General features: G+C 56.8%; 174 protein-coding genes and 1 riboswitch (1 of these 175 cut by a window edge). Of the genes, 101 read left to right on the forward strand and 73 right to left on the reverse strand.

Annotation, left to right across the window (positions count from 1 at the left end; translation table 11 throughout):
- Positions 1–371: the 3' portion of an RraA family protein gene (locus tag ACR0JX_RS15080; RefSeq protein WP_480544605.1), read on the forward strand. 325 nt of this gene lie to the left of the window's left edge; 371 of the gene's 696 nt are visible here — the last part of the coding sequence; its start codon lies off the left edge, out of view; it ends in the stop codon at positions 369–371.
- An 83-nt stretch (positions 372–454) separates the two neighbouring features.
- Here the strand turns inward: ACR0JX_RS15080 and ACR0JX_RS15085 are convergent, their stop codons facing one another.
- Positions 455–1477: an AraC family transcriptional regulator gene (locus tag ACR0JX_RS15085; protein ID WP_480544606.1), complete on the reverse strand. Its 1023-nt coding sequence runs from the start codon at positions 1475–1477 to the stop codon at positions 455–457.
- Positions 1478–1591: 114 nt separating this feature from the next.
- On the opposite strand from ACR0JX_RS15085, the gene ACR0JX_RS15090 reads away from it, so the two are divergent.
- From ACR0JX_RS15090 to ACR0JX_RS15135, 10 genes are all read left to right on the forward strand, one after another.
- Entirely contained in the window at positions 1592–3355 is a 1764-nt protein-coding gene (locus ACR0JX_RS15090; RefSeq protein ID WP_480544607.1) for an acyl-CoA dehydrogenase family protein, read from the forward strand.
- Between the two features lie 22 nt (positions 3356–3377).
- On the forward strand, positions 3378–4187 hold the full coding sequence (dmdD, locus tag ACR0JX_RS15095; RefSeq protein WP_480544608.1) for a methylthioacryloyl-CoA hydratase: 810 nt from the start codon (positions 3378–3380) through the stop codon (positions 4185–4187).
- A gap of 16 nt (positions 4188–4203) precedes the next feature.
- Positions 4204–5817 (forward strand): AMP-binding protein, encoded by a 1614-nt coding sequence (locus ACR0JX_RS15100; RefSeq protein WP_480544609.1) that lies wholly within the window; start codon positions 4204–4206, stop codon positions 5815–5817.
- A gap of 271 nt (positions 5818–6088) precedes the next feature.
- Positions 6089–6676, forward strand: coding sequence for a hypothetical protein (locus tag ACR0JX_RS15105; protein WP_480544610.1), 588 nt, complete (start codon positions 6089–6091; stop codon positions 6674–6676).
- Positions 6673–7341, forward strand: coding sequence for an ABC transporter ATP-binding protein (locus ACR0JX_RS15110; protein WP_480544611.1), 669 nt, complete (start codon positions 6673–6675; stop codon positions 7339–7341). The genes ACR0JX_RS15105 and ACR0JX_RS15110 overlap by 4 nt, the downstream gene beginning before the upstream one ends.
- Positions 7338–8507, forward strand: a complete 1170-nt coding sequence (locus tag ACR0JX_RS15115) for an ABC transporter permease (RefSeq protein WP_480544612.1) — start codon at positions 7338–7340, stop codon at positions 8505–8507. Before ACR0JX_RS15110 ends, ACR0JX_RS15115 begins: the two co-directional genes overlap by 4 nt.
- A 16-nt stretch (positions 8508–8523) precedes the next feature.
- Positions 8524–9294 (forward strand): DUF4198 domain-containing protein, encoded by a 771-nt coding sequence (locus ACR0JX_RS15120; RefSeq protein WP_480544613.1) that lies wholly within the window; start codon positions 8524–8526, stop codon positions 9292–9294.
- Positions 9291–9626, forward strand: coding sequence for a hypothetical protein (locus ACR0JX_RS15125; RefSeq protein ID WP_480544614.1), 336 nt, complete (start codon positions 9291–9293; stop codon positions 9624–9626). The genes ACR0JX_RS15120 and ACR0JX_RS15125 overlap by 4 nt, the downstream gene beginning before the upstream one ends.
- 2 nt (positions 9627–9628) lie before the next feature.
- Positions 9629–10522: a metal ABC transporter substrate-binding protein gene (locus tag ACR0JX_RS15130; RefSeq protein WP_480544615.1), complete on the forward strand. Its 894-nt coding sequence runs from the start codon at positions 9629–9631 to the stop codon at positions 10520–10522.
- A gap of 69 nt (positions 10523–10591) precedes the next feature.
- A complete protein-coding gene (locus ACR0JX_RS15135) occupies positions 10592–12085 on the forward strand; it encodes a cryptochrome/photolyase family protein (protein WP_480544616.1) in 1494 nt (497 codons plus the stop codon).
- A gap of 67 nt (positions 12086–12152) precedes the next feature.
- On the opposite strand, the gene betA is transcribed toward ACR0JX_RS15135, so the two are convergent.
- The 5 genes from betA to choX form a co-directional block, all read right to left on the reverse strand.
- The gene (gene betA, locus ACR0JX_RS15140; RefSeq protein WP_480544775.1) at positions 12153–13796 is read right to left on the reverse strand and encodes a choline dehydrogenase; all 1644 of its coding nucleotides are present in this window, start codon (positions 13794–13796) and stop codon (positions 12153–12155) included.
- An 11-nt stretch (positions 13797–13807) separates the two neighbouring features.
- Entirely contained in the window at positions 13808–15259 is a 1452-nt protein-coding gene (gene betB, locus ACR0JX_RS15145; RefSeq protein ID WP_480544617.1) for a betaine-aldehyde dehydrogenase, read from the reverse strand.
- Positions 15260–15292: 33 nt separating this feature from the next.
- Positions 15293–16315 (reverse strand): choline ABC transporter ATP-binding protein, encoded by a 1023-nt coding sequence (choV, locus tag ACR0JX_RS15150; protein WP_480544618.1) that lies wholly within the window; start codon positions 16313–16315, stop codon positions 15293–15295.
- A 2-nt stretch (positions 16316–16317) separates the two neighbouring features.
- Complete coding sequence (choW, locus tag ACR0JX_RS15155; RefSeq protein WP_480544619.1) at positions 16318–17148, reverse strand: choline ABC transporter permease subunit; 831 nt, start codon at positions 17146–17148, stop codon at positions 16318–16320.
- 81 nt (positions 17149–17229) lie between these two features.
- Positions 17230–18147, reverse strand: coding sequence for a choline ABC transporter substrate-binding protein (choX, locus tag ACR0JX_RS15160; protein ID WP_480544620.1), 918 nt, complete (start codon positions 18145–18147; stop codon positions 17230–17232).
- 113 nt (positions 18148–18260) lie between these two features.
- Here choX and betI point away from each other — a divergent pair, with 113 nt between their 5' ends.
- Together betI and ACR0JX_RS15170 are read left to right on the forward strand one after the other, a co-directional pair.
- A complete protein-coding gene (gene betI, locus ACR0JX_RS15165) occupies positions 18261–18845 on the forward strand; it encodes a choline-binding transcriptional repressor BetI (RefSeq protein WP_480544621.1) in 585 nt (194 codons plus the stop codon).
- A gap of 184 nt (positions 18846–19029) precedes the next feature.
- A complete protein-coding gene (locus ACR0JX_RS15170; protein ID WP_480544622.1) occupies positions 19030–20829 on the forward strand; it encodes a vanadium-dependent haloperoxidase in 1800 nt (599 codons plus the stop codon).
- 39 nt (positions 20830–20868) lie between these two features.
- Here ACR0JX_RS15170 and ACR0JX_RS15175 read toward each other — a convergent pair whose 3' ends face one another.
- Positions 20869–21294, reverse strand: a complete 426-nt coding sequence (locus ACR0JX_RS15175; RefSeq protein ID WP_480544623.1) for a VOC family protein — start codon at positions 21292–21294, stop codon at positions 20869–20871.
- A 108-nt stretch (positions 21295–21402) separates the two neighbouring features.
- On the opposite strand from ACR0JX_RS15175, the gene ACR0JX_RS15180 reads away from it, so the two are divergent.
- On the forward strand, positions 21403–22113 hold the full coding sequence (locus tag ACR0JX_RS15180) for a helix-turn-helix transcriptional regulator (RefSeq protein WP_480544624.1): 711 nt from the start codon (positions 21403–21405) through the stop codon (positions 22111–22113).
- Here the strand turns inward: ACR0JX_RS15180 and ACR0JX_RS15185 are convergent.
- The 4 genes from ACR0JX_RS15185 to ACR0JX_RS15200 all read right to left on the reverse strand — a co-directional run bounded on the left by ACR0JX_RS15185 (position 22110) and on the right by ACR0JX_RS15200 (position 24452).
- Positions 22110–22574 carry a GFA family protein gene (locus ACR0JX_RS15185; RefSeq protein ID WP_480544625.1) on the reverse strand — a complete coding sequence of 155 codons (465 nt, stop codon included), beginning with the start codon at positions 22572–22574 and terminating at the stop codon, positions 22110–22112. The two genes, ACR0JX_RS15180 and ACR0JX_RS15185, sit on opposite strands and share 4 nt — an antisense overlap.
- Positions 22575–22610: 36 nt before the next feature.
- Complete coding sequence (locus ACR0JX_RS15190; protein ID WP_480544626.1) at positions 22611–22871, reverse strand: VOC family protein; 261 nt, start codon at positions 22869–22871, stop codon at positions 22611–22613.
- A gap of 182 nt (positions 22872–23053) precedes the next feature.
- The gene (locus ACR0JX_RS15195) at positions 23054–23347 is read right to left on the reverse strand and encodes a DUF1330 domain-containing protein (protein WP_480544627.1); all 294 of its coding nucleotides are present in this window, start codon (positions 23345–23347) and stop codon (positions 23054–23056) included.
- A 1-nt stretch (position 23348) separates the two neighbouring features.
- On the reverse strand, positions 23349–24452 hold the full coding sequence (locus ACR0JX_RS15200) for an NmrA family NAD(P)-binding protein (protein WP_480544628.1): 1104 nt from the start codon (positions 24450–24452) through the stop codon (positions 23349–23351).
- An 83-nt stretch (positions 24453–24535) separates the two neighbouring features.
- Here ACR0JX_RS15200 and ACR0JX_RS15205 point away from each other — a divergent pair, with 83 nt between their 5' ends.
- Positions 24536–25204 carry a winged helix-turn-helix transcriptional regulator gene (locus ACR0JX_RS15205; protein WP_480544629.1) on the forward strand — a complete coding sequence of 223 codons (669 nt, stop codon included), beginning with the start codon at positions 24536–24538 and terminating at the stop codon, positions 25202–25204.
- 25 nt (positions 25205–25229) lie between these two features.
- Here the strand turns inward: ACR0JX_RS15205 and ACR0JX_RS15210 are convergent, their stop codons facing one another.
- Positions 25230–26000, reverse strand: a complete 771-nt coding sequence (locus ACR0JX_RS15210) for a helix-turn-helix domain-containing protein (protein WP_480544630.1) — start codon at positions 25998–26000, stop codon at positions 25230–25232.
- A 120-nt stretch (positions 26001–26120) separates the two neighbouring features.
- Here ACR0JX_RS15210 and ACR0JX_RS15215 point away from each other — a divergent pair, with 120 nt between their 5' ends.
- Positions 26121–26561: a hypothetical protein gene (locus ACR0JX_RS15215; RefSeq protein WP_480544632.1), complete on the forward strand. Its 441-nt coding sequence runs from the start codon at positions 26121–26123 to the stop codon at positions 26559–26561.
- Between the two features lie 37 nt (positions 26562–26598).
- On the opposite strand, the gene ACR0JX_RS15220 is transcribed toward ACR0JX_RS15215, so the two are convergent.
- Positions 26599–27171, reverse strand: coding sequence for a hypothetical protein (locus tag ACR0JX_RS15220; protein ID WP_480544633.1), 573 nt, complete (start codon positions 27169–27171; stop codon positions 26599–26601).
- Between the two features lie 288 nt (positions 27172–27459).
- Between ACR0JX_RS15220 and ACR0JX_RS15225 the strand changes: the two genes are divergently transcribed.
- Positions 27460–28311 carry a MipA/OmpV family protein gene (locus tag ACR0JX_RS15225; RefSeq protein ID WP_480544634.1) on the forward strand — a complete coding sequence of 284 codons (852 nt, stop codon included), beginning with the start codon at positions 27460–27462 and terminating at the stop codon, positions 28309–28311.
- A 68-nt stretch (positions 28312–28379) separates the two neighbouring features.
- Here the strand turns inward: ACR0JX_RS15225 and ACR0JX_RS15230 are convergent, their stop codons facing one another.
- Entirely contained in the window at positions 28380–29543 is a 1164-nt protein-coding gene (locus ACR0JX_RS15230; protein WP_480544635.1) for a helix-turn-helix domain-containing protein, read from the reverse strand.
- Positions 29544–29726: 183 nt separating this feature from the next.
- Complete coding sequence (locus ACR0JX_RS15235; protein ID WP_480544636.1) at positions 29727–30854, reverse strand: aminotransferase; 1128 nt, start codon at positions 30852–30854, stop codon at positions 29727–29729.
- Positions 30855–31075: 221 nt separating this feature from the next.
- A riboswitch (cobalamin riboswitch) is annotated at positions 31076–31279 on the forward strand.
- Positions 31280–31391: 112 nt separating this feature from the next.
- Here ACR0JX_RS15235 and ACR0JX_RS15240 point away from each other — a divergent pair.
- A complete protein-coding gene (locus ACR0JX_RS15240; RefSeq protein ID WP_480544638.1) occupies positions 31392–32615 on the forward strand; it encodes an aromatic ring-hydroxylating oxygenase subunit alpha in 1224 nt (407 codons plus the stop codon).
- A gap of 5 nt (positions 32616–32620) precedes the next feature.
- Positions 32621–33700: an FAD-binding oxidoreductase gene (locus ACR0JX_RS15245; RefSeq protein WP_480544639.1), complete on the forward strand. Its 1080-nt coding sequence runs from the start codon at positions 32621–32623 to the stop codon at positions 33698–33700.
- A 48-nt stretch (positions 33701–33748) separates the two neighbouring features.
- Here the strand turns inward: ACR0JX_RS15245 and ACR0JX_RS15250 are convergent, their stop codons facing one another.
- Positions 33749–35218 carry a multicopper oxidase domain-containing protein gene (locus ACR0JX_RS15250; RefSeq protein ID WP_480544640.1) on the reverse strand — a complete coding sequence of 490 codons (1470 nt, stop codon included), beginning with the start codon at positions 35216–35218 and terminating at the stop codon, positions 33749–33751.
- Positions 35219–35280: 62 nt separating this feature from the next.
- On the opposite strand from ACR0JX_RS15250, the gene ACR0JX_RS15255 reads away from it, so the two are divergent.
- Entirely contained in the window at positions 35281–35730 is a 450-nt protein-coding gene (locus tag ACR0JX_RS15255; RefSeq protein ID WP_480544776.1) for a MarR family winged helix-turn-helix transcriptional regulator, read from the forward strand.
- Between the two features lie 30 nt (positions 35731–35760).
- Here the strand turns inward: ACR0JX_RS15255 and ACR0JX_RS15260 are convergent, their stop codons facing one another.
- Genes ACR0JX_RS15260 through ACR0JX_RS15290 form a run of 7 tightly spaced genes read right to left on the reverse strand, consistent with a single transcriptional unit; the run spans position 35761 to position 43448 of the window.
- Positions 35761–36906, reverse strand: coding sequence for an iron-containing alcohol dehydrogenase (locus ACR0JX_RS15260; protein WP_480544641.1), 1146 nt, complete (start codon positions 36904–36906; stop codon positions 35761–35763).
- Positions 36903–38282, reverse strand: coding sequence for an aldehyde dehydrogenase family protein (locus tag ACR0JX_RS15265; protein WP_480544642.1), 1380 nt, complete (start codon positions 38280–38282; stop codon positions 36903–36905). Before ACR0JX_RS15265 ends, ACR0JX_RS15260 begins: the two co-directional genes overlap by 4 nt.
- A 3-nt stretch (positions 38283–38285) precedes the next feature.
- On the reverse strand, positions 38286–39647 hold the full coding sequence (locus ACR0JX_RS15270) for a glutamine synthetase family protein (protein ID WP_480544643.1): 1362 nt from the start codon (positions 39645–39647) through the stop codon (positions 38286–38288).
- Positions 39648–39704: 57 nt separating this feature from the next.
- Entirely contained in the window at positions 39705–40736 is a 1032-nt protein-coding gene (locus ACR0JX_RS15275; RefSeq protein ID WP_353009925.1) for a TRAP transporter substrate-binding protein, read from the reverse strand.
- 53 nt (positions 40737–40789) lie between these two features.
- On the reverse strand, positions 40790–42115 hold the full coding sequence (locus tag ACR0JX_RS15280; protein WP_480544644.1) for a TRAP transporter large permease: 1326 nt from the start codon (positions 42113–42115) through the stop codon (positions 40790–40792).
- Complete coding sequence (locus ACR0JX_RS15285) at positions 42112–42681, reverse strand: TRAP transporter small permease subunit (RefSeq protein WP_480544645.1); 570 nt, start codon at positions 42679–42681, stop codon at positions 42112–42114. The genes ACR0JX_RS15280 and ACR0JX_RS15285 overlap by 4 nt, the downstream gene beginning before the upstream one ends.
- A complete protein-coding gene (locus tag ACR0JX_RS15290; RefSeq protein ID WP_480544646.1) occupies positions 42678–43448 on the reverse strand; it encodes an N-formylglutamate amidohydrolase in 771 nt (256 codons plus the stop codon). Before ACR0JX_RS15290 ends, ACR0JX_RS15285 begins: the two co-directional genes overlap by 4 nt.
- Before the next feature lie 155 nt (positions 43449–43603).
- Between ACR0JX_RS15290 and ACR0JX_RS15295 the strand changes: the two genes are divergently transcribed.
- Entirely contained in the window at positions 43604–44461 is an 858-nt protein-coding gene (locus ACR0JX_RS15295) for a MurR/RpiR family transcriptional regulator (protein WP_480544777.1), read from the forward strand.
- A 326-nt stretch (positions 44462–44787) separates the two neighbouring features.
- Positions 44788–45201 carry a CHAP domain-containing protein gene (locus ACR0JX_RS15300; protein WP_480544647.1) on the forward strand — a complete coding sequence of 138 codons (414 nt, stop codon included), beginning with the start codon at positions 44788–44790 and terminating at the stop codon, positions 45199–45201.
- A 101-nt stretch (positions 45202–45302) separates the two neighbouring features.
- Here ACR0JX_RS15300 and ACR0JX_RS15305 read toward each other — a convergent pair whose 3' ends face one another.
- The 4 genes from ACR0JX_RS15305 to ACR0JX_RS15320 all read right to left on the reverse strand — a co-directional run bounded on the left by ACR0JX_RS15305 (position 45303) and on the right by ACR0JX_RS15320 (position 49543).
- The gene (locus ACR0JX_RS15305; protein WP_480544648.1) at positions 45303–46436 is read right to left on the reverse strand and encodes a CobW family GTP-binding protein; all 1134 of its coding nucleotides are present in this window, start codon (positions 46434–46436) and stop codon (positions 45303–45305) included.
- A gap of 157 nt (positions 46437–46593) precedes the next feature.
- Positions 46594–47271: a hypothetical protein gene (locus tag ACR0JX_RS15310; protein WP_480544649.1), complete on the reverse strand. Its 678-nt coding sequence runs from the start codon at positions 47269–47271 to the stop codon at positions 46594–46596.
- A gap of 6 nt (positions 47272–47277) precedes the next feature.
- Positions 47278–48678, reverse strand: a complete 1401-nt coding sequence (locus ACR0JX_RS15315) for a selenium-binding protein SBP56-related protein (RefSeq protein ID WP_480544650.1) — start codon at positions 48676–48678, stop codon at positions 47278–47280.
- A 67-nt stretch (positions 48679–48745) separates the two neighbouring features.
- On the reverse strand, positions 48746–49543 hold the full coding sequence (locus tag ACR0JX_RS15320; protein WP_480544651.1) for an IclR family transcriptional regulator: 798 nt from the start codon (positions 49541–49543) through the stop codon (positions 48746–48748).
- A gap of 229 nt (positions 49544–49772) precedes the next feature.
- On the opposite strand from ACR0JX_RS15320, the gene xylB reads away from it, so the two are divergent.
- The 3 genes from xylB to ACR0JX_RS15335 are packed head-to-tail and all read left to right on the forward strand — an operon-like array spanning position 49773 to position 53457.
- Positions 49773–51230, forward strand: coding sequence for a xylulokinase (gene xylB, locus ACR0JX_RS15325; protein ID WP_480544652.1), 1458 nt, complete (start codon positions 49773–49775; stop codon positions 51228–51230).
- Positions 51227–52159: an aldose epimerase family protein gene (locus tag ACR0JX_RS15330; RefSeq protein WP_480544653.1), complete on the forward strand. Its 933-nt coding sequence runs from the start codon at positions 51227–51229 to the stop codon at positions 52157–52159. Before xylB ends, ACR0JX_RS15330 begins: the two co-directional genes overlap by 4 nt.
- Positions 52156–53457 carry a cytochrome-c peroxidase gene (locus tag ACR0JX_RS15335; protein ID WP_480544654.1) on the forward strand — a complete coding sequence of 434 codons (1302 nt, stop codon included), beginning with the start codon at positions 52156–52158 and terminating at the stop codon, positions 53455–53457. Before ACR0JX_RS15330 ends, ACR0JX_RS15335 begins: the two co-directional genes overlap by 4 nt.
- Here ACR0JX_RS15335 and ACR0JX_RS15340 read toward each other — a convergent pair whose 3' ends face one another.
- Positions 53458–54969 (reverse strand): CRTAC1 family protein, encoded by a 1512-nt coding sequence (locus ACR0JX_RS15340; protein WP_480544655.1) that lies wholly within the window; start codon positions 54967–54969, stop codon positions 53458–53460.
- Positions 54959–56176, reverse strand: a complete 1218-nt coding sequence (locus tag ACR0JX_RS15345) for an ROK family protein (protein WP_480544656.1) — start codon at positions 56174–56176, stop codon at positions 54959–54961. The genes ACR0JX_RS15340 and ACR0JX_RS15345 overlap by 11 nt, the downstream gene beginning before the upstream one ends.
- Positions 56177–56329: 153 nt before the next feature.
- Between ACR0JX_RS15345 and xylF the strand changes: the two genes are divergently transcribed.
- The 4 genes from xylF to xylA all read left to right on the forward strand — a co-directional run bounded on the left by xylF (position 56330) and on the right by xylA (position 60831).
- Positions 56330–57349 (forward strand): D-xylose ABC transporter substrate-binding protein, encoded by a 1020-nt coding sequence (xylF, locus tag ACR0JX_RS15350; RefSeq protein ID WP_353009964.1) that lies wholly within the window; start codon positions 56330–56332, stop codon positions 57347–57349.
- Between the two features lie 62 nt (positions 57350–57411).
- Positions 57412–58710 (forward strand): sugar ABC transporter permease, encoded by a 1299-nt coding sequence (locus ACR0JX_RS15355; RefSeq protein WP_480544657.1) that lies wholly within the window; start codon positions 57412–57414, stop codon positions 58708–58710.
- Positions 58710–59513, forward strand: a complete 804-nt coding sequence (locus ACR0JX_RS15360; protein WP_480544658.1) for an ATP-binding cassette domain-containing protein — start codon at positions 58710–58712, stop codon at positions 59511–59513. The genes ACR0JX_RS15355 and ACR0JX_RS15360 overlap by 1 nt, the downstream gene beginning before the upstream one ends.
- Before the next feature lie 10 nt (positions 59514–59523).
- Positions 59524–60831, forward strand: a complete 1308-nt coding sequence (xylA, locus tag ACR0JX_RS15365) for a xylose isomerase (protein ID WP_480544659.1) — start codon at positions 59524–59526, stop codon at positions 60829–60831.
- A gap of 17 nt (positions 60832–60848) precedes the next feature.
- Here the strand turns inward: xylA and ACR0JX_RS15370 are convergent, their stop codons facing one another.
- From ACR0JX_RS15370 to ACR0JX_RS15395, 6 genes are all read right to left on the reverse strand, one after another.
- Positions 60849–61844 (reverse strand): ABC transporter ATP-binding protein, encoded by a 996-nt coding sequence (locus ACR0JX_RS15370; protein ID WP_480544660.1) that lies wholly within the window; start codon positions 61842–61844, stop codon positions 60849–60851.
- A complete protein-coding gene (locus ACR0JX_RS15375; RefSeq protein ID WP_480544662.1) occupies positions 61841–62875 on the reverse strand; it encodes a Gfo/Idh/MocA family protein in 1035 nt (344 codons plus the stop codon). Before ACR0JX_RS15375 ends, ACR0JX_RS15370 begins: the two co-directional genes overlap by 4 nt.
- Positions 62872–63711 carry a carbohydrate ABC transporter permease gene (locus ACR0JX_RS15380; protein WP_170393445.1) on the reverse strand — a complete coding sequence of 280 codons (840 nt, stop codon included), beginning with the start codon at positions 63709–63711 and terminating at the stop codon, positions 62872–62874. Before ACR0JX_RS15380 ends, ACR0JX_RS15375 begins: the two co-directional genes overlap by 4 nt.
- 10 nt (positions 63712–63721) lie before the next feature.
- A complete protein-coding gene (locus tag ACR0JX_RS15385; RefSeq protein ID WP_480544664.1) occupies positions 63722–64636 on the reverse strand; it encodes a carbohydrate ABC transporter permease in 915 nt (304 codons plus the stop codon).
- A 67-nt stretch (positions 64637–64703) separates the two neighbouring features.
- Positions 64704–65957 carry an ABC transporter substrate-binding protein gene (locus ACR0JX_RS15390; RefSeq protein ID WP_480544665.1) on the reverse strand — a complete coding sequence of 418 codons (1254 nt, stop codon included), beginning with the start codon at positions 65955–65957 and terminating at the stop codon, positions 64704–64706.
- Positions 65954–66877, reverse strand: coding sequence for an N-acetylmuramic acid 6-phosphate etherase (locus tag ACR0JX_RS15395; RefSeq protein ID WP_480544666.1), 924 nt, complete (start codon positions 66875–66877; stop codon positions 65954–65956). The genes ACR0JX_RS15390 and ACR0JX_RS15395 overlap by 4 nt, the downstream gene beginning before the upstream one ends.
- Before the next feature lie 159 nt (positions 66878–67036).
- Between ACR0JX_RS15395 and ACR0JX_RS15400 the strand changes: the two genes are divergently transcribed.
- Genes ACR0JX_RS15400 through nagA form a run of 4 tightly spaced genes read left to right on the forward strand, consistent with a single transcriptional unit; the run spans position 67037 to position 70834 of the window.
- On the forward strand, positions 67037–67924 hold the full coding sequence (locus tag ACR0JX_RS15400) for a glucosamine kinase nucleotide-binding domain-containing protein (protein ID WP_480544668.1): 888 nt from the start codon (positions 67037–67039) through the stop codon (positions 67922–67924).
- On the forward strand, positions 67911–68666 hold the full coding sequence (locus tag ACR0JX_RS15405) for a GntR family transcriptional regulator (protein WP_170535234.1): 756 nt from the start codon (positions 67911–67913) through the stop codon (positions 68664–68666). Before ACR0JX_RS15400 ends, ACR0JX_RS15405 begins: the two co-directional genes overlap by 14 nt.
- 12 nt (positions 68667–68678) lie before the next feature.
- Positions 68679–69707 (forward strand): SIS domain-containing protein, encoded by a 1029-nt coding sequence (locus ACR0JX_RS15410; protein ID WP_480544669.1) that lies wholly within the window; start codon positions 68679–68681, stop codon positions 69705–69707.
- The gene (nagA, locus tag ACR0JX_RS15415) at positions 69704–70834 is read left to right on the forward strand and encodes an N-acetylglucosamine-6-phosphate deacetylase (RefSeq protein WP_480544670.1); all 1131 of its coding nucleotides are present in this window, start codon (positions 69704–69706) and stop codon (positions 70832–70834) included. The genes ACR0JX_RS15410 and nagA overlap by 4 nt, the downstream gene beginning before the upstream one ends.
- Positions 70835–70876: 42 nt before the next feature.
- Here nagA and ACR0JX_RS15420 read toward each other — a convergent pair whose 3' ends face one another.
- The 5 genes from ACR0JX_RS15420 to ACR0JX_RS15440 all read right to left on the reverse strand — a co-directional run bounded on the left by ACR0JX_RS15420 (position 70877) and on the right by ACR0JX_RS15440 (position 76103).
- On the reverse strand, positions 70877–71701 hold the full coding sequence (locus ACR0JX_RS15420; RefSeq protein ID WP_480544671.1) for a metallophosphoesterase: 825 nt from the start codon (positions 71699–71701) through the stop codon (positions 70877–70879).
- Between the two features lie 70 nt (positions 71702–71771).
- Positions 71772–73031 carry an extracellular solute-binding protein gene (locus ACR0JX_RS15425; RefSeq protein ID WP_480544672.1) on the reverse strand — a complete coding sequence of 420 codons (1260 nt, stop codon included), beginning with the start codon at positions 73029–73031 and terminating at the stop codon, positions 71772–71774.
- Positions 73032–73133: 102 nt separating this feature from the next.
- On the reverse strand, positions 73134–74069 hold the full coding sequence (locus tag ACR0JX_RS15430; protein WP_480544674.1) for a carbohydrate ABC transporter permease: 936 nt from the start codon (positions 74067–74069) through the stop codon (positions 73134–73136).
- Positions 74062–74982, reverse strand: coding sequence for a carbohydrate ABC transporter permease (locus ACR0JX_RS15435; RefSeq protein WP_480544675.1), 921 nt, complete (start codon positions 74980–74982; stop codon positions 74062–74064). Before ACR0JX_RS15435 ends, ACR0JX_RS15430 begins: the two co-directional genes overlap by 8 nt.
- Positions 74982–76103, reverse strand: a complete 1122-nt coding sequence (locus ACR0JX_RS15440) for an ABC transporter ATP-binding protein (protein ID WP_480544676.1) — start codon at positions 76101–76103, stop codon at positions 74982–74984. Before ACR0JX_RS15440 ends, ACR0JX_RS15435 begins: the two co-directional genes overlap by 1 nt.
- 78 nt (positions 76104–76181) lie before the next feature.
- Here ACR0JX_RS15440 and ACR0JX_RS15445 point away from each other — a divergent pair, with 78 nt between their 5' ends.
- Positions 76182–77075, forward strand: a complete 894-nt coding sequence (locus ACR0JX_RS15445; RefSeq protein ID WP_480544677.1) for a LysR family transcriptional regulator — start codon at positions 76182–76184, stop codon at positions 77073–77075.
- On the opposite strand, the gene ACR0JX_RS15450 is transcribed toward ACR0JX_RS15445, so the two are convergent.
- The 4 genes from ACR0JX_RS15450 to ACR0JX_RS15465 all read right to left on the reverse strand — a co-directional run bounded on the left by ACR0JX_RS15450 (position 77066) and on the right by ACR0JX_RS15465 (position 80405).
- Positions 77066–77884: a sulfotransferase domain-containing protein gene (locus ACR0JX_RS15450; protein WP_480544678.1), complete on the reverse strand. Its 819-nt coding sequence runs from the start codon at positions 77882–77884 to the stop codon at positions 77066–77068. The two genes, ACR0JX_RS15445 and ACR0JX_RS15450, sit on opposite strands and share 10 nt — an antisense overlap.
- Positions 77885–78095: 211 nt before the next feature.
- A complete protein-coding gene (locus ACR0JX_RS15455; protein ID WP_480544679.1) occupies positions 78096–78689 on the reverse strand; it encodes a GNAT family N-acetyltransferase in 594 nt (197 codons plus the stop codon).
- Positions 78690–78759: 70 nt separating this feature from the next.
- Positions 78760–79425, reverse strand: a complete 666-nt coding sequence (locus ACR0JX_RS15460; RefSeq protein WP_480544681.1) for a hypothetical protein — start codon at positions 79423–79425, stop codon at positions 78760–78762.
- 35 nt (positions 79426–79460) lie between these two features.
- Entirely contained in the window at positions 79461–80405 is a 945-nt protein-coding gene (locus tag ACR0JX_RS15465) for a homocysteine S-methyltransferase family protein (protein WP_480544682.1), read from the reverse strand.
- A gap of 188 nt (positions 80406–80593) precedes the next feature.
- Here ACR0JX_RS15465 and ACR0JX_RS15470 point away from each other — a divergent pair, with 188 nt between their 5' ends.
- Positions 80594–81205: a TetR/AcrR family transcriptional regulator gene (locus ACR0JX_RS15470; RefSeq protein ID WP_353010028.1), complete on the forward strand. Its 612-nt coding sequence runs from the start codon at positions 80594–80596 to the stop codon at positions 81203–81205.
- Positions 81206–81247: 42 nt separating this feature from the next.
- Here the strand turns inward: ACR0JX_RS15470 and ACR0JX_RS15475 are convergent, their stop codons facing one another.
- The 5 genes from ACR0JX_RS15475 to ACR0JX_RS15495 are packed head-to-tail and all read right to left on the reverse strand — an operon-like array spanning position 81248 to position 87063.
- Positions 81248–82258: an Ldh family oxidoreductase gene (locus ACR0JX_RS15475; RefSeq protein WP_480544683.1), complete on the reverse strand. Its 1011-nt coding sequence runs from the start codon at positions 82256–82258 to the stop codon at positions 81248–81250.
- A gap of 12 nt (positions 82259–82270) precedes the next feature.
- A complete protein-coding gene (locus ACR0JX_RS15480; protein WP_480544684.1) occupies positions 82271–82900 on the reverse strand; it encodes a DUF3726 domain-containing protein in 630 nt (209 codons plus the stop codon).
- Complete coding sequence (locus ACR0JX_RS15485) at positions 82897–84585, reverse strand: hypothetical protein (RefSeq protein ID WP_480544685.1); 1689 nt, start codon at positions 84583–84585, stop codon at positions 82897–82899. Before ACR0JX_RS15485 ends, ACR0JX_RS15480 begins: the two co-directional genes overlap by 4 nt.
- Positions 84586–84589: 4 nt before the next feature.
- Complete coding sequence (locus ACR0JX_RS15490; RefSeq protein WP_480544778.1) at positions 84590–85564, reverse strand: membrane dipeptidase; 975 nt, start codon at positions 85562–85564, stop codon at positions 84590–84592.
- Positions 85564–87063, reverse strand: a complete 1500-nt coding sequence (locus tag ACR0JX_RS15495; RefSeq protein WP_480544686.1) for an aldehyde dehydrogenase family protein — start codon at positions 87061–87063, stop codon at positions 85564–85566. The genes ACR0JX_RS15490 and ACR0JX_RS15495 overlap by 1 nt, the downstream gene beginning before the upstream one ends.
- 45 nt (positions 87064–87108) lie before the next feature.
- Here ACR0JX_RS15495 and ACR0JX_RS15500 point away from each other — a divergent pair, with 45 nt between their 5' ends.
- The 5 genes from ACR0JX_RS15500 (at position 87109) to ACR0JX_RS15520 (ending at position 93170) form a co-directional block, all read left to right on the forward strand.
- On the forward strand, positions 87109–87981 hold the full coding sequence (locus tag ACR0JX_RS15500; RefSeq protein WP_480544687.1) for a LysR family transcriptional regulator: 873 nt from the start codon (positions 87109–87111) through the stop codon (positions 87979–87981).
- Positions 87982–88097: 116 nt separating this feature from the next.
- Complete coding sequence (locus ACR0JX_RS15505) at positions 88098–89348, forward strand: sarcosine oxidase subunit beta family protein (RefSeq protein WP_480544688.1); 1251 nt, start codon at positions 88098–88100, stop codon at positions 89346–89348.
- 12 nt (positions 89349–89360) lie between these two features.
- Positions 89361–89648: a sarcosine oxidase subunit delta gene (locus ACR0JX_RS15510; RefSeq protein WP_480544689.1), complete on the forward strand. Its 288-nt coding sequence runs from the start codon at positions 89361–89363 to the stop codon at positions 89646–89648.
- Positions 89645–92605 (forward strand): sarcosine oxidase subunit alpha family protein, encoded by a 2961-nt coding sequence (locus ACR0JX_RS15515; RefSeq protein WP_480544690.1) that lies wholly within the window; start codon positions 89645–89647, stop codon positions 92603–92605. Before ACR0JX_RS15510 ends, ACR0JX_RS15515 begins: the two co-directional genes overlap by 4 nt.
- Positions 92598–93170: a sarcosine oxidase subunit gamma gene (locus ACR0JX_RS15520; protein WP_480544691.1), complete on the forward strand. Its 573-nt coding sequence runs from the start codon at positions 92598–92600 to the stop codon at positions 93168–93170. Before ACR0JX_RS15515 ends, ACR0JX_RS15520 begins: the two co-directional genes overlap by 8 nt.
- 7 nt (positions 93171–93177) lie before the next feature.
- On the opposite strand, the gene ACR0JX_RS15525 is transcribed toward ACR0JX_RS15520, so the two are convergent.
- Positions 93178–94212: a GlxA family transcriptional regulator gene (locus tag ACR0JX_RS15525; RefSeq protein ID WP_480544692.1), complete on the reverse strand. Its 1035-nt coding sequence runs from the start codon at positions 94210–94212 to the stop codon at positions 93178–93180.
- 165 nt (positions 94213–94377) lie between these two features.
- On the opposite strand from ACR0JX_RS15525, the gene ACR0JX_RS15530 reads away from it, so the two are divergent.
- The 5 genes from ACR0JX_RS15530 (at position 94378) to glnT (ending at position 99501) form a co-directional block, all read left to right on the forward strand.
- The gene (locus ACR0JX_RS15530) at positions 94378–95022 is read left to right on the forward strand and encodes a helix-turn-helix domain-containing protein (protein ID WP_480544693.1); all 645 of its coding nucleotides are present in this window, start codon (positions 94378–94380) and stop codon (positions 95020–95022) included.
- 149 nt (positions 95023–95171) lie between these two features.
- Positions 95172–96068, forward strand: a complete 897-nt coding sequence (locus tag ACR0JX_RS15535) for a class II glutamine amidotransferase (RefSeq protein ID WP_480544694.1) — start codon at positions 95172–95174, stop codon at positions 96066–96068.
- 1 nt (position 96069) lies between these two features.
- Positions 96070–96747, forward strand: a complete 678-nt coding sequence (locus ACR0JX_RS15540) for a protein GlxC (protein WP_480544695.1) — start codon at positions 96070–96072, stop codon at positions 96745–96747.
- Between the two features lie 10 nt (positions 96748–96757).
- Entirely contained in the window at positions 96758–98095 is a 1338-nt protein-coding gene (locus ACR0JX_RS15545) for an FMN-binding glutamate synthase family protein (protein ID WP_480544696.1), read from the forward strand.
- A gap of 77 nt (positions 98096–98172) precedes the next feature.
- Positions 98173–99501, forward strand: coding sequence for a type III glutamate--ammonia ligase (gene glnT, locus ACR0JX_RS15550; protein ID WP_480544697.1), 1329 nt, complete (start codon positions 98173–98175; stop codon positions 99499–99501).
- Positions 99502–99544: 43 nt separating this feature from the next.
- Here glnT and ACR0JX_RS15555 read toward each other — a convergent pair whose 3' ends face one another.
- Positions 99545–100222, reverse strand: coding sequence for a GntR family transcriptional regulator (locus tag ACR0JX_RS15555; protein ID WP_480544698.1), 678 nt, complete (start codon positions 100220–100222; stop codon positions 99545–99547).
- Positions 100223–100325: 103 nt separating this feature from the next.
- Between ACR0JX_RS15555 and ACR0JX_RS15560 the strand changes: the two genes are divergently transcribed.
- Genes ACR0JX_RS15560 through ACR0JX_RS15580 form a run of 5 tightly spaced genes read left to right on the forward strand, consistent with a single transcriptional unit; the run spans position 100326 to position 105181 of the window.
- Positions 100326–100928, forward strand: coding sequence for an amino acid synthesis family protein (locus tag ACR0JX_RS15560; protein ID WP_480544699.1), 603 nt, complete (start codon positions 100326–100328; stop codon positions 100926–100928).
- A complete protein-coding gene (locus ACR0JX_RS15565; protein ID WP_480544700.1) occupies positions 100900–101727 on the forward strand; it encodes an alpha/beta fold hydrolase in 828 nt (275 codons plus the stop codon). The genes ACR0JX_RS15560 and ACR0JX_RS15565 overlap by 29 nt, the downstream gene beginning before the upstream one ends.
- Positions 101724–102659: a flavin reductase gene (locus ACR0JX_RS15570; RefSeq protein WP_480544701.1), complete on the forward strand. Its 936-nt coding sequence runs from the start codon at positions 101724–101726 to the stop codon at positions 102657–102659. The genes ACR0JX_RS15565 and ACR0JX_RS15570 overlap by 4 nt, the downstream gene beginning before the upstream one ends.
- A gap of 6 nt (positions 102660–102665) precedes the next feature.
- A complete protein-coding gene (locus tag ACR0JX_RS15575; protein WP_480544702.1) occupies positions 102666–103703 on the forward strand; it encodes an LLM class flavin-dependent oxidoreductase in 1038 nt (345 codons plus the stop codon).
- A 14-nt stretch (positions 103704–103717) separates the two neighbouring features.
- Positions 103718–105181, forward strand: a complete 1464-nt coding sequence (locus ACR0JX_RS15580; RefSeq protein WP_480544703.1) for an aldehyde dehydrogenase — start codon at positions 103718–103720, stop codon at positions 105179–105181.
- Between the two features lie 31 nt (positions 105182–105212).
- On the opposite strand, the gene ACR0JX_RS15585 is transcribed toward ACR0JX_RS15580, so the two are convergent.
- From ACR0JX_RS15585 to ACR0JX_RS15595, 3 genes are read right to left on the reverse strand one after another with little or no spacing between them, the layout of a single operon-like run.
- Positions 105213–106745 carry a sensor histidine kinase gene (locus ACR0JX_RS15585; RefSeq protein WP_480544704.1) on the reverse strand — a complete coding sequence of 511 codons (1533 nt, stop codon included), beginning with the start codon at positions 106743–106745 and terminating at the stop codon, positions 105213–105215.
- Positions 106730–107422, reverse strand: coding sequence for a response regulator transcription factor (locus ACR0JX_RS15590; protein ID WP_480544705.1), 693 nt, complete (start codon positions 107420–107422; stop codon positions 106730–106732). Before ACR0JX_RS15590 ends, ACR0JX_RS15585 begins: the two co-directional genes overlap by 16 nt.
- A gap of 13 nt (positions 107423–107435) precedes the next feature.
- Entirely contained in the window at positions 107436–108959 is a 1524-nt protein-coding gene (locus tag ACR0JX_RS15595; RefSeq protein ID WP_480544706.1) for a DUF4153 domain-containing protein, read from the reverse strand.
- 402 nt (positions 108960–109361) lie between these two features.
- Between ACR0JX_RS15595 and ACR0JX_RS15600 the strand changes: the two genes are divergently transcribed.
- The 5 genes from ACR0JX_RS15600 to ACR0JX_RS15620 are packed head-to-tail and all read left to right on the forward strand — an operon-like array spanning position 109362 to position 117531.
- The gene (locus ACR0JX_RS15600) at positions 109362–112592 is read left to right on the forward strand and encodes an adenylate/guanylate cyclase domain-containing protein (RefSeq protein ID WP_480544707.1); all 3231 of its coding nucleotides are present in this window, start codon (positions 109362–109364) and stop codon (positions 112590–112592) included.
- Positions 112593–112617: 25 nt separating this feature from the next.
- Entirely contained in the window at positions 112618–113496 is an 879-nt protein-coding gene (locus ACR0JX_RS15605) for an encapsulin (protein WP_480544708.1), read from the forward strand.
- 13 nt (positions 113497–113509) lie between these two features.
- On the forward strand, positions 113510–114340 hold the full coding sequence (locus tag ACR0JX_RS15610) for a DUF3237 domain-containing protein (protein WP_170535160.1): 831 nt from the start codon (positions 113510–113512) through the stop codon (positions 114338–114340).
- Positions 114333–116456 (forward strand): hydroxysqualene dehydroxylase, encoded by a 2124-nt coding sequence (locus tag ACR0JX_RS15615; protein WP_480544709.1) that lies wholly within the window; start codon positions 114333–114335, stop codon positions 116454–116456. The genes ACR0JX_RS15610 and ACR0JX_RS15615 overlap by 8 nt, the downstream gene beginning before the upstream one ends.
- Positions 116457–116460: 4 nt before the next feature.
- Positions 116461–117531: a polyprenyl synthetase family protein gene (locus tag ACR0JX_RS15620; RefSeq protein ID WP_480544710.1), complete on the forward strand. Its 1071-nt coding sequence runs from the start codon at positions 116461–116463 to the stop codon at positions 117529–117531.
- 9 nt (positions 117532–117540) lie between these two features.
- Here ACR0JX_RS15620 and ACR0JX_RS15625 read toward each other — a convergent pair whose 3' ends face one another.
- The 3 genes from ACR0JX_RS15625 to ACR0JX_RS15635 form a co-directional block, all read right to left on the reverse strand.
- Complete coding sequence (locus tag ACR0JX_RS15625) at positions 117541–118005, reverse strand: hypothetical protein (RefSeq protein WP_480544711.1); 465 nt, start codon at positions 118003–118005, stop codon at positions 117541–117543.
- A gap of 107 nt (positions 118006–118112) precedes the next feature.
- On the reverse strand, positions 118113–118802 hold the full coding sequence (locus tag ACR0JX_RS15630; RefSeq protein ID WP_480544712.1) for an RES family NAD+ phosphorylase: 690 nt from the start codon (positions 118800–118802) through the stop codon (positions 118113–118115).
- A complete protein-coding gene (locus ACR0JX_RS15635) occupies positions 118799–119308 on the reverse strand; it encodes an antitoxin Xre/MbcA/ParS toxin-binding domain-containing protein (RefSeq protein WP_480544713.1) in 510 nt (169 codons plus the stop codon). Before ACR0JX_RS15635 ends, ACR0JX_RS15630 begins: the two co-directional genes overlap by 4 nt.
- Positions 119309–119451: 143 nt before the next feature.
- Here ACR0JX_RS15635 and ACR0JX_RS15640 point away from each other — a divergent pair, with 143 nt between their 5' ends.
- Positions 119452–120237, forward strand: coding sequence for an ABC transporter permease subunit (locus ACR0JX_RS15640; protein ID WP_480544714.1), 786 nt, complete (start codon positions 119452–119454; stop codon positions 120235–120237).
- Positions 120238–120248: 11 nt separating this feature from the next.
- Here the strand turns inward: ACR0JX_RS15640 and ACR0JX_RS15645 are convergent, their stop codons facing one another.
- The 4 genes from ACR0JX_RS15645 to ACR0JX_RS15660 all read right to left on the reverse strand — a co-directional run bounded on the left by ACR0JX_RS15645 (position 120249) and on the right by ACR0JX_RS15660 (position 123862).
- The gene (locus tag ACR0JX_RS15645; RefSeq protein WP_480544715.1) at positions 120249–120887 is read right to left on the reverse strand and encodes a nucleoside/nucleotide kinase family protein; all 639 of its coding nucleotides are present in this window, start codon (positions 120885–120887) and stop codon (positions 120249–120251) included.
- On the reverse strand, positions 120884–121660 hold the full coding sequence (locus ACR0JX_RS15650) for an ATP-binding cassette domain-containing protein (protein WP_480544779.1): 777 nt from the start codon (positions 121658–121660) through the stop codon (positions 120884–120886). The genes ACR0JX_RS15645 and ACR0JX_RS15650 overlap by 4 nt, the downstream gene beginning before the upstream one ends.
- On the reverse strand, positions 121660–122733 hold the full coding sequence (locus ACR0JX_RS15655) for an ABC transporter permease (RefSeq protein ID WP_480544716.1): 1074 nt from the start codon (positions 122731–122733) through the stop codon (positions 121660–121662). The genes ACR0JX_RS15650 and ACR0JX_RS15655 overlap by 1 nt, the downstream gene beginning before the upstream one ends.
- A gap of 112 nt (positions 122734–122845) precedes the next feature.
- Entirely contained in the window at positions 122846–123862 is a 1017-nt protein-coding gene (locus ACR0JX_RS15660; RefSeq protein ID WP_480544717.1) for a substrate-binding domain-containing protein, read from the reverse strand.
- 254 nt (positions 123863–124116) lie between these two features.
- Between ACR0JX_RS15660 and ACR0JX_RS15665 the strand changes: the two genes are divergently transcribed.
- The 16 genes from ACR0JX_RS15665 to ACR0JX_RS15740 all read left to right on the forward strand — a co-directional run bounded on the left by ACR0JX_RS15665 (position 124117) and on the right by ACR0JX_RS15740 (position 143029).
- Complete coding sequence (locus ACR0JX_RS15665; protein ID WP_480544780.1) at positions 124117–125241, forward strand: ROK family transcriptional regulator; 1125 nt, start codon at positions 124117–124119, stop codon at positions 125239–125241.
- A gap of 133 nt (positions 125242–125374) precedes the next feature.
- Complete coding sequence (locus ACR0JX_RS15670) at positions 125375–126376, forward strand: Gfo/Idh/MocA family protein (protein ID WP_480544718.1); 1002 nt, start codon at positions 125375–125377, stop codon at positions 126374–126376.
- Entirely contained in the window at positions 126376–127947 is a 1572-nt protein-coding gene (locus ACR0JX_RS15675) for an acyl CoA:acetate/3-ketoacid CoA transferase (RefSeq protein WP_480544719.1), read from the forward strand. The genes ACR0JX_RS15670 and ACR0JX_RS15675 overlap by 1 nt, the downstream gene beginning before the upstream one ends.
- Positions 127944–128711, forward strand: a complete 768-nt coding sequence (locus tag ACR0JX_RS15680) for an enoyl-CoA hydratase/isomerase family protein (RefSeq protein ID WP_480544720.1) — start codon at positions 127944–127946, stop codon at positions 128709–128711. The genes ACR0JX_RS15675 and ACR0JX_RS15680 overlap by 4 nt, the downstream gene beginning before the upstream one ends.
- 5 nt (positions 128712–128716) lie before the next feature.
- Positions 128717–130240, forward strand: a complete 1524-nt coding sequence (locus ACR0JX_RS15685; protein WP_480544721.1) for an aldehyde dehydrogenase family protein — start codon at positions 128717–128719, stop codon at positions 130238–130240.
- A gap of 65 nt (positions 130241–130305) precedes the next feature.
- Positions 130306–131547, forward strand: a complete 1242-nt coding sequence (locus ACR0JX_RS15690; protein WP_480544781.1) for an ABC transporter substrate-binding protein — start codon at positions 130306–130308, stop codon at positions 131545–131547.
- A gap of 98 nt (positions 131548–131645) precedes the next feature.
- Positions 131646–132539, forward strand: a complete 894-nt coding sequence (locus ACR0JX_RS15695) for a carbohydrate ABC transporter permease (RefSeq protein WP_480544722.1) — start codon at positions 131646–131648, stop codon at positions 132537–132539.
- A complete protein-coding gene (locus ACR0JX_RS15700) occupies positions 132539–133420 on the forward strand; it encodes a carbohydrate ABC transporter permease (RefSeq protein ID WP_480544723.1) in 882 nt (293 codons plus the stop codon). The genes ACR0JX_RS15695 and ACR0JX_RS15700 overlap by 1 nt, the downstream gene beginning before the upstream one ends.
- 6 nt (positions 133421–133426) lie before the next feature.
- A complete protein-coding gene (locus tag ACR0JX_RS15705) occupies positions 133427–134539 on the forward strand; it encodes an ABC transporter ATP-binding protein (protein ID WP_480544724.1) in 1113 nt (370 codons plus the stop codon).
- On the forward strand, positions 134536–136026 hold the full coding sequence (locus tag ACR0JX_RS15710; RefSeq protein ID WP_480544725.1) for a GMC oxidoreductase: 1491 nt from the start codon (positions 134536–134538) through the stop codon (positions 136024–136026). Before ACR0JX_RS15705 ends, ACR0JX_RS15710 begins: the two co-directional genes overlap by 4 nt.
- Entirely contained in the window at positions 136023–136781 is a 759-nt protein-coding gene (locus tag ACR0JX_RS15715; protein WP_480544726.1) for a 3-ketoacyl-ACP reductase, read from the forward strand. The genes ACR0JX_RS15710 and ACR0JX_RS15715 overlap by 4 nt, the downstream gene beginning before the upstream one ends.
- A 16-nt stretch (positions 136782–136797) precedes the next feature.
- The gene (locus tag ACR0JX_RS15720; RefSeq protein ID WP_480544727.1) at positions 136798–138390 is read left to right on the forward strand and encodes a GMC family oxidoreductase; all 1593 of its coding nucleotides are present in this window, start codon (positions 136798–136800) and stop codon (positions 138388–138390) included.
- Positions 138387–138695, forward strand: a complete 309-nt coding sequence (locus ACR0JX_RS15725) for a Dabb family protein (protein ID WP_480544728.1) — start codon at positions 138387–138389, stop codon at positions 138693–138695. Before ACR0JX_RS15720 ends, ACR0JX_RS15725 begins: the two co-directional genes overlap by 4 nt.
- A gap of 4 nt (positions 138696–138699) precedes the next feature.
- On the forward strand, positions 138700–139869 hold the full coding sequence (locus ACR0JX_RS15730) for a dihydrodipicolinate synthase family protein (protein ID WP_480544729.1): 1170 nt from the start codon (positions 138700–138702) through the stop codon (positions 139867–139869).
- Between the two features lie 5 nt (positions 139870–139874).
- Positions 139875–140882, forward strand: a complete 1008-nt coding sequence (locus tag ACR0JX_RS15735; RefSeq protein WP_480544730.1) for a LacI family DNA-binding transcriptional regulator — start codon at positions 139875–139877, stop codon at positions 140880–140882.
- 128 nt (positions 140883–141010) lie between these two features.
- Positions 141011–143029, forward strand: coding sequence for a CocE/NonD family hydrolase (locus ACR0JX_RS15740; protein ID WP_480544731.1), 2019 nt, complete (start codon positions 141011–141013; stop codon positions 143027–143029).
- 12 nt (positions 143030–143041) lie between these two features.
- On the opposite strand, the gene ACR0JX_RS15745 is transcribed toward ACR0JX_RS15740, so the two are convergent.
- Both ACR0JX_RS15745 and ACR0JX_RS15750 read right to left on the reverse strand, forming a co-directional pair.
- On the reverse strand, positions 143042–143425 hold the full coding sequence (locus ACR0JX_RS15745) for a carboxymuconolactone decarboxylase family protein (protein ID WP_480544732.1): 384 nt from the start codon (positions 143423–143425) through the stop codon (positions 143042–143044).
- 79 nt (positions 143426–143504) lie between these two features.
- Positions 143505–144593 carry an aromatic ring-hydroxylating oxygenase subunit alpha gene (locus tag ACR0JX_RS15750; protein ID WP_480544733.1) on the reverse strand — a complete coding sequence of 363 codons (1089 nt, stop codon included), beginning with the start codon at positions 144591–144593 and terminating at the stop codon, positions 143505–143507.
- A gap of 154 nt (positions 144594–144747) precedes the next feature.
- Here ACR0JX_RS15750 and ACR0JX_RS15755 point away from each other — a divergent pair, with 154 nt between their 5' ends.
- From ACR0JX_RS15755 to ACR0JX_RS15765, 3 genes are all read left to right on the forward strand, one after another.
- Complete coding sequence (locus ACR0JX_RS15755) at positions 144748–147234, forward strand: FAD-dependent oxidoreductase (RefSeq protein ID WP_480544734.1); 2487 nt, start codon at positions 144748–144750, stop codon at positions 147232–147234.
- A 1-nt stretch (position 147235) separates the two neighbouring features.
- Positions 147236–148339 carry a mandelate racemase/muconate lactonizing enzyme family protein gene (locus ACR0JX_RS15760; RefSeq protein ID WP_480544735.1) on the forward strand — a complete coding sequence of 368 codons (1104 nt, stop codon included), beginning with the start codon at positions 147236–147238 and terminating at the stop codon, positions 148337–148339.
- Positions 148340–148438: 99 nt separating this feature from the next.
- Positions 148439–149272: an HTD2 family dehydratase gene (locus tag ACR0JX_RS15765; protein ID WP_480544736.1), complete on the forward strand. Its 834-nt coding sequence runs from the start codon at positions 148439–148441 to the stop codon at positions 149270–149272.
- A gap of 20 nt (positions 149273–149292) precedes the next feature.
- Here the strand turns inward: ACR0JX_RS15765 and ACR0JX_RS15770 are convergent, their stop codons facing one another.
- The 4 genes from ACR0JX_RS15770 to ACR0JX_RS15785 all read right to left on the reverse strand — a co-directional run bounded on the left by ACR0JX_RS15770 (position 149293) and on the right by ACR0JX_RS15785 (position 152651).
- Complete coding sequence (locus ACR0JX_RS15770) at positions 149293–149853, reverse strand: TetR/AcrR family transcriptional regulator (protein WP_480544737.1); 561 nt, start codon at positions 149851–149853, stop codon at positions 149293–149295.
- Positions 149853–150941 carry a flavin monoamine oxidase family protein gene (locus ACR0JX_RS15775; RefSeq protein WP_480544738.1) on the reverse strand — a complete coding sequence of 363 codons (1089 nt, stop codon included), beginning with the start codon at positions 150939–150941 and terminating at the stop codon, positions 149853–149855. The genes ACR0JX_RS15770 and ACR0JX_RS15775 overlap by 1 nt, the downstream gene beginning before the upstream one ends.
- A gap of 13 nt (positions 150942–150954) precedes the next feature.
- Positions 150955–151623: a cupin domain-containing protein gene (locus ACR0JX_RS15780; protein ID WP_480544739.1), complete on the reverse strand. Its 669-nt coding sequence runs from the start codon at positions 151621–151623 to the stop codon at positions 150955–150957.
- Between the two features lie 140 nt (positions 151624–151763).
- Complete coding sequence (locus tag ACR0JX_RS15785; RefSeq protein ID WP_480544740.1) at positions 151764–152651, reverse strand: LysR family transcriptional regulator; 888 nt, start codon at positions 152649–152651, stop codon at positions 151764–151766.
- Between the two features lie 104 nt (positions 152652–152755).
- On the opposite strand from ACR0JX_RS15785, the gene ACR0JX_RS15790 reads away from it, so the two are divergent.
- The 8 genes from ACR0JX_RS15790 to ACR0JX_RS15825 all read left to right on the forward strand — a co-directional run bounded on the left by ACR0JX_RS15790 (position 152756) and on the right by ACR0JX_RS15825 (position 161296).
- On the forward strand, positions 152756–153379 hold the full coding sequence (locus ACR0JX_RS15790) for a glutathione S-transferase family protein (protein ID WP_480544741.1): 624 nt from the start codon (positions 152756–152758) through the stop codon (positions 153377–153379).
- 38 nt (positions 153380–153417) lie between these two features.
- The gene (locus tag ACR0JX_RS15795; RefSeq protein WP_480544742.1) at positions 153418–154389 is read left to right on the forward strand and encodes a pyridoxamine 5'-phosphate oxidase family protein; all 972 of its coding nucleotides are present in this window, start codon (positions 153418–153420) and stop codon (positions 154387–154389) included.
- Between the two features lie 216 nt (positions 154390–154605).
- A complete protein-coding gene (locus ACR0JX_RS15800) occupies positions 154606–156699 on the forward strand; it encodes a hydantoinase/oxoprolinase family protein (protein ID WP_480544743.1) in 2094 nt (697 codons plus the stop codon).
- Positions 156699–158351 (forward strand): hydantoinase B/oxoprolinase family protein, encoded by a 1653-nt coding sequence (locus tag ACR0JX_RS15805; RefSeq protein ID WP_480544744.1) that lies wholly within the window; start codon positions 156699–156701, stop codon positions 158349–158351. Before ACR0JX_RS15800 ends, ACR0JX_RS15805 begins: the two co-directional genes overlap by 1 nt.
- On the forward strand, positions 158348–159415 hold the full coding sequence (locus ACR0JX_RS15810; RefSeq protein WP_480544745.1) for a pyridoxal phosphate-dependent aminotransferase: 1068 nt from the start codon (positions 158348–158350) through the stop codon (positions 159413–159415). Before ACR0JX_RS15805 ends, ACR0JX_RS15810 begins: the two co-directional genes overlap by 4 nt.
- Positions 159412–160152 carry a maleate cis-trans isomerase family protein gene (locus tag ACR0JX_RS15815; protein WP_480544746.1) on the forward strand — a complete coding sequence of 247 codons (741 nt, stop codon included), beginning with the start codon at positions 159412–159414 and terminating at the stop codon, positions 160150–160152. Before ACR0JX_RS15810 ends, ACR0JX_RS15815 begins: the two co-directional genes overlap by 4 nt.
- 134 nt (positions 160153–160286) lie before the next feature.
- Positions 160287–160706 (forward strand): hypothetical protein, encoded by a 420-nt coding sequence (locus ACR0JX_RS15820; RefSeq protein ID WP_480544747.1) that lies wholly within the window; start codon positions 160287–160289, stop codon positions 160704–160706.
- A gap of 119 nt (positions 160707–160825) precedes the next feature.
- Positions 160826–161296, forward strand: a complete 471-nt coding sequence (locus ACR0JX_RS15825; RefSeq protein WP_480544748.1) for a Dps family protein — start codon at positions 160826–160828, stop codon at positions 161294–161296.
- A 1-nt stretch (position 161297) separates the two neighbouring features.
- On the opposite strand, the gene ACR0JX_RS15830 is transcribed toward ACR0JX_RS15825, so the two are convergent.
- Positions 161298–161552 (reverse strand): DUF1289 domain-containing protein, encoded by a 255-nt coding sequence (locus tag ACR0JX_RS15830; RefSeq protein ID WP_480544749.1) that lies wholly within the window; start codon positions 161550–161552, stop codon positions 161298–161300.
- A 263-nt stretch (positions 161553–161815) separates the two neighbouring features.
- On the opposite strand from ACR0JX_RS15830, the gene ACR0JX_RS15835 reads away from it, so the two are divergent.
- A complete protein-coding gene (locus ACR0JX_RS15835; protein WP_480544750.1) occupies positions 161816–163069 on the forward strand; it encodes an aminotransferase class V-fold PLP-dependent enzyme in 1254 nt (417 codons plus the stop codon).
- 56 nt (positions 163070–163125) lie between these two features.
- On the opposite strand, the gene ACR0JX_RS15840 is transcribed toward ACR0JX_RS15835, so the two are convergent.
- From ACR0JX_RS15840 to ACR0JX_RS15850, 3 genes are all read right to left on the reverse strand, one after another.
- Positions 163126–165915 carry a bifunctional aconitate hydratase 2/2-methylisocitrate dehydratase gene (locus tag ACR0JX_RS15840; protein ID WP_480544751.1) on the reverse strand — a complete coding sequence of 930 codons (2790 nt, stop codon included), beginning with the start codon at positions 165913–165915 and terminating at the stop codon, positions 163126–163128.
- A 134-nt stretch (positions 165916–166049) separates the two neighbouring features.
- On the reverse strand, positions 166050–166793 hold the full coding sequence (locus ACR0JX_RS15845; RefSeq protein WP_480544752.1) for an FHA domain-containing protein: 744 nt from the start codon (positions 166791–166793) through the stop codon (positions 166050–166052).
- A complete protein-coding gene (locus tag ACR0JX_RS15850) occupies positions 166793–167341 on the reverse strand; it encodes a hypothetical protein (protein ID WP_480544753.1) in 549 nt (182 codons plus the stop codon). The genes ACR0JX_RS15845 and ACR0JX_RS15850 overlap by 1 nt, the downstream gene beginning before the upstream one ends.
- 162 nt (positions 167342–167503) lie before the next feature.
- Here ACR0JX_RS15850 and ACR0JX_RS15855 point away from each other — a divergent pair, with 162 nt between their 5' ends.
- From ACR0JX_RS15855 to ACR0JX_RS15915, 13 genes are all read left to right on the forward strand, one after another.
- Entirely contained in the window at positions 167504–168208 is a 705-nt protein-coding gene (locus ACR0JX_RS15855) for a hypothetical protein (protein WP_480544754.1), read from the forward strand.
- 58 nt (positions 168209–168266) lie between these two features.
- Positions 168267–168734, forward strand: coding sequence for a hypothetical protein (locus tag ACR0JX_RS15860; protein ID WP_480544755.1), 468 nt, complete (start codon positions 168267–168269; stop codon positions 168732–168734).
- A gap of 76 nt (positions 168735–168810) precedes the next feature.
- Positions 168811–170328: an FHA domain-containing protein gene (locus ACR0JX_RS15865; protein WP_480544756.1), complete on the forward strand. Its 1518-nt coding sequence runs from the start codon at positions 168811–168813 to the stop codon at positions 170326–170328.
- A gap of 32 nt (positions 170329–170360) precedes the next feature.
- Positions 170361–170981 carry an FHA domain-containing protein gene (locus ACR0JX_RS15870; protein WP_480544757.1) on the forward strand — a complete coding sequence of 207 codons (621 nt, stop codon included), beginning with the start codon at positions 170361–170363 and terminating at the stop codon, positions 170979–170981.
- A 5-nt stretch (positions 170982–170986) separates the two neighbouring features.
- Positions 170987–172216 (forward strand): PP2C family protein-serine/threonine phosphatase, encoded by a 1230-nt coding sequence (locus ACR0JX_RS15875; RefSeq protein WP_480544758.1) that lies wholly within the window; start codon positions 170987–170989, stop codon positions 172214–172216.
- A 14-nt stretch (positions 172217–172230) separates the two neighbouring features.
- Positions 172231–173319: a serine/threonine protein kinase gene (locus ACR0JX_RS15880; RefSeq protein ID WP_480544759.1), complete on the forward strand. Its 1089-nt coding sequence runs from the start codon at positions 172231–172233 to the stop codon at positions 173317–173319.
- A 53-nt stretch (positions 173320–173372) separates the two neighbouring features.
- The gene (locus tag ACR0JX_RS15885) at positions 173373–174575 is read left to right on the forward strand and encodes a trypsin-like peptidase domain-containing protein (protein ID WP_480544760.1); all 1203 of its coding nucleotides are present in this window, start codon (positions 173373–173375) and stop codon (positions 174573–174575) included.
- Positions 174556–175287 carry an ATP-binding cassette domain-containing protein gene (locus ACR0JX_RS15890; RefSeq protein WP_480544761.1) on the forward strand — a complete coding sequence of 244 codons (732 nt, stop codon included), beginning with the start codon at positions 174556–174558 and terminating at the stop codon, positions 175285–175287. The genes ACR0JX_RS15885 and ACR0JX_RS15890 overlap by 20 nt, the downstream gene beginning before the upstream one ends.
- Entirely contained in the window at positions 175287–176477 is a 1191-nt protein-coding gene (locus ACR0JX_RS15895; RefSeq protein WP_480544762.1) for an ABC transporter permease family protein, read from the forward strand. Before ACR0JX_RS15890 ends, ACR0JX_RS15895 begins: the two co-directional genes overlap by 1 nt.
- A complete protein-coding gene (locus ACR0JX_RS15900) occupies positions 176470–178101 on the forward strand; it encodes a formylglycine-generating enzyme family protein (RefSeq protein WP_480544763.1) in 1632 nt (543 codons plus the stop codon). The genes ACR0JX_RS15895 and ACR0JX_RS15900 overlap by 8 nt, the downstream gene beginning before the upstream one ends.
- 17 nt (positions 178102–178118) lie before the next feature.
- Positions 178119–178379, forward strand: coding sequence for a hypothetical protein (locus ACR0JX_RS15905; protein ID WP_170535048.1), 261 nt, complete (start codon positions 178119–178121; stop codon positions 178377–178379).
- Between the two features lie 8 nt (positions 178380–178387).
- Complete coding sequence (locus ACR0JX_RS15910) at positions 178388–179725, forward strand: serine/threonine-protein kinase (protein ID WP_480544764.1); 1338 nt, start codon at positions 178388–178390, stop codon at positions 179723–179725.
- Between the two features lie 10 nt (positions 179726–179735).
- A complete protein-coding gene (locus ACR0JX_RS15915) occupies positions 179736–181679 on the forward strand; it encodes a vWA domain-containing protein (protein WP_480544765.1) in 1944 nt (647 codons plus the stop codon).
- A gap of 58 nt (positions 181680–181737) precedes the next feature.
- On the opposite strand, the gene ACR0JX_RS15920 is transcribed toward ACR0JX_RS15915, so the two are convergent.
- On the reverse strand, positions 181738–183522 hold the full coding sequence (locus ACR0JX_RS15920; RefSeq protein WP_480544766.1) for an ABC transporter ATP-binding protein: 1785 nt from the start codon (positions 183520–183522) through the stop codon (positions 181738–181740).
- A 387-nt stretch (positions 183523–183909) separates the two neighbouring features.
- On the opposite strand from ACR0JX_RS15920, the gene ACR0JX_RS15925 reads away from it, so the two are divergent.
- Together ACR0JX_RS15925 and ACR0JX_RS15930 are read left to right on the forward strand one after the other, a co-directional pair.
- Complete coding sequence (locus ACR0JX_RS15925) at positions 183910–184710, forward strand: glycosyltransferase family 25 protein (RefSeq protein WP_480544767.1); 801 nt, start codon at positions 183910–183912, stop codon at positions 184708–184710.
- Positions 184707–185594, forward strand: coding sequence for a hypothetical protein (locus ACR0JX_RS15930; protein ID WP_480544768.1), 888 nt, complete (start codon positions 184707–184709; stop codon positions 185592–185594). Before ACR0JX_RS15925 ends, ACR0JX_RS15930 begins: the two co-directional genes overlap by 4 nt.
- Before the next feature lie 14 nt (positions 185595–185608).
- Here ACR0JX_RS15930 and ACR0JX_RS15935 read toward each other — a convergent pair whose 3' ends face one another.
- A complete protein-coding gene (locus ACR0JX_RS15935) occupies positions 185609–186451 on the reverse strand; it encodes a 6-hydroxymethylpterin diphosphokinase MptE-like protein (protein ID WP_480544769.1) in 843 nt (280 codons plus the stop codon).
- A gap of 674 nt (positions 186452–187125) precedes the next feature.
- On the opposite strand from ACR0JX_RS15935, the gene glf reads away from it, so the two are divergent.
- Both glf and ACR0JX_RS15945 read left to right on the forward strand, forming a co-directional pair.
- Entirely contained in the window at positions 187126–188295 is a 1170-nt protein-coding gene (gene glf, locus ACR0JX_RS15940; protein ID WP_480544770.1) for a UDP-galactopyranose mutase, read from the forward strand.
- A 78-nt stretch (positions 188296–188373) separates the two neighbouring features.
- Positions 188374–191940 (forward strand): glycosyltransferase, encoded by a 3567-nt coding sequence (locus ACR0JX_RS15945; protein WP_480544771.1) that lies wholly within the window; start codon positions 188374–188376, stop codon positions 191938–191940.
- Positions 191941–192048: the final 108 nt, after the last annotated feature.

Consider the following 192048-nt stretch of genomic DNA (forward strand, 5'->3'; position numbering starts at 1 on the left):
ACACCACCGTCCATAAGGGGTTCGGCATCAGCGGCGCGCTGACCAATGGCGTGATGCGTGATCTTGGCGATCTGCCCGATGATTTCCCGGTTGTTGCTGGGTCAATCGGACCCAGCCATGGGTTCGTGCATGTGTGCGAAATCGGTACTCCGGTGTCCATATTCGGCCTTGAGATTCAGAACGGCGATCTTGTTCACGCCGACCGCCACGGCGCTTTGGTGATCCCGCCCGAGGTTGTGGACCGGCTCGAACAGGCAATCCTCAAATTGCTTGAAACCGAAAAACTGATCCTTGCCCCTGCACGCGCAGCAGGATTTGATTTTGAAGCCTTTGAAACAGCCTGGGCTGCGTTCGAGGCGTCGCGCACTTAGCGTCGCGACCGTGTGGTTCCGATCAGGACGTGTGTTGCAAAGCCTTTGGTTCTGGGCCAGATGGGTAAAGAAAGTTAGCGCATTTATGGAGTGTGCTTCTTGTAGGACCCAGGGGTCCGGTTTGTCCATTTCCGAAAAGCCCGGTAAAAATTCGCTGGGGCGGAAAAGCCGGTCTCATAGGCGATCTGCTCGATGCTATCTTGTCCCTGTAGCAAGGCACGTATGGCGATGTCGCGGCGCAAAGCGTCTTTGATATCCTGAAAGGATGTGCCTTCCTCGTTCAATCGCCGGTTCAGTGTGCGGGGTGTCATCTGAAGGGCAAGGGCAGCATCCGGCAGCTGACAGGTTTGCCAGGACGCGCTGTATAGAAAGGCGCGGACCCGCAGGCTGCAGGTATGCGCGCGTGAACCGGTGAAAATCCAATCAAGCGGCGCGCGCAGAAGAAAAACCGAAGCTTCGGTAGAACTGCGTGCAATCGGACGGCTGAATTTGCTGGGATCAAATAAAATGCTTGTATACGGTGCGTCAAATTCGACGGGGCAGGGGAAGACCACGGCATAGTCGGCTGCAAAATCGGGACGGGGAAAGGCAAAGTTCACAGCTTTGACCGGTGTCTCCTCCCCGCTGAGCCAAGATAAAAGTCCATGCGCCAGTTTCAGCAATAGCATATGACCAAAGCGTTGCGGTCGGGTATGATCCAGATAGGGGATCAGCTTCAACTCCACCTGATCGGATGCGGTATCCAGGACCAGCCGGAAATCATCAAGCAACAGGTTCCAGAATGTCGTAAACCGATACAGGGCCGAAGTCAGACTGCCCGCCTCACGCTGCACGGTCACCAGATGTTGCAGCGCGCGGGGGCGGATTGGGCGGCTCCACAATCCCATCATCTCGTCGCCGGTCTCGGGCGCGGCTAACTGATAGAGCTGTGCGATCTCGTCGAGCGTAACGCGCTGGGTCGATGCCATTGGGCCGGGTTGCAGGCCCGAGCGCCGTAGCAGAGAGGACATCTCCGGCGGGGTGCAACACGATGTCAGAGCGTCCAGCCAATCTTGGATAAAACCCGCCGATACGGTGGTCAGAGAGATGGGGTCGGGACGAGTCATAGCAACTATAGTTTGGCGCAATCGGATACAAGCTTGTCAAGATATGAGCTTATCTGCAAGTCTTGGCACAGATATATGACGTGAAACCATAGTTGCCGAGAGGAGGAGGCAGTCATGTCCTATCAACCGCCCGTGCAGGATTTGATGTTTTGTATTGAACACCTCTCGCATTGGGATCAGGTGTCCTCTTTGGCGGTGTATTCGGACTATGATCTGGAGGACATTGGGGCTGCTTTGGATGGTTACGCCCGGTTCTGCAGTGAACAAATCGCGCCGTTATCTCATATCGGAGATACATTGGGTGCCCAGTTCAACAACGGGCGGGTAACGATGCCTGAAGGGGATGCGCAAGCTTATGCGCAATTCGTCGAAATGGGTTGGCAGGCCCTGACCCACCCGGTTGAATACGGCGGCATGGGGCTTCCGAAAACAGTTGGCGCGGCGGCAGTCGAGATGTTGAATGCTGCCGACATGAGCTTTGGCCTGTGCCCCTTGCTGACGGACGGTGCGATTGAGGCATTACTGCTGACAGGTTCGGACGCGCAGAAAGCCACTTACTTAGAGCCGCTGATTGCCGGGCGCTGGTCCGGGACAATGAACCTGACCGAACCGCAGGCGGGCAGCGATCTGGGTCGCGTTTCGACCAAGGCGGTGCGGCGCGAGGATGGCAGCTATGGCGTGTCCGGCACCAAGATTTTCATCACATATGGCGCGCACGACCTGACTGAGAACATCATCCATCTGGTTCTGGCGCGCACGCCTGACGCGCCCGCGGGACCGAAGGGTCTGAGCCTGTTTACCGTCCCGCAGAAGATGGTCGCAGAGGATGGCTCGGTCGGGGCGGAGAATTCAGTCAACTGTGTCAGCATCGAACACAAGCTGGGCGTGCGCGCCAGCCCAACGGCGGTTCTGGAATACAAAGACGCCACGGGCTTCCTGATCGGTGAGGAAAACCGCGGGCTGGAATATATGTTCATCATGATGAACGCCGCACGCTTTTCGGTCGGTGTTCAGGGCATCGCGACATCAGAACGCGCCTATCAGCGCGCCTTGGCTTATGCGCGGGACCGGGTCCAAAGCCGCCCCGTGAATGGTCAGGCCAAGGACGCCGTGGCGATCATCGAACACCCCGACGTGCGCCGCATGTTAATGCGGATGCGCAGCCTCACCGAAGGCGGGCGCGCTATGGCGGCGGCCACAGCGGGCCTGCTGGACATCGCGCATCATCAGGATGATCCGGATATGGCCGCTCTGGCTGAGTTCATGGTTCCGCTGGTCAAGGGCTTCTGCTCGGAACGCGCGGTCGAGGTCGCCTCTCTGGGGGTTCAAATCCACGGTGGCATGGGCTTCATCGAAGAAACCGGAGCCGCACAGCACTACCGCGACGCTCGCATTCTGCCGATTTACGAGGGCACCACCGCCATTCAGGCCAACGACCTTCTGGGCCGCAAAGTCATGCGCGACGGGGGCGGGACCGCCCGCCGGTTCGCCGCCCGCATTGCGGCAACCGAGGCCGAGCTGGCAGAAGGCGATGCCACCGCGCAAGCCATCGGTGCAAGCCTTGCGCAGGCACGCGCCGCGTTTGAAGCCGCCTTGGAATGGCTATTGGAACACAGCCGCAAAGATATCGACGCCGCTTTTGCGGGCTCGGTCCCGTTCCTGATGTTGGCAGGTACGCTTGCGGCGGGTTGGAAACTGGCAAAAGGTGTCACCCCAGCGCAAGCGGCGTTGAACGATGGGCAGCACACGCAGTTCATGACTCAGAAGATCGCCACCGCGCTCTTCTTTGCGCAGCACATCCTGCCGGAATGCAGTGCCGAACACACCCGCATCTTGCACGGCGCGCGTAGCCTGCTTGATGCGACCTTCCCTGAATAATGCCTTTAAAAGGATCCGCAACATGAATGATGTCGTGAACCCCGCCACCTATGAGAACCTTGCGATTTCCGAGCGTGACAATGGCCTCTATGTCGTGACCCTGAACCGCCCGACCAAGCGCAATGCATTGGACGTGGCCACGATCGAAGAACTGATCCGCTTTTTCAGCGGCGCGCGTATGGCCGGCGTTAGGGCTGTTGTGCTGACCGGCGAGGGCGACCACTTCTGCGCAGGTCTTGATCTGGTTGAACACTGGAAGGCCGACCGCAGCCCCGATGACTTCATGCATGTCTGCCTGCGCTGGCATGAGGCATTCAACAAGATGGAGTATGGTGGCGTGCCGATCATCGCCGCCCTGAAAGGCGCGGTGGTTGGCGGAGGGCTGGAGCTTGCCAGCGCAGCCCATATCCGCGTCATCGATCCCGGCACCTATTTCGCCTTGCCCGAGGGTCAGCGCGGGATTTTCACGGGCGGAGGTGCGACCATCCGCGTCTCGGACATGATCGGCAAATACCGCATGATCGACATGATCCTGACCGGTCGCGTCTATCAGGGGCAAGGGGCTGTCGATCTGGGACTGGCGCAATACATCACTGAAGATGGCGGCAGCATGGCCAAGGCAATGGAACTGGCGGAACAGATCGCGCAGAACCTGCCTTTGACCAATTTTGCGATCTGTTCGGCGATCAGCCATTTGAACAACATGTCCGGCATGGATGCAGCTTATGCCGAAGCCGTGGTCGGCGGTGTGGTCAACACCCAGCCCGCCGCCCGCGAACGGCTAGAAGCCTTTGCTAACAAGACCGCCGCCCGCGTGCGGCCCAACAGCTAAGACAGGCGGGACCCGGATGCGTCACCATTTCGAAGCTCTTCAGAAGACACGGGCCAACCATGTGCCTTTGTCCCCTTTGTCCTTCCTGCGTCGCGCCGAATCGCTGCATGGCGCGCGCACCGCTGTTATCTATGGTGACATCCGACGAAGCTGGGCGGAAACCGCCGCCCGCATTCGCGCGGTGGCCAGTGGGTTGGTCGCACTTGGCGTGCAGAAGGGTGACACGGTCTCGGTTCTCAGTCCAAACATCCCGGAACTGTTTGAGCTGCATTTTGCCCTTCCCCTGTCCGGAGGGGTGCTGAATACGCTCAACACCCGGCTCGAGCCCGAAACCATCGCCTATATTCTGGATCATGCGGACACCAAACTGGTGATCGTGGACTGCGAACTGGTGCCGCTTTTGTCCAAAGCGTTTGATCTGCTGGGTCGCAGAATACCTGTGGTCGAAATCGCCGATCCCGCTGCCAGTGGTCAAAGCCTCGGCGGCCAGACCTATGAGGCAATGACCACATCCACCCCTTTGCCCATCGAGCTGCCCGAAGATGAGTGGGACGCGATTGCACTGAACTATACGTCTGGCACCTCGGGCCGCCCCAAGGGGGTTGTCTATCACCACCGTGGCGCTTACCTGATGGCGCTGGGTACGGGCACCGCGTGGCAGATGCCGCCCTATCCGGTCTATCTGTCCGTCGTACCGATGTTCCACTGCAATGGTTGGGGCCATCCCTGGTTGATGGCGATGCTTGGTGGGACGGTTGTCTTTACACGCATCCCCGCCGCAGACCGTATTCTGGACGCGATCCGCACCCATGGTGTGACCCATTTCGGAGCCGCCCCCATCGTTCTGCAAATGCTGGCAGAGGCCGAAAGCGACGCCGCCCCGTTTGATCCGGCAATCCGGGTGCTGACCGCCGGCGCGCCTCCGCCTCCTTCGGTTTTGGAGAAGACCCGCGCGATGGGGTTTGACGTCATGCAGGTCTATGGCCTGACCGAGACTTACGGCCACATCTCGCAATGCCTCTGGCAGGAGGAGTGGAACGATCTCAGCCCAGCGGAACAGGCTGAATTGCAGGCGCAGCAGGGCATCGCCTTCCCGATGGTCGAAGAGGTCACGGTGATCGACCGCGACGGCGGCGCGCCGATCCCGCGCGATGGTGCCAAACAAGGTGAGATCGCCATTCGGGGCAACACGGTCATGGCCGGGTACTACAAAGATGCCGAGGCGAGTTCAAACGCCTTCGAGGACGGCTGGTTCTGGTCCGGCGACGGAGCTGTGATGCATGAAAACGGCTACATCCAGATCCGTGACCGCCTGAAGGACGTGATCATCTCGGGCGGCGAAAACATCTCATCCGTCGAGGTCGAAGCGGTGCTGTATCGCCATGACGCGGTTCAGGCCGCCGCCGTGGTCGCAATGCCGCATGAGAAATGGGGTGAGGTCCCCTGCGCCTTTATCGAATTACGCGACGGGGCCGAGGTAACCGCTGAGGATATCATCGCTTTCTGTCGCGATCATCTGGCCGGGTTCAAAGCCCCAAAAGCAGTTGTTTTCGAGGCACTTCCGAAGACCTCGACCGGTAAAATCCAGAAATTCCAACTGCGCGGCCGCGTCAAAACACTCGGTCTTTGAGGCCGGGTACACGCTGCAGCTAAGGATCGCGGTCTAACGAGTCATGGAATCGTCGATCAGCGGTGAAGGTCGCTGATCAGAACCGCTTGACCCTAGCCCTAGCTTTGCCAATGACTGGTCTCAGCCGTAGATGCGCGCCGCTTCGATGGTCGCTGGGCAGGGCGGTCGATAAGAAAGCAATGCAGTGTAATACCCGATACGGGTCAGGACTTTTATTATCGATCCAATCGATGTTCTGGAACGTAATTAGATTAAGCTGGGATTTGGATACATGGGTCAGAACGTTCTGTTAGCCATAGTTTTTGCATTGGGCGTTGGCGGAATTGCTGGCTTTATTTTTCTATCGTCCGAAAGATCGGCAGATGCATTGCCACCCGGGGCTTATTCGGTACCAAACATGCCCGGAATGACGGTTCCCGTCGCCTATGAGCTATCAGATGAGTTGATTCCGGCGTTATTGATCGTGATCTACGAGGCCTTCGCGCAGACCCAAGAAGATACCATTTATGACCAGTTGGCAAAGGTCACGCATGGCGACGCGCTGGAGTATCTTTACCTCGAACGGGTTGGTGCGATGGAAGGGAATGGGCTGGATCAAGCGGATCAGACCATCCACGAAATCAGCCTATTGGACAGCCTCGTGACGCAAAGCGATGAGACGCTTGAGGTCGATGCAACATGGCAGGTTATTGGGACGGTCGGTCACGCTGAACACCTTCATGTACGAGGTAATACCTATTATGCCGCCTTGTCGATCTCTCCGATTGAGGGTGCATGGCGGATTACAGATTTCGACTTGCTTGAGGTCAGCCGCGACAGTGCAGGTGAGGTTTTTCAGGTTTCGGAAGAAAATCAATGATCCGCGTCGAAGACCTTAACTTTAGTTACAGTTCCGGCGCGTTTCGCTTGCGGGTGCCGCACCTATCCCTGAGGGAGGGCGAACGTTTGGCCATCGTTGGGCCAAGCGGCAGTGGAAAGACAACCCTGCTGAACCTGATCGCGGGTATTCTGACACCTGAAACAGGGTGTATCGAGGTGGCCGGAACAAATGTCTCGGGGTTGCCAAATGCGGCGCGTCGTCGGTTTCGCGCCAGTCATATCGGTTTCGTTTTTCAGGATTTTGCTCTGCTGGATTATCTGAGCGCACGGCAAAACATCCTGTATCCCTATCGCATTACACCCGCGCTCAAACTGGATTCCGCGGCGCGGACCCGGGCAGAGGCTTTGGCGGAGGCCTGTGGTATTGGTGATAAGCTGGACAGGCATCCCGAGGCCCTTAGCCAGGGGGAACAGCAACGCGTCGCCATCTGCCGTGCTTTGGTCACCCAACCCAAGCTTATTCTGTCTGACGAGGCGACCGGCAATCTGGATCCGGAAAGCAAAGGACGCATCCTGGATTTGCTGTTCGAGCAAGTCGCAAGCGCGGGGGCGACGGTTCTGGCCGTGACCCATGATCACGAACTTTTGCCGCGTTTTGAGCGAGTTATCGACTTTGCGCAATATCGCGAGGTGGCCGAGGTATGAATGCGCTCTACCTCGCCTTTTCCTATCTGCGTTATCATTGGGCGCGTAGTCTTGTGTTGGTGATTGCGACGGCGCTGATCCTGTTTGTGCCGGTTGCCACACAGATCTTGCTTTCCACAAGTCAGACATCCTTGGTCGCGCGGGGTGAGGCGACGCCACTGCTGTTGGGAAATCGTGGATCGCGGTTGGATCTGACAATGGCTGCCCTGTATTTCTCAGATGAACGCCCTGATCCCATGGCAATGCGCGAGGTGGATGTGATCTGGGACAGCAATTTGGCTCTTCCCATCCCGGTTCATACTGCGTTTTCGTCCGGCGGGTTCCGGATCGTAGGAACGACACTCGACTACTTTGAGTTCAGGGATCTGGCACTTGCAGATGGGAGGGGTCTGTCCTTTCTGGGGGAAGCGGTGATCGGGGCGCAAGTGGCCCAAGACTTGGGGAAGGGCATGGGCGATGTGTTAGTCTCCGCGCCCGAGAATCTGTTCGACCTTGATGGCGTTTACCCTCTGGAGATGCCAATTGTCGGGGTGTTGGCTCCGACCAACACGCCAGACGATCAAGCGATTTTTGTTGATATCAAAACGGCTTGGGTGATCCAAGGGATTGGGCATGGCCACGAGGATGTGGTGACCGCCGCGGATATTGCAGCTGGGACTGATGCGCTGGCGAATGCAGCTGTGGTGCAATATCAGCGTATCACGCCGGACAATATCGATAGCTTTCATTTTCATGGGGCACAGGCTGAGTTTCCAGCCACTGCTGTGATCTTAGTCCCGAATGACCGGCGGTCGGCCACGATCCTGAAAGGGCGGTATCTGGACAGCGAAAATCCCAGCCAATTGTTTGAACCGGCGCAGGTCATACAAGGGCTGGTCGATCGGATATTTCGGATCAAATCATTATTGGACGTGGTGACGGCGATCATCGCGGTAGCGGCGGTTGCCGCCGTAGGGCTGGCCGTTTTCCTTAGCTATCGGCTGCGCGCAAAAGAGATTGCGACAGCCGTCAAGTTGGGGGCCAGGCAGGGCATGGTTTTGCGTCTGCTGGCAGCCGAAACAGTCACTCTGCTGTTCATTTCAGGGTGTATCGCAGCCTTTGGTGCTGCGTTGGTTTCACGACATGCTGAGACTTGGGTGGGCTGGCTGCTCTCGCTCGGCACATGATCAGAAAGGAAAGACTATGAAACAGCATATTCTTCTGGCGGCATTGTCAGGCAGCGTTGCTGTCACACCTGCGCTTGCGCATTACGGAATGATCATCCCGAATGATCCGATGATCAGTCAGGAAGATGGTCGCAGCTTATCCTTGACCATGTCCTTCTCACATCCGTTTGAACTGGACGGGATGACACTGGAAAAACCTGCAGCCTTTACCGTCACCCATGAAGGGCAAACATCAGACATACTGAGCAGCCTTGAGGGTGCCACTGTTATGGATGAACAGGGATATACGCTCGATTTTCCGCTTGAACGCCCGGGCACTTACATCTTTGCGATGGAGCCCAAACCTTACTGGGAACCCGCTGAAGATGCTTTCATTATTCACTACACCAAAACCTATGTAACGGCTTACGGAGATGATGAGGGTTGGGATGCGGAGCTTGGTCTCAAGACCGAGATTGTGCCCCTGTCTAAACCGTTTGGTCTGTGGGAGCACAATGTCTTTCAGGGTATCGTCAAGATGGATGGCACGCCCGTACCTTATGCCGAAGTTGAGGTAGAGTTCTTCAACAATGGCGCCGGTGCAACCGCGCCGGATGAGTTGATGATCACGCAGACAGTTAAGGCAGACGCAGATGGTGTCTTTACCTATGCGGCGCCATCCGACGGTTGGTGGGGTTTTGCTGCGCTCAATACGGCGGACTATACCTTGCCTCAGGATGGTGAAGACAAGGCTGTCGAACTGGGCGCAGTTCTTTGGGTGCATTTCGAGGAATGGACAGGTCAGTGATCCGAACACTTGGTTTAGCCGCCCTATGCGCCGCTGCCCCCTTCGCCGCGGCTGCACACAAACTTGTCGTTTTCGCCTCGGTCGATTGCAAAATGGTGACGGTTGAAGCGAAGTTTTCGAACGGAAAACCCGCCCAAAAAGGTGAGGTGCGCGTACTGGATGGTCAGAATGCTTTGCTGCAGACCCTTTCGGTTGACAGTGATGGCATGGCGCATATCCCCCTCAGCAGTGTTGATCATTCAACCGGTCTGGTGATCGAGGTTGATACCGGAGGCCACGATAACTACTGGATTGTCACGCCCGAAGATATCGCGCGGAAATGCGGGAGTTGATCATGAAAAGGATGCTCACGTGTGGTGCGCTGATGGTTCTGGGCCTGCTGATGGCCACGTTTGCGACTGCACAAGAACGGTCAAAAATTGTAGCAGTTAACTACCCGTTGCAGTATTTCGCCGAGCGCCTTTTAGAGGATGCCGCAGATGTGGTGTTTCCCGTACCTGCGGATGTCGATCCTTCGTTTTGGCGGCCCTCTATCGCCGATATCAGCATGATGCAATCGGCAGACCTGATCCTGCTGAACGGTGCCGCCTTTGCCACTTGGATTGATCGCGTGTCTCTGCCGCGATCCCGGTTGGTCAACACCTCTGCCGCGCTTGAGGACCGCTTCATCGCTATTGAAAGTATCACCCACAGCCATGGTGAGGGTGGAGAACACTCGCATGAGGGATTAGCATCCTACATCTGGCTTGACCCAACTTTGGCGATTACTCAGGCGGAGGCAATTGCGAAGGCCGCAACTCAGCGTGCGCTTGCCCCGCCTGAAGAGATTGCTGCCCGGCTCGATACACTCCGCGCTGAATTGCTGGCGTTGGATCAAACAGCCCAATCGCTGCTTGCGGGCGGCACAAATGTCACTCTGATCGCGACGCATCCAAGGTATCAGTATTTCGGTCGCCGCTACGGTCTGGAAATCGCATCGCTTGAGTGGGAGGCTGGGGCCGCTCCAAATTCGGAGCAATTGGCCGAATTGCTTGATCTCAAACAACAGACAAGTGCAGAGGTATTGATCTGGGAAGCAGATCCACCAATGGCAGCGTTGAGAGCTGTGGAAGAGCTGGGGATGCAGAATGTGGTCTTCCCACCTCTTGTCCATAGGCCGGAGGGTGCAGATTTCGTAAACAGCTACGAAGATTCGGTTCTTGCCCTATCGACGGCATTGGCGAACTGACACGCCTTTCTGCGCCTGTGCAGATGTGCGCGAGCTAGGCCTAATGACTTTCTAGCTTGGAGATATGGATTGACCGCGGCGACACTCATTCTTCCCAATCAGCTTTATGCCGATCACCCCGGATTAGTCGACGCTTCGACGCGTGTGATCTTGTTTGAGGATCCCCTGTTCTTTGGCGACGCGCAGTACCCGGCAAAGATGCACAAGCAAAAGCTTTGGTTGCATCGTGCAAGCATGTCCCGATACCACCGCAACCTGCTGGATAAAGGCCTGAATGCCGAAATCTTTTCTTATGAAATGCGAACAGATGCGTGCGGTCTCTTGTTCCACGGGCTGTCGCAGGACGGTGTCAGTTCGGTTGTGATGGCTGACCCGGTAGATTTCATTGCAGAGAAGCGCCTGCAAAAGGCCGCGCTTCATGCGGGTATCACGCTTGAAATTCGTCCATCTCCCGGTTTTCTGAATACTAAGGCAGACAATGAAATTTGGCGAAGTGGTCACAAACGCTGGTTCATGGCCGACTTCTATAAGCATCAGCGGCGCCGACTGGGTGTTTTGATGGATGGCGATGAACCAATCGGTGGACAATGGAGCTTTGACCACGACAACCGCAAGAAAGTTCCCAAAGCCCTTCTGGGCTGTTTACCTGGGATCGACTGGCCGGAACATGGCGCGCTGGATCACGCTGCAAGGGATAGTATAAACGCAGATTTTCCAAACGCTTATGGTTCACTGGACAGGCTGTATTACCCGACATCTCATATGGCCGCCGAGATTTGGTTGAACCAATTTCTCGAGCGCCGTTTTGATCGGTTCGGCGACTATGAAGATGCAATTGTCGAAGGCGAAAGCTGGCTCTGGCACGCGGTCCTGACGCCCGCGCTAAACATCGGGTTGTTAACCCCAAAACAAGTAATCGACGCAACGGTTGATTATGCGCAATTCCGAGACGTTCCGCTCAATTCCATAGAAGGTTTTGTCCGTCAGATCATTGGTTGGCGAGAGTTTATGCGTGCCACTTATGAAGACCTTGGCGTACGTATGCGGACGACCAACCATTGGGGACACAGCCGAAGGATGCCGACAGCGTTTTATGATGGCACAACAGGGATAGGCCCAATCGACGATACCATCACGAGGGTTCTTCACACCGGATATTGCCATCACATTGAACGGCTGATGGTTTTGGGTGGGTTTATGTTTCTGTGTGAAATTGATCCAGACGACGTGTACCGCTGGTTCATGGAGATGTTCTTGGACAGCTACGATTGGGTCATGGTCCCAAATACATATGCTATGAGCCAACACGCAGATGGCGGGCTTATCACGACCAAACCTTATTTCTGTGGCTCAAACTACATCCGCAAAATGAGCCATTGGGCCAAAGGGCCTTGGTCAGAGGCCTGGGATGCCCTGTATTGGCGGTTCATAATCAAGCATCAGGACAATCTCGGGCGAAATCCACGCTGGGCTATGATGTGCCGAACTGCGGCTCGAATGAAGCCAGAGAGAAGAAATCGATACGTTGCGACTGCGGATGCCTTTCTTGCGCGCCTATGCTGATCCAGTCTTAACTTCGCTTCTACCACCCATTCTATGCGTTCCGATGTCGGCGTGCGCATTCTGGCTTTCAACTCGTGTGCAACCATGGCTTGGCATTTGAGGGCGGAAGGGGCGTTTGGCCCAGAATGTGATCAGACGCTTTTTCCCCCACCATGATCGAGGGTGCGTTCAGGTTCCCGTTGGTAATACGCGGAAAGATCGAGCTGTCGGCAACGCGTAGCCCGTCCACACCGATGACGCGGCATTCTGGGTCCACCACGGCTGTTTTGTCGTCCGCCCGGCCCATCTTGCAGGTGCCGCAAGGGTGATAAGCGCTTTCGGCATGTTCGCGGATGAAACCGTCCAGATCGTTATCGGATTGCAGCGCCGCGCCGGGCTGGATTTCAGATTTCACAAAGGGTTTGAACGCATCCTGCGCGAAAATCTCGCGGGTCATGCGGATGCATCTGCGGAAATCGATCCAGTCCTGTTCGGTGCTCATGTAGTTGAACCGGATTTCTGGCGCAGCCAACGGGTCCGCCGATTGCAGCTGAATCGACCCGCGCGACGGCGACCGCATGGGGCCGACATGGGCCTGAAACCCATGACCTTCGGCAGCGGCTTTACCGTCATACCGTACTGCCATGGGCAAGAAGTGATACTGCACATCCGGGTAGGTTTTTGACGGGTCAGACCGCAAAAACGCGGCCGATTCAAACTGGTTCGACGCCCCAAGACCCTTTTTGAAAAACAGCCATTGCGCCCCGATCACTGCCTTGGAGAACAGGTTCCAGTGTTTGTACAGTGTGATCGGCTGCTTGCTGGCCATCTGGATATAGAGTTCCAGATGATCCTGTAGGTTCTGCCCAACCCCGGGTCGGTCGGCGACGACCTCGATCCCATGCTGTTTCAGATGCGCGGCTGGCCCAATGCCGGACAGCATCAGCAGTTTCGGAGAGTTGATGGACGAGGCCGCAACAATCACCTCTCGGTTTGCATGCAGAACCTCGGTCTTTGATCCGTCGACCACTTCGACACCAGTCGCGCGGCCGTTTTCGATCACGATCCGTTTGGCAAAGGCGCGCACAAGCTGGCAGTTCTCGCGTTTCAAAGCCGGTCGCAGATAGGCGTTCGCAGCAGACCAACGCCGACCTTTGTAGACGGTCTGCTCCATCGGGCCAAAGCCCTCTTGCTTTTCGCCGTTATAGTCCTCGGTTAACTCGTATCCGGCCTGATGACCAGCCTCGACAAAGGCGTGAAACAACGGGTTTTTTCGCGGGCCGCGCGTTACATGAAGCGGCCCGTCCGTACCTCGCCACATCGGGTCGCCCCCGTGCCCGGCGCTGTTCCAGGTTTCCATCCGTTTGAAATAGGGAAGCACGTTCTTGTAGGCCCAGCCATCAGCACCGACATCCTGCCAATGGTCATAGTCCAGCGCGTGACCGCGCACATAGACCATCCCGTTGATTGACGACGACCCACCGATGACCTTGCCGCGTGGCGTCGCCAAACGTCGGTTGTTCAACTGTGGTTCCGGTTCGCTTTGGAACCCCCAATCGTATAGGGGCATGTTCATCGGGTAGGACAGCGCCGCGGGCATTTGAATAAACGGCCCCACATCCGAGCCGCCAAATTCGATCACCAGAACCGAATGTTTGCCATTTTCTGACAGCCGATAGGCCATCGCACACCCGGCAGAGCCTGCGCCGACGATGATGTAATCTGCATTCAGCTTGGTCATGATCAGTACGGAGCCTCAACCGGTGTCATGCGCACAAAAACCGTCTTGAGTTGGCTGTAGTGCTCGATTGCAGCCTTCGAGTTCTCGCGCCCAACGCCCGATTTCTTCATTCCGCCAAAGGGTATCTCGACGGGTGCGTCGTTGTAGGAGTTGATGAAACAGGTGCCCGCATCCAAGCGGTCAATCACCCGATGCGCGCGCGTCAGGTCCGAAGTGAACACACCCGCTGCCAGCCCCAATTCGGTGTCGTTAGCACGGGTGATCATCTCGTCTTCGGTTTCGAACTCAAGTATCGACATGACCGGGCCGAAAATCTCTTCCCGCGCGATGGTCATGTCATCTTGCACACCCGAGAAGATGACCGGTTCAATAAAGAACCCATCTCTGTCGATCTGTGCGCCGCCATAAGCGAGGGTTGCGCCTTCTGCTTTGCCTTTGGCGATGTAGCCTTCGACGATCTCAAGCTGGCGGGCCGATACCATTGGACCCATCTGGGTTTCCTCGTCCCTTGGATCGCCGATGATGATCTTTGATGTGCGCTCGATCAGGCGCTCCAGAAATCGGTCCTTGATCCCGGATTGTACAAAGACACGTGTTCCATTCGAACAGACCTGGCCGGTCGAATAGAAGTTGCCCAGCAGCGCGCCGCCAACCGCGTCTTCAAGCGACGCATCGTCAAATACGATCAAAGGAGACTTGCCGCCCAGCTCCATCGTCACATGTTTCATGCCCGCTGCCGCCGAGGCATAGACCTTGGCTCCGGTCGCAGCCGACCCCGTCAGTGAGACCTTATGAATATCAGGATGCTGGGTCAGCGCAGCGCCCACATCGCCATAGCCTTGTATGACGTTGAACAGACCGGCAGGCGCACCTGCCTCAATCAGAATCTCGGCAATTTTCAATGCGCTCAGCGGCGTGAATTCGGACGGCTTGAAGACCATCGCGTTTCCACAGGCCAGGGCAGGGGCCCCTTTCCAGCACGCGATCTGAGTGGGATAGTTCCACGCTCCGATGCCGGCACACACGCCCAGAGGGACGCGTTTTGTATAGGCCCAATCTTCACCCAGCGGGATATGTTCGCCGGTCAGGCTAGCGGCAAGCCCGCCGAAATACTCCAGTGCATCCGCGCCCGAGGTTGCATCGGCGCAGATCGTCTCCTGCAGCGGTTTGCCCGTGTCATGGGTCTCCAACCAGGACAGATCATGATTGCGCGCGCGGATCAGATCTGCGGCGCGTCGCAGAACCCGGCCCCGCTCGGTACCGGTTTGTTTGGCCCACTCAATCTGCGCTGCGCGCGCCGTTTTGACGGCAAGCTCGACAATCTCGGGTGTGGCCGAATGCAGGCGGGCGATTTCTTCGCCATTTGCCGGGAAGACGCAGGAAATCGGAGTTCCGTTTGCATCCTCGATATAGGCGCCATTCACGAAATGGCTGGCCTTTGGTTGAAAGTCCATCTTGATATTCCGTTATGTCATCGGGGCTGTTGCTCAGCACCGCTCGGACAGGTTTTTGACCAGTGAGGTGTTCGAAATCTCGCCCAGGCGCGATCCGTCGCGCATAACGATCAAAGGCGTTCCGTCATCGGGCAGAATTGACATGACGTCTTTGACGGCCATTTCTGCCGGAATCTCGCGCCCTTCCGCCTGACCGGGTGGCCCCATGACATCTTCGGCAGTCAGTACGCCCAGAGGATTCATGTGATTGACAAATTCCGTCACATACTCATTCGCGGGGTCCGTATAGATTTCCTTTGGTGTTCCGCTTTGCACGATGCGCCCACCTTCGAGGATGGCGATTTTGTCGCCCAGCTTGAAGGCTTCGTCCAGATCGTGGCTGACAAAGATGATTGTGCGTTTGAGTTTGCGCTGAAGTTCCAGCAACTCATTTTGCAGATGGTTGCGGATTAGCGGGTCCAAGGCTGAAAACGGCTCGTCCATCAACAGGATCGGCGCCTCGGTGACAAAGGCACGCGCCAGCCCAACGCGTTGCTGCATGCCACCCGACAGTTCTGAAACCTTCAGATCGGCCCATTCGGACAGACCAACAAGCTCCAGTTGTCGGTCCACGCGCTCGATGGTCTCTTTTTGCGGCGCGCCGCTCAGTTCCAGCCCAAGGCCGACATTTTCACGGACGCTGCGCCAGGGCAGCAGGCCGAATTGCTGAAACACCATCGCAACGCTGCTTTGACGGATGGATCGCAGGGTGGACGCATCTGCGCGGTTTACGTTGACCAGTGATCCTTGATGGCGCAATTGCACATCGCCGCGCACCACGGGGTTCAGGCCATTCACACTGCGCAGCAGAGTTGATTTGCCGGAACCGGACAGGCCCATCAGGACGAGAATCTCGCCCTCATCCACCGTCAGCGAGCAATCATGGACCCCCAGAACCTGACCCGTCAGATCGCGGATTTCGGCGCGGTCTTTGCCCTGATCCATCTCGGGCAAGGCGCGTTTAGGATTGTCTCCAAACACAATCGAGACATTGTCGAACTTGACTGCGGTTGTCATGGTCAGCGCTCCATTCTCAGCATGCGGTCAAGCGCGATGGCGATGACCACGATGACCAAGCCGCTTTCGAACCCAAGCGCCGTGTTGACCTGGTTCAAGGCACGTACAACCGGAACCCCCAGACCGCTGGCCCCTACCAGAGCCGCGATAACGACCATCGACAGTGACAGCATGATGGTCTGATTCAAGCCAGCCATGATTTGCGGAAAGGCCCACGGGATTTCAACTTTGACCAGCTTCTGAAACGGGGTCGCGCCAAAGGCATCTACGGCCTCGAGCAGCGATTCGGGTGTGGACGACACGCCCAGATGGGTCAGGCGGATCGGAGCGGGCAGAACGAAGATAACCGTCGCAATCAGTCCGGGCACCATGCCGATGCCAAAGAAGACGATCGCAGGGATCAGATAGACAAAGGTTGGAAGTGTCTGCATCAGGTCCAAAACTGGCCGCAAAAAGCTGAAAAATCGCGGGCGATGGGCTGCGGCAATTCCAATTGGCACGCCGATTGACATGCAGACGACACAGGCCGACAAAACCAGCGTCAGGCTTTCGGTGGTTTCTTCCCAATAGCCTTGGTTGATCACAAACAGGAAGGATAGAAACACCAACAAACTGGTCTTCCAATTGCGCTGCAAAAGATAGGAAATTGCGGTAAATGCAAGCACCGTAATCAGCGGGTTGGGGGTTTGAAGAACCCACAAAATACCGTCAATCAGCGCCTCGAGGCCCGCTGCCAGGGCGTCAAAGAAGAATGCACCCTTGTTCTGCACCCACAAAAAAATCTGTTCGAGAAACTTCCCGACCGGGATTTTCGAACCCTCTAGCCAATCCATGGTTTCCCTTTCGCATCACAAAAAATCTCCGACCCCCACGGAGAAATAAGGGCCGGAGACAGAGTTGGTTTTCAGCTGAGATCAGAGACCCAGAGCGCTTTTGACCGCGGCATTCGCGTCACCGCCATCCAGTGTTGTGACCCCGTCCAGCCAAACCTCAACAGTGTCCATATTGCCTGCGAGCCAGGCCTTGGCCGCGTCTGCCGGATCTTGACCATCTTCCAGAATGGCCGCCATGATTTCGTTTTCCATCGGCAGCGTGAACTCAAGATTGGTCAGCAACGCGCCAACGTTGGGGCATTCGGTGACATAGTCACTGCGGGTGTTGGTATAGACGTCGCCCTCGGCGCCGAACCATTCCTCACCGCCCGTCAGGTAGGTTAGCTCCATATTCGAGTTCATCGGGTGCGGTGCCCAGCCCAGGAACACCACGGGTTTGCCACGGCCGTCGATGCGCGATGCTTGCGCCAGCATGCCCTGTTCCGAGCTTTCGACCAGGTTCATCGCGGATAGACCAAACTTGTCTTCGGCAATCAGGTCCAGAACAATGCGGTTACCGTCATTGCCCGGCTCGATCCCGTAGATGGTCCCATCCAGAGCGTCGGCATGTGTGGCAATGTCGGCGAAGGTGGCAATTCCCAGATCACGACCCGCCGCATTGGTGGCCAGGGTGTACTGAGTGCCTTTCAGGTTGGCCCGCACGGTGTCGACAGTACCAGCTTCGCGGTAAGGGGCGATGTCGGCCTCCATCGTGGGCATCCAGTTGCCCAGGAAGACATCCACATCCCCCAGTTCGAGCGATTTGTAAGTCACCGGCACGGACAGGACTTTGACATCCGTCTCATAACCCAGCGCTTCAAGAATGGTTGTGGTCGTCGCTGTGGTCGCGGTGATGTCTGTCCATCCCACATCCGAAAATGTAACCTTGTCGCAGGCGGCATAAGCTGCGTTTGCGCTCAGAAGCGCCGCCAGCGCCGTTGCAGTCACTTTAAAAGACATCATGTTCTCCCGTTGGTTTCTTGTATATTTGTTGACGTATAATCAAAAAATTGATTCATTAGTCAATAATCAATTTATTTGACCCTGTTTCTATGATGAACTAGGCGCTGGATATGCCAAGAACAAAAATCAAAGACATACGCAAAAACGAGATCATCGAAGCCGCCATTGCCGAGATTGGTCGGACCGGATCAACCGATATTACGGTTGCAAAGATCGCGGATGTTGCCGGAGTGTCCAGCGGGTTGGCGCATCATTATTTTGGCAGCAAGGAACAGATCTTGATCTCGGCCATGCGGCGTATTCTGACGATCTTTGGGGCCGATGTACGCAAAGGGTTAGCGCGATCACAGTCGCCTGAACAGCGCCTGGAAGCCATTGTTATATCGTGTTTTTCCAGCCAGAACTTCCGTCCGGGGATCACCAATGCCTGGCTGAGCTTCTATGTGCAGGCGCAATATTCCAAAGACACTGAACGCCTGTTGCATATCTACTATCACAGGCTGCAATCCAATCTGAAAAGCAATCTGAAACCACTTGTCGGCACGCGGGCTGAAGAGGTTGCGGTGGCGCTGGCATCGTTGATTGATGGGCTCTACATTCGATTGTCGTTCAAGGGCGGCAACCTCAGCCCGGATGACGCAACCGATATTGCCTTAGGCTTTCTGCGTCAGAGCCTTTCAGCCACTTCCGCATAACATCATCTGTGCCTGATACGGTTATTTCCCGGTAGGTGAACTGCCAATCTATAGGCGAATGTGATCTGTTTCACGGCGTACAAAAGCGCTCTGTGATAAAGACCGGCACGCGGTGACGTTATTTTCGCGTCAGCGTTCTAAGACCAATTCAATTTAAAATTTTTGTTTTAAAGGAGTGTTAGACATGGCAGTCAACCGCCGAGAGGCCGCATTTGAAGGCCGGGTTTCCGCTGCACGCATGGCGCGTGACCGGGTGCATCCAGACCATACCGCCAATGGCGACGAGCAGAGATACGCCACTGCACATTATCCGATGAGTTTTACCAAAGGGCTTAATCATAACTCTGCGACCGGGCTTGTCGATGACAAAGGGCATTTCGAAGCGTTTCGTCAGGCCATTGATGAAGGCTGGATCGAGCCGTTCACATCCCGGGTTCCTGTACCGACCCCGCCTAGGGGAAAGGGGCGCAGAAAGTGGGAAGCACCGACCGCCGGAGTGGTCTACGACCTTGAAGGACCCGATGCGCAGGCCGTAACTATGCCGCCGGCGCCCGAACTCTGTAGCGACGAGCTGACCTTTGAAATGGCCGAAGTCTACGAGTTGGCCATTTTGCGCGATGTGTCATTTTCACAGTTTCAAACCGGTGGTGCTCAGCTGTCCAACTCCGTTGCGCGGCTGAATGCGCTTGATTTTGCCCAAGCCGGTTTCCCAGGTGGCAGAGGTCGCACGAGTGCGACAACAACAACGCTGGATGCTCAAACTGCCTTCAGAGGTTCGTCTCCAGGCTGTGATAAGGGACCGTACCTGTCACAGCTCATGTTGATTGGTACCCGCGATCAGGCTGGATCCGTTGATCTAGAGGACGGATTGATCAGCTTTGGTGCTCAGCAGGTAGACCAGCGTGTTTTGGTTGCCGCAAAAGGCGATGACTACATGAAGACATGGAAAGAGTGGCTTGATGTTCAACAGGGCTATGACGTCAATATGTGTGGCGCTGGTCAGGATTTTAGCGAGAAGAAGCGCTGCTTCATAAAAACACCGCGCGATCTGGCTACGTATGTGCACTACGACGCGCTCTATCAGGCCTATCTAAATGCTTGTCTAATCCTGCTGGGAATGGGCACGCCGTTTGATCCGGGGTTTGCAAATCTCTCGGGCATGCGCGATGTCTATGATCCTAGTTCGGGTCAGCCACAGAATGCGGGCGGGTTTGCCCTATATGGTGGTCCGCATATTCTGACTCTGGTGACCGAAGTGGCGACACGCGCGCTGAAAGCGGTTCGGTTCCAAAAGTTCAATAACCATCTGCGTCTGCGCCCTGAAGCATTGGCCGCGCGGCTCGCGAAGGCCGACGTGATCGAGCAATATCACCCCAGTCTTTGCGGGGCTTTCAGCAAGATGTGTGATGATCTGATGTCGAACAAAGGGCGCGATGGTAAATCGACCCTCGACAAGATCGCACACGGTAACCCAAGGCAGCCAAAGCAATTCAACAAAGGTAACTTTTTGCTGCCTATGGCCTTCGGTGAAGGTTCTCCGATGCATCCCGCTTATGGTGCCGGGCATGCGACCGTTGCGGGCGCCTGTGTAACAGTGCTGAAAGCCTATTTTGACACCAGCACAGTTCTGGGCAAAAACGCTGATCGCGATAGCTGTAATTGTGGCAAGGACGGGTTCTACCGTTCTATTTCTGAGGCGAGCGAATATACAACGCCGAAGAAAGGCTGTGATAAGCTTGACCGCAAGGTGGTCAAGTGCCCACTGAACCTGGAAGGTGAGCTGAACAAGCTTGCCGCTAATATCTCAATCGGGCGCAATATGGCCGGTGTGCATTATTACTCTGACTACTATGACAGCCTGCGCATGGGTGAAGAAATCGCGATTGCCATGCTCGAGGAACAGGCGATCTGCTACCCGACTGATCCCTTTGTCCTGTCGGTTCCCACGTTCGACGGTCCGGTGCGCCGGATTGGAAACCGGTAACCAGAAGAAGGTGCCCCCGTTTTTTTCGGGGGCACTGTTTCATTGGCCGATAAGTTGAAAAAACTCAACAAGTTGGCCGTTTGGGTCAGTGGTCTTGAGCAAATGTATGCCTGGTTCTTCAATAATCTCGGGTGCCTCAGCGCCTGTGTTTTGAATGCGGGTACGTAGCGTGCTTAAGTTGCCTGAACGAATATACGGGACCGCGCCGGTGCCTGCTTGGGCGTCAGGCGCGTATTTATTGCGTGACACGATCGCAAACCAACCGCCCGATATATCGAAGGCGACAAACCCCTCTAGTTGGATCATCGGATCCCGCGCGAATAGCGTGCGATAGAACGTTTCGGATTTTTGCATGTCATCGGTGTGCACATAAACACCCATGGCCAAGAGCGCCACGTCTTGTGCAGCTGAACCACCGCTGCCCGCACAGAGCATTGCAAGTGTCATAGATAGGATGTGCTTCATTCATTTATCTCCTGTATCAGGTCTGATCTGATATCTACACACCCTCTGCTGACAGCATATTGTCACCATGGTGTCAGCATGGATATCTTACCCCACAAGGAGAGTGGAATGAGACGCGGTGACAGGCTGTTTGAGATCATTGAAATTCTGCGACGAGCTAAGGTTCCGATCTCGGGTCAGGCGATTGGCGCTGAGCTTGGCGTGACCAAAAGAACCATCTATCGCGACATCGCTGCCCTGATGGCCCAGGGCGTACCAATTCAAGGCGAAGCAGGCGTTGGCTATGTGCTGGAGGCGGGCTTTCACATGCCGCCTCTAATGCTGACTTCGGACGAGATTGAAGCGGCAATTCTTGGCGCGCAATGGGTGCGAACGCGTGGCGAGCCAGAGCTGGCGCTGGCTGCGGAAAAGTTGTTGTCAAAGATCGAAACGGTCAGCCCGGCACGGTTCGAGGCGTCGTTTGCTGCCCCCATCCTAAGCGTCGCGCCCGTTGATCCTGTGTCAGAGGTCTTGTCAGCGGCTGACATTCGCAAGGCCATTCGGCAACGAGCGAAGATTTCGCTGACCTATCGTGACAGCAAGAATACTCTGACGGACCGGGTGATCTGGCCGATCCTACTGGGCTATCGGGACGCGGGCCGGATCATTGCAGCTTGGTGCGAACTTCGAGAGAGGTTTCGATACTTCAGAACCGAACTGATCGTTCAAGGACAGATTTTGTCGGACAAAGTCCCTCGTCGGATGGACCTCTTGCGGGCCGAATGGCGCGCAGCGATGGAGGCTGAGCGCAAGCGGTACACCCTGGGGTCAAGCAGTTAGCCACCGGGTGTGCACCAGGTCGAGTATGCTGACATCAATGCCTGCAACTCTTCGGGGCTGGTCGGATACCTGTCGTAGCGATGGACAGAGGGAGTGTTGGACCATTCCAACTTGTCTTCGCGCATAACCTCAAGAAAAGGTTCAAACTTGTCTGCCTCGTCCAACACGGATGTGCGCAGGTTGATCCGGTCTGTTTGGCCGACCTCGGAATAGACAAAGCAAAGGCAGGAACGGCAGTAGAAATGCCGTCGCTCAGCCGAGTGTCGCCCGCCTGTTACCAGCGCGCCGGTGCATTCAAAGCTGTCGCGCGGAAACATCGTGGTCAACGAAAATGCGCTGGCGGTGAGTTTCTGGCAGTCGGCGCAATGGCAAGCCACTGTCAGCAGGGGCGGGGCCGTGATGTTTACACGCACTGCGCCGCAAAGACACTGGCCAGTATATGGGGGTTTTGGAATGCCCATATCAAACGGTTCCTTTTTCTAGGGTGAGGGTGCCCGCTAGCGAATGGGAGAGCTGATATCCACGGCTGTTCCGGTGGGGTCGCGCAACATCAGGCGTCGCTGGCCGTAGAACAGATCGGTCGGGGGCTGGATAATCTCGGCCCCGTTTGCAATGGCTTTGCGATACAACTCCTCGACGTCGTCGACGACGAAGGTGAGGATCGCACCAGCGGGCGGCCACGCCAGAAATTCTGGAACCGACTCGTGATCTTTGTCAAGAATGCCCAGCTCGAATCCGGGCAGACCATCATCGGACAAAATGATGAACCATCCAAAATCACCGCTGCGTGTCAGGCCAAGCAGATCTTCCTAGAACGCGGCCGTCGCAGCGACATCATGGGTCAGGATGTTGGTAAAAGCTCGTTTCATCAAAAGGACCTTATGCAAATAGTTCAATCTAAATGGATTTGATCCCACCCATTAAAGGGTGGGACCGTGTATCATTCAAAAGCACTATAGGCCGTCATCACCTGACTGGAACTGGTATCTCGCAGGGCTACGATCTTCTTGTACTCGTCCGAGGTATTCCACCGTTCCAAGGTTTCGATGTCAGGGAAGCTAACAACAACGACCATGTCACCCTCGGTATCCGTACCGTTGAGTGTGGCACTCCGCATCCCTTTGAACAGGGCTTTGGCGCCGTATGGGCGGGCGATCTCTTGAGTCTTGGCCATATAGTCCCGAAATCCGGCAGGATCGGTTACTTTGATGGTCGATATCATTAGTGCAGTCATGTCAGGCGACCTCTCTGGAGCTTAGAACATTGGAAACGGCATGGGTGCGGCGCCAGGCGGGGTCGTCCTGACTGAATTTAGGGATTGCGATCGAAACAAAATCACGGTCATTCGCAACCTGGTCCAGATCGGGTGGCTGGGTGAGCAACATTCTGACAAAGCCGCCCATTGCCGCGATTGTACGTGATGTGCTGCGGAGCAAATCCGGGCGTGCAGCGACTGTTCGCTTTGCGATGGTCAAAAAACTCTCAGGCTCTCGTCCACCTAACCGTGCGACAGCGTCCGTTGGCGCGTTCACAGCAAAAGTTCCTCGCCTGTATTCTTCGCAATAAAGAGCGAGCTGCGAGGCCGCGGCTTCGGAGTAATTTGACGGGGGCATCGCTTTGAGCGCTTTCAGCATCATTCGTTCCGAGATATCCATGTACCGCACGCGACGCCCAAGTGCTTCACCAATGTCATTAGCAATCTGGTTTGGAGAGATCAGCTCGGGCCCCGTGGGTCGATAGGTTTGACCACTATGTGTTTCTGGATCCAACAAGGCAGCAACAGCGACACGCGCAATATCCTCGTTCGAGGGCGGGGCGTTTTTGCAGGTCTCTCCGTCGCCCAACGGCATCGCGAGTATCCCGAGATGGGCTGCCAGCCCAACACCCATAAGATAGTTGTCCGCAAACCATCCCGGATTGATCGTGGTCACGCTCATTTCTGGGCGCATGCCAATCAGTATGTCGCTGATATACACCTCGCGCGTGAACAGAGATGGATGATCAACGCTTGAAAGCCATTGCCCAAGTGTGACCACATGCTCGATCTTGGCTTCAAAGGCTGCCGCAGTGAAGGCAGCATTGAAGTGTAATCCGTTAGGAGCGGTCGGGGCACATTGATAGGCGCGTTGCACACCTTGCATGGCTGTGCGCAAATCGCTCATATCATACTGATTACCAACGAAAACCTCAGCGCCAGCCGCTTTCAGGCGATCTGCGCGATGATCTCTGGAACGCACAAAGGCGCGGACGCGGACACCCTTGGTAAGCAATTGAAGGGCTACGGGCAGGCCGGTTTTTCCAGCAGCACTTGTCACCAAAATCCTGGGCTGTGTTGACATTGCATCGACTCCATTCCATTCGATGGTTAAGGGAATAAAGCGGTCACTTTAAAAAATAAAGTAACGAAATCGTGAGGTAGGCAATGGCTAAGCCACGCTCGTATAAACTGCTCTGTCCAATCGCACGCGGATTGGATCGCGTAGGTGACAGATGGACGTTGTTGATCTTGCGTGACCTGCATGCCGGTCCAGCGCGATTTACCGATCTGCAAAGCGGGCTCAGCGGGATCGCTGCTAACCTGCTGACCGATCGGCTTGCCAAGCTGGTCGCAGATGGGCTGGTTGCCAGACGCGATGGCCCCCATGGTGCGATGCTGTATGAACTGACAGATTTAGGGCGCCGAACAGGCAACCTGATTTTCGAGCTGGCAATGTTTGGTGCACTGTTTCCCAATACGGGCGAAATTGTCCGTCCCGGAAACCTGCGTACAGTCGCAGTAACGCTCAATGCTGCCGCGCAACGTGTTCGCGCCGGGGATCTGAGTGTGGTGGCAAGCCTTCTTGTGGATGGCGAGGCGTTTGAACTGAAGGCCTCAGACGGATCTGCAAGTGTATCTTATGCAGCAGCAACAAACCCTGATGTCGTGCTGCACACCAGCTATGCCTCTTTGCTGGCGCTGTCAGAAGGTGAAATGACACGGCAATCATTTCTAACCGACCATTCCACGATTGAAGTAAACACAACCGGAAAGGATCAGGCTTTGCTAGAGCTTATGAGTTTGATTCTGGGCGTGTTTCAGCAACATGCTTAGTCCGCTAGTAGATCATACCCCGCAGTCAGCTAGCAGCAGCGAATGCATTCAAAGCGTCGCGCGTTTCTTCATCTACTGGAAACATCAGCTCGATATTCAGATCGGCGACCACAATGTCTTCTGCGGTGCGAAACTGGGAAAAGGTGGAAAACAGGCTGAGGCGCAAGCCACCAGCTCGATATATTGTGGGGATCACAGGTGGCAACGGTCCGGTAGGTCGCCAGGCTGCAATGGCCGGATCGGCGGCCAACCGCGCGACGGCTTCGTCCAGTTCGGATACTCCGCCGGCCTGTAAACTCTCGGAACGTAGGCGGACCATCGTATGATGGCCAACCTCTCCCCAGTTTTCGATAATGCTGGGCCCCCAATCCGGGTCGCAAATTGCTTTAAGCAAGCTATCGCCCTCGGACAGTCCAGCAACCTTCAACAACGCTCTTGCCGCTGTATTGAGATGCCGCAATCGCCAAAGCCCGTCCAGAACAATCGCGGGGTAGGGATCGTGTCTGGACAGAAGATGTGTGATTGCATCATTGATGGGTTTCAGCAAGGCGCTGTCGGGGGCTTCCTGCCTATAGAGGGCGGCAAACCCGGCCCCGTACAACAGGCGATTTCGCTCGGGTCTAGGGACATCCAGAACCTCGGACAGGTGCAGAACCATATCGCGGCTGGGTCGGGCGCGACCGGTTTCCAGAAACGAAATATGACGCGCTGAAACATCCGCGAGACCTGCCAGTTGCAGCTGGCTTAGCCCACGGGTGCTGCGCCAGCCTTTCAGCAGCGAACCGAACTGTGCCAAAAACTGTCCTCCTTCACGACTGTGCGCCACCTAAATCACAATCCTTACCTGGCAGGTAATTGCTTACATTACCTGTGCAGACTTAGATCTCAATCATCGATTAAAAAGAAAGGACATGCCATGGACCTGCAAGAGAAGCTTTTGAAGACCGGGGCCGGGTTGGTGATTTTGTTCGGCGGCGTCATCTGGATGGGGGCCCATCCCGCCATGGCTGCGGTGCCAACCTTTTTGGGCGATCTGATCTTTTGGCCGCTCGATGGCGCGCAGAGACTTACGTCCGAGGGGGCAAGACTGCTCAGCGCGATCGGCGGGGGGATCATGGTCGGTTGGGGTATCCTGCTCTGGGCGCTCGCGGGCGAGGGGATGCGCATTGCGCCTGCATTCTCAAAACGGGTCATCCTTCTATCGATCTGGACATGGTTCTGCGTCGACAGCCTGGGGTCTGTGCTGGCGGGCGCGCCGTTCAATCTGATCGGCAACCTGGTGTTCCTGGGGATGTTCACCATTCCGTTTCTGGACCGTTTCGCCTCAAAGGGTGCATCGACAGCAAAAGCCAACTAAGGGCGTTTCCAGCCGAGGGCCTCATGAACGTTCTGTTTCATGGGCCCAGATGCCGGTGGGTGATATCGATATCAACGACGCACGGCGTGGAAACCCCAAGTTTTTCTGCCAGCCGGCGCGAAAATGAAACGGTCATGACGGCGGTTTGATTGATCCGTGTGTCACTGGCGACAAGGGTCTTCAGCTCAGTGGTGCTGGTTACTGCACCGAACATAGTACGCTCGGTTTCGACCACTGTGCCGTGCCACTGATTTGGGCCTTGTTTGGTCCAGCGCACATCTGCATCCAGCACGCGGTTAAACTGTTTGAAATCGAACGGGGCCTTAAAGGTCATCGAGTCGTGATACAGGATTTCGGTCTGGGGCCCGCTTTTGATCTCTTGCTGAATCTCAGGTGTGCAGCCGTTGACCTGACGAACGGTTGTTGCGCCTTGCCAGACACCATCTTTGGGCCGGATATCAGCAGCCAAGGCCTTTTGCGCCGAGGCGATGCCAAAAGCCAGCAGCATTGCAAGCAACAGCAGCAGGGCTTTTTTGGTGTCCGTATCCAGAACACGACCGGATTTGTAACGTCTTTGAATGAAAATGCGTTTTCTGTGCTTATGTTGCACGTTTCTACTCCTTTGTTTCATGGCCCCTGCGCAATCACGCGGTGGTGGGGAAAAGCTAAGCCGAACAACATGTTTTAAGCGTCTCGACCCATCGGCGAGAACAGTTCGGGATGTCCCGTTCGACCGGACGGGACGGCATTTAATCGGATGAAGGATAGTTTGGTGCTGCGTCTGATCAGGGCGTTTTGCCGATGCGCCCGTGATGGGGTGCATGTCGAAACGCCTTGTCAGTCACACGCCCGACGGTGCCTGACCGTCATCAAAACAGTAAGAAGATTGAGGAAATTCATGACATTGAATTCTCGTAGTTGCGGAAGGTTTGCCGCAATTGGATTTGGCGTTGTGCTGAGCAGCACGCCACTATCCGCCCAGGTTGCCAATACCTTATCAGCTTCGGACAAAGACTGGGCATTTTACATCGGGGCAGGCGGTGGATTGGTCCCCGAATATCAAGGATCGGATGAGTATGAACTGGCACCGCTGGTCACTTTTGAAGGCGTCTGGCGAGACAGGTTTGTAATCTCGGATCAAGGGCTGGGCGCCTTTCTGTACGATCAGAATGGGTTTCGTGTGTCTGCGGCTGTTGGCTATAGCGGCGGACGGGACGAAGACGATAGCGACGATCTGAAAGGACTGGGCGATATCGACAATAGCGCTGTGCTGTCGCTGGGTACTCAGTTCGATCTGGGTCAAAGCCTGACTGCGACGGCGGATGTCAGGAAGTTTCTGGGTGGCTCGGAAGGTACTGTTGTGTCACTGGGTCTGCAAACGCAGGTGCCGTTTGGCGTGATCCGTGGTGCGCTGGCCCCCACAGGTCGGTCTTACAGCGATGAAACCAGCCAAAACGGCGTTGTTCTGATAGGCGGGGTCTCTGTCGATTGGGCGGATGAGGACTATAACCAGAGTTTCTTTGGTGTGACCTCAGCCCAATCTGCCCGTTCAGGTCTGCGCCAATACCGGGCGGAGTCCGGTGTAAATGCGCTGAATGTCGAACTTGGCGTCAGCAAACAGATCGGCAGAAGCTGGGGTGTCACCGGCCTATTGGCCTATTCGCGCCTGCTGGGAGACGCGGCGGACAGCCCGATTGTGAAATCCAAAGGAAACTATGCAGCCGTCGTGTCAATCGCCTACCAGTTTTAAGACCTGACAGACGATACCTCGTCGACTGAGCCAGCGCGGTGATTGTGCTGGTTCAGTTGCTTCCCAGACTAGTTGCGTACGTCAGAAGGCGTTTCCCCAGTCTCGCGCTTAAAAGCCTTGTAGAAGGCTGAGCGCGAATTGAAGCCAACATCATACGCGATGTTCAGAATGGTCTCGTCGGTCGAGGTCAATTGCTCGATTGCGTCATTGATCCGCCATCGGTTGATATAGTCGAAGAACGTGCTGTTCAGTTTGGCATTCAACGTTTGCGAAACATAATGCGATGTAACGCCGATATGCTTGGCCAGATCCCACAAGCTAAGATTCGGTTCGCGGTAGAGCAGGTCCTGTCTCATCGCCGTTTCGATTTTCTTCGCAATCCGCGCGGCGCGTTCTTCGTCAAGGGCAGATTTCTTGTATTTGCGCTCGGATGGCTCATCCGGGTCCGGCGGGTCGGAGACAGGTGTTCGGGTCAGGCCGGGACGTTGGCGTAGGCCCCATATGCCAATGACCCAGAATAGAAACAGCAGGGCAAGGCTTTCTAGGAAATCAAGCAGCTCGTCTTGCACCTCGAACCCGACGGCCTCGGACACTGTAAGTATGCTGACAGCAGCCGACAGAAACCAAAATGACATCGCTGCCAAAGTGATCACCCAAACCCAAGTCAGCTCTCGGTTTTCGGTGCTTGCAAACACTTCGCGCAACCGTTTTCGGTAGGTCATCAACATGCGGATGATCAGGATCAGGTAAACGGCCATTATGATCCGAAACAGTACGTCAGCGGTCAAAACCGCCAAGGCGATCAACACAAACCGCAACAACCGGGGATCGTCCTCAGGTAGGTCAACATCGCTCAGATCCGTTGGCAGAAACATCAGCGATGACATGAGCAGCCCGGATATGATGATCGGGGGTAGGTGATACCGCAGCCTAGGCTTGGGCGCTTCATCCGCTTCGCTGGTCAAGGCGCGGACATAAAGCCAGAAAAGAAAGGGGCTTGCGAAATCAAACAGAACGACAAGCACGCTAACGCGCATCACAAGATTGAACTCGTCCTCACTTCCCGACGCGTCGGCGATCAAAGCGCCAAGAGAGGACAGGCCTTGTATAAGAAACAGCGCGGCCAGTGGCATGAACACACCGGTATCGCGCTTTCGTAGAAACAGCAGGTTAGCACAAAACAGGCAGAGCCCGATAAAGGCGGTATCAACGAATTGGGTGGCGGATTCCAATATTACTTACTCTCTGAAAATCGACCACGGATGGTCTTGCGCTGCAGCCTCTTCATGCCCTCTACAGCATGCGATCTGACATCTACCAATTTCATGGGATTTGTCGTCTCTTTTGATCGGACAGGACGTTTGAGACTGCGTTAGACAGGTTTAATCTATATTCTTGCGCGGCCGTTCGGCGCGCTACGACTTGGCGTGGCGTGCCAGAAACTGCGAGAACCGGGCCAGCCCGGCTTTCAAATCTTCGGTTGGGTTGGTGTATCCAAGCCGCAGCCAGCCCTCCATGTCCATTGCGCTGCCCGGCGTCAGCATCACACCTTCTTCTTGCAACAGCGTCACGCATAGATCGCGCGAAGACATTGGTAGTTCGTATTTCAACAAGGCCGTAGTGCCGGATTTTGGCGGCACCCAGCTAAGCAGCGGTTCGTTTACGATCCAATCCTGAACGATCCGCAAGTTTTCGCGAGTGATCCGGTGCGCCCGCGCCAGTATCTTGTCGCGATGTTCCAGCGCCATGGCGGCTAGCATTTCGTCGATCTTGCCGACCGATATCGTGTTGTAGTCCCGGTGGATCATCACGTCATGCAGCAACTCTTTGGGTCCGGCGATCCAGCCAACCCGTAACCCGGCCAGCGAATAGGCCTTGGACATGCCTGCCGTGCTGATCCCTTTTTCGTACAGGTCTGCGACTGCGGCGGTGAAGCCGTCGCCTGTCTGATCTGTTCCGCGATAGACCTCGTCACAAAGCAACCAGGCATCGACACCACGTGCGATTTCGACGATTTGTTCCAGCAATGTGCGATCCATCAGCGACCCTGTCGGGTTGTTGGGATTGTTGATCGCAATCAGGCGCGTATCGGATCGCACCATCGCCCGCAACTCGTCCAGATCGGGCAAAAAGGCGTTTTCAGGCCGTAAGTGCAGCAGTTCGATTTCGGCACCGATGCTTTCGGGGATGGAATAGTGTTGCTGATAGGTCGGGATTACAGAGATCACGTGATCACCACGCGAAACCAGCGTCTGATGCACCAGAGAGTTCGCGCCGATGGTTCCGTGCGTTGTTAGGATATTATCACGGCCCTGACTGTCATACAGGCCACAGATCGCATCGCGCAGGCGTTCTGATCCTTCTATTTCGCCATAGGTCATCTTCATGGATGACAGATCATTCAGAATGCTATTGTGCTGACCCGCCATGTCGAACAGTTCGCCCAGCGTGATGGATTGAACGCAGGTCTCAGCCAGATTGAGTTCGCAGGTCGTCTCGAACTCATTCATCCACATCTCAACACCAAACGGTCTGATTTCCATTGGGGCTCTCCTACTTTCAGCATTTGGGGCGATGGCACGCAACGGACGCACGGTTATGAAGATGTCTTATACCGCCAAACCAGCCAAGCGGAAGATTGCGGGTTTGTGCCTGAAATGTATCCAGGGGTTTTACTGCACAAACCCGGATCCGACCCGAACATCGAGATGTCTGTTTTGAAACTGAAAATGTCGCAAGTCTCTCAGCATAAGAACCGCGCGACTCTATCCTGTGCATGTGAGGTGCCGTTGTTTGAGTCTCAGACAGCGGAGAATTGGGAAGCCGGTGAAATTCCGGCACTGCCCCCGCAACGGTAAGGAAGGTCAGGTTCGGCAATCAACCACTGGGACGAGGATCCCGGGAAGGTGTCGCAACCGGGCGCAAGCCCCTTTCAAGTCCGGAAACCAGCCTTGCAGATATGTCAAACCGCGGGTGGCGGTGGGGGCACATGTTTCGGACGTGATCCTCGCGCGCCTCCGGACGGTTCCTCCTTGTCATCTGCCCAAGCAATGCCGCGGGGCGCGGCAGGAGAGCCAGAAATGAACAGCATTCAAAGCCTGTTGGCACGTCGCATCCCTGATCACGCGCTCGAGCAGGCGTTTTATACAGACCCCCAGGTATTTCAGGCCGATCTTGAAGCCATCCACTATCGCGATTGGCTGTTTGCCATTCCGGCCTGCGAGCTGGTGAAAGCAGGGGACTACGTAACCTATACTGTGGGTGCCTACCGCGTTGTCATTGTGCGTGGTGCCGACAACCAAATCAGGGCATTTCACAACACCTGCCGCCACCGTGGTTCGATCATCTGCAAGGCTGCAAAAGGCAATGCGCCTAAGCTGGTTTGCCCCTATCACCAATGGACCTACGAGCTCGATGGTTCATTGCTGTGGGCGCGCGATATGGGGCCGGATTTCGATCCGAAACAGCATGGGTTGAAGACCGTCCATTGCCGTGAGCTTGCCGGGTTGGTTTACATCTGTCTTGCGGACAACGCCCCAGATTTCGACATGTTTGCCAATACCGCGCGCCCTTATCTGGAGCCGCATGATTTGGGCAACGCCAAAGTGGCTTTTGAAAGTTCGATTGTTGAGAAAGGCAACTGGAAGCTGGTTTGGGAAAATAACCGCGAGTGTTACCACTGCGGTGGCAACCATCCCGCGCTATGCCGCACATTCCCTGATGATCCTGCAGTCACAGGGATCGAAGGGGGTGAGACGCCGCTGCATATGCAAGCCCATTTTGACAGGTGCGAAGCCGCCGGGATGCCCTCGCAATTCTACCTGCATGATGACGGGCAATTTCGTATGGCCCGGATGCCTCTGAAAGAAGGGGCGCAAAGCTATACGATGGATGGGAAATCCGCCGTGCGGCGCTGGCTTGGCCGGTCGCCTTTTGCGGATGCAGGGGCGTTGTTGAAATTTCACTACCCAACAACCTGGAACCACTTTCTGGCTGATCATTCCATCGTGTTCCGCGTCACACCAATCAGCCCGATTGAAACCGAGGTCACAACCAAATGGCTGGTTCACAAGGATGCCGTTGAAGGGGTCGATTACGATCTGAAACGTCTGACCGAGGTCTGGATTGCCACCAATGACGAAGACCGTCAGGTGGTCGAGGATAATCAGTTGGGTATCAACAGCCCGGCCTATCTGCCTGGCCCGTATTCGCCGACGCAGGAATCTGGTGTGCTGCAATTCGTGGATTGGTATTGCAACACGTTGGCCGGTCGGACGGCCCTAGAAACAATCGCGGCGGAGTAACGGTGATGAAAGATCTCAACGCGGTTGCGAATATCTGGCAGGACAGCGAAACACTGGAATGCGTCTCGGTCGTGCCCGAGTTGGCCAACACTGCCAGTTTCACCTTTCGCGCTCCATCCGGCTCGATGTTTGCGTACCATCCAGGGCAGTTTCTGACCCTTGAAATCCCGGCTCCTGGACAGCCGGGTGGGATTGTGCATCGCACTTACACGATCTCTTCTTCTCCCTCGCGGCCACGGTCGATCACCATCACTGCCAAGGCCCAGCCCGACAGTATTGGAACGCGCTGGATGCTGGACAACCTGCAACCCGGCATGCGGATCAAAGCCATCGGACCAGCCGGGTTGTTTTCGAATGTTGAAAGCACCGCTGGCAAATATCTGTTCATCTCTGCTGGGTCCGGGATCACGCCGATGATGTCGATGACCACCTGCATGTGGGATGAGGGGCGTGATCTGGATATTGTCTTTATCAACTGCGCCAAGCGACCGTCCGAGATCATCTTTCGCCAGCGGCTGGAACACATGGCCAGCCGAACCCCTGGCCTAGATCTGAAATTCGTTGTTGAAGAGCCCGATCGCTATCGCCCTTGGACGGGGTATCAGGGGCAGTTCAACCAGTTGATGCTGGGCCTGATGGCGCCTGACTATTTGGAGCGTGAAGTCTATTGCTGCGGCCCGGAACCGTTCATGCAGGCGGTACGCGATGCTCTGGTCGGGCTGGGCTATGATATGGACAACTATCATCAGGAAAGCTTTGGTGCCCCGGTTGAAACCGAGGCCGATCAGCCAGAGCTGGATGATGTTATCCCAGATGATGACAGCAAGGCTGAGATTGTGTTCGCAAGCTCCGGCGTGACTGCCAAAGTTGCCGAAACCGACACGGTTCTGGTCGCTGCACGGTCGGTTGGGTTGAACATCCCCTCGGGCTGTACGTTCGGCGTTTGCGGGACCTGCAAGGTTAGAAAAACAGCAGGTGAGGTGCATATGGTTCACAATGGTGGGATATCCGAAGACGATATCGAAGCCGGTTACATTCTTGCCTGCTGTTCCAACCCGATCGGTAAGGTAGAAGTAGAGGTTTAGTCTCAAAACCGCCCCGGGATGCGCCCCGGGGCAGTTTGTTTATTCGGTCTATGACACGGTGAACTGCCCCATCATGCCGCAATCTTCATGTTCCAGGATGTGGCAGTGATACATATAGGGCGCGTCAGAAAGCGCATTATGGTCGAACCGCACCAGAACTTCGGACCAGCCATCCTCGACATGGACCATATCTTTCCAGCCTTGCGCATAGGCGGGGACGGGGTCTCCGTTTTGCGAGAGAATGCGGAAGGAACAACCGTGGATGTGAAAGGGGTGCAGTTGATCATCAACTGAGATACGCCAGATTTCGGTATCGCCTTTTCTGACCGTCTCATCAATCCGGTCCATTTTCATTGGCAAACCGTTGATGGCCATCGCGCCTGCATTGCCGCAGAAATTGTCCCACGCCAGCGCAAGTGCGGCAAGATCTGCCCCTACATTCATGTTCAACTCAAAGGATCGCGTGACTGTCGCCTCAGAGGGTTGGGCTGGGGAGAGATTGGCAAGTTTGGTCGGCATTGACCCGGTAAAACCGGTCTGTGCGGTTCTCGCCAACCGCAAAGCAGTCACTGTTTGGCTCCCTCCAAAAAGGTTGGCAAAGAACCCGCCACCGTTCCCGCTCAGATTGACATTCAAGGCGTTCGCCTCAAGCGCGCTCAAATCTACGAGCACCTCATACCTTTCACCAGGCGACATCAGGATGCTCTCCGCCTCGACGGGTGCGGGCAGAAACCCTCCGTCCGATGCAATCACCGTGATGGGTCCGGTTTCCATCGACAGGCCAAGGAAGCGCGCGTTACAGGCATTCAGAATGCGAAGCCGCACAAGGCCGGTCGGAACCGCTTGCGCAACGGGTGCGATGGCGCCGTTAACGATAAGGGTATCGCCTTCAAAGCCATCCTCAAAAACGGCCGCAGACACATTGTAGCTCATGGGTCCATTTGCATCGAACATCTTATCCTGAAGGATCAGCGTGAAGTCATCGACGCCATAGGTCTGCGGCAAATCGGCTGAAAGGCTGCCGTCATCTTCGACCAACAGGACACCGGCAAGCCCTTGATAGGTCTGGCGCGCGGTTTTGCCATGCATATGCGAATGAAACCAGTTCATCGAAGCGTGTTGAACAATCGGCACATCCGGCGACCAGACGCTGCCATGCGCGATCTCTTGATGCGGCCCGCCGTCCACATCTCCCGGAATATGCAGCCCGTGCCAATGAAGGGTCGAGGTGTCACCTATGTTGTTAACTACGTCAAAGGGCAGGGTTTGGCCTTGTTTAGCCTTAAGAACCGGACCGAGGTAGCTGTTATTTATCCCGAAAGTCTCGCTTTGTGCGCCAGTGCCAAAGTCATGCGCCGATGGGTTCAGTGTCAGCGAAATGCGTTCTTCGATCCCGTTTGTAAGGTCCGTCATTGGAACTAGCGGCAGGATGCGCGGGGCAGATTGGGCCCAGGCCATGCCACCGCCTGCAGCCAAGGCAGTTGCCCCAGACGTTTTCAGAAATGTTCTGCGATCCATTGAAGTCACTAATAAATATCAACTAAGATTGATGAAATAGGTATGAAGGCAAATTGTCAACCGTGATTGATAAACACGACAATGACTTTCTGGGCCAGAACATCAAAGGAATGATGATGACTTTGATCGCCCATTGGAACGCGCGCATGGATGATGCTCGGGCACAGACAGAGTTTGCCGCGATACGGCCCGCAGATATGCAGGTCTTTGCCCAGCTGCGCGGGCGCACGGTTAAACTCTCTGTCATTCATCGAGAGATGGGGTTTTCCCGTCAGGCCGCGCAGCAGGCGGTTGACCGATTGGTCGCACAGGGCATGGTTAGGGTTGATGCGGGGCCCGACAGTAAGCGCGATAAGGTGGTGACAATAACAGAAAAAGGTCACCGCTGGCGCAAATGCGCCGCAGATCAGATCAGAGGGATTGAGGCGGAAATCGCCGAGACCTTGGGGGACGATAGCAAAGAGCATTTGCGCACTTTGCTAAAGGAGCTTGTTGCAACCACCCAAGCTTAGGGGCGGCCATTCCGGGCAATAGCTAGCGCCTTATCTGGTCGCTTCGAACAAGCCTCGGATATTTTGTGCCGTGAGCGGGACTGGATTGCCGCCTACGCTTGGGTCGCGCAAAGCGGCCTCGGTCAGCGCATCGAAATCCGGGTCTTTGACACCCAGTTCGGTCAGCGTAAGCGGAATGTTGAATGACGCATTGAAGTCGTCGACAAAAGCACAGAACCCGTCAAACCCGCCGTCAATCCCCAGATAGGCGGCCGCCTGATCAAACCTCGTGCGGATGGCGTCGGCGTTGAACTTCAAAACAGCGGGCATAAACACGGCATTGGTCGTGCCGTGGTGAGTATGATGAACTGCGCCAACGGGATGGCTGAGCGCGTGGATCGCTCCCAAGCCTTTCTGAAACGCCGTCGCGCCCATAGCCGCCGCGCTCATCATCTGGCCGCGTGCTTCCAGATCGCTACCGTCTGCATAGGCACGGGGCAGATACTCTTTGACCAGACGCATCCCCTCCAGCGCGATGCCTTGGCTCATGGGATGATAGTGCGGGCTGGAATAGGCCTCGACACAATGGGCGAAGGCATCCAGCCCCGTCCCGGCGGTGATGAATTTTGGCATGCCAACGGTCAATTCCGGGTCCATGATGACCTGAGCAGGCAGCATCTTGGGGTGGAAGATGATCTTCTTTTCATGGCTTTCTGAATTGGTGATCACGCTGGCACGCCCAACCTCTGATCCGGTTCCTGCCGTGGTGGGCACGGCCACGACCGGAGCGATGGCATCTGCATCCGCGCGGGTCCACCAATCACCGATATCTTCGAAATCCCAGATGGGTCGTGTCTGACCTGCCATGAAGGCAACGGTTTTGGCCAGATCAAGGCCGGATCCACCGCCAAAAGCGATCACCCCGTCATAGCCGCCCGCATTATAGGCTGCCACACCGGCTTCGGCATTTAGATCCGTGGGGTTGGCGTCAACTTCGGCGAAAAGCCCAGTGCCCAAACCGGCGCTTTCCATCAGCGTCAGGGTTCGCTTGGTGATCTCATTCTCGGCCAGGCCCCGATCTGTGATCAGCAGGGGTTTCATAATGCCAGCCGCCGCGCAGGCCTCGCCAATCTCGGCGATGCGGCCAGCACCAAAGCGGATGGGATTAGGATAGCTCCAATTGGCGGTTTGGGTCATGATTTCAGCTTCTTCAAGTGGTAGGATTTGGGGCGGGTGACAGCGTGAAAGCCGAGAGCTGACAGGCCTGCACCGCGCCCGGTGTCTTTGCATCCGGTCCAGCACAAAGCAGGGTCCAGATAATCGCAACGGTTCATGAACACGGTGCCGGTTTCCAACTGGCGACCAATCGCCTCTGCTGCGTCGGCATCGCGGGTCCAGAGCGAGCAGGTCAGGCCAAACTGACTGTTATTCATCAGTTCAATGGCTTCGGCGTCATTTTGCACGGGCATGATACCCACTGCAGGTCCAAAGGTCTCATCCCACATGATCCGCATCTCGTGGGTCACGTCCGTTAGGATTTGCGGGGTCAGATAGGCGCCGCCATCATCGGCGGGCATGGTTGGGATATGGGCCGTTGCACCTGCTGCGATTGCCTCATCAATCTGGGCGCGCGCCTCCTGGGCGAACCGTATGTTGGCCATTGGGCCCAGTGTGGTTTCCGGGTTGCGCGGATCACCCAGCACATAGGTTTTCACCAACGCAACCGCCTTTTCGACGAAAGCATCAAACAGGCTGTGATGCACATATATCCGTTCAATCCCGCAGCAGCACTGACCCGAGTTGAACATCGCCCCGTCGATCAGCGTCTCAACCGCTGCATCGAGGTCCGCATCGGCACGCACATATCCGGGGTCCTTGCCGCCGAGTTCAGTTGCAACTGCCGTGAACGTTCCCGCTGCAGCGCGTTCCATGGCGCGGCCCCCGCCGACTGAACCGGTGAAGTTGACCAATCCGAAATGGCCTTCGGCAATCAGGGTCGAGGTTGTATCATGATCCAACACCACATTCGTAAACACGCCTTCGGGCAGACCAGCGACCGCGAAGGCCTCGGACAGATGTTCCCCAACCAAAATGGTTTGCGACGCGTGTTTCAGAACCACCGCATTGCCAGCAATCAGCGCGGGTGCAATCGTGTTGATTGCGGTCATGTAGGGATAGTTCCAAGGGGCCACGACGAAGACAACACCCTGCGGTTCCCGCTCGATCTTGCGCAGGAACTCATCCGAGTCTTCGATCACAACTGGGGCCAGCGCATCTGTGGCAATCGACGCCATGTAATAGGCGCGTTCTTCGAACCCGCCGAACTCACCACCATAGCGTACCGGGCGGCCCATTTGATGCGCAAGCTCAGTCACCATGCGATCGGTGGTTTCACCGATGTAAGCAACGGCTTTGTTCACAAAGGCGATGCGATCCTGCAAAGGCAACGCGGCCCAATCCCGCTGCGCCGCCTTCGCGCGCGCAATGGCATCCCGTGCGGCGTCTGCGGATAAGCATTCCCGTTCAGCATAGACCGAGCCGTCGATGGGAGAAGTACAAGTGATCTTGCTCATCTGTCAGGCCTTCTCAAAACCACGGGCGATTTCCCAGTCGGTGACAATACGGTCAAATTCTTCCTGCTCCCATTCGGCCGCGCGGGTGTAGTGATCGATCACATCATCCCCCATTGACGCGCGTAGCATGGATGAGTTGCGCAGAGTTTCGGTGGCTGCTCGCAAGGTGCGTGGGATTTCGGGAACGCTGTCATCCTCGTACATGTCACCTGTCGCGGCATCGGCTAGGGTCAGCTTGTCCTCGACCCCTTTCAGCCCGGCGGCCAGCAATGCGGCTTGGGTCAGATAGGGGTTAATGTCCGATCCTGGGATGCGACATTCAACCCGAACGGCCTTGGTATCTGCCCCACAGAGCCGGAAACCGGCAGTGCGATTGTCCACGGACCAGGCGGTTTTGGTCGGCGCAAAGGTGCCTTTTGCGAAGCGCTTGTACGAGTTGATGTAGGGCGCGAAGAAATAGGTACAGTCTGGCGCATAGGCGATCAGCCCGGCCATGAACTGCCGCATCAGGTCAGACATCCCATGAGCGCCATCGCCTTGGAACGCGTTCTCCGCGCCTTGCCAAAGCGACATATGCACATGCGAGGCGCTTCCGACGCGATCTTGATGCCATTTGGGCAGGAAACTGGCGGAATGACCCTGTTGCCAGGCGATCTCTTTCGTGGCGTGTTTTGCAATCGTGTGGTGATCAGCGCAGAGCAGCGCCTCGACATATTTGATGTTCAGCTCTTCCTGACCAACCTCGGCCTCACCTTTGGAATTTTCAATGGGAATTCCAGCGGCATACAGGTGATTGCGTAGGGGGCGCATCACATGTTCTTCCTTGGTGGTTTGAAGGATGTGGTAGTCCTCGTTATACGGTCCCAACGTGGTCAGATCGCGGTAGCCTTCGGCACGCATCTCATCGAGTGGTTTTTTGAAGATAAAGAACTCAAGCTCGGTGGCCATTTTGGGGGTCAGGCCCATGCTCTCGGCGCGGGCAATCTGTTTTTTCAAAACCTGTCGGGGTGCATGTGACACCGGTGCGTGGCTGTGGTGATCCAGTATGTCACACAGAACCATCGCGGTTCCTTCCAGCCACGGCACAGGCCGCAGCGTCGACAGGTCCGGCTTCATCACATAATCGCCATACCCCTGGCTCCAACTGGTCGAGGCGTAGCCATCCGGCGTCGCCATCTCAAGATCAGTGGCCAGAAGGTAGTTGCAGCAATGTGTTTCCTCATGGCCGCTTTCAAGGAAGTTCGACACATGGAACCGTTTGCCCATAAGCCGGCCTTGCATGTCGACAAAGCACACCAGAACAGTGTCAATCGCGCCCGAAGCGGCCTGTTCTTTCAGTGCATCAAAGGTGAGCGGAGAGGTCATTTGGCAATCCTTGAATAGGGCAGGCAGCGCCCCGAGCCTGTCGGGGCGCTGTTTGGTTTAGCCGTAGCGATAGGGGCGTCCGGCTTTTTGCATATCCGCGTTATACTGGCGGAAAATGTCAACGATCTTGGCCTTGGTCGGGCTTTCTGCGGCAATCTCATCCCAGAACTCGACGGCTGCGTTTTCGACCTGCGCCCATTCCTCATCAGGGATCGAGGTCAGCTCCATCTTGGTGCCGTTGACCCGCAGGTTGGCTTCGCCCCCCCAATACCACCACTGACGGTAATAGTGGCTTTGCTCCATACAGACCGCAAGCAGGGCTTGCAGGTCTTCGGGCAACTCGTTCCAGCGATCCATATTGGCGAAGAAGTGCCCGATCCACGCGCCCGAGATATTGTTGGTCAGGAAGTAGTTGGTCACATCAGCCCAACCCACAGTGTAGTCCTCGGTAATGCCGGACCATGCGATGCCGTCAAGTTCACCGGTTTGCACTGCAACTTCGATATCTTCCCAAGGCAAGGTCACGGGGACCACGCCAAACTGGCTGAGGAACCGACCCGCGGTTGGGAAGGTAAAGACCCGCTTGCCCTTGAGATCTTCGAGCGAGCGGATCGGGTCCTTTGTGGCAAAGTGGCACGGATCCCAGGCCCCGGCCGAGATATGTTTGACGCCGACTTTCGAGTATTCTTCGTCCCAGATCTCTTTCAAGCCATATTGGTTGAACAAAACTGGCACATCCAGCGAATAGCGCGATCCAAATGGGAAATAGCCGCCAAACACGGTCACTTCGGTAGGTGACGCCATCGAGTCATCATCGGACTGCACAGCATCGATTGTACCGCGCTGCATCGCCTGGAACAGCTCACCTGTAGGAACCAGCTGATCTGCAAAGAACAGCTCGATCTGCATGCGGTCGCCTGCGATTTTGTTAAAGGTCTCGATGGCCGGAACCACCACCTCGGCCGCCAGTGCAGCGCCTGCGTAGGTCTGCATCCGCCATGTGATCGTCGATTGCGCCAGAGCTGGAGCGGCCAGCGCGGCAGGTGCGGCAACGGCGGCACCTTTGATAAACTTGCGTCTTGTGGTCATGTGAACCTCCTTGTTCAGTTACACTCGATCTTGCAGTGCGCTCTTGTCGGCGCTTAATTTCCGTAAACTGTTTGTGGTAGCCAAAGGGCGATCTGGGGGAAGACCATGATGATCGTCAGCGCCCCCACCATCACCGCCACAAAAGGTATGATGGATCGATAGATATCATTCAGCGTGATGCCCGGGGGCGACATCGCCCGCATCAGGAACAGGTTATAGCCAAAGGGCGGTGTCATATAGGCGATCTGCGTGGTGATCGTGTACAGCACGCCGTACCATATCAGATCGAACCCAAGCGCACCCACCAGCGGGATATACAGCGGCGCGACAATCACCAACATCGCTGTGTCGTCCAGAAACGTGCCCATCAGAACAAAGCTGAGCTGCATCAGGATCAGGATCATCCACGGGGACAAGCCCAGACGTTCGGTAAACAGGCTTTCGATGGCCTTGACTGCGCCCAACCCGTCGAACACGGCCCCGAAGGCCAGGGCGGCAAGGATGATCCACATGAACATGCAGGTGATCCCAAGCGTGCTACGCACCGAGGTTTCAAACACCGTCCAGTTCATACGCCCTTTCAGAACCGCAGCGACAAAGGCAGTGATTGCCCCAATGGCAGAGCTTTCGACCAGAGAAGTCCAGCCATTCACAAAGGGGATCATCATGGCGAAGAAAATCCCGAACGGTAGAAGACCGGATAGCAACAAGCGATACTTCTCGGCCCGCGGCATCGCACGCTCTTCTTCTGATAGGACCGGGCCAAGATCAGGGTTCATACGACAACGCACGGCGATGTATATCACAAACATCGCAGCCATCATCAGGCCGGGGATCACACCAGCTAGCCAAAGCTGACCAACCGGCTGTCTTGCGATCATCGCATAAAGGACCAAAACGACCGAAGGCGGTACCAGAATCCCGAGGCTCGACCCGGCCTGAACAACGCCCGTGACCATCCGTTTGTCATACCCGCGGCGCAGAAGTTCGGGCAGGGCGATCGTGGCTCCGATGGCCATGCCGGCAACCGATAGCCCGTTCATCGCCGAAATCAGCACCATCAGCCCGATGGTTCCGATGGCCAGACCACCGCGCAGACCGCCCATCCAGACATGGAACATCCGATACAGGTCATCGGCGATCCGGCTTTCGGACAGGATATAGCCCATGAACACGAACATCGGCACGGTCAAAAGCGGGTACCAGCGCATCAGCTTGATGGATTGCGAAAAGGCGATATCGAACCCGCCCCGATCCCCCCACAGCATCAGCGCGGCGATCACAGCGACGAACCCGATGGCGCCAAAGACGCGCTGACCGCTGAACAGCAGCACCATCATCGAGGCAAACATCATCAGGGCAATGAACTCGTAACTCATGCTGTTTCTTCGCCCTTAAGTCGCAAGATATCCTTGGCCAGTTCCGAAAGGGCCTGCAGCAGCATCAGGATGATCCCGGCACACATCACAGTCTTGATGGGCCACAGATACGGGCGCCAAATCGTGCGGCTGCGTTCAAGTGTGCCGAGCTCTTCTGATCCGGTTACAAGACCCGCAAAGAAAGACAGGGGTTCGGTGCCCCAATAGCCTAGTGAATACGCCGTCGAACTGATCCCGCCCCACAGCAGAACCAGCAGATACGCGATCAGGCAAAGTACCATTATCGCATCTGTCGCGGCCTTTCGGCGAAGCGACCAGTTGTCGTAAAACAGATCCATCCGCACGTGGCTGCCCATCTGGATGGCGTAAGGCCCGCCCAGAAAGAAATAGGCAATCATGGCGAATTGAGCGACTTCGAGGGTCCAGAGTGATGGCTGGTCAGAAAACTTGCTTATGGTCGACCACAACAGGACGACCATCATCGCAAAGATGCCAAACATGATCACCCGACCAATACCGTAGTTTAGCCGGTCGATCACTGCGATGTATGTTTTTAGAAGCTTCATCGAATGGCGTCCTCGACTGAGGATTCCGAGCAGATTTTCATCGCTTCGCGTAGCCAATCCGCCAACACATTGCCCATCTGTTCGCATTGTTCGGGTGTTGCAATCAGATCATTTCTGATTTCGATCATCACGTTCAGCAGACCCCGGGGCAAAGCATGGTGCCGCAGCGTATGTGTGACGCCATCCGCCGGTCCGTAGGGCGCATTGCGCTGAACATCGTACCCTGCTGCAACATCCAGCATCGCATCTGCCAATCGGCTGTCGGCATCGTGCAAGATCCCAATTTCAACCGATCTGTTCTGGCCCCTGTAGACGGGTGTGAAACTGTGGATGGTCACAATCGCTGTGCGATGATCACGGGCGTTCAAGGTTCTGGTCAACAGAGACTCAAACGGGCGGTAGAATTGCGCCGTACGCGCCTGTCTTTGCGCGTTGGTTAGCCTTGCGTTGCCGGGCACCTGCGTATCTTCGCTCTGCTCGGGCATGGCGCTTGCGGCCTCGGGTGGTCGATTACAATCGTAAACTAGCCGCGAGACAGTGCTGTAAACCAAAGACGCATCCAGGCGCTGTGACATTGATCGGGCAGTTCGAAAGGCGCCGGGGTCCCAGGCGATATGGCTTTGCAATGCGTCTTCATCCAGCCCGAGGGAATTAAACTCGGATGGCATATGAGCGCTGGCATGTTCACACACCAATAGGACAGATGACGACCCTTCGGGATTTTCAACCCGCGGTGCAAACTCTGCATCTGTCGTGCACTGTTCCAATTAGAATCCCCCGTTCAGTGTAAAGTTTTCTTCAACAGCATTTCACCTGTCAACAAATTTATGTAAATATTCGTACAGAGCGGTATTGCGTGGTAATATTTTGACTATCCCGGATGCAGAAGATACCATCAGTGCAAGAAACAGTCTGGGTGACCATGCAGACCATCGCTGAACGATTGCAGGATAAAACCGGTGACTTGACCCGGTCGGAGCTTCAACTGAGGGATGTCATCCTCAGAAACTATCCAGCGTCCGGGCTTGGGACCATCACCTCACTGGCGGAGGAGGCCAAGGTTTCCACCCCCACAGTTGCGCGTTTGGTTCAGAAGCTTGGTTTCGCAGGCTTCCCTGAATTTCAGCGCGGGCTTCGGGACGAGTTAAATGAAAAGATTTCCAGCCCGCTTACCAAACGCGAAAAGTGGGTTGATGACGCGCCTGACGCGCATTTATTGAACCGGTTTACCAAAGCCATCATAGACAATATCGGCCAATCCATGGCCAAGATTGACCCTGCTGCGTTTGACGCCGCCTGCGATATGCTGAGCGACACAAAGCGCAAGGTCTTTATCGTCGGCGGTCGGATCACACGTACTCTGGCGGACTACTTCTTCCTGCATTTTCAGGTCATCCGGCCCGATGTGACTCTGATAGCGTCAAACTCAAATGCCTGGCCGCATTACGCGCTGGATTTTGACGAAGATGATGTTGTGGTCATCTTCGATGTGCGGCGATACGAAAACAGCACGCTGAAACTGGCCGAGCTTGCCCGTGAGCGGGGGGCACAGATTATCCTGTTCACGGATCAATGGATGTCACCAATTTCGGACTTGGCACATGTTGCGTTCAGCAATCAGATTGCAGCGCCGTCAGCCTGGGATAGCAATCTGACAACCATGTTGATATCCGAGATCGTGATCGCCGAAGTGCAGGAGCGTAACTGGGACACCACCCGCGCCCGTATGGAAGAGCTTGAGGAAATGTTCGACCGAACAAAGTTCTTCCGGAAGTTTTGAAGCACCAGAGCATCGTGTTAGGCCACTTGCAGGCCTCATCAAGCGTATCAGATGGGCTTTTTGTGCGTCTTTTATGCAAATCATTGGCAGATTTTCGCCAGAGGGTTTGCAGAGCTCTTTTCTTTGCAGCTCGGATCGCCCAGAAATCTTAAGGGATTCTAAACAGGTGATGAAGTTTCGTGCAGGAAAGCGCCCGGAAAATGAATGCGATCTGGCAGTATATGTCCGTTCCCACTCGGGCAATTGCAGCGCTCGGGCTTGTTGTCCTGGTCTCAGCCTGTTCTCAAAACTCACCTTATAGCGGTCTCAATCCTGAACGTCAGTTCATGGCACTCCAAGAAGTCGAACGGAAACAAGCGCTAGGGCACAAAGTGTGGTGCGTTCCCTATGCACGAAACCTGAGCGGTATCCAGATTCGCGGCAACGCCAAGGACTGGTGGGGTAAGGCGCACAAGATTTACGATCGGGGTGCGGACCCGACTGTGGGTGCGGTGATGTCATTTCGGGCGACGCGCGGAATGTCTTTGGGCCATGTCGCAGTTGTGTCAGAGATCGTTGATGATCGGCAAGTTGTCATAAATCACGCCAATTGGCACCGCAACAAAGTGTCGTTGAAAATGGGTGTTCGGGACGTGTCGAAGAATAACGACTGGACACTGGTCCGGGTCGAAAGCCAGCCCGGTCGCTACGGCAAACCATATCCGGTGAACGGATTCATATATCCGAAAGCTGACGAGTAATTTAGCCTACACTAGTTTTGAAACTGCAGGCAGCCTGCAATGTATTTGCCCTGGGCGTCAGTCGCTCATAGCCAGTCGAAAATCTGAGACGTTGAAATCGATCAATCCGACATCTCGGTGACGTGGGTCATCATGCCGTCTAGGCGCGTATCAAGGCTCTGAGAATGCAATCGCAGCATTTCCAGGCTGGCTTTTAGATCGCCCTTTTCGATATCACGTGCGATCACGACAATGCGGCTTGTCGTGTCGCCTCCGGTCCATGATTTTAGCGGCACCGGAGCGTCGAAAATGTGCTGCACCCCATGAAAAACAAAGGGCCATTCCATGCCTTGAACATGAATGATGCCTTTCATGCGCAGAATGTCTGGGCCTTTGAGTTCGACCAGCGTTTCCAGCCAAAGATCAAAAACACGTGCGGGTATCGGATCGGCGACCTCGATTGAAGCTGAACCTATACGACTGTCATGGTGGAAATGAGTGCCCGAGGGGGGCAGGGGTATGGGCTCAGATGTGATCACCTTTGGTGCAAACCCTGACAACCCAGCCAACGGGTCGGGCTTTGGTTTTTCTGACCCAAGCCAATCCGAAAGATCATCCGGTGTGGCGCTGCCGCGCATCGCAGATAAGCCGAACAGCACGCCGATCGGAACCTGCCCATGCCGGGCGGTTATGCGTTGAGCGCTGCTGTTGATCCCATCCAGCCTGGCTGTGAACCGTTTGACGTCGGTCGGGGTTACAAGATCGGTTTTGGTCAGGACGATCAGATCGGCCATCGCGATCTGGCTGACCGCTTCAAACTGCGAATCAAGGGTGCGAGGGCCGGTTGCCGCATCAGCCAAGGAGACAACGCCATCCATGCGGAAGTTTGGTGCGATCAGGTCGTCGATAACCATTGTATGCAAAATCGGACCCGGATCGGCGATCCCTGTTGTTTCGATGACCACGCGATCAAAGCGAAGTTCGCCCCGTTCTCGGCGGACAAACAGGCGGGCGAACGTATTCGCCAAATCGCCCCGGATCGAACAGCACAGGCAACCCGATTGCATCAAAACCACGTCCTCGGTCGATTCCTCGATCAGATCATGGTCCAGGCCTGCATCGCCAAGCTCATTCATGATCACCGCTATGCGGCCGGCTTCTGGATCACGTATAAGATGGTTCAACACTGTCGTTTTGCCCGCGCCCAGAAAGCCGGTGAGCAAGGTGACTGGTATGCGATTGTCAGGGGTCGCCATCTGAGATGTTCCAATTGTCAACGGATGCGGATTCTGCAATTGACAGATATGAAATATTATAACGTTCGACAAGCGGCGTGATCATAAAACGCGCCGGTCACATGCGGCTCAAGAGGCTAGAAAACGGGTGGCTAAACAGGGGTGCATACATATCATCTCAATGTCCTGCATAGGCCGACCAGATGCCGAATGCGCCCACTATGATCAGGCTGATCGCCCAGGCAACATCCAGATTAAACCAGCTTTTCGAGATGAATTTGAGGCCGAGCCAATGATAGACGAACACAGCGATCAACGCTCCGGCTGACGTCATGGCAAGGGTATGAACCGCAGCCACTGTGAAGGCCGTAAAGACATCATTGCTCATCAGGGTTTGCGCTGCAGCATGGCCCGTCGTGGCCACATTGCCCGGCTCAAGCAAACCACAAATTCCCAGATATATCGGAACCAGCATCAGCCCTGCGCCGTGTGCCATCGCGGCCAGAAATGACCAAAGCGCCAAACGCGCCGGATGAACACGGGCCAATATCTTGGGGTGTTTTCGATTGATCAACAGGTAAATACCCATAGCAATCACGATCACGCCGGCACCCAGGCGGATTTCGGTTTCGCGCTCGACGAGAATGATCATCAGCGAGAACGGCAGCAGAATACCGATCATCGCCAGGAAATGCCCCAGCGCTAGCATCAAAAGCGCCTTGGCCATGGCCGTGGGCTTACGCTCCATCAACGCAGCGGACACTGCTAAGGGCCAGCCCATGCCGGGGTTTATTCCATGATATAAGCCAGAGAAAATGACGGCCCACCAAAGGGCCGTCAAAGTCAGATCTTCCATCCGAACTTACACGGAAGGATAGCAGAAGCTGTCAGTCGAGCAGTCGCCGCCTTCCAGACGAATCTGGTGCGCGCGCGTGTTCTCGGGGAAGTTGATGTAGAAATCTGGATCCAACGCAAAGCTGCCATCGTCTCCCACGTTGGCCATCACCATCTGGCCGCCTTCCTGATGCGGATAGAACTGGTTATCCCAAGTTGAATAGAGCGAGTTGGTCCAATACACACGTTTGCCGTCCCGGCTGATCTCAACCATTTGCGGGCCGTAGATAAAGTCTTTGCCATTGGGATGCTTGGTCTCGCGCGCGATCCCACCCAGTTCGACCTTGCCGTTTAGAACTGGATTGAACGGATCAGAGACATCGTATTGGTGCATCTCACCCAGACCCCAGCACGCGACATAGAGGTATTTGTCATCCAGGCTGAGGTCGATATCGGTGACCAGAGGCGGCACAGCACTGAACCCTTTCAGTAGTTCGGGCAGATTGTCCGGGTCTTCGGGGCGGGGATCAATGGTGATCACCTTCTTCGAGTTCCAGGTCCCGTCATCTTCGCGCCACCATGTAAAGATCGCCCCTTGCAGATTGGTGGTATCCACCACAACACCGCAGAACCCATAAGACTTTGTCGGATCATGGGCCGGGCGGATTTCCAGAGCCATCTGGTAGTTCTCGCCAAAGTCGATGGTCTGGATGTTCTTGCGTGCCCGCAGGTCCCAGAAATGGATCGAATGCCCGTATTTGTTACTCAGCAAATCCTCGGGTACAACGCCGCCTTCAAACTGTGGCGGCAAGCCCCATTCTGAACTGACCATGTAGTCTTGCGGCAGGTTCCACCAGAAATCATAGTGCTTATCTTGCTTGCCACGATCCATCTCGTAGCGCCCGATGATATCGAAGGTTTCGCAGTCCATGATGAAAATGCCCGGAGGTCCATCTATGCCATCGGGGCCAGCGCCACCCAAGGTTGAGACATAAATCCCCTCAGGACCACAATGGATCGTGTGGGGCCGCGAGTAGCCGGTTTTGGCAAAGACTTCCTCGGGCTCTATGATTTTGTGAATTTTGGCCTTCAGCGGCTCTTTGACGTCGAAGATGTAGATGCGGCTTGATCTGATGCCCGGGACGATCAGATAGCGCCGTTCCAGAAAGGCATGACCTGAGAGCGGGGACAGGGACGAGGAACAGGCGTTCCAGCCGAAATGATGAAATTCGTCTCCGGTGTTGGGGGTCATCACCGTATGCACGATTTGTCCATAAGTGTCCGAGCCATTTCGAAGGTCGATCACGGCCAGCCCATCGTGATGGCTGGCGTCTTTGCCCAGCATAATGGTAAAGGCAAAATTTTCAACCGGCGCTTCCATCGCCAGTTTGGGTGACGCGTGAAACGTCGGATCTGGTCGTAAGTTCATGGTAGTCCTCCCTTTTGTTTACCCCACCTCGCTGGGGTTCGCCTGTAGGTCTTGATGATTCTCTGCTCTAGACACCTCCAACATTGCACAGTTGGATCGCGCCGCTGACCTTTGTGGCAAGGTCTTTGAGTTGCTCCCCAATTTCTTGTCTGTAGTCAGTTCCAAATCGTCGTACCGGGCCAACGGCGCCTACGCTGAATGTGACCCCTATCCGGCCAACGGCCACCGGGGCCGCGACGCTGGCGATGCCAATATCAATTTCCTGGTCGCAATCGGCAAAACCCTGTTGCTGGATCACCTTGAACGCCTCAATCAGCTCTTCGCGCGTCGTTTTGGTATGATCTGTAAAGGCCCTGAGCGCGCCGTTCAGGATGGTGTCCTGAAAACCCGGCTCGGCAAAGGCCGCTATCGCCATCGAGCAGGAACACGCATGCAAAGGGCGTTCCCCGAGGCCAGGATGCACAAATGCACGGGCCGGGTCTTCGGGGGTTTCGACATGGATGATTTCGATCTTGCTGTCTCGAAATCGGGCCAGAAAAACCGTTTCGTTGAAGGTCGTAGCCGCCGCGCGCAATGCCGGGGCGGACACGCGGCGCACATCGATATCGGACTTGCCGAGCAACGCGATGCGGATCAGGCGATCACCAATCACATAGCGCCCATCTCCGATTGGATCCTCAATCAGGCCCTGGTCTAAAAGCGATTGTACCTGCCGGTAGCATGTTGGTTTGGGAAGGCCGCTGGCCATCTGCACCTCAGCAACCGAAACAGGCCGACCGATGACGGCGATAGTTTCTAGCAAGCTGATCAAACGCTCTAGGTGCATATAGTCGGGATACCATCGAATGGTGAGACTCGTTCTCATTTAACGAGACATCACCCACCGAGATCAAGCTTTGTTTGCCATATGATCAAAAACCGGTTTGTGAATGTTCGAACCGAACGCCCTGAAACCGGTTGATGCTAGTTGATACGCAACAAAAGCTTAGGCTTGTCGTAGTCGGCATGCGATATAGCATCTGTCAAAGACCGATGTTGACAACGCGCGCATAGGTAATAATTTTAGTTAATAAAATAATAAGGGGGAGATCGCCGTGTATCTCGGTCTGGACTTGGGCACCTCAGGGCTCAGGGGTGTTCTTATTGAGGAGGCTGGCACCGTCATCGGCAGTGCCGAACACGAGATTGCTACCTCCTATCCGCAATCCGGATGGTCCGAGCAGGCGCCTGAGGATTGGATCGATGCCTGCAGAGCGGTGATTGCCCAGATCAGGGCAGAGCATGAAACTGAGTTTTCCAAGCTGCGCGGGATTGGCCTAAGCGGTCATATGCATGGGGCAACCTTGTTGGATAACGATCTGAATGTGTTGCGCCCCTGTATTATGTGGAACGACACGCGTGCCGCGCAGGAAGCAGCCAAGTTGGACCAGATCGCAGACATGCGGGCCATATCCGGCAACATTGTCTTTCCGGGCTTTACAGCGCCCAAGCTGGAATGGGTGCGTACGCATGAGCCGGATGTCTATTCCAGAGTAGCTAAGGTGCTCCTGCCCAAAGATTATTTAACGCTTTGGCTGACCGGCGAGTGCATCAGCGACATGTCTGATAGCGCCGGCACGTCATGGCTGGATGTCAGCACCCGCACCTGGTCAGAAACCGCACTGCGGCTCAGCCATATGCGTCTGGACCAGATGCCCCGGCTGGTTGAAGGCAGCGAAGTGGGTGGAGAACTCAGGTCAGAGCTGAGGCAAGACTGGGATCTTTCGGGGCAGGTGGTTATTGCTGGTGGGGCAGGGGACAATGCAGCCGCGGCCTGCGGGATTGGCAGTGTTGAAGATGGGGCAGGTTTTCTGTCGCTTGGCACGTCGGGCGTTTTGTTGGTGGCGCGCGACAGATACGCGCCCAAGCCTGAAACGGCAGTCCATTGCTTCTGCCACGCAGTACCCGACCGGTGGATTCAGATGGGGGTCATTCTGTCTGCCACAAACTGCATGAACTGGTTGTCCCGAAATCTTGGTCAATCCGTCGGTGACCTGGCCGGCGCGTTGCCCAAGTCCCTAGAAGGGCCATCCGCGACGCGTTTCTTGCCCTATCTGTCCGGAGAGCGAACGCCCCATAATGACAGCGCCATCCGAGGCGCATTTCTGGGCCTTGATGTCTCCTCGGGGCCCGTTGATCTGACACAAGCGGTTATGGAAGGAGTCGGTTTTGCCATGCGGGATTGCCTTGAAGCGCTCAGAAGCACGGGAACCGAGCCCAGCAGCCTGATGGCCGTTGGCGGTGGGGCGCAATCCCAGTATTGGCTGGAAACACTGGCGACCGTGTTGCAAATACCCCTGGCTCTGCCAAGAGGCGGCGAATTCGGTGCGGCAACTGGGGCTGCACGCCTTGCAATTTGTGCAGCCAGTGGTGCTGAACCCACCGACGTTATGTCGCCGCCTGAGGTGGGCAGCATTATCGAGCCACGCGCCGATCTATTTGCCGCATACGAGCAGGCGTATCAAAGCTATCGCCAATATTATGCGGCGCTGGCTCCGCTTGCGCAAAGATGACCGGACAAGTGATCCAGCAAGTCACTCTCGAAAGTGGTGAAATGCGCGCATGCCTGCTGAGCTATGGGGCGATCACCCAAGGCTGGTGGTACAAGGGCATCCCTATGATCCTGGGCTATGATGATCCGATGGACTACCTGTCGGATCGTAACTATCTGGGCGCCATCGTCGGTCGCGTTGCCAACCGCATCGCAGGCGCGTCATTTGCGTTAGACAAGGGGCTGTTCACGCTGGATGCGAATGAAGGCCGGAACACTCTGCATGGCGGGCGCTTGGGCCTTTCGCATCAACATTGGACCCTCACTCAGGTTGCCGAGAATGAGGCAGTGTTGTGCCTAAACTCACCTGATGGAGATTGCGGCTTTCCGGGGCAGGTGCAATTCGAACTGCGCGTCACACTCGAATATCCACGTCTGACCTATTCGGTAACCGCGCAGACGGATCGTCCAACACCGATCAGTATCGCGCAGCACAATTACTATTCGTTGGGGAGCACAATTGGCGTTTCCGATCACCTTCTAAAATTGGCCTCAGACCGGTATCTGGACACCGACGATCAGGGAATAGCGTTTGGTCCGGTGTCTAAGACCGTGGGGGGAGCGATGGATTTCAGCTCTGCCAAACCTATCAAGGAAGCGGGGGCAGATTTGGATCATTTCTTTGTGTTCGGAACGGCCGCCAAACAACCTGTCGCCGAAGTCACCGCGCCGAATGGTTTGAAACTGAAGCTCTGGTCCGATCAGCCCGGTGCTCAGATTTACACCGGCGGAGGTCTGTCTGACCCTTTCGCTCCCAGAGCGGGCCTGTGTATCGAGCCATCGGGATACCCCAATGCGCCGAACGTTACGGCCTTTCCGTCAATCCTATGTACTCCAGAACGCCCCTATCGACAGACCCTGACCTTAGAAATCACCGAGGGCGCAGCATGAGATTGATCGCAACACTGGCTGTCGGGGGTTTTGTCTTCGCATCAGCCGCAAACGCAACATCGCTCGATTTGGGTCCGCGCCCAGTATTTGTTGAACCCGGTCTCGAAGCCGTCGAATTGGGCCAACTACTGTTCTACGACCCGATCCTGTCGGGCAATAGAAACATAAGCTGTGCGACCTGTCATCATCCTGACCTCGGAACATCCGATGGTTTGTCGCTGGGGATCGGCGAGGGGGGTGTGGGTCTAGGGCCCGAACGCGCGCTTGATCCGAACAACTTACCCGAACAGCGCATTCCACGAAATTCGCCCGCGCTTTGGAACCTCGGCGCGGCCGAATTCAAGACGTTCTTTCATGATGGTCGGCTTGAGGCTGATCTGACTCAGCCAAACGGCATCCGCACTCCACTGGGCACGAATATGCGACCCGGGTTCCAATCGGCATTGGCTGCGCAGGCGATGTTTCCTGTGCTGTCACCGGATGAGATGGCAGGTCACTATTCTGAGAATGATGTCAGTCAGGCTGTGCGTCTTGGCCTGATAACTCAGGAAGGCGGGGCGTGGGACCTGATCGCAGCCCGCGTTGCGGCGATACCAGAATATCAGGCGCGGTTTGATCGGGTGTCGCCCGGAGAGGAAATCACCTTCACCGCCATCGCCAATGTGATCGCGAATTTCATCGCCTTCGAATGGCGCGCTGACAACAGCCCCTTTGACCGGGCCATGCGTGGTGAGGAACCTCTGACACCAGATGCGCAACTGGGGGCCGATCTTTTCTACGGTCAGGCAGGATGCAGCACCTGCCACGCGGGCTGGTTTCAAACGGATCACAGCTTTCATGCTATTGCCATGCCTCAGATCGGGCCTGGAAAAAGCGCGCGATTTGAAAGCCATGTCCGCGATGACGGTCGGTTACGTGTCACAGGGGGCGAAAGTGATGCCTTCGCCTTTCGCACGCCGTCGCTGCGCAATGTGACACTGACGGCACCTTATGGTCATAGCGGTGCCTATGCGCGACTCGAAGATGTGGTGCGTCACCACCTTGATCCGGAAAGAGCCTTGCGCAGTTACTCGGCTGATATGGCTCTGCTGCCGACGTTTCCCGGGGCGTCTGATCAAAAGGCTTTGCTGGACCCGGACCACGTAGACGCGATAGCCAACGCAAATGAATTGGCAGAGGCCAGCCTGACGGATGAGGAGGTCAATGCAATTCTGGCCTTCCTGACCAGTCTTGAGGACCCTGCGGTGCGGCTCGGTATCCCGGATCAGGTACCCAGCGGGTTGCCAGTCGACCGCTGACTAACGTTCGATCCGAATGCTCTGGTTGGCTTCAAACGCTTGCCAGTCTCCGATCTGCCCATCTGGCCAGATAACTCGCGCTTTGACTGTGTTGGTCGCGCCCAGACCAAAGTGATGCGGTCCGGCGATACCGCTGGCATGCCCGCCGCCGACGGTAATTTCACGGGTCTGTAGGCCTGCAGGCGTCTTTATCTCGATAAACCCCCCCACAGCAAACCGGTTTGAACGGTCCTGAGAAACCTCGACCAATAGCCAATTTCCGTTCTGGGTTTGGCTCTCATACAGCTCAAGCGCCGAGCCTCGATTGACAACCACCAGATCTAGCCAGCCGTCCATGTTGAGATCCGCCAAAGCCGCACCGCGCGACTTTGCCATCGAGGCGATGCCTGCCGCCACCGACGCTTCTGCGAACTGACCCTGCGGTTCCTGCAGAAGCAGGTTGTTTGGGTCGTTCAGAGCCGCATCGGGCATCTGTTCCACATTGCCTTTGGCCACGAAAATATCATCCCGTCCGTCGTTGTTGACGTCCCCGAATTGTGCGTGCCATCCGGTTGAAGGGCGACCATCCCCACCCGTATGGGGCCGATGGGCCGTTGTGCCTCGATCATAGGTCGCGTCGCTCCAGGTCGGCCCCTTGGCTTCGGGGTCGAACATCTGCAATTTCTGATCACCCATTGAGGTGAGATAGACTTCTGGGAAGCCATCTCCGGTCAGATCACGCGACGCGATGCCCATGCCCCAGATTGAATAGGGCAACCACCCATCCTCGGCAGAGTAGAGTGTGGGGTCTGGTTCCATTGCCCATAGCTGCTCCTGACCTCCCTTTACATAGTAGTGGCGATCATTGCTGACACGCAGGTCCGCGCGTCCGGCCCGAGACCAGTCGGAGAACAGAACTGATAGAGAACAATAGCCCGGCTCCAGATGCGCCGGTGGCAGATAGCTGTCGCCCTGTGGTCGGTACAAAACCGTTGGGCCGCAGGCTTCGAACGGACCATCTGGATTGCTGCGGTCGACATATGTGCCAAAGGCAAGGGTTGGTAGGCTTTGCCCATCCTCCCAAGTCGCTGAAAACCCGGTTGTCCAATGATCGTCTGATTGGAACCCAAGCGTGGTGAAAGGGCTGAATCGACAATCCGCCGCGCCCTTCAACAGCAGATCGGGGCCGACCCGCAGTATGGCGAGGTCCAGAATGCCATCGCTGTCGATATCCAGCGGATAGGCGCCAGTTACACCCGTTAGTTTCAGTTCTTCGGGCGTATTGGCATCGTATGAAATGCTGCCTGATGAAATATTTCGAAACAGCTGCGACGGGTTCTCGCCCCCTGCTGCGAACAGCTCAGGAAGTTGATCCCCATCGCAGTCAACGACGGCCACTCCGCCACCTACAAAATGCTCCCACCCGCCATCGTAGATATGGTTTGCAATCTCGACCGGTGTGAAATGCGGGGTTTGCACCTCCGCCTCTAGTGCCGAGGGCAACATCAGAAGGACAAACAGCTCAGGACGCATGTGCAGGGATGTCCTTGACCTTGAGAATCGAGACCTGCTCGATCGCATAGGCCGCTGCGCCCTTGGCCCACATCTGATCACCCCAATGGTGTACTTTGATCTCGGGCAGAGGGGTATCCACATTCACAACGCCGCTGCGGATACGGGCCATCACCTCATCCGAATAGAGATGCTCCAGCCCTTTTTGACCGCCAGACAGAATGATGCATTCGGGGTCAAACAGATTGATCAGATTGGAAATCCCCAGGCCAAACATCTGGCCCGCACGTCCAAGAACCGAAGCGGCCATTACATCACCGCTTCGCGCTTTGTCGTAGATATCGGCAACAGTCTTTGGGCTTTGGTTTTGATCCACAACTGTCATCTCGCGGATCAGTGCGTAGTCGCCTACATAGGCCTCAAGGCACCCGCGCTGGCCGCATTGGCATAGCGCACCGTCTAGCTGCACTTTGGCATGCCCGAATTCCGCCCCGCAGCCCCTTTCTCCGCGATAGAGCTTGCCATCGAGAACGATGCCAAGACCCACGCCATGTTCGATGGTCACGACAAGGAAGTTCTTCAAACCCTTGCCGTAGCCAAAATGCTGTTCGGCCTTGGCGACAAGATTGGCATCGTTCTCGATAAAGGCCGGGCAGGGTATCTCCGTTGGGAGGATCTGACCGAAATCGATGTTTCTTTCCGTTAGGGATGACGACCAATGGACAAAGTTGTTTTCCGCATCAACAAGCCCAGCAACGCCTATTGAGACCCCGGACAATTCCTCTAGCGTTTTGCCGATTTGTGCGCTGGCTTCTTGCAGTGCATCGCGAATAGTTCTGACAAAAACCTCGGGCGTCATCTGTGCGTCGGCCAGCGGATGGTTGTACGAAGCCAAAGGTGTGCCCTGAAAGTCAACCAGGATCACCGACATCGCATGACGCGCAACCTTAAGGCCCGCCACAAGGTAAGACCCTCCATCCAGTTGCAGCAAAACCCGCGGACGCCCCCGCTTGGATGATTTCAAGGGTGGATCGCCTGGAACCTCTTTGATTAAACCGGCGGAAATCAGGTCGGCAGTGGCTGATGTAACCGTGGCAGGGCTGGTCTGAAGCGCGCTGGCAATATCGATGCGCGAGACTGAATCCCGGCTTCGGATATGGTCGAGAACCCGCATGCGGGTCGTGTTTCGCTGTTCTATCGAAGTTTGAGAAGCTTTGCTTTTCAGCATCTTGCCCATCCGAATCTGATCTTCCTATCAATTTATGGGCATTTTTGAGTTTCGAACAGACTAAATATTTTACTGACTGAAATAAATATGCTACTCCCGATTCTGAAAGCCACGAATCGACTTCGAGATGGCTTGGAAAAACGGGAGGAAATCATGAAAAAACTTCTCAGCCTTTCGGCTGCGGTTGCATTGATGGGATCGGCGGCCTTCGCTGAACCGGTTGTCGGCGTAAGCTGGTCCAACTTTCAAGAAGAACGTTGGAAGACCGACGAAGCTGCGATCAAGTCGGCATTGGAAGCCGGTGGTGCTGAATACATCTCGGCTGATGCACAATCGTCTTCGGCAAAACAGCTGTCTGATATCGAAAGCCTGATCGCTCAGGGTGTAGACGCTCTGATCATTTTGGCGCAGGACGCACAGGCCATCGGCCCCGCCGTTCAGGCCGCCGCCGATGAAGGTATTCCTGTCATCGCCTATGACCGTCTTATTGAAGACGATCGTGCCTTTTATCTAACCTTTGACAATGTCGAAGTGGGTCGGATGCAAGCACGCGCGGTTTTCGAGGCAATGCCCAAGGGCAACTATGTCATGATCAAAGGCTCGCCGACCGATCCAAACGCAGACTTCCTGCGTGGCGGCCAGCAAGAAATCATCGGCGCAGCTGTCGACAGCGGTGACATTGTGATCGTGGGTGAGGCCTATACCGATGGCTGGCTGCCCGCAAACGCGCAGCGGAACATGGAGCAAATCCTGACCGCCAACGAGAACAACGTTGACGCGGTCGTCGCCTCGAATGACGGTACTGCTGGTGGTGTTGTCGCGGCACTGACAGCGCAAGGGATGGAAGGTATCCCTGTCTCAGGTCAAGATGGCGACCACGCCGCACTGAACCGCGTTGCTCTGGGAACGCAGACTGTGTCTGTTTGGAAAGATGCTCGTGAACTGGGTAAGGCTGCCGGCGAAATCGCTGTTGCGCTCAGCAGCGGTACCAGCGCAGGGGATGTCGACGGCGCAGTTAGCTGGACCTCGCCCGGTGGCACCGAAATGACATCTGTCTTTTTGGCCCCGGTTCCGATCACCAAAGACAATCTGAGTGTTGTTGTGGACGCCGGTTGGATCTCGCAGGACGCCCTATGCCAGGGTGTCGAGAACGGACCTGCACCTTGTAACTAAACCTAAATTCCCTGGCCCTTTTGCTTGGGCCAGGGACCTTTGCTGATATTGAAAGATCGGAAATGACCGAAACTTCGTCTCAGCCGGTACCCCAAAAAAACAAGCCCAACCTGTTCCAGCAACTGGAACTGGATATGCGGCTTTTGGGTATGATCGGCGCCTTTGTCATCCTGTGTATCGGGTTCAACATCGTCACGGATGGGCGATTTCTGACACCCCGAAACCTGTTCAACCTGTCGATTCAGACCGTCTCGGTCGCCATCATGGCCTGCGGCATGGTATTCATCATCGTGACCCGCCATATCGATCTATCTGTCGGTGCGCTGCTGGCGACAACTTCGGCTGTAATGGCAATGACCCAGACGGAGCTGTTGCCGCATATGCTGGGGTTGGGGCTGAACAACCCGCTGACATGGGCGATTACGATCGTTGTTGGGCTTCTTGTAGGTACGCTGATCGGTGCTTTTCACGGATGGATGGTTGGCTATCTGACCATACCGGCATTTATCGTAACACTGGGCGGCTTTCTGGTTTGGCGAAACGTGGCTTGGTACATGACCAGTGGCCAGACCATCGGACCGCTGGACAGCACCTTCCTGATGTTTGGCGGAACCAATGGGACCTTGGGCACGACTGTCAGTTGGCTGTTCGGACTGTTTGCAACTGTCATCGCAATTTGGGCCTTGTGGAGCGGGCGTCGCGCCAAAGCAGCGCATGGGTTCCCAGTCAAACCAGTCTGGGCGGAATCAACCCTCGCTGCGATCATTGCCATCGCCATTTTGGGATATGTGTTCATCGTAAACAGCTATGCCATCCCGACCCGCAGGCTGGAGCGTATGTTCGAAGCACGCGGAGAGATCATGCCAGAGGGGCTGGTAGTTGGATATGGCATCCCGATCTCGGTTCTCATTCTGATCATCGTCGCGGTCAGCCTGACCGTGGTGGCACGCAAAACACGGTTCGGGCGGTACATCTTTGCCACCGGAGGCAACCCGGACGCAGCCGAGCTTTCTGGCATCAACACCCGGTTGCTGACTGTTAAAATCTTTGCCCTCATGGGGTTTCTGTGCGCCGTCTCGGCGGTCGTCGCCTCGGCCCGGCTGGCCAACCACTCAAATGATATCGGCACGTTGGATGAACTGCGCGTCATCGCCGCTGCCGTGATCGGAGGTACGGCATTGTCTGGCGGGATCGGTACGATCTATGGCGCCATTCTTGGGGCCTTGATCATGCAAGCGCTTCAGTCTGGCATGGCCATGGTGGGCGTCGATGCACCTTTCCAAAACATAGTTGTCGGCAGCGTGTTGGTGCTGGCGGTCTATATCGACATCGTCTATCGCAAGCGATTGGGGGCTAAGTGATGCAAGCTCAGGAAACGCAAAATACACCCTCGACTACTGGTAGAGGGTCCGGGGCTGCACCACTGGTCGAGATGCGGGATATCTCCATCTCGTTCGGTGGGATCAAGGCTGTCGATCAGGTCTCGGTAGATCTTTATCCCGGAGAAGTTGTTGGACTGTTGGGCCATAACGGGGCCGGAAAATCCACTCTGATCAAGGTTTTGTCCGGCGCGTATCAGATGGACCACGGTGAGATATTGATTGACGGCAATCCCGTCGAGATCGGCAATCCAAGGGACGCGCGGGCCAACAATATCGAGACGATCTACCAGACGCTGGCCTTGGCCGACAACCTCGATGCAACCTCGAACCTGTTCCTTGGGCGCGAAATGGTAACGCCCTTTGGTCTGGTCAATGACGCGGCGATGGAAGCAGAATGCCGCAAGATCATGGCGCAGCTCAACCCGAACTTTCAGAAGTTCAACGATCCGGTTTCGGCTCTGTCCGGTGGGCAGCGTCAATCCGTGGCTATCGCGCGCGCTGTATACTTCAATGCTCGTATTTTGATTATGGACGAGCCGACCGCCGCACTGGGTCCGCATGAGACTCAGATGGTGGCCGATCTGATCCACCAGCTCAAGGCCCAGGGGATCGGGATTTTCCTGATTGACCATGATGTGCATGCAGTCATGGACTTGTGCGACCGCGCATCGGTTATGAAGAACGGCAAGCTGGTCGGAACCGTGGATATTGCGGATGTCACCGATGACGATCTGCTGTCGATGATCATTCTGGGCAAGAAACCCGGCGAAAAGGCAGAATGAGGTGAAGGATATGACAAGCGGATTCTTCGACGGGATCGGGCCGGTTGAGTTTGGTGGTCCGGACAGCACAAACCCGCTGGCCTTCCGTCACTACAATCCAGACGAAATTGTCCTGGGCAAGCGGATGGAAGATCACCTTCGCTTTGCGGTCGCCTGGTGGCATTCCTTTGCTTGGGAGGGCGGTGACCCCTTCGGCAGCGCTACCTTCACACGACCCTGGCACCCGCAGGACGATATGGGCCGAGCCCGCCTGAAAGCGGACATCGCATTTGAGATGTTTGATATCCTTGGTCAGCCCTATTTCTGCTGGCACGATGCAGATGTCAGGCCCGAGCAGGGGAATTTCGCCGATAATCTGAGAACGCTTGAAGAGATCACGGACTATATCGGTGAAAAGATGCAGGCGTCGGGTACCAAGCTCCTTTGGGGTACGGCCAATATGTTCAGTCACCGGCGCTGGATGTCGGGGGCAAGCACGAACCCTGATCCTGAGGTGTTTGCCTTTGCTGCGGCCACAGTGAAATCCTGCATCGACGCAACCCACAAACTGGGCGGAGAGAACTATGTGCTGTGGGGGGGACGCGAAGGGTATGAAACCCTGCTGAACACCGACATGGGCACCGAGCTGGACCATATGGGCCGGTTCCTGAACATGGTGGTCGAGTATAAGCACAAGATCGGGTTCAAAGGTGCGATCCTTGTCGAGCCCAAACCTCAGGAACCTTCAAAACATCAGTATGATTACGATGCGGCCACCTGTATCGGGTTCCTAAGGAAGTATGGTCTCGAAGATGAGGTGAAGCTTAACCTTGAACAGGGTCATGCCATTTTGGCCGGTCACAGCTTTGAGCACGAGATCTCAGTTGCGACGGCAGAAGGGATGTTGGGGTCCATCGATATGAACCGGAATGATTATCAGTCAGGCTGGGACACGGATCAGTTCCCCAACAACACGCCCGAAGTCGCGTTGGCCTATTACTACATCCTGAAATCAGGTGGGTTCACTTCAGGTGGTACGAATTTCGACGCTAAAATTCGTCGTCAATCTATCGATGCCGATGACCTGATTGCCGCACATGTAGGGGGGATGGACATCTGTGCCCGCGGCCTGAAGGCCGCAGCTGCGATGCTCGAAGATGGCGGGCTGGAGGCGGCCTTGTCCGAAAGATATGCGGGTTGGGACGCACCCGAAGCCCAAGCCATGCTGACCAGTACTCTGGACGACATCACCGCGCGTGTTTTGTCTGATGGCGTTAATCCGGCCCCAAGGTCCGGGCGTCAGGAGAAGTTGGAAAACTACGTCAATCGGTTCGTTTGAAACCGAAACAGTGCGCGTCACATAAGGCGCGCACCATCGGCATCAAAGCGATAAACTCGACCGGGTTCATATCCGAAGCGGATCGTTTGACCTGCACCAACCTGGTGCTGGCCGAACAGGCGCGCGGTGATCTGGTGGTCTTGCATCATCGCGATGACATTGGTGTCGCCGCCCAAATGCTCGACATGGGTGACATCTGCGGTAACCGGGCCGTCATCTGACAAGAAAAGATCCTCAGGCCGGATACCCGTTGTCACATCCGCGCCCTCGCCAATCAGACTGGCGGGGAAGAAATTCATCGAGGGCGCGCCGAGGAAACCGGCGACGAATTGGTTCGCCGGATTGTTATACAGCTCCATCGGGCTGCCGACCTGCTCAACACGCCCATCGCGTAAGACTACGATTTTGTCAGCCAGCGTCATCGCCTCGGTCTGGTCATGGGTGACATAGATCATCGAGGCATCAAGCTGCTGGTGCAGGTTGGCGATTTCCAGCCGCGTGTTCATGCGCAGGGCGGCGTCCAGATTGGACAAAGGTTCGTCGAACAGGAACAGCTTGGGTTCACGCACGATGGCGCGACCGATCGCGACGCGTTGGCGCTGGCCGCCAGACAGTTCTGACGGGTAGCGGTCGATATAGGGTTCAAGGTTGAGCATCTTGCTGGCTTTGGTGACACGCTCTTCGATGACCTGCTTGCTCTGACCTTCCTGTTTCAAAGCCAAAGACATGTTCTTGCGAACATTCAGGTGCGGGTAGAGCGCGTAGCTTTGGAACACCATCGCGATGCCGCGTTTTGAAGGTGGGGTCAGGTTCATCAGCTCTCCGCCGATGCGGACCTCGCCCGAGGTTACATCCTCCAGCCCCGCGATCACGCGCAGCAGGGTGGATTTGCCGCAGCCCGATGGGCCGACGAAAACGACAAATTCGCCGTCTTCCACCTCGATGTTGATGTCCTTCAAGACCTCTACAGTGCCGAAGGACTTGTTCACGTTTGTAAGCGTCAGGGCGGTCATGGGCGTGCCTCTTTCAGCGAAATAGGTTGGCCGGTGCGGATGCTTTCATCTGCAGCGAGGCAGATGGCGAGCGATTGCACGGCGTCGTTCATGTGGCGGGTCAGGTCGATGTCTTCAGCAATGGCGCGCAGCATATAGGCTTGTTCCGCATCGCAGAGTTCCTGATGGCCGGGTTCATCGGGCATGTTGATTGTCTGGTCGCCCTCGGGGCGGTGGACCAGAAGGCCGCCCACCTTGGTGTGACCGTCTATATCGGCCGATGCGCCCTTATTGCCATCGGTGATCGAGACCGATCCGTTGGGCGACACTATGTCTTTCACGAAGAACGCCGTTTCCGACATCATTGGACCCCAGCCTGCTTCGTACCAGCCGACTGAGCCGTCCTCGAAGACCACCTGAAACTGGCCGTAGTTATACATGTCTTCGGCGATCTCATCGCTAAGGCGCAGGCCCATGCCATGCACGCGCACGGGATCGGAGTCGGTGATCTGGCACATCACGTCGACATAGTGCACACCGCAATCGACGATGGGTGAGGTTGTCTCCATGAGCGCCTTGTGTGTCTCCCACTCAGCGCCTGACGATTGTTGGTTCAGGTTCAGGCGGAACACATATGGTCCGCCAAGGTCGCGCGCCTCGGAGATCAGGCACATCCACGACGGGTGGTGACGCAGGATGTAGCCGACGACCAGTTTACGTTTGGTTTCAATGGCTTTCGCGACGACGCGTTTGGCATCAGCCACCGTGGTCGCCAGTGGTTTTTCAACAAAGACATGTGCGCCGGCTTCCATTGCGGCGCAAGCAAAATCGGCATGGCTGTCGGAATAGGTGGCGACAACCACCAGATCCGGGTTTGTATCGGCCAGAGCAGCCTGAAAATCCGAATACGCGGGATAACTCGCAAGATCGGGATGGTCCACGTGACCGGAACGGTTCACCAGACCTACGATCTGCGGGTCCGGGTGGTGGTGATGGGCCAGCGCATGGCTGAGGCCCATATTGCCGAGACCGGCGACCAGAACCCGGGTCATTTGACAGCTCCGGACGTGATGCCCCGGATCAGCTGGCGCGAGAAGATAACGTAGAGCACCAGCACCGGCAGGATCGCCATGGATAGTGCCGACAAAACCGCGTTCCAGTCGGTGACGAATTGGCCAATGAAGACTTGGCTGCCCAGCGTCAGGGTCTTGGTTTCCTCAGCCGGGGCAAGGATCAACGGGAACCACAGGTCATTCCAGATCGGGATCATGTTGAACACGGCGACCGTCGCCATGGCGGGGCGGACAAGCGGCAGGACCAGCCGGAAGAAGATCGTGTATTCCGACAGTCCGTCGACACGGCCCGCGTTTTTCAGGTCGTCCGAGACCTGCCGCATGAACTCGGATAAGATGAACACGGCCAGCGGCAGGCCTTGTGCGGTGTAGACCAAGATCAGCGCCCAAAGCGTGTTCACCAGCCCAGTCGCCACCATCATCTCGAGGATAGCAACGGTGCCAATGCGGATCGGGATCATGATCCCTAGCGCTAGGTATAGGCCCATCAGGGTGTTGCCCTTGAACTTGTACTCGCTCAGCGCAAAGGCGGCCATGGCCCCAAACAGCAGGACAAAGGCAAGCGATACAACGGTGACGATCAGCGAGTTCTGAAAGTAGAGGAAGAAATCCCCCTGTTTCATCACGGTCTGATAACCGATCAGCGAGAAACTCTCAGCGTCGGGCAGGGCGAGAGGCTCGCGAAAGATCGAGCGGCGGGTTTTGAAGCTGTTGATGATGATCACAAAGACCGGGAACAAGGCGATCAACGTGTAGAGGATCAGCGCCCCGTGCATGGCGGCTGTGTTCAGCGGGTTATGGCGTGCTTTGTTCATCCGTTCGCCCTCACAGCTGATACCGGCGCATCCGGGTCTGGATGCCGAAGAGGTAGATACAGACCCCCACAAGGATGATCGCGAACATGGCCCCAGCGATGGCCGATCCCATGTGCGGATCACCCAGTTGCAGCTGGAAGCCAAAGAAGGTGCGGTACATGAAGGTGCCGAGGATATCGGTCGAGAAATCCGGACCCGCCAGCGCGCCTTGCGACACGTAGATCAGGTCGAACGCATTGAAGTTGCCCACGAAAGTGAGGATCGAGATGATCCCGATCGAAGGGATGATCAGCGGTAGCTTGATTTTCCAGAAGGCTGAGGCTCCGGTAATGCCGTCGATCTCTCCGGCTTCAAGGATCTCTTCGGGGATCGACAGCAAGGCGGCATAGATCAGCATCATCGGGATGCCAACGAATTGCCAGACTGAGACCAGCGCCAACGTGGTCAGGGCGTATTCTTCCTTGCCCAACCATGGCGCAAACAACGACTTAAGGCCAATAGCGTCCAGCATCGAAGGCGCGATACCCCACAGTGGCGACAGGATCAGTTTCCAGGCAAAGCCCACGATCACAAAGCTGAGGATCGTCGGGATGAAAATCGCAGACCGGTAGAGCGCCGCAAACCGCAGGCGGGGATGCGAAAGTAGTGCTGCCAGAACGATACCGATGGGGTTCTGAACCAGCATGTGGATCAGGAAGAACCAGAAGTTGTTGCCCAAAGCGTTCCAGAACTGCTCGGACCAGATCGGATCGAAGAACAACGTGCGGAAATTCTGCAGGCCTACGTAGACGCGTGTCTGATCAACCTCGGTGAACAGTGCAAGGCGCAATGTATTGAACAAGGGGAAGATCATCACCGCCGTGTAGACCAACACCGCAGGGGCGAGGAAAACGGCGATGTGCCAGCGAAAGCGGCGGGTTTGCATGAGATTCTCCGGGAAAAGGTCCGGACGCGACGCGGGCCGCGTCCGGTTAGAGTGAGTGGCTTAGAGCTTACTGGTGCGGTGCGTACCAGCTGGCCAAGCCGTCCTGCAGTTTCTGACCAAGTGCTTCTGGTGTTTCAGCACCTTTAATGGCGGCCACGGATGCACCCCAGGTCTCGTTTTCCAGGTTCGGCGTGCCGCGCGACAGGATCTGGTAAGTTGAACGGATGGTGCTTTCACATTCCTCGCGCCAACCGACAATTTCCTTGGCCAGCGGGTCTTCCAACTCAACCGGAGTGCTGGAGAGCGGGAAGAAACCGGGCAGGGCGTTTCCGAAGATGCTGGCAAACTCAGGGCTTGCGACCCAGGCCAGGAATGTGCGTGCCGCTTCCTGGTTTTCGCTGGCCGCGTTCATACCGATGCCGATATCGGTGTGGTCCGAAATATAGCAGGTGTCGCCCGCATTCTGGACCGGCGGCTTAAATGCACCCATCTCGAAGTCGGCCTGCGTGTTGAAGCCCGAAATTTCCCAGCTGCCCGCAGGATAAACCGCAGCGCGGCCCAGCGTGAACAGGTTCTGGCTGTCGGGATAGGTTTGTGCTTCGTATCCGTCTCCCAGATAGTCGGCCCACTTGGCCAGCGTCGCATAGGGGGCAACCCACTGAGTATCGGTCAGTTTCTGATCACCTTTGATCAGGGCCAGACGACCTTCTTCACCTTTCCAGTAGTTCGGGCCGATGTTGTTATAGCCCATGGTGGCGGCTTCCCACTGGTCGTTGGTGCCCATCGCCATTGGGATGTAGGTGCCGTCTTCCTTGATCTTGTCGAGGGCAGCAAAGAACTCGGCCTCGGTGGTCGGGACTTCGATGCCCAGCTCATTGAACGCATCTTTGTTATAGATGAAGCCGTGGATCACCGACGCCATCGGAACGCAGAAGCTGGCTGATGCATCATCGGTCTGCCACGCGGATTTTGCCACGTCCGAGAAATTGCTCATCGCGTCCAGATCGGACAGATCAGTCAGATGGCCCGCTTCGTACAGTGCCAGCGATGCATCGAACGGGCGGCAGGTGATCAGATCACCGGCAGAGCCGGCTTCAAGCTTTGAGTTCAGGACAGCGTTGTATTCCGCGGGGGCCGACGGGGAAAACACGACTTTGATGCCGGGATTGGCGGCTTCAAAGGCAGGGATGATCTTTTCCTGCCACAGGGCAAGGTCATCGTTGCGCCAACTTTCAATCGTGATTGTTGCATCTTGTGCATAAGCTCCACTTGCGACAAGCGCGGTGCTCATCAGGGCAAGGCTTAGGGCATTACGTTTCATTTGGTTTCTCCCAGGTTGATAGTTTCATCATTTTGCTTCAGTCGGTTCATGGCAGGGCGCAAATGGCCCCCTGTTTCCTCCAACAACGCCTCTGCGGCCTCGGTCGATCCGGCTCCGGCAGCAACAAGTGCGGCGCTTTTCAGCGCGCCATCGGTGGATCTGAGGGCCGCACCGGCGCGTTCAGATGTCACGCCCGTCAACTGGCAGACGATCCCATTGGCACGAGCACGCAGCTTGTCATTGTCTGCACGCAGGTTGATCATCATGCCGTCCTGAATATGTCCAAGCTCCACAGCCATCAGTGTCGACAACATGTTCAGCGCGATTTTCTGCGCGGTTCCCGCACCCATTCGAGTTGAGCCGGAGATCAATTCGGGCGGCGTAGACAGCAACACGGCATGATCCGCCAGTTGCAGCAATAGTGATCCCGCATTATTGGCAATCCCGATGACTGGCACGTCTTTGGCCAGCGCCATCTTGGCCGCGGCAATCGTATAGGGTGTCGTTCCGCTGGCCGACACCGCGATCAGAGTGTCATTTTCATGCAAGTCGGCCAATTCATCTTCAAGCGCATCAACCGCATCCTCGACGTCACCGGGCATTTCAGCCGTTGTCGGCAGGCCGCCGGCCATATGGATGGTGATTTGTGATGCTGGGATTGAGAATGTGCCCCCCAGTTCCAACGCATCTGAAGCAGCCATCAGGCCGGAAGACCCCGCAGCCAGATAGCGAAGCTTACCGCCTGACCGGATGGAATTTGCCATCGCCTGTGCGCCACCACACAATGGCGCCAAGGCCTCCAGCGGAGCCTTCGCCGCCAATGCCTGCGAAGTTGCCAGCAGGTTTGCCACCTCAATCAACGGACGGGTATCCAGCCCGTGTGCATCCTGATGCAGTTGTTCCGTTACTGGCGTGTTCACGTGATTCTCCCCCAAGAGTTCCCATGATCATACCTTTTAGATACCATTAGTCTACCATTTATTTTACCGCCCTATGTTCGAGCATTATTCGGCTCCAATTACGCGTTTGGTTATAATTGGGACTTTGTTTTTACAAATAGGTATTATATAGGTCTCTATATGACTCGATCTTCAAAATCACTGATTCTGGCTGCTGACGGGGGTGGAACACGCTGTCGCCTTGCCCTTTGCGACGGGGAAACGCGCCACAAGGTCGAGGTTGGCGCGGCTAATGTGTCTACTGATTTTGACGCCGCCCTCGGTGAATTGCAGCGGGGACTGGAGGCTCTGGTATCTCAGTCCGACCGCTCTGTTGATGACATCATGCACGCGCCAACCTATCTGGGCCTGGCCGGGATCACGGGGGATGCGATCGCGCAAAAACTGGCGTCGGCTTTGCCTTGCCGCCACGTGCGTATCGAAGATGACCGCGGCGCCGCCTTGCGCGGGGCACTAGGTCCGGCAGACGGGTTTGTTGCGCATTGCGGAACGGGGTCGTTCATCGCGACTCAACAGGCTGGCACAGTCCGATTGGCCGGAGGGTGGGGGCCGGTGCTGGGTGATCAGGCCTCGGCGCAATGGATCGGAAAACGCGCGCTGTCCAAGGCTTTGGATCATGTCGATGGCGTAAGTACATCTTCGCAGCTGGCGCAGGATTTACTATCTCACCACGGGGGCGCACCGGGGTTGGTCAAAGCAGCGGCTCAGATGACGCCAACCGAATTCGGCGCAATCGCCCCTCAGGTGACGGAACTGGCCAGCCACAAGGATGCGCTTGCGGTCGCACTTTTACAGGACGGCGCCGATTATCTGGCAGGCATGATGAGAAAGATGGGCTGGCGCCCGGGTCTGCCAGTTTGTCTGACCGGGGGCATCGGACCGCACTATGCATCCTATCTGCCTCAGGACATGCAAGCCGCGCTGACCCAGCCTTTGGGCGATCCATTGTCTGGCGCATTGGCTTTGGCGCGTGCCTTTCAGGAGGAGATCGAACATGAATGTAGCTGATTTCCTAAGACCCGAAGGATGGCTGGGCCAAAACGCAGGCCCGCGCTATGTGCAGCTACGCCAACGATTGGAACAAGGTATTCAGGATGGTATCCTAGCGCCTAACAGTTCACTTCCGCCCGAACGAGAGATTGCTGAACTGACCGACCTATCGCGCGTGACCGTGCGCAAGGCCATTCAGGAGCTGGTGCGTAAAGGTGCGGTTGAACAGCGGCAAGGTTCGGGCTCATTCGTGCGCGAACCCGTTGCGCGGGTCGAACAGTCCCTGTCTCATCTGACTTCTTTCACCGAAGACATGGAAAGGCGCGGCCTCAAGACCACCTCGACCTGGCTAGAGCGCGGGATTTTCCTGCCATCGCCGGAGGAGATGATGGCTCTGGGTCTATCAACCAATGAACAGGTTGCCCGCATCCACCGTCTGCGTGCTGCAGGGGGGCGACCGATGGCTCTGGAACGGGCAGCGCTGCCGCTGGATATCCTGCCGAACCCAACCGAAGTGACCGGGTCGCTGTATGCAGTTCTCGAACAAACCGGGTTTCGACCGGTGCGCGCGATCCAGAAAATCTCGGCTATCAACCTCGAAGCGCCCGAGGCTGAACTTCTCGATGTTGCCGAAGGCACCGCCGGGCTTCGGATTCAACGTACCTCTTATCTGGAAAGCGGGCGGGTCGCTGAATTGACTCGCTCAATCTATCGCGGCGACGCCTACGACTTTGTAGCCGAATTGCGCCTGTCTAATTGAAAGCCTGGGATCATGTCTGACAAAACCACTCAAATGCGACGGGAAATCAACGAGATACCCGACGCCGTTGATCGCCTTCTGACCGAAGGCGCAAGCCGGATTGCACAATCGGCTGACGAAATCCGGGCCCGTGATCCACGGTTCCTGATCTCAGTCGCGCGGGGGTCTTCGGATCACGCCTGTAGCTATCTGAAATACGCATCCGAGCTGCTGTTGGGCTTGCCCATGGCCTCGGTCGGGCCATCGGTCAAATCGATCTACGGCGTCGATATGCGTTGCGAGGATTCAGTTTGCATTGCGGTCTCACAATCCGGGCAAAGCCCCGACATCGTACAGCTCACACAATCCGTGACATCCGGCGGTGCCTATTCGGTCGCCATCACCAACAACACGGCCTCCGCTCTGGCCGAAGCGTCCACCGCGACGCTACCGATCCATGCGGGTCCCGAGCTGAGTGTTGCTGCAACCAAGACATTCGTCACTTCTTTGGTCGCAGGCCTGTGGCTGATCGCGCAGGTGAAACGCGATGAGCCATTGTTGCGCGCCATTCATGGCCTGCCGGACAGCCTGTCAGCGGCGATTGCATGTGATTGGAGCGCGGTAGCTGATGCGGTGGATGGCCGTTCGCTGTTTACGCTGGGGCGCGGCCTGTCGCTGGCGATCTCGAACGAAGCTGCTTTGAAATTCAAAGAGACCTGCCAGATTCACGCTGAAAGCTATTCGGCAGCCGAAGTTCTGCATGGCCCTGTTTCCATTGTCGATCAGGGCTTTCCGGTGCTGGCCTTTTCCTCAGGGGATGCGGCTGAATCCAATCTGGCAGAGGTTGCGGATAAGCTTGCCGCTAAAGGGGCGGAAGTTTTCGCCACCACCAGCCGCGTAAAGCAAGCAACGGTGCTTCCGCATGTCAGAACTTCGCATTGGATGACTGACCCGATCCCCACAATTGCGTCTTTCTATGGAATGGTCGAAAGCGTGGCCACCCGGCGTGGGGTCGACCCCGATATGCCACGCCACCTGAAGAAAGTTACGGAAACGGTATGACCGACGCTTCGATCACCTTTTCAGGCGGCCCGATCTTCGACGGAAGCGACCTGCATGTCGGTTACGCTGCGCGGTTCCGCAACGGTGTGTTGGACGCATTGATCCCCGAGGCGCACGCCACCGAAGACCAAATCGAGGATTTGGCAGGGCGCATCCTTAGCCCCGGTTATGTGGATCTGCAGGTCAATGGCGGTGACGGTGTCATGTTCAACGACGATCCATCCGTTGACACACTCAGCCGGATCGCAAAGGCGCATCGTGGATTGGGCGCGACCCGTATCCTGCCTACCCTGATCACGGATACGGCCCAGAAAACGCGGGCTGCAATTGAGGCCGCAATCAAAGCCGTTCAGGCGGGTGTTCCGGGTATCGCTGGCCTGCATCTGGAAGGCCCGCATCTGTCGGAACGGCGCAAAGGGGCGCATGACGCAGCCCTGATCCGCCCGATGGAGCAAACTGATCTTGAAGCCATCGTTTATGCGGCAGGACATTTGCCCGCTTTGGTGGTTACGGTTGCCCCAGAAACGACAACGCCTGAACAAGTCAAGGCACTGGCGCAGGCTGGCGTGATTGTCTCGCTCGGCCACAGCGATGCGTCCTTTGACACCAGCATGGCCTATGCCCAATCGGGCGCGCGCTGTGCCACACATCTGTTCAACGCGATGAGCCAACTTGGCAACCGAGAGCCAGGCCTGGTCGGTGCCGCCCTGGCCAGTGGAGCGATGTCAGCGGGGTTAATTGCGGATGGCGTGCATGTTCATCCCGAAACCATGCGCGCCGCCTGGGCTGCCAAGCAGGGGCCGGGCTGTATTTTTCTTGTCAGCGACGCGATGGCTGTTGCAGGGACAGATCTGACAGAATTCCAGTTGGAAGGCCGCCCGATTCAGCGCAGAGATGGCAGGCTGACCTTGCAGGATGGAACTCTGGCCGGGGCCGACCTTTGTCTGACGCAAGCGGTGAAGGTTCTAACTGAACAGGTCGATATCCCATTGCCACAGGCTTTGGCCGCAGCCACCAGCGTGCCGCATCAGTTCATTTCGAAGCAGGGCGACAGGATGTCGATGGACCTATCACACATGATCCTGATCGCGCCGGATTTGTCAGCGGCCCAGCCGGTTCTGGCCTGATCGACCCTTTCAGGGGTCGATCGCCGACCGACTATCAGCCTGCTACCGCACCATCGTGAGCTTATTCCAATCGGAATAATCCGGGGTGCCTTCGCCCTTGATCTCACCCGCGTATCCGAACTCAACCATATGGGTCATCGTTGTGGTCTCGGTTGCAAAGATCACCGCGTAGCTTTCCGGCAGGTCCGAAGACGACAGAAAACGCGTCGCCGAGAAATCAGCCCATCCGGCGTGATTGGTGCCTCGGGGGGCCGAGAAAGGCACACCCAGCAGGGACCCCGTCAGCGGCAAATGGCAATGCCCGTGGAATATGTGCCTGATTTTAGCCGTATGCGGCGCGATCGTTTCAGCAAACAAATCTGCATCCAGCAACATGATCTCATCCATCGGTGCAACTTCGATTGGAACCGGATTGTGATGCATGAAAATCCAGACCGGACCGGGCAAGGTTGCCAACTGACGAGAGAGCCAATCCGCACGTTTCGCGCAGAAATGACCTGCATGCGTGTTTGGGCCCCAGGTGTCCAATAGCACCGCGTGGCCCAGGCTCAACGGGACAGTGCGATGCACAAACCCGCCTTCCCCTTCCAGTTCAGGGAAACAGCGTAGAAAGGTCGAACGGTCGTCATGGTTGCCGATCAACAGCTCGACCGGAAGTGGGATGCTTCCTATCCGTTCCTTGAGCAAGGCATAATCAGCGGCTTCGCCCCAATCGGACAGATCACCCGTGATAAACAGCGCCTCTGCATCGCTGTGGCTTTGCATCGCGTGATCCAGCGCTTTGTTCAGATTGGCCAATGGATCGCGGCCGCTGATGGTATCGCCCGGCGTTGTCAGGTGGATATCGGTGAACTGAAGCAGCTTCATAGTTGGCGCCTTTTAAGTGATATTGTAAAAAGAATTGGCCCGCGCCAGCCTATGGCGCGGGCCTTGAGTTTTAGGACCCGGAGGGCAGCAGATCCTGCACTTCTTCAGTCAGGTCTTGCTGCAACTCTTCCATGTCATCATATTCGCCGGTCACGATGCCTTCGATCCCGTCATAGATGACCTGCGTTGCGGCCAGACCGTTGTCGCCCGGATAGGCCTGCCATTCACGCAGCAGGGGCAGCTGACGTACAGCTGTCGCCTTGGCCGGGTTCTCGGCGTAGAAATCGGCCAGAATGATCTCATTGGCGGCCTGGTTCGGTGGCATGTAACCGGTGGTCCGCGCCACATCGGCGGCACCTTCACCCGATGTGATGAATTTCAGCCATTTCCAAGCGGCTTCCAGCTGGGCTGGGTCTTCAGATGTCGACACCAGCAGGGCCGAGTTTCCGCCCGCGGGCAAACCCATTGGCCCCTCGGCTGTGAAACCCGGATACTCGTTCGTTACCAGAGTGAAATCACCCATCGCGCGCTCAACCGCGCCAACGGCTGATGTGGACCAGTACATCATGCCAATCTCACCGGCCGAGAAAGAAGCTAACGCGCCTTTCCATTCCAGGTTCTGCATTTCGCAGCCCTGAAACAGGTCTTTCATCGTGTTCAAGGCTTGCAGGCCTTCGGGTTCGTCCAGAGTGAAGTCGGTGCCCATGACGGTGGGTTTGTCCTGGCTCCACATCATGGCTTGCAGGAACCAGTTGCCGGTGATGTTCCAGCCCCAGAACATGGGGTTTTCGACACCGGCTTCTTTCAGGCGGCCACAGGCTTCGATCACTTCGGCCCAGGTTGTGGGCAGGTTGGTTTCGTCATAGCCAGCCTTGGCCATGGTCTCCATGTTGTAGTAGCCAACCGGCAGCGAGATCGAGAAGGGCAGGCCGTAGACATCTTCGTTGAAAGTGCCAAGGTCCAGCATCGCCTTGTGATAGCCGTCTTTGGCAAAGTCGGCCTCTTGCGCGATGAAAGGCTCTAGCGATTTTGCGATGCCTTTTTCCACCAGGATCGCCTGACGGTTCAGGCCTTGCATGGTCACGTCTGGCAGCGTGCCGGCAACGGCTTCGCGCAGGATCGTGTTGGTGCCGTCTTCATAGCTTTCGTAAGTAGCCCGCATCTTGATTTCGATGTTCGGGTTTTCAGCATAGAATTTCGGCAGGATTTTTTCGTAAGTGACGTCAAAGAGATGGCTATAGGGATAGGCGAACTCGACGACGATCTTGTCTTCAGCGGTGGCTGCCCCTGCGGCAAGTACCAAAGCCATTGCAGTTGTGAGGGTTTTCATTACTCTCTCCAGTTGAACTGAGGGGTCTGACGGTTTGGCGATTGGCAGCCCCTGGTGGGTATCCCGATTTGGGATGTCGTGGTGGGGCGGGAATTTCCCGCCCTACTTCATTCCGGATAGTGTTATCCCTTCGATAAAGCGGCGCTGCGCCAGTAGGAAAACAACGATCAGCGGGGTTACGATAATGCAGGCCGTGGCCATCATCGGGCCAAAGTTGTCGCCATCCGCATCCCCCTTGAATTCTCGCAGGCCCAGCGGTGGCGTGAACAGCTCGCGATTGCCGGTGATTACGATGCGGGGCCAGAAATAATCATTCCAATGCGCGACAACCGAAAAGATGCCAAAGGCCAACAGGGCCGGGATGGCCGTAGGCAGCATGACGTTCCACACGATGGAATATTCGCTCATCCCGTCCATCCGGGCGGCATCGATCAGATCGTCCGGAACGGTCATAAAGAACTGGCGCATCAGAAAGATCCCGAAGACCGAGATGGTCCAGGGCACAATCAGCGCCGCATAGGTGTTCGTCAGTCCCACCTTGGCCAGCATGATGTACAGCGGCAAGGCGATTGCGTGCACAGGGATCAGAAGGCAGAACAGCACCAGCGCAAACACCGCCTCGCGCCCCCAGAACCGTAGCTTGGCCAAAGCATAGGCGCAGGGCAGGGCGACGATAACCTGGATCAGAAAGATCGACAGGGTCACGAAGATTCCATTGGCCAAATAGCGCAGCAAAGGCGCTTTGGCGAAAGCGGTTGTGTAGTTGTAGATGGTTGGATTGACCATGCAATCCGCCGCAGCATTGCCAAGCTTGACGCAGAAATCATCCCGGAACGGTTGCTGGCTACCTAAGAAACCACCCAGGTTCTGCATGATCTCATGCGGCGCTTTGAACGAGTAGCTGACCATCACGTAGAAGGGCAGCAAGACAACGATTGCACCCAGGATCAGGATGACATGTTTGATCGTCTCGGCGGTGGAAAACCGAAACCCGATCTCGGGTAAGGCGGTGGTGGGGGTGGAAGTTGTATCAGACATAATGGGTCCTCCGGTCCACCAGCCAGCGCTGCACCAGCGTCAGGAACATGACAAAAGCCAGGAACACCACGGTGATGGCAGCGCCGATCCCCATCAGGTTTTGCTGGATCGCTTTTTCGTAGATCGCGAACATCATCACATAGACCGATTTCGACGGCCCACCGCCTTGCGGATAGAACGCCTCGACAGTGTCAAAGACCTGAAAGGATCGGATGAATGAGATTGTGACGACAAACACTGTTGTGGGGCCCAGCATCGGCCAGGTCACCAGTCGGAAACGCTCCCACCCAGTGGGTGCGCCATCCATTTCGGCCGCGTCATAAAGCGATGGCGGGATCGAGCTGAGCCCGGCCAGATACAAGACCATGTTAAAGCCGAACCCCTGCCAAACGCCGATGAACGCAACCGTCCAGATCGCATAATCCCGATCAGTCAGCCAAAGCGGGAAGGTCTTGGCGCAGCCTTGCGCGTACCAGCCCCAGGCCTCAAGCCAGGTGCCGCATCCTTTTTCCAGCGTGGCATTCACAATGCCGATGGTCGGGTGCAGGGCAAATTCCCACACGATGGCCATGGCGATCAGCGCGGCCATGACCGGCAGAAAGTAGATCGTCTTATAGAGGTTCCCAAAGCGGGTGAGCGAATGGATTAGGAGAGCTGCACCCAATCCCAGCAGGACTGTCAGTGGTACAACAACAAAGACGTATCGGAACGTAGCCCCGAACATCTTTTCATAGCTACGCCGGGTGAAGATTTTCTCGAAATTCTCCCATCCAACATAGTCCATGCCTGCATTGCCCAACGAGTAATTGGTAACGCTCAGCACACCCGCGATGCCGATAGGCACAATCAGGATCACGATCATCAAGATCAATGCCGGGGCGATGAACCAAAGATAAGCGCGCGAACCGGGCATCAGGCGACCTCGAGCATTGTCTGCTCGGGCAGCCGCGCACCGCTGCCGTCAAACATCATGATTTTGTCCCGGATCGCAGAAAACCGGAAGGTTTTCCCAATCTCAGCCCGCGTGTCCGGAGCGGCCCGCACCACGATCTTTTGCTCTAGCTCGTTGACACCCAGATGGATGAACAGATCAGAGCCTAAGTTTTCCCGATGGGTCACGACCCCAGAGAACGCGCCTGCGGGATCAATGCTCAGGTGCTCAGGCCGGATACCCAATGTGACGGGACCTGCCTGGGCGTTGGTGCCCAACAAACTGACATCCAGTACCCGCAATGTACCGGCGCCGTCGATCTCGGCGGGCATGGTATTGATTGCGGGTGATCCGACAAAGCGGGCAACGGCCAAAGACTGTGGATTGCGGTAGATATCATCCGGTTTGCCAAGCTGCAGAATATGACCATCCATCATGACAGCCATCCGATCCGACATGGTCAGTGCCTCGGCCTGATCATGGGTGACATAGACAAAGGTTGTTTTCAGACGGCGGTGCAGATCGGACAGTTCAGCCCGCATGTGAACTCGCAAGGCTGCGTCCAGATTGGACAGTGGTTCATCCATCAAAAAGGCAACCGGATTGCGTACCATGGCCCGGCCCAAAGCCGCACGCTGACGCTGACCACCTGACAACTGGCCCGGTTTGCGATCCAACAGGTTTTGGATCTGCAAAGTCTCGGCCGTTTCATCGACCTTGGCCCGAAGCCTGCGGTAAGCCGAGCGGGCAATCAAGGGACCCAGCACAGGCAATCGCCCGGCTGTCCCGATGTCCCGCAGTTTGAGCGGGGTCATCATGTTTTCCGCAACCGTCAAATGCGGATAGAGCGCATAAGACTGGAACACCATCGCCAGATTGCGGCTGGCCGGGCGCATCCGGGTCACGTCCTGCCTGTCAATCATCACCTGGCCCGCCGTCGGAGCTTCGAGCCCTGCAAGAATGCGGAGCAAGGTGGATTTACCGCAGCCGGACGGGCCTACAAGGGTCAGGAACTCACCCTCTTCGATTTCCAGATCGACACCCTTAAGCACAGGTGTTGGCCCGAATGTTTTCTGAATACCTTGAAGACTGATTTGACCCATAGCGCGGCTACCCCAACTGACCGCGCGCAGATTAAGAAGTTCATGTCTCGATTCTGTGACGACATATAAGTGTTGCTTATGCAGGCTAAACTGCGCGGCGACATGAACATAAATCCGTATCAGTTCAAAGCCTTCGCCTATGTCGTGCGAGAAGGCAGCCTGACCAACGCGGCGCGCGCGCTGGGTGTGTCGCAATCCGCTGTTTCACAGCATATTGCCAAGCTTGAGGCACATGTGGGTGCACGTCTGCTGGTGCGGGCTCGCGATGGGATCGAGTTAACCGCAACAGGGCAAGAGTTCTTTGATCTCGCCGACAGGTTTGCGACGCTGCACACGATCATAGAAGAAAAGGTTCAGGGCTTTTCGGAACTGGAACGCGGCCATCTGAAGATAATCGCAAACGCTCCGCAACCAGCATTGGGTTTGATCGCCCGCTTCGCCGACACATACCCCAATGTCGATATCGACTTTGCGCTATGCGATTGGAGCAGCGCCATTGAGTTGCTACAGAAACGCAAGGTGGATTTTGGCGTCATCACCGAACCTACAATCAGCACGGAGTGGTATCTTCAACCGCTCTGCACATCTCGCTTTGTGCTATATGTAAGGGAAACGCATGACTGGTCGCGGCGCAAAGTGCTAAGCCTCACCCAGATCGTGGATGAAACGCTTTTGTTACCAGAAAGCGGATCGCTAACGCAAAGGGTCGTAACCAGGGCGTTGGACAAACTGCAACTGGCACCGCGCCGGATTGTCAAAACCACCACATTTCCGGTGATGAAAGAGGCGATCATGGCCGGATTGGGCGTTGGCATCTTTCTGGAAAACAGCGCAGGGTCCGAGGCCGGGCTGACTCAGGTCCCGATCCGGGAGTTGGAGAAGTACTACGAAACCAGTCTGGTCGTGCCACGTCATAGAATGGATTTGAAACTGGTGCGAAGTTTCTGTCAGGTTTCCGAAGATCAGCCTTGACCATTTTCAAGCCAAAACCGGTCTTCCCGGTTCAGGTGTTCGTCCATGATGGCGTCGTAAGCGGCAAGTTCCTGATCCGATAGTTGGCCATGCCATTTACCGCTGGAACCGCTGTGAAAAAACTCTGTATCTGACTTGAAGAAGCCTTTTCCCCCGCTGGGGGCATACCGTTCGGCATTCTCTTTCATATGGTCGAATGTCGCGGTTGCCATGAGCCGTTGCATCACCGGCTTTGAATGAGGCGTATTCAGAAGTTCTGAAAGCTGCGCGAACACGCCTGCTAAATCGCGTTTCATATCAGAATAGTGAAACAAAGAGACATTTGGCCGATCAGACATGGCCTTTGCCGCTTTGTAGTGTTGCAGGATATGCGCAAGCGGCATGGCGTCTGTATCAAACCCTTCGGCACCACCATCCAGAAACCGGCGGAAAGTGGTGCCGTCGTCATCATGTTCAGGATACCAGTGATCGAACCACGGTATGGGAATGTTCCGAATGTGATTCCGGAATGAAAAATGCGCGTCCAGCGGATGCCGGAACACGCAGATATAATGCGCGTGATCATCCAGCGGCAGGCCATCCAGTGGAGTATGGCTTTTCATACTGCGGCGGCAGGTCATTGCCTCAAGCCGTGCGGCAATCCCGGGCATTTCGCGCAGGCGGATGTCGACCCAGGGCATCTTGATCGACAGCTCTGTTTCGACTTCGGGATCGCCCGAAAGCAACAAGGCCACGATGGTCTGCATCCAGGTTGTGCCGCATTTCGGGGGTGTCACAACAAACACATCATCAGGTCGAATACTGACCATATCCCAGCGCCTGTTGTCTGTCAGGGGACCAAGATAAAGCTTTCGATGCGTCAAGACTGCTACCTCCGCCTAATGACTTTGCTCAAAGAACCGATCTTGCGTCCCATACCGGTGCGATCAAATGAAGTGCACCAAGTCTAGAAGCGCCGATAGGTCCCGGCAACACGTTCGTGGTTTGGACCCGCCAAGGCAACCAAACACAAGTCATGACCTAGATGTTTTTCATCAACAGCAGAACATCACCAGTATAGTAAGGCGGGCAGGGGTGCAGACGCACGGGTTCGCGCGCCACCAGCGTATATCCCAGCCTGTCATACAGTCGAACCGCGCCCGTGTTCTGGGCGTATACCTGAATGCTCATCTTGCTGAATCCTTGGATCTTCGCTTGGTCTTCGGCTGCGGCCATCAGCTGCGTCCCGATGCTCTGGTTTCGTCCTTGAGGGAAAACCGCCAGCGCGTTGATGAACCAGGTATCGACCGATAGCTTTTCAAGCGCTACAAACGGCGCAATCGGGGCAGGTAGGTCGTCTGGGTTGTCGGTTGGCGCCTCGGCAATCGCGTAGCTAAGAACCATACCTTGGGCCTGTCCCCCACGCTCCGCAACCAGCGCATTTGTATAGGAAAAGCCGCCGGTTTTGCGTTTTGCACGTTCAATACCAACTTCTAGCGGTGTTTGCCCTTCGATGCAGGAACGGGTCCACAGCCAATTAGGGATACCTTCGCCCGCAAGGTTGATCAACTTGGCGAGGTGTTCCGCATCAGAAACATCCGCTTGGCGGATAAGGGTTTGATTTTGAATATTCATCTTAGCGCTCTTTGTGAAACAATAGATTAAATCGGGCCGGCATTTGGCCCAATCGTTCTTTTTGGCGGGACTAGGTCGATGGGCTCAGGCCGTCGTCAAAGATCGGGCCAACGGGCACGCCCGAGTCCCATTCCAGATGATCCGTTTTATCAATCTGGTCAGTGCCATAGCTGGCATGATCCGGCGCCGATGTGGGATCAGGCGTGCGGTCTTCAAACACATAGGTCGCACTCAGCCCCCAAAAATCGTTGAAACCAAGCGTTGTCTGGATCAACCCACCATTGATGTCGGCGAATTCACCTGTTGCGCCAGTCACAGGCCGCAGGTTTGGCTGCCCTATATCCGCGATCTCGGTGCCTTGGGTCACGACCGTTGCGCCGTCGTCGAAGGCAAAGGTTTGGCGACTTATGATCCAGACTCCGGTGGTGGCATTGCCACCTTCGCCAACGAAATACCCGTCACATGTCCAAGTGCCCAGAACCAGATCTGGAAAGGCAGGGCTGCCATCTTCAAGAACACCAACAGTGCCTTCGGCAAGCGTGCCCGCAGGATAGATATAGCCCTGGCTGACAAAGGCATTGCCATGTGCAGGCATGCCGTTTTCGTGCAAAGGCGCGGTTGCCATATGGATACGTGTGTGATCCTCGGCCACGTCAAAGGCCAAAGGCGCTTCGGCCTTGGCATAGGTGGCCAGCGACAGCATCAGCGCGGTCGAGGTTAGAAATGTCTTAAACATTGGTTTTCCTTTCAGAGATGTAGATTTGAGAAAGCTCAGGCCGCAGGACGCGATGGATCATGCCCCGCAATGCAACCAACATGCCGGTGGTCGGTGCCACAGCAGCCGCCCAAAACCCGAATGTTCGGAAGGTGCGCCAAGAGATCCGTGCTCAGTTGGCCCAGTTCGACCGGATCGCCATCGTCGAGAACCTCTGCCGCGTCGAGCTCCGCGTGACTTTGACGAGAGGCATTGGCGCGAACACCGCCGATCCGAAGGGCCCAGTCTGCACCCGCATCGAGCACGTCGCGAAAATGGTCCGGATGCGCGCAATTAATCATGTAGTAAAGCGGGCCCTTGTTGGTGGCCGCATCCACCTCGGCAATCGCGTCTTGCAGCCTTTGTCCGGATGGCAGCCGGCCATCCGTTTCCAGCGTAAACGCGATGACGACAGGTAGATCGATTTCCTTTGCAGCTTGCACGATCCCGATGGCCTCAGCGGCGTGGGTCAAAGTCATCGCGCTGATCATGTCGACCCCGGCCTTGCCCAAAACCTGAATCTGAGGCGCGTGGATCAGCAGCGCCTCTTGCGCCGAAATCTCGGTATCTGGCGCATAAGCATCGCCTGCTGGCCCAACTAAGCCGTTGATCAGAATGGGGCAACTCTCGGTCTCGTGCCGCGCGCGCAGGTTGGATACGAAGGAAACCGCGCGGGTATTTGTATCCATCACCTGTTTCAGCGTCTGACCCAGCGGTCCGGCCCATGCGGTTCCTGCACGCCAGGTTGGCGCATCCAGAATGAATCCGCGCCCAGTTGATTTCGCAATATCGATGAAACGGGTGAAATATGCGGCCAGATCCGCACGCCCCTGTTCTGTATCCAACAATACGGCAGCAGAAAAACAGGGCAGGTCATAGCCTTTGTCGAAAATCAAAAAAGTCTCCAACCCTCCATCTGAAAGGAAGAAGCGTTGCGTGTCTTTGAAAGCGTTCAGTCGCATCGAAGCAATCCTTGTCCGTTGATGCGAAAGTGGTACTCTTGAACCCGACCGGGCCGATAGTTGCCGCGTGGTTCGGTTGCAGTGGCTAATTTTTTGCTGTCATTTCAGGCAGTAACCCAAAATGTGACCGCCAGGCCAAGCTTGAAGGTCCAGTGAACTGGACTCGCAGTACAGTAGGGAGGGGCGCAATGGATCAAAAACTGGACACCCGCAGCCGAATCCTCGACATTGCTGAGGCTTCGGTGCTGGAAAAGGGGTTCGAGGCGACCTCGATCGAAGAAATCGTTGCCGGTGCAGAGATCTCGCGCGGTGGGTTTTTCTATCACTTCAAGGATAAGAACGCTTTGGCGCGGGCCATGTTGGAGCGCTATATCGAAGTCGAGAACAAGCTTTATGATGATCTGTTCGCCCGCGCGCGCGAGTTGAACGACGACCCGCTGCATTGCATGCTTATCGGTCTGAAACTCTTGGCGGAGATGCTGGAAGAAATGCCAACCGGTCACCCTGGATGCGTTATTGCATCAACCGCCTATCAGGATCGGTTGTTCGATGAGGGCGTGCGCGAGCTAAACCGTCAGGCCATCCTTGGCTGGCGCAAACGATTCCGCGGGATGTTCGAAGAGATTGCCGAGATTTACGAGCCGCGCGAAGCCGTCAATATGGATGCGCTTGGCGATATGGTCTCTGGCGTGGTCGAGGGTGGGCTTGTGCTGCAACGGGCCTTGCGAGAACACAACAACGCCTCGGAACAAATCATGCTGTTCAGAACTTATCTGAAGCTGCTGTTTGCTCCCAAATAGTGCAGAGGCTAGAGCGCCCAACCTCCGCTCTGCACCATTTGCTCATCCCAGAATTGCTTCGACCTTAGCCAGTGTTGCCGCGTTCACCGCAACACCCTCGGTCTGAGCGACGATACGTTTTGAACCACGACCGTCCCCGGGCAGATGCGCTCCTTCCTGCGACCGTATCGCCTCGATCAGGTTGGAAATCCCGGCATCAAACGCGCCACCTGCGGTTGCGACAGGATCAATCGCTATAAAGAACTGACCGGTTTTTGGCGGGCCACCTGCGGTTCCTGAAAACGGCGAGGCGTTGATGCCCAGCGTGGCCCCTGTCATCGCGGCGGCCAAAAGCTCGACCATCAGCGCGACGCCAACGCCTTTGTAGCCGCCCGAAGGCGCCATGGAGCCCTTTAAGCCCACTTCTGGATCGGTGGTCGGATTGCCGTCAGCGTCTAGCGCCCAACCAACCGGGATCGGCTTGCCTTCGCGCGCGTGTTTCATCACCTCGCTTTTGGCGATGGTGCTGGCGCTTTGGTCGATCAACAGCGCAGGCTGGCCATCGGGACCCGGTGCCGCAATTGAGAACGGGTTGGTGCCGACAACAGGTTTTGAGCCTCCCGACGGCGCAATTGACGCCGGGGCGTTGGTAAAGCCCAAGCCAACCAGACCGGCTTGAGCCAGACGATGCGTATGATAGCCCAGAACACCGCAGTTATAGCTGTTTCGGATGGCCAGGACCGCGACGCCCTGTTCGCGGGCAGCAGGGATCAGCGCCTCGAACCCCGTGTCGATCGCGGAATGCGCAAAGCCGGTGGCGGCGTCTACGGCCACAACACTGGGTTTCGGGCGTGACAATACGGGCTTCGCCATCCCATCGACCTTCCCACATTGCACATGTTCGCAATAGATCGGGATATAGGCCAGCCCGTGGCTGGCGACGCCATCCGCTTCGGTCGCTGCCGTGGCTTGCGCCAGCGGGCGGGCATTTGCCTCGGAGGTCCCGGCTGCCACAAGGGCGCGGAACGACAGGTCTTCGATTTCTGCGAGGGTCAGGGTGTGAGTTTCGGTCACGTGTATCTCTCTTTAGTCATTGTCGGAAAGCCCGGCACCGGCCCCCAGCAAACGGGATTCCTCGGTCGCTGGGGCATAAGTGCGGTGGGCGAAGGTAAGTAGCGTCTCCCAATCCTTTTGGGTCGGAACAGCGCGCGTATGCGGATCGCGGTGTGAAACCGGTTCTGTGCTGCGTTGAACCATAACGCGTTGTGCCGGGGCCGCAGGCATGTCGAGTGCCGATAGAGCAGCGCCATCTGTGATGGAGTGGACCCGATCAATCTCAACCGCGATCACACAATTCAGCGCTCGTGCGGCATAAGACGCAAAAGGCAATATCAAGGCAGGGGCTGCAAGATCATGAATCTCAATCGGGCCTTCGTCCAACATGTGAACACAGTCTGAAAGCAAGGGACCGACTGAAAGCGGACAGAGGGCTGCGTCGCCTGCCCAAACACCCTCGATTTGCTTAGGGCGGTGTAAATCGGGATTGGATGCGTAGCCAAGGCTCAACAACGTTGCCAGCGTTCCGGCCCCATCCAAGCCTTTTTCACAAAGCCATCTTGTTGCTTTGGCCGCTTCCTCGGCTTGGCCCCAAGAATATCCCGCACCACGGGTGGCGCGTTTGGCAGTCGCCTCCATCTCGTTCAATGAAAAGTTCATGCGGGTTCCTGCGGATAAACCCATAGGTCGGCGTTCTCAGCGGTCAGTTCTTCGGGATAAGGCGCGCCGGAATACATGCAGATGCGCACCCACCGATCCGAGCGCGGATCGAAATGCGTCGCGCCAAAGAAAGACAGTTTTGCCCGCAACATATCGATGGGCAACACTGCGTTCCCGATCGTATTGTCGCGGATTTCCCCATACGGTGTGGAACGCGCCAGTTGCGCGCGACGGATCGTGTGGCGGTGTTCGGGGTGGCGCAGCAAAAACTCGGCAATGGTCTGGCTGTCATCCCAATCGTTCAGCGCTCCATAAGCCGCAGCGGCATCGCGCGCTGGGGCAAGGGGTTGTTCATACGCCTCGATAGGTTCTTCGAACCGTTCACCCAGTCGGGGTTCCAGCTTTTCTTCGGACACGTACCAGGCGCGGGCACAGTGTTCCCGAGCCGTCCAATCCAGATCAAGCGCCCATCCATATGTTTCTTGGATTAGACCACAGGCTTGGCCGATGGACATTCTGCCATTGATCACAAAAGCCTCGGTCCGGCTGTCCGCCATGCAGGATGTCAACCCGTCAACAAGACCCGGATAGGGTTCGAGGATAAGCGAAGCCACAAACTCCTGCCCTTCCTCACTCAGCGCGGTTTCAGACCAACTGACGAGTCGATCCCACGGACTAACGCCACTCAGGTCATCATCGTCCAGATAGGCCGCAATCGCCTTAAGATCGGCGTTCAAATGCGCGAGTTTTTTGATCTGTATCGGATGTTCAGACTGCCACCATGAAATCGACAGCTGGCTACGACGGAACAGGTTGCGGAACTGATCTACTTCGTCCCGCGTTGCTGTAGCGACCGAGCGGACACGAGCGATCGCCTCTTCCCGTGCCATGATCCAGTTGTTGAACAGAACCGGGTGGTTGACGATGAAGGGGGCCATGCCCAACCCGGTAGAATTCCCGATCCCCAGCCAACGCGCGATCTCGGGCTCCAGTTGCGCGGCCTGATCGCCGCCTTTGGCATTGGCCATATGCTGCACAAGATCACGCACAAAGGTTCGGATCAGAAACACGGACAGCATCTCAATCTGAAACGGAGCTTGCGCCTCGGGGCGGTTGGCAACCTTTTCGCGATCTGCCGCGCCGAATTTGCCCGATCCGTAGACAGCAGTTGTACGCATCAAGTAACCGACCTGATGTATCTGCGACAAATCGGGTTGCTGTCCAGCAGCCAGGGCATCCACAACATGCGCCCACAACCGGACAGACCGGTTGGCGCGGGACAGGGACAGTTCGCTCTCGCTGACACGTCCCGCCTCTTGCAAAGGTACGTTCTGTGCCAGGCGGTCGATATCGGCCTGGGTCGGGATACCATCAAAGAGCGTAAAGGTGGCGTCCCAGGCTTCGGCGATTACGCGGTCGGATCGTTGTTCCGGAGGCAGATCATGGGCAAAGGCCACCAGAGAATAGGCCCGTTCCGGCCCCTGCGCTGTATAGACGGCACGGCCAACCCCATTGGCGTCAATGTCAAAAACCGGACGTGTGAAAGACCAATTATCCTGCGCCAAACGGCGCGTCAGCTGTCGCATGAAGCTTAATCGGCATTGATGCAGCGACCCCAGCCGCGACAGGCGCATGACCGTTGCTGGGTCTCGTCTTTCGATCTGTGTCTCGGTCTGAGTTTCCATCCCATCACCCCTGAGCGACGAAGTTTTCGGCAAAGAACCGGTACCAGTTGCCTCCCATGATCCCGGCCACTTCGTCGCTATTCAAGCCGGTTGCACGCAACCCGTCCTCGATATTGCCAAAGTCACGGTTGTCGTTGAACCAGTGTGGCATCGGGGGGAAACCTGCATTGCTTGCCGACCCTTCGCCATAGTCAATTTCTTTGGTCCAGCGTCCAACGCGCATCCATTCGACCACGCTGTCGGGCTGATCCTGGCACAGGTCCGTGCCGATCCCCAAATGTTCGGCGCCGAACTTCTCAGCCGTCCGTGCGATCATTTCGCAAAAGCTTTCCAGCGTGCAGTCAGACTTGTCTTTCAGGTGATGAGGATAGACCGAAAACCCGAGCATCCCACCATTTTCTGTCACCGCACGGATCACCTCGTCACGCTTGTTGCGCAAAGCGGGTGACCATTCGTGCGGATTAGCGTGAGTGATGGCGATGGGACGTTCGGACAGGTCGGCAGCCTCGATGGTCGACCGATCCGCAGAATGGCTCATGTCGACAACAAGACCTACACGATTCATCTCTTTGATCACCTGCTTGCCCATGCGGGTAATGCCGGTGTCCTCGGCTTCATAGCAACCCGTCGCGAGCAGGGATTGGTTGTTATAGGTCAGCTGCATGAACCGCGCGCCTAGATCATGCAGGATTTCCACCAGGCCGATATCATCTTCGATGGGTGAGGGGTTCTGGAAGCCAAAGAAAACCGCCGTCCTGCCAGTTTCTCGCGCTATGTCGATATCGCTGGCCCAGCGGCCTTTCATGATCAGGTCCGGGTATTGTTCGAACCAGCGGTTCCATTTTTCAAAGTTCAGAACCGTTTCGCGAAAATTCTCATGATAGGCGATGGTGACATGGATCGCGTCCACGCCACCTTCGCGCAATTGCCGAAAGATCTTTTCCGACCAATTGGCGTATTGCAGCCCGTCGATCCGCATCACATCGGCTTTCCAGCGCTGATATAAGCGGTTTTGACCGTGGTGTAGAACTCGGCCGCTGCCTTGCCCTGCTCGCGGGGGCCATACGAGCTATCACCACGACCGCCAAAGGGCACGTGATAATCAGTGCCTGCGGTGGGCAGGTTCACGGTCACCACGCCAGTGCGCGCGTTGCGGCGGAAATGGGTGGCACGCGCCAGGTTCTGCGTGACGATGCCTGAAGTCAGTCCGAAATTGGTGTCGTTGACGGTGGCCAGTGCCTCATCATAGCTACCCACCTTGATGACCGATGTCAGCGGCGCAAACATCTCTTCCCGGTTGATGCGCATGTCGTTGGTGGTGTTCAGGAACACGCCGGGTGACATGTAATAGCCGTCATGGGGCATGTCCAAACGTTGGCCGCCACAGGCCAGTTCAGCCCCTTCGGATTTGCCCAGATCCACATAAGCCAAGTTTTCCGACAATTGCTGTTCACTGACAACAGGGCCCATCTGGGTGCCGTCTTCCAGCGCATGACCAACTTTCATCGCCTGCGTACCAGCGACCAGTTTTTCGACAAAGGCATCGTGAACGGCCGCATGAACGATCAGGCGAGAGGAGGCGGTGCATTTCTGACCGGTGCCACCAAAGGCACCACCCAGAGCCAGCGAGACGGCAAGGTCGAGATCGGCGTCATCCATCACAGCCAGAGCGTTCTTGGACCCCATCTCCATCTGCACTTTGGTCAGGTTCTGGATGGCTGCCAAGGCGATTCCTTTGCCCACCGGAACCGACCCGGTGAACGAGATGGCATTGACCTTGGGGCTTTCAACCAAGCGTTGCCCAATCGACCGGCCCGAGCCCATCACGAGGCTAAATAGACCCCTAGGGATGTCCTTACGGTTGATGATTTCGGTCAGGGCGACGGCCGAGGCCGGGGTGATGTTGGCAGGCTTCCAGACCACAGCGTTACCATAGCACAGCGCCGGGGCGATTTTCCAGGACGCGGTTGCGGTCGGGAAGTTCCAGGGGCTGATCACGGCGACGACGCCAACGGCCTCGCGGCGCACATCAATTTCGATACCCGGGCGCACGGAATCGGCGTTCTCACCAATCTGGCGCAGGCATTCGGCGGCATAGTAGGTAAAGAACTGACCGGCCCGGAATACCTCGCCCTTGCCTTCGGCGAGCGGCTTTCCTTCCTCGCGGCTAAGAAGCGTGCCCAATTCTTCGGCGTGGGCCATCAGTTCATTGCCGATATTCATCAGAACGGTCTGCTTGCGCTCCAGCCCATAGGCGGCCCATTCGGCCTGCGCTACACGCGCCTGATCCAGCGTCGCTTCCAGCTGATCAGCACTGGCCTGAGCATAATGGCCGATCACATCGGTCAGATCGGAAGGATTGCGGTTTTCGATTTCGCTTTCGCCGGCCAGCCATTCGCCGGCGATCAGGTTCAGATTGGTCACAATGGGCCCCAGGTCAAAGAAAGTTTGATGCAGAATGGACTCGGCGGGTAACATCAGTCAAACTCAAATAAATTAATCTGACTTCAGAAAAGCTGAAATATGGCCATAAAAATTGAAATGCTGCGCTGTTTCTGTGCCGTAGCGCAAACCGGCAACCTGTCCGAAGCCGCCGACAGGCTGGGGCGCACGCAATCAGCTGTTTCGATGACCCTCAAGCAATTCGAAAGCCATCTGGGCAAAAAGCTGTTTGTAGGTGAGCGCAAGAACCACCTCTCCGCGTTGGGTGAGCAGGTATTTGAGATTTCCCAGAAACAGGTGCGTCAATTCGACCAGACGGTTCAGTCGATTGAGGCCGCGGCAGATGCCTCTCACGGGCTGATCCGCATCGCCTCGGTCCCTTCGGTTGCGGCGCTCATCTTTCCGTCGGTCCTCGAACACATGACACAGCGGTTTCCGGGAGTGAAGGTTGAGTTGCGGGATACAGACACGCAACAGGTTCTGGACGCGCTATCGGAAGGCAAAGCCGATATTGGCATCGCATCGGGCTTCCACCCGCTTAAGGGCATCAACGCGATCCCCTTGTTCGAAGACCAGTTTGGTCTGGTCTGCGCCTCGGATCATCCTTTGATGGCGCAACCTGAACTGCCGACTGTTGAGGATGTGATTGCCGCCTCATTCGTTCGCAATGCACTCTGCGATCTGATCCAGACGCCAAAGTTTGTGACGGCCATTGCCGATGCCGAGGTCACAATTCACAATACACATTCGCTGATCACGATGGTTCGAACCGGCAAGTGGGTCACCATATTGCCGCAAACCGTCGCGCGCTTCATCCCGGAAACCACAGCGTTCCGCTTGCTGTCTGACCTGCCGGACAAGCGACAGGTGTATCTGTACAAAAAAGAAAAATCGCGGTTCAAACAGCTGACTAACGAATGCAGCGCTTTCATTCTAAGCCAAAAACTGGGTTAAGACGCCAATACCGAGACCCGGCATCAGGTCGCAAAAAGACAAGTCTAGACCGCATTTCATCTAAGCCATCCTCCCTCGAATCGCGCATGTTGTTTTCAAACTGACACGAGTGAGCCATGCAATATTCCGGATTTCGGATCATTAAAGAAGCGTTGACAGGGCACAAAGGCTGGCGACCAGCCTGGCGCGATCCCGAGCCCAAAAGCGAATATGACATCATCGTCGTGGGTGGCGGCGGCCACGGGTTGGCCACCGCTTACTATCTGGCCAAGGAATTCGGCGAGGCGCGGATCGCCGTGCTGGAAAAAGGCTGGATCGGCGGCGGCAACGTTGGGCGAAATACAACCATCATCCGCTCGAATTATCTGCTGGATGGGAATGAGCCTTTCTATGAATTCTCGCTGAAACTGTGGGAAGGGTTGGAACAGGATTTCAATTTCAATGCCATGGTCAGCCAGCGCGGTATTCTGAACCTTGTGCATACCGATGCGCAGGTCGATGCGGCGCGGCGGCGGGGCAATGCGATGATCCTGAACGGCTCGGATGCCGAGTTGTTGGACACCGAAGGCGTTCGCGCAATGTACCCGTTCTTGAACTTCAACAACGCGCGGTTCCCAATCAAAGGAGGCCTGCTGCATCGGCGTGGCGGCACAGTGCGCCACGACGCGGTGGCCTGGGGCTATGCGCGCGGCGCAGATATGCGCGGCGTAGATATTATTCAGAACTGTGAAGTGACCGGCTTTCGCATTGAAAACGGCAAGGTAAAGGGGGTTGAGACCTCACGCGGGTATATCGGGGCCAAGAAAGTCGGCGTGGCCGTTGCGGGCTCGTCCAGTCGGGTGATGCAGAAGGCGGGGATGCGTTTGCCCATCGAAAGCCATGTGCTGCAGGCGTTTGTGTCCGAAGGGCTGAAACCGATAATCCCGGGTGTGATCACCTATGGTGCCGGGCATTTCTACCTGAGCCAATCCGACAAGGGCGGTCTGGTCTTTGGCGGCGATATCGACATGTACAACACCTATGCACAACGCGGGAACCTTCCGGTGATCGAGCATGTCGTGGAAAGCGGCATCTCACTGATCCCGGCCCTGGGCCGGGTGCGTCTTTTGCGGGCCTGGGGCGGTGTGATGGACATGTCGATGGATGGTTCACCATTCATTGATCGCACCGGGATCGATGGGCTCTATTTCAATGGCGGCTGGTGCTATGGAGGCTTCAAGGCTACGCCAGCCTCGGGCTGGTGCTTTGCGCATTTGCTGTCGACAGACCGCCCGCATGAGGTGGCGACAGCCTATCGTCTGGATCGGTTCCGCACCGGGCACATGATTGATGAACGAGGGGCGGGCGCGCAGCCCAACCTGCATTGAGGGAGCCGACATATGATTATCGAACATCCTCTTCTCGGCCCCCGCGATGCGCAGGAATTCGTGTATCTGGGCGACGCGGCGTTGATCAACCGACCCGACCGGCAGGCCGACAACGCGGACGAAGCGTTTCATGACTATCTCTACTTGCGCGATAACCCGGCGGGTGAGCATCGGGAGCTCTGGTATCATGAACAAGGTGACCGGTCGTGGCTGGTGGTCACGCGCAACACGCTGACTCATGAAATTACCAAAGTTGAACTGGCCCGCGACGTGGCCCGGGCACGGGGGCGCGGCAGATGAGCGGACAGATCAATCGACTAAACGGTGGGCTAGTCGACCACGGGCAAAGCCTGAACTTCACCTTTGATGGCAAAAGCTATCAAGGGCTTGCAGGCGATACGCTGGCCTCGGCCTTGCTGGCCAATGGCGTGCGCCTTATGGGCCGATCGTTCAAATACCATCGTCCACGCGGTGTGCTGACCGCCGGGTCTGAAGAACCCAACGCGCTGGTCGAACTGCGCCAAGGCGGGCGGCAGGAGCCAAATACACGCGCGACTGTGGCTGAGCTGTATGATGGGCTTGAGGCGCAGTCTCAGAACCGGTGGCCGTCACTGCAACGCGACGTGATGGCGGTCAACGATCTGTTCAGCAACTTCCTGACGGCGGGCTTTTACTACAAAACCTTCATGTGGCCCAAGGCGTTTTGGGAGAAGCTGTACGAGCCCATCATCCGCCACGCCGCCGGGCTGGGCAGCGTGTCGGGCGAAGATGATCCAGACCTATATGACAAAGGCTTCCTTCATTGCGATCTGCTCGTGATCGGCGCAGGTCCTGCGGGTCTATCTGCCGCCCTGACGACAGGCCGTGCCGGGGCGCGGGTCATTCTGGCGGATGAAGATTTTGCCCTGGGTGGACGGCTGAACTCCGAGAGTTTTGCCATCAGTGACATAGCGGGGTCAGCTTGGGCGGCTCAAACCGTGGCCGAACTCATGTCTATGGACAATGTCCGCTTGTTGCCGCGCACCACGGTGATCGGGGCATTCGACCACGGCATCTACGGCGCAGTTGAACGGATCGCGGACCACAAACCGCAGCCCGGAGCGGCCGAGCCGCGTCAGATCTTCTGGCGGATCTATTCGAAACGGGCGGTTCTGTGTGCAGGTGCTACCGAGCGCCCCATCGCTTTCCCGAACAATGATCGACCAGGCATCATGATGGCGGGGGCCGTGCGCTCGTATGCCAATCGCTGGGCGGTGACGCCGCATGAACGGGTGGCGGTCTTCACCAATAACGATGACGGGCATCGCACCGCTGCGGACCTGATGGCAAAGGGCGTCAATGTCGCCGCGGTGATCGACACGCGAGCCGATGCGCCAGCGGTCGCGGGTGCCGAGCTGTTTGCCGGGGCTCAGGTCATTGGCAGCAAAGGGCGGCTCGGCCTTGAGACCATTACGATCCAAACGCAGCAAGGCTTTACCACGGATGTTATCTGCGGTGCGCTTGCTGTTTCGGGCGGCTGGAATCCGAACGTTCATCTGACGTGCCATCAGCGTGGGCGGCCTGAGTGGAACGAGGATCTGGCTGCGTTTGTGCCGGGTGAATCTCTTCCGGTTGGCCTGTCTGTGGCTGGTGCAGCCGCAGGCGCGTTGTCGACCCATGGCGCGCTGGAAACCGGGGCCGCCCGTGCAGTCGAGGCGCTGGCTGATCTGGGAATTCAGACCACGCCGGGCGATCTGCCGGAAGCCGAGGATGCGCCGGTCAACCTGCAGCCCTTCTGGTATGTGAAAGACGGCAAAGGCCGGGCCTGGATCGACCAGCAGAACGACGTGACGGTCAAGGATGTGAAACTGGCGCATCAGGAGAACTATGTCTCGGTCGAGCATTTGAAACGCTATACGACCCTTGGGATGGCAACCGATCAGGGCAAGACCTCGAATATGGGCGGTCTGGCGGTGATGGCCGAGATGACCGGCAAGTCGATCCCCGAGACCGGGACGACGATTTTCCGACCACCCTATACGCCGGTGGCCATGGGGACGCTAGCCGGACGCGCCATTGGCAAGCATTTCCATCCAACCCGCGAGACCCCAAGCCACAAATGGGCAGTCGAGCAGGGCGCGGTATTCACGGAAGCGGGCGACTGGCTGCGTGCGCAGTGGTATCCGCGCAAGGGCGAAACCCATTGGCGGCAATCGGTGGATCGCGAGGTTCTGGCGACCCGCAACTCGGTCGGCATCTGCGATGTGACCACGCTGGGCAAGATCGACGTGCAAGGTGCGGATGCGGCGGAGTTTCTGAACAAGATCTACTCGAACGGTTTCGCCAAACTGCCTGTCGGCAAGGTGCGTTATGGTCTGATGTTGCGTGAGGATGGTATCGCCTATGACGACGGCACCGCCGCGCGGTTTTCCGAGGATCATTTCGTTGTCACCACAACCACGGCAAACGCAGTTTTGGTCTATCGCCAGATGGAATTTGCGCGGCAATGTCTGTGGCCCGATCTGGATGTTCAACTGATCTCAACCACCGAGGCCTGGGCGCAATATGCTGTTGCCGGGCCAAATTCGCGCAAGCTGCTGCAAAAACTGGTTGATGCCGAGTTCGACATCTCAAACGACGCCTTCCCGTTCATGGCCTGCAGCGAAATCACGGTCTGCGGCGGCTGCCGCGCGCGGCTGTTCCGTATCTCGTTCAGCGGTGAGCTGGCCTATGAGATCGCGGTGCCGACCCGCTATGGTGACGCCCTGATCCGGGCGCTGATGGAGGCAGGAGAAGAGTTTGATGTGACCCCCTATGGCACCGAAGCCCTGGGTGTTATGCGGATCGAAAAAGGTCACGCGACAGGCAATGAGATCAATGGCACGACAACGGCGCTGAACCTCGGCCTTGGGCGGATGGTCAGCAAGAAGAAAGACTGTATCGGCAATACGCTCAGCGAACGGGGCGGGTTGAATGAACCGGACGCGTTGCGATTGGTGGGGCTGAAACCGGTCAATGCCACACAACCCGTCACTGCGGGTGGGCATCTGATGAACAAGGATGGGCCGGTCGATGCAGCTCATGATCAGGGCTATGTCACCTCGGCGGCGTATTCGCCAAACCTGGGTTCCTCGATCGGGCTTGGTTTCCTGAAAAACGGAGCTGACCGGATAGGAGAAGTCATCCGTCTGGTTAATCCTCTGGAAGGGTCCGAGACTGAGGTTGAGGTCGTCAGCGCCCATTTTGTCGATCCGGAAGGGGAGCGTCTTCGTGCATAAACTGAAAGCCATCACCGCACTGGGTGCGCGTGAACCAAAGGTGTCGACCATTGGCGATATCACCCTGAGCGAGGTTGCCGACCGCGCTTTGGCTTCCGTGTCAATGCGATTGGGTCAGGATGCCAAATTCGCCAAACGGGCAAAAGACACGCTAGGGATCGAACTCCCTAACCCTGGGGGCGCAGAGGTCGGTTCGCCGTACTCCGCCTTTTGGATTGGTCCTGACAGTTGGATGATCGACGCGAGCTATGCTTCACATCACGCCATTGCCGCAGACCTCAAATCTGCCTTGCAGGACACGGCCTCGGTGGTTGAACAAACCGATAGCTGGTGCCGGTTTGATGTAGCAGGCGCCTCTGTCTGCGATCTGTACGAGCGGCTGTGCAACGTAGATATTCGCGCTATGCAGGCCCAGAAAGCGACCCGTTGCGCCATTCATCACATTGGCTGCTACCTGTGGTGCATCGAAGCCGGAACACGCTTTGCGGTTTTGGGGCCAAGGTCCTCGGCAGGTTCGCTGTATCACGCATTGGAAGAGGCGGCGCAGTCGATCGGGGGGCGCTAAACCGCATTCAGTGCAGGAAGCTGTCGCGCGTATGCCGGAACTGATTACGCGCCTGACGATCCTGGCGGGGTGAGGCGCCAAATTGCTCGGCATATTGCCGCGACATCGAGGTCGGGTTGGTATAGCCAACCGCCTGCGCGATGGATGTGAGCGAATCCTGCGTATAGATCACCAGCTGCCGCGCTGCTCGCAGGCGTAGCTGCCTATAGTATTCGCCGGGGCTTTGGCCCACCGCTTGGCGAAAGCTGCGCTCAAGATGGCGGGCCGATACGCCAACCTGCTGTGCGATTTCGCGCGTTGTCAGCGGAAACTCAAGGTTCTCGGAAAACAGTCGAACCGCATGTGAGACCACGGTTGGTAGATGATCAGCGGTTTCATCGGTCTGAAAGGTCGGGGTTTTCTGGCGGATATTCGGGCTGCGGATCGCGGGATGCTGGAACCAGCACGCGACCTCGGTCATGATCGCATCACCCAAAGTGGTTTCTATCATATGCAACGTGAGATCAAATGCCGCTGCCGCGCCTGAAGCGGTAAAGCTGCGTTGGTTCACGGCAATCACATCATTGCTGACCTCGATCTGAGGAAAAGCGTGCTCGAACGCGGTGCGATAAAGCCAATGGACCGAACAGGTTTGTCCGTCCAGCACACCGGACTTGGCCAGTGGAAAGACTCCTCCGCTGATTGCGCATAGACTGGTGCCGTGGCGCGACAGGTAGCGCAGCTTTGCGGACACGTCATTTGGCTCATTAAACTGCCCGTCGGGTTCGGACAAGACAACAAGAAAATCAACGCTTTCTATAGCGTTCAACGCGCCGCCAGCTTGAAACTGAATGCCTGCACTACATTCAACCGACGCGCCATCCTCGGAATACAGTGTCCACACAAACAGTTTTCTCTGTGCGATTTCATTGGCCGCGCGCAACGGTTCGATCACTGATGACAGACAGGCCATCGGAAAGCTGGGCAGCAGAAGAAAACCGACGAAAATCTCTTCGCGCCCTTCCAGGCCCAGGTCTTTCAGGGGTGGCGCTGCTTGGGGCATGTCAGCCTCCGTTACTCGTAATCCAGGCCTAAACGTCACAAGATTGTGTCAGCTTTATACCTAGATGCAAAAAATATTCCCCTCAAGACCATCTACCCAAGGTAGACCACTATGTGACATGGTTGGGCGTGACTAACAAATGACATCAATGGAGCGGGAATAACTTTGGCTAAGACAAGCGAAGACAACGCGACCCTTTCGCAGAATCCGCACCGGTTGCGCGACAGCGGTGAAAAGAACCTTGAAACCGCGATTGGCCGCGAAATCAAAGCACTTCGATTGCAACAGGGAACTACGATATCCGAGTTATCTGCCCTGACAGGCTTGTCGATCAGTATGCTGTCGAAGATTGAAAACGGGGCAACGTCGCCTTCTCTGACCACATTGCAAGCACTGGCAGATGCGCTGAGTGCCCCGATTACCTCGTTCTTTCGCCGCTATGAGGAAACCAGAAACGCCGTACACACTAAAGCAGGCGAGGGGGCCGAGACCGAGCGCGCCGGAACGCGGGCTGGGCATCAGTATAACCTGCTGGGCCATCTGGGCGCCAATTCCAGCGGTGTCGTGGTTGAACCCTATCTGATCACGCTGACCGAGGAATCAGACCGCTTCCCAACCTTTCAGCATGACGGGATCGAGATGCTGTACATGCTGGAAGGAGAGGTCGACTATCGCCATGGCGATGAAATCTACCCACTCAAACCCGGCGATACGTTGTTCTTTGATGCCGATGCACCTCATGGGCCGGAGGTTCTGGTGAAACTACCCGCTAAATATCTGTCGATCATCTCATACCCTCAAACCGGCTAAATCCGGTCTTCAATTTTCGGCGATTGCGTTAAAGCGCCTGAAATTTCAGCAGTCCAGTTTTTCCTATCAGGAAAATTAGTTTCTCAATGTTGCTTTTGACGAGGCGCACTGCTAGCGTCCGTTCGACAGAATTTCAAGGGATCAAGCGGATGTGCGGAATTGTCGGTCTGTTTCTCAAGGACAAAACGCTGGAACCTGAGCTGGGGGCAATGCTGACGGATATGCTGGTCACAATGACCGACCGCGGCCCGGACAGCGCCGGTATCGCAATATACGGAGCCGAGGCCAATGGGCGCGCAAAGTTGACGGTTCAGTCGGATGTACCTAATCAGGATTTCCCAACCCTGGCCGACGAACTTGGCACCGCAATCGGCGCCGACATCTCGTTACGGGCGAATGACACTCATGCGGTTCTGGACCTGGATAGCGCTAAGGTCGAGCGGGCCCGTCATGCGGTGCGCGCGCTGCGCCCGGGCCTGCGCGTCATGTCGGATGGCGAAGCGATTGAGATCTATAAAGAGGTTGGGTTGCCTCAGGATGTCGCGGATCGCTTCGGGCTTGCAACAATGGGCGGCAGCCACGGTATCGGGCATACGCGTATGGCCACCGAATCCGCCGTCACCACGGAAGGGGCCCATCCGTTCAACACGGGCGCAGATCAGTGCCTTGTTCATAACGGCTCACTGTCCAACCACAACGCGTTACGCCGAAAGCTGAAGCGTGAAGGCGTGCGGGTCGAATCGATGAACGATACCGAGGTTGGCGCGGCCTATTTGACTTGGCGCATGCAAAACGGGGCGACCCTGGGGGAGGCGCTGGAAAGCAGTCTGGACGACCTCGATGGGTTCTTCACCTTTGTTGTTGGAACCAAGGACGGGTTTGGTGTCGTCCGCGATCCGATCGCGTGCAAACCTGCAGTGATGGCCGAGACCGATCAATACGTGGCCTTTGGCAGCGAATATCGTGCGCTGGTAAACTTGCCGGGCATCCAAGCCGCCAAGGTCTGGGAACCCGAACCCGCAACCGTCTATTTCTGGAGCCACTAGCATGCAGGTCTATGATGTCGAAGAAAGCGGTCTGCGCGGCTTGAACGCGGCCTTGCAGGCACAAAGCACTGAGACCAACCAGACCAGCTGGGAGGTGCAGAACCCCAAGGGCAGCCACGCTATTGCGGTGGGTCTGGATGCCCCGATTGAGGTCACGGTCAAAGGGTCCACAGGATATTATTGCGCGGGCATGAACCAGCAGGCGACCATTTTGGTCGAGGGCTCTGTAGGGCCGGGCGTCGCTGAGAATATGATGTCAGGCACCGTGATCATTGACGGCGATGCCAGCCAATATGCGGGCGCAACCGGGCATGGCGGGCTGCTGGTGATCAAGGGCAACGCGAGCTCACGCTGCGGGATCTCGATGAAGGGCATCGACATCGTGGTGCATGGCAATATCGGCCATATGTCGGCCTTCATGGCGCAGGCGGGGAACCTCGTGGTTTGTGGTGATGCGGGCGATGCGCTTGGCGATTCACTCTATGAAGCAAGGCTGTTCGTTCGTGGCTCGGTCAAAAGCCTGGGCGCGGACTGCGTCGAGAAAGAGATGCGTCCTGAACATCTGGAGATTCTGAAGGATTTGCTGGACCGCGCAGGCAGTGTCGCCAAGCCCGAAGAGTTCAGGCGCTATGGCTCGGGTCGCAAGCTCTATAACTTTGACCTCGACAACGCCTATTAAGGAGATCGGAATGAAAGACTCGGATCAAAACATCCCGCGTACCATGCCGATCCAGTCGGCGACATTCTCCAATGAGGTCAATGCCGAAATCCGACGCGCAGCAGCCACCGGTATCTATGACATTCGCGGCGGTGGAGCCAAACGCAAGGTGCCGCATTTCGACGATTTGCTGTTTCTGGGCGCATCGGTCAGCCGTTACCCGTTGGAAGGCTATCGCGAGCGCTGTGATACCTCGGTCACTTTGGGCGCGCGCTTTGCCAAGACCCCCATTCAACTGGACATTCCCGTTACCATTGCAGGGATGAGCTTTGGAGCGCTCTCCGGCCCCGCGAAAGAGGCTTTGGGCCGTGGTGCGTCAATGGCAGGCACCTCCACCACCACCGGGGATGGCGGTATGACGCCCGAAGAACGCGGGCATTCGTCAAAGCTGGTCTATCAGTATCTGCCCTCGCGCTACGGCATGAATCCCAACGATCTGCGCAAGGCGGACGCCATTGAGATCGTGGTCGGGCAAGGTGCCAAGCCCGGCGGCGGCGGCATGCTATTGGGTCAGAAGATCAGCGACCGCGTCGCCGAGATGCGCACGCTCCCCAAGGGGATCGACCAACGCTCGGCCTGTCGTCACCCGGACTGGACTGGGCCGGATGATCTGGAGATCAAAATCCTTGAACTGCGCGAAATCACCGGATGGCAGGTGCCGATCTATGTCAAGGTCGGCGCAACCCGGCCCTATTATGACACCGCTTTGGCGGTGAAGGCCGGGGCGGATGTTGTGGTCATGGATGGGATGCAGGGCGGCACGGCGGCCACGCAGGACGTGTTCATCGAACATGTTGGCATCCCGACGCTGGCCTGTATCCGCCCCGCCGTGCAGGCGCTGCAGGATCTGGGTGTGCATCGCGAGGTCCAGCTGGTGATCTCGGGCGGGATCCGCACCGGGGCCGATGTGGCCAAGGCGATGGCTCTGGGCGCTGATGCGGTGGCCATTGGCACAGCGGCCCTGATCGCTTTGGGCGACAACGATCCCAAATGGGAGGCCGAGTATCAGAAGCTCGGCACTACCACCGGGGCCTATGATGACTGGCATGAAGGGCAGGACCCGGCAGGCATCACCACTCAGGACCCGGACCTCTCCGCGCGGCTGGACCCCGTCGAGGCTGGGCGACGGCTGCGCAATTATCTGAACGTCATGACCCTTGAGGCGCAGACCATTGCCCGCGCCTGTGGCCATAACAGCCTGCATAATCTGGAGCCCGAGGACCTCTGCGCCCTGACGATGGAGGCAGCGGCCATGGCAAAGGTGCCGCTGGCGGGCACCGACTGGTACCCCGGAAAGGCCGGGTTCTGATTGAACAAACACCAAGGCGCGGCCCCAACGGGCGGCGCCTTTCTTCTTTTGATCCAACAGGGAAAGGAAAGCCGACCATGACGACAGATCTGGCTGCTTTCGCCGCAGAAAAAGGCGTCAAATACTTCATGATTTCATTCACCGATCTGTTCGGTGGGCAGCGGGCCAAACTGGTTCCGGCACAGGCCATTGCCGACATGCAGGAGGAAGGCGCAGGTTTTGCCGGCTTTGCCACTTATCTCGACATGACCCCGGCGCATCCCGACATGCTGGCCGTGCCCGACCCGTCCTCGGTGATCCAGCTGCCTTGGAAGCCCGAGGTTGCCTGGGTTGCAGGCAATTGCGTGATGGAGGGTGAGGACGTGGCCCAAGCCCCGCGCAACGTGCTGCGCCGCTTGATCAATGAGGCCGCCGCCGAAGGTATGCATGTCAAAACCGGCATCGAGGCCGAGTTCTTCCTGCTGACCCCCGATGGCGAACAAATCAGTGACCCGTTCGATACGGCCGAAAAACCCTGTTACGATCAGCAAGCTGTCATGCGCCGCTATGACGTGGTGCGCGAGATCTGCGACTACATGCTCGACCTCGGTTGGGGCCCGTACCAGAACGACCACGAGGACGCCAATGGCCAGTTCGAGATGAACTGGGAATTTGATGACGTTCTGCGCACAGCCGACAAGCATTCTTTCTTCAAGTTCATGACCAAATCTGTGGCAGAAAAGCACGGCTTCCGCGCCACCTTCATGCCCAAGCCTATCGAAGGGCTGACCGGTAATGGCTGCCATGCTCATATCTCGGTCTGGGACGCGCCGGGGGCAGGTTCGAAAACCAACGTGTTTGCGGGTGAGGGCGACGGTCCGACGGGAGAGGTTGGCCTCAGCGAGAAAGGCAAGCACTTCCTCGGCGGTATCATGAAGCACGCCAGCGCTCTGGCGGCGATCACCAACCCGACGGTGAATTCGTACAAACGCATCAACGCCCCACGCACCATGTCGGGCGCGACCTGGGCCCCCAATACCGTGACCTGGACCGGCAACAACCGCACCCACATGGTCCGGGTGCCCGGTCCGGGCCGGTTCGAACTGCGCCTCGCTGACGGTGCCACCAATCCCTATCTGCTGCAGGCGGTCATCATAGCGGCAGGCTTATCAGGTCTTCGCTCCAAAGCCGATCCGGGACCGCGCTATGACATCGACATGTATGCCGAAGGTCACACAGTCGAGAACGCACCAAGATTGCCACTGAACATGCTGGATGCTCTGCGCGAGTATGACAGGGACGCCGATTTGAAAACCGCGATGGGCGAAGAGTTTTCTGCAGCATACCTGAAGATGAAACATCAGGAATGGACCTCATTCGTCAGCCATTTCTCTCGCTGGGAGAAAGAGCATACGCTGGATATCTGACCAGAAGCGTGCCGCACCAATCATCCAAACCAATGGCTGTGGATCATGGACCTGACGCGAAAAGCCGTTCCGCGATTCTCGTGGTGTCATCCAGATGCCGCTCGACCGCCTTGCGGGCGGCGGCAGGATTGCCCGAGATGATGGCCTCGCAAATCTGTTCCATATGCGCGATACCGGGCTGATCTCGGTCTTTAGACGACAGGGTCATCATGCGTAGGCGGCTGATCCGCCCATTCAGGCGCTGGACGATATCCCAGGCGATATGATGCCCCGCGCCGTCAAAAATCTCGGAATAAAAATCCGCCGTGGCGCGAAACACGGCGCCAGAGGTTTTGCCCTTGAACCCGCGTCTAAGGCGGTCCAGAGCATGCCTTAGTGCCTTTTCACGATCCGGGGTCATGTTGCGTGCGCAGTTCTCGGCGGCTGCGGTTTCCAGCATGCGGCGGATATCATAGATTTGGCGCGCATCCTCCCAGGTCATGATCGCGACGATCGGTCCGCGTCCCGGCAGAATCTCTACCAGACCTTCCGCTTCGAGATATCGGATGGTCTCGCGAACCACCGTCCGGCTGACGCCCAATTGGTCACAAAGCGGACGTTCCACCAGCCGCTCGCCGGGCTCGAACGCACCTTCGATGATCGCCTCGCGCATCCTCTCCTGCACCATGTCGCGCAAGGTGGCCGGAGGGTGATCTATCTTCGTCAGTTTCGATGCTGCCATAGCCAAAGCAGTAGCGGTTTGGTGATTTCTGCACAAGGTATGATTGACAATTTGTATGATGGTATACCATCTTCTTCTGTATCGAATCGCAAGGACCTGCCAAATGCCCGCCGAAATCCGCAAAACCCTGCTGCATGTTGAGAACACCCTGATCGAAGGGGGGAAGGTGGCGGAAACACCGCTTAAGATGATTGCTGCCGTTGCAGTCATCAGAAACCCCTGGGCCGGGCGCGGTTTTGTTGACGACCTAAAGCCCGAAATCCACGATTGCGCGCCGGGTCTAGGCAAGATGCTGACCGACATGGTGCTGGAGGCTGCTGGCGGTGGCGACAAAGTCGAAGGCTATGGCAAAGCCGCCATCGTTGGTGTGAATGGCGAGGTCGAGCACGGCTCGGCCCTGATCCACACGCTGCGGTTTGGCAATTTCTACCGCGAGGCCGTAGGCGCGAAATCCTATCTGGCGTTCACCAACACACGCGGTCCGGCCAATGCGGCGATGCAAATCCCGCTGATGGACAAGAACGATGGCGGGCGGCGTAGTCACTATCTGACCATTCAACTGCAGGTGGCGGATGCCCCCGCACCTGATGAGATCATGATCGCATTAGGGGCCTCCATCGGGGGCCGTCCGCATCACCGCATTGGCGACCGGTATCAGGATCTGAAGGAACTGGGTCATGACGTCGACAACCCTGCAGCTGTCTGAACCCTTCGGGCAGGTCTCATACCGCGAGGCGGGACAGACCCATGCGCGGGTTCGCGCACCCGTCGTGCTGATCCACGGGGTTGGCATGCAGTCGGCGGCCTGGACCCCGCAGATCCAAGCGCTGTCGAAGACGCACCATGTGGTCGCTCTGGATATGCCGGGACACGGGGGCAGCGACCCGATCCCCGCAGGCTCGGAGCTTCCGGTCTTTGTTGGTTGGCTGCGCGCCGTTGTCGATGCGCTTGAGCTAAAGCAGGTGAACCTGACCGGTCACTCGATGGGTGCCCTGATTGCAGGCGGTTTTGCAGTTTGCCACCCCGATCGCGTTGCGCGCGTTGCACTGCTGAACGGCGTATTCTGTCGCGACACAGCGGCCAGTGATTCAGTCGTCGCACGGGCTGAACAGATCAGGGCTGGATCGTTCGATCTGGAAACACCCTTGCAACGCTGGTTTGGGGATACCCCCATGGAAAAACAGGCCCGAAAGGATGTGGCAGGGTGGCTGTCGGAGGTGGATATCGCCGGCTACGCAACAGCCTACGATGCGTTTGCCCGTGGCGATGCGCTTTATGCGGAACGGTTTGACAAGATCACATGCCCTCTGCTGGCTTTGACCGGTGAGAGCGACCCGAACTCCACCCCCGCAATGTCGCATGCGATGGCCAGTGCGGCCCCCAATGGCCGCGCCGTGATCATCAAAAACCACAGGCATATGGTAAACCTCACGGCACCGGATGAGGTCAACGCAGCCCTGACCGACTGGTTGCATATGCCAACTGAACAGGACGTGCTGACATGATTGAATTTAACCCAAGCACACTCGATGACCCGCGCGCGCTACGCAACGCCTTTGGCAGTTTCATGACAGGGGTGACTGTTGTCACCACCCATGACGATGCTGGGGAACCGTTGGGCTTCACCGCGAACTCGTTCACTTCGGTCTCGCTGAATCCGCCTTTGGTTCTGGTTTGCGTGGCCAACACCTCCAGCAACTACGAAACCTTCGCCGCGACCAGGCGATTTGCCATCAACATCCTGTCGGAGGCGCAGATTGAAGTGTCTAACACCTTTGCCCGCCCAGTCGAGGATCGGTTTGCAACCGTTGACTGGCAACCGGGCCCCCATGGCTCACCCATTTTGGACAGCGTCTCTGCCTGGTTTGACTGCGCGATGCACAAGACCATTGATGCTGGGGATCACCTGATCCTGATCGGTCAGGTCAAAGCATTTGATCAGGATATCGCGCCGGGTCTGGGTTATGCGCGCGGCGCCTATGTCACACCAGCGGCCGAGGCGCGGGCACTCAGCAAACGGTCTGACATGGTGGTTTCCGCCTTGATCGAGAGGGATGGCAAAATCCTGTTGCAGGATGATGGCAACGGTCACCTGACCATTCCCAAAACCGATGATGTGGCGGGCGGTGCAAATGCTGCACTCGCGCAGCTGATCCGGGAAAGCGGCATCCACGCCGAGCCCGGGTTCATTTACTCGGTTTTTCAGGATGAAGCGCGCAAACAGCAACATATCTCGTTCTTGTGTCAGGCAGACAGCGGCGACCCGGCAAACGGTATTTTCACCGAAATCACCGCTACAACGCTGATGGATGTCTCCGACCCTGCACTCTGTACGATGTTGGAGCGGTTTGCGGCGGAAAGTCAGCTCGGGAACTTTGGGGTGTATTACGGCAACGAGGTCAGCGGTGAGGTCAAGCCGCTGTCCGGCAGGAGGTAAAGGCGCATGAAATTCTCGCTCTTTGCGCATATGGAACGGATCTCGGAAGATCAGGACCAGAAGCAGCTTTATGATGAGTTCATCCAGCTGTGCAAAATCGCTGATGACGGTGGCATGCACGCGGTCTGGACCGGTGAACATCACGGGATGAATTTCACCATCGCGCCGAACCCGTTCCTGAATCTGGTCGATGTGGCGCGCCATACCAAAAACGTGCGGCTTGGTACGGGTACGATCATCGCCCCGTTCTGGCATCCGATCCGACTGGCGGGTGAAGCGGCAATGACGGACATCATCACGGATGGGCGTCTGGATCTGGGTATCGCGCGTGGGGCGTACAGCTTTGAATATGAACGGCTGATGCCCGGTATGGATGCCTGGGAAGCCGGGCAGCGGATGCGCGAGCTGATCCCCGCTGTTCAGAACCTGTGGCAAGGGGATTACGCACATAAAGGCGAGTTTTTTGAATTCCCCAAAACAACCTCAGCCCCGCAACCGGTGCAACAGGATGGACCCCCGATCTGGGTTGCGGCGCGGGATCCAAACAGCCACGAGTTCGCAGTGTCAAATGGCTGCAATGTGCAGGTGACCCCGCTGTGGAACGGCGATGAAGAGGTCACAAGCCTGATGTCCAAATTCAACGACGCCTGCGCCAAATTCCCCGACATTCCGCGCCCGCGTATCATGCTGCTGATGCACACCTATGTGGCCAGCGATGAGGCGGATGTGAAACAGGCGGCGATCGAGTTGAACCGGTTTTACAACTATTTCGGTGCCTGGTTCATGAACAAGCGCGAGATTACACAAGGCCTGATCGATCCGCTGACCGAGGAAGAGATCGCAGCGCATCCGTTTTATTCCCCTGAAAACATCGAGCGCGATCTGGTCATCGGCACGGTTGACAGTGTTATTGACCGTCTGCGCAATTATCAGGCGTTGGGGTATGACGAATACTCGTTCTGGATCGATTCCAGCATGCCGTTCGAGCGCAAGAAAGCCTCGCTTGAGCGGTTTATCAAAGACGTCATGCCGACGTTTCAATAAAGAGGTGCCGAAAAATGCAGCGGTTTCAACAGTATATTGATGGCGCATTATCGGACGGTGCGGCACAGTTTGACAGTCTGGACCCGGCAACCGGCGCGGTTTGGGCAAAAATGCCCGAGGCCAGAGCGGAAGATGTCAATCAGGCTGTCGAAGCCGCAGATCGTGCGTTTTGCGCACCTGACTGGGCGGGGATAACAGCCACTGCTCGGGGTAAATTGCTGTATCGGCTGGCTGATCTGATCGCAGAAAACGCCTCGCGTCTGGCCGAACTGGAGACTCGCGATACCGGCAAGATTATTCGCGAAACCTCGGCCCAGATTGCCTATGTCGCCGATTACTATCGCTACTACGCCGGACTGGCCGACAAGATCGAAGGGGCGCATCTGCCCATCGACAAACCGGATATGGAGGTCTGGCTGCGCCGCGAACCCATCGGCGTGGTGGCGGCTGTGGTGCCCTGGAATTCGCAACTGTTCCTGTCGGCGGTCAAGATCGGCCCTGCCTTGGCGGCAGGCTGCACGGTTGTTCTTAAAGCCTCGGAAGAGGGGCCAGCCCCGATGCTGGAATTTGCCCGCATCTTCGATCAGGCGGGCTTTCCGAAAGGCGTGCTGAACGTCATCACCGGCGGGCCGGTCGTCGGCGCCACCCTGACCGGCCATCCGAAAGTGGCGCATGTTGCCTTTACCGGCGGGCCGGAGACCGCGCGCCATATCGTGCGAAACTCGGCTGAAAACCTGGCCTCGACCTCTCTGGAGCTGGGTGGAAAATCACCGTTCATCGTGTTCGAAGATGCCGATATCGAAAGCGCCGTAAACGCGCAGGTTTCGGGGATTTTCGCGGCAACAGGGCAGAGCTGTGTTGCCGGTTCGCGGCTGGTGGTGCAGGCCTCGATCAAGGACGAATTCCTGTCGCGGCTCAAGGCCAAAGCCGAAGCGGTCGTGATCGGCGCGCCCGATGACATGAGCACAGAGATTGGCCCGCTTTGCACCCTGCGCCAGCGCGATCACGCGGTCGACCTGATCCAGCGCTCAATCGCAAAGGGGGCCATGCTGATCACTGGAGGGCACCCGATTGACCGGGATGGGTTCTATTTTCCACCCACTATTCTGGATTGTTCGGACGTGCCGGACGCCGATAGCCTGACAAACGAATTCTTCGGCCCGGTCTTGTCGGTTGTTTCGTTCGAGACCGAGGCCGAAGCCATCAACATTGCCAACGATACACAGTTCGGCCTGGCCTCGGGCCTGTTCACGCAGAACCTGACACGTGCGCATCGCATGATCCGCGCCATTCGTTCGGGCATCGTCTGGGTCAATACCTATCGTGCCGTCAGCCCCATCGCCCCGTTCGGAGGCCACGGCCTGTCCGGTCATGGGCGCGAGGGCGGCCTGCAAGCGGCGCTGGATTATACCAAGATCAAATCCGTCTGGCTGCGCACCAGCGACGACCCGATCCCGGACCCGTTTGTCATGCGCTGATGGCGAATGCGCCCGAATGCCTCTGTCACTTTCAGGCAGATTTCTGATCGAATGTGATCAGGAAACAGGCCCCTTCCTGGCTTGGACCCACGCTCAACTCTGCCTCAACCGCCTCGGCGGTGGCTTTGACGATATTCAGGCCCATGCCGGTGCCGCCACTGTTCCGGCGCGTTGTGAAAAAGGGTTGCAGCACCTTCTCGACATTCCCCTCGCTGATCCCCGGACCATCATCCTCGATTCTAAGACCCGCCTGATTGATACTCAGGCGCACACGGCCTGCGCCATGTTGATGCGCGTTCTGCAACAGGTGGGTCAGCATGATCGACAGGGTGCTTTTATCGACCGGCAGAGGCTGGATGTTGTTTTCAATCTCCAGCGTCAGTTGCGGAAAGGCCTGCCTCAACTCGGCGGCGATATCTTCCAGACAACAGGTTCCGGTCAGGGCGCTCTGATCGGCCAGGCTGAAGGCGCGCATGTTTGACAGCAAATCCTCCATCCGCGTGCTGCTTTTGTCCACAGCATCCAAGAGCCTGTGCTTTTGGGATTTGGGCAAACCGTCGTCGCGCAACAGCTCAGCCGCGCCTTTCAGCGCAGTCAGCGGCGATTTCAGCTCATGGGTCACATGGGCCGTATAGGTTTTCAGCGCATCCTGCTTGCTTTGCAGACGCTCGGTCAGGGACTGAAAGCTGCGGCTCAGATCCTCCAATTCGCGCGTGCCCAGTTGATCGGGCGGCTCCCACGGTTGGCCTCCATACCCGGCGGATTGGCTGCGCTGAATCAACAGCCGAATGGGCTGCGTGATGAAGCGCCAGAAAACATAGCCGATCAGCGCGGTCGACAGCGCGACAAAGGCCGCCGCCTTGATCAGATTGAACCGCTCACCATAGAGGAAACGGAAAATATGGTTCGGTGTCCGGCTGAGATAGACAGCACCAATCAGCGTTTCGCCGTTGAATACCGGCATGGCAACAAACACCCGCACACGCGCGCCGCGGCTCAGAGTATAAAGGGCAGGGGGCCGGTCCTCGCGCAGTCGTGTCCGCGCGACCGAGGCCGTTTCGCCAGACAGGGCAAGCTGCACCTCAGCCACATGGCCCAGTCCCTTGTCGATCTCGGCGGTACCGGCAAAAACATTGCCATCGGTGTCCAGAAACCGATACCCGACCAGCGTGCGCGCCTGTGCCGCGTCAGAGATACGGGTCAGTGGCGCAGCGATCGCCTGATATACCCGTCCGGATGACGCAGAAACCTGCGTCGCATCCGGGCGCGGCGGCAGGATCGTCTCTCGATTGACCGACAGCGACGGGAAGACCGGGTCATAGCTTGCGCCTGGCCCCGTGTCGGACGTTTGCGACCCTGTTTGCTCGGCATAAAGCTCGGCAAAGGTGGCAGACATCACCGCCGCTTGGGACAGCAGGCTTTCCTCGGTTTGTTGTACCAGCTGACTGTCGTAGAACCGGAACAGGATCAACCCGGCAAACGGTAAACACAGGACTATTGCCAGCACCAGCAGAACCACGGTCCAAAGGCGGGGGCGCCATCTGCGCACTAACCGGAGGTGCATGGACCCATCCTGAGGCCGACACCATGCACCGTCACGATCCCCTCGGCGCATCCGACAGCTGCCAACTTGGCCCGGATGTTGCGGATATGACTGTCGATGGTCCGATCCGAAACATGGATGTTGTAGCCATAAAGCGCGTCCACCAATTGCGCGCGTGACAGAACATGATCGGGACGGGCCATCAACGTCGCCAGCAATCTGAATTCCGACCCGGTCAACGCCACGTCAGTCGCGCCAAACCGACAGAGATGCCGGTCAGGGTCAAGCGCCAGATCACCGTGCACCAGCCCCTGTTCCGTCGGCGGGCTGGACGATCCAGTGCGCTTCAGGATGGCCCGGATGCGCGCCACAAGCTCCCGCGGCGAGAATGGTTTGGTCAGATAGTCATCAGCACCAATTTCCAGGCCGACAATCCGGTCAATCTCATCATCCCGCGCTGTCAGAAACAGGATCGGCACGTCCGAGGATTTGCGGATTTCACGACAAACCTCCAATCCGTCTTTCTCGGGCAAGCCAATGTCCAGAACTATCAGGTCAGGGTTTTCTGTTTGGCTGCTTTGAAGCGCTGTGACGCCATCAGCGGCAAACAGGGTCTCATAACCGGCTTTTTCAACCGCGATCCCGGTCACGTCCAGGATATTGGGGTCGTCATCGACGACAAGAATGCGAGAGGGCATCAAACGCGGTCCTTTAGATGTGTTGCTGATAATAGGCTTGGATTCGCCATCTCCGAAAGCCCCATTCGCGCCATGTGTCGATACGGTTTCGGTTTAGGGCGTAGCGCATAGATCTGCCACACAGCTGTTGGTTGGTCTCAAGCTCGTAGGCGTGGATGACGGGGTAAGCGTCAGTGCCCAGGTTGCAAATGTAGTAACCATCGCGTGAAGCAACATCTCCGTGACGCAGGTTGTAGTTGGCAATGATTTCAGCAAAATTTACAAAGCAACAGGCATATAATGTGACCAGCGTCGCCACAAAGCACCGCCGCAGTAGCCAGACACGGGTTTGACCCAGGTGGATTTGCAACAGGGTCAGAACCAGCCCAATCATCACCAGCGCCATCCAGATGAAGGCGGCGACCCGCAGATGGGTCAGTGCGTAGGCCTCAACATAGAATTGCAATCGAAAGGCTGCGGTCACCACCAGAAACACGTTCTGCGCAAGCCACAAATAGACCAGCGCCCGCAGCGTTGCGTCGGTTCTGATCATGGAGTGGGTTGCCAAGGTGAACAACCCTGCCAGCAAGGCGGTCACGACCAAGGGATAGGCGCCCCGGTGGGCATAGGTCGCATAGCTCATTCCCTCGGGCAGCGCGACGCCACCGGTCAGGATGCCAAGGTCCATGACCGTCTGCACAAGAAACAGAAGATTGAACAGCATCAACGAATTGCGCACAGACGCCGGGTTGATCAAGAAAGCGGATCGGGCAGGCCCGGCCATCGGAGCAACAGGTTGGCGGGTCCTTGGACCCAGCCACGGGTCGCTGAGGTTCAGGTAAGGCCAGATCAGACAGGCACATATGCCCCAGAACAAGGCGCGAAACCAGAACTCGCTTGCAAGCAGATACCCCGGATCAAGCGCCTCAATCACGTTTTCAAGCACTGGGTTTGCGATGGCCAACAAGGCCAGAAACACCACCCCCATGATCAGCGGCAACAGCAATGACGCTGCGTGGCTTCGCAGACCCGTGCCCAAATTGACATCGTGTTTTTCCGACAGGACGTCTCGGATCAGCATAGCAGCGCCAATAGTCGGCAAGCGGAACGCCAACCGCACTGCTGCGCCTTCATTCGACTTTCCACCATAAACAACCCAAACCGCCAGACAGATAACGCCGCCCAGACTGAACAGCACCGACAGGAATTGAAGATCAATCGCCACCGGCAGATTGCATAAAGCAGTAAATCCGATTGCCCAAATCCATTCCGATCTGCTGGGCCGTTCGCGTTTGGCAAACATGATCGCAGCTGACAGAACCACCGCAAACACCGCAATCGAAATGCCCAGTGGCTGCTTCCAAAACAACCAATCCGCTAATGTGATCAGCGCCGCCAACACCGGGATCGCGTGCTGAATACGAACCGCGCTGAGCAACGCGCCGTCTGGTTTTGTGCTGCGAGGGTGATCTTGCTGCGGTGTGGTGATCGTTTCCAACCACCACGCATCGCGTTTGATGCGGTCGGGAACGCCTTGGATGATCAGCTCTTGCCTCATGTTCTGCCCCTTGTTTGCCAGTCTGATTGTTGGCAAACCTGCCCATGCCAAATGCAGCTTTACCGATCTGTGCGCGTAGGGATCGGGGGGCTTTCGTGCAGGTTTCGTGCAGGTTAGGAAAGACGGTTGGGCAAAAAACAAACCCCGTCATCCAGACCCGGACTTGCAGAAGAATCGGCATCGATCCTGCAATATCGAATAACGTCGATGCATAAGTCACTAATATTTAGTGAATTGACGTTCGCGTAACTTAAAGTCTGGAAATTTCCTGTAACTTCTGCAAGATACGTCGACACGTTTGGAAATACGCTCTTCCAAAAATATGGATTCGGTGGGGTATTGCCGATATTCTGGCGCAAAGAGCGAGCGTCAGCAGGGGGACACTAACATGGGCGAGGGGTCATGACAAAACTTGTCACCCATTCAACCCGTCTTGGCAAAGTCCTTGCCCAGGCCGGGCTGGAAGAGTTTTTGCCCCGATTTGCCGAAGAAGAAGTCTCGGATGACATTCTCGATGATCTGACCGATCCTGATCTGCGCGATCTGGGCCTGACGGTAGGTCAGCGAAAGCGCTTTCGCCAAGCTCAGATCGCATTGAAAACACTGGATATTGCGGATGACCCGCAGGTTTCTCGCGTGGCGGAACGGCGCCAGTTGACGCTGGTATTTTGCGATCTGGTGGGGTCAACCCAACTGGCTCAGCGTTATGATCCAGAAGAGCTGATGCAGATCATGACGCTGTATCTGGATACGGCCATCGGTACGATGAAACGGCATGGTTGCCATCTGGCGTATCGCCAGGGCGATGGGATCATGATGTATTTCGGCTACCCCAAAGCGATGGAAGATGATGCCGAACGTGCGGTTCGGGCCGTTCTGGAAACCATCGAAGCTGTGCAGAATCTGGATACGAAGTTTGGCGAAAACCTGAATCTGCGCGCCGGGATTGCCACGGGCCTTGTCGTTGTGGGTGTCGTCACCTCAAAAAGCCTGGGGACAGAGGATTTTCTTGTCGGTGAAACTGCAAACCTGGCCTCGCGCCTACAAGGGCTTGCCAATCCGGGCGAGGTAATCGTTTCTTCGGAAACGCAGCAGCTGACCAAAGGCACGTTCGAATTCGAGCCGCGCGGCAGTCACGAACTCAAAGGGTTTCAGAACGAACGCACCGTGTATCGCGTGGTGTCCGAGACACTGTCATCCAGCCGCTTTGATGCGCGTTCAGGGCCATCGGCTGTGACCCTTGTTTCTCGACAGAACCATCTGTCAACGCTGACGGACCTGTGGGAGCGTGCGAAGGCTGGCACAGGTCAATTGGCCTTTGTTGGCGGCGCGCCGGGAATTGGCAAGTCGCGTTTGATAAAATCACTGTCCGAAACTCTGGGCACTGAACCCATTACGCTGCAATGTGTGCCCCATCTGGCCAGTTTGCCGCTACATCCGCTTCAGGGAAAGCTGCGCAGCCTGTCACGCCATGGGTCTGACGAAACAGACGTTCGCGCTGCGATCTCGAAGTTTGCTGAACGCTCGACCCGGCTGACCGAAGCAGATGTTCCCCTGTTGTTGGACCTTGCGGGCCTTGCTACGGAAGCACCAATAGAATCCGACCCGATGAAAAAGGCGCGCATGTCGTTGGACATGTTGATCCGATGCACGGCCAGCATCTGCGACTACAACGGCTCGATGCTGCTGGTATTGGAAGATGTGCATTGGGCGGATGCGACAACACTGGATGCGCTGGATGCGCTGTTCGGCGTTTTGGAACAATTCCCGATCCTTGTGGTCATGTCACACCGCCCGGAATACCAACCGCCCGAGCATTTCACTGGTCGGGCAGAGTTCATTGACTTGACCCCGCTGGGCAAAACCGAAGCATCTGAACTGGTGCGCCGCGTAGCGGAACCGCGCAGCCTGCCGGTGATCCTGATCAGGCAGATCATCGAGAAGGCGGATGGCGTTCCGCTCTATATCGAGGAAATGACCAAGGCCGTTCTGGATCAGCTGCCACAGGACGCGCCGATCGATACCGCTGTTCTGGATGCACTGAGCATCCCGACGACCCTGCAAGATTCGCTGATGTCACGTCTTGACCGCATGGAAAATGCGAAACCGATTGCACAGCTTGGGTCGGTGATCGGCCGCAGCTTCACCGCGCCGATGATCCGTGCTGTTGCACCGGATGATACCGATGTGGATGCGGCTCTGATCCAGTTGATGGCCGCCGGGCTGGTGCTGGCCACAAGCAAGGCAGGCACCGCCACATATACATTTAATCACGCGCTTGTTCAGGATACCGCCTATAGCTCGTTGCTGCGTGATGACCGCGAGAAGATCCATCTGAAGATTGCTCGGGCTCTGTTGGACGGTAACAAGGCCTTTGGCACACCCGCCCCGGATACGGTTGCCCACCACTGCGATCTTGGCGGGCTGAATGATGAAGCGGTGACGCATTGGGTCACCGCCGGGGAACAGGCCCTCTCGCGGCTTGCGAACCTACCTGCCATATCGGCCTTCCGGGCCGCGCTGCGAAACATCGAAACGCTGCCCGGCGCCGCCGAACGGGATGGATTGGAACTGCGCGTTCAGATGAACGTGCTGCCTGCCTATATGGCAATCTACGGTTGGTCCTCGGATCAGGTTGCCCAAACCGCCGCGCGCGCCATGGAACTGGCGCAGGCGCTTGGCGATGGCGAAACGCTGTTTGCCGCCACCTTCTGCCGCTGGACCCATTTCTTCGTGGCTGGAGAAATGAATCGTGCGATGGAAATGGGGCAGGCGCTTGATGGGATGGCAAGCGTGGCAAAGGACCCCGTTACCAACGTTCTTGCGGCGCGCGCACTGAGTTTCACACACTACTTTCAAGGTGATTTCGAAGCGTGCCAGGCTCAGGTCGCACGGGGGCTTGATCTGATCTCGCCGGAACTGGATGCTGCGACGCTTCCAATGACGCAGTCCTCGACCGCCGCGTCCCTGCATGCGATCCGGGGCTGCCTGTTATGGCAATTGGGCCAGTTTGACGAGGCCGAAGCCGCCCGTCTGGAATCGATCGAGATTAGCCGATCCCTGAAACACGCGCCCAATCTGGTTTATATCATGGGCGCCTGTTCGATGTTCCTGCCTTATGCGGGTGAGTGGGAACGGATGGACAAAACGATGAAAGAAGCCCGTCAGATCGCGGATGAAGAGGGCTTTCTGTATCTGCACGCGATGCAGGACATCTACATGGGCCTTGCGCAGGCCGGAATGGGCGATGTCGACGGCGGTGCAGCGCGGGTTGAAACCTATATGGACATGGTCTCGAACGCGGGTGGCAATTTTACCTTCCCGCAAAACCAGATCGTTTTGTCAGAACTGCAAATCGATCAGGGCAATATCGAACAGGCGCTGGACCGGCTTGAACGTGTTTGCCAGCCCGGATGGGCCCGTGGTGAGCTGTTAAACAAGCCTGAATATCACCGCGTCCGGGCCAAGGCCTTTGCCGCACTGGGCGATATAGACAAAGCTATGTCCGAAGCGGAAACTGCGCTACAATTGGCCCAAGATACTGGTGCCATTGTATTAGAAGATCGTGCCCGGCGGCTGTTGGAAACGCTGAGCGCTGAAACAACAATAGATAAAGCTGCCAATATTAGTTGAGCAGTCCCAGCAGGAGGGATTTTTGATGACCGAAGCACTTGATTGGAGTCAAGAGCAGTGGAGTACCATAAGTCAGGTTGTTCACGATGAAGCGTTGCGCGCGCGTGTTGCGGCCAGCTTCCTGCCGCTCTATGGGCCTCTGCCCGCCGACACCCAAGCCGTTCCCTTGAACAGTCTTGAACTTGCCGCATCGCCGGGTGGGGCCGCGAAGCGCTTTGTCGTGAATGACTACGACACAACCCGATTGTCGACAGTGTCGGTCAATGTTTACCTTAAAAACGCCCAGATGTCGGATCCTGAATTGTCAGCAGCTCAGATCATGTTCCGCCGCGCAGCCGCAGTAGTTGCCCGCGTAGAAGATCTGATTGTCTTCAACGGCCAACCCGGCACCGGAAAAGGCCCAACCCCAGTAGGCCCCGAAAAGCTGCCCGAAGTCTACACGATCAGCGGTGGCGGCAAGTATGATGGCCTGTTGCAAGAAGGGGCAAAAAACCCGACCACAGGCACCAAAGCCGGGGCTACACCCACCGGAGACGAAGTCTTTCAGGCGGTTGTTGCCGGGATCAATAAGCTGGAGACCGAAGGCCATCTGGGGCCATTTGCCTGTGTGATGGGCAACACTCTGTTCCGGGCGATCACGACGCCTTTGCCAAACTCAATGGTTTTGCCGCGCGACAGCATCCTGCCGTTCCTGGATGGTCCACTGCTGCGCTCGGGCGCTATTCCCGAGGACAAGGCCATTCTGGTCTCGCTGCAAGGTGCACCGATTGAGATCGTCGTGCCATCGGATATCTCGGTGAAGTATCTGCAAACTTCGGCCGATGGTGACAATATCTTCCGTGTCCAGCAGAAGTTCCGCCTGAGGGTCAAAGAAGGCGAGGCCGTCACCACAATCTCGTTCTGATCTGGACATGGTCATGCGCGAGTTCACCGATAAAGGGGTTACTCTGCGTTGGTCCGAGGCGGTCACGCAGGTGGCCAGTGGTGTACAACGGGTTCTGGTTGAGGCCGGACCCGCAGTGTCATCGCATGACACACTGCGTCTGATCTTCTCAGAAAACGGTGGGCCTGAACGCGCGGTCCGGGGGTGGCCTGTAGGCTGTGATCCGCAGACTGGAATGCAGCAATTTGCGGCAGCTTTGCCAATGGCCATGAAAGGGCACCCTTTGGCATGGCGACCGGTTCTAACCGCGAGTGGACGAGAGGTCGACCCGGGCCAACAGACGATAGCGAAGCCTGAACCTGCCAAGATAACAAAGGCAGATCAGCCGTCACCCTCTCTGGAACATATTGCGCATTTCGTTGTGCCCTTTGAGGCTAATTTTCATGCAACGGGCGAAACCCCGGATGGCGTTTGGTTGCATTTTGCAATCCGCGACGGCGGCACCGTCACGGGCTCAAAGCTGAACGGCACAATAGAACCCGTTGGCGGTGATTGGATGCAGGTCCGTCCGGACGGTGTTGGGAGCCTGCATGCCAAAGCGATGATCAAACCCTCAGATGGTGGCGCGCCGATCATGTTCGATGACAGCGGCATCTGTGATTTTGGGCAATCTGGGTTCGCTGCGCTTTGCAAGGGGCAGTTGCCCGCCACGGCCCCCGTGCGCATCGCCTCTCGATATTTGACGTCAAACGCGCGCTATACTTGGTTGAACCGGGTGCAAGGATTTGGGATTGGGCAGGCCAGCCTGTCTGATGTGACTCTACGTTTTGACGTCTATTCCGCGAAAGGAACATCCGATGGCTAAGAAGGTCGTCATACTGGGCGGAGGCGTGGCCGGGATGAGCGCCGCGCATGAGCTGATCGAACGTGGCTTTGAAGTTGAAGTTCACGAACGCCAGCTGATTGCAGGCGGCAAGGCGCGCAGCATTCCCGTGATGAAAAGCGAAGATGATCGCGGATCAAAGGCCAAGCATATCAAAGCGCTGCAGCAATGGGTTGATATGGATGGCGCTGATTTCCCGCCCGGCGTCAAACGACCATGGCTACCTGGGGAGCACGGGTTCCGGTTCTTTCCAAATTTCTACCGGCATATCACCGATACGATGGCGCGCACGCCCTACTACGACAAGGGGACCTGTTACGACAATCTAATGCCGACAACCCAAGTTCTTGTCTGCCAGTTTGACAAGCCCGGCATCATCGTACCCGAGCGGTTTCCACGATCTTTGAAAGAATTCGCCGACGCGCTTAAGACGTTCGCCTATACGATCTCGCCTCGAGACCAGATTGGTTTCGAAGATGTCGAGCATTTCCTTAGCTGCATGTGGCGGATCGCCACTTCGTGCAAAGAGCGCCGCGATGACGAATATGAGCGCACCGGCTGGTGGGATTTCATAGGGGCCGAGGAACGGTCAGAGGCGTATCAGAAATTCCTGGCCATCGGCCTGACGCGATCACTGGTGGCGGCCAAGGCGAACACGGCCAGCACAAAGACCGTCGGTGATATCGCCATCCAATTGCAGATGGGCATTGCCACACCCGAGCCTCATTGTAACAGGCTGCTGAATGGGCCGACCAATCTAGTCTGGATACAACCCTGGCTCAACTACCTTGAAAGCAAAGGGGTGGTCTACAAGTTCGACTCGAAAGTAACCGGGATCGAATGTCAGGACGGGCGCGTTGTCAGCGCAACGGTCGAACGCGATGGGCGGCAGGAAACCGTGACCGGAGACTGGTTCATTAGCGCCTTGCCGATCGAACGGATCGCTCCACTTGTGACCCCGGCCATGACTGCCATTGACCCCGCCTTGGCCAAGCTGAAACTGCTGGCCGAAAACGTGCAGTGGATGAATGGCATCCAGTATTACCTGACAAAAGAGGTTGAACTGACCCATGGTCATGTGATCTTTATCGACAGTCCTTGGGCCCTGACCGCAGTGTCGCAAAAACAGTTCTGGCCCGATATCAACTTCGAGAATTGGGCCGAGGGTAAAACAAAGGGCTTGCTGTCTATCGATATCTCCGAGTGGGATAAGCCCGGGATGAATGGCAAGACCGCGCGCAACTGCACCCGCGACGAAATTGCAGATGAAGTCTGGGCACAGCTCAAGCGCAGCCTCAATGTGGATGGCCAGACCATTCTGCGGGACGAGGATATGCACTATTGGTTCCTCGATCCCGATATTGTGGCCGACCCGGAACATCCCTCTCGCATGACCAATGTCGAGCCATTACTGGTCAACCGTATCAATACATGGCGCCTGCGCCCGAACGCGGCCACGCTGATCCAAAATTTCTTTTTGGCGTCGGACTATGTGCGCACCTATACCGATCTCGCCACGATGGAGGGCGCGAACGAGGCCGCCCGGCGGGCGGTCAACGGCATATTGCGGCGCAGCGGTTCGGATGCCGAACGCTGCAAAATTTGGGATCTGCATGAACCTGACATCCTGCGCCCGTTGCGTGCCTATGACTACGCGCGGTATCAGGCTGGCTTACCGTGGGATGAGAGGTTTTCTGAGGCGGTTCAGGCCTCGTTGCGGTCTGCACAAGATACAACCGGCACGACCGGTGGTGGCGAGGGACCGTTGGCTGCGGTGGGACCTGCGGCCAGCGAGTACTCGAAACCGGGTGGGGTTGTCGAAGAACCTGCCGTGGCAGACGCGCTGCGTATGGTCTGCCCACCAGAAGCACTATACGATCTGATGGCGTCTTATGTGCCCGGCGTCGACATTCCGATACCCGGTGCTGAACAGGCTGAAACAGCGGCCCTGGATGTCGTCGGAAATAGTGCCGAACCCTCGTCTTTGCCCGGGGTCAATCGCGTTATGGGAACGTCTTTGAACTCAAAGTCTAACCCGAAGGGCGGCCGCGCAGGTGGCACCTCAGGTCGCAAAGTCACTATTACGCAGAAGGGTTGAACCCGTGGGCGCATCAACCGCGCAATTGGATCCGGCAGCAACGCAGGGCTTTCTGGAACAGCTGACCCAATATGGGGATCAGGCACGTCAGGCATTGCTGGCGCGGTTGCCCATGACCGAGCCGCAGGACTATCTTTACGGCCCGATGCGCGACTATATCGAGACCTCGGGCAAAGGCTTGCGCCCCGCGTTGCTGCTGGCCACGTGCGAGGCGTTCGGCGGTAAAACCGATGACGCCATGGTCTCGGCTGCAGTGATCGAACTGCTGCACAATGCCTTTCTGATCCATGATGACATCGAAGATGTCAGCGATTTCCGCCGAGGCAGGGAGTGCATGCACAAGCGCCTTGGCGTTCCGATGGCCATCAATACAGGCGACGGTATGCAAGCCATGGCGCTGCGTCTGCTGCGCGACAATCTTGATCCGCTTGGCCCGGAGACCTCGGCCCGTGTTTTGGATGAGTTTGACCACCTGCTGATGCAATCCATCGAGGGCCAGGCGATCGAACTTGGCTGGATCCGGGACAACCGGCTGGATGTGACCCCGGCCGACTATCTGAATATGTGTTTGAAAAAGACCTGCTGGTACAGCTTCATTCACCCAATGCGGATTGGGGCGCTGATCGCACGACCGGAAGATGTCGCCTCGGGCAAGCTCAATCTGGACGATTTCAACGCGTTTGGCTTCTTTCTGGGTGCTGCCTTTCAGATACAGGATGATGTTCTGAACCTTGTCGGCAGTCAGGACAAATATGGTAAGGAAATCGGAGGCGATATCTACGAAGGCAAACGGACCTTGATGCTGAGCCAGTTGAGCCAGCATGGTGAAACGCGCGAAAAAGACCGGCTGACTCAATTCCTGTCCAACCCAAGGCAAAACAGGTCAGCCCATGATGTGGACTGGGTACTGGACCGGATGCATCACTATGGATGCGTCGAATATGCCCAACGTGGCGCAGATGATCTGCTACAATCCGCCCGTCAGGAATTCGAACATGTCTTTGCCGGTGCCGAAGGCGGGCCGCGTGCTTTCCTGGGTCAGTTCATGGATTATCTGGTCGAAAGGCAGGTCTAGCGGGCAAGATCACCCGTCCACAATCTCGAAGATCACCACCATGGCAGATGTCTCTGACCCGAAGCTGTGAACCCGCCCGTGATAACGGCCCGGTTCGGCCAGATCATGCACCGTCAGTATGACGCGCACTTCACCCACTTCGCCCGGTGCAAGCCGCACCGCTGGTGGGTCGACACGCAGCCGATCTGCTGGGATCACAGCTCCTTCCTCATTGGTCAGGTCACCGGGTTCAAACCGCAACTCCACCGTTTCACCATCAGCAGGGGCGGCAACCGATAAAACAATTGTTCCTTTGCTGCCGGGAGTGCAAACTGTGCGGCATTGAAACGGCCCGTCCAGCGGCAGTTTCTGACCACTTTCCGCATCCAATACGCGCCGGGCCAGTTCAGTTAACGGTGTCTGATCCAACACAGGCGCAGTCGGGGCGACGGCGTCAATCATGCTGGCATAAGGTTTTCGCTCAAAATAAGGCATGTCTAAATGTGCACCGGTCGCGACGCTCAGTAAATAGGATTCTCGCTGAATTTACATGGGAATTGCGGTTTTCAAACGTGCTCGATCAGTCCAGTCTGACGTGACAATTACCGCAGTTCTTCAACGGTGACTTTACCGCTTGGCCGCACATCGATCTCAAAATGGCGGGCTTGCACAACATCCTGCACGGCGGGCGGCACAAAACAAACCCAGTTCTCATGGCCCGGTCGGCGTACACTTTCGTACCGGATACCCACGCGCGCTACTGCAGACCCTGTCTGGCGGACATATTCGCCAAAACGTTGAGGGGTAGGATAGGTCGCATCATCGGGGTCATGAAACTCGGGGTGTCGACCGAAAACATCGATAAAAGTTCCGATCAGCCGCGCCTCATACTCCCGATAGGATTCGCGCTTATGGTTCAAACCAGACAAGGTGATTTCCTTGCGCAACCCATTGGCGACCTCGAGCACCGAGGTCATCAGATCAGTTGCAGCATACCATGCCCCCAAAACCGCTGAGGTAAAGCGCATGCCCGTGACCGACCCGTGCAGAAACGAGGACATGACAATGCTGGCATTCGGTCGACCATAGACCCATTGTGACCGATCCAGCCGCGATAGTCGCGTGGCCACCATCCGGTCATTGGTCCAGCCTTCAAGCTCAAAGATATCTGATAGATCGTCCTCGCTGGTCACGGCCTCGAAGGCTGGAACAGGGGGAAACCGGGTTGGGATGATACGACGGGTTGATGTTGGGGCTTGCGCGCCGGGATAGGCGGTCAAATCCCAACTCACAGAAAGACCACATCGTCTTCGGTAACCGGCTCGAAACTGCCCTCGGGCGCACCATGACCCATTTCACCCCCGCGCCAGGCATCCAGATACCGGCGCACATTCATCATTCCGTCCTGCCCGCCGCCGACGATCAGGTCCAGCGGCGAGGACCCGGCAAAGATCGTGCCCTGATGCGGGCTGCTCAGCCATTTCACGGCCTGATCCTGATCCAGAAACAGGATCGCCAGGGCCTTGTAGATTCCCAGAACAGCTGAAACGCGTACCAGAGTGTCAAAGGGCAAAGAAATCGGTTTGTGATCCACAGCTTTCTTGATCCAGGCATGATAGGTCGACCGACCAGGATGCCCCAGCGCCGCGATCCTTTGTGCCTCGCTCAGCCCCCAAGCATCGGCGATGTTACGAAATGTACGCAGCCCTGGCCCGCTGAGACGCGCGCGATCAGCCGTGCCAACCGGGATCAGTAGCGGGGCTGTTGCAATATCTTGCGGTAGGGTTGCGATTTCCATGGCTCAGTGTCCAATCTTGGATATATTGTCTATATATAGACAATTTGTTTGGAAATCAATCATCGCGCGCGTTGACCACGCAGGCCGGTTTGTCTATCCCGTCTAGGCCGAAGGACGCAAATACAACGAAATTGGGCGATCGCTTGAACAAAATCAGCCTTCTGGACCATGCAATCCTGATGATCGGCGCGGTTGTGATGACTGGTCCAATTGTGGTTTTGGGCTGGCAACTGGTGGCCAGCGTCGGTGTGGAACAGCTGGGCGTGTTATTCACGAATCTGTGGGTCAACGGCGTCAGTAGCAATGCGATCAGCGCCGGCGCAATGCTGTGGAACTCATTGGTTGTGGCCATTGGCGTTGCCATTCTGAAATGCGCCGTTTCCATGCTGGCGGCCTATGCTTTGGTGTTTTTTCGCCTGAGGTGGAGCAACCTGATCTTCGGAGCAATCCTGTTGGCTATGTTCTTTCCAATCGAAAGCCGTATGCTACCTACTTTTGCGGTGGCCAACGATTTGGGACTTCTTAACTCCTACGCCGGGATGATCCTGCCCGTCACCGCCAGCGGGCTGGGCGTGTTGGTTCTGAACCAGTTCCTGCGGCAGATTCCTGTGGAATTGATGGAGGCTGCCCGAATGGACGGTGCAGGGCCAATGCGCTTTTTTCGCGATACGGTTCTGCCCCTGTCCCTGCCTATGATTGCTGCTCTGTTTGCGATCCTGTTTGTATTCGGCTGGAACCAATACGCCTGGCCAATCATCATCACGACCACCAGCCTGACACATAGCACTCTGGTCAGCGGGATGACCTATGCCGGGGTGGGCAGCCCATCCGGAATGGCACTGGCCTTGATGGCCTTGGGGCCACCGGCCATTATCCTGCTACTGGTTCAGCGCCAGCTCGTGCGGACCCTGACCGCCGGAATTCACTGACATAAGGCGACCTAGCTTAGAACCAGATCAGCGCGGCGCGAGTTTGATAGAATGCGTTTTGCATTCGGGATGTCATTGGCGAATGCCCGATCTCTGGCCGCGTCTGGCGGCAGACCATGATCCAGCCAACGCTGTTGCAGTCGCATTTCGAGCGTTTCGAGATCAATATCGAGGAAAACACTCAGCGCCCAGTGCTCGGACAGATCGGACCAGCCGGGTTCTTGCAGCAACAAATAATTGCCTTCGACCAGAATAAGCTGCTGACCAGGTGTCACCAATGCACGGGCGGCGATGGATTTGTCGATCTCGCGGTCGAACTCCGGGACGGCGACCTCGCCCTCGGCCAGCAATCGCTGCAACAAGGCTTTAAACCCCGCAACATCAAATGTCTCAGGCGCCCCTTTGCGAGGAAGCAGATCGCGAGCAGAAAGAATGGCGTTGTCATAGTGAAACCCGTCCATCGACACGAGGCCTGTGGCGATCCCTTGTTGTTGCAAAAGGTCACGCGTCAACGCAGCGACAGTTGACTTCCCTGCCCCTGGCGGACCGGCGATGGCGACCAGATCTCGTGTCTGAGACCGTGGTAGCGCCCGGACCGCTTCGGCAATACGATGCGCAAGTGTTAGCGCGCTAGAGCTGCCGTTGCTCACGCCGCCATGCCTTCACGCGGGGGTTCTTTGGCACCGGTCATGAAGGCCACCGCGTCCGACATGGTGTGGTCTTTGGGATCAATAACACAAAGCCGTTTGCCCAGACGATGAACATGAATGCGGTCGGCGACCTCGAACACATGGGGCATATTGTGGCTGATCAGAATGATCGGAATGCCGCGCGATTTCACATCCTGGATCAGTTCCAGAACCCGGCGACTTTCTTTGACGCCAAGTGCCGCTGTCGGCTCGTCCAGAATGATGACCTTCGATCCAAAGGCTGCGGCCCGTGCTACGGCGACGCCCTGACGCTGGCCGCCCGACAGCGTCTCAACCGCCTGATTGATGTTCTGGATGGTCATCAGGCCCAGTTCGCTCAGCTTGTCGCGTGCGAATTTTTCCATCGCGGGCCGATCGAGCATGCGAAACAGCGACCCCATCGGGCCCTTGCGTCGAATTTCGCGCCCCATGAACATGTTGTCAGCAATTGACAGTGCAGGGGACATGGCCAGCGTCTGATAAACCGTTTCAATCCCGGCTTCGCGCGCATCGATGGGTGAGTGAAAATGGACCTTCTGCCCATCCAGCCAGACATCGCCTTCATCTGGAGTGACCGCACCGGAAACCGCCTTGATCAGCGTGGATTTACCTGCGCCGTTATCCCCGATCACCGCCAGGATCTCACCCGGCATCAGGTCAAAGTCACACTGGTCCAGTGCTGTGACCTTGCCGTAGCGTTTTACAAGGTTGCGTCCTTTGAGAATGGGTTCCATCAGGCTGATACCTTTCTGATCCATTGGTCGACTGCGACCGCTGCGATGATGAGGATACCGATCAGCAGGAAGGTCCATTGTGCATCGGCCCCGAGCAGGCGCAGACCCAGCGTGAACACCCCAACGATGAGCGCCCCAAATAGCGACCCCAAGATCGAGCCACGTCCGCCGAACAGAGAGATGCCACCAATTACGACCGCTGTTATGCTTTCGATATTCGCCAGTTGGCCAGAAGTTGGCGACACAGAACCAATTCGACCAATCAAGGCCCAGCCCGCGAAGGCGCAGATCAGACCGGATAGCATATAGACTGACATCAGGGTGCGATGCACATTCACGCCAGAAAGCTCAGCCGCTTCAGGATCATCGCCCACTGCGTAAACATGTCTCCCCCACGCCGTATGCCTGAGCGCGTAGGCCAGCACCAATATAAGCACCAACATGAAGACCACGCCGACCGTAAAGACGGCACCGCCTATGTTGAACTTTTCGCCAAATATTTGAAGGATTGGCGCGTTTGCCTCAATCTCTTGCGAGCGGATTGTCTCGTTTTGAGAATACAGAAAATTTGCTGCCAATACGATCTGCCAAATGCCCAGCGTTACAATGAAAGGCGGCAGTTTGATCCGGCTGACCAGATAGCCATTGATCGCGCCGATCATCGTCCCAACCGCCAGGCCACAGACAATCGCGACTGTGGGTGGCAGTCCGTAGCGAAAGGTGAATTGCCCCATCACCACCGATGACATGACCATGATCGCACCCACGCTCAGGTCAATGCCGGCGGTCAGGATGACAAGGCTTTGCGCAGCGGCAACTATGCCAACAATCTGCACTTGTTGCAGGATCAGTGTCAGCGCGAAGGGTGAGAAGAACTTCGACCCCAAAAGCAACCCGAATATGATAATGGCAACCACAAGGACGATCAGCGGAACAAGTGACGGGTTCACGTGCAGGAAATGCTGAACCGTCCCGACAAATCCCCGGTGATGATCTTCAAACTCAGCGACCTGTTCCGGGCTGCCCTGTGCAGCAGATTCGAAATCATCGGCGTGTCGTGGCGTATCGGACATAAATGGATCCCCCAAGCGTCAAGAGCCCGTCTGCGGACCACTTTAGCAAGTTTTTGGGTGAGAATGTGATGAGATGGCAGGAGGCCACTTCGCGGCCTCCTACATGATCAGATTAACCCCAGCAGAGGTTCATGCCTTCTTCGACCGAGATCGACTCGACCCCATCCGCAGCTGTACCGGTGACAAGCGCAACGCCTGTGTCAAAGAAGTCCTTGCCGGGCGTGTTTTCAGGCTTCACGCCTTCATCGGCCCATTTCTTGACCGCTTCGACGCCAAGCGAGGCCATCAGCAGCGGGTATTGCTGCGATGTCGCGCCGATCACGCCATCCGCCACGTTCTGAACGCCAGGACAACCGCCATCGACAGAAACGATCAGCACGTCATTCTCACGTCCAATGGCTTTGAGCGCCTCATACGCGCCCGCGGCAGCTGGTTCGTTGATCGTATGGACCACATTAATCGTCGGATCTTTGGCCAACAGGTTCTCCATCGCGCGGCGACCGCCTTCTTCGTTACCAGCAGTCACGTCGCTGCCGACCAGACGCGGGTCATCCTCATCACCGATCACATTTGGGTCAGCCAGATCAACGCCAAACCCTTGTAGGAAGCCCTGATTGCGCAACACGTCCACTGTTGGTTGGCTTACAGCCAAATCCAATGTGGCGATCTTGGCGTCATTTGCGGCATCGCCCAGCGTCGCCTTGGCCCATTGGCCGATCAGCAGACCCGCCAGGAAGTTATCGGTGGCAAAGGTGGCATCCGCTGAATCAATCGGCTCCAGCGGGGTATCCAGCGCAATCACCAGAACACCCGCATCCCGCGCTTGCTGTACGGCGGGTACAATCGATGAGGTATCAGAGGCTGTGAGCAGAATGCCTTTGGCGCCGTCCAGAATGCAGGTCTCAATCGCCTGAACCTGGGTCTCGTGGTCGCCATCCACCTTGCCGGCAAAGGCTTTGAGCGTCATGCCAAGTTCTTCCGCTTTGGCTGTCGCACCCTCTTTCATCTTTACAAAGAAGGGGTTGGTATCGGTTTTGGTGATCAAACATACGGTGGTATCTGCAAACGCACTGCCCGCCGTAACGGTTAACGCCAAAGCTGTCGCGCCTGCGAAAGTCGCAAGTTTCATGAAGTATCCTCCCAGTTTCTCCCATGCCGTGTTGGCATATGCGCAATCGGCCGGGTCGGGCCTGTTCGCGCCCCAAAACCATCACAAGAATCTCAAAATGAGTCAATAAATAAATCACTCTTATTTATTATTGACAGAATGACCACCTGTTCTCATCCTTTGGCAGGGGAGGAATAGCCGTGTCAGTCGAGGTGTCACAAAGCAGCACGCCTTCGGATCGGGTTTCCGAAGTGCGTGGGACCAACCAAAGCGGGATGCGGGCTCGTAATGAGCGTTTGGTCCTGACCCTGGTGCGCAGGCATGAGGCCTTGGCCAAAGCTGAAATCGCGCGCATGACGGGCTTATCCGCACAAACCGTCTCGGTGATCATGCGGCAGCTTGAAAAAGACGGGCTCTTGCTGCGGGGCGAGCCTGTGCGGGGCAAGGTAGGCCAGCCATCAATCCCGATGCGACTCAACCCGGATGGGGCTCTGTTTTTCGGGCTGAAAATCGGGCGACGCAGCACTGAGCTGGTATTGATCGACTTTCTGGGCCGGGTGCTCATGCATGAGCGGCAAACCTATGAATACCCGCAACCACAGGCAACGTTGAGCTTTGCCAAAAAGGCCTTGGACCAGATGATGTCCGCGCTGACCAGCGAAGCCCAAGACCGCGTCGCGGGGCTGGGAATCGCCATGCCGTTTTACCTGTGGGATTGGGCCCAGACCTTGCAGGTACCGCAAGAAGAAATGGACCCTTGGCGCACAGCCGACATCCAGTCGGAACTGACGGATATCTATGATTTCCCGGTGTTTCTGCAAAACGACGCCACTGCCGCTTGCGGGGCCGAGCTTGTATTTGGGCCAACGGGTGGCCCACGTGATTTTCTGTATTTCTACGTCGGATACTTCATTGGCGGCGGCATAGTCTTGAATGGCGCTATCTATTCGGGCCGTGGAAATGCGGGTGCTTTGGGTCCGATGCCAGTTTCAATCGCGACCGGTGACGTGAAGCCTTTGATCGACCTCGCCAGCCTCTATACCCTTGAACGCACCATTGCGGGTGCAGGTCAAGCAGCCGGACTGATTTGGGAGACAACCGATCACTGGGACATCCCAAAGGAAGAGCTGAACAGCTGGCTGCACAATGCGGCGATTGGGCTGGCCCATGCGATTGTGTCGTCATGCAGCCTGATCGATTTTGAATGTGTCAAAATCGATGGCTGGATGCCCGCCGATGTCAAAGAGCAGCTGATTGCAAAGGTCGAATCACAGATCCTGCGCCTCAACCTTACTGGTTTAGAGCGGCCTGTGATTGCAGCTGGTACCGTGGGTCCGAATGCGCGATCGCTCGGTGCGGCCAGTTTACCTTTGTCCGAGCGGTATTTGGTAGAAGCATAGACCTACCAACAAGAAACCAGACTGCAAGCGACACGAAACTTACACCAAAAGAGCCGGATTCAAGATTCATCTTGATCATTATGGAACGTTCCAGTAGACATATTACTGGAACGTTCCAGTGATGGGGATTGCAATGAACTGGGCTTTTGTGGGGGCGAGCACGATTGCGTCACAGCATATGTTGAACGCGGTGAGAAAGCAGCCTGGCAATGATGTCACTTGGGTTGTCAGCACATCACCTGATCGGGTGGGGGGCTGGGCCAAGGATCACAGCATTGCAAACGCCACGACCAGTCTGACCGAAGCGCTCGATGACCCGGACATACGGGCGGTCTACATCTCATCAACCAATGAAAAGCACCATGCCCAGGCTATGGCTGCGATTGCCGCAGGCAAGCATGTTCTATGTGAAAAACCTCTTGGCATGACACAGGCTGAAGCTGTCGAAATGGTCCGTGCGGCAGAAGCCGCTGGTGTCACTTTTGGCACCAACCACCACCTGCGCTGCTCGGGCACCCACCGCGTCATCCGTGATCTCATCGCAGATGGCCGGGTTGGTAAGGTACTTTCACTGCGCATTCATCACGCGGTTCACCTCCCGGGTCATCTTCAGGGCTGGCGGATAAACGACGCAGGTGCTGGCGGCGGCGTAATTCCTGATATCGTCGTGCATGACGCGGACGTAACCCGGTTCTTGCTACAAGAAGACCCGACAAGCGTTGTGGCACAAATGACCAGCTCCGGTATGGGGCAGGGGGTCGAGGATTCCTGTATGTCGGTCTGGACCATGTCCTCGGGCGCGATGGTGATGAGCCATGAGAGCTTTACCCATCCCTTCGCGGGATCGGGGCTTGAGGTACACGGCACCGAAGGATCGATCTTTGCCAAAGGTGTCATGACGCAGCAGCCGGTTGGTGAAATAACCCTCGTCACGGAAGCAGGCAGCGAGGGTATCCAATACTCCAACCATGACCTTTACGTGCAGGGCGTTTCCGAATTTGTCGCCGCCTCCGCAGGGAAAGGACGCCCTGCCGCGGATGGCCCGGATGGGGTCAAATCCCTGTCCGTCGCGCTGAGCGTGCGCGAAGCGGCGGCAACCGGTCAGCGCGTTGACGTCAACTATGGTGGCTTCTGATGACCAAGCTTGTTTCTGCATCCGACGCCGTATCCCGCATCCCGGATGACGCGATTGTCACGGTTTCTTCCTCGTCCGCTCTGGGATGCCCCGATTTGGTTCTGAAGGCCATGGGCGAACGGTTTCAGGCAGAAGGACAACCACGCAATATCACTACGATGCACCCGATTGCGGCGGGGGATATGTATGGCGTCAAGGGCATGGAATATCTGGCGCAGGACGGGTTGCTGACCCGTGTGCTGGCCGGGTCTTACCCTTCGGGACCGTCCAGCCTTGAGATGCCCGAGATCTGGAAGATGATCGTCGAAGATCGCGTGGCCGCCTACAACGTGCCCTCGGGGATCATGTTCGACATGCACCGCGAGGCTGCGGCCCGGCGTCCAGGCGTTCTGACTCAGGTCGGGCTGGATACGTTCGTGGACCCGATCCGCGAGGGTTGCGCGATGAATGCGCGCGGGGCCGCGGTACCCATCGTCGCGCGCGCCGAGTTTGGCGGCCAGACCTGGCTGCACTTCCCCAACATCATCCCGACTGTCTGCATTCTGCGCGCCACCACGGCAGATGAATTCGGCAACCTGACCTATGAACATGAAGGGGCCTATCTGGGCGGGCTGGAGCAAGCCATCTGCGTGCGCAACCATGGCGGTCTGGTGATCGCTCAGGTTCAGCGCGTGACTGCCGAGGGCAGCCTGCGTCCGCATGATGTACGCGTGCCGGGCCATCTGGTCGACTTGATCGTCGAGGACCCCGATCAGAAACAGACCACTGAAACGCCCTATGACCCTGCCATCTCGGGGCAAGTCATGCGCCCGTGGGACAGTTTCTCGCTGGCCGAGCACGGGGTCGAGAAGGTGATCGCCCGCCGCGCAGCGATGGAACTACGCGCAGGGATGAGTGCAAATCTGGGCTTTGGCATCAGCGCCATGGTGCCCCGCATTCTGCTGGAGGAAGGGCATCCCAAAGCCGTCACATGGGCCATCGAGCAAGGAGCCGTCGGAGGTGTTCCGCTGACCGGTTTCGCCTTTGGCTGTGCGTCTAACGCGCACGCCTACGTGCCCTCACCGCAGCAGTTCATCTACTTTCAGGGCGGCGGGTTCGACATGTCCTTCCTGTCCTTCCTTGAGGTTGACGTGGACGGCAATGTGAATGTCTCGAAACTGGGCAAGAAGCCTTATTTGACCGCCGGGTGCGGTGGGTTTGTCGATATCACCGCAGGCGCGAAAAAAATCGTGTTTTCGGGCTGGTTCGAGGCTGGCGCCAAGATCGACCTGGGTTCGGACGGGATCAGCGTCGCGGCCCCTGGCAAGTTCACCAAGATGGTGGATCAGGTGGAACACGTCACCTTCTCGGGCCGCCGGGCGCGCGAGCTTGGGCAGGATGTTATCTACGTGACCGAGCGCTGTGTCATCCGCCTGACCGATCAGGGGTTGGTCGCGACCGAGATCATGCCGGGCATCAACGCGCAGCAGGATATCGTGACAGCGTCTGAGGGTCGTGTGACAGTCGCCGAGAACGCGACGTTGATGCCAAAGTCGCTGTTTAGCGAAGGCCCAATGGGACTGACGGTATGAGCGGGATAGGCTTTCATATCGACGGGGCGACGGCTGTCCTGACGCTGAACAACCCGTCCAAGCTGAATGCGCTGACCATCGACATGCTGGATGCGCTTGAGGCGCATGTGCAGCAGGTTGAGCGGGACAATTCGATCCGGTCTCTGGTGCTGACAGGGGCCGGGGACAAGGCATTCTGCTGCGGCGCGGATATCGGTGCCTGGGGGGGTCTTAGCCCAGCAGAGTTTGCACGCCATTGGGTGCGGGACGGGCACCGGATTTTCGACCGCCTCGCACGGCTTGGTAAACCAACAATTGCCGCGATCAACGGCCATGCCTTTGGCGGTGGGCTCGAGCTGGCCAGTTGTTGCGACCTGCGCCTGATGGCCCCTCGTGCAACTCTGGCCTTACCTGAAGCACGGATCGGGATCGTTCCGGGTTGGTCAGGGACGCAGCGTCTGGCGCGGTTGATGCCGGAAGGGGCCGTAAAGGAGATGGCTTTGTTTGGTCGTCGCCTTGGTGCCGACCGCGCGGTTGCCCTGGGCTATGCCGCCGAAATGGCCGACGATGTCCTGGCCCGCGCTCTTGAGATCGCAACCGAGGCGCAGGCCCTGTCCCCGCGTGCAACCGAGATAGCCAAGAACATGATTCATGCACCGGTCGGCGAAGACTCGGCTGCGGCAATCGAGGCGCTTGGCAGTGCCGCCGCTGCCGCCTCTGCCGACCGTGACGAAGGCGTCGCGGCCTTCATGGAAAAACGTAACCCTCAGTTTTCAGGGCTTTGACGCATATGAAAGACCTCACGATCAACCCTGCGATCCCCTTCGATCTGCCCCAATTGTTTGAGGGCCGCCACCTGATCAATGGTGAATGGCAGGACAGCGCGTCGGGCGAAACGTTCGAGCGGATATCGCCGTCGCACAGACATGTGGTTAGCCGCTCGGCCTCGGGCAGTCAGGCCGAAGCAGAAGCGGCGATCCTGTCCGCCCGCGCAGCGTTTGACAGCGGCGTCTGGAGCCGCGCTTCGGGCAAAGACCGTGCCGAGGTGCTGCTGAAAGTGGCCGATCTGATCGAACAAAACGTCGACCGCATCGCCCTGATCGAGACACTGGAAAGCGGCAAGCCGATCAGCCAGTCCAAGGGTGAGGTAGGAGGTGCAGCCGATCTATGGCGCTATGCAGCGTCGCTGGCCCGCAGCATCCATGGTGACAGCCACAATACGCTGGGCGCAGATATCATGGGCGTTGTACTGAAAGAACCCATCGGTGTCGTGTCTATCATCACGCCGTGGAACTTCCCATTTTGGATTCTCAGCCAGAAACTGCCCTTCGCGCTGGCGGCAGGGTGCACAGCGGTGGTGAAACCCTCCGAGATGACGCCCTCGACCACCTTGATGCTAGGTGAACTGTTGATCGAAGCCGGCTTACCAGCAGGTGTTTGCAACATTGTTCTGGGCTATGGCCAACCGGTCGGCAGTACACTGTCCAGCCATGAGGCCGTAGACATGGTCAGCTTCACTGGTTCAACCACAGTGGGCAAAACCATCAGCAAGACCGCCTCGGATACTCTGAAGAAAGTTGCGCTGGAGCTGGGTGGCAAGAACCCACAGGTGATCTTTCCCGATGCCAAACTGGATGCAGCTGCGGATGCAGTGGTGTTTGGCGTCTATTTCAATGTCGGTCAGTGCTGCAACTCCAGCAGTCGCATCATCGTGCATGAGGATATCGCGCAAGCCTTTACCGACAAGGTGATCGCGCTGTCGCGGAAGGTGAAATTTGGCGACCCGCTGGACCCGAGCACGCAGGTCGGGGCGATTGTCACGCCCGAACACAACGCCAAGATCGATGCTTATGTCAAAGAGGCTCGATCCGCAGGCGCAACAATTGCCTTGGGCGGCGATCCATTGAACGTTGAGGGGTTGGGCAACCAATTCTATCAGCCGACCATTATCACCGATGTTCAACCTGATATGCCCATCGCACGCGACGAAGTCTTTGGCCCCGTGCTGTCTGTACTGACGTTCAAAACGCTGGACGAAGCCATTGAGATCATGAATGATAGCGCTCTCGGTCTTTCGGCAGGGATCTGGAGCGAGAATGTCCATACTTGCCTCGACTTTGCCCGTCGCGCCCAGGCGGGTACGGTCTGGACCAATACTTGGATGGATGGGTTCTCCGAGGTCGCCTTCGGTGGCTACAAACAATCCGGCCAGGGCAGGGAGATCGGGCAATATGGGTTCGAGGAGTTTTTTGAAGTCAAATCCGTGGTGATGCGCATCGGCGACAGCCGGGCGCCCTGGGTGCCACAGGATTGAAATACGCGCCACGCGGCGCAGGAATAACAAAGATCGCATTAAGGGAGGAAACGAAAATGCGTAACATGCTGAAAACAAAGTCGGTCATCGTGGCCGGGCTTCTGTGCACATCCAGTCTTGCACAGGCGGAAGAGGTTGAGGTTCTGCATTGGTGGACCTCGGGTGGCGAGGCCGCAGCGCTGAACGTCCTTAAGGATGACCTGTCCGGTCAGGGCGTTGGCTGGACTGACATGCCGGTTGCCGGTGGTGGCGGTGAGCAGGCGATGACCGTTCTGCGCGCCCGTGTGACTGCTGGAAACGCTCCAACCGCCGTTCAGGGTCTGGGTTTTGACATTCAGGACTGGGCCGCACAGGGGGCCTTGGCCGACCTGAACGAAGTGGCCGCGCAGGAAGGCTGGGACGCGGTCGTACCAGATGCGCTGAAGGCCTTCGCTAAGCATGACGGCAAATGGGTTTCGGCCCCTGTGAATGTGCATTCGACCAACTGGGTCTGGGCCAACAAGGCGGTTCTGGACGCAAACGGCATCGCGCAGCCCACCAACTGGGAAGAGTTCGTGGCTGCTGTTGAAGCGCTGAAAGCGGCGGGTGTGACGCCAATTGCCCATGGCGGTCAGGCCTGGCAGGACGCGACAGTGTTTGATGCCGTTGCCATGTCGACCTTAGGCCCGGATGGCTACAAGGCGGCTTTCATCGATCTGGATGAAGAAACGCTGGGCGGCGATGCCATGAAAGAGGCGTTCGACCGCATGGCCTTTATCCGCGACAATGTTGATGAAAACTTCTCGGGCCGCGACTGGAACCTGGCGACTGCAATGGTCATCAATGGCGAGGCCGGTTTCCAGATGATGGGCGACTGGGCCAAGGGTGAGTTTCTGAACGCAGGAAAAGTGCCCGGTCAGGACTTCCTGTGCTTCCGCTTCCCCGGCACGGCAGATCAGGTCACCTTCAACGCGGACCAGTTCATGATGTTTGATCAGGGTGGTTCGGTTTCGGCAGAACAGGCGGCTCTGGCAAGCGCGATCCTGTCTCCGTCGTTCCAGTCGACCTTTAACGTTGTGAAGGGCTCGGTTCCCGCGCGGACCGATGTCAGCGACGCCGACTTTGACGATTGCGGCAAACAGGGAATGAAGGATCTGGCGGCGGCTGCATCCTCGGGCAACCTGTTCGGATCGATGGCCCATGGTCACGCAGCCCCTGCCTCGGTCAAGAACGCGGTCTATGACGTTGTGACGGCGCATTTCAACGGCGAATATGACAGCGAAACCGCTGTAGTCGAACTGGTCGACGCCGTGTCCATCGCCAAGTGATCACCTGATCCTCCCGACGGGGCGGCGACCGTGCCGCCCTGTCACCAGCGGGCACACCCCGCGCCTCAGACACTTCCCCACTTGCAGGAGGGCGCGCCATGGCTGGCTCAGCCGACGCGGATTTCAAAACACGCCTTCAGAACTGGATCCCCAAGCTGGTCCTTTCCCCATCGCTGGCGATGATGCTGGTCTTTGTTTACGGGTTCATCCTGTTCTCGGTGTACCTGTCCTTTACCGACAGCCGCATCCTGCCAAGCTTTGGCTGGGTCGGTTGGGAGAATTACGACAAGCTCTGGCGGCTCAGTCATTGGGAAACCTCGCTGATCAATATGGGCATCTTTGCCGGGCTCTACATCGTGATCTGCACCTGTATCGGGCTGGGTCTGGCGATATTCCTTGATCAGAAAATCAGAGGTGAGGGGCTTTTGCGCCCGATTTACCTCTACCCAATGGCGCTGAGTTTCATTGTTACCGGCACCGCGTGGAAATGGTTCCTCGACCCCGGGATCGGGCTGGAAAACGTCATGCATTCATGGGGTTGGACCAGTTTCGAATTTGACTGGATCAAGAACCGCGACTACGCGATCTATACGGTTGTTCTGGCGGCCGTCTGGCAAACCAGTGGATTTGTCATGGCCATGTTCCTGGCTGGTCTGCGTGGGATCGACAACGAAATCCTGCGCGCGGCGCAGATGGATGGGGCCTCGAACTGGAACCTCTATCGCCGGATCATCATCCCGCAGTTGCGCCCCGCCTTCCTGTCGGCCTTCGTGATCCTCAGCCACCTTGCGATCAAGACCTTCGACCTTGTGATCGCCCTAACCGGAGGGGGCCCGGGTCGGGCAACGGAACTACCGGCGACTTTCATGTATTCCTACACCTTCACGCGGAACCAAATGGGAATAGGTGCGGCCTCGGCCACGATCATGCTGATGACAATCGCGGCGATCATGATCCCTTATCTGTACGCTGAATTGCGGGAGAAACGCTGATGTCCCAAGCAACGCAGGATACCGCAATTCGTACTGGTCGGGTCACGCGCACGCTGATTTATCTGGTGCTGGTTCTATTCGCCTTGTTCTACATGTTGCCGCTTTATGTGATGTTGGTGAACTCGGTCAAACCATTGGCAGAGATCACCGGTGGCGGAATGATGAACCTGCCACAGGTCTTCACGCTGGAGCCATGGTTCAAAGCATGGTCCTCGGCACAGATCGGCGTCGATCCAACGGGACTGCGGCCGTATTTTTGGAATTCGATCAAGATGGTGGTCCCGGCTGTCATGGTCTCGACCATCCTGGGGGCGCTGAACGGCTATGTGCTGACCAAGTGGCGCTTCAAGTACGATACCATTTTGTTCGGTCTAATGTTGTTTGCCTGCTTCATCCCGTTCCAGATCGTTCTGATCCCGATGGCCCGGATGCTGGGCCTGATGGGTCTGGCAGGCACCACCTGGGGTCTGGCCCTGGTGCATGTGGTCTATGGGATTGGCTTCACCACACTTTATTTCCGCAACTACTACGCGGTCTTCCCGACCGAGTTAATCCGGGCCGCTCAGATCGACGGCGCTGGGTTCTTCCAGATCTTCTGGCGCATCCTGTTGCCCAGTTCCGGTCCAATCGCTGTGGTGTCGATCATCTGGCAATTCACCAACATCTGGAATGATTTCCTGTTTGGTGCTTCGTTTGCCGACGCCAACAGCCAGCCGATGACCGTGGCACTCAACAACCTCGTCCAGTCATCGCACGGTGTCAAAGAATACAACGTTCATTTCGCAGCGGCCATTCTTGCCGCCATGCCAACTCTGCTCGTCTACATCGTGGCCGGTCGATACTTCGTTCGCGGCCTGATGGCGGGTTCGGTGAAAGGATAAGACCTCATGGGTTTTCTGGACATAGACAACGCGACTAAATCCTACGGGGCGGTCGAGGTTCTGCACAAAGTCGACATCTCGGTGCAGGAAGGTGAGTTTCTGGTGCTTGTCGGTCCTTCGGGCTGTGGCAAGTCGACCCTGCTGAACATGATCGCGGGGCTGGAAGAGATCACCAGCGGCGAGATTCGTATCAAAGATCAGGTGATGAACGGGGTGCACCCGTCGAACCGTAACATCGCCATGGTGTTCCAAAGCTATGCTTTGTACCCCAATATGACGGTCGGCCAGAACATCACCTTCGGGCTTGAGATGCACGGTGTGCCCAAGCCGGAGCGGGACAGGGCGATGCAAGAGGTCGCCAAGTTGCTGCAGATTGAGCAGTTGCTGGATCGCAAACCCGGCCAGCTTTCCGGTGGTCAGCGCCAGCGCGTTGCCATGGGGCGCGCGTTGGTGCGGGAACCGGATGTGTTCCTGTTTGACGAACCTCTGTCCAACCTCGACGCCAAACTACGTGTCGATATGCGGACCGAGATCAAGAAGCTGCATCAGAACCTTGGCACCACCATCGTCTACGTGACCCATGACCAGATCGAGGCGATGACCTTGTCCAGCCGTATCGCCGTGATGAATGGTGGCTATGTGCAGCAACTGGGCACGCCGCAGGAAATCTACGACACCCCGGCCAATATCTTTGTCGCAACCTTCATGGGCTCGCCCGCGATGAACGTGGTGCCTGCTAAAGTGGCCATACTGAACGGTCGTCCTCATGCCGAGGTTGCCACCCATGACGGATCAACGGCGCAACTGCCTTTCAGCCAGGACAATCTGGCCACTTGGGATGGGCGCGATATCCTTTTGGGCATCCGACCGGAAACCATCACCGATATGGATGGTGCAGACCGGAAATCGTCGAACATTGCGCAGATGACCAACCGGATTGTTGTTACCGAACCCGCAGGCTCGGACACGTTTGTCTCGATGCAATTGGGGGGCCGCGATGTGATTGCCCGGATGCGCTCTGACGCTGAAGTTGCGGCGGGACAGGATTTCGACTTTGCCGTCAATATGGAAAAGGCCGTGGCCTTTGACCCGGAGAGCGAGATGCGGATTGTTCCGTGACAAACCCGGATGTCATAATCATCGGATCTGGGATCGGAGGGGCGACGCTAGCCGCAGCACTTGCCCCCACGGGCCGTCGCATTCTGATCCTAGAACGCGGCGACTATCTGCGCCCTTCGCCCGTGGACCGGGACACCAATGCGATCTTTGCGGATGGGCGCTTCCGCCCCGATGAAACATGGCTGGATGGCGAAGGGCAGCCCTTCAATCCGGGGAACTACTACTGCGTCGGCGGCAACTCGAAATTCTACGGTGCTGCGCTGATCCGTTACCGGGCCGAGGATTTTGAACCGCGACAGCACATGGGGGGTCGCTCTCCCGGCTGGCCTCTCCGTTACGACGATCTGGAACCGGACTACACGGCAGCCGAGCAGCTGTACACGGTGCGTGGGACTGCTGATGAGGACCCAACCGAGCCGCCGCATAGCGGCGCTTACCCGCATCCTCCTGTGGCCGATGAGCCTGACATCGCGGATCTGCGCGCGCGCTTGCGTGGGGCGGGCCTGTCGCCTGCATCGGTCCCTTTGGGGGTGGATATCGATCGCTGGCTCTTGGCCGGGCAAACCACGTGGGATGCATTTCCGAACACCTGCGGTGGCAAAATGGATGCCGAAACCTGCGCTCTGGCGGACGCCCTGAAGCACGAGAATGTCGAACTATTGACGAACGCACCTGCCGAAAAACTGCTGAGCGACAATGACGGGCAAATCACAGGCGTTGAGGTCAAGGGGCATGGTACCCTGCACGCGCCGGTGATCGTGTTATCTGCTGGGGCGGTTCAGTCCGCTGCGCTGTTGTTGAAATCCGCCAATGACAATTGCCCCGCCGGATTGGCGAACCGATCCGATCAGGTTGGGCGCAACTTCATGAACCACAATTGCTCGGCGGTTCTGGCTTTGCATCCGCTGCGCCGTAACCGCTCGGTCTATCAGAAGACATTGATGTTCAACGACTATTACAACACTGACGGGCAGGGCGGCGCGCCTATGGGCAATATTCAAATGCTGGGCAAGATCACTGGTCCGATCCTGGCGTCTCAGACCGGGCTGCCCGGCTCAATAGCTGCGCTGATCGCAAACCGCAGCTTCGATTTCTACGCCATGTCCGAGGACCTGCCCAACCCCGACAGCCGGGTAACGATCGAAGGTGATCAGATCCGGCTGGACTGGAAACGCTCGAACTGGCAGGCGCATGAGGCACTGGTGGCCAAGCTGAAACAGCACCTGCGACGGGCCGGGTTTCCAATTGTCCTGTCCCGGCCCTTCGACCGGCGCACCCCCTCGCACCAATGCGGAACCGCGCGGATGGGGCAGGACCCGGCCAGCAGTGTTGTGGACCCGTTCTGCCGCAGCCATGACCACCGGAACCTGTTCATCGTTGACGCCTCGGTCCTGCCGACCTCGGCTGCCGTCAATCCCGCCCTGACTATCGCGGCGCTGGCCTTGCGCGCCGGTCGTCACATTATTGAAACGGAGTTAGCGGCATGAGCCGAGTCGCTTTGGTCACCGGAGGGCAGCAGGGCATTGGCCTCGGCATCGCACGCGCATTGATCGCCGCCGGGCACAGAGTTGCGCTTGCCTCGGATGTGAACCCAGAAGACCCGGTCGTGCAAAAGGCACTGGCGGATCTGGGCCCGAATGCAATCTACCTGCAGCATGATGTCTCTGACATCAAATACGTGCCCGCACTTCTGGATCAGGTCGAGGCACAGCTAGGCCCGGTCACCGCGCTGATCAACAATGCAGGCGTCGGCGCGCCGGTCCGCGGCGATATGCTGGAACTGACGCCCGAGAACTGGGATTTCGTGCAAAACATCAATCTACGCGGCGCATTCTTTCTGACGCAAGAGGTCGCGCGGCGCATGTTGGCCGACCCGCAGGACAGCTATCGCTCTATCACATTCATTACATCGGTCAGCGCTACGATGGTGTCTATTGAGCGCGCCGAATATTGCGTGTCCAAGGCCGCCGCCGCGATGATGGCGCAACTGTTTGCGGTACGAATGGCACCACATGGCATTGGTGTGTTTGAACTGCGCCCCGGCATCATCGCCACCGAGATGACGGCGGGCGTGCGCGATACATACACCGCCCGGATCGAAGGCGGGCTGGTCCCTGCCGCGCGCTGGGGCGAACCACAAGATATCGGCTCGGTCATCCTCCCCATCGTCGACGGCCAGATGCAATTCGCCACTGGTGCCACCATCCCGGTCGATGGCGGGCTGTCCATTCCTAGGCTCTAGATCAGGACACATCAGAATGTCTGACGGATATGATTTCATCGTGATCGGCGGAGGCTCTGCGGGCTCGGTCATTGCTGCGCGATTGTCCGAGGAACCTTCGGCCAAGGTCCTACTTCTAGAGGCCGGGTCCTCTGACCGCCATCCGTTTTTTCACCTGCCTGCGGGCTTTGCCAAGATGACCAAAGGCATTGGCAGCTGGGGTTGGTCGACGGTGCCGCAGAAGCACATGCAGAACAAGGTGTTCAACTACACACAAGCCAAGGTGATTGGCGGCGGGTCGGCCATAAATGCCCAGATCTACACGCGCGGCGCGGCGCAGGACTATGACGACTGGCGGCAGATGGGGTGCGAGGGCTGGGGCTATGACGATATCCTGCCCTATTTCAAGAAGTCCGAGGATAACGACAGCTACGACAATGAGTTCCACGGCAAAGGCGGCCCGCTGGGCGTGTCGATGCCGGCCGCGCCTTTGCCGATCTGCGATGCCTATATCAAGGCCGCCGGGCAGGTTGGCATCCCCGAAACGCGCGATGTGAATGGCGCAAAACAGGACGGGGCAGGGTACTACCAGCTGACCCAACGCAACGCACGCCGATCCTCGGCCGCGATGGCGTTTCTGGCACCCAACCGGACCCGTCCGAACCTTACCGTGCGTATGGGCGCACAGGTCCACCGGATCACAGTCGAAAAGGGTCGGGCAACCGGTATTGAGATGATGAGTGGCGAAAAGATCACTGCCGCGCGCGAGGTGATATTGTCCTCCGGTGCAATCGGCTCACCCCGCCTGCTGCAACTGTCCGGGATCGGACCGGCGGATAATCTGAAAAGCCTCGGGATCAAGGCAGTCTATGACCAGCCGCAGGTTGGTGAGAACCTGCATGACCACCTCGATCTCTATTCGATTTGCGAGGTCACCGGCCCGCATACTTACGACCGCTTCGCCAAGCTGCACCTGTCGGCTTGGGCCGGGCTGCAGTATCTGTTCACCCGCAAAGGGCCGGTGGCGTCCAGCCTGTTTGAAACCGGCGGCTTCTGGTACGCCGACCCCGATGCGCGTTCACCCGACATTCAGATGCATCTGGGGCTGGGTACGGGGATCGAGGCCGGGGTTGAAGCGATGCCCAATGGCGGCGTCACCCTGAACGCCTGTTTCCTGCGGCCCCGGTCTCGGGGGACGGTGCGATTGCAAAGTTCCGATCCCGCAGCAATGCCTTTGATCGACCCGAACTATCTGGCCGATCCCTATGACCGAGAGATGTCGATCCGGGGTCTGAAACTGGTGCAGAGCATCCTCGCACAGGATGCGTTGAAGCCATATGTTCTGGCGGAACGCCTGCCCGGTCCGACTGTAAAGACCGAGCAGGAGTATTTCGACTTCATCTGCGTGCATTCCAAAACCTCGCACCACTGCGCGGGCACCTGCCGCATGGGCAATGACGCCGAGGCCGTTCTGGACCCGCGCCTGCGCTTCAACGGGATCGAGGGTCTGCGCGTGGCCGACGCCTCGATCATGCCAACGGTTAATTCTTCAAACACCAACGCGCCCACGATCATGATCGGTGAGAAAGCCGTCGACATGATCAAGCAAGATCAAGGATTTACGCAATGATCCGTCATATCGTTCTGACGAAATTCCGCCCGGATGTGACCGAGAAGACGGTCGCCCAAATCTACAGCGGGCTGGCCAAGGTGGCTGAAGCTCTGCCCGGTGCCAAAGGTTTCACCGGGGGCCGCAGCCAAAGCCCGGAACAGATCGAACGCGGATATATGCACGGCTTCGTAATCGATTTCGACGATTGGGACGCCTTGGCGACCTATCAGGCGAACGAGGATCACAAGGCGTGCGGGGCGCAACTGGTCGCAAACGCCGTGGGTGGAATCGACGGTATTCTGGTTCTGGATCTGGAGGTCTGAGACGATGAAACTAGTATTGCCCAACCGCGGCGGCCAGTTGGAACCTTATGCTCTGACCGGAAAGCCCTTGATCCCCCGCGCGCCGCAGGTGCCGTTGACGCGCACGGCGTTTGCCGCCGCACATGTCGTCTCGGACCCGTTGGCCGAGCGGAACCCGTGGGATGGCCGACCGGCGGTGGACTGGGACGCGACTCTGAACTTCCGGCAGGGTCTGTGGGATCAGGGCCTTGGGCTGGCCGAGGCGATGGACACCGCCCAACGCGGCATGGGCGTGGATTGGGAGACGGCGCTGGAACTGATCCAGCGCACGATGGTGGCCGCCAAAGCGCACCCTCTGTCGCCACGCGTTGCCTGCGGGGCCGGGACGGATCATGTACCGATGAGCGCGTTGAACACAGCCGGGGAAATCCTGTCGGCTTACGAGCATCAGGCCGAGGCCATAGAGGCCGCAGGTGGTCAACTGATCCTAATGGCCTCACGCGCCTTTCCGGCCATCAATGCCGGGCCAGACACGTATCACGACGTTTATCGCGCGCTGATCGACGGGGCGGCGGAACCGGTGATCCTGCATTGGCTGGGCGATATGTTCGACCCGGCCCTGACCGGCTATTGGGGCAGCACGGATGTGGATCAGGCCAGCGACTTTGTGCTGTCTTTGATCGCCGAGAACCCAGCGAAGGTCGATGGCATCAAAATCTCACTGCTCGATCAGGCGCATGAAGAGGCGGTCCGCAAGCGCCTGCCGGACGGTGTGCGCCTTTATACCGGGGATGATTTCAACTATGCCGATCTGATTGCTGGGGACGGGGACCACTATTCCCACGCCTTGTTGGGCATCTTTGCGGCGATTGCTCCGGCGGCCTCTCAGGCGCTTGAGGCGCTGGCGCAGAACGATATGGATCGCTACCACGCGCTGTTTGCCCCGACCGTGCCGCTCAGCCGCGAGATCTTTCGTGCCCCGACGCGGTTCTACAAGGCTGGGATCGCCTATCTCGCCTGGCTGAACGGCGCACAGTCCCATTTCATCATGCCCGGCGGGTTCCAATCCAGCCGCGACATCTGTCATTACGCCGAAGTGTTCCGGCTTGCGGATCAGGCGGGTTTGCTCTCGGACCCGGATCGGGCTACAGCGCGGATGACAACATTGCTGAACCTGCACGGGGTAGACCAATAGACTGAATGCGCAGACCGACGATCATAGATGTCGCCAACAAGGCGGGGGTGTCGAAATCCACGGTCAGCCTTGTGTTGCAGGGCAGCGCGCAGGTCAAAGCGGAAACCCGAACGCTGGTTCACGCAGCGATGAAAGAGATCGGTTATGTTTATAACCGATCCGCAGCCAATCTGAGGTCAACCGGGAACGCCCTGATCGGGTTGGTGATCAACGATCTGACCAACCCGTTTTTCACCGAATTCGCCACCTCCCTGCAAATGGCTTTGGGGTCGCGGGGCTATGCGGTGGTGGTCGCAAACACCAATGAAGACCCCAGTATTCAGGACCAGGTGGTCACCGCGATGTTGGAGCACGGTGTTTCAGCCCTGATCCTGTCCCCTGCTTATGGGGATGTCTCAAAAACACTTGAGGCTGTTGAGCGTGCTGGTATCCCGATGATGCAGGTCCTGCGTCAGGTCGAAAACGAGACGGATAAACACCCCTTCATCGCCCCTGACTACCGCGCAGGCGGGCAGGCCGCGGCCCAGCACCTATTGAACGCCGGCGCACGCCGGGTTGCCTTTGTGGGCGGGCTCGAGGGGCGGCAAGTCACTCAGGAACGCTTCTCAGGCTATCTCGAGGTTATACAGGAAAACGGTTTGGACCCGATTGTCATGACGGGCAAAACCAGTCGCGCGTTTGGGCATTCAGCAGCGATTGACCTGTTCAGGGACCACCCCGATTGCGATGCGGCACTGTGTTTCAACGATTTGGTGGCCTTCGGAATGATCAACGCCTGCCACGAGGCCCGCGTAGAGATCGGAAATTCCTTTCAGATCATCGGGTTCGACGATATTCGCGAGGCCTCAGAGTGTTGGCCAGCGCTATCCTCGGTTCACTGCGGCGTCGAGGCCTTTGGGCGACAAGTGGCAGATACGATCTTATGTTGGCTGCAAAAGGACGAGATGCCCGAGGCCGAAACTCGAACAGATGTCCGCCTGATACCCCGACAAACGACAAAAGCGCTCGGCTGACAGTACTACGAAAGCGTTTGGCCAGAACCCGGCACAGGTTTTGGGATGACATGCCAACGTATATCGGATTGTAATGAATCAACCGGGGCTATGCTGCCTCTGTCATCCACGGATAGGCTGTTTCACGCATGAAGATTGTCTCGCAATTCCCCAATTCTGTTGAAGAAATCTATCACGTCGAGATTCCAATGTCGGATGGCTGCCGACTGGGTTCGCGCATCTGGATGCCCCAAAGCGCTCCGTCGCAGCCAGTGCCTGCGATCTTCGAGTTTCAGCCCTATCGCAAGAATGACATCATGGCCGAACGGGATGTGACGCTTTACCCCTATCTCGCGGGGCATGGCTATGCAGTTGTCCGTGTCGATTTGCGCGGCAGCGGCGATTCCGAAGGCGTTCTGACCGATGAATACACCCCTCAGGAGCTGCAAGACGGGTGTGAAGTGATCGCCTGGATCGCTGAACAAGACTGGTGCGATGGCAAGGTCGGAATCACCGGGAAATCGTGGTCCGGGTTCAATGGGTTGCAGATCGCAGCTCTGCAACCGCCTGCGTTGAAGGCCGTCCTGACCCTGTGTTCAACCGATGATCGCTATGCCGATGATATCCACTACTCTGGGGGCTGCGTGCTGGGCGAGCAATTGACGTGGTCCTCGATCATGTTTGGCAAGAACACCATGCCGCCAGACCCGGCAAATGTGGGTGAACGCTGGCGCGAAATGTGGTTGGACCGCCTGCGTGGCTCGGGGCTTTGGCTGAAAACCTGGATGCAGCACCAAACCCGCGATGCGTTCTGGAAACACGGATCGGTGTGTGAGGATTTCTCGCGCATCAAAATCCCGGTCTTTGCAGTCTCAGGCTGGGCGGACGGGTATTATCCGGCGGTGTTTCGCATGATGGAACATCTGCAAGGACCGCGCAAAGGGCTGATCGGGCCTTGGGCACATCTGATGCCAAATGCTGGCTTGCCCGGTCCTCAGATGGGGTTCCTGCAAGAGGTTCTGCGTTGGTGGGATCATTGGCTAAAAGGGCATGACACCGGCATCATGGATGAGCCAATGCTGCGCCTTTACATGCAGCACAGCGCCGAGCCGAAGGAGGCGATGACCCATCGCGACGGGCATTGGGTGGCGGAAAGCAACTGGCCATCGCCAACCATAGGATCATCTGACTGGTATCCAAGCGCCGAAGGTACCTTGGCGACCGATGCCCCCGGATCGGGAACAGTATCGGTTAACTCACCTGTCATGTCGGGTGGTTATGCTGGGTTCTGGTGTGCCTTTGCCAGCGATGGGGACTTGCCCGGCGATCAGCGGCGCGACGATGCGCTGTCGGCCTGCTTTGACAGCGCACCGCTCTCGGATTCATTCGACATTGTCGGCCAACCGTGGCTGCGACTGGCCTTTTCGTCCGACAAGCCAGTTGCACAGATCGCCGTGCGCCTGAACGAAGTTTTGCCCAGCGGGTCATCATCTCGCGTGACCTATGCCGTTTTGAACCTAACCCACCGCAATAGCCACGAAACTCCGGAGGCTTTGGTGCCAGGACAGAACTATGAAATCGAGGTTCCATTACGCGCCATCGCCCACCGGTTCGGCGTCGGCAACCGCATCCGTGTTGCGCTTTCCACAAGCTATTTCCCATTGATCTGGCCCACACCCGAAGCCGCGACCCTGACGCTCAATCTGGATCGTTGTTGTTTGACGTTGCCAGACCGGCAACCAAGTCCGCTAGATGAAACGCTTCACGCCTATCCTGGGCCCGAGCAAGCCGCACCGCTTGAAACAGTGATGTTGGCGGAAGGTGAAGGCGGCCGAAGCATCACCCATGATGTGGTCCGCGATATTGTGACCGTCGACACAAGACATGAGACAGGCCGCTACAGGATCGTGCAAAATGGCCTTGAGATCGAGGTGCAAGGCCGCGAAATCTTTAGCGCTTCCGCTCAAAACCCAGCTGGTGCAGAAGGCAAGACGCGTTGGGTCTACCAGATGTCACGCGGCCATTGGTCGATCCGAACCGAAACCGAAGTTTGCATGACCGCCACGCCGAAGAACTGGCAGATCACCGCAACCTTGCGCGCTTTTGAAGGCACCGAATCTGTCCATGAACAACATTGGTCTGAAGAGTTGCCGCGCAATCTGAACTGAACTGGCGGCAGGTCAGAGAAGGCCGCGCTCCTCTAGCACCTTGCGGGCAACGCGGAAACACTCCAGCGATTGCGGCACGCCGCAATAGATGCCAATCACGTGGATGATGGACTGAATCTCTTCTTTGGTGACACCATTATTCAAAGCGCCTTTGCAGTGAATTTCCCACTCGTGCATCTTTCCCAGCGCGCCGATCATAGACAAGTTCATCATCGATCGGGTCTTGGCATCAATGGTGTCGTCACCCCAACCGAAACCCCAGCACCAGGCGGTCATTGCCTCTTGAAAAGGGCGGGTAAAATCATCGGCGGCGGCCAGGTTCTTTTCGACATATTCCGCCCCCAGCGTCGCTTTACGCTGCTCTAACCCCTTTTTGAACAGATCTTCATCCATCATTACTCTCCTGTTTCAATACTTTGATGATGGCGCGACCTTATGCTCGCAACCAGATCACAATTCTAGATTTTCACATAGATCAATCGACCGCGTCGCGCATCCATTGCTGTAGCTGAGCGATTGAATGCTCGCTCATCACCCCGCCATCGGGGTCTAGAACCAGAGGCCCGGGAACATATCCCTTGGATTTCAGACCGCGATACACGGATTCGACCAGGCGGATATCTTCGGCCACGGTTGTCTCGCGATCCTGAACCGCCAGCCCGCGGATCACATCGCTTTCATGCCCGCCCTCCGTGTACCAGCCGCGCCAGACCGTACAGGTATCAACGGATTCAGCGCGCCAGTGATAGGTGTTCAATACATTGCCCGGATAACACTGGAACGAGAACATCGGCCACAGGAACCATGACTGGTAGTCGCCCGCATGTGGCACTGACATGTCGATGGGATAAGTCATCTTTTCTAGGCTCTGACACTCGGTCGTGTGGCGCAAAACATAACCACCACCCACATCGGGCTGAATATCGTAGGTTTCGGGTTTCACTACGCCTTCTGCAAATGTCGGGTGGTTGGTCGGGCAGTGGTAGCATTCCGAGTAGTTCTCGACCGAGACCTTCCAATTACAGTTCTCGGGGATTTCAACCCACTCCAACGGTGCCAACTCATCAATCTGGGGAACAAACGCGGCAATCTCTTCCCGCACACCGGGATACCAATCATCCATTGGCGCGGCGTTTGTGTCCAAATTGACAAAGATAAAGCCCAGGAAAATTTCGGTCCGAACCTCGGTCAGGCAGATTTTCTCACGATCAAAGCCCGGAACCTTCTTGATATTCGGCCCGGCGCGCAGCCCGCCGGTTAGTTCATAGGTCCATTGGTGGTAGGGGCAAACGACCACGCGAGTGTTGCCCGTGCCAGTCACCATCTCATGCGCGCGATGCTGACAGACGTTGTAGAATGTGCGGATCACCTCATCCCGGCCACGAATGGCGAACAGGTTCTGCCCGGCGATCTGAAAGGCAAAATAGTCACCCACATTCGGGATGTCTGCTGCATGCCCTGCAAATTGCCAGGTACGAGACAATAGCCCGTTCATCTCATTCTGGAAGACGGCTGGATCGGTGTAGTAGTTGGCCTCCAGCGAATGGGTGAGCGGTTTATTCATTCTCTGACCTCATAACAAAGCCTTAGCGATAAGCAGCCAATTCGGTCTCAAAAACCTGTGCCGCAATCATTTGTGTCATTTTTCATTGACCGTGGTACATTTGTTTGAATATCAAATCCACAGAAATCTGCGACTCTCGAACAGGAAATTTGTGATGTCCAATAAAGAACTGCCGCAGCGCGCAAAGGTCGTCATTGTTGGCGGCGGCGTTATGGGCTGCGGCCTGGCCTATCATCTGGGGCATGAAGGCTGGGGCGAAGACACGATCCTGCTGGAAAAAGCTGAACTGACCAGCGGATCAACATGGCACGCGGCCGGACAGATCACCCATTCCACCAGTTCCTACGGGCTGGGGCGGATGGTCGATTACAATATTGGCCTGTATTCCAAGACGCTTGAGGAAGAGACAGGGCAAGCGGTCACCTGGCATGGCTGCGGCTCGTTCCGGCTGGCCTATACCGAGGATGAGATGGACTGGCTGCGCCACACCCTATCCGTTGGCCGTTCGCTGGGTTTCAATATCGAGCTGGTCGGGCCGGACTTCATCGCAGAAAAGCACCCGTTTTATAATCTGGATGGCGTTTTGGGCGCGCTTTACACCCCGGATGATGGCCATGTGGACCCGTCTAACGTGACCATGGCGCTGGCCACCGGTGCGCGTCAGAAAGGGGTGCGCATCTTCCGTCATTGCCGCGCTACCAACATCACACAGAATGATGCGGGCGAATGGGTGGTTGAAACCGAAAGGGGCACAATCATTTGCGAGCATGTGGTCAACGCCGGTGGCACCTATGCCCGCCAAATGGGCGAATGGTCGGGCTTGCAACTGCCCATGACCTCGATGACCCACCACTATTTTGTCACGGAAAATGTGCCCGAGTTTCAGGATCTGGACACTGAACTGCCGGTGATCCGGGATGACAAGATGGTCTCGGGCTATATCCGGATGGAGCAGAAAAAGGGTCTGATCGGGATCTACGAGAAAGAGAACTCGAACTCGGTCTGGCATGACGAATGCCCGTGGGAATACGAAAACTGGCTGTTCGAGGCCGATTATGACCGTGTCATGCCATGGCTGGAGAATTCTCTGGAACGCATGCCGATCTTTGCGGAACTGGGTATCACCCGTGAGGTCCATGGCGCCATCAGCCACCCGCCGGATGGCAACCCGATGGTTGGGCCTGCGCCAAGTGTCAAGAATTATTGGTGTTGCTGCGGCACTCAGATCGGGATCGGCTGGGGCCCCGGCCTGACACGCGAACTGGCCAAGTGGATGGTGCGGGGTGCCGCCGATATCTCGATGCGCGATTACGACCCCCGCCGCTTTGGCAGCTATGCCAAAAAGGATTGGCAGGTCATCAAAGCGCATGAGGATTACAAGCTGCGCCACGAGATTCCCTTCCCGCATTTCAACCGACTGGAAGGTCGCCCGATCAAGCCGTCACCGCTCTATGAAATCCTTAAGGACAAGGGCGCGGTGTATGAAGAGGTCTACGGGTTCGAGCGCCCCCGCTGGTTTGCGCCGGACGGCGTCGAGCAGCGCGACCACTACAGCTTCCGCCGCAACGTTGTGCATGATGTGATCGGGGCCGAGATCAAAGCCGTGCGCCAAGGCGTCGGCATCATGGATGTCACCGCCTTTACCAAGGTCGAGGTTTCGGGCCCGGACGCTTACGCATTGTTGGACCGTCTGACCGCCAACAAGATGCCGCAGAAAACCGGCTCGATCACGCTGACCCATATGCTGAACCGCCGGGGTCGGGTCGAGTTGGAAACCACGCTGGTGCGCATGGCGGATGATCGGTTCTATCTGGTCTGTGCCGCCTTCTTCGAACAGCGCCTGCTGGACCATTTGAACCACAACCGCGCCGATGAGGATGTAACCATCACGGCGCTGTCTGCCGAATGGTCGGCCCTGTCGTTGAACGGCCCAAAATCGCGCGATGTTCTGGCGCAATGCACCGATGCGGATCTGTCGAATGCCGGTTTCCGCTGGCTGTCGGCGCAGGAAATCACCGTTGCAGGCCACAAGGTCTGGGCGTTCCGGATGTCCTATGCGGGCGAATTGGGTTGGGAGCTACACATGCCCGACGCGGCTTGTGTTGACGTCTACACCGCGCTTTGGTCTGCGGGTGTACCTTACGGCATCGTCAACTACGGCTCTTTCGCAATGAACGCCATGCGGATGGAGAAAGCCTTCCCCGGCGCAGGCGAATTGACCAACGAGGTCACGCTGCCCGAGGCCAATGTGGGCCGGTTCATTAAGCTGGACAAAGACTATTTGGGTGTCGAGGCCACGCGGGTCAGCGCGGAACAGGCCGAGACAGGCGAAATGCCGTGGATCTGTGCCTATCTGGAGATCGAACCGGACGGGGTCGAGGACGGGCATGGCGGCGAAGCCGTTGTTGTAAATGGCGAAATCGTCGGCGCAACGGCCTCGGTCGCTTATGGTCACACGGTCGGCAAAATCCTGGCCTTTGCCTATATCAAACCGCACGCGCATGTGCCCGGCACAGAGATCGAAGTCATCATAGCGGGCAAGCCGCGCAAAGGGCGTATTCTGAGCGAACCAGCCTATGACCCGGCCAGCCTGCTGCCGCGCACCGACGCGCCACAGCTTGAGCAAGTAGAGGAAGCCTGACGTGAAGATCACGCGCATCGCGCTGTGGGAAGTCCCCTTGACCAGCCATGAGACCTATTACATGGCAGACGGAAAAACCTGCGACACCACCACCTCGGTGGTATTGCGGATCGATACCGATACCGGACTGCAAGGATGGGGTGAGGTCTGCCCCATTCCGCATTATCTGCCTGCTTATGCCAAGGGCGTAGTGCCTGCCGTCATGGAACTGGCCCCGGTTTTGATCGGGGCCGATCCGATTGGCCCCGAGGCATTGATCGAGCGCGCGAACACCTACCTGCATGGGCATGGCTATGCCAAATCGGCCATCGATATGGCCCTGTGGGATTTGACAGCACAGGCGGCGAACCTACCACTGTACTGCCTATTGGGCGGGCGACAGGTCAAAGACATGCCGCTCTATCACTCGATCACCTGCGTCGCGCCGGATGGAATGGCCCGAATGGCACGCGACGCTTACGACGACGGCATGCGCCAGTTTCAAGTGAAGCTAGGCGCGGACGACGACTGGCAGGCGGATGTGGAACGTCTAGCCAAGGTGCGCGAAGCCGTTGGGTCAGGTCCCCTGGTTTACGGCGATTGGAACTGTGGCTGCGATGCGCTGACGGCTATCCGGGTTGGGCGGGCGGCATCCCATCTGGACGTAATGCTGGAACAGCCCTGCACCACTTTGCATGAATGCGCCCATGTCCAGCGCGCAACAGGCCTGCCGATGAAAATCGACGAAAACGCTCATGACATCACCTCGGTGCTTGAGGCACACCAACTGGGCTGCATGCAGGCGGCGGCGTTGAAACTGTCCAAGATGGGTGGCCTGTCTGCGATGCGGCAAATCCGCGACCTGTGTCTGACGCTGGGCACCCAGATGTGTATTGAAGACACTTGGGGTAGTGACATCACAACGGCGGCCGTGCTGCATCTTGCAGCATCGACACCCGCGCGCGGCATCATGAATACTTGTGACCTAAGCCACTATGTCGGACCCCGCTTGGCTCTGGATTGCCCCGTGCGCCAGAATGGTCGCATCACTCCGCCCGAGGGCCCCGGTTTGGGTATCACGCCCGATGCTGACACGCTGGGCCAGCCAATTTCTATTGTTGATTGATCCAAATCTTCGCGCGGTTCGGCTTGTCGTTGGCACTGAGCAATCCTAGGCTGCCCCGAACTGCCACGGATCGTAAGTGGCGTAAACTTCGGGCGTAGTATGCCAAATACTTTCGACAGCTGGATCGGGCGCAGCGAAAGCCACAGTGACATCCTGCGCCCCGAACCAGCGCGGTTCATGCAGGCCACGCTGGGGCAAGAGCCCAGCTTGGGGATTGGCGATCCGCTCCCCCCGCTGTGGCATTGGCTCTACTTTCTCGATGCCAAACCTCTGGATCAGCTGGGGCGGGACGGGCACCCGAAGAAGGGTGGTTTTTTGCCACCTGTTAGATTGCCTCGGCGTATGTGGGCAGGGGGTCGATTTACGTTTCATACACCCTTGCTGTTGGGGGCGTGCGTCAGGAAACGCTCGACCATCAAAGCCATCACTGAAAAAAGCGGGCGCAGCGGGGAACTGTGCTTTGTCACGGTGATGCATGAGGTTCTGGCCAAAGATGGCACGCTTGCCCTGACCGAGGAACATGACATCGTTTATCGCGAAGACCCAAAGCCCAACGCATCAAAACCCGCGCAACCTATCGCGCCTGCCGACGCAGAGGTTTCGGAAATGGTTACGCCGTCCGAGGTCATGCTGTTCCGCTATTCGGCCCTGACTTTCAATGGCCACCGCATCCACTACGACGTGGACTATGCCCGCACCGTCGAAGGGTATGATGGGCTGGTTTTTCACGGCCCTTTGACAGCGACACTATTGGCCGCTCTGGCCAGTCGGAGCGTCAACAAACCGCTGAAAACATTCGCATTCAAAGGCCTGTCTCCCATCACCGGGATGGCACCATTTCAACTTCAAGGCAGGGCGAGTGAAGATGGTTTGGACCTTTGGGCCCGCCGCCATGATGGGGTCAACGCGATGCAGGCCTGCGCGACGTTCTGATCCTCAGCTGTTAACCGCACTCAACACCGCGCCTCAAGCAATTCAACAGCCTGATTGAAGCTCGAGGTGTTTTCTTCGGCCCGTGCGGTCAAATGTGCCCCTTCCAACAGGGCAAGGGCCGCGCGGGCCTCGGCTGGGGCGGCACCCAAAGATGAAATGGACCCATCCTGCGCCGCCAGTTCGAACACTCGGATCAGCCAGTTCACCATCATAGCTCGGAACTCAGATATCTTTTGGATCACCTCATCCGACAAGCTTTCGCGGCTGCCGATCAAGGCCACGCACAGACACAACGTTTTGCCACCGCCTAGCGCATCCCGGTAGATATCGATCAGCGCTAGCAGACGCTGGCCCGCAGTTGGCCAGGCGGCATCGATCCGATCACAATCGGCCTTCAGCGCGTCATGGTATCGATCCATCAACGCGGCAGATAGTGCTGCCTTGGTCGGAAAATGATAATGGATCGATGCTTTGCGAATGCCGACCGCATCGGCCAGATCTGCATAGCTGAACCCGTCAAACCCACGGGTGCGCGCTGCCTGCTCGGCGACGTTCAGAAGGGCTATCTTCGTATCGGTCATCATGACAACTCAACCTTTTGGTAGATGATAAGCCTTGCGGCCTGCTCCGCGGCTTCCAATGCACCTTCAACGTATCCACCGAACTGGGGGGCAACCTCGGTCCCAGCGAAAATCAGCGCCTGGTCCCAAAGACCCATCAGGGGTGAGGGCAGGCCATAGGTTGGGTGACTGAACAGCGGTTGCTGATCTTCCAATGTTGCCGTGAACGGGTCATTGGCCCAGTCTTTGACAAACAGGTCCAGCGGCTGTGCAGCCTCTGGCCCGAACAGCCGCTTGAGTTGTTCCAAGACCAGTTGGCGCAGACGCACCTGATCTTTGCGCGCCTGCGGCGGCAATCCGACAAAACCGAATAGCGCATAGGGCCCGTTTTGGGCGGGCGAGGCATCATGAATTTCAACCATCGGACCCCGACGGCTCATCGCGTCGCCGGACAGTCCGGCGTCGCGCCAGAAGGGTGATGCGTAGATTGCGACGGCCTTGGCCTGACCCGCCATCCAAGTGGGAACCGCAAGCATCGAACTCAGCGCTTTGTCAGGCAACGCGGGCTCGAAAGACAACTGCGCAGCAACCCGCGGGGGCAGGGCGAGCACAACCCGGTCTGCGTGAACGGTCCGGCCGTCGGCAGCTGTTGCAATCACGCTATCTTCGCCCCGCGCGATCTGTTGTATTGGCATCGACAGGTGAACTCGGTCCGGGTGGACGCTTGCCGCCAAAGCGTCGATCAGCGCGCCAAAGCCGCCGTCCAATCGCAATGATCCCCTCATGGATGAAAACCCAAGGCCCCGCGACACGCGGCCATGTTCGTCCTCATAGGTCAGCTCGCCTGCATAATGCTGTTCGAACCAGGATAGACCAAGCTGGCCGATCAAATCTGCAATCCTTGGCTGACCGGGCCAGAACCAGGCAGGACCCAGATCATAGCCGGTATCGCCATGATGCCGGGTCAGAATACGACCGCCTAGGCGATCCCGAGCTTCAACCAGAACAAAGTCATGCCCTTGTCGCGCCAGCTCTGCCGCAAGGCTCAGGCCCGAAAGACCGCCCCCGATGATCAGGGTCTGCGTCCGTTGTCTGGGTCGAGAGCTCATGTGCACGGCGCGATCAAACCGCAGGCGCTTTGGCATAAGGCAGATGGCCGGTCTTGATCCAGACCTTTGCACCATCTGGACCTGCCACAGCTGTCAGGTTTTCACCGTCAGGCAACCGTAGCCATGCATTCTTAGCCAGCGCATCCCCGCCCGCAGTGATCTGGCCACCTATGACCAACAGCTCATGCCCACCAGCTGCATCCGAGGTCAGTTCCGCACCCGGATCAAGATGGCTATAGGTGACGCGTTCGCGGGGATCTTCATGCAGGAGTGCTGTCGCAACGCCCTTCACTGGTGCGCTAAGCTCCTCCGCCATGGTTTTGCGAAACTGCGTTCGATCCTCCATGTCAAACTGCCAGAGTTTGACAAAGATCGTACATCCCGGCTCTGAACCGGGTGTGTGAGACGAGGTTGGTGGATTGCGCACATAGGTACCTTCAGGGAAATCGCCGTGTTCGTCTTGAAATACCCCGTCCAGTACGATGAATTCTTCGCCTCCGGTATGGGTGTGGGCCGAGAACGAACTGCCCGGTGCATAACGCACAATGGTGGTGGCACGGGCCACTTCGCCTCCGATCCGGTCCAGCATCCGACGGTCAACGCCCTTCATTGGCGAGGGCAACCAGTCTAACTGATCCGAGTGGACAACGACGCGGGCGGAGAAATCAGAGTTCAGTTCCATAAGAGGTTCCTTCTCGGGAAAGGTAGAATAGTATATCAGTCTCTTATCATATATCTACTATTAGGTAGGTAAATTTCAATACCAAGCTTCAAACAATTATTTTGACAGATGTGCCGCCAGTATAGGCCGATGCGAAACCGCTATGAACGCGCCAGAGCGGTCACCAAATAGTCGATCAAAGCGCGAATTCTGGCGGTCAGGTGCCGGTTCGGCGGGTAGGTTGCGTACAGGCCTAGCACTCGGGTTTCATAAGATTCCAAGATCAATTTGAGCTGTCCGTCCGCCAAGAACGGCTTAGCAGTGTACAAAGGCACCCGCCCGATTCCCAACCCATCAGCGGCCATGTTGGCAACCGCGCGGGGCGAATTGGCGCGGAAATTGCCCGAGACCGGTACAAACAACTTTCCGTCCGAGGTTTCGAAATCCCAACTGTCGATCACATTGCCCGTCGTTTGCAGCAAGCAATTGTGCCGTGACAGATCTTCAGGTGTTTCGAGAGGGCCCATGCGGTCTAGGTAGTCCGGCGCAGCACAGCAAACGATACGCATATCGGTCAACTTACGCGCCACCAGCGAGGAATCTTTCAGAACCCCAAAGCGAATAGCCAGGTCGAACCCTTCATCCACCAAGGACACATGGTGATCAGACAAATGCAGTTCGATCAGAACGCCGGAATGTTCATCCTGAAAGGGTTTGAGCAGGTGGACCAACTCGGCCGATCCATAACCGGTTGGGGCGGTGATCCGGATGCGCCCAGCCAGTTCGGTCTGCCGCTGCTGAACCAGCCCTTCCAACTCATCGAATTGTTCCAATAGCGGTAGGCAACGTTCGAAATAGGCCTTGCCAGTCTCGGTCAGGGTGACGCTGCGGGTGGTGCGATTAAGAAGCTGAGCATTCAGACGCTGCTCAAGTTGCCCTATGTATTTGCTGGCCAGTTTCGTGCTGATGCCGACCTGTCGGGCACCGTCAGTAAACGATGCGTGGCTTGCGACAGCCACAAAAACCCGCATTCCTGCGATGGTGTCCATTATCTACGCCACGTTCATAGTCATTCAATAAGTGAGTATATTATCGCCTGACTGTAAGCAAGTTATCTCTGGCTCCAATGCAATCGAAAAGAAGGAGCCATCTGATGACATATCCCCTCCGCATTCACAGCTTTCCACTGTCTGGCCACGCCCACCGGGCAGTTTTGTTCGCCAGCCTGGCCGATATCCCTTATGACATTGTTGATGTGGATTTGGCGGGTGGGGCGCACAAACAGGATGCATTTCTGGCCTTGAACCCAGCAGGGCAGGTGCCGGTTTTAGAGGACGGCGATGTTGTCGTGTGCGACAGCAACGCAATCCTTGTTTACCTTGCCCGCAAATACGCCCCAGACTATCTGCCCAATGATCCGGTGCTTGAGGCTGAGGTTCAGAAATTCCTGACCCTTGCCGCAGGCGAGATCGCCTTTGGCCCCGCAGCCGCCCGGTTGATCAATGTGTTCAACGCGCCTTTGGACATGGCGTTTACCCACGCAACAGCAGCCAAAGTTTTGGGCAAGCTCGATGCACATCTGGACGGGCGTAATTGGCTTGTCGGTGATCGGCCCACAATCGCCGATGTGGCCATCTACAGCTACACCGCCCACGCTCCCGAAGGCGATGTTTCGTTGGAACCCTACCCGAATGTGCGGCGCCTGCTAGCCAATATCGAAGCTTTGGAAGGGTTTGTACCAATGCCCAAAACCGCAGCCGGGCTAAACGCCGCCTAAAGCAGCATCTGAACCCAAAAGACACCGCGAGGTCCGCCATGAACGCGCCCCTTCAAACCGAGCATTCTCCGTTTCACCGCGGCGAGCGCGAAATGCAGCGCCGCATCGGAAAACAAGACAGAATGGAGAAGATAGGTCGGACCGTGATCCGCCCGTTCATGCCGGACCAGCATCGTGAATTCTTTGCACAGTTGCCCTTTGTTTTTCTGGGCAGTGTCGATCAGGATGGCTGGCCCTGGGCATCGATCCTGGCCGGCAAGCCTGGATTTTTGTCCTCACCAAATGAAAGACAGTTGAGGGTACAGGCCAGGCCTCATCCCAACGATCCATTGGCTGACGCTCTGGTACACAACACACCACTGGGTTTGCTGGGGCTCGAACTATCTACGCGGCGACGAAATCGTCTGAATGCAACAATTGGCGAAGTATCAGAAACCGACATACTGTTGGATGTGACCCAGTCTTTCGGGAACTGTCCGAAATACATTCAAACGCATGTCGTTGACTTCATCCGAGAGCCAGGCAGCGAAGCGAAGCACTCGAAAATCGAGCGGTTCAATGAACTGGACACTGCCGCGCGTGACATGGTCGCTTCAGCCAACGCATCCTATGTCACAAGCTATGCAGACACCGATACGGGGCGCAGCGTTGACGTTTCGCATCGCGGTGGGCGGTCGGGGTTTGTGAAGGTGCAAGGCAACAGCCTTCTGGTGCCGGACTTTCAAGGAAACAACTTCTTCAACACGCTGGGCAACTTTCTGGTCACGCCGCGTGCAGGTTTACTATTTCCTGACTATCAAACCGGCGATGTGCTGATGCTGACAGGAAAGGTAGACGTTCTTCAGGAACAGCATCCAGATATCGCGGGGTTTGATGGTGCACAAGGTGGCTGGCGGTTTGAGTTGGTCAGCGGCATTCGGATACATGACGCGTTGCCGTTTCGTGCGGAATTGACCGAATATTCGCCGAACAGCCTCAGCACGGGGAGTTGGACAACAGCAGCAAGGTAAGGGGAGGATACCCCGTTGGGAATGTCGCTCCGGGTCTGATATGTCGCAAACGCGCTAGTTCTGACGGTTGTCCAGCGCAACAAATAGATATGCGCAGTGTTTTGTTAACCAACCCATTGGACCGCCGGGCAACCGGCTGTGATCTCGTTGTGATGTGCCAATAGAAGCCCACAGGGCATTTGATTGGTCGAAGTCACATGCAAAACGAGATGAAACATGACATATGCGCTGCGCCTGGCCATAGATATTGGCGGCACCTTTACCGACACGGTTCTGGTCGAAGGCGATGAGACCATACTGGCCTCGGCCAAAACCCTGACGACCCATCAGAACCCGGCAGATGGGGCGATGGAGGGCGCGCGGCGGGTGATGGCCGCAAGCGGGCGATCTCTGCCGCAGGTGACGGGGTTCATCCATGGCACCACGCTGGCAACAAATGCGCTAATCGAACGGCGCGGGGCCGTGGTGGCGACGATCTGCACCGAGGGGTTCCGTGATATCCTCGATATCGGGTATGAGAGGCGCTATTCCCAATACGATATCAATCTGGAAAAGCCTGATCTTCTTGTCCCGCGAGAGCGGTCTTTTGTGATCCGCGAACGTATGTCCGCCGAAGGCGCTGTGCTGATCCCATTGGATGAGGCGCAGGTCGATGACTTGCTGGCCGAACTGGACGCAAGTGGGGCCGGGGCGGTGGCGATCTGCCTGATGCACGCCTATGCCAACCCGGCGCATGAACGGCGCCTGCGGGATCTGCTGGCTGAGCGCCGCCCAGACCTAACCGTCTCGATCTCATCCGATGTTAGCCCCGAAGCCCGAGAGTTCGACCGGCTCTGCACCACGGTCGCAAACGCTTACATCCAACCCCTGATGCAAAGCTATCTGGCCCGGTTCGCCAAGAAATTCGCAGCCGAAGGTGTGACATGCCCGATCTTGATGATGACGGCAGGCGGAGGCATGTGTACGGTCGAAACCGCAGCCCGCTTTCCAATCCGTCTGGTCGAATCCGGCCCGGCAGGAGGGGCCATTCTGGCCGCACGCATCGCCGCGCAAGCGGGACTCGATCAAGTTCTATCCTTTGACATGGGCGGCACGACCGCCAAGCTGTGCCTGATAGACGATGCACGGCCGCAGACTTCACGTTCTTTCGAAATCGCGCGCGCCGCGCGTTTCATCAAAGGCTCGGGTATGCCGGTGCGAATTCCGGTGATCGAGATGATCGAGATTGGCGCGGGCGGCGGCTCGATTGCCGGGGTGGATCGTCTGGGCCGCCTGACTGTTGGGCCGCAATCTGCAGGGTCAGAGCCCGGGCCGGTGGCTTTTATGCGTGGTGGAACGGAACCGACGGTAACCGACAGTGATATTACATTGGGTTACATAGTGCCGGATACCTTTGCCGAAGGGCATATCCAGTTAGACGCGATTAGCGCCAAGGCAGCGTTGGCCCGTACAATTGGGGAGCGATTGGACTTGGATGCGGTCGGTTCCGCGGATGGGGTTAGCCGCATTGTCGATGAAAGCATGGCCAGCGCCGGGCGAATGCATGCGGTCGAGTCGGGGAAAGACCTCGGCCCACGCACGATGATAGCCTTTGGTGGAAACGGCCCGTTGCACGCCGGTCGCGTCGCCCGTTCTGCCGGCGTGTCTCGCATCGTGATCCCACCCAATCCGGGCGTTGGGTCGGCAGTGGGCTTCCTGTTCGCGCCGGTCTCGTTCGAGATTGTGCGCTCACACTATTCGCTGCTGAACAGCATGGACCTGGATGGGGTGAATGCCTTGTTTGATGCGATGATTTCCGAGGCGGAAAAGGTCGTGGCCAAAGGGGCGGGCGATGCGCAAACTCAAACCCGGCGCACAGCATTCATGCGCTATCACGGGCAAGGTCATGAGATCGAAATTCCTCTGCCGGACCGTGCGGTGACGCTCGAAGACATTGCCCCGCTGACCAACGCGTTTGAGGAGGAGTACCGCAAGCAATTCTCGCGCCCCGTACCTGGGATGCAGATCGAGATCTTGAACTGGGCCGTTAGGGTAGCGTCGTTGGACAACACAGTTGCACCTGTGCTCGATACGCCCGAACGCACCATGTTCAACGCAACCGAGACACGCCCGATCACCTGCGATGTGGACGGCACGACAAAAGACGCGGCATTCATCGCGCGTGCCGATCTGGAACCCGGTGACTACGTATCCGGCCCGGCGTTGATCCATGAGCCTCAGACCACCACGCTCGTATCCGCAGATTTCTCAGCCCATATGGATGCAATTGGCAATCTAGTGCTGATCCACGATCAGAAAGGAGGCGTATGATGAAACCCGAGCTTTCTCCCGCTCGCCTGCAAGTCATGTGGAACCGACTGCTGGCCGTCGTCGAGGAACAAGGACAGACCCTGATCCGCGCTGCCTTTTCCCCCATTGTAAGAGAATGCGGCGATATCTCTGCCGGGATCTTCGACGTCAATGGCCGGATGCTGGCGCAGGCAGTAACCGGCACACCCGGCCACATCAACACCATGGCCGAGGCGGTTTTACATCTGTGTCAGCGCTTTGCCATCCGAGACATGAGGCCCGGTGACATCTACATGACCAATGACCCCTGGCTGGCCTCGGGACACCTTAACGACTTCCTGCTGATGATGCCCGCGTTCAAGGATGGCAGGGTGGTTGGCTTTACCTCCTGCACCTCTCATCTGGTGGATTTGGGGGGCTTGGGCATGGGGCCAGAAGGATCGGATGTTTACGACGAAGGCCTACTGATCCCTCCTTGCAAACTGGTCGAAGAAGGCACGCCAAATGCGCTGCTGATGGACATCATCCGCGCCAATTCGCGCGAGCCGATAGCGAATGAGGGCGACATCTACGCCCTGATTGCCTGTTGTGAGGCCGGGGTGAACCGATTGGTGGCGATGATGGATGAGTTCGGGATCGACGATCTGGACCGTTTGGGCAGCTATATCATCGAGACCTCGCGCCAAGGCGCGCTGGAGGCCATCGCTGAGGTGCCAGAGGGTGTTTTCAAGAACGTGCTGCGTATGGATGGCTATGAAAATGAACTGGAATTGCATGCCACCCTGTCCGTCACCAAGGACGGGATGCATGTGGATTTCGCCGGCACATCGGGCTGTTCGAAAAAGGGCATCAACGTACCGCTGAACTATGCCACGGCCTATACGGTCTTTGCCCTGCGTTGCATCGTCGGGCCGGATATTCCCAACAATGCGGGCTCGCTGGGACCGTTCACGGTTGATGGTCCCAAGGGCTGTATCCTCAATGCGCAGCGCCCGGTGCCGGTGGCGATGCGCCATACGCTGGGGCAGGTGACGCCTGATCTGGTATTGGGGTGCCTGCATCAGGCGCTGCCCGATAAGGTTCCGGCCGAGGGTGCAAGCTGCATGTTTGATCTGCCCATGCGCCACGCGCCTGAGGTTACGGCCAATGGCGGGCGTGAGTTTGCCATCGAGCCCGTGCACAACGGCGGCACCGGCGCGCGACCCCATGCGGACGGGCTGTCGGCCACGGCCTACCCCTCGGGTGTCTTCGGCTCTCAGGTCGAGATCACCGAAAGCGTTGCGCCAGTGATCATATGGCGCCGCGAATTGCTGCCGGATTCGGGCGGTGCGGGCAAATATCGCGGCGGGCTGGGCCAGAGGATCGAGATGACCTCGTCCAATGGTGCGCCGTTCATCGTGTTCCTGTCGGTTGAGCGGCTGAAATTCCCCGCCTTGGGCCGGATGGGCGGCCAACCCGGCGCGCCGGGGCGTATCCGGTTTCGGGACGGGGTCAGCGACATTCCCGGCAAGGGTGAGCTAAGGGTCGAAGGCGGAGACCGTCTGATCTTCGACACGCCCGGGGGTGGCGGGTTCGGCGATCCGGCAGATCGGGACCCGGACGCGCTGGCGCTGGATCTAAAACGCGGATTGATAACACCCGAAGGGGCCAAGGCCTACGGTGTTAAGCCATGATCCGGGCGGTCGATCATATCCGTGCGATGGCTCCTTACGCTTTGGCCGATCTTGGGAATGCAGGCACCGTTTCTCTGGCACAGAATGAAAGCGCCTTTCCGCCCAGCCCAATGGCTGTTGCAGCGGGTCAGGCGGTATTGGATCAGATGCAGCTTTATCCTGATCCGGACTGGTCTGATTTGCGTGCAGCGATTGCCGAGGTGCATAACCTCGACCCTGAAATGGTCCTGTGTGGGGCAGGGTCGATGGAGTTGATCGGTTGCCTGATCCGAACCTATGCCGGGTCGGGGGACCGGGTGTTGGGCACGGATTACGGCTATGTCTATGTGGCGTCTGCTACGGCGCAGGTGCAGGCGGATTATGTGCAGGCGCGTGAGGTCGATCTGACCGTTTCGGTAGATGATGTCTTGGCCGCTGTCACACCCAAAACGAGGATTGTATTTGTCTGCAACCCGGGCAATCCGACAGGCACTCTGATCCCGAATGCTGAAATAATCCGTCTTCGCGAAGCTCTGCGTAACGAAGTATTGCTCGTAGTCGATCAAGCCTACGCTGAGTTTTCAGATACAGACCAGAATCCGGCTGAAATTTTCGCCTTGGCGAAACGTGGTGATACGGTGGTTTTGCGCACCTTCTCAAAAGCATATGGGTTAGCGGGCGCGCGTGTGGGCTGGGGTGTCTTTCCCCCAGAGATTGCATCTGAGGTGCGGAAAGTCCTGAACCCGAACAACGTACCGATTCCCTCTCAGACCATGGCAGCGGCAGCGATGCGGGATCAGGCGCATATGCAGGAAACGGTGAACCGAACGGCTGCGATCCGGGATCGCTTTGCCAATGAGTGCAGGGCGCTCGGCCTGGCTGTGCCACACAGCCATACGAATTTTGTGCTGATCAGGTTCGCGGATGTCGAAACCGCTCAGAAAGTTGATCACGCCCTACTGGCCGAAGGTTTGCTAATGCGGGGCATGGGCGGCTATGGGCTGGGCGATTGTCTACGGGCAACGATCTGCCCGCAGGAGATAATGGATCGCTGTTTGGCCGTGCTCAGAAAGATAACGTCATGACCCACGAGACCCGCACACGAGCAAAGATCGGTGTCTTGGTGCCCTTCACCAACACCAATCTGGAAGCTGACATGATGCTGATGCGGTGCCCGAATACGACAGTGCATTTTCAGCGCATGGGGGGGTATGACGTGGACGAAATCCCCGGCTCTGATCAGATGGCGGGGCTGGGGGCCTCGGATATAAGCCATGACCTGAGAATGATCGCTGGCGTTCGGCCTGATGTGGTTCTGTACGGTTGCACCTCGGCCACGCTGACCCATGGGCCATCTTTTGACGCGCAACTGGTGCGCGATATCAAGGCCGCGTCTGGTGCTATCACCTTCACCGCAGCCGGGGCACTGGTACAGGCGATCAAAGCACTGGGTGTGGGCAAAGTCGGGTTCGCCTCACCCTATTTGGGTGAGATCAACGCGCAGGCTGCAGATTTTCTGGCGCAGAATGACATCACGACGGTGCATTCTGCAGATATCGGGCGGGCGTTGGGAAACTATGGGCAGGGTGAACTGACACCAGATGAGGTGTTTGATCTTGCCTGTCGCGCAGATCACCCCGAAGCAGAAGCCATCGTGCTCAGCTGCACCGACATGCGCGCGGTTGAGGCGGTTGAGCGGATCGAAGACCGACTGGGCAAACCAGTGGTCACATCGAACCAGGCGATGATGTTTGCGCTTGTCAGGGCATTGGATTTGCCACGGCATCACGGCCTTCCCGGTCGTTTGTTCGATCTCATCTGATTGGAAACGCGACGACTCTGACGCAGATGTGGCAAAAAGTCAGTGTCGGACCTCTTGTGATCGGCAATCCTTATTACTATTGTCAGGTTTAAATCTGCAACTCACTCACGCAGACGAACAGGTTTCAGGCAACTATGCACGCAGTCGTTTACAAGGCGGTTGAAGAACAGCACCTTGCGCCAGCCCCGCAAATGGCGGATCGGCCCTTGGCGATCATCAACCACTTGCGAATGGTTGCGCTGCGCTGCCGTTCTGCTGCGCGGGTCGATCTGGATCAGGCCTGTGCCTTGCTGTTGGCTGATCCCGCAGATGCACAGATGCGGCATGCGGAAACTTTGATGCGCGGCTTCCGTCAGGCGGTTGAAAAACGCCCCATCTTTCATCGTCCGGGTTCGTCCGAACTGTCCTTTGATGAGGCCTGGCTAGCGCGGTTGTTCGATGCCATCGAGCGCGAGGATGATGACAGTTTCCGGTTTCTGATCCAGTCCCGCGTTTCACGTTGGCGGCAACGAAACTTGGCTTTTCTGGTTCGGGCTGTCTCGGACCAGTTTTAGCTTCTTTAGAATAATTCTAAAAAGGTCTTGGAATCTCTGCCTGATCCTTTAGATAGGGGTAAGATCCCTGTTCTTGATCGACAAAAACATTTCGAACCCCAGGAAAAAAGGTGACTTCCATGACACAAACAGCCGTTGATCTGACCACCGACGCCCGCACCGCCATCGCAGATGCGTTGAACCAGTCAGTTGCTGAAACAGCCGTAACAACCATGTTGGCGCAGAATTTTCATTGGAATGTAACCGGCATGGCCTTTAGCCCGCTGCATGAACTGTTCCAGAAAATCTACGAAGATCACTTTGTTGCACAAGATGATCTGGCAGAACGTGTAAAAGCGTTGGATGCCCATGCCGAAGGAACTCTGGCCGGGATGCTCAAGCGCTCGAAAGTTGAAGAACATGACGGCCACGCCACCGATAAAGAGATGATCAAGCTCATGCTGGAAGCTCAGGAAACACTGGCGGCCACTTTGGCGGGCGCTGGCGAACTGGCCGCTGAGCACGGTGATACCCTGACTGAGGATTTGTGCATCGGTCGTGGTCAGACCCACGAGAAATTTGCGTGGTTCCTGCGCGCCATGCTGCGCTAAGTTAGTTGGCCAGGGGAATATTAACCTTGGCCTTTTTCTTCTTTAGCTTTTTCAGATAGGCCGGTCCCCAATGGGTGTACCGGCCCATTTTTTCCTGCTGGCAGACAAGCATCTGCACAAAAGCCTCTTGCTGATCCGCTCGTTTGATCGATTTGAACAGCTTCTTCTGGGGTTTGGTCATCGAGCAGCCGATGCAATGACCCTCGCGCCGGAATTTGCAGACGTCGATACAGGGCGAAGGGACTTTCTTGCTCATCAAGGCTACTCATTGAATCGGGGTCAAGGAATCGCCCCTAGCTGGATTTGTGGTTGTCACGTTTCAAATAAGGCGATCTGCTCCAGATTTCGAGAGATGCAGTTCAAAATTGCGCCTCACAGGCAACCAGCACTGTTGCTAAGATGGGCCAAGACTGTTTGCGGCCCTTTCCCCGCGCAAAATGTCGTGGAATAAACCGCTAAAACAAGTCTGGTGTGCTAGTTCATAGTGGGCCCACCGATGAGCAGCGACAGGAACCCCAAATGATCAAAGACAATCCCGATCTGATCGCGGCCATCCGCGACCGTTTCGCCCATGTCGAGAGTTGCCCGTTTCAGGGAGAGCGTATCTTCTTTGAAAACGCAGGCGGTGCGCTGACTTTGAAAAAAGTGGCTGAGACCTCTGCGTTTTATGCTGCGATCCCTGACAATCCTGGGCGGATCAATCCGGCCGGGCAGGGCACGCAGAATGTGATCAACAAGGCCAAGGCCGATCTGGGCGTATTCATGAATGCCAGCTCGGGTCAGTTCTTTGCGGGGGAAAGCGGGACCGAGCTGTTGTTCCGGCTGATCCGCACCGCCTGTCTTGTTGTGCCGAAAGGGGCAAAGGTCATCGGGTCCTCAATCGAACACCCCGCCACCCGCAGCGCCGCGCGCCGTTGGGCTGGGATTGCCGGGCTGGACTATGTCAACGTTCAGCATGACGATGAAGCCGGGCTGGTCACGGCCAAGGATTATGCCGCGCTGATGACCCCGGACGTGGCAGTGGCCACGATCCTGCACGCCTCACCCGTCACGGGGATGGGGATGGATGTGGCGGCGATTTCCGCCGCGATCCGCGCGGTTTCGCCCAACTGTCTGATCATCGTAGATGGTATCCAGCACGCGGCGCACGGGCAGTTGGATCTGGATGCGTATAATGTCGATGGCTATGCGATCTCACCTTACAAAGTGTTCTCGCGCCACGGCTATGGCATCGCGTGGATCTCCGATAAGCTAAGCGCGCTGCCCCATGACATGCTGATCGACGCGCCCGCGACGGGGTGGGAGTTCGGCACCCGTGATGCCGGTTCTTACGCCACAATGTCTGATGTGATTGAATATTTCGTCTGGCTTGGTGGAGAGGTATCGGACGAGGCAGAACCGCAGAAACGAATCGAGGCGGCAGGCCGCGCCATCCACGCCTATGAGACCCACCTGACCAATGCGATGATCAACGGGGTCGGCAACCTGCCGGGTCTACGCGATATGGATCACATTCGCATTCTGGCCGGAACGGACAACACAGCGCGCGAAGGTCTGGTGTCGGTTGTGGTGGATGGCGTCCCGTCCGAACAAGTCGTCGAAACACTCAACCAGCAGGGCATCCGTACCCATGTGCGCAAAGCGGACCATTATTCGGGCAATGTACTGACGCCGCTGGGGCTGTCGGATTGCATCCGTATCTCACTGTGTCACTACAACACCGAACAGGAAGTGGCGCAATTGCTAGCCGTCTTGAAAGACATGGCAGCTTGAGCGCATGAAAAAAGCCCGACCAATGGGCCGGGCTTATCTACACTCAGATCACATCTTTAGAAATGAGCGGAATTGGTCGTCGCAGGTGCCTTTATCGGTGGCGCGAATTTGGTCAAATCAATGCCATCTACCGCCGTCTTGTATTCCTCAATGGTTGGGGTGCGGCCCAGAATGGCCGACAAGACCACAACAGGGGTCGAGGCCAACAGGCTTTCACCTTTCTTGTCAGGCGCATCCGCCACGACGCGGCCCTGGAACAGGCGGGTCGAGGTGGCCAGAACCGTGTCGCCTTTGGCCGCTTTCTCCTGATTGCCCATGCAGAGGTTACAGCCCGGACGCTCAAGGTACAGGATGTTCTCGTATTCTGTGCGGGCTTGCGTTTTGGGGAACAGATCGTCGAATTCAAACCCGGAATAGCGCTGGAGAATCTCCCAATCGCCTTCCTCTTTCAACTCGTCGATGATGTTGTAGGTCGGTGCGGCCACAACCAGTGGCGCATTAAACTCAACCTTGCCCGCGCCCTTTTCGAGATTGCGCAGCATTTGAGCGACAATCTTCATGTCGCCCTTATGCACCATACACGACCCGACAAAACCTAGATCCACATACTTTTCAGCATTGTAATACGAGATCGGGCGGATCGTATCGTGGGTGTAGCGCTTGGACACATCAGCATTGTTGACATCCGGATCGGCGATCATCGGTTCGACGATCTGATCCAGATCGACAACAACTTCTGCGAAGTACTTTGCGTTGTCATCAGGGCGCAGCGCCGGTTTTTCACCCGACTTGATTTCGGCAATGCGTGCATCTGCGATATCGATCAGCTTTTGCAGCATGCCGTTTTCATGCTCCATGCCCTTTTCGATCATGATCTGGATGCGCGACTTGGCCAGCTCCAGCGAACCAATCAGGGTCTCGTCATTTGAGATGCAGACCGAAGCTTTGGCCTTCATCTCAGCCGTCCAGTCGGTGAAGGTAAAGGCCTGATCCGCCAGCAGCGTGCCGATATGCACCTCAATCACGCGGCCCTGGAACACGTTGTCGCCATGCTGTTCCAGCATCTGTGCCTGCGTCGCATGCACCACGTCGCGGAAATCCATATGCTCGGCCATGTTGCCCTTGAAGGTCACCTTGACCGATTCAGGGATCGGCATTGAGGCTTCGCCGGTTGCAAGCGCCAGCGCCACAGTACCCGAATCCGCGCCAAATGCCACGCCTTTGGACATACGGGTGTGGCTGTCGCCGCCGATTATGACCGACCAGTCATCTACGGTGATGTCGTTCAGCACTTTGTGAATCACATCGGTCATCGAATGATAGACGCCCTTAGGGTCACGACCGGTAACGAGGCCGAAATCATTCATGAACTTCATCAGGCGTGGGGTGTTGGCTTGTGCCTTCGCATCCCACACAGAGGCCGTGTGACAGCCCGATTGGTATGCCCCATCCACGCTAGGTGAGACCACTGTCGCAGCCATCGCTTCGAGTTCCTGCATGGTCATCAAACCGGTGGTGTCTTGTGAGCCAACAATGTTGACCCGGACGCGCACATCAGACCCGGCATGCAGGGTCTTGCCCGGCGTGGTGCCCAGAGCGTTTTTGTTGAAAATCTTCTCAACTGCGGTCAGGCCCTGACCGTCATGGCTGATCTCTTTAGACGGCGCAAAAACCAGCGGGGCTTCGACGCCCAGTGTTTCGGCCGCGATGGTCTGCAGCTTTTTGCCAAAGACAATGGCATAGGAGCCACCGGCCTTCATGAATTCGACCTTCTGCGGCGTAAAGGATGCCGGCACATCAACCAGTTCTTCGCCATCTTCGCTCAGCAGCTTGTGGGTTTTGGTGTTGATCTTTAGCACCGTACCTGTGGCAACCGAGTATTTCTCTTCAAGGATCGGATTGCCGTCATTGTTCAGGATCGCGTTGCCGTCTTCGTCGACCTTTTTGACCCAGTTCTTCAGGTCAAGACCAATGCCGCCAGTCACGCCCACGGTTGTCAGGAAGATCGGCGAGATGCCATTGGTGCCCGCCACGACCGGGGCGATGTTGACGAAGGGCACGTAGGGGCTGGCCTGCTTGCCGGTCCATAGCGCCACGTTGTTCACACCTGACATACGGGACGAACCCACACCCATCGTGCCTTTTTCCGCAATCAGCATCACGCGTTTACCGGGGTGTTGCAGCTTCAGCGCCTCGATTTCCTGCTGCGCTGCCTCGGAAATCAGGCATTTGCCATGCAGTTCCCGATCAGCACGCGAATGCGCCTGATTGCCGGGCGACAGCAAATCGGTCGAGATATCACCTTCGGCGGCAACATAGGTGACGACCTCAATCTCATCATCAATTTCGGGAAGCTTGGTAAAAAATTCAGCTTTGGCGTAGCTTTCAAGAATGTCTTTCGCGATCGGATTGCCGGCCTCAAAGGCGGCCTTCAGACGGTCGGTATCAGCGTCATAAAGGAACACTTGCGTCTTAAGAACTTCAGCCGCTTCGCCAGCAATCTTTGTATCTTCGCCCAAGGCCAGATCCAGCAGCACCTCGACTGAGGGGCCGCCTTTCATATGCGACAGCAACTCAAACGCAAATTCCTGCGTTATCTCTTCGACATCCGCCTCGCCAAGAATGATCTCTTTCAGAAAGCGAGCCTTTTCACCGGCGGCACTCGTTGTACCGGGCAGCGTGTTGTAGATGAAATAGTTCAGTGAATCGGCGCGATATTCGTTCTGACGGTCGCGGATCTGATCGATAATCTCTTTCGCCAATGCGCCATCATCAATAGGCTTGGGGCTAAGGCTCTGCTCTTTGCGGGTTTCGATTTCACTCAGGTAATCTGTATAGAGGCTCATGGCATTTTCCGACGATTTGGGCGAGAGCGCGAGGTGTGAATTTTACCTCGCCATTCAATTTGTATGCGGCGGTATACGAAAAGCGCACAAGTTGCAAGAGTAGCAGGTGTGGCGCCATGTCTCGGTTTTGTCGTTTAACGAATGATCGCGATCCAGACATCCCCAACACGGAACTGACTGACAGAGCCAAGCCGGACAGGTTTATCCGGTGCAATTTGCCGCCCGCGCACCCAGGTTCCATTCGAAGAACCCATATCCCGAATTTGAAGCTGGTTGCCCTTGGCAATCTGCAAGATGCAATGTTTGCCCGACGCGCCCTTGCTGCGTGTCAATGCCAGATCGGCCCAACCGGGATCGCGCCCGATTTTGATCTGCCGCGAGGATTTGAGGCCCTTGACCTGATTGAAAACCAGGGTCTTGCCACGATCCGGTCCGGATTGCACACGCAGCCGCCAAAGGGTCACCAAGCGCGGCGCCATCGGGCTGAACCAGCGGACTTCAGCAGCCCTGTCATATCGTGCGGCGGTGTTTGGGTTCAGACCCATCAGACCCAGCGTCATGATCTTTTTCATGGCGCGTGTGGACCGGCGCACGGGTGAAACCGGCTTGCCGCTTTTGTCACGCATCGTCAGGCGCAGGACAAAGCGGCCAAGGGTTGCGCCGCTCAGCACGCCTTCGCAGATCAGCCAGTAGATGAGGACCATCGCCAGATAAAGCCCCGCCGTCAGGGCAGGGCCTGCACGCAGCAGCCCAAGCTCTTGCCGCAACACGGGTTCGATAGTAGCGCAAACAAATGCCAGAAACATGAAATCGAACAGCGCAGCCGCGCTGAGCAGGCGGGCGGCGTTTTTGTCGTCCAAAGGGCCCCCGATCGCCATCACCGTGCCCCCAGCATCGTCAGAATCATGAACAGCGCTGCTCCGATTGAGCACAGCATGAGCGCATCACAATGAAGCCGCAGCGCATGTTTCCCGGCTGCGTTAGAGTTGCGAAAATGAAACCCGGCGACCCACAAGGCAAGACCCATACCGACAATGGTGAACAGCAAGGTCTCGGACAGGATTTGCCGGTTCATGGCAACCGCCAACCAGTCGGCAGCACCCACAATCAATCCACCCCACAGAATGGCAACAACATAGACAGCAAAGCTCAACGCCTCATTCCGGGAACGGCTGAGCCAAGTTACCAACGCCCCCAAACCCCAGCCCAATGCGGCGGCGATGAGAATCACCAAAATCATACGAACGGGCAGCGAAAGTGTTGCCACCTCAACATTAAAGACCACCCTGGAGGTATTGTTCGCGAAATTGGAACTAACACCCAGAATAGCCAATAACGCGCCAATACCGGCGCCGATATTTCCGGCAAATGCAAAAACCTCATTCGCCAGAACCATCTTGTCCCGTAAACCAAAGGGTAATCTCATCTTAAAACTCATCCTATGATCGAATGTTCAAAAGTATTTGGTCGAATGCCAATCGAATCAGTATTCTATCTTTGCAGGTCATTTGCGAATCGTTGATTGAAAATAAAAAATATGTGAGTTCTTAATCAACTAAGAAGAAAAATTGTTTTACGGAGTAACGAGATGCGTACAGTTGCAGTGTCATTTTTTGCTGCTATTTCCCTTCTACTGACAGCATGTACCGATGAGGCTTTCCAATCTGCGTCATCATCTTCAGTAGCTGGAAAAACCCAACAGGAAAAACAGCTGGAAAAGCAGGTTAAAAGCCTGGATCAGGTGTCCAAGGACATCATTGTTAACAATACGGTTCAGGGTGCGCTGGCTGGCGCAGTTGTCGGTTGTGGTCTCGGCCTATTGCTGGGCGGCGACGCCGGGGACTGCGCGGCTGGTGCCGCCGCGGGTGGCCTGATCGGCGGTGTCGGCGGCAACCAGGTCGGCCGTCAGGCCGCTGCTAAGAATGTTGAAATCGTCAACAGCAAGCAGGTTCTGGCAAACCTGTCGAATGTCAGCAAACAGCTGAGCTCGGTCGAAGCAAACCTGCGTTCGGTATTGGCCTCGCAAAATGCAGAACTGAAATCGCTGCGCCGTCAGCTGGACGGCGGTCAACTGTCTCAGTCGGCTTACAATCAGCGCGTCAACGCGATCAAATCCAATCGTCAGGTTGTATCGAACGAGCTGAAGCGCAGCGAAAACAACATGGACAACACCATTTCGGAGCTGAAGACAGCCTCAAGCAAAGGCCAACCCGGCTTGGGCGGAGCAACAAATGCAGCGGTCAGCAACAAGAACCGGCTGGCACGGACGCGGGCATCCATCAACCTGCTATAAGTTTCAATAACCCGCGCCTGACCTTGGGCGCGGGTTTTCAATTGGTAAGAGTGAGAAAATGACTTCAGATATTCTTCGTTTTTCAAGACCTTTCGCCCTTGTCGCCGTTGCCACTGTTGCCGGATGTACTGGTTCAACAGATCCAACAACGGCAACTTTGTTTGACAATATTGCTAACCTGAATTCCGGTGAATACGACCGCCAGATCGCAAATAATAAGGCGCAGGCGGACGCTATTATTGCACAGAACAAAGCGGCAGAGCAGCGCAATGCGCAATTGGCGGCGCAAAGCAATGCCAACAAAGCCGAAATCGACTCGCTGCGCAGGCAGATTGCTGACGTAAAGGCTCAGGGTGCGAAGGCGCGTGCCGCCTCGGCCTCGGACCCTGTAAAACTGCAGCAGGTTCAGGCGCTGGACAATCAGCTGAACGCGGTCGAGCGTGACGTTAACAGCGGTGCAAGTTCCGCCGCCATCTCGTCCGAACTGAGCCGGATCAAGTCGGCGTATCGCGCGCTGTCCATATAATTCTAATCACGTCAGGTCGGCGCTTGTCGGCACATGCGACGACCGGGACGTCTTGCCTGAGGGGGGTCTTGGGATCGTGACCTACGGATTTTCACGCAGATTGGTGGCGCTTGCTGCCGCTTTGGTCATTTCGGGCGTAGCCCACGCACAAGAGGGGAAAACCCGCGCGCCAGCCACCGGGCTGGCAATCTTGGATTGTGCGCCCGCCGATCCCGCACCTGAGGACAGCTGCCTCGTTCGCGTTCCGTCCGGTAATCAGCGTGGCGATATGAGCTTCCGCTCGCTTGGTGACGCGCAGGCCGATTTCGAGTTTGTCAAATCTCTGGACGACATCCCAGGCGACCTGACCCTTTCGGCAACAATGGTTCTGATTGACTTGTCCGTCGGTGAGCGCAGCGCGCGTGTGCGCAGCTGGAACCGTGAGCGTGAGCTGATTGCGCGCGTCGTGACCAATCTACCGACGGATGAAAAAGTCGCGATTTATGGGTTCGGCAATGACATCGTTGAGTTGTCACCCTTTTCGACCAGTCGGGCCCAGGCCGAAGACGTGGTTGAGGATCTTGAGATTAAGGAACAGAACACCCGTCTGGTCGCCAACGCGACCCGAGCGATCGAATTGTTAAGCCAGCAAGATGATGTCCTGCTAAAGAACCTGATCCTGATCACCGATGGGGATGAGGAGGGATTGGCCACGGTTGAAGAAATCACCGAGGCCGCCGAGCGCGAAGGCGTTTCGGTCTCAGCCCTTGGAATGTTCTGGCGGGCACAGGGCAACGCCCGCACCACGCGCGGCATTGACGTACTGAAACGACTGACGGACCCGCAAAATGGCTTGATGGAAGAGGTCTTTTTGCAAAATCAGTCTGACGCCAATACCGTGGTGTCAGATTTCATCCGATCCTATGGAAATTCTGTCAAAGGCTCGGGCCTGATTGTGCCGGTTGGAGATCCAGCACCCGCTCGCATTACCATCGAAATGATCGAACCGGTTGTCGGCCAACCGGGACAAACCCAAACCAAGAGCTATTCCGCCGAGTTCCAGCCCGTGGTTGACCCGACGCCAGAACCGGAACCAGAGCCTAAGCCAGAACCGGAGGACGAGATTTTCGGTTTCCCGGCGCTTTATGTCTACATCGCGGGTGGCGTTCTGTTGCTGCTGCTTCTGCTGCTGGCGGTGCTGCTGGCGCGGCGCGGTTCGGGGGGTGAGCCCGAGGATGATCTGGAGGCTGGCGATTTCGACGATGGCGACGCAACAGGCATGCCACCACCGCAAGATGAGACACGTACGGTGGCAACCGCCCCTCCCCCGATTGCCTTTCTGGTTCGGGTGGATAACGGGCATCGTTTCCCGGTGCCCGCGGGACGCTCGACCATCGGGCGTAGCAGTACAAACGGGGTGGTCATCCCCGATGGCGGTGTGTCGCGTGTGCACGCGGAACTCAGCGGCGCGCCAGACGGACGATTCACCATCAGCGATCTGGACAGTCTGAACGGAACGCTGATCAATGAGCGCAAGATCAAAGGCGCGCAGAGAGTAAATGTGGGTGACACAGTGGGCCTTGGGTCCGTTCGCCTGAAACTGGTCCGGGCATAATCCGGGACCATACACACAGGAAAGGTGAAGACATGGGCAACGACAACAAGACAAGCTGGCTGTTCGACAAGGACGACGAAGAGCTGAACGACGATCTGGATTTTGGAGCAGATGACGGGTTCACCGAAAGCATCTCGCCCTCGGATGACGAGGCGACGCATGCCATGCCAAGCGGATCATCCTTCAGTGAAGCGCCGACTGAATATGTCGAAGACGAAAAGACACAGATTTACCATGGCGGGATGTCCAAGAATTTCTCGGACAAGGCCGAGTTTGATCCGATGGTCGACCCGATTACCGGCTGGTTGGTTGTGGTCAAAGGGCCGGGGTTGGGCCAGTCGGTCAATCTGGGCTCGGGCATGAACACATTAGGCCGCGACAGCGGTGAGCGTGTTTCGCTGGATTTCGGTGACAAGATGATTTCCGGCAAGGACCATCTACGGGTGATCTTTGACGATGCCAACCGCGTGTTCTTTGCTGCCCCCGGCACGGGGCGCAATATCAGCCGGATCAATGGTCAGATCGTTGCAACGACCATGCCCTTGGAGAACTACGCGCTGATTGAACTGTCCAAACAGACACATGTGCGCTTTGTTGCTTTCTGTAACGAGGATTTTGACTGGTCGGAGCTGGCCGAAAGCTCTGACAACTGATCCCGATGACAATCATCAGCGGCAAACAAAGCCTGGGCCAACGCGAAAATCAGGAAGACGCGTTCGATCTTGTCTACCAGAACGAACGCGATCCGAAATCCGACATCCTGATGCTGGTTGCCGATGGGATGGGCGGCCACGCGGGGGGTGAGGTTGCATCCAACCTGGCCCTGTCGGCGTTCAAGAAGCATTTCATCGGGGGCTCGGAGGCGCCGCGCCCGCGGGACCGGTTGCAGGAGTCGTTGACGGCGGCAAATGATGCTTTACGCCAGCGCATTGCCAGCCAGCCCGACCTGAAGGGCATGGGATGCACTCTGATCGCGGCGCTCAAGCTGGGGGATCGGCTGGTTTGGGTTTCGGTTGGTGACAGCAGCCTATTTCTGTTGCGCGACGGACGCTTGAAGAAGCTGAACGCAGATCACTCGCTTTATGGTGAATTGTTGCAGATGGTTGCTGCGGGCAAGATCACGCAGGAAGAAGCAGACAGCCACCCGCGCCGCAATGCCTTGCGTTCAGCGCTGATGGGGGATCGGATTTCTCTGACCGATGTCAACGCCATCAGCCTGAAACCCGGCGATGTGGTTCTATCCTGCTCGGACGGGTTGGATACACTGTCGCAGTCTGAAATCCGGGATATCCTGCAAGGTGGCAAAAGCCGCGATATGCGCGGTGTCGCCTCAGATCTGTTGAACGCGGTCGAGGCAAAAGGAAAGCCGAAACAAGACAACACCACCGTCGTCGTCTATGCTCATGTCCAGGACGGCATGAGCAGCATGCTGCGGGGAAGCCAATGGGCGTTTCACAACACCGGCGGCAATGGGAATACGCTTAAATATGCAGCGATTGGCCTTGGGGCTTTGGCCGTTGTTGCGGCGGCTGGCGCATGGCTGCTGCGGCCTGATCCAGTCGAAGTCACGCCAGAGCCTGAGCCCGTCCAAAATCCGCCATCACAAGAAGAACGCAGTATTGGTGACAGCACAGTCGATGATGACCCAATTGCGTCCGACCCGAATAGCGACGAGGAGCCGTTAACAGAGCCTGAAGGCCAGGTGCCAGAGGCTGAAGAACCGCAGCCAAAAGAACCCCCTGCACCCGAGGAAACGACCCCAGAACCCACCGATCCATCTGCGCCCGAAGAACCAGAAAGCACAGAGCCGGTGGAGCCGGCAACGCCAGCGCAGCCTCCGGCAGAGGATGATGCTTCAGTAGAAAATCCTAGTGGCGAAGGAAGGTAGTTCTGACGGTGTCGGTGCATTTGCCAAAAGGAGAAACCTTTGCCGGTTACGTTCTCGGGGACGTATTGGGGCAGGGGGGCTTTGGCATCACCTACCGTTCGCGCAACCGCGAAACCGGCGAGCGTTTTGCGATCAAGGAGTATTTCCCGGCTGACTATGCAGACCGAGGCCCCAACAACGCTGTCTCGCCCACGTCCGAGGGGCGGCAGCTGTTTCACATGGGGTTAGAGGCCTTTCTGCAAGAAGCCAATCTGTTGCGTGATCTGCCACAGCAGCAGGGCCTGATGCGCGTGCGGGCTGCATTCCGAAAACACGGCACAGCCTATTGCGTGATGGAGTATATTCACGGCGATCCACTGGACCGGATGATGGCGCGCATGATTGATGCGCGCGGATCGGTCCCGCCCGATCTGGTCAACACTTTCTTGCACTCGATGCTGAATGCGCTGGATGCTGTCCATGATGTCGGTGTGGTTCACCGCGATATGAAACCGGCAAATGTCATGATCCGGAAAGACGGGCAGCCCATTCTGATCGATTTTGGCGCTGCTCGCCTGATGGGCAAATCCAGTGGTCTGGCGTCAATGTTCACGCGCAAATACGCTGCGATTGAGCAGTTTCCGGCGGATAAAACCGGATTGACCGGCAGCGTTCAGGAAGGCCCTTGGAGCGATTTGTTTGCCCTGTCGGTCATCCTGTATGAAATGGTCTCGCAGAGTCTCCCGCCTAATGCTGAAGAACGTTGGAAAGAAAAGCGAGCGACGGGTCGTGACCCTTACGTCCCGGTGCGCCACAACCTGAAGCGCAATCGTGTTCAGGAAAAATATGATGATGCCTTGCTGAATGCTATCGATCTTGGCTGCAGGTTGCTGCCGCGCGATCGCATCCGCACAGCGCGTGACTATGCGCGGCTCGTGGGCATTGATCTGCACCGAGCGGTGCCCGGTCCCGACCGGCCAGAACGAGAGCCCCGTGCGAAACCTGTTAGCCGCCCAAGGCAGCGCCCAAAGAAAAAAACCGGAGGCCGCAAGGCTTCAATACTGGTGTTGCTATTGATCCTGATTGTGGCAGCGGCCGTCATTGCATATGGAATACTGATGTGAAGATTGTAACTTTAACTCGTTCCCTTTGTTTTAAAGCCGCCTGGCTGTTCGGTATGGCCTGCGCTGCCACTGCGCAAATCGCGCCGGATATCGTTGCGGAAACGGACAAGGCAGTTGGACGAGCGGTCGTGGACGTCAGCGGCGGGCAAGCAACTGGATCAGGATTCGTCCTGTCAGAACTGCCCGAAGGTGGCGGTTACTACTACATCACCAACCATCATGTGATTAACGGTGGCCTGAACATACAGGTCGGGTTCAAACAGGATGACCGGGTCTTTTTATATGATGCAAAGGTTCTGCATGCCTCGCGCGAACTGGATTTGGCCGTACTGCGCATCGTCCCGCAGGAACCCAGCGGACATAGGCCCGGATTTCTGTCTCTGCGCGAAGGCAAGGCACTGAAAGGTGAACAGGTGGCTGCCATCGGCTATCCCGGTTCTTCGGACCAGATCAATGCCGGGCGGGATATGCTGCCTTTTTTTGAAACGACATTAACCCAGGGTGCGATCAGCAAGGTTGCTCCGGGATCATTCAATGAAACGGGGCGGACCCTCGAAATTGTGCAGCACACCGCTTCGGTCAATCCCGGCAATTCGGGCGGACCATTGATCGACTATTGCGGATCAGTACTGGGTATCAACACCGTCATCTCGGTCTGGAACTCGGATGGTCGCACGCCAACGAACAACACATTCTGGGCCTCGTCAGCAAACCCAATATCCGGTTTTTTGCGGGATGCGGGCATTCCTTTTAACGCTCACCAGCAGGAATGTGATCCAGACAACCCGGACTTCGTGGGCGGTGGTGCGAAAGACAACAGCCTGCTGATCATCTTGGCCGTGTTGGCTGGCGCCAGTGCAGCCGTAATCGGCGGTATCTATTTCGTAGTTTCGCAAAGCAAAGCTGATGGCGGATCAAAATCCGCGCGCAGGGGTGGGTCGGCCAAATCTTCGGGCCGGGCCATTCTGGCCGTCAGCATGGACGGAAAATCCGAGCGGTTCAGCGCCGCACAGCTCCAATCGGGTGTCACGATTGGCCGCGCCAGCGAGAACACGCTGACAATCACCGATCGCAATCTCAGCCGCCGCCATGCCAGCCTGTCGTTGCAGGGGCGCAAGATGATGCTGACGGATCTGGGCTCGTCCAACGGCACCAAGGTCGATGGCCGCCGTCTGAAACCGAATGAACCGGTTCAGATCAACACCAAGTCCAAGGTTGAACTCGGGGGGGTAGCGCTTGTCCTCAGACGTCCCTGATACGGTTCTGTCGATCCGCAACCTTGGGATCGAACGCGCGCCCGGTTTCTTTGTGGTGATCGAAGAGCTGGAGCTAAGCGCAGGTGAGACCATCGTTCTGGACGCGGTCAGCGGGGCGGGCAAAAGCACAGCGCTGGGGCTGATTGCCGGGGCGCTGCCGCTGACGGACCTGCCGGATATGCTGCATGTGATCGGCGGGGTGACGGTCACGCCGGACACCCCGAGGGCCGAATTTGCCGGGCCCGACAAGCTGGGCTTTGTACTGCAAACCAATACGCTGGTGCCGTATCTGAGTTTGCAGGAGAATATTGAACTGCCCGTTCGTGTCGCCGGGCAGGTGCCGGATGCAGAATGGCAGGATCACCTGATCCGCGCTATGGGGCTAAGGGACCTGACCGCCCGCAAACCGGGTCAGTTGTCGGTGGGCCAACGCCAACGCGCCTCGGTCGCGCGGGCGTTGCTGGGGCAGCCCGCGTTGCTGTTGCTGGACGAGCCGGTCTCGGCCCTCGACCCCGCCAATGTGGCCGAGGTCGAAGGGTTGATCGTACATCTTGCTGCCGAGGCCGGGTCGGCCGTCGTACTGGCCAGCCATCAGGCGCAAACGGGTGAGTTTGCGGACACCCCCCGTGCCGATCACCGACTTCTGGATCATCAAGGGCAATCCTATTCGATTTTCTCGACAGTAGGCCGCGCGGCGGCGAGGGTGGCGTGATGGTGCGGATACCAGCCATGTTGGCCCTGCGCGAATTGCGCCATGACTGGCAGTCGGCTTTGTGTTTTGTCGCCGCCCTGGCCGGCGTTCTTGGCCCTCTGCTGATCATTCTTGCGCTGAAGAATGGGATCATAGGCACCATGGTCGGCCGGTTGATCGAGGACCCGTCGAACCGCGAAATCCTGGCCATTGGGGCCGAGCAGCATGATGCGGCCTTCTTCGCCGCCCTGGGCGCGCGGCAGGATGTCGGGTTCATCGTTCCCGCCACCCGCTCGATCAACACATCCGCCAACGCGGTGCGGCATGAGGCGCAGCGCAAACTGGAGCGCGCGGTGCCTCTGATCCCATCGGCTGCGGGTGATCCGCTGATCGACGGCGAACCCGTTGCGCCGGGTCGCGTGTGGGTCTCGGACAAACTGGCGCAGGACCTTTCGGTCTCGGCCGGGGATACAGTTGACATGATCATCGGGCGCGAAGTGGATGGGCAACGCGAAAACGCCCGTCGCGATCTGCAGGTGATTGGCGTATTGCCCCCCGAAATTTGGCCGCGTCCTGCCATCTTTCTGTCGCTGCCCGATCTTCTGGCTGTCGAGCGGTTTCGCGACGATCTGACCTCGACCCCCGCAAACTGGACCGATCCGGTGGCCGAGCCCGAGACCTATGCCAGTTTCCGCCTTTATGCGCGCTCGCTGGAGGATATCGGAACCTTGTCTGCCAATCTGGCCGAACAGGGGCTGCAATCGCGTCCTCGAGCTGAAAACGCGGCCCTGCTGCTGTCCTTCCGACGTAACCTGAACATACTGTTCACAGCTATCGCCGCGCTGGCCATGTTTGGCTTCTGGGCCGCGATGTCCGCCAATCTACGCGGAATGGTCGAGCGGCAGCGGGTCATTTTCAGTCTGTTTTCCATGCTGACCATGCCCGACCGGCAGCGCTGTGTAATCCCGGTGGTCCAAAGCCTTGCGTTGGTGCTGGGCGGCGTGATCGCGACGCTGATCATCATCCTGCCCTTCCTGCTGGCCATCAACGCCACGTTCGAAACCGCCCCCGGCGAATCTGTTGCGCGCCTTTATGCGGGCGATGTGTTTGCAACACTGGTTCTGGGCGCCGTGACCGCGGTAACCGCAGCGATCTGGGCCGTATTTGCCGTGCGCAATGTCGAACCTCAGGAGGTCTTGACCCATGCCTAAACTGACCCGCCTTGCCCTGGCCCCGCTGATCAGTCTGCTGACTTTCTCTGCAACCGCGCAGGCGCAGGAGATCACATGGCGCGAGAAGTACTATAATCCGCAGCCTGCCGACGGCGACCTGTCCCTGCCCATGCCTTGCGGCGGGGCGATGACCTTCCGCAAGGTGGCAACGCCCAACACAGATGGCGTGATCGGAGATGTCTCGGTCGTGCTGGGGCAGGAGGGCAGTGATCAGCCTTATCTAAACGGGTTGCGCCGGGCCTTTGTCTCGGGCGCGTTTGCCGATCCCGAAGGTGCGGCTAAGGGCTATTTCTACATGGCCAAGTATGAGCTGGCGCAGGCACAGTGGGATGTGGTCATGGTTGGCTGCCCCGACAAGGAACCGCGTCGCCGGGGCTTTGTTCCGGCGGTTGGGAACGCCAAGCTGGACTATCAGCGCTTTGCCGAGGCTTACACCCTGTGGCTGATGGAGAATGCGCCCGACAGCCTGCCCCGCGTCGGCGATACGCGGGCCTATCTGCGCCTGCCGACCGAGGAGGAATGGGAGTATTCCGCCCGTGGTGGTCTGGCGGTGGATCAATCCCTGTTCCGTGCGCCGTTGCCTCCGGTGCCCGAAGGCACACCGCAGGATGAATACATCGCCCATGGCGGTACGGCTTCAGCGGGCGGGAAACTGCAGGTCGTCGGCTCTTTGCGTCCCAACCCGTTGGGCCTGCATGACATGCTGGGCAATGCGGCCGAGATCGTGGGGGATCCGTTTGCTCTGGTCCGCCACGGGCGACTGCACGGTCAGGCAGGGGGGTTCGTGAAACGCGGTGGCGATGCCCGAACGCCTTTGGCGGACATCACATCCTCGACCCGGTTCGAGGTTCCGCCCTTTGACATACTGTCCAATACCGCCTCGGCGGATCGGTTCACCGGCACCCGGTTGGTGCTGCAGGGCCTGGCCATAACTTCGGCGGATCAGGATCAGGCACTGAAGGATGGGCTGGACCAACTGGCGCGCCCAGATGAAGGGCTGGCCTCGGCCGCCAGCGAGCAAGAGGCGATGGAACTGCTGGATGAGATTTCAGCGGAAACCCTGTCGGACCGCACCAAGACGCAATTGGCGGTGATCAAGGACACGTTGAACAGGGGTCGGGTTGAGCGCAACGCACAAAGGGATCAGTCGGTCCGCCTGATCCTCACCTCGGGCGTTCTGGTCTGCGGTCAAGCTCTGCGCCGCTACCTGAACGCGCTGATTTCAATGCTGACGATACAACCCGAGCTTGATGCCCTCGAACGCGAGGCGCGGGCCGCCGGGGATCAGGAACTGCTGAAAGAAATCGAGATCGCCCGGCAAGAGGCCGCCGCAAAACTCAGAGAAATCGAAGAGAAAGCAAAGGCAGATGTGGTTGAATATGCCAATTTGATCGAAGGGCTGGTCGACCAATACTCGCCCGTGCTGCTGCGCAAACAGATCGATTTCATCTACCCCACCGAAGAAAGCCGGGGGCGCGAACGGGCAAACTGCCTGGCACTGGTGCAAGATCACATCGGCGCGCGCAGCGTCGCGGGCTATTCGGATTTGGATCAAATCGCGGACGATATTCAGGGGCTGGCTCTATCGTTCATGGAAGACTGACTTGGAAAGGTTGAAGAATGCGGGATGTATTGAACAAATCGCTGGAGGTTCTGGTTTGGATCACCACCGCGCTGTCGATTATCTTTTTCTGTTTCACCGCTGTGACCATGCTGCGCCTGTCGCCGCTGGGTCCGGATACAACCACGATCATCGCCGCTTTCCTGACGGTGGTGTTCGGGATCACATCCTCGCTGGTATTTGCGGGCATCTGCTTTCAAATCATGGATATCCGCACCTTTAGCAAGCACAGCGCCATCAGCCTGAAAAACCGGAGGTAAGGACACCCATGGAACACTCGGTACTTGGCCTGAAACCCGGCAGCGTTCTGCAGGATACGTATGAGATCAAATCCCTGCTGGGCGAGGGCGGCATGGGGGCTACCTTTCGTGGCCTGAACCGCGCCAGCGGGCATGAGGTGGCGATCAAGGTCATGACGCCCAGCTTTGCCAAGAACCAAAAGGCCGTTGATCTGTTCCGGCGCGAGGCGAACCTGCTGCGCACCGTGCGCAGCGATGCCGTGGTACGGTTCGAAACCTCGATGCTGGACAAGGATGGCCGTCTTTTCCTGGTGATGGAATTTGTGCCCGGTCACCCATTGGCGCACTACCTGAAAAAGGGGGCAAGGCTGTCCTCGGATGATGTGTTGAAACTGGGTCTGCGCCTGTCGCAAGGGCTTGAAGCCATTCACAAGCTGGGCATCGTGCACCGCGATGTGGCGCCGGATAATGTGATGATCTCGCATGATGATATCAATCAGGCCAAGTTCATCGATTTTGGGTTGGCCTCAGACAGTGTTGGGACGGACAAGTCCATCATCGGCGACAGTTTTGCAGGTAAGCTGCGCTATTGCGCGCCGGAACAGTTGGGCCTGTTCGGCAATGAGGTGTCTACCGCCACAGACGCCTATGCGCTGGGGCTGGTCTTAATGCGGACCTCGGGGCTGGAGCTACCCGGTGAAGGCAAAGGGTTCGCTGCCGTTGAAGACCGGAAGGCGGATGTCAAAATCACCGATCCCAAGGTTGCACCCGGTTTGAAATGGGCGCTGGAGCAGTTGCTGAAAGCCAACCCAAAAGATCGCCCCTCCGACCTGCCCGGATTGTTCCGTCAAGCGCTGAACGGCGAGGTAAAAAAGAAGCCCTCAGCAGGCGCTGCCCAGCCTAAAGATGCAGTGCCGTCCGAGGAAAGCTCTGGCGGCAACAATATGCCCATGATCGCGGCTGGAATCGTCGCTCTGGCCGTCATAGTAGGCGCTGCGTGGTATTTTCTTGTCGGCCCCGGTGGTCAGTCGGCCAAGGTCAATGAATCCGTTGTCGTTGCACAAGAGGCGGTCGCAGCAGACAATCCCTTGACCGCGGCGCGCGATTTGCTGGCGGCGGGTGGGGCTCAGAATCTGGATGCGGCCCTGGGCGCTTTGATTGCCATCAGCAATGATCAAGAACTGTCGGAACAGGACCGGGCAGACGCCAATATCCTGATTGCTGAAATGTATGACCCTGAAACCCATAGTACAGTGACTTCCCCTTTTCCGCGCCCCAACCCCTCGGCGGCGCGGCGATACTATCAGCGCGCAGCTGATCTGGGATCAGACCCGGCGCGCGAAGCCCTGAACAGATTGGGCGAGTGAGGAGACGGATATGATGTTGAGACGGATACTCCTTCTTGTAACGGCGCTGGTGCTGGCCGGGCCGCTGCTGGCGCAATCGAAATCACCATTGCCTATCGAGGGCAAAACCAGCCTGTTCCAGCGCGTGCTGATCCGGGAACGGATCGAAGCGCGCGCTGAGCCGGAAAGCGAAAGCCCCGGCACGGCCCTGTCTCCGCTACAGGTGTTCTTTGTCTATGACCGCAATGGCGATTGGATGCAGATTGGCGCCACTGATCAGGGAGACGACCTGATGTGGGTGCCTCAGGCCGCGACGGTCGACTGGAACCAAAACATCGTTGCGACGCTAGAAGGCAGTGACAATGTGGGCCGGGTTTTGTTCTTCAACGATATCGACCCGATTTACGACATCATCGAAAGCGAAAATCCCGCGGATCTGGCTGCGGATGCGCGGGATGAAGCGCTGGCGGCTGAGCAGGGGGGAGACCCATCGGAAACCGTGATCGCCCTTGGCCCGCGTGAGACTATTGATCAACGGCAGAACCTCTACGTCATGCCGATCCTATCGACCGAAGAGGCGGTGTTCGACATCGGGCCCTTTGTCAATCTATTGCAAGTCGCCGTCGCCAGCGCCAACGCACCGAACCCACCAGCCGCCCCAAGTGGTCAGGCTGCGGGTGATCTGAAAACCGGGGTGGTTTTTGTCGTCGACACGACCATTTCCATGGAGCCCTACATTCGCGCCACCCGCGATGCGCTGCAGGAAGTGTACCGCGAGGCAGCCTCCTCGGATGCAGCCGATGCGGTCAGCTTTGCCCTTGTGGGCTATCGTGACAGCCTGCAAGCCGCGCCTGATCTGGGTTATGACGTTAAGACCTTTGTGGATTTGCAGCAGGGGCTGGATGTCGAGAATTTTCTGGCCGGGATCGACCAGATGCAGGAAGCGAAGGCCAGCAGTAAGAACTTCCGCGAAGACAGTTATCGCGGGATCGAACATGCCCTGCAGGATATGGATTGGAGCGATTTCGGAAGCCGGTTCATCGTTCTGGTAACCGATGCGGGCCCGCGCGAATTTGATGATGAATATTCCTCGACCGGTCTAAGCGCTGAAAGCCTGAACCGCCTTATTCGCGAGCGGATCGGGGGCGCTATGGCCGTCATGCATCTGCGCACCGCACGTGGAGCCAAGGATCACCCCTCGGCCGAGGCGGCCTATAAGCAACTAACAGCATTTCCGAACTCGGCGCCGCTGTACTTTCCCATCGAGAACGGCGATCCCACCATCTACAAGGACACAGCTCGCCAATTGGGTCAGTTCGTGGCGCAACAGGCGTCGTCTTATCGCGGCAGCGACGGCGACGCCCTATTGGATGAAGATGCCATCGTCGATGAGGCCGAAGGCGGGTTGTTCAGCGGGCTCAATACCGCCAGCCGCACCATGCAACTGGCCTATCTGGGCCGGACCGAAGGCGCGCAGGCGCCCGATCTGTTCGAGGCTTATGTGGCCGACCGGGATTTTGATCGCACCGGTTTGAAACCACTGTCTATCCGTCTACTGATCTCCAAAGCCGACCTGAGCAATCTGGAAGAGGCGTTGCGGATCATCGTGGATCAGGCTGAACGGAACGTGGTGAATCCTGATCAGTTCTTTACCCAAGTACTCGGTGTGGCGGCTGATATGAGCCGTCGACCCGACCAGGTGTCACGCCAGTCCGATCCAAGTCTGGCCGAGGCTGTGGCTTTGGACGAGTATCTGGCGGATCTACCTTATAAATCACAGATCATGGCCATTACCGAAGATGATTGGGTGCGCCTGCCCATTTCGGAACAGCAGACCATCGTCAACGGCCTTTATGACAAGATTGAACGCTATCGCCGTTACAATGAATCGACGGATCAGTGGGTCGATTATCTGGGTGCCGGGCCACAAGCGGGCAATCTGTTGTATCCCATGTTGCTGGACGATCTGCCCTAGAACAGGTGAACAATCCCCAAAAGATCGGGGCATCGGGATCGTTCCGCTGCCCCGGTTTTTATTCTGCGACTTCAGTTTTTTCAGCACCCTTTTTGAACTGTTGGTCATAAAGTCTGCGGAAGCTGCCGTTGCGGGCGATCAGCTGATCCAGATTGCCTTGTTCGACAACGGCCCCGTCCTGAATCACCATGATATTGTCCGCCTCAAGAATCGTGGACAGACGGTGCGCGATGACAACCACTGTCATGTCCTTTGTCAGCGCATCCAGCGCTTCGCGCACCAGGTTTTCGGATTCTGCGTCCAGAGCGCTGGTGGCTTCGTCCAGCAACAGAATCTCAGCCTTTCGCAAAATCGCGCGCGCAATAGCCAGACGCTGTTTCTGACCCCCGGAGAGGAAGGCACCGTTCTCACCGACAAGTGTGTCATACCCATCTGGCAACTCAGAGATGAAATCATGCGCATGTGCTGCGCGGGCCGCGTCGTAAATTTCCTCATCCGTTGCATCAGGCGCGGCAAATCGCAGGTTCTGCATCACTGTGGTCGAGAACAGGAAGGTATCCTGGCCCACGTAAGAGATTTTCTTGCGCAGCGACGAGAAACTCGCGTGACGCACATCTTGGCCATCAATTTCGACTGACCCTTCGTTGGGATCATAAAACCGCATGATCAAACCAAAAATCGTCGACTTGCCACCCCCGGACTGGCCGACCAAAGCAGTGGTTTGCCGCGCTGCAAAGGTCAGATTCATATCTTCAATCACGGAGATTGAACCCTGATAACCAAAGGTCACGTTGCGCAGCGTGATCTCTCCGGGACCGTCAGGAAGATCCTCGGCATCAGGGCTTTCGATCATTGTATCTTCTTGATCAAGCAGGCTGAACAACATACTCACGCCAACCATCGAGGCCTCAATCTGAACACGCATTTTCGATAGGCGTTTGGCGGGCTCGTAGGCCATGAGTAGCGCCGTGATGAATGACATCAATTGACCCGCTGTCGGTTGCTCGGACCCGGCAATGCCCAATGTGCTGACAATCAGGACGCCTGCAATCGCCAAACCCGCCAGAAACTCCATCAAAGGGCTGGCAATGGCTTCCAGACGCGCGATATCGTTGGAGCGTTTCTCCACCTTTCGAATTGCGTCATCCATCCGCTCGGTCATACGGTCTTCGAGCGAAAGAACCTTGATGACTCGAATGCCGGCCGAGGTTTCCTGCAAAACACGAATGATCTCGGCCAGGGACTTGAATTCGGATTTCATAATCGCCCGGACGTTCTTTAAAAGGTAGCGGACACCCAGCAAGGCAACTGGCCCAACGATCAGAAACATAACCGACAACAACGGCTGCTGGTAAACCATGACGATGATAAGCCCAACCAATGTGAGGGCATCACGGACAAAGCCAGTGACCAGCACATCAATCAACCGACGCGCAGCCTGCGCCCCGTTGGTTGTACGCATCAGAATATCCGAAGACTCAGTTGTCCCAAAGAACGCGACACCGTGGCGAATGAGCTTGCGATAGACCTTGTCCTGTTGTGCAGCGACAATTCGGTTTCCGGCCCGGGCAAGGTAAACGGCCTGAATATAGGTGGCGACGGCTTTGATCAGAAACAGTCCAATGACCGACATAGCAATAACCGGCGCCCAACCACGCATTTCGGGGCTGGTCATAGCGTTTACGATGTACTCCATCATATAGGCCGCGCCCGCCGTAGTGGCAGCGACCAAAACCATCGCCACGATTGCAATCCCGTACATCCAGCCTTGTGCATAGAAGCTTTCGCCAATCAGGCGGCCCATATAGCCGGACCGCCAGTTGTTCCAGGCGCGCTTAATCATTGCGTTCTCCAGATCATGAAACCATGCGCTCGCTCAGATAACCTAAAATCATTTTGGCCAAAAGGGCAGATACCCAAGCGTGACAGAGTGACCTTTCAATTGGTCGCGTATTGACGACGGCAACGTGTCATCATTTTGGCGTGCTCAGGTAAGTATGATCCAAGTATTATGCAACAGTAAGCAAAAGGAATGATGGCGATCCGACGCCACGAACCTCCTAGTCCCAACCATTACATCCTTGAGAGAATTCACAGTTTTCCTACCTGAGCGGTTATTTGCCACCAGAGCCCTGCTAGTTATTTGCGCAGGTTTCCCCTGCGTTTATGGCTTGTGATTGTTATACTTGACCCCTAGAACCCTGCCAGATTTCGTTTAGGTAAGCCACCCGTGTCGATTAAAGCCGTCATTCTAAGCCTTCCAAGGGACATTGATCGGCGCAACGCATGTGAAGCGGAATGTACGCAGCTGGGGTTGTCACACTCTTTCTTCAACGCCATCTACGGCGATCAACTGTCAGACGCGGATGTATCGCGCGTTTACGATGCCAAAAGGAACCGGCGCGCGTTCAAAAGACCGCTTAGCCGCAATGAAGTAGCCTGTGCCTTGGGCCATCTGAAAATCTGGCAAGCAATCGCTGAGGCCGAAGATTCCCTGACCCTTGTGCTGGAAGATGATGCGACATTTCTTCAGAATCCGATGCCATTTCTGGATGCATTGTCCAAGTCATCGGAGCGTTATCAAGATGTTATGATCAAACTGGATGGTATGGCGGGCAATGGTGGGCAGGTTTTGGCTTCGGTGACAGATCAAAGCCTGATCCTGACGGATCGACTGCCACCTAGGACAACAGGCTATGTCATTGGTCGCAAAGCGGCGGCGCATCTGGCAGCTGTCCATGCCCCGTTTGCCCGCCCCGTCGATATCGACCTCAAGTTCTACTGGGAACACCAAGTGCCAATTCTGACGTTGGCGCATCAAATGGTTGCAGAACGCGGAACTTTTGACAGTACAATCGAGGCGAACCGCAACAGCAAGAAAGCCGGTTCTTCTCTGGGGCGCTTTCTAAGCAATGCGCTATACCAAATCAGATACAGTTATGGGCGGCTTAGTCATCCGCTCAAACCTGCCGAGATTGCGGGACTAACACCCCTTCTAGACAACCGAAGCGGGGCTCAGGACAGATCATGAAGAAAAACCTAGTTGTTGTCCGGGCAGGCGGAAAATCCTTGCATCCGCGCTGGCAAGAGATTTCGTATGAAGATCGCAACTATGATCTGCTGATCAGCTTTTTCTCGGATGAGGCATTTGCTGCGTTCAAGCCCGAACCGGGGGTCGAGGCCGTTCTGGTTAAGGGCGGGAAATGGGACGGTCTGTTTCTGACCCTTTCGGGCAGGGATTTGGAAGCGTATGACTATGTTTGGCTACCAGATGACGATCTAGATATTGCAGCCCAGAATGTGAATGACCTGTTCAACGCCATGGATTCCCATGGGCTAAGGATCGCACAACCGTCACTGACACCCGAAAGCTATTTCTCGCATTTTGTCTTCAGCCAATGCCCCGGGTTTGTGCTGCGATACACCAACTACATCGAGATCATGGCCCCTTGCCTTCATCGCGATGTTCTAAAAAAGGCCTTGCCCTTGTTTCAGTCCACCATGAGTGGTTACGGCCTGGATTACATCTGGTGCCGCTGGCAAGAGGCGGGTGCGTTTCGCACAGCCATTCTGGATGAGATTGCTATGCATCACACCCGCCCGGTCGGCAAGAACCTCAAATCCGCTATGGCCGCAAGCGGCAACCAAAGCTCGGAAGAGGAAGAGGCGGTTCTGAAAGAAATGTTCGATCTTTCACGCCGCACGGTTCCGATTGTATTTGCTGGCGTCTTGAACGGTGGCCAGCCAATCTCGGGCCGGGTGCAGGTTGGCTGGCGTATGTGCCGTGCGTGGTGGGCGATGTTGTCGGATTTCCGAAGCAAAAGCGAGGCCCGCGCAGGAATCTTCAAAATCGCCCGCCGCCAGCTGAGCAAACCGCTTGAGATGGGAGCTATTTCACTTAGTTCACCGAGGTAATAAAGCAGAGCGGGTCACGGCATTCTCGCGCCTTTTGACCCACGCGCCAAAACACTCTCGAGGCTTTCACGCCGGAACGTGTTCAACGCAGTTTTTCTAGAACAATTGATAATCTGCACGCCCAAAGCCTGCGTTTCGGCTTGAGCCTTCGCGTACGAGACATCCAGCACGTGAAGGTTTGGCGAATGCCATTTTTCACCTGGTTTCCTGTACTTTGGATGAAAGTGGTTTTGTTCACCATCATGAACCATTACACCCTGTTCACCCTCCACTGTACGACCCAGCGTATATGAATGGTCTAGACCCAATACGCAGACCTCTTTGAAACCCATGGCTATCGCCATTTGTATTTGCGTATAAACGATTGTCGATCCCCACGCGATTCCGGTTTCAAAGCTGGGGCTGAAACTGGGGAAGTCCGGATCTTCTAATGGAGTGTCCCAGTTGTTAGGTGGCAATATTGGGAACTGCACCACATTTGATAAGGGTTCACGATTGTGAAACATCTGTACGGGAAAGAGCTTTTGGCTGCCTTGCAGTTCTTTGATTTCGTCGAGGCATTGCTCAAATACCAACCTGTCTTCAACAGAATAGAAATTCGGGCGCCAATCTGTTTCGTCATAAATTAGAAATATCTTGTTGGAAGCAAATGAGACTTCGCCCTTAATTAGTTCAAGATCCGCAACAGTCAGGCTTGGCCCATTCCCAATAACAAAACACCTCTCGCCATCGTACTTGTTTGCAAGCTGCGCTAGTATTTTCCTATCGGTTTTCCCAATCTCGCTGAAAATTTGTTCCCGGTAATTTGATGAAAACGCCCTTTTGATCTCTCGTTTTATTTTCCAAAGAGGAATCATGCTTCTTGCAGTCCTTAATGTACTTGATCATACGGTCTTAAATTTGTCGCAAGATCATCGGGTGGCGAAACCGACCGTTGTAGTGTGGGCCTACCGACTGACTTACAACAAGACTTGAACACTTGTCCACGAGCCTAAAACGAGAGACTTTGTGCGTGACCGCCGATGGGCTTCGATCGAAGCCTGCACAACGCTTGTGCATTTGTCTCAACTTACACGGAATAGATGAGCGAGTTCTTGCTCGTCTATCGTTTGGCTTTCCCAGAACCGCTCATGGAACCGAAACCGTCGAACCATCTGCATTTGGCGAAGGCGGTGAAGATTTGCGCCAAACTGGGTCCGTCCGGCAGGTTATGTGGCCTCGCAAATCGATGCTGGATCGGTAAGCAGTCACAATGAAGACCTTTTGAGACAGCGGTGTTTGTCTTTGAGAACATTAGAGGATTAATGCAGAGTTTGTTGTGTCGCGACGACCGCGGACATGCGACGCGAAAACCGGGGCGACAGTGCTTGCTCTAGGTCGGCCGAACCGCTGCGACATGTGACCTATTCGATCAAAAATGGGGGCGCGCGCCTTTCACATCCGTGTATCGACATGAAACAAAGCCGTGTTGCAACGGGTTAGGCAATCCGATAGTGCTTTGCCGAATTTATGCAGGTAACCTAGGCTAAGAATGTCTGACAAATATTTGATGGTGGGGGCCGGTCTGTCCGGCGCTGTGATTGGACGTCATCTGGCCGAAGCAGGTCACGATGTTGTTGTTGTCGACACCCGTGAACATATTGGTGGCAACTGCCACACTGAACGTGATGAAAACACGGGCGTTATGGTTCACACCTACGGTCCACACATCTTTCACACCGATGATCAAGAAGTATGGGATTATGTCAATCGCTTCGAGACGTTTTTGCCTTATAAAAACCGAGTAAAGACAACGTCGCAATACCCAGATGGGTCGCGTGGCGTGTTTTCTCTGCCAATCAATCTACACACGATTAACCAGTTCTTCGGTAAAACAATGGGGCCAGATGAGGCCAAGCAGTTTGTGTCTGAACAGCAGGCCGACACTACAATTGACAACCCGCAAACCTTCGAAGAACAAGCCATGCGCTTTGTGGGGAAGGACCTATATGAGGCCTTCTTCAAGGGATATACGATAAAGCAGTGGGGCCTGCATCCATCGGAATTGCCCGCGTCGATTTTGAAGCGCTTACCCGTAAGATTCAATTACGACGACAACTATTTCTTTCACAATTATCAGGGAATGCCTGAAAATGGCTACAGCAACATGATTGCAGCCATTTTGGAGCATCCCAATATCACTGTTAAGTTGAATACCCGTTTTACGCGTGAAATGGGATCTGGCTATGATCATGTTTTTTATTCCGGCCCTCTGGATGGGTATTTTGACTACGAGTTGGGGCGCTTGGGATACCGCACCCTGGATTTTGAGCGGTTTGAGTATGAGGGCGACTACCAGGGTTGCGCCGTTATGAATTATGGCGAAAAAGATGTGCCCTATACACGGATAACCGAGCACAAGCATTTTTCTCCCTGGGAACAACACGACAGGTCTGTGTGCTACCGCGAGTATTCGCGCGCAGCCGATGTTGATGACATCCCCTACTATCCGATCCGACAAGTTAAGGAAAAGGAACTGTTGAGTGCGTATGTCGATTTAGCTAACGCGACCAACGGCGTCACGTTTGTAGGTCGACTGGGTACTTATCGATACTTAGACATGGATGTCACCATCCGAGAGGCTTTGGATACTGCTCGTAGTTTTGAAGGTATCGCCGAGAAGGGCGAGCGTGCTCCAGCCTTTTTTGTCGCGCCTCTCTGATCCTAGACAAGGACATAGAATTCCTTTTGCAAGAGGTCCCTCATAGCAAACGGCGCCGCCCATACAAAGGTATATTGAATGACTAGAAATGCGATCGTCTTCACTGCGAACACCATGCACGTGGCGCAGGCAAACTTGATGATTGATTCCCTTTTTGACCCAGAAAGAGGGAACTTCCAGGGTGATTTGTGGGTGATCTCAACGCATTTGAGCGCCCAGTGCCAACGATACTTGGACAGCCGTGGCATTCGCTATCTGATCAACCCTCTAATGAGTTTTCAGCAGTGGAACTACCGCACTGAGATCGCGCGTTCACAACCTGAGTTTCGGGATGGAAGCCTGAACGAGGATGACGCATTCCTGCTCTACCGCAACAAACGTATGAGCAAGCTGATTATCTGTGATTGGGTTGAGAAGTTCGGGCAAAACTACGATGGGCTAGCGCTATGCGACAACGACCTTTACTTCCAGCGAGATGTGAACGAGCTGTTTGAAAAATCGGCACAGGTCGACTCGGACGTGCTGTGGTACTGGCAGGAAGAAAACAAGAACCTACCCGGCACCAATCTTTGGAAGAAAAACTTTCACTACACACGCTTGCACGACACTGACGGAATGGATTTCGGCGAACACGAAATCAACATCGGATTTGTGATTTCTTCGCCAAATCTGATGCGACACGTATTTCAGAGAGTTAACAGCCTCTTTTCAAGCTGCAACATTGAACTTTTTCGGGACTGCAAATGGCACGATCAGGATCTCGTGAGAGTCATTCGTGCTCAGGATCCGCAGATCTTCCGCCTTTTCGAAGAAGGCGATGTATTGCATCTGTGCAATGGCGGCCAAACACTGGTCAGCGAATATTGTCCGCAAGAGTTCTATCACAAGAAAACCGGCGAAAAACCCTACATAGTGCATTTCGCCGGAGGGGCTTGGAAGCCGTTCCAATCAATTTCTGCATCGTACAACGTCGATCATGAAAACTATTTCTTCATGGAAGAACAATCGGAAAGGTTCGATGCGATACGCAGCCTGACTGATTTCGACCCTTTTGATACAGAATCCGAGTACATTTCTGCACACAATATCGCTACCAAAGAAACGGCGCGAAAGCACTGGATGACGCAAACGAACGGCAGCGATAAGAAACGCATGCTGTTTTTCACTTGGCTCGATACAGGCAGCCACCAGCCATTGCGTGAAACGCTTTCAGATTTTCTTAGTAGTGAAGATTTTGATCTTGCTGTCGTCGATGGCAACGTTAAAGCATTGGACCACAGCGGGTTGCAGTTTGAGGATTTGCCTGATCTGCTTTCCAAGGTTTCAAGCACAGTCCACGACAATTATTTTGGCCGCAGCTTTGGATACAAACACGATGATGTGCCCGAGCAGGCCATAGGCGGTGCTATTGCGGCGCTTGTCAAAGAGTATGGGTGTTCGCAGAGAAACGCGCGCGCTGTGGCCAACGCGGCATATATCTACCTTAACAAAACCGTCTCTTTCTACAAACCGGACGTAATCGTCGCATGGGGTACATATCTGCTGTGCTCGCGGATCCTCAAGCAGATCTGTAAGGAACAGGGTATTCCATTCCTGACCATGGAACTTGGTGTGTTACCTCAAACCCTTGCGTTCGATTGCTTGGGACATATGGGGGAAAGCTGGGTTTCTCAAAAATCCGAAGACTTTAATCAGCTTCCGCTGACCCAGACCGACAAGGAAATGGCGGCCCAGTATCTGGAAAACGCACGTCGAGAGAAACCATCCCGCAACAAGAAACTAAAGGTGTCTGCTTCCGCGCGCACTCAACTCGACCGTATCAAGGCATCCGGTAAGAGAGTTGTTGTCTATATTGGAAGCAATTGCGCGTTTTCGGGTCATGTCCCTTACGATGAGGCTGCGCAGAAGTTTCATTCACCATTCTATGTCGACAATGATGAGGTCGTCAGAAATCTATCCCAAGCGTTTGCCAATGACCCGGATATTCAGCTGATCTACAAGCCCCACCCAATCACTATAACACGCGGTCTTGATTTGTGGACAGAGTATCCTGGCGTAACCGTACTAAGCGACGTAAACCTTGGCGACTGCCTCGACATCGCCGATCTCGCGGTGGTGAAGGTTTCGCAAGGGAACTACGAATCTCTCCTGCGCGATATCCCAGTACTGATGCTTGGAAGAAATCAGCTTAATGGGTCTGGAGCTGTCTACGAGTTGAGTAGCAAAGACGATTTGAGGTCTGACATATTCAATGCGCTCGAGAGCGGCCTCACGGTTGAGCAGAAGGTCGCTTTCCAAGACCACGTTGCCCGGCTGCTGAAGTACTATCTGTATGGCGTGTCTGGCAAGACGCTCGGGCGGCCACAAGCACAGGTCACTAAAGATATCTTGTCATTGCTGAACTCTGATGCCGCTAAGCACCTGGAAGTTGAACAAAATGCGTTAGCAAATTATCAGAAACAAAAGCAGACGTTGAGTGCGCAGCCGAAGCTTTCGGTAGTGATGCCTGTCTACAATGGCGCCCAGTTTCTAGCCGATTGTATCAGTTCTATCCTCGCGCAAACATTTAGTGAATTTGAGTTGCTATGTGTCAACAATGGTTCGACTGACGGATCGCAGGAGATAATCGACTATTTTGCGCGGCAAGATGCGCGGGTGAAACCACTTTATCAGACCGAAGCTAATCAACGATCCGCCCGCAATCTCGGAGTACAGGAAGCTAAAGGCGAATACCTACATTTCATGGATTGCGATGATCTGCTAGTCGCCGATGCATATACTCAACTCATTTCGGCAATGAAACAGACCAAGGCAGATGTCGTCTACTTCTTCTTCAATGAACTGCGCAGCGTTCCACTATCGGCCAGACCTCGCCATTGTGAGTTTAGGAACTACCTGCCTGAACAAGAACTATTTGCTATGGAAGAAGAGCATAAGCACCTGTTTGCGCAGTACCCATTCCCATGGGCCAAGTTTTTCAGAACAGATATTGTTCGGAAAAACGAACTATACTTTGATTTGGACTGCTCAAATTTTGATGACAACCCACACAACCTAAGAGCTTTGTTGTCCTGTCAAAACATTCAAGTTTTGAACAAAGCGCTGTATCGGTTCCGGATTAATCAGAATTCGATGACGCAATCGGTGAACGCGCGTGCAACTGGGATGATCGATGCTGTTCGATTGATGAACGAAATTTACAACAAATTCGGTCGCTATGAAGAGTTTCAGAGCAGCTACGTGCCCTACAAGATGCACCTGTTGCATTTTGCCTGGACCCGTTTGCCCGAAGAGCTGAAACAAGACTATTTGGCAAAGGTATCCTCGTTATTCTTGCAAGACGACACGGAATATTTTGAGCGCGATGAGCTAGCCTCAATGTTTTCTTACATGTCACCTGAAAAGGTCGATTTTGCGAGGTCCGCGCTAAACGGTGAGATCCCGCAGCCCCCTCTTCAGGCATACAATCCGGAGCCGCGCGTCGAAACGATCAATAAAGACTGGAGCAAAGGCAAGAAGCTGCGAAAGCGTACCTCTAGGTTCTTCAAGAAGAAGGCTCCGGGATTGGTTCGTTCTGTGCATGACTTGCGCGACACACTGCGTTTAGTAAAGAAACGCTTCAAGAAATCAAAGCAGAGCCTATGATCAGCCCCACTTGAGTGGTCCAATTTGATTGTTAGTGCATGATCGGCCTTTGGTCCATCTGGACGATGGTTTCAGGCACCGGCGGCCGGTAGCCTAGAGCACTGTGTG

Source organism: Ruegeria sp. AH7, assembly GCF_056541325.1.

Excerpts from the sequence above, each read along its gene's own strand:
- ACR0JX_RS15815 (WP_480544746.1), top strand. The coding sequence starts at position 159,412 with ATGACCCACGAGACCCGCACACGAGCAAAGATCGGTGTCTTGGTGCCC.
- ACR0JX_RS15725 (WP_480544728.1), top strand. The coding sequence starts at position 138,387 with ATGATCCGTCATATCGTTCTGACGAAATTCCGCCCGGATGTGACCGAG.
- ACR0JX_RS15195 (WP_480544627.1), bottom strand. The coding sequence starts at position 23,347 with ATGACTGCACTAATGATATCGACCATCAAAGTAACCGATCCTGCCGGA.
- ACR0JX_RS15285 (WP_480544645.1), bottom strand. The coding sequence starts at position 42,681 with ATGAAGCTTCTAAAAACATACATCGCAGTGATCGACCGGCTAAACTAC.
- ACR0JX_RS15410 (WP_480544669.1), top strand. The coding sequence starts at position 68,679 with ATGTCTGACAAAACCACTCAAATGCGACGGGAAATCAACGAGATACCC.
- ACR0JX_RS15920 (WP_480544766.1), bottom strand. The coding sequence starts at position 183,522 with ATGATTAAGCGCGCCTGGAACAACTGGCGGTCCGGCTATATGGGCCGC.
- ACR0JX_RS15400 (WP_480544668.1), top strand. The coding sequence starts at position 67,037 with ATGACTCGATCTTCAAAATCACTGATTCTGGCTGCTGACGGGGGTGGA.
- ACR0JX_RS15495 (WP_480544686.1), bottom strand. The coding sequence starts at position 87,063 with ATGTTACCCGCCGAGTCCATTCTGCATCAAACTTTCTTTGACCTGGGG.
- ACR0JX_RS15895 (WP_480544762.1), top strand. The coding sequence starts at position 175,287 with ATGGTGCGGATACCAGCCATGTTGGCCCTGCGCGAATTGCGCCATGAC.
- ACR0JX_RS15675 (WP_480544719.1), top strand. The coding sequence starts at position 126,376 with ATGACCAAGCTTGTTTCTGCATCCGACGCCGTATCCCGCATCCCGGAT.
- ACR0JX_RS15935 (WP_480544769.1), bottom strand. The coding sequence starts at position 186,451 with ATGATTCCTCTTTGGAAAATAAAACGAGAGATCAAAAGGGCGTTTTCA.
- ACR0JX_RS15565 (WP_480544700.1), top strand. The coding sequence starts at position 100,900 with ATGACGTCGACAACCCTGCAGCTGTCTGAACCCTTCGGGCAGGTCTCA.
- ACR0JX_RS15425 (WP_480544672.1), bottom strand. The coding sequence starts at position 73,031 with ATGAAAACCCTCACAACTGCAATGGCTTTGGTACTTGCCGCAGGGGCA.
- ACR0JX_RS15545 (WP_480544696.1), top strand. The coding sequence starts at position 96,758 with ATGAAAGACTCGGATCAAAACATCCCGCGTACCATGCCGATCCAGTCG.
- ACR0JX_RS15845 (WP_480544752.1), bottom strand. The coding sequence starts at position 166,793 with ATGGCGATCGGGGGCCCTTTGGACGACAAAAACGCCGCCCGCCTGCTC.
- ACR0JX_RS15405 (WP_170535234.1), top strand. The coding sequence starts at position 67,911 with ATGAATGTAGCTGATTTCCTAAGACCCGAAGGATGGCTGGGCCAAAAC.
- ACR0JX_RS15685 (WP_480544721.1), top strand. The coding sequence starts at position 128,717 with ATGAAAGACCTCACGATCAACCCTGCGATCCCCTTCGATCTGCCCCAA.
- ACR0JX_RS15420 (WP_480544671.1), bottom strand. The coding sequence starts at position 71,701 with ATGAAGCTGCTTCAGTTCACCGATATCCACCTGACAACGCCGGGCGAT.
- glf (WP_480544770.1), top strand. The coding sequence starts at position 187,126 with ATGTCTGACAAATATTTGATGGTGGGGGCCGGTCTGTCCGGCGCTGTG.
- ACR0JX_RS15470 (WP_353010028.1), top strand. The coding sequence starts at position 80,594 with ATGGATCAAAAACTGGACACCCGCAGCCGAATCCTCGACATTGCTGAG.
- ACR0JX_RS15440 (WP_480544676.1), bottom strand. The coding sequence starts at position 76,103 with ATGGGTCAAATCAGTCTTCAAGGTATTCAGAAAACATTCGGGCCAACA.
- ACR0JX_RS15370 (WP_480544660.1), bottom strand. The coding sequence starts at position 61,844 with ATGACCGCCCTGACGCTTACAAACGTGAACAAGTCCTTCGGCACTGTA.
- ACR0JX_RS15595 (WP_480544706.1), bottom strand. The coding sequence starts at position 108,959 with ATGAGGCAAGAGCTGATCATCCAAGGCGTTCCCGACCGCATCAAACGC.
- ACR0JX_RS15735 (WP_480544730.1), top strand. The coding sequence starts at position 139,875 with ATGCGCAGACCGACGATCATAGATGTCGCCAACAAGGCGGGGGTGTCG.
- ACR0JX_RS15120 (WP_480544613.1), top strand. The coding sequence starts at position 8,524 with ATGAAACAGCATATTCTTCTGGCGGCATTGTCAGGCAGCGTTGCTGTC.
- ACR0JX_RS15585 (WP_480544704.1), bottom strand. The coding sequence starts at position 106,745 with ATGCACCTCCGGTTAGTGCGCAGATGGCGCCCCCGCCTTTGGACCGTG.
- ACR0JX_RS15715 (WP_480544726.1), top strand. The coding sequence starts at position 136,023 with ATGAGCCGAGTCGCTTTGGTCACCGGAGGGCAGCAGGGCATTGGCCTC.
- ACR0JX_RS15690 (WP_480544781.1), top strand. The coding sequence starts at position 130,306 with ATGCTGAAAACAAAGTCGGTCATCGTGGCCGGGCTTCTGTGCACATCC.
- xylF (WP_353009964.1), top strand. The coding sequence starts at position 56,330 with ATGAAAAAACTTCTCAGCCTTTCGGCTGCGGTTGCATTGATGGGATCG.
- ACR0JX_RS15385 (WP_480544664.1), bottom strand. The coding sequence starts at position 64,636 with ATGCAAACCCGCCGCTTTCGCTGGCACATCGCCGTTTTCCTCGCCCCT.
- ACR0JX_RS15170 (WP_480544622.1), top strand. The coding sequence starts at position 19,030 with ATGGCAGTCAACCGCCGAGAGGCCGCATTTGAAGGCCGGGTTTCCGCT.
- ACR0JX_RS15930 (WP_480544768.1), top strand. The coding sequence starts at position 184,707 with ATGAAGAAAAACCTAGTTGTTGTCCGGGCAGGCGGAAAATCCTTGCAT.
- ACR0JX_RS15810 (WP_480544745.1), top strand. The coding sequence starts at position 158,348 with ATGATCCGGGCGGTCGATCATATCCGTGCGATGGCTCCTTACGCTTTG.
- ACR0JX_RS15870 (WP_480544757.1), top strand. The coding sequence starts at position 170,361 with ATGGGCAACGACAACAAGACAAGCTGGCTGTTCGACAAGGACGACGAA.
- ACR0JX_RS15740 (WP_480544731.1), top strand. The coding sequence starts at position 141,011 with ATGAAGATTGTCTCGCAATTCCCCAATTCTGTTGAAGAAATCTATCAC.
- ACR0JX_RS15490 (WP_480544778.1), bottom strand. The coding sequence starts at position 85,564 with ATGCGGATCGACGGGCTGCAATACGCCAATTGGTCGGAAAAGATCTTT.
- ACR0JX_RS15905 (WP_170535048.1), top strand. The coding sequence starts at position 178,119 with ATGCGGGATGTATTGAACAAATCGCTGGAGGTTCTGGTTTGGATCACC.
- ACR0JX_RS15855 (WP_480544754.1), top strand. The coding sequence starts at position 167,504 with ATGCGTACAGTTGCAGTGTCATTTTTTGCTGCTATTTCCCTTCTACTG.
- ACR0JX_RS15090 (WP_480544607.1), top strand. The coding sequence starts at position 1,592 with ATGTCCTATCAACCGCCCGTGCAGGATTTGATGTTTTGTATTGAACAC.
- ACR0JX_RS15340 (WP_480544655.1), bottom strand. The coding sequence starts at position 54,969 with ATGCGTCCTGAGCTGTTTGTCCTTCTGATGTTGCCCTCGGCACTAGAG.
- ACR0JX_RS15835 (WP_480544750.1), top strand. The coding sequence starts at position 161,816 with ATGATCAAAGACAATCCCGATCTGATCGCGGCCATCCGCGACCGTTTC.
- ACR0JX_RS15700 (WP_480544723.1), top strand. The coding sequence starts at position 132,539 with ATGTCCCAAGCAACGCAGGATACCGCAATTCGTACTGGTCGGGTCACG.
- ACR0JX_RS15105 (WP_480544610.1), top strand. The coding sequence starts at position 6,089 with ATGGGTCAGAACGTTCTGTTAGCCATAGTTTTTGCATTGGGCGTTGGC.
- ACR0JX_RS15485 (WP_480544685.1), bottom strand. The coding sequence starts at position 84,585 with ATGGAAACTCAGACCGAGACACAGATCGAAAGACGAGACCCAGCAACG.
- ACR0JX_RS15100 (WP_480544609.1), top strand. The coding sequence starts at position 4,204 with ATGCGTCACCATTTCGAAGCTCTTCAGAAGACACGGGCCAACCATGTG.
- ACR0JX_RS15500 (WP_480544687.1), top strand. The coding sequence starts at position 87,109 with ATGGCCATAAAAATTGAAATGCTGCGCTGTTTCTGTGCCGTAGCGCAA.
- ACR0JX_RS15575 (WP_480544702.1), top strand. The coding sequence starts at position 102,666 with ATGAAATTCTCGCTCTTTGCGCATATGGAACGGATCTCGGAAGATCAG.
- ACR0JX_RS15720 (WP_480544727.1), top strand. The coding sequence starts at position 136,798 with ATGTCTGACGGATATGATTTCATCGTGATCGGCGGAGGCTCTGCGGGC.
- ACR0JX_RS15460 (WP_480544681.1), bottom strand. The coding sequence starts at position 79,425 with ATGTTTAAGACATTTCTAACCTCGACCGCGCTGATGCTGTCGCTGGCC.
- ACR0JX_RS15615 (WP_480544709.1), top strand. The coding sequence starts at position 114,333 with ATGGCTAAGAAGGTCGTCATACTGGGCGGAGGCGTGGCCGGGATGAGC.
- ACR0JX_RS15730 (WP_480544729.1), top strand. The coding sequence starts at position 138,700 with ATGAAACTAGTATTGCCCAACCGCGGCGGCCAGTTGGAACCTTATGCT.
- ACR0JX_RS15455 (WP_480544679.1), bottom strand. The coding sequence starts at position 78,689 with ATGAATATTCAAAATCAAACCCTTATCCGCCAAGCGGATGTTTCTGAT.
- ACR0JX_RS15635 (WP_480544713.1), bottom strand. The coding sequence starts at position 119,308 with ATGGAAATCGCAACCCTACCGCAAGATATTGCAACAGCCCCGCTACTG.
- ACR0JX_RS15830 (WP_480544749.1), bottom strand. The coding sequence starts at position 161,552 with ATGAGCAAGAAAGTCCCTTCGCCCTGTATCGACGTCTGCAAATTCCGG.
- ACR0JX_RS15130 (WP_480544615.1), top strand. The coding sequence starts at position 9,629 with ATGAAAAGGATGCTCACGTGTGGTGCGCTGATGGTTCTGGGCCTGCTG.
- ACR0JX_RS15800 (WP_480544743.1), top strand. The coding sequence starts at position 154,606 with ATGACATATGCGCTGCGCCTGGCCATAGATATTGGCGGCACCTTTACC.
- ACR0JX_RS15450 (WP_480544678.1), bottom strand. The coding sequence starts at position 77,884 with ATGGTCAGTATTCGACCTGATGATGTGTTTGTTGTGACACCCCCGAAA.
- ACR0JX_RS15535 (WP_480544694.1), top strand. The coding sequence starts at position 95,172 with ATGTGCGGAATTGTCGGTCTGTTTCTCAAGGACAAAACGCTGGAACCT.
- ACR0JX_RS15315 (WP_480544650.1), bottom strand. The coding sequence starts at position 48,678 with ATGAACTTACGACCAGATCCGACGTTTCACGCGTCACCCAAACTGGCG.
- ACR0JX_RS15875 (WP_480544758.1), top strand. The coding sequence starts at position 170,987 with ATGACAATCATCAGCGGCAAACAAAGCCTGGGCCAACGCGAAAATCAG.
- ACR0JX_RS15085 (WP_480544606.1), bottom strand. The coding sequence starts at position 1,477 with ATGACTCGTCCCGACCCCATCTCTCTGACCACCGTATCGGCGGGTTTT.
- ACR0JX_RS15860 (WP_480544755.1), top strand. The coding sequence starts at position 168,267 with ATGACTTCAGATATTCTTCGTTTTTCAAGACCTTTCGCCCTTGTCGCC.
- ACR0JX_RS15775 (WP_480544738.1), bottom strand. The coding sequence starts at position 150,941 with ATGAGCTCTCGACCCAGACAACGGACGCAGACCCTGATCATCGGGGGC.
- ACR0JX_RS15590 (WP_480544705.1), bottom strand. The coding sequence starts at position 107,422 with ATGCCCTCTCGCATTCTTGTCGTCGATGACGACCCCAATATCCTGGAC.
- ACR0JX_RS15915 (WP_480544765.1), top strand. The coding sequence starts at position 179,736 with ATGATGTTGAGACGGATACTCCTTCTTGTAACGGCGCTGGTGCTGGCC.
- ACR0JX_RS15555 (WP_480544698.1), bottom strand. The coding sequence starts at position 100,222 with ATGGCAGCATCGAAACTGACGAAGATAGATCACCCTCCGGCCACCTTG.
- ACR0JX_RS15355 (WP_480544657.1), top strand. The coding sequence starts at position 57,412 with ATGACCGAAACTTCGTCTCAGCCGGTACCCCAAAAAAACAAGCCCAAC.
- ACR0JX_RS15525 (WP_480544692.1), bottom strand. The coding sequence starts at position 94,212 with ATGCCCCAAGCAGCGCCACCCCTGAAAGACCTGGGCCTGGAAGGGCGC.
- ACR0JX_RS15175 (WP_480544623.1), bottom strand. The coding sequence starts at position 21,294 with ATGAAGCACATCCTATCTATGACACTTGCAATGCTCTGTGCGGGCAGC.
- ACR0JX_RS15820 (WP_480544747.1), top strand. The coding sequence starts at position 160,287 with ATGCACGCAGTCGTTTACAAGGCGGTTGAAGAACAGCACCTTGCGCCA.
- ACR0JX_RS15750 (WP_480544733.1), bottom strand. The coding sequence starts at position 144,593 with ATGAATAAACCGCTCACCCATTCGCTGGAGGCCAACTACTACACCGAT.
- ACR0JX_RS15770 (WP_480544737.1), bottom strand. The coding sequence starts at position 149,853 with ATGACCGATACGAAGATAGCCCTTCTGAACGTCGCCGAGCAGGCAGCG.
- choV (WP_480544618.1), bottom strand. The coding sequence starts at position 16,315 with ATGACAACCGCAGTCAAGTTCGACAATGTCTCGATTGTGTTTGGAGAC.
- ACR0JX_RS15765 (WP_480544736.1), top strand. The coding sequence starts at position 148,439 with ATGCCAAATACTTTCGACAGCTGGATCGGGCGCAGCGAAAGCCACAGT.
- ACR0JX_RS15245 (WP_480544639.1), top strand. The coding sequence starts at position 32,621 with ATGAAAGATCTCAACGCGGTTGCGAATATCTGGCAGGACAGCGAAACA.
- ACR0JX_RS15705 (WP_480544724.1), top strand. The coding sequence starts at position 133,427 with ATGGGTTTTCTGGACATAGACAACGCGACTAAATCCTACGGGGCGGTC.
- ACR0JX_RS15335 (WP_480544654.1), top strand. The coding sequence starts at position 52,156 with ATGAGATTGATCGCAACACTGGCTGTCGGGGGTTTTGTCTTCGCATCA.
- ACR0JX_RS15680 (WP_480544720.1), top strand. The coding sequence starts at position 127,944 with ATGAGCGGGATAGGCTTTCATATCGACGGGGCGACGGCTGTCCTGACG.
- ACR0JX_RS15825 (WP_480544748.1), top strand. The coding sequence starts at position 160,826 with ATGACACAAACAGCCGTTGATCTGACCACCGACGCCCGCACCGCCATC.
- glnT (WP_480544697.1), top strand. The coding sequence starts at position 98,173 with ATGACGACAGATCTGGCTGCTTTCGCCGCAGAAAAAGGCGTCAAATAC.
- ACR0JX_RS15785 (WP_480544740.1), bottom strand. The coding sequence starts at position 152,651 with ATGGACACCATCGCAGGAATGCGGGTTTTTGTGGCTGTCGCAAGCCAC.
- ACR0JX_RS15795 (WP_480544742.1), top strand. The coding sequence starts at position 153,418 with ATGAACGCGCCCCTTCAAACCGAGCATTCTCCGTTTCACCGCGGCGAG.
- ACR0JX_RS15850 (WP_480544753.1), bottom strand. The coding sequence starts at position 167,341 with ATGAGATTACCCTTTGGTTTACGGGACAAGATGGTTCTGGCGAATGAG.
- ACR0JX_RS15300 (WP_480544647.1), top strand. The coding sequence starts at position 44,788 with ATGGCACTCCAAGAAGTCGAACGGAAACAAGCGCTAGGGCACAAAGTG.
- ACR0JX_RS15580 (WP_480544703.1), top strand. The coding sequence starts at position 103,718 with ATGCAGCGGTTTCAACAGTATATTGATGGCGCATTATCGGACGGTGCG.
- betI (WP_480544621.1), top strand. The coding sequence starts at position 18,261 with ATGCCAAGAACAAAAATCAAAGACATACGCAAAAACGAGATCATCGAA.
- ACR0JX_RS15665 (WP_480544780.1), top strand. The coding sequence starts at position 124,117 with ATGCGGGCTCGTAATGAGCGTTTGGTCCTGACCCTGGTGCGCAGGCAT.
- ACR0JX_RS15235 (WP_480544636.1), bottom strand. The coding sequence starts at position 30,854 with ATGGAAATCAGACCGTTTGGTGTTGAGATGTGGATGAATGAGTTCGAG.
- ACR0JX_RS15655 (WP_480544716.1), bottom strand. The coding sequence starts at position 122,733 with ATGTCCGATACGCCACGACACGCCGATGATTTCGAATCTGCTGCACAG.
- ACR0JX_RS15945 (WP_480544771.1), top strand. The coding sequence starts at position 188,374 with ATGACTAGAAATGCGATCGTCTTCACTGCGAACACCATGCACGTGGCG.
- ACR0JX_RS15900 (WP_480544763.1), top strand. The coding sequence starts at position 176,470 with ATGCCTAAACTGACCCGCCTTGCCCTGGCCCCGCTGATCAGTCTGCTG.
- ACR0JX_RS15345 (WP_480544656.1), bottom strand. The coding sequence starts at position 56,176 with ATGCTGAAAAGCAAAGCTTCTCAAACTTCGATAGAACAGCGAAACACG.
- ACR0JX_RS15390 (WP_480544665.1), bottom strand. The coding sequence starts at position 65,957 with ATGAAACGTAATGCCCTAAGCCTTGCCCTGATGAGCACCGCGCTTGTC.
- choW (WP_480544619.1), bottom strand. The coding sequence starts at position 17,148 with ATGGATTGGCTAGAGGGTTCGAAAATCCCGGTCGGGAAGTTTCTCGAA.
- ACR0JX_RS15115 (WP_480544612.1), top strand. The coding sequence starts at position 7,338 with ATGAATGCGCTCTACCTCGCCTTTTCCTATCTGCGTTATCATTGGGCG.
- ACR0JX_RS15755 (WP_480544734.1), top strand. The coding sequence starts at position 144,748 with ATGTCCAATAAAGAACTGCCGCAGCGCGCAAAGGTCGTCATTGTTGGC.
- xylA (WP_480544659.1), top strand. The coding sequence starts at position 59,524 with ATGACAAGCGGATTCTTCGACGGGATCGGGCCGGTTGAGTTTGGTGGT.
- ACR0JX_RS15320 (WP_480544651.1), bottom strand. The coding sequence starts at position 49,543 with ATGAGAACGAGTCTCACCATTCGATGGTATCCCGACTATATGCACCTA.
- ACR0JX_RS15185 (WP_480544625.1), bottom strand. The coding sequence starts at position 22,574 with ATGGGCATTCCAAAACCCCCATATACTGGCCAGTGTCTTTGCGGCGCA.
- choX (WP_480544620.1), bottom strand. The coding sequence starts at position 18,147 with ATGTCTTTTAAAGTGACTGCAACGGCGCTGGCGGCGCTTCTGAGCGCA.
- ACR0JX_RS15505 (WP_480544688.1), top strand. The coding sequence starts at position 88,098 with ATGCAATATTCCGGATTTCGGATCATTAAAGAAGCGTTGACAGGGCAC.
- ACR0JX_RS15295 (WP_480544777.1), top strand. The coding sequence starts at position 43,604 with ATGCAGACCATCGCTGAACGATTGCAGGATAAAACCGGTGACTTGACC.
- ACR0JX_RS15780 (WP_480544739.1), bottom strand. The coding sequence starts at position 151,623 with ATGGAACTGAACTCTGATTTCTCCGCCCGCGTCGTTGTCCACTCGGAT.
- ACR0JX_RS15375 (WP_480544662.1), bottom strand. The coding sequence starts at position 62,875 with ATGACCCGGGTTCTGGTCGCCGGTCTCGGCAATATGGGCCTCAGCCAT.
- ACR0JX_RS15695 (WP_480544722.1), top strand. The coding sequence starts at position 131,646 with ATGGCTGGCTCAGCCGACGCGGATTTCAAAACACGCCTTCAGAACTGG.
- ACR0JX_RS15215 (WP_480544632.1), top strand. The coding sequence starts at position 26,121 with ATGGACCTGCAAGAGAAGCTTTTGAAGACCGGGGCCGGGTTGGTGATT.
- ACR0JX_RS15305 (WP_480544648.1), bottom strand. The coding sequence starts at position 46,436 with ATGGCGACCCCTGACAATCGCATACCAGTCACCTTGCTCACCGGCTTT.
- ACR0JX_RS15310 (WP_480544649.1), bottom strand. The coding sequence starts at position 47,271 with ATGGAAGATCTGACTTTGACGGCCCTTTGGTGGGCCGTCATTTTCTCT.
- ACR0JX_RS15465 (WP_480544682.1), bottom strand. The coding sequence starts at position 80,405 with ATGCGACTGAACGCTTTCAAAGACACGCAACGCTTCTTCCTTTCAGAT.
- ACR0JX_RS15260 (WP_480544641.1), bottom strand. The coding sequence starts at position 36,906 with ATGACCCAAACCGCCAATTGGAGCTATCCTAATCCCATCCGCTTTGGT.
- ACR0JX_RS15560 (WP_480544699.1), top strand. The coding sequence starts at position 100,326 with ATGCCCGCCGAAATCCGCAAAACCCTGCTGCATGTTGAGAACACCCTG.
- ACR0JX_RS15445 (WP_480544677.1), top strand. The coding sequence starts at position 76,182 with ATGCAGGCTAAACTGCGCGGCGACATGAACATAAATCCGTATCAGTTC.
- ACR0JX_RS15200 (WP_480544628.1), bottom strand. The coding sequence starts at position 24,452 with ATGTCAACACAGCCCAGGATTTTGGTGACAAGTGCTGCTGGAAAAACC.
- ACR0JX_RS15430 (WP_480544674.1), bottom strand. The coding sequence starts at position 74,069 with ATGTCTGATACAACTTCCACCCCCACCACCGCCTTACCCGAGATCGGG.
- ACR0JX_RS15885 (WP_480544760.1), top strand. The coding sequence starts at position 173,373 with ATGGCCTGCGCTGCCACTGCGCAAATCGCGCCGGATATCGTTGCGGAA.
- ACR0JX_RS15270 (WP_480544643.1), bottom strand. The coding sequence starts at position 39,647 with ATGACCTCTCCGCTCACCTTTGATGCACTGAAAGAACAGGCCGCTTCG.
- betB (WP_480544617.1), bottom strand. The coding sequence starts at position 15,259 with ATGGACTTTCAACCAAAGGCCAGCCATTTCGTGAATGGCGCCTATATC.
- ACR0JX_RS15540 (WP_480544695.1), top strand. The coding sequence starts at position 96,070 with ATGCAGGTCTATGATGTCGAAGAAAGCGGTCTGCGCGGCTTGAACGCG.
- ACR0JX_RS15205 (WP_480544629.1), top strand. The coding sequence starts at position 24,536 with ATGGCTAAGCCACGCTCGTATAAACTGCTCTGTCCAATCGCACGCGGA.
- ACR0JX_RS15790 (WP_480544741.1), top strand. The coding sequence starts at position 152,756 with ATGACATATCCCCTCCGCATTCACAGCTTTCCACTGTCTGGCCACGCC.
- ACR0JX_RS15610 (WP_170535160.1), top strand. The coding sequence starts at position 113,510 with ATGCGCGAGTTCACCGATAAAGGGGTTACTCTGCGTTGGTCCGAGGCG.
- ACR0JX_RS15330 (WP_480544653.1), top strand. The coding sequence starts at position 51,227 with ATGACCGGACAAGTGATCCAGCAAGTCACTCTCGAAAGTGGTGAAATG.
- ACR0JX_RS15650 (WP_480544779.1), bottom strand. The coding sequence starts at position 121,660 with ATGGAACCCATTCTCAAAGGACGCAACCTTGTAAAACGCTACGGCAAG.
- ACR0JX_RS15275 (WP_353009925.1), bottom strand. The coding sequence starts at position 40,736 with ATGACCACAAGACGCAAGTTTATCAAAGGTGCCGCCGTTGCCGCACCT.
- ACR0JX_RS15670 (WP_480544718.1), top strand. The coding sequence starts at position 125,375 with ATGAACTGGGCTTTTGTGGGGGCGAGCACGATTGCGTCACAGCATATG.
- ACR0JX_RS15435 (WP_480544675.1), bottom strand. The coding sequence starts at position 74,982 with ATGCCCGGTTCGCGCGCTTATCTTTGGTTCATCGCCCCGGCATTGATC.
- nagA (WP_480544670.1), top strand. The coding sequence starts at position 69,704 with ATGACCGACGCTTCGATCACCTTTTCAGGCGGCCCGATCTTCGACGGA.
- dmdD (WP_480544608.1), top strand. The coding sequence starts at position 3,378 with ATGAATGATGTCGTGAACCCCGCCACCTATGAGAACCTTGCGATTTCC.
- ACR0JX_RS15600 (WP_480544707.1), top strand. The coding sequence starts at position 109,362 with ATGACAAAACTTGTCACCCATTCAACCCGTCTTGGCAAAGTCCTTGCC.
- ACR0JX_RS15805 (WP_480544744.1), top strand. The coding sequence starts at position 156,699 with ATGAAACCCGAGCTTTCTCCCGCTCGCCTGCAAGTCATGTGGAACCGA.
- ACR0JX_RS15380 (WP_170393445.1), bottom strand. The coding sequence starts at position 63,711 with ATGAACAAAGCACGCCATAACCCGCTGAACACAGCCGCCATGCACGGG.
- ACR0JX_RS15280 (WP_480544644.1), bottom strand. The coding sequence starts at position 42,115 with ATGAGTTACGAGTTCATTGCCCTGATGATGTTTGCCTCGATGATGGTG.
- ACR0JX_RS15660 (WP_480544717.1), bottom strand. The coding sequence starts at position 123,862 with ATGAAACTTGCGACTTTCGCAGGCGCGACAGCTTTGGCGTTAACCGTT.
- ACR0JX_RS15225 (WP_480544634.1), top strand. The coding sequence starts at position 27,460 with ATGACATTGAATTCTCGTAGTTGCGGAAGGTTTGCCGCAATTGGATTT.
- ACR0JX_RS15240 (WP_480544638.1), top strand. The coding sequence starts at position 31,392 with ATGAACAGCATTCAAAGCCTGTTGGCACGTCGCATCCCTGATCACGCG.
- ACR0JX_RS15910 (WP_480544764.1), top strand. The coding sequence starts at position 178,388 with ATGGAACACTCGGTACTTGGCCTGAAACCCGGCAGCGTTCTGCAGGAT.
- ACR0JX_RS15480 (WP_480544684.1), bottom strand. The coding sequence starts at position 82,900 with ATGAACTTTTCATTGAACGAGATGGAGGCGACTGCCAAACGCGCCACC.
- ACR0JX_RS15110 (WP_480544611.1), top strand. The coding sequence starts at position 6,673 with ATGATCCGCGTCGAAGACCTTAACTTTAGTTACAGTTCCGGCGCGTTT.
- ACR0JX_RS15515 (WP_480544690.1), top strand. The coding sequence starts at position 89,645 with ATGAGCGGACAGATCAATCGACTAAACGGTGGGCTAGTCGACCACGGG.
- ACR0JX_RS15745 (WP_480544732.1), bottom strand. The coding sequence starts at position 143,425 with ATGATGGATGAAGATCTGTTCAAAAAGGGGTTAGAGCAGCGTAAAGCG.
- ACR0JX_RS15250 (WP_480544640.1), bottom strand. The coding sequence starts at position 35,218 with ATGGATCGCAGAACATTTCTGAAAACGTCTGGGGCAACTGCCTTGGCT.
- ACR0JX_RS15570 (WP_480544701.1), top strand. The coding sequence starts at position 101,724 with ATGATTGAATTTAACCCAAGCACACTCGATGACCCGCGCGCGCTACGC.
- ACR0JX_RS15605 (WP_480544708.1), top strand. The coding sequence starts at position 112,618 with ATGACCGAAGCACTTGATTGGAGTCAAGAGCAGTGGAGTACCATAAGT.
- ACR0JX_RS15625 (WP_480544711.1), bottom strand. The coding sequence starts at position 118,005 with ATGCCTTATTTTGAGCGAAAACCTTATGCCAGCATGATTGACGCCGTC.
- ACR0JX_RS15360 (WP_480544658.1), top strand. The coding sequence starts at position 58,710 with ATGCAAGCTCAGGAAACGCAAAATACACCCTCGACTACTGGTAGAGGG.
- ACR0JX_RS15265 (WP_480544642.1), bottom strand. The coding sequence starts at position 38,282 with ATGAGCAAGATCACTTGTACTTCTCCCATCGACGGCTCGGTCTATGCT.
- ACR0JX_RS15840 (WP_480544751.1), bottom strand. The coding sequence starts at position 165,915 with ATGAGCCTCTATACAGATTACCTGAGTGAAATCGAAACCCGCAAAGAG.
- ACR0JX_RS15510 (WP_480544689.1), top strand. The coding sequence starts at position 89,361 with ATGATTATCGAACATCCTCTTCTCGGCCCCCGCGATGCGCAGGAATTC.
- ACR0JX_RS15180 (WP_480544624.1), top strand. The coding sequence starts at position 21,403 with ATGAGACGCGGTGACAGGCTGTTTGAGATCATTGAAATTCTGCGACGA.